At 62.8% G+C, this 228,892-nt stretch carries 174 protein-coding genes, 2 tRNA genes and 1 riboswitch (1 of these 177 running past the window's edge); of the genes, 52 read left to right on the forward strand and 124 right to left on the reverse strand.

Translation table 11 applies throughout. The annotated features are described in order from the left end of the window. Positions 1 to 407 carry the 3' portion of a radical SAM/SPASM domain-containing protein gene (locus DMP11_RS02275; RefSeq protein ID WP_123184887.1) on the forward strand. Its footprint begins 835 nt before the window's first position, so the window shows 407 of its 1,242 coding nt (coding positions 836–1,242); its start codon lies off the left edge, out of view; it ends in the stop codon at positions 405 to 407. Between the two features lie 175 nt (positions 408 to 582). Here the strand turns inward: DMP11_RS02275 and DMP11_RS02280 are convergent, their stop codons facing one another. Beyond that, positions 583 to 1,041, reverse strand: coding sequence for a hypothetical protein (locus tag DMP11_RS02280; RefSeq protein ID WP_123184888.1), 459 nt, complete (start codon positions 1,039 to 1,041; stop codon positions 583 to 585). A 146-nt stretch (positions 1,042 to 1,187) separates the two neighbouring features. On the opposite strand from DMP11_RS02280, the gene DMP11_RS02285 reads away from it, so the two are divergent. After that, complete coding sequence (locus DMP11_RS02285; RefSeq protein ID WP_123184889.1) at positions 1,188 to 1,784, forward strand: hypothetical protein; 597 nt, start codon at positions 1,188 to 1,190, stop codon at positions 1,782 to 1,784. 355 nt (positions 1,785 to 2,139) lie between these two features. On the opposite strand, the gene DMP11_RS02290 is transcribed toward DMP11_RS02285, so the two are convergent. The 9 genes from DMP11_RS02290 to DMP11_RS02330 all read right to left on the reverse strand — a co-directional run bounded on the left by DMP11_RS02290 (position 2,140) and on the right by DMP11_RS02330 (position 15,654). Next, complete coding sequence (locus tag DMP11_RS02290; RefSeq protein WP_123184890.1) at positions 2,140 to 2,769, reverse strand: DUF47 domain-containing protein; 630 nt, start codon at positions 2,767 to 2,769, stop codon at positions 2,140 to 2,142. Between the two features lie 24 nt (positions 2,770 to 2,793). Continuing rightward, positions 2,794 to 3,846 carry an inorganic phosphate transporter gene (locus DMP11_RS02295; RefSeq protein ID WP_123184891.1) on the reverse strand — a complete coding sequence of 351 codons (1,053 nt, stop codon included), beginning with the start codon at positions 3,844 to 3,846 and terminating at the stop codon, positions 2,794 to 2,796. Positions 3,847 to 4,204: 358 nt separating this feature from the next. Continuing rightward, complete coding sequence (locus DMP11_RS02300; protein ID WP_123184892.1) at positions 4,205 to 5,485, reverse strand: trimeric intracellular cation channel family protein; 1,281 nt, start codon at positions 5,483 to 5,485, stop codon at positions 4,205 to 4,207. After that, a complete protein-coding gene (locus DMP11_RS02305; protein ID WP_123184893.1) occupies positions 5,478 to 6,443 on the reverse strand; it encodes a peptidase in 966 nt (321 codons plus the stop codon). Before DMP11_RS02305 ends, DMP11_RS02300 begins: the two co-directional genes overlap by 8 nt. Positions 6,444 to 6,477: 34 nt before the next feature. After that, positions 6,478 to 7,158 (reverse strand): MBL fold metallo-hydrolase, encoded by a 681-nt coding sequence (locus tag DMP11_RS02310; protein WP_123184894.1) that lies wholly within the window; start codon positions 7,156 to 7,158, stop codon positions 6,478 to 6,480. Further along, entirely contained in the window at positions 7,159 to 9,573 is a 2,415-nt protein-coding gene (locus tag DMP11_RS02315; protein ID WP_123184895.1) for a RelA/SpoT family protein, read from the reverse strand. A 45-nt stretch (positions 9,574 to 9,618) separates the two neighbouring features. Then, positions 9,619 to 12,975: a single-stranded-DNA-specific exonuclease RecJ gene (gene recJ, locus DMP11_RS02320; RefSeq protein WP_123184896.1), complete on the reverse strand. Its 3,357-nt coding sequence runs from the start codon at positions 12,973 to 12,975 to the stop codon at positions 9,619 to 9,621. 138 nt (positions 12,976 to 13,113) lie between these two features. After that, entirely contained in the window at positions 13,114 to 14,136 is a 1,023-nt protein-coding gene (locus tag DMP11_RS02325; RefSeq protein WP_123184897.1) for a VanZ family protein, read from the reverse strand. Between the two features lie 309 nt (positions 14,137 to 14,445). Beyond that, positions 14,446 to 15,654 (reverse strand): diphosphate--fructose-6-phosphate 1-phosphotransferase, encoded by a 1,209-nt coding sequence (locus DMP11_RS02330; protein ID WP_123184898.1) that lies wholly within the window; start codon positions 15,652 to 15,654, stop codon positions 14,446 to 14,448. Between the two features lie 135 nt (positions 15,655 to 15,789). Here DMP11_RS02330 and DMP11_RS02335 point away from each other — a divergent pair, with 135 nt between their 5' ends. Both DMP11_RS02335 and DMP11_RS02340 read left to right on the forward strand, forming a co-directional pair. Further along, positions 15,790 to 16,410: an IMPACT family protein gene (locus DMP11_RS02335; protein WP_123184899.1), complete on the forward strand. Its 621-nt coding sequence runs from the start codon at positions 15,790 to 15,792 to the stop codon at positions 16,408 to 16,410. Positions 16,411 to 16,418: 8 nt separating this feature from the next. Further along, positions 16,419 to 16,949: a metallopeptidase family protein gene (locus tag DMP11_RS02340; RefSeq protein WP_214647037.1), complete on the forward strand. Its 531-nt coding sequence runs from the start codon at positions 16,419 to 16,421 to the stop codon at positions 16,947 to 16,949. 119 nt (positions 16,950 to 17,068) lie between these two features. Here DMP11_RS02340 and queF read toward each other — a convergent pair whose 3' ends face one another. The 6 genes from queF to DMP11_RS02370 form a co-directional block, all read right to left on the reverse strand. Beyond that, positions 17,069 to 17,986: a preQ(1) synthase gene (queF, locus tag DMP11_RS10720; RefSeq protein WP_257431848.1), complete on the reverse strand. Its 918-nt coding sequence runs from the start codon at positions 17,984 to 17,986 to the stop codon at positions 17,069 to 17,071. A 33-nt stretch (positions 17,987 to 18,019) separates the two neighbouring features. After that, complete coding sequence (gene queC / locus DMP11_RS02350; protein WP_123184900.1) at positions 18,020 to 18,712, reverse strand: 7-cyano-7-deazaguanine synthase QueC; 693 nt, start codon at positions 18,710 to 18,712, stop codon at positions 18,020 to 18,022. A gap of 9 nt (positions 18,713 to 18,721) precedes the next feature. After that, complete coding sequence (locus DMP11_RS02355; protein ID WP_123184901.1) at positions 18,722 to 19,450, reverse strand: radical SAM protein; 729 nt, start codon at positions 19,448 to 19,450, stop codon at positions 18,722 to 18,724. Beyond that, entirely contained in the window at positions 19,450 to 19,878 is a 429-nt protein-coding gene (gene queD / locus DMP11_RS02360; protein WP_123184902.1) for a 6-carboxytetrahydropterin synthase QueD, read from the reverse strand. The genes DMP11_RS02355 and queD overlap by 1 nt, the downstream gene beginning before the upstream one ends. 79 nt (positions 19,879 to 19,957) lie before the next feature. Next, complete coding sequence (locus DMP11_RS02365) at positions 19,958 to 25,234, reverse strand: DEAD/DEAH box helicase (protein ID WP_123184903.1); 5,277 nt, start codon at positions 25,232 to 25,234, stop codon at positions 19,958 to 19,960. A gap of 16 nt (positions 25,235 to 25,250) precedes the next feature. Continuing rightward, positions 25,251 to 25,538 carry a CopG family transcriptional regulator gene (locus tag DMP11_RS02370; protein WP_123184904.1) on the reverse strand — a complete coding sequence of 96 codons (288 nt, stop codon included), beginning with the start codon at positions 25,536 to 25,538 and terminating at the stop codon, positions 25,251 to 25,253. A 240-nt stretch (positions 25,539 to 25,778) separates the two neighbouring features. Between DMP11_RS02370 and DMP11_RS02375 the strand changes: the two genes are divergently transcribed. After that, positions 25,779 to 26,318: a GNAT family N-acetyltransferase gene (locus DMP11_RS02375; RefSeq protein ID WP_123184905.1), complete on the forward strand. Its 540-nt coding sequence runs from the start codon at positions 25,779 to 25,781 to the stop codon at positions 26,316 to 26,318. A 161-nt stretch (positions 26,319 to 26,479) separates the two neighbouring features. On the opposite strand, the gene pth is transcribed toward DMP11_RS02375, so the two are convergent. The 6 genes from pth to nhaA all read right to left on the reverse strand — a co-directional run bounded on the left by pth (position 26,480) and on the right by nhaA (position 34,982). Further along, on the reverse strand, positions 26,480 to 27,037 hold the full coding sequence (gene pth, locus DMP11_RS02380) for an aminoacyl-tRNA hydrolase (protein WP_123184906.1): 558 nt from the start codon (positions 27,035 to 27,037) through the stop codon (positions 26,480 to 26,482). Between the two features lie 380 nt (positions 27,038 to 27,417). Beyond that, complete coding sequence (locus DMP11_RS02385; protein WP_371826718.1) at positions 27,418 to 28,428, reverse strand: ribose-phosphate diphosphokinase; 1,011 nt, start codon at positions 28,426 to 28,428, stop codon at positions 27,418 to 27,420. Positions 28,429 to 28,473: 45 nt separating this feature from the next. Next, the gene (gene glmU, locus DMP11_RS02390) at positions 28,474 to 29,829 is read right to left on the reverse strand and encodes a bifunctional UDP-N-acetylglucosamine diphosphorylase/glucosamine-1-phosphate N-acetyltransferase GlmU (RefSeq protein WP_123184908.1); all 1,356 of its coding nucleotides are present in this window, start codon (positions 29,827 to 29,829) and stop codon (positions 28,474 to 28,476) included. 156 nt (positions 29,830 to 29,985) lie between these two features. After that, entirely contained in the window at positions 29,986 to 32,994 is a 3,009-nt protein-coding gene (locus DMP11_RS02395; protein WP_123184909.1) for a heavy metal translocating P-type ATPase, read from the reverse strand. A 32-nt stretch (positions 32,995 to 33,026) separates the two neighbouring features. Beyond that, complete coding sequence (locus tag DMP11_RS02400; protein ID WP_123184910.1) at positions 33,027 to 33,341, reverse strand: metal-sensing transcriptional repressor; 315 nt, start codon at positions 33,339 to 33,341, stop codon at positions 33,027 to 33,029. Positions 33,342 to 33,467: 126 nt separating this feature from the next. After that, complete coding sequence (gene nhaA, locus DMP11_RS02405) at positions 33,468 to 34,982, reverse strand: Na+/H+ antiporter NhaA (protein ID WP_214647036.1); 1,515 nt, start codon at positions 34,980 to 34,982, stop codon at positions 33,468 to 33,470. A 454-nt stretch (positions 34,983 to 35,436) separates the two neighbouring features. Between nhaA and hpf the strand changes: the two genes are divergently transcribed. Together hpf and DMP11_RS02415 are read left to right on the forward strand one after the other, a co-directional pair. Next, a complete protein-coding gene (gene hpf, locus DMP11_RS02410; protein ID WP_123184911.1) occupies positions 35,437 to 36,027 on the forward strand; it encodes a ribosome hibernation-promoting factor, HPF/YfiA family in 591 nt (196 codons plus the stop codon). Between the two features lie 4 nt (positions 36,028 to 36,031). Then, a complete protein-coding gene (locus DMP11_RS02415; RefSeq protein ID WP_123184912.1) occupies positions 36,032 to 36,250 on the forward strand; it encodes a phosphopantetheine-binding protein in 219 nt (72 codons plus the stop codon). 59 nt (positions 36,251 to 36,309) lie between these two features. On the opposite strand, the gene DMP11_RS02420 is transcribed toward DMP11_RS02415, so the two are convergent. The 4 genes from DMP11_RS02420 to leuC all read right to left on the reverse strand — a co-directional run bounded on the left by DMP11_RS02420 (position 36,310) and on the right by leuC (position 40,636). Then, positions 36,310 to 37,611, reverse strand: a complete 1,302-nt coding sequence (locus tag DMP11_RS02420; RefSeq protein WP_123184913.1) for a bifunctional folylpolyglutamate synthase/dihydrofolate synthase — start codon at positions 37,609 to 37,611, stop codon at positions 36,310 to 36,312. Between the two features lie 105 nt (positions 37,612 to 37,716). After that, complete coding sequence (gene leuB / locus DMP11_RS02425; protein WP_123184914.1) at positions 37,717 to 38,823, reverse strand: 3-isopropylmalate dehydrogenase; 1,107 nt, start codon at positions 38,821 to 38,823, stop codon at positions 37,717 to 37,719. Positions 38,824 to 38,845: 22 nt separating this feature from the next. Next, on the reverse strand, positions 38,846 to 39,343 hold the full coding sequence (locus DMP11_RS02430; RefSeq protein WP_123184915.1) for a 3-isopropylmalate dehydratase small subunit: 498 nt from the start codon (positions 39,341 to 39,343) through the stop codon (positions 38,846 to 38,848). 27 nt (positions 39,344 to 39,370) lie between these two features. Next, positions 39,371 to 40,636: a 3-isopropylmalate dehydratase large subunit gene (gene leuC, locus DMP11_RS02435; protein WP_123184916.1), complete on the reverse strand. Its 1,266-nt coding sequence runs from the start codon at positions 40,634 to 40,636 to the stop codon at positions 39,371 to 39,373. Positions 40,637 to 40,911: 275 nt separating this feature from the next. Between leuC and DMP11_RS02440 the strand changes: the two genes are divergently transcribed. Further along, positions 40,912 to 41,862 (forward strand): Ppx/GppA phosphatase family protein, encoded by a 951-nt coding sequence (locus DMP11_RS02440; protein ID WP_123184917.1) that lies wholly within the window; start codon positions 40,912 to 40,914, stop codon positions 41,860 to 41,862. Between the two features lie 80 nt (positions 41,863 to 41,942). Here DMP11_RS02440 and DMP11_RS02445 read toward each other — a convergent pair whose 3' ends face one another. Then, positions 41,943 to 42,134: a DUF6440 family protein gene (locus DMP11_RS02445; protein ID WP_123184918.1), complete on the reverse strand. Its 192-nt coding sequence runs from the start codon at positions 42,132 to 42,134 to the stop codon at positions 41,943 to 41,945. A gap of 76 nt (positions 42,135 to 42,210) precedes the next feature. Then, on the reverse strand, positions 42,211 to 42,837 hold the full coding sequence (locus DMP11_RS02450; protein WP_161555266.1) for a helix-turn-helix transcriptional regulator: 627 nt from the start codon (positions 42,835 to 42,837) through the stop codon (positions 42,211 to 42,213). Between the two features lie 603 nt (positions 42,838 to 43,440). On the opposite strand from DMP11_RS02450, the gene DMP11_RS02455 reads away from it, so the two are divergent. The 11 genes from DMP11_RS02455 to DMP11_RS02505 all read left to right on the forward strand — a co-directional run bounded on the left by DMP11_RS02455 (position 43,441) and on the right by DMP11_RS02505 (position 55,615). Further along, positions 43,441 to 44,667: a CoA transferase gene (locus tag DMP11_RS02455; RefSeq protein WP_123184920.1), complete on the forward strand. Its 1,227-nt coding sequence runs from the start codon at positions 43,441 to 43,443 to the stop codon at positions 44,665 to 44,667. 38 nt (positions 44,668 to 44,705) lie between these two features. Then, on the forward strand, positions 44,706 to 46,007 hold the full coding sequence (locus tag DMP11_RS02460) for an MFS transporter (RefSeq protein ID WP_123184921.1): 1,302 nt from the start codon (positions 44,706 to 44,708) through the stop codon (positions 46,005 to 46,007). Between the two features lie 67 nt (positions 46,008 to 46,074). Further along, a complete protein-coding gene (locus DMP11_RS02465) occupies positions 46,075 to 47,760 on the forward strand; it encodes a class I adenylate-forming enzyme family protein (RefSeq protein ID WP_161555267.1) in 1,686 nt (561 codons plus the stop codon). Positions 47,761 to 47,821: 61 nt separating this feature from the next. Beyond that, positions 47,822 to 48,988: an acyl-CoA dehydrogenase family protein gene (locus DMP11_RS02470; protein ID WP_123185049.1), complete on the forward strand. Its 1,167-nt coding sequence runs from the start codon at positions 47,822 to 47,824 to the stop codon at positions 48,986 to 48,988. Positions 48,989 to 49,113: 125 nt separating this feature from the next. Continuing rightward, positions 49,114 to 49,878, forward strand: a complete 765-nt coding sequence (gene fixA, locus DMP11_RS02475; RefSeq protein WP_123184923.1) for a putative electron transfer flavoprotein FixA — start codon at positions 49,114 to 49,116, stop codon at positions 49,876 to 49,878. Positions 49,879 to 49,890: 12 nt separating this feature from the next. After that, the gene (locus tag DMP11_RS02480) at positions 49,891 to 50,778 is read left to right on the forward strand and encodes an electron transfer flavoprotein subunit alpha/FixB family protein (RefSeq protein WP_123184924.1); all 888 of its coding nucleotides are present in this window, start codon (positions 49,891 to 49,893) and stop codon (positions 50,776 to 50,778) included. Positions 50,779 to 50,793: 15 nt separating this feature from the next. Then, positions 50,794 to 52,080: an FAD-dependent oxidoreductase gene (locus DMP11_RS02485; RefSeq protein ID WP_123184925.1), complete on the forward strand. Its 1,287-nt coding sequence runs from the start codon at positions 50,794 to 50,796 to the stop codon at positions 52,078 to 52,080. Continuing rightward, a complete protein-coding gene (locus DMP11_RS02490; RefSeq protein ID WP_123184926.1) occupies positions 52,077 to 52,382 on the forward strand; it encodes a ferredoxin family protein in 306 nt (101 codons plus the stop codon). The genes DMP11_RS02485 and DMP11_RS02490 overlap by 4 nt, the downstream gene beginning before the upstream one ends. Positions 52,383 to 52,463: 81 nt before the next feature. Beyond that, complete coding sequence (locus DMP11_RS02495) at positions 52,464 to 53,822, forward strand: purine-cytosine permease family protein (RefSeq protein ID WP_123184927.1); 1,359 nt, start codon at positions 52,464 to 52,466, stop codon at positions 53,820 to 53,822. Between the two features lie 32 nt (positions 53,823 to 53,854). Next, the gene (locus tag DMP11_RS02500; protein ID WP_123184928.1) at positions 53,855 to 54,826 is read left to right on the forward strand and encodes a MerR family transcriptional regulator; all 972 of its coding nucleotides are present in this window, start codon (positions 53,855 to 53,857) and stop codon (positions 54,824 to 54,826) included. A 27-nt stretch (positions 54,827 to 54,853) separates the two neighbouring features. After that, positions 54,854 to 55,615: an NAD-dependent protein deacylase gene (locus DMP11_RS02505; RefSeq protein WP_123184929.1), complete on the forward strand. Its 762-nt coding sequence runs from the start codon at positions 54,854 to 54,856 to the stop codon at positions 55,613 to 55,615. Here DMP11_RS02505 and DMP11_RS02510 read toward each other — a convergent pair. The 5 genes from DMP11_RS02510 to DMP11_RS10490 form a co-directional block, all read right to left on the reverse strand. Continuing rightward, positions 55,610 to 55,692 (reverse strand) — tRNA-Leu (locus DMP11_RS02510). The two genes, DMP11_RS02505 and DMP11_RS02510, sit on opposite strands and share 6 nt — an antisense overlap. A 270-nt stretch (positions 55,693 to 55,962) precedes the next feature. Then, entirely contained in the window at positions 55,963 to 56,883 is a 921-nt protein-coding gene (locus DMP11_RS02515; protein ID WP_123184930.1) for a peptidoglycan-binding domain-containing protein, read from the reverse strand. Between the two features lie 5 nt (positions 56,884 to 56,888). Continuing rightward, complete coding sequence (locus tag DMP11_RS02520) at positions 56,889 to 57,938, reverse strand: polyprenyl synthetase family protein (protein ID WP_123184931.1); 1,050 nt, start codon at positions 57,936 to 57,938, stop codon at positions 56,889 to 56,891. 200 nt (positions 57,939 to 58,138) lie between these two features. Next, complete coding sequence (locus DMP11_RS02525) at positions 58,139 to 59,119, reverse strand: FtsB family cell division protein (RefSeq protein ID WP_123184932.1); 981 nt, start codon at positions 59,117 to 59,119, stop codon at positions 58,139 to 58,141. A gap of 261 nt (positions 59,120 to 59,380) precedes the next feature. Continuing rightward, positions 59,381 to 60,223 carry a C39 family peptidase gene (locus DMP11_RS10490; protein WP_214647035.1) on the reverse strand — a complete coding sequence of 281 codons (843 nt, stop codon included), beginning with the start codon at positions 60,221 to 60,223 and terminating at the stop codon, positions 59,381 to 59,383. Positions 60,224 to 60,407: 184 nt separating this feature from the next. Between DMP11_RS10490 and recQ the strand changes: the two genes are divergently transcribed. Beyond that, the gene (gene recQ / locus DMP11_RS02535) at positions 60,408 to 62,303 is read left to right on the forward strand and encodes a DNA helicase RecQ (protein ID WP_123184933.1); all 1,896 of its coding nucleotides are present in this window, start codon (positions 60,408 to 60,410) and stop codon (positions 62,301 to 62,303) included. A gap of 36 nt (positions 62,304 to 62,339) precedes the next feature. On the opposite strand, the gene DMP11_RS02540 is transcribed toward recQ, so the two are convergent. Together DMP11_RS02540 and DMP11_RS02545 are read right to left on the reverse strand one after the other, a co-directional pair. Continuing rightward, a complete protein-coding gene (locus DMP11_RS02540) occupies positions 62,340 to 62,945 on the reverse strand; it encodes a 4Fe-4S dicluster domain-containing protein (protein ID WP_123184934.1) in 606 nt (201 codons plus the stop codon). 104 nt (positions 62,946 to 63,049) lie between these two features. After that, positions 63,050 to 66,013 (reverse strand): molybdopterin-containing oxidoreductase family protein, encoded by a 2,964-nt coding sequence (locus tag DMP11_RS02545; protein WP_123184935.1) that lies wholly within the window; start codon positions 66,011 to 66,013, stop codon positions 63,050 to 63,052. Between the two features lie 64 nt (positions 66,014 to 66,077). Here DMP11_RS02545 and DMP11_RS10250 point away from each other — a divergent pair, with 64 nt between their 5' ends. Both DMP11_RS10250 and DMP11_RS02550 read left to right on the forward strand, forming a co-directional pair. After that, positions 66,078 to 66,374, forward strand: a complete 297-nt coding sequence (locus tag DMP11_RS10250) for a hypothetical protein (protein WP_161555268.1) — start codon at positions 66,078 to 66,080, stop codon at positions 66,372 to 66,374. A 38-nt stretch (positions 66,375 to 66,412) separates the two neighbouring features. Next, positions 66,413 to 67,990: a helix-turn-helix transcriptional regulator gene (locus DMP11_RS02550; protein WP_161555269.1), complete on the forward strand. Its 1,578-nt coding sequence runs from the start codon at positions 66,413 to 66,415 to the stop codon at positions 67,988 to 67,990. Here the strand turns inward: DMP11_RS02550 and DMP11_RS02555 are convergent. The 7 genes from DMP11_RS02555 to DMP11_RS02585 all read right to left on the reverse strand — a co-directional run bounded on the left by DMP11_RS02555 (position 67,987) and on the right by DMP11_RS02585 (position 74,056). Beyond that, entirely contained in the window at positions 67,987 to 68,808 is an 822-nt protein-coding gene (locus DMP11_RS02555; RefSeq protein WP_214647034.1) for a C39 family peptidase, read from the reverse strand. The two genes, DMP11_RS02550 and DMP11_RS02555, sit on opposite strands and share 4 nt — an antisense overlap. Before the next feature lie 185 nt (positions 68,809 to 68,993). Then, entirely contained in the window at positions 68,994 to 69,374 is a 381-nt protein-coding gene (locus DMP11_RS02560) for a metal-dependent transcriptional regulator (RefSeq protein ID WP_123184937.1), read from the reverse strand. 57 nt (positions 69,375 to 69,431) lie between these two features. Continuing rightward, the gene (locus DMP11_RS02565) at positions 69,432 to 69,650 is read right to left on the reverse strand and encodes a FeoB-associated Cys-rich membrane protein (protein WP_136845744.1); all 219 of its coding nucleotides are present in this window, start codon (positions 69,648 to 69,650) and stop codon (positions 69,432 to 69,434) included. 145 nt (positions 69,651 to 69,795) lie between these two features. Continuing rightward, positions 69,796 to 72,324, reverse strand: coding sequence for a ferrous iron transporter B (feoB, locus tag DMP11_RS02570; RefSeq protein WP_123184939.1), 2,529 nt, complete (start codon positions 72,322 to 72,324; stop codon positions 69,796 to 69,798). A 75-nt stretch (positions 72,325 to 72,399) separates the two neighbouring features. Beyond that, positions 72,400 to 72,636: a FeoA family protein gene (locus tag DMP11_RS02575; protein ID WP_123184940.1), complete on the reverse strand. Its 237-nt coding sequence runs from the start codon at positions 72,634 to 72,636 to the stop codon at positions 72,400 to 72,402. A gap of 44 nt (positions 72,637 to 72,680) precedes the next feature. Continuing rightward, positions 72,681 to 72,932 (reverse strand): FeoA family protein, encoded by a 252-nt coding sequence (locus tag DMP11_RS02580; protein ID WP_235869371.1) that lies wholly within the window; start codon positions 72,930 to 72,932, stop codon positions 72,681 to 72,683. A gap of 161 nt (positions 72,933 to 73,093) precedes the next feature. Beyond that, entirely contained in the window at positions 73,094 to 74,056 is a 963-nt protein-coding gene (locus DMP11_RS02585; RefSeq protein ID WP_123184942.1) for an SGNH/GDSL hydrolase family protein, read from the reverse strand. Between the two features lie 84 nt (positions 74,057 to 74,140). Here DMP11_RS02585 and thrC point away from each other — a divergent pair, with 84 nt between their 5' ends. Both thrC and DMP11_RS02595 read left to right on the forward strand, forming a co-directional pair. After that, entirely contained in the window at positions 74,141 to 75,700 is a 1,560-nt protein-coding gene (thrC, locus tag DMP11_RS02590) for a threonine synthase (RefSeq protein WP_123184943.1), read from the forward strand. A gap of 180 nt (positions 75,701 to 75,880) precedes the next feature. Beyond that, entirely contained in the window at positions 75,881 to 76,234 is a 354-nt protein-coding gene (locus DMP11_RS02595; RefSeq protein ID WP_123184944.1) for a winged helix-turn-helix domain-containing protein, read from the forward strand. Here DMP11_RS02595 and DMP11_RS02600 read toward each other — a convergent pair. From DMP11_RS02600 to DMP11_RS02710, 24 genes are all read right to left on the reverse strand, one after another. Then, complete coding sequence (locus tag DMP11_RS02600) at positions 76,207 to 76,596, reverse strand: DUF192 domain-containing protein (protein ID WP_161555270.1); 390 nt, start codon at positions 76,594 to 76,596, stop codon at positions 76,207 to 76,209. The genes DMP11_RS02595 and DMP11_RS02600 overlap by 28 nt on opposite strands. Continuing rightward, positions 76,533 to 77,063, reverse strand: a complete 531-nt coding sequence (locus tag DMP11_RS02605; RefSeq protein ID WP_148041076.1) for a hypothetical protein — start codon at positions 77,061 to 77,063, stop codon at positions 76,533 to 76,535. The genes DMP11_RS02600 and DMP11_RS02605 overlap by 64 nt, the downstream gene beginning before the upstream one ends. Beyond that, complete coding sequence (locus tag DMP11_RS02610; RefSeq protein WP_123184947.1) at positions 77,060 to 77,524, reverse strand: hypothetical protein; 465 nt, start codon at positions 77,522 to 77,524, stop codon at positions 77,060 to 77,062. Before DMP11_RS02610 ends, DMP11_RS02605 begins: the two co-directional genes overlap by 4 nt. Further along, complete coding sequence (locus DMP11_RS02615; RefSeq protein ID WP_148041077.1) at positions 77,521 to 79,662, reverse strand: molybdenum cofactor biosynthesis enzyme; 2,142 nt, start codon at positions 79,660 to 79,662, stop codon at positions 77,521 to 77,523. The genes DMP11_RS02610 and DMP11_RS02615 overlap by 4 nt, the downstream gene beginning before the upstream one ends. A gap of 134 nt (positions 79,663 to 79,796) precedes the next feature. Further along, entirely contained in the window at positions 79,797 to 80,255 is a 459-nt protein-coding gene (locus DMP11_RS02620; RefSeq protein ID WP_161555271.1) for a TadE/TadG family type IV pilus assembly protein, read from the reverse strand. Beyond that, complete coding sequence (locus DMP11_RS10190) at positions 80,239 to 80,463, reverse strand: Flp family type IVb pilin (RefSeq protein WP_136845737.1); 225 nt, start codon at positions 80,461 to 80,463, stop codon at positions 80,239 to 80,241. Before DMP11_RS10190 ends, DMP11_RS02620 begins: the two co-directional genes overlap by 17 nt. Continuing rightward, positions 80,427 to 80,603, reverse strand: coding sequence for a class III signal peptide-containing protein (locus tag DMP11_RS02625; RefSeq protein WP_161555274.1), 177 nt, complete (start codon positions 80,601 to 80,603; stop codon positions 80,427 to 80,429). The genes DMP11_RS10190 and DMP11_RS02625 overlap by 37 nt, the downstream gene beginning before the upstream one ends. A gap of 135 nt (positions 80,604 to 80,738) precedes the next feature. Beyond that, complete coding sequence (locus DMP11_RS02630) at positions 80,739 to 81,701, reverse strand: type II secretion system F family protein (RefSeq protein ID WP_123184951.1); 963 nt, start codon at positions 81,699 to 81,701, stop codon at positions 80,739 to 80,741. Next, positions 81,698 to 82,669 carry a type II secretion system F family protein gene (locus DMP11_RS02635; RefSeq protein ID WP_161555272.1) on the reverse strand — a complete coding sequence of 324 codons (972 nt, stop codon included), beginning with the start codon at positions 82,667 to 82,669 and terminating at the stop codon, positions 81,698 to 81,700. Before DMP11_RS02635 ends, DMP11_RS02630 begins: the two co-directional genes overlap by 4 nt. Continuing rightward, complete coding sequence (locus DMP11_RS02640) at positions 82,645 to 83,964, reverse strand: TadA family conjugal transfer-associated ATPase (protein ID WP_211329060.1); 1,320 nt, start codon at positions 83,962 to 83,964, stop codon at positions 82,645 to 82,647. Before DMP11_RS02640 ends, DMP11_RS02635 begins: the two co-directional genes overlap by 25 nt. Continuing rightward, positions 83,955 to 84,851 (reverse strand): CpaE/TadZ family protein, encoded by an 897-nt coding sequence (locus DMP11_RS02645; protein WP_123184953.1) that lies wholly within the window; start codon positions 84,849 to 84,851, stop codon positions 83,955 to 83,957. The genes DMP11_RS02640 and DMP11_RS02645 overlap by 10 nt, the downstream gene beginning before the upstream one ends. Then, the gene (gene cpaB, locus DMP11_RS02650) at positions 84,842 to 85,609 is read right to left on the reverse strand and encodes a Flp pilus assembly protein CpaB (protein ID WP_123184954.1); all 768 of its coding nucleotides are present in this window, start codon (positions 85,607 to 85,609) and stop codon (positions 84,842 to 84,844) included. The genes DMP11_RS02645 and cpaB overlap by 10 nt, the downstream gene beginning before the upstream one ends. Positions 85,610 to 86,014: 405 nt before the next feature. Continuing rightward, on the reverse strand, positions 86,015 to 87,295 hold the full coding sequence (locus tag DMP11_RS02655) for a hypothetical protein (RefSeq protein ID WP_136845736.1): 1,281 nt from the start codon (positions 87,293 to 87,295) through the stop codon (positions 86,015 to 86,017). A 124-nt stretch (positions 87,296 to 87,419) separates the two neighbouring features. Next, a complete protein-coding gene (locus DMP11_RS02660) occupies positions 87,420 to 87,716 on the reverse strand; it encodes a cysteine-rich small domain-containing protein (RefSeq protein WP_123184956.1) in 297 nt (98 codons plus the stop codon). Further along, the gene (locus DMP11_RS02665; RefSeq protein ID WP_123184957.1) at positions 87,717 to 88,376 is read right to left on the reverse strand and encodes a hypothetical protein; all 660 of its coding nucleotides are present in this window, start codon (positions 88,374 to 88,376) and stop codon (positions 87,717 to 87,719) included. Between the two features lie 255 nt (positions 88,377 to 88,631). Further along, positions 88,632 to 88,706, reverse strand: a tRNA-Val gene (locus DMP11_RS02670). 163 nt (positions 88,707 to 88,869) lie between these two features. After that, complete coding sequence (locus tag DMP11_RS02675; protein WP_123184958.1) at positions 88,870 to 89,805, reverse strand: DUF4013 domain-containing protein; 936 nt, start codon at positions 89,803 to 89,805, stop codon at positions 88,870 to 88,872. 126 nt (positions 89,806 to 89,931) lie between these two features. Further along, a complete protein-coding gene (locus DMP11_RS02680; RefSeq protein ID WP_211329061.1) occupies positions 89,932 to 91,542 on the reverse strand; it encodes a lipopolysaccharide biosynthesis protein in 1,611 nt (536 codons plus the stop codon). A 203-nt stretch (positions 91,543 to 91,745) separates the two neighbouring features. Beyond that, entirely contained in the window at positions 91,746 to 92,633 is an 888-nt protein-coding gene (locus DMP11_RS02685; RefSeq protein WP_123184959.1) for a methionyl aminopeptidase, read from the reverse strand. 66 nt (positions 92,634 to 92,699) lie between these two features. Continuing rightward, positions 92,700 to 94,856 (reverse strand): YhgE/Pip domain-containing protein, encoded by a 2,157-nt coding sequence (locus tag DMP11_RS02690; protein WP_123184960.1) that lies wholly within the window; start codon positions 94,854 to 94,856, stop codon positions 92,700 to 92,702. Continuing rightward, complete coding sequence (locus DMP11_RS02695) at positions 94,856 to 97,552, reverse strand: YhgE/Pip domain-containing protein (protein ID WP_123184961.1); 2,697 nt, start codon at positions 97,550 to 97,552, stop codon at positions 94,856 to 94,858. The genes DMP11_RS02690 and DMP11_RS02695 overlap by 1 nt, the downstream gene beginning before the upstream one ends. 71 nt (positions 97,553 to 97,623) lie before the next feature. Further along, the gene (locus DMP11_RS02700) at positions 97,624 to 98,820 is read right to left on the reverse strand and encodes an ATP-binding response regulator (protein WP_123184962.1); all 1,197 of its coding nucleotides are present in this window, start codon (positions 98,818 to 98,820) and stop codon (positions 97,624 to 97,626) included. Positions 98,821 to 99,012: 192 nt separating this feature from the next. Continuing rightward, positions 99,013 to 102,753 carry a phosphoribosylformylglycinamidine synthase gene (locus tag DMP11_RS02705; protein WP_123184963.1) on the reverse strand — a complete coding sequence of 1,247 codons (3,741 nt, stop codon included), beginning with the start codon at positions 102,751 to 102,753 and terminating at the stop codon, positions 99,013 to 99,015. A gap of 135 nt (positions 102,754 to 102,888) precedes the next feature. Beyond that, positions 102,889 to 104,394, reverse strand: a complete 1,506-nt coding sequence (locus tag DMP11_RS02710) for a helix-turn-helix transcriptional regulator (RefSeq protein ID WP_123184964.1) — start codon at positions 104,392 to 104,394, stop codon at positions 102,889 to 102,891. A gap of 274 nt (positions 104,395 to 104,668) precedes the next feature. Here DMP11_RS02710 and DMP11_RS02715 point away from each other — a divergent pair, with 274 nt between their 5' ends. Together DMP11_RS02715 and DMP11_RS02720 are read left to right on the forward strand one after the other, a co-directional pair. Then, positions 104,669 to 107,515, forward strand: coding sequence for a molybdopterin-containing oxidoreductase family protein (locus DMP11_RS02715; protein ID WP_123184965.1), 2,847 nt, complete (start codon positions 104,669 to 104,671; stop codon positions 107,513 to 107,515). Between the two features lie 5 nt (positions 107,516 to 107,520). Further along, positions 107,521 to 108,180 carry a 4Fe-4S dicluster domain-containing protein gene (locus DMP11_RS02720; RefSeq protein WP_123184966.1) on the forward strand — a complete coding sequence of 220 codons (660 nt, stop codon included), beginning with the start codon at positions 107,521 to 107,523 and terminating at the stop codon, positions 108,178 to 108,180. Between the two features lie 77 nt (positions 108,181 to 108,257). Here DMP11_RS02720 and DMP11_RS02725 read toward each other — a convergent pair whose 3' ends face one another. The 4 genes from DMP11_RS02725 to DMP11_RS02740 form a co-directional block, all read right to left on the reverse strand. After that, positions 108,258 to 108,998: a DNA/RNA nuclease SfsA gene (locus tag DMP11_RS02725; RefSeq protein ID WP_123184967.1), complete on the reverse strand. Its 741-nt coding sequence runs from the start codon at positions 108,996 to 108,998 to the stop codon at positions 108,258 to 108,260. 229 nt (positions 108,999 to 109,227) lie between these two features. Next, positions 109,228 to 110,595 (reverse strand): ATP-binding protein, encoded by a 1,368-nt coding sequence (locus tag DMP11_RS02730; protein WP_123184968.1) that lies wholly within the window; start codon positions 110,593 to 110,595, stop codon positions 109,228 to 109,230. A 226-nt stretch (positions 110,596 to 110,821) separates the two neighbouring features. Then, positions 110,822 to 111,733 carry a UDP-N-acetylmuramate dehydrogenase gene (murB, locus tag DMP11_RS02735; RefSeq protein WP_123184969.1) on the reverse strand — a complete coding sequence of 304 codons (912 nt, stop codon included), beginning with the start codon at positions 111,731 to 111,733 and terminating at the stop codon, positions 110,822 to 110,824. Between the two features lie 290 nt (positions 111,734 to 112,023). Then, positions 112,024 to 112,926, reverse strand: a complete 903-nt coding sequence (locus DMP11_RS02740) for a serine O-acetyltransferase (protein ID WP_123184970.1) — start codon at positions 112,924 to 112,926, stop codon at positions 112,024 to 112,026. Positions 112,927 to 113,128: 202 nt separating this feature from the next. Between DMP11_RS02740 and DMP11_RS02745 the strand changes: the two genes are divergently transcribed. Next, positions 113,129 to 114,553 carry an amidophosphoribosyltransferase gene (locus DMP11_RS02745; protein ID WP_123184971.1) on the forward strand — a complete coding sequence of 475 codons (1,425 nt, stop codon included), beginning with the start codon at positions 113,129 to 113,131 and terminating at the stop codon, positions 114,551 to 114,553. A 334-nt stretch (positions 114,554 to 114,887) separates the two neighbouring features. Here DMP11_RS02745 and DMP11_RS02750 read toward each other — a convergent pair whose 3' ends face one another. From DMP11_RS02750 to DMP11_RS02820, 15 genes are all read right to left on the reverse strand, one after another. Beyond that, positions 114,888 to 116,177 (reverse strand): hypothetical protein, encoded by a 1,290-nt coding sequence (locus tag DMP11_RS02750; protein ID WP_123184972.1) that lies wholly within the window; start codon positions 116,175 to 116,177, stop codon positions 114,888 to 114,890. Between the two features lie 59 nt (positions 116,178 to 116,236). Then, positions 116,237 to 117,793 (reverse strand): MATE family efflux transporter, encoded by a 1,557-nt coding sequence (locus DMP11_RS02755; protein ID WP_235869372.1) that lies wholly within the window; start codon positions 117,791 to 117,793, stop codon positions 116,237 to 116,239. 190 nt (positions 117,794 to 117,983) lie between these two features. Beyond that, positions 117,984 to 118,829 (reverse strand): biotin--[acetyl-CoA-carboxylase] ligase, encoded by an 846-nt coding sequence (locus tag DMP11_RS02760; RefSeq protein ID WP_214647088.1) that lies wholly within the window; start codon positions 118,827 to 118,829, stop codon positions 117,984 to 117,986. Positions 118,830 to 118,880: 51 nt separating this feature from the next. After that, complete coding sequence (gene folP, locus DMP11_RS02765) at positions 118,881 to 120,215, reverse strand: dihydropteroate synthase (RefSeq protein ID WP_123184974.1); 1,335 nt, start codon at positions 120,213 to 120,215, stop codon at positions 118,881 to 118,883. Between the two features lie 401 nt (positions 120,216 to 120,616). Then, positions 120,617 to 122,917 (reverse strand): ATP-dependent zinc metalloprotease FtsH, encoded by a 2,301-nt coding sequence (ftsH, locus tag DMP11_RS02770; protein ID WP_123184975.1) that lies wholly within the window; start codon positions 122,915 to 122,917, stop codon positions 120,617 to 120,619. A 37-nt stretch (positions 122,918 to 122,954) separates the two neighbouring features. Further along, positions 122,955 to 123,506, reverse strand: a complete 552-nt coding sequence (gene hpt / locus DMP11_RS02775; RefSeq protein ID WP_123184976.1) for a hypoxanthine phosphoribosyltransferase — start codon at positions 123,504 to 123,506, stop codon at positions 122,955 to 122,957. Between the two features lie 248 nt (positions 123,507 to 123,754). Then, complete coding sequence (locus DMP11_RS02780) at positions 123,755 to 124,510, reverse strand: Maf family protein (protein WP_123184977.1); 756 nt, start codon at positions 124,508 to 124,510, stop codon at positions 123,755 to 123,757. Positions 124,511 to 124,715: 205 nt separating this feature from the next. After that, complete coding sequence (tilS, locus tag DMP11_RS02785; protein ID WP_214647089.1) at positions 124,716 to 125,837, reverse strand: tRNA lysidine(34) synthetase TilS; 1,122 nt, start codon at positions 125,835 to 125,837, stop codon at positions 124,716 to 124,718. An 822-nt stretch (positions 125,838 to 126,659) separates the two neighbouring features. After that, positions 126,660 to 128,552, reverse strand: coding sequence for an asparagine synthase (glutamine-hydrolyzing) (gene asnB, locus DMP11_RS02790; protein ID WP_123184978.1), 1,893 nt, complete (start codon positions 128,550 to 128,552; stop codon positions 126,660 to 126,662). A gap of 24 nt (positions 128,553 to 128,576) precedes the next feature. Beyond that, positions 128,577 to 129,293: a cysteate racemase gene (gene cuyB / locus DMP11_RS02795; RefSeq protein ID WP_123184979.1), complete on the reverse strand. Its 717-nt coding sequence runs from the start codon at positions 129,291 to 129,293 to the stop codon at positions 128,577 to 128,579. After that, positions 129,290 to 130,702 carry a carboxylate--amine ligase gene (locus tag DMP11_RS02800; RefSeq protein WP_123184980.1) on the reverse strand — a complete coding sequence of 471 codons (1,413 nt, stop codon included), beginning with the start codon at positions 130,700 to 130,702 and terminating at the stop codon, positions 129,290 to 129,292. The genes cuyB and DMP11_RS02800 overlap by 4 nt, the downstream gene beginning before the upstream one ends. 239 nt (positions 130,703 to 130,941) lie before the next feature. Beyond that, complete coding sequence (locus DMP11_RS02805; protein ID WP_123184981.1) at positions 130,942 to 133,137, reverse strand: FtsX-like permease family protein; 2,196 nt, start codon at positions 133,135 to 133,137, stop codon at positions 130,942 to 130,944. Beyond that, complete coding sequence (locus tag DMP11_RS02810; RefSeq protein WP_123184982.1) at positions 133,127 to 133,942, reverse strand: ABC transporter ATP-binding protein; 816 nt, start codon at positions 133,940 to 133,942, stop codon at positions 133,127 to 133,129. The genes DMP11_RS02805 and DMP11_RS02810 overlap by 11 nt, the downstream gene beginning before the upstream one ends. Positions 133,943 to 134,181: 239 nt before the next feature. Beyond that, positions 134,182 to 135,198, reverse strand: a complete 1,017-nt coding sequence (locus tag DMP11_RS02815; protein ID WP_123184983.1) for a sensor histidine kinase — start codon at positions 135,196 to 135,198, stop codon at positions 134,182 to 134,184. Positions 135,199 to 135,207: 9 nt separating this feature from the next. Continuing rightward, positions 135,208 to 135,873 carry a response regulator transcription factor gene (locus tag DMP11_RS02820; protein WP_123184984.1) on the reverse strand — a complete coding sequence of 222 codons (666 nt, stop codon included), beginning with the start codon at positions 135,871 to 135,873 and terminating at the stop codon, positions 135,208 to 135,210. A 195-nt stretch (positions 135,874 to 136,068) separates the two neighbouring features. Between DMP11_RS02820 and rlmD the strand changes: the two genes are divergently transcribed. Beyond that, the gene (gene rlmD, locus DMP11_RS02825) at positions 136,069 to 137,553 is read left to right on the forward strand and encodes a 23S rRNA (uracil(1939)-C(5))-methyltransferase RlmD (RefSeq protein ID WP_214647090.1); all 1,485 of its coding nucleotides are present in this window, start codon (positions 136,069 to 136,071) and stop codon (positions 137,551 to 137,553) included. Positions 137,554 to 137,802: 249 nt separating this feature from the next. On the opposite strand, the gene DMP11_RS10495 is transcribed toward rlmD, so the two are convergent. The 7 genes from DMP11_RS10495 to DMP11_RS02865 all read right to left on the reverse strand — a co-directional run bounded on the left by DMP11_RS10495 (position 137,803) and on the right by DMP11_RS02865 (position 150,491). Then, entirely contained in the window at positions 137,803 to 141,396 is a 3,594-nt protein-coding gene (locus tag DMP11_RS10495) for an ATP-binding cassette domain-containing protein (RefSeq protein WP_235869373.1), read from the reverse strand. 147 nt (positions 141,397 to 141,543) lie between these two features. After that, entirely contained in the window at positions 141,544 to 142,059 is a 516-nt protein-coding gene (locus tag DMP11_RS02840) for a ferritin (protein WP_123184986.1), read from the reverse strand. A gap of 121 nt (positions 142,060 to 142,180) precedes the next feature. Next, positions 142,181 to 143,278, reverse strand: a complete 1,098-nt coding sequence (locus DMP11_RS02845; RefSeq protein ID WP_123184987.1) for a hypothetical protein — start codon at positions 143,276 to 143,278, stop codon at positions 142,181 to 142,183. A gap of 222 nt (positions 143,279 to 143,500) precedes the next feature. Continuing rightward, complete coding sequence (locus DMP11_RS02850; RefSeq protein ID WP_123184988.1) at positions 143,501 to 143,872, reverse strand: phage holin family protein; 372 nt, start codon at positions 143,870 to 143,872, stop codon at positions 143,501 to 143,503. 208 nt (positions 143,873 to 144,080) lie between these two features. After that, the gene (locus tag DMP11_RS02855; protein ID WP_123184989.1) at positions 144,081 to 145,265 is read right to left on the reverse strand and encodes a pyridoxal phosphate-dependent aminotransferase; all 1,185 of its coding nucleotides are present in this window, start codon (positions 145,263 to 145,265) and stop codon (positions 144,081 to 144,083) included. 317 nt (positions 145,266 to 145,582) lie between these two features. Further along, entirely contained in the window at positions 145,583 to 147,769 is a 2,187-nt protein-coding gene (locus DMP11_RS02860; RefSeq protein WP_123185057.1) for a YhgE/Pip domain-containing protein, read from the reverse strand. Beyond that, complete coding sequence (locus tag DMP11_RS02865) at positions 147,762 to 150,491, reverse strand: YhgE/Pip domain-containing protein (protein WP_183621504.1); 2,730 nt, start codon at positions 150,489 to 150,491, stop codon at positions 147,762 to 147,764. The genes DMP11_RS02860 and DMP11_RS02865 overlap by 8 nt, the downstream gene beginning before the upstream one ends. Before the next feature lie 270 nt (positions 150,492 to 150,761). On the opposite strand from DMP11_RS02865, the gene DMP11_RS02870 reads away from it, so the two are divergent. Further along, a complete protein-coding gene (locus DMP11_RS02870) occupies positions 150,762 to 152,273 on the forward strand; it encodes an APC family permease (protein ID WP_123184990.1) in 1,512 nt (503 codons plus the stop codon). A gap of 6 nt (positions 152,274 to 152,279) precedes the next feature. Here the strand turns inward: DMP11_RS02870 and DMP11_RS02875 are convergent, their stop codons facing one another. Next, the gene (locus DMP11_RS02875; protein ID WP_123184991.1) at positions 152,280 to 152,594 is read right to left on the reverse strand and encodes a hypothetical protein; all 315 of its coding nucleotides are present in this window, start codon (positions 152,592 to 152,594) and stop codon (positions 152,280 to 152,282) included. Positions 152,595 to 152,758: 164 nt separating this feature from the next. Next, positions 152,759 to 154,639 carry a helix-turn-helix transcriptional regulator gene (locus DMP11_RS10580; protein ID WP_268935267.1) on the reverse strand — a complete coding sequence of 627 codons (1,881 nt, stop codon included), beginning with the start codon at positions 154,637 to 154,639 and terminating at the stop codon, positions 152,759 to 152,761. Positions 154,640 to 154,982: 343 nt separating this feature from the next. On the opposite strand from DMP11_RS10580, the gene DMP11_RS02885 reads away from it, so the two are divergent. Both DMP11_RS02885 and DMP11_RS02890 read left to right on the forward strand, forming a co-directional pair. Next, complete coding sequence (locus DMP11_RS02885) at positions 154,983 to 157,889, forward strand: molybdopterin-containing oxidoreductase family protein (RefSeq protein ID WP_214647091.1); 2,907 nt, start codon at positions 154,983 to 154,985, stop codon at positions 157,887 to 157,889. A 9-nt stretch (positions 157,890 to 157,898) separates the two neighbouring features. Beyond that, positions 157,899 to 158,558, forward strand: coding sequence for a 4Fe-4S dicluster domain-containing protein (locus tag DMP11_RS02890; protein ID WP_123184992.1), 660 nt, complete (start codon positions 157,899 to 157,901; stop codon positions 158,556 to 158,558). Between the two features lie 120 nt (positions 158,559 to 158,678). Here DMP11_RS02890 and DMP11_RS02895 read toward each other — a convergent pair whose 3' ends face one another. Next, complete coding sequence (locus DMP11_RS02895) at positions 158,679 to 160,199, reverse strand: LuxR C-terminal-related transcriptional regulator (RefSeq protein WP_123184993.1); 1,521 nt, start codon at positions 160,197 to 160,199, stop codon at positions 158,679 to 158,681. Positions 160,200 to 160,425: 226 nt separating this feature from the next. Here DMP11_RS02895 and DMP11_RS02900 point away from each other — a divergent pair, with 226 nt between their 5' ends. Both DMP11_RS02900 and DMP11_RS02905 read left to right on the forward strand, forming a co-directional pair. After that, complete coding sequence (locus tag DMP11_RS02900; RefSeq protein WP_123184994.1) at positions 160,426 to 163,320, forward strand: molybdopterin-containing oxidoreductase family protein; 2,895 nt, start codon at positions 160,426 to 160,428, stop codon at positions 163,318 to 163,320. A 3-nt stretch (positions 163,321 to 163,323) separates the two neighbouring features. Next, complete coding sequence (locus DMP11_RS02905; RefSeq protein ID WP_123184995.1) at positions 163,324 to 163,983, forward strand: 4Fe-4S dicluster domain-containing protein; 660 nt, start codon at positions 163,324 to 163,326, stop codon at positions 163,981 to 163,983. 88 nt (positions 163,984 to 164,071) lie between these two features. Here the strand turns inward: DMP11_RS02905 and DMP11_RS02910 are convergent, their stop codons facing one another. Next, positions 164,072 to 164,917, reverse strand: coding sequence for a deoxyribonuclease IV (locus tag DMP11_RS02910; protein ID WP_257431728.1), 846 nt, complete (start codon positions 164,915 to 164,917; stop codon positions 164,072 to 164,074). 191 nt (positions 164,918 to 165,108) lie between these two features. Here DMP11_RS02910 and DMP11_RS02915 point away from each other — a divergent pair, with 191 nt between their 5' ends. Together DMP11_RS02915 and DMP11_RS02920 are read left to right on the forward strand one after the other, a co-directional pair. Continuing rightward, positions 165,109 to 165,402 (forward strand): hypothetical protein, encoded by a 294-nt coding sequence (locus DMP11_RS02915; RefSeq protein WP_123184997.1) that lies wholly within the window; start codon positions 165,109 to 165,111, stop codon positions 165,400 to 165,402. Beyond that, positions 165,399 to 165,803, forward strand: coding sequence for a type II toxin-antitoxin system VapC family toxin (locus tag DMP11_RS02920; RefSeq protein WP_123184998.1), 405 nt, complete (start codon positions 165,399 to 165,401; stop codon positions 165,801 to 165,803). Before DMP11_RS02915 ends, DMP11_RS02920 begins: the two co-directional genes overlap by 4 nt. A gap of 83 nt (positions 165,804 to 165,886) precedes the next feature. Here the strand turns inward: DMP11_RS02920 and DMP11_RS02925 are convergent, their stop codons facing one another. The 3 genes from DMP11_RS02925 to mihF all read right to left on the reverse strand — a co-directional run bounded on the left by DMP11_RS02925 (position 165,887) and on the right by mihF (position 169,199). Next, positions 165,887 to 167,242 (reverse strand): MFS transporter, encoded by a 1,356-nt coding sequence (locus DMP11_RS02925; RefSeq protein WP_123184999.1) that lies wholly within the window; start codon positions 167,240 to 167,242, stop codon positions 165,887 to 165,889. 250 nt (positions 167,243 to 167,492) lie between these two features. Further along, positions 167,493 to 168,638, reverse strand: a complete 1,146-nt coding sequence (locus DMP11_RS02930) for a serine/threonine protein kinase (protein ID WP_123185000.1) — start codon at positions 168,636 to 168,638, stop codon at positions 167,493 to 167,495. Between the two features lie 249 nt (positions 168,639 to 168,887). Next, entirely contained in the window at positions 168,888 to 169,199 is a 312-nt protein-coding gene (mihF, locus tag DMP11_RS02935; RefSeq protein ID WP_123185001.1) for an integration host factor, actinobacterial type, read from the reverse strand. Between the two features lie 592 nt (positions 169,200 to 169,791). Here mihF and mazG point away from each other — a divergent pair. Both mazG and DMP11_RS02945 read left to right on the forward strand, forming a co-directional pair. Then, positions 169,792 to 170,682: a nucleoside triphosphate pyrophosphohydrolase gene (mazG, locus tag DMP11_RS02940; protein ID WP_123185002.1), complete on the forward strand. Its 891-nt coding sequence runs from the start codon at positions 169,792 to 169,794 to the stop codon at positions 170,680 to 170,682. Positions 170,683 to 170,746: 64 nt separating this feature from the next. Further along, positions 170,747 to 171,196 (forward strand): hypothetical protein, encoded by a 450-nt coding sequence (locus tag DMP11_RS02945; RefSeq protein WP_123185003.1) that lies wholly within the window; start codon positions 170,747 to 170,749, stop codon positions 171,194 to 171,196. Here DMP11_RS02945 and DMP11_RS02950 read toward each other — a convergent pair. The 3 genes from DMP11_RS02950 to DMP11_RS02960 all read right to left on the reverse strand — a co-directional run bounded on the left by DMP11_RS02950 (position 171,193) and on the right by DMP11_RS02960 (position 174,095). Then, complete coding sequence (locus tag DMP11_RS02950; protein ID WP_235869375.1) at positions 171,193 to 172,287, reverse strand: TrmH family RNA methyltransferase; 1,095 nt, start codon at positions 172,285 to 172,287, stop codon at positions 171,193 to 171,195. The genes DMP11_RS02945 and DMP11_RS02950 overlap by 4 nt on opposite strands. Positions 172,288 to 172,298: 11 nt before the next feature. Next, complete coding sequence (locus tag DMP11_RS02955; RefSeq protein WP_123185004.1) at positions 172,299 to 172,829, reverse strand: adenine phosphoribosyltransferase; 531 nt, start codon at positions 172,827 to 172,829, stop codon at positions 172,299 to 172,301. A gap of 69 nt (positions 172,830 to 172,898) precedes the next feature. Then, complete coding sequence (locus DMP11_RS02960; protein WP_123185005.1) at positions 172,899 to 174,095, reverse strand: putative ABC transporter permease; 1,197 nt, start codon at positions 174,093 to 174,095, stop codon at positions 172,899 to 172,901. Positions 174,096 to 174,179: 84 nt separating this feature from the next. On the opposite strand from DMP11_RS02960, the gene DMP11_RS02965 reads away from it, so the two are divergent. After that, positions 174,180 to 174,587: a hypothetical protein gene (locus DMP11_RS02965; RefSeq protein ID WP_136845708.1), complete on the forward strand. Its 408-nt coding sequence runs from the start codon at positions 174,180 to 174,182 to the stop codon at positions 174,585 to 174,587. Positions 174,588 to 174,939: 352 nt separating this feature from the next. On the opposite strand, the gene DMP11_RS10195 is transcribed toward DMP11_RS02965, so the two are convergent. The 4 genes from DMP11_RS10195 to DMP11_RS02985 all read right to left on the reverse strand — a co-directional run bounded on the left by DMP11_RS10195 (position 174,940) and on the right by DMP11_RS02985 (position 180,857). Next, complete coding sequence (locus tag DMP11_RS10195; RefSeq protein ID WP_136845707.1) at positions 174,940 to 175,947, reverse strand: hypothetical protein; 1,008 nt, start codon at positions 175,945 to 175,947, stop codon at positions 174,940 to 174,942. A 1,301-nt stretch (positions 175,948 to 177,248) separates the two neighbouring features. After that, the gene (nrfD, locus tag DMP11_RS02975) at positions 177,249 to 178,115 is read right to left on the reverse strand and encodes an NrfD/PsrC family molybdoenzyme membrane anchor subunit (RefSeq protein WP_123185008.1); all 867 of its coding nucleotides are present in this window, start codon (positions 178,113 to 178,115) and stop codon (positions 177,249 to 177,251) included. Between the two features lie 6 nt (positions 178,116 to 178,121). Beyond that, entirely contained in the window at positions 178,122 to 178,658 is a 537-nt protein-coding gene (locus DMP11_RS02980) for a 4Fe-4S dicluster domain-containing protein (RefSeq protein ID WP_123185009.1), read from the reverse strand. Beyond that, positions 178,659 to 180,857 carry a molybdopterin-containing oxidoreductase family protein gene (locus DMP11_RS02985; RefSeq protein WP_123185010.1) on the reverse strand — a complete coding sequence of 733 codons (2,199 nt, stop codon included), beginning with the start codon at positions 180,855 to 180,857 and terminating at the stop codon, positions 178,659 to 178,661. A gap of 203 nt (positions 180,858 to 181,060) precedes the next feature. On the opposite strand from DMP11_RS02985, the gene DMP11_RS02990 reads away from it, so the two are divergent. After that, positions 181,061 to 182,794 (forward strand): helix-turn-helix transcriptional regulator, encoded by a 1,734-nt coding sequence (locus tag DMP11_RS02990; RefSeq protein ID WP_123185011.1) that lies wholly within the window; start codon positions 181,061 to 181,063, stop codon positions 182,792 to 182,794. Positions 182,795 to 182,964: 170 nt separating this feature from the next. Here the strand turns inward: DMP11_RS02990 and htpG are convergent, their stop codons facing one another. From htpG to DMP11_RS03005, 3 genes are all read right to left on the reverse strand, one after another. Beyond that, the gene (htpG, locus tag DMP11_RS02995) at positions 182,965 to 184,896 is read right to left on the reverse strand and encodes a molecular chaperone HtpG (protein ID WP_123185012.1); all 1,932 of its coding nucleotides are present in this window, start codon (positions 184,894 to 184,896) and stop codon (positions 182,965 to 182,967) included. A gap of 347 nt (positions 184,897 to 185,243) precedes the next feature. Further along, complete coding sequence (locus DMP11_RS03000) at positions 185,244 to 185,864, reverse strand: 4Fe-4S dicluster domain-containing protein (RefSeq protein WP_123185013.1); 621 nt, start codon at positions 185,862 to 185,864, stop codon at positions 185,244 to 185,246. A 3-nt stretch (positions 185,865 to 185,867) separates the two neighbouring features. After that, positions 185,868 to 189,017 (reverse strand): molybdopterin dinucleotide binding domain-containing protein, encoded by a 3,150-nt coding sequence (locus tag DMP11_RS03005; protein WP_123185014.1) that lies wholly within the window; start codon positions 189,015 to 189,017, stop codon positions 185,868 to 185,870. Positions 189,018 to 189,294: 277 nt separating this feature from the next. Here DMP11_RS03005 and DMP11_RS03010 point away from each other — a divergent pair, with 277 nt between their 5' ends. From DMP11_RS03010 to DMP11_RS03025, 4 genes are all read left to right on the forward strand, one after another. Further along, complete coding sequence (locus DMP11_RS03010) at positions 189,295 to 190,830, forward strand: response regulator transcription factor (RefSeq protein ID WP_123185015.1); 1,536 nt, start codon at positions 189,295 to 189,297, stop codon at positions 190,828 to 190,830. 265 nt (positions 190,831 to 191,095) lie between these two features. Next, positions 191,096 to 192,115: a hypothetical protein gene (locus DMP11_RS03015; protein ID WP_123185016.1), complete on the forward strand. Its 1,020-nt coding sequence runs from the start codon at positions 191,096 to 191,098 to the stop codon at positions 192,113 to 192,115. A 2-nt stretch (positions 192,116 to 192,117) separates the two neighbouring features. Beyond that, the gene (locus tag DMP11_RS03020; RefSeq protein ID WP_123185017.1) at positions 192,118 to 192,876 is read left to right on the forward strand and encodes a TorD/DmsD family molecular chaperone; all 759 of its coding nucleotides are present in this window, start codon (positions 192,118 to 192,120) and stop codon (positions 192,874 to 192,876) included. A gap of 1 nt (position 192,877) precedes the next feature. Then, positions 192,878 to 193,657: a hypothetical protein gene (locus DMP11_RS03025; protein WP_123185018.1), complete on the forward strand. Its 780-nt coding sequence runs from the start codon at positions 192,878 to 192,880 to the stop codon at positions 193,655 to 193,657. Between the two features lie 28 nt (positions 193,658 to 193,685). Here DMP11_RS03025 and DMP11_RS03030 read toward each other — a convergent pair whose 3' ends face one another. Continuing rightward, on the reverse strand, positions 193,686 to 194,258 hold the full coding sequence (locus DMP11_RS03030; protein WP_161555273.1) for a TetR/AcrR family transcriptional regulator: 573 nt from the start codon (positions 194,256 to 194,258) through the stop codon (positions 193,686 to 193,688). Positions 194,259 to 194,499: 241 nt separating this feature from the next. Here DMP11_RS03030 and DMP11_RS03035 point away from each other — a divergent pair, with 241 nt between their 5' ends. From DMP11_RS03035 to DMP11_RS03050, 4 genes are all read left to right on the forward strand, one after another. Then, on the forward strand, positions 194,500 to 196,899 hold the full coding sequence (locus DMP11_RS03035) for a molybdopterin-dependent oxidoreductase (protein WP_123185020.1): 2,400 nt from the start codon (positions 194,500 to 194,502) through the stop codon (positions 196,897 to 196,899). Positions 196,900 to 196,901: 2 nt separating this feature from the next. Then, on the forward strand, positions 196,902 to 197,519 hold the full coding sequence (locus DMP11_RS03040; protein WP_123185021.1) for a 4Fe-4S dicluster domain-containing protein: 618 nt from the start codon (positions 196,902 to 196,904) through the stop codon (positions 197,517 to 197,519). Between the two features lie 15 nt (positions 197,520 to 197,534). Beyond that, positions 197,535 to 198,695, forward strand: a complete 1,161-nt coding sequence (nrfD, locus tag DMP11_RS03045) for an NrfD/PsrC family molybdoenzyme membrane anchor subunit (RefSeq protein WP_123185022.1) — start codon at positions 197,535 to 197,537, stop codon at positions 198,693 to 198,695. A 179-nt stretch (positions 198,696 to 198,874) separates the two neighbouring features. Further along, entirely contained in the window at positions 198,875 to 199,861 is a 987-nt protein-coding gene (locus tag DMP11_RS03050; protein WP_123185023.1) for a CPBP family intramembrane glutamic endopeptidase, read from the forward strand. Positions 199,862 to 200,246: 385 nt separating this feature from the next. On the opposite strand, the gene DMP11_RS03055 is transcribed toward DMP11_RS03050, so the two are convergent. The 4 genes from DMP11_RS03055 to DMP11_RS03070 form a co-directional block, all read right to left on the reverse strand. Then, complete coding sequence (locus tag DMP11_RS03055) at positions 200,247 to 200,984, reverse strand: ABC transporter ATP-binding protein (protein WP_123185024.1); 738 nt, start codon at positions 200,982 to 200,984, stop codon at positions 200,247 to 200,249. Between the two features lie 324 nt (positions 200,985 to 201,308). Then, positions 201,309 to 202,421: an ABC transporter substrate-binding protein gene (locus tag DMP11_RS03060; RefSeq protein WP_211329062.1), complete on the reverse strand. Its 1,113-nt coding sequence runs from the start codon at positions 202,419 to 202,421 to the stop codon at positions 201,309 to 201,311. 207 nt (positions 202,422 to 202,628) lie between these two features. Continuing rightward, complete coding sequence (locus tag DMP11_RS03065; protein WP_123185026.1) at positions 202,629 to 203,396, reverse strand: ABC transporter permease; 768 nt, start codon at positions 203,394 to 203,396, stop codon at positions 202,629 to 202,631. Between the two features lie 381 nt (positions 203,397 to 203,777). Then, positions 203,778 to 204,080, reverse strand: a complete 303-nt coding sequence (locus DMP11_RS03070) for a thiamine-binding protein (RefSeq protein WP_123185027.1) — start codon at positions 204,078 to 204,080, stop codon at positions 203,778 to 203,780. A gap of 234 nt (positions 204,081 to 204,314) precedes the next feature. Beyond that, positions 204,315 to 204,425: riboswitch (TPP riboswitch) on the reverse strand. 260 nt (positions 204,426 to 204,685) lie between these two features. On the opposite strand from DMP11_RS03070, the gene DMP11_RS03075 reads away from it, so the two are divergent. Continuing rightward, positions 204,686 to 205,144, forward strand: coding sequence for a cupin domain-containing protein (locus DMP11_RS03075; RefSeq protein WP_123185028.1), 459 nt, complete (start codon positions 204,686 to 204,688; stop codon positions 205,142 to 205,144). Positions 205,145 to 205,637: 493 nt separating this feature from the next. Here the strand turns inward: DMP11_RS03075 and DMP11_RS03080 are convergent, their stop codons facing one another. From DMP11_RS03080 to DMP11_RS03100, 5 genes are all read right to left on the reverse strand, one after another. After that, positions 205,638 to 207,242 (reverse strand): helicase HerA-like domain-containing protein, encoded by a 1,605-nt coding sequence (locus DMP11_RS03080; RefSeq protein ID WP_123185029.1) that lies wholly within the window; start codon positions 207,240 to 207,242, stop codon positions 205,638 to 205,640. Between the two features lie 556 nt (positions 207,243 to 207,798). Continuing rightward, positions 207,799 to 210,840 carry an AAA family ATPase gene (locus DMP11_RS03085; RefSeq protein ID WP_123185030.1) on the reverse strand — a complete coding sequence of 1,014 codons (3,042 nt, stop codon included), beginning with the start codon at positions 210,838 to 210,840 and terminating at the stop codon, positions 207,799 to 207,801. 125 nt (positions 210,841 to 210,965) lie between these two features. Next, complete coding sequence (locus tag DMP11_RS03090; protein ID WP_123185031.1) at positions 210,966 to 211,640, reverse strand: metallophosphoesterase; 675 nt, start codon at positions 211,638 to 211,640, stop codon at positions 210,966 to 210,968. 58 nt (positions 211,641 to 211,698) lie between these two features. After that, positions 211,699 to 213,054 (reverse strand): hypothetical protein, encoded by a 1,356-nt coding sequence (locus tag DMP11_RS03095; RefSeq protein ID WP_123185032.1) that lies wholly within the window; start codon positions 213,052 to 213,054, stop codon positions 211,699 to 211,701. Between the two features lie 225 nt (positions 213,055 to 213,279). Beyond that, on the reverse strand, positions 213,280 to 214,080 hold the full coding sequence (locus DMP11_RS03100) for an MBL fold metallo-hydrolase (protein WP_214647106.1): 801 nt from the start codon (positions 214,078 to 214,080) through the stop codon (positions 213,280 to 213,282). A 166-nt stretch (positions 214,081 to 214,246) separates the two neighbouring features. Between DMP11_RS03100 and DMP11_RS03105 the strand changes: the two genes are divergently transcribed. From DMP11_RS03105 to DMP11_RS03115, 3 genes are read left to right on the forward strand one after another with little or no spacing between them, the layout of a single operon-like run. Continuing rightward, positions 214,247 to 214,675 (forward strand): hypothetical protein, encoded by a 429-nt coding sequence (locus DMP11_RS03105; RefSeq protein ID WP_123185034.1) that lies wholly within the window; start codon positions 214,247 to 214,249, stop codon positions 214,673 to 214,675. Positions 214,676 to 214,684: 9 nt separating this feature from the next. Then, on the forward strand, positions 214,685 to 215,518 hold the full coding sequence (locus tag DMP11_RS03110) for a DUF5685 family protein (RefSeq protein ID WP_123185035.1): 834 nt from the start codon (positions 214,685 to 214,687) through the stop codon (positions 215,516 to 215,518). After that, entirely contained in the window at positions 215,511 to 216,284 is a 774-nt protein-coding gene (locus DMP11_RS03115) for a DnaJ domain-containing protein (RefSeq protein ID WP_123185036.1), read from the forward strand. Before DMP11_RS03110 ends, DMP11_RS03115 begins: the two co-directional genes overlap by 8 nt. 212 nt (positions 216,285 to 216,496) lie before the next feature. Here the strand turns inward: DMP11_RS03115 and DMP11_RS03120 are convergent, their stop codons facing one another. Continuing rightward, positions 216,497 to 217,579 (reverse strand): mechanosensitive ion channel family protein, encoded by a 1,083-nt coding sequence (locus tag DMP11_RS03120; protein WP_123185037.1) that lies wholly within the window; start codon positions 217,577 to 217,579, stop codon positions 216,497 to 216,499. A gap of 200 nt (positions 217,580 to 217,779) precedes the next feature. Continuing rightward, a complete protein-coding gene (locus tag DMP11_RS03125) occupies positions 217,780 to 222,570 on the reverse strand; it encodes an ICP22 family protein (RefSeq protein ID WP_123185038.1) in 4,791 nt (1,596 codons plus the stop codon). 582 nt (positions 222,571 to 223,152) lie between these two features. On the opposite strand from DMP11_RS03125, the gene DMP11_RS03135 reads away from it, so the two are divergent. Continuing rightward, positions 223,153 to 223,521 (forward strand): hypothetical protein, encoded by a 369-nt coding sequence (locus DMP11_RS03135; protein ID WP_123185040.1) that lies wholly within the window; start codon positions 223,153 to 223,155, stop codon positions 223,519 to 223,521. 97 nt (positions 223,522 to 223,618) lie between these two features. On the opposite strand, the gene nrdG is transcribed toward DMP11_RS03135, so the two are convergent. The 3 genes from nrdG to DMP11_RS03150 all read right to left on the reverse strand — a co-directional run. Beyond that, positions 223,619 to 224,176 carry an anaerobic ribonucleoside-triphosphate reductase activating protein gene (nrdG, locus tag DMP11_RS03140; protein ID WP_214647105.1) on the reverse strand — a complete coding sequence of 186 codons (558 nt, stop codon included), beginning with the start codon at positions 224,174 to 224,176 and terminating at the stop codon, positions 223,619 to 223,621. Positions 224,177 to 224,550: 374 nt separating this feature from the next. Next, the gene (locus DMP11_RS03145) at positions 224,551 to 226,887 is read right to left on the reverse strand and encodes an anaerobic ribonucleoside triphosphate reductase (RefSeq protein WP_123185041.1); all 2,337 of its coding nucleotides are present in this window, start codon (positions 226,885 to 226,887) and stop codon (positions 224,551 to 224,553) included. A 627-nt stretch (positions 226,888 to 227,514) separates the two neighbouring features. Then, the coding region (locus DMP11_RS03150; protein ID WP_148041078.1) for a DEAD/DEAH box helicase at positions 227,515 to 228,892 on the reverse strand (1,378 nt) is incomplete at its 5' end.

Consider the following 228,892-nt stretch of genomic DNA (forward strand, 5'->3'; position numbering starts at 1 on the left):
TTATATCCTGCTCATCGACAACGATGGTGGATGACTCCCCATTAGGACCCTCTCTCGTGGCTCGGAGCAGCTGCGGGGCCGGATGCACCTGTTTGAGCGTAGATTCGGATGGCTCAGTCTACCCCTGCCACATGCTCCATTTTCCAGAATTCAGAATGGGCAATTGTTACGCCGAAGACATTGCCTGCATACTTGAGGACGACATCGCCCAATGGTTTCAAAGTTTTGATTCCGTTGCGATTCCCCACTGCAACGAATGCCCTTATCTCAGATTGTGCGGAGGCGGATGTCGGGCGCGGGCATTTTATGCTTCGTCAGATATTGCGGCCCCAGACCCTTACTGTCCAATGTACAAGACATACTTCGCAGAGTACGAGCCCATCTTCAAAGCTGCACTCTTTTCCTAATCAATAAACCAGGCAAAGACCATCCGGAAAGACCAAAAGATCCCATGGGTATAGAAGTGCCAATCTAGCAGGAAGGCAAGCTGATTGGACGCCAGACGGTCAAACAGCGGAGGAGACGATTGCCGCTTCCTCCGCTGTCGTACGCGCTCAATCTAACTTACCAACAAGGCTCTTATCAGCCAAGCTTCGGTGACCCGGTTGGATAAAACTCTTTATATTTTGTATTCCCATCCCAAAGCCTCATCATACCCTTCGCATAAATTGGGCCAGCCTTTTTCGCACAAGTTCTGCTAACCTTCCAAAATTCTTGGGCCGGAATGACGCTTGGATTGTACTGCCAGCCACTACTGTACAAAAGCGCTCCTGTATTCCAGTTGTATATAATCGCATTGAGTCCCAGACGATTGATGTCCGTTTTGTGGGTTGCACGCGCTTGCTGGGTAACCGTTGGACTATCTAAGGTTCCAGAAATGATAGCTCGAGTATTTGCCGCAATGGTGTTCGTCGTCCTGTAGAAGCACCAGGATCCAGCGTACTCCGCCGCATAGGCCACTGACGAGAACACAAGCAAGAAACTAAGGGCTGCCGCCGTGCAGGTAGCGGGAATTGAAATTATCCTCTTCTTTTTCAGCATCTTTCATCCCTTCTCTCAGATTTCTCCCGATGTAACCGTATTATAAATATTAATATTCAAAATTTGATATTCAATATTGAATTTTTGTATATCATCTGATACCATGCCATCGTCATTAAACACAATGCGACACAGAGGAGGTCCTTATGAAGGCACGTGTTTCTTGGATTGCTTGTGGGCTTGCGGGAGTTGCTGCGGTGGTTTTGGCGGTTCCGGTCTTCTTCGCTGCCCCCTCCGATGGCGCTGCGGCTTTTCCTCAGAACGAAGCCGGCCTCACCTATGGCAGTGCGCTCAATTTATCCGACGAGGCCGCACCCGATCTTATTCTGGTTGAAACCACCGATGGGCAAGAGGGCTACGTCTACAAGAGCGACCTGGACAACGCTTCCGGAGCCACCGTATCTACCCCCGACGAGGCAGCCGCCTACGAAACGGAAAAGGCGGATCGGGCACGTCAGGCCCTTGCCGCCGCGGTAGACAGAATGATTGAAAGCGGATCCATTTCAGCGGAAATCGGTGCTGGCGAGGCTGCGCTCTCCGAACTCAAAGAAGAGGCCAGGCCCGAACAGCAGCTGGCCTGGGTATGCAACCGCCTCAACCTCACCGATGCCCAGCGAAGCATTCTCACGGCCGAAATGGACAGCGCCGTTGCCAATGCCATTCCCGTGTATCAAGCTGATGGCGCCACGGTAATCGGTGAATTCTCCGTTGGCGAATCCTACGACGCCGACTACGTTCTGTAGACAGCCCCTCCCCAATCGCCCCCATACTGCCCGCAGCAACCCCGCTGTGGGCAGTTGCTTTTAGGACGCACTTCACGAGCGGATGTCACCACACCACAGGCCCAAATCAGCAGCCGAGGGTTTCCCAGGTGCCCCAGATTGGCCCGAAGGCCGGCCGATATGGGCTCGTCCGACCGGAACCACATCCTGGCTGGGCCGGCCCGGCAGGTCGGAGCGAGGTCCGGCCAAGCGGAGTAGAGGGGAAATCCACTCGCGCGCCAGCGCGAGTTAGTTCCCCTCGTACGGAGCGTCGAGCGCAGGCCTGTCGGGTCGGCCCACCCTCCAGCAGTTCCGCTGTCCGCCAGGACGGCGGAGCTTACACGTTCTTGAGCACGATGGTGCTCATGGCATCGGCTACGTGCTCGCAGGTGTCGCAGCACTTCTCCATGTCGGTGTACATGCGCGACCACACCAGCACATGCACCGGGTCTTCCCGCTCGATGGTGTGCAGGCGGCGCATGGCGGCCACGTACAGCTGGTCGCCCTCTTCCTCGTTGGTGTTCACATCCACAATGAGCTGCTGGAACTTCTTGGACTTGCGGAAGTTGCGGAAATCCTCCATGGCCTTGTCCAGCGATTCGCAGCTCTTTTTGATGAGCTTGGCGAACAGGATGGCGTCCTCGGGAATGGCGTCCACGTTGTACATGTACAGGTGCTGGATGACGTCCTCGATGTTATCCAGCACGTTGTCCATAGCGTGGGCCAGGTTGATGATATCCTCACGGTCGATGGGGGGCATGAAATCGACGGCCACAGTTTTGTATACCTCGTGGTTGATATCGTCTCCCGCATGCTCGAACACATGACTGCGATCAATGTTCTCGACAAGCGCCTCGGACGTGGTGAAGTTTTCCACCGTTTCCACCAACAGGCTCGCCTCGTTCACCGTCAGCTCGGACAACTTCTCAAACGCGTCGAAGTAATCGAACTTCTTTTTCTTGGCCATGGCCATTCTCCTTTTCGCGCTAATTTAGAGCACCAGCAAAAACAGCTTCGCGCACACAAAACCAAGTATGCCGCACCCAGGGAACGTGAGCACCCAGGTTTTCACCATATCAATGGCAATGGACCACTTCACCGCCTTGGGATTGCGGGCGGCCCCCACCCCCATGATGGCGGTAGTGTTAGTGTGGGTAGTGGAAACCGGCAGGCCGCCGAAAGTGGCCACCATGAGACTGACGAAAGTGGACAGGCTGGCAGCGAAACCCTGGAAGGAGTCCAGCTTCACCATGCTCACCCCAACGCTTTTGATGATGCGCTCGCCCCCCACCGCGGTACCCAGGCCCATGTTGGCAGCACACAGCAGCATCAACCACAGCGGCAGCGTCATTTGTTCAGTCATGCCCAGCCCCGAGGCCATCATGGTGGCCAGCATGAATATGGACATGAACTTCTGGCCGTCTTGGGCGCCGTGCATGAAGGCAACGCCGGCACCGCTGAAAATCTGGGCCCAGCGAAACGCATGGTTAGCCCGCTGGCGGTTGACGTTGCTCAAAAGCCGCCCGAGCCCCTTGTAATTAACCCACCCCAGGCCAAAGCCCATGAGGGTGGAAAGCAGGATGCCATAGATTACCTTCACCCATTCGCCCCAGTTGATGGCATCGAATCCGCCAAACACCGCCACGGCGGCGCCAGTGAGGCCGGCAATGAGGGAATGGGATTGAGAGGTGGGAATGCCGAAGTACCAGGCGCTGGCTCCCCACACGATGATAGCCACCATGGCGGCCATGAGGGCCACCAGCGCCGTGTGGCTGTCGGAGCCGAAATCCACCATCGAAAAAATGGTGGTGGCCACGGCAGTGGATACGAGAGAAACCAGCAGGAGGCCGAAGAAGTTGCAGATGGCGGCCATCATGATGGCGCCGCGCGGCTTCATAGCGCGGGTAGAGACAACGGTGGCGATGGCGTTGGGGGCATCGGTGGCGCCGTTGACGATGATGACGCCGATGTTTAGAAGCACTACTACCACCAGCACCGGATTACCGGCCAGCTGCGCAAGAAACGATGCAAGTTCGATGGTCAAGAAGAATCCTTCCATACAGCCAACGGCCGCAAGCGGCAAATCGCCGCAAGCGCACGGTGAACAATTCTAACGTAAGTTTAACCAAGGGACAGCGGACGGGCACCTTTCAAGAAACCTTGACAGAAAGCGGTTATCGAACTGGCGTCAGCGGAGAATGCGGGCGGGTATGCCAGGGGCGAGACCGCAGGGCACGCCGGAACAACGGGGTGCCGGACGCTGGGCCATGGGCAGCAGGCGGGCAGACGCGGCGGATGCAGAGCCGCGGGCAACGGAGATGCGAAGTTGCAGGAGCCCGGACAACGGAGCTGCAGAGCCGCCGGGCGCAGGCACACCAGGCGCGGGGCCACAGACGGGCGGCCTATTCTCGCGGGGCGAACACGCCGGTAAGGGCCTCCCCCTCGTGGGTTTGGGGCTCGAAAGGGTCCTGCTCGGGCCGGTCGCCATCGGAAGGCGCTGCCGTCGCTGCGCCGCTGCGCTCCACCGCGCCGCTACGGTCCACTTCGCCGCTGGCCCCCAGTTCATACATGAGCCGGTGAAGCTCGGTGCGGTTGACGAAGATGCGGTCGGACCCCGGGGGCACCGGATCCATTGCCGTAGCGCCATCGGTGGCCGCAGCCGGCGCAGGCGCAGACGCGGGCGTGGCCCCTTCCCCGTCCTCCTGCGCATTGGCGACCCGGCCCCCCTCGTCCGCCATCAATGAAGACACCGGCTGCCCTTTGCGCCCTTTGCGCCAGCGCACCACTCCCCCGGTAACGGCAGCGATGTTCTCGGTGGGTTGCACCTTCACCAAAGGCGGCATCTGGTCGGTCATTTGGCCGCCGCCCTCAACGCCCCCCTCGGCCGCGTCCATCCAATGGCCGGAAATCCGGTTGTAGAAGCGCCCCCAGGCGCGGCGCATTTGGGCCCCTGGCGAGTTGTCGCGGTCGCGGGCAGTTTTGCCCACCGGCACGTGCACCTTGCGGGCGATGAAACGGAACGGCTTCTTCATCGCATGGGTTACCACGTCGCTGTAGTCGCGGGCGGGGCGGGTGCGCCAACCAAACGCCAGCGCCGCATAGCGGATGACCAGCACCACGCCGGCGCACAACAGGGCGTTCACGCTGGGAAGAATGTTGGAAGTGTCCAGCACGCAGTACAGGGTGCAGCCCAAAATGGCAGCACTGCCATAAATGGGACCAGCCTGGAATGCAGCGGGGCGCCGGCTCATCAGCACGTCGCGCAGGATGCCGCCGCCCACAGCGGTAAGGGTGCCCAAGATGATGGAGGGCACTACCCCCAGCCCCGCCGACATACTTTTGCCGGAACCGATGATGCACCAGGAGGCCACCGACAGGTTGTCCAGCAGGTCCACCAGCGGATCGAGGTAAGTGGCCAGGCGGCCGAAATAAAACACGATGATGCTGGCGATGACGCAGGCCACCAAAAGCGACGGGTTCTGGAAGGCGTAGATGCCGTAATCCTGCAGCAGCAAATCGCGCATCATGCCGCCGCCCATACCGGTCACGCAGGCGATGAACGCACAGCCGAACACGTCGTAGCGGGCCCGTACTGCCGACATAGCGCCGGACAGACCACCGGTCATGACGGCCAGAAACTCCAGCCAGTAGGGCATCGATATGGCTACTTCAAGCTCACCCATGGTCTTCCACCGAAACAATCATGGCCCGCGTGGGGCGGCCGGAGAAGTTGATGCTGTCGGTCAGGCGAAACGCCGCCTCCTCGTCGAAGCCCTCGCCTGCCACCACGGCCGCGTCCGCCTGAGCAAGCGCCAAGGCCCGCTCGTACAAATCGAAGAAGCTAGCGGTGGACTCCCCCTCCAGGAAGGGGTCGCGCCACGCCGTACGCTGGCTGTTGGCGAAAGGGCTGTCTTCCAATTGGATATCCCGGTGCGACATGGCCTTCAAGAACGAATAGGGGCGCACCAGCCGTTCCAGCGATGCCAGCACCTCCCGCTTCAATCCGCGCGGGGAATACAGCCCCCGCAGCGCCAGGCGATGGGCGCCCACCGCGGCGGCAAAGGCCTCGGGCGCCACGGCCATCTGGAAAACATCAGCCGCAACCTGCGCGTACATCTGGGAAATGGGGGCCAGCACCTCGGGCGAGCCGTGCAATATGCGCTCGGCGGGGTTGAAGGTGGCAATGGTCTGCCCGAGCCGCTTCCACAGCACCAGCTCGTCCAGCTCGCTCTCGATGAGGGCGTGCACCTCGTGCCCCTGGCTTGCATCCAGCCCCTCTACGCCGGCATCGCACAGCTGGTACTGCTGGGCGTACACAAAGGGGTGCACCGTGCGGTCGAGGCGCCAGTGGGCGGCAAACCCCAGCACATAGGCGCGGGCGATGGCCCCTTGTTCGCCGGAAAACACGGCAGCGGCCTGGCGAAATGCGGGCAACAGCTCGGCCGGATCGGCCCGATGCATCAGCGCCCCCAGCCGCACCGCCGGAGCATGCAGCGGATTCAGCGCCACATAAAACAGCGGGTCGGGGCCCTGATTGCCCAGCAAGAAGGCGTCCGACTCTTCCTTGGTGGAGCCCACAAGAAAGCCCACACGGCCCAGCAGGTCGTTTCCAAAAGCATCGTGGGTGATGATGGCGGGCATGGCGGCACTTCCCTTGCGAACCAGCGGCCGAGGGCTAATTGGCCGGTTCGGCGCCGAAGCGGGCGAACACCCGGCGCCGCTCGGCACCGATGGTGGTGAGGTCGTTATGGCCCGGCAGCACCGCCGTGTCGTCGGGCAAGGCCGCCAGCTTCTTGATGGAGGCCCGCATCTCTTCCATGGAGCCGCCCTCGAAATCGGTACGGCCCACGGTGCCCGCGAAAAGCGTGTCGCCGGAAATGAGCACCGGCAATCCCCCTTCATGGTTGCCGAACTGCGGAATGAGGAACAGGCAGATGGAGCCCTTGGTATGGCCGGGGGTGGAAATGACCTTCCAGGGCATATGGCCCACGGTTACCACCGAGCCGTTGGCCACCGTCTCGTCCACCGGGCAGGGCTCGCAGGCCTCCACGTAGGTGCCGTCTTGTGGCGCCTCGATCACCGGCGCGTCCACCGCCGAAGCGTACACCTTCGCGCCCGTGGCGGCCCGCAGCTGGGCGGCAGCGCCGATGTGGTCGTTGTGGAAATGGGTGAGCACAATGGCGTCGAGCTTTTTGCCCTCAAGGGCGGCGATGATGGTTTCCGGCTCGCAGGAAGGGTCTACCACCAGGGTGCCCGCACCGTCGGAGATGATGTAGGTGTTGTTCTGCAGCGGCCCCAAAACCAGGTACTTCACATCAATGCACAAGCCGCTGACCTCGTACAACGTAGGCTTCATCTACTTAACCCCTTTCTGGCCCGGCACCATGCGACGGGCATCGAACACACCGTCCAGCTCGCTGAGGTGCTTCGTTATCCAGTCGATGTTGTTCAGGTCGGACACCTGGAACAGAAAGCGCATCTCCACCACGCCGTCGCGGTGGGTGGTTGTGGAACACGATAGCACGTTGGCCGCCGCCTCCGAAAACACTCTGGTAACGTCAAGCAGCAGATTCATGCGGTCCAGCGCCTCGATGTAAAGCTCCACCTGGTAGGTGGTGTCTTTGGGGCGACTGCCCTCCCAGGCCACCTCGATAATGCGCTCGGGGTGCTGCTTGAGCGATATGGCATTGGGGCAGTCGGCCCGGTGCACCGAAACGCCGCGGCCGCGGGTGACGAAGCCCAAAATCTCGTCCCCCGGCACCGGATTGCAGCAACGGGACAGGCGCACCAAAACGTCGTCCACCCCCTTCACCACAATGCCATTGGAAGAGTGGGTCTCGTGCTTCTTGGGCCGCTTCACCGACGTGATCATGGGGGCCATGACGCCGGTGGAGGTGGCCGAAGCCCCCAGCTGGGGCTTCTCCGATTCCTCCGTGGCGCGGTCCACCAAAATCTTCAGCAGCCGGTTGGCCACGTGCTGGGCGCTCTCCTTGCCGGTGCCGATGTTCACCAGCATGTCATCGGCATCGCGGAAGCCCATGGCCTCCGCCACCGCCTTCAACGCCCGAATGGATTGGGCGTTGGAGATGCCCAGCCCGTGCTTGCGCATCTCGCGGGAAAGGCGGTCGCGCCCCATCTGGATGTCGTCAGAGCGGGTTACCTTCGAGAAGTAGGAGCGGATCTTCGACCGGGCCGAAGGGGTTTTCACCATGGTCAGCCAGTCGCGGGAGGGGTTGGCGCTCTTTTGGGTGAGCACCTCCACGCGGTCGCCCACCTGCAGCTCGTAGGACAAGGGCACGATGGCGCCGTTTACCTTGGCCCCCACGCAGTGGTTGCCCACCTCGGTGTGGATGGCATAGGCGAAGTCCACCGGCGTGGCGCCGGCCCGCAGGCTCATCACCTCGCCTTTCGGGGTGAACACGAACACTTCCGTCTCATCCAGGTCCATCTTCAGCGACTTCAAAAACTCGCGGGAGTCTTCGGTTTCGTCCTGCCAGTCCACCATCTGCCGCAGCCACGCCAGCTGCTGGTCCAGCGCGTCGGCCGAGCCCTTTCCGCCGCCCTCTTTGTAGCGCCAGTGGGCAGCCACGCCGTATTCGCTGGCCCGGTGCATGTCTTCGGTGCGAATCTGCACCTCCAGCGGCCGGCCCGCCGGCCCCATCACCGTGGTGTGGAGGCTCTGGTACATGTTGAACTTCGGCATGGCGATGTAGTCTTTGAAGCGGCCGGGCATCGGGTGCCACAAGGTGTGCACCGCCCCCAGCGCCGAATAGCAGTCCTTCACCGTCTTCACGATGATGCGCACGGCAATGAGGTCGTAGATTTCCGAGAAGCCCTTGCCCTTCTTCGACATCTTCTGGTAGATGGAGTACAGGTGCTTGGGGCGCCCCATGATCTGGGCGTGGATACCCACTTTCTCCATCTCGCCCTTCAGCACGTCTATCACGTTGCCCAGATACTCCTCGCGCTTGGCGCGCGACTCGGTGACCATGCGGGACACCTGCTTGTACTTGTTGGGCTCCAGGTAGAAAAACGATAGGTCCTCCAGCTCCCACTTCACCGAATTGATGCCCAACCGGTGGGCGATGGGGGCGTAGATTTCCAAGGTTTCGCGGGCCTTGAAAATGCGCCGGTCTTCCCGCAGGGCCGACAGCGTGCGCATGTTGTGCAGCCGGTCGGCCAGCTTAATCACAATGACGCGGATGTCTTTGCTCATGGCCACGAACATCTTGCGAATGGTGGCGGCCTGCTCGTCGGAGAGGCTCTCCACCTCGATGCGGGTGATCTTGGTAACCCCTTCCACCAGCTGGCGCACCTGGGGGTTGAACAGCCGCTCCACATCTTGGGCAGTGGCGTCGGTGTCTTCCACGGTGTCGTGCAGCAGCGCGGCGCAGATGGTTTCGGCGTCCATGCGCAAATCGGCCAGGATAAGGGCCACCTCTACCGGGTGCAGCACGAAGGGCTCGCCGGACTTGCGCTTCTGGCCGGCGTGCTTTTCGCTGGCGAATTGGAAGGCGCGGGCCAGCATAGTCTCTTCTTCGGGGGAAAGGTAGTCGGCGGTGAGCTCCTGCAGCTCGGCGAAGCGGGCCTCGGGGGTGACGGGGGCATCGGCGTCGTTGCGATTCAGGCCCGGCACCGGCTTGGCCGCGCTTTCCGGCCGGCCGATGAGGTTGTCCACTGTTTGCCGCGTGGCCACGCCGATGGGCACCTGCCCGGGCGCCGTGACGCCTTCGTTCCCCGGGGCGGGATTCTGCGATACATCAGCGCTCATGCGCCGCACCTCCTTACCAAGCCGCTTCGGGCGTGAACTTGCATCCTACCAGTTGGACGGCAGCACGCCGGGCACAATGGGGTGGGAGACGCGAATCGTCAGCCCCTGGGAATCACAGGCCAAGGCCCACGCGCGGAAGGCCTCGAACACCGAGCGCTCCCCCAGCCCCTCGCTGTAGCGCACCGAGTCGGTGAGCTCCACGCGGCCCGCCTCCTCGTTAACCCGCACGAAGTAGGCAGCCGGCTGGCCCCCGGCGGAGGCGCGGCCGGCCGGCTGCACGTCGATGAGCCCCAGCTCGGTGAACACCTTGAGGCCGCAAGCCACCGATGCCGGGCTTACTTCCTTGAAGCCGGCGGAGGCTTGGGCCGCCAGATCGTCGGGGTCGAGCGGGAAGGGGTTGCCCGGCTGTTGCCGCTGCCGCAGCCGCAGCTGGCGGTACACCTGGGCCATCACGTCGTGGTCGGGGGTGGCCTCCCGCAGGATGCCTTCGTTGATAGCGATGTCGCGCTGGCCGAACAGAAGATGGATGGTGGCAGGGTTTCCATCGCGGCCGGCCCGGCCGCTCATCTGGTTGAATTCCACCTCGTTGAAAGGCAGGTGGTACAGCACCACGTGGCGGATGTTGGGAATGTCCACCCCTTCGCCAAACGCAGAGGTGGCCACCAGCACCAGCAGGTCGTCGTTGCGGAACAGCTCCTCGATGCGCTTGCGCTCGGCCCGGGAAAGGCCGGCGTTGTAAAAGCCGATGAGGGGCGCCAGCTGGGGCACCTTCTTGCGCAAAAGCCGCGCCAGGGCGATGGACTGCTGGCGGGAGTTCACGTACACCACCGTCTTCTCGCCGGAAGCCACGATGTTGGCCAGGTAATCGTCGCGGTTGCGAATGTTGCGCTGGTCGTCCAGCCGCAGGTTCTCGCGACAGGTGTTGTCGATCACCCGCTCTTCCAGCGGCAACTGGGCATCGATGTCGCCGGCCACCTCGGCAGGGGCGGTGGCGGTAAGAGCCAGCACCGTGGGGTTGCCCAGCTTGGCGATGGCCATGCCCAGCTGAGTGTAAGCGGTGCGCTGCCCCGCCTTCGCCAGGCCGATGTGATGGGCCTCGTCCACCACCACAAAGCCCACGCGCCCGCTTTCGGCGAACTGATCGGCATGCAGCACGAAGAATTCCGGAGTGGTAAGCACGATATCCACCGCCCCCGTTGCCAGGCCGCCCCAGGCTTGCTGCCGCTCTTCACGGGTGCTCTCGCCATTGAGCACAACACAGGTGATGCCGAATTGCAGCAGACTAGTGGCCAGGTGGAATGCCTGGTCGGCAATGAGGGCCCGTAGCGGATATACGAACACGCTGGCCATTTGGGAAGAAAGCGCCATAAGAGCGGCGTATACGGTAAAGGTGAGCGACTTGCCACGGCCGGTGGCCATCACCGCGAAGGTGGACTTGCCCGCCCGCAGCTGATCGAGCACATCCCGCTGCGACTGATGCAAGGGGCGCTGCCCGATGAGGGCGCAGATCAGCTCCTGCTCCAGGCCGTCGGGGTTCTCGCGCGCCATGGCCTCCCACTTCGCACGGTTTTCCTTGAGCGAGGCCGCAGGGCCGGCAGCGTCGGGCTGGGGCTTTTCCGCATCGGCGCACAGCCGCTGGTCGTCTTCGGCGTACAGCCCCTCCAGCAATGTTTGGGCCTCCGGGTTCAGGCAGGCGCGCAGGGCGCAGCAGGTGCGGGCCGGCGCTAACGCCTTCAGCATGGCTTTCACCGAGAAGCGGCCGCGCCACTCGTCCACCTGCAGGGTGAAGGCGGCGTCCACCACTCCCTCGTTGGCCATCAGCTCGTCGATATCATCGCAATGGAACATGATGCCCGCCACCACCACGCGCCCGTCGGTGAGGCCGCAGGAGAAGTGGTTCTTGTCGGCCCCCACCGCCCGCGGGTTCACCAGCGTCACGTTGCGGGCCATGTAGCAGGGCACCTGGTTGTCCTGGCCGAACGGCGCCAGCGCCTCTAGTTGCCGCACCGTTTCGATGGAGAGTTCCGGCAGCGCCACCAGGGCGTCTATCTGCACCAGGGGGTGGAAGGCCCCTTCCGGCAGCTGATCCATGTAGGCGCACAGCCGCTCGGCGAAGGCCTCCAGGTTGGCCACCGGCAGCGTGATGCCCACCGCCGCCTCATGGCCGCCGAAGCGGGTGAGCAGATCAGAGCAGGATTCCACCGCGGCGAACAGGTTCACCGAGCCCACGCTGCGACCCGAGCCGCGCGCCTCGTCCCCTTCGATGGTGAACAGGATAGCCGGCACGCCGTAGCGGTTCACCAGGCGGCTGGCCACGATGCCCTTCACCCCCTCGTGCCAACCTTCGCCGGCCACCACCAGCGCCCGCTGGCCATGGTAGGTTTCAGCCGCTTGGGCCTGGGCCTGCTCGGACAGCTCCGCTTCGATGGTGCGGCGGGCGGTGTTCACCTCGTCCAACCGCTGGGCCAGCGCGCAGGCGTCCGGGTAGCTGTCGGACATCAGCAAGTCCAGCGCCAGCTGGGCGTCCCCCATGCGGCCGGCGGCGTTCAGGCGCGGCACGATGGAGTAGGTGATGTTGGTGGCGGTAACCGGCATGGCCGATGGGCCGCAGATGCCCAACAGCGCCGCGATGCAGGGGCGCGGGTTCTCGTTGATGCGCCGCAGCCCTTCGGCCACAAGCGCGCGGTTCTCGCCGCGCATGGGCATGAGGTCGGCCACGGTGCCCAAGGTGGCAAGGTCGGTGTAGCTGCGCCACAGGTGCGGGTAACCGCGGCGGGCGCCCAAAATCTGCACCAGCTTGAGGGCCACCCCCACGCCGGCCAAAATGGAGCTTTCGCAGCCCTCCCCCATCTTCGGGTCGGCCACTGGCACCCCCTCGGGCACCAGGTCGGCCGCCTCGTGATGGTCGGTCACCGCCACCTGCACCCCATCGGCCACGATGGCGGCCACTTCCTCGCGGCAGGCGATGCCGCAGTCCACGGTAACAATGAGATCGGGCTCCAGCTGCTTCACCCGCTGATAGGCGGCCGCCGTGATGCCATAGCCTTCGTCGAAACGGCGCGGGATGAAGGGGGTGGCCCTCGCCCCCAGCGCCCGCAGGCCGCGGGTGAGCACAGTGGTGGCGGAGATGCCGTCCAAATCGAAGTCGCCGAACACCACGATGTGCTTGCGCCCGTCGATAGCACGGCCCACCACGTCGGCCACTTCGGAAAGCCCCGGTATCTCATAGGGATTGCGCCAGTCGCGCTCCAGCGAAGGGCTCATGAACTCTGCCGCCTGCTCGGGGGTTTCTATGCCGCGGGTGGCCAGGGTGGCGGCGATGAACCGCGGCAGCCCCAATGCCGAGGACAGCAGCGCCACCGTTTTCGGGCAGGCGTGCTTAATTGTGAACTGTGCGCCCATGGACAATTACCTTACATGCTTCGTGTCGTTTTTTGCTCAAGGGCATTTTCCCACAAAGCAAGCGCCGCAAGCGCCATGCCGCCCGCTTTTTTGCAGGAATAGCACGGGCACTGCCAGACGCGCTGGCGCCAGCCTCCGTTACGGCAAATAGTCGTAGGGCATGCGGCGGGCGAAAAGATAGAACAGCAGCAAGATGAGGGCGGCCCAGGGCACCCATAGGCACACCGCCGCCAGGGTGGCGAGGCGCAGGGCGTAGAACAGCAGCCGATAGCCGGTGGTGCGCGGATGGTTTTCGCAGGTCATGCGCACAAACGCACCACCAGGGGTGGAGCCACCGCGAAACCACGGCACCAGCACTTCCACCACCAGCACCGCCAGCCAGAAGCTAGCCCCCAGCAGCAAGGCGGCGGTTTGGTTCACCGTCATGCCGGGCAGTTCCAGTGGTGCCTCCCACACCAGTTCCAAGGGCAGGGCCACGGCGCAATAGGGCAAAAGCGACAGCAGGCCGATGACGATGGAGTCCAGCCATAACGCCACGCATCGCTGCAAGAAGCTGGGGTTTTCCGTCACTGACACCGGGCCGGCCTCCTCCGGCGAGCGCACCGGCCCTAGCACCCGGGCACACAGCCAGCCGATAAGCGCCCCCAGCGTGTTGGTAATCAGATCGTCGGTGTCGCAGCAGCGGTAGGCGTAATCGTACACGCCGAAAAGCCCCGTTAGCTGCGCCGTTTCCACCAGGGCCGACACGGCAAGCCCCAGCAACACTGTGGGCACAAACCGCATGCGGAAGAACCGCGCCGCAATGAACCCCAACGGCATGAAGAACACCACGTTGAAGCCCAGTTGGAACACCGCTTTCAGGCCGTCCTGGCGGATGTTGTCAATAGAGTTGAAGGGCATGAACTGCGGCTGGATGCCGTAGGTGATGCCGGGGCCGCTATCGCCCGAAGGCAGCGGGTACAGGGTAAAGCACACGATGCCCAGCCCGTAGAGCACCGTGAGGTAGGCGGCCAGCGACGAGCCCAGCCGCAGCCGGCCGTCGCGGTGGTAGAGGTAGGCCAAGATGGGCAGCGTAAGGGCGAACGACAGCATGGGCCACAGCAGCAGCGCCATCTTGAAATTGCCGCCGTAAGCGGACAAGAAGTTCCCTACCGACCTCATTTCGCCATCCCTTCCCTATCGCGGCGAGCAAAGCATGCCGACGGCAAGTGGGCCGCCGGCCTTTGCCAGTCTAGCGAAGGGCACGCTGCGGTGCAGCATAAGTGACAGCAAAGTAAGCCAAGCGATGCCGGAAACGCGTACAAAACCGTGAGCTTTGTGCAGTCGCAACATGGCGGCCTGACCAGGTGTTGCTCGGTATAGCCGCAGGTCAAAACAGTGTAAATGCACTGCACAGAATGCACGGTTTTGTATGCGTTTCCACACAAAAAAGGGGGCTTGTCACCAAGCCCCCATTCGCTGCAGACGCCGCTAGCGCTTGTTGAAGGGCATGATGGTGGCAGGCATGCCGTTTTCGTAGATGATCTTCGGCTCGCCGGCAATCAGCGGGCGGAAGTAAGCCAGCGCCTCATCGGTGATGCCCTGGTAATCCGGCAGAATCCATTCTTCGGGGAACGTGCGCACGAAGTTGGCGAACTGGCTGGCGGGCCCGGCGAAGAACACCGGGTTGTAGGGAGCGCTGAGGTCCGTGCGAGGGGCAATGCCCACCACCTGGCCGGTGAATCCGGGACGCGCCGAGTGCATGTGGGCGGAAAGCCCCAGCTCGTAGGCTTCGGTCACGTCCACCAGGCTTTGGGCGAAGTTAGAGGAACGGGCCGCACGGGAGAGGTCTTGCACCACGCCCCGCGGAGCGATGCCGGCATCCACGATCATCTGCTTAAGCGTAAGGGCCACACCTCCCAAAACCGCATGGGCGAAGCCGTCGTTGGCGCTCTCACCGGCAGAAATGTAGGTGCCGTCCGCGTAATGGGCCCCTTCGGACACCACGATGTAGCACTCGCCGGTGGCGTCCATCTTCGCCTGCACCTGGGCCAGGAAGGCGTCTTTGTCGAAATCCACCTCCGGCAGCACCAGCAGGTCCACATCCCCGGTGGCGCAACAGCTGGCGGCCAGCCAGCCGGCGTCGCGGCCCATGGTTTCCAGCACGAAAACCTCGGGGCGGGTGTAGGCGTCGTAGTCCAGCCGCGTAGCGTGGGTTATCTGGCAGGCCAGCTTGGCAGCGCTGGGGAAACCGGGGCAATGATCCACCGGCACCAGGTCGTTGTCCACCGTCTTGGGAATGCCGATGAAGCGCTTGGCCACTCCATTGGCGGCGGCCCATTCGGACAGAGCGTCCACGGTGTCCATGGAGTCGTTGCCGCCGATGTAGAACATCACTTCGATGCTGTGGGCGTCCATCACCTCCACCAGCCGCTTGTAATCGGTGTCGTTGCCGCGCTTCAGCTTGTAGCGGCAAGTGCCCAGCGCTGAGGAAGGAGTCTGCTTCAGGATGTCGATTTCGCGGGCCGGCAAGTCGGTAAGGTCGAACAGCTTGTCTTCCAGCACCCCCTCGATGCCGTGGATGCCGCCGAACACGCGGTCGTAGACGGGGTTCAGCTGGTTGGCGCGGATGACGCCGGCCAGGCTGGCATTGATAACGGCAGTGGGGCCGCCCGACTGGGCAACGAGGCAATTGGCCATGAGACTCTCCTTCTTCGAGGCTGCTTCTCCATCTGCGGATTCTAGCAGGCCCCCGGCCCGCGCCCCGGCGCCCCTCCCATTCGTTTCCCAAAGCGACAAAAACCAAGGGAGCCGTTTATTGCTACACTGGGCGCTATGACAGATTTTTATCGCACCATAGCAGGCTTCGCCGAGGCGGAGATTGTGGAGAAAAAGAGCCGCTTCATCGGGCAGTTGACCCATGTGGAAACCGAGGAAGAGGCGCTGGCTTTCCTGGAGGAGATTCGCGCCAAGCACCGCATGGCCCGCCACAACGTGTACGCCTACGTGCTGCGGGGCGGCCGGGTGCGCTATTCCGACGACGGCGAACCGGGGGGCACGTCGGGCATGCCCACTTTGGAAACGCTGCAACACGCGGAGCTGCAGGATGTGGCCATTGTGACCACCCGCTACTTCGGCGGCGTGCTGCTGGGCACCGGCGGGCTGGTGCGCGCTTACACCGCGGCGGCGCAGGCAGCCATCGACGCGGCGCAGGTGGTGGTGATTTCCCGCTGCGTGGACATAACCGTGGAGGTGCCCTACCCGCTCTACGAAGCGGTGGCGCGGCTGGCGGCCGACATGGAAGCCCGCATAGTGGAAAGCGACTTCGGCGCCAGCGTGCTGCTTACCCTGCGCATGTTGGCAGGCATGGAAGAGCCGCTGCTGGAGCGGCTGTCGGAGGCGACCCGCGGTCAGGCAGAGCCCCTGGTGAGCGCCCCGTTCGATGCCGCGTTTTAGGAGATGCCATGGACAAGCTGACCGGTGCCGAGTTTGAAGCGGTGATTGAAGAGGCGCTGGACGTCATTCCCGACAAGTTTCTCGAAGCGCTGCAGAACATCGTAGTGGTGTGGGAAGAGGAGCCGAACGCCTACCACCTGGGAGAAGATTTCGAGGGCAGCGGCGATGGGCCGGGCGGTGCCGGGATGCCGGAAGGCTGCAACGGGGAGGAAAGCGCCTGGGGCGAAGGCGGCGGCGAGGAAGGGTGGTCCGACGAGGCAGAGCCCCTCGCTGCGGCGGACGGCGACTGGGACGATGAGCCCTGGGGCACCTGGTGCGACAACGAGCTGCTGGGACTGTTCGATGGCCTTTCGCTGGAAGAGAGCTGCGGCGGCCAGTTCGACGATCTGCCCAATGTGATCACCATCTTCAAAGGGCCGCACGAGCGTTGCTTCTCCACCCGCGAGGAAATGGTGGAGGAAGTGGGCAAAACCGTCATCCACGAGCTGGGGCACTACTTCGGCCTGGACGACGACGCCCTCTACGCCATGGGCTACTAGCCCGACAAATGGCACCGCATCTTCGGCGAGAAGTTCGAGAGCTGGTAGGGCGCCGCGAGCAGAGCCCTCCTCTTGCGCGGGTCGAACGCCCTCCCCCCGCCTGCTTCGGGCGCGGCCCGTTAGCGGTTGTCCACCTTCTCGGGGTACAGGTCGTGCTGAGAAAGCCGCTGCCAGGCCACTTCCTCCCATTTGGTGCCGGGGCGCCCGTAGTTGCAATAGGGGTCGATGGAGATGCCGCCGCGAGGGGTGAACTTCCCCCACACCTCGATGTACTTCGGGTCCATCAGGGCAATGAGGTCCTTCATGATGATGTTCATGCAGTCCTCGTGAAAATCGCCGTGATTGCGGAAGCTGAACAGGTACAGCTTCAGGCTCTTGCTTTCCACCATGCGCACGTCGGGCACGTAAGAGATGTAGATGGTGGCGAAATCCGGCTGGCCGGTAATGGGGCAGAGACTGGTGAACTCGGGGCAGTTGAACTTGACGAAGTAGTCGTTGTCCTGGTGCTTGTTAACGAAAGTTTCCAGCACCGAGGAGTCGTAGTCGCAGGGATACTGGGTGCCCTGACTGCCCAGTTTGGTGAGCCCCTCGTCTTCACGGGCGGCAAAGCCTTCGGCCGCCAGCGGGGCCGAAGGCTTTGCGGAAACCGAGGGAGCCGTGCCGGCCGCGGAGACGGCGGCCGCGCGCCCGGCCCCCTCGGCCGCCTTCATGCGGTCCATCTCGTCGAATGCCTTTTGCAAATCGCGCCCAAAAGCCTCACGGGCCGTTTCGTCCGGGCGCACTTCTTCGCCGCTGGAAAACACGTGGCGCTCCCAATCCCGCTGCTGAGGGGCAGCCGAGCGGTTGCCCCATCCGCTGGCGCAACCGGAGCCGTCGCCGCTGGCGGCCACCGCGCGACCCAAGTCAGACACGATGCCGGTCATGACAGGCGGCACCGCACCGGCATCCTTCGCCTGCTCGCCGGCTTCGCCATCGCCCCCCTTCCAAGAAGGGTCCACACCGAAGGCCGAAGCCAGGGAATTGAAATCTTCACTCATAGGTTCACCCAGTCTTTCAGTGCAAAAAACATCTCAGGCCATGATAAGCGGGTCTTCGGTGCCGTTGGCGCGGAAGGCGGCGATGCGGTCGATGCAGGTGGCGCATTTGCCGCAGGGGGCCTCTCCCCCTTCGTAGCACGACCAGGTGAGCTCGTAAGGAACTTCCAGCTCCAAGCCCGTGCGCACGATATCTGCCTTGGTCATCTGCACGAACGGGGCCCGCAGTTGCAGCTGACCGCCAGTGCCCTCGGCGATAGCGGCCCCCATGGCGTCAACGAAAGCCTGGGAGCAATCGGGGTAGGCATCGCCCGCCCAGTCGTCGTGGTGGGCGCCGTAGTACACCGCCGAGCAGCCAAGAGAGAGCGCCATCGATGCCGCCGAGGACAGGAACAGCCCGTTGCGGAAAGGTACGTAAGTGCCCACCGGGGCGCCATCGGCTTCGGAGCGCTGCTGGGCATAGGAAGATTCCGGCACCGCTTGGGTGGAATGGGCCAGCAGCGAGCAATCGCTTTCGGCGAAGATGGCGGCCAGATCCAAAAACCGCTGCTGCACGCCGTAATGGGCCGCCACCGCCTTTGCCGCCTCGATTTCGCGGCTGTGGCGCTGGCCGTAGCTGATGGAGAGGGTCACCACGTTCGCGGCGCCGAACTGCCGCACCGCCATCGCCAGCAAGGTTGTGGAGTCTACGCCGCCCGAGCAGAGCACCAGCGCTTTTTCACTATCCATCGGTTCCTCCTATACGCCCTTTTCCACGTTGGGCCAGATGATTTTGTGCATTTGCAATTGTAGGCGGGCACGGGCAAGGCCGTTGGCCGCCATGGAGTCCACAATTTGCGCCGGCGTTATTTCGCCCCACACGGGCGAGAACAGCACATTGGTGCTGTCGAACAGCCCCTGCTCCTTGCAGCGATCGCGGGCGAAAGCCAGGTCTTCCTCGCTGCCCACCACGAATTTCACTGCATCGCGGCCGTCCAACAGCGGGTAGTTGTCCGCCAGCATGGCGGCGCTCACCTCGGCGCCGGCCGATGGGGTTTTCCAGTCCACCGTGAGGCACAGCTGGCCGGCCAGCCCCTCCACTTGCGCCTGTGCACGCAACTGCAGTAACGGCTCCACCGGGCGCGACCCGTTTGTTTCGATTTCCACTCGCAGCGGATAGGGCTCGCGCACCTCCAGCAAAGCCCGCACCAGATGGGGCAAATTGGGCTGCAGCAGCGGTTCGCCGCCAGTGAGGGTCACGCAGCGCACGCCGGTCTCCCGCACCCACGCCACCAGGTTTTCGATGCTCCAGCCTTCCACCTCCACTAAGGGGTGGTTTGCCCATCGGGTGTCGCAGTAACTACACCACAGATTGCAGCCGGCAAAGCGAATGAACGCGGCCAGCTGGCCCGCCGCCAGTCCCTCCCCGTTCACGGAGACGAATTTCTCCGCCACGGGCAGAAATTGCGCTGAGGGTTGGTGTTCCATTAGTTGCGGCCCCGCTCGTAGATGGCGCAGTTGTTGGGGGTTTCGTACACCTCCACCACCATCACGGGCACGCCGGCCTCATCCAGCCGCTGCCAGAAGTAGCGGGCCAGGTTCTCGGCGGTGGTGCGGAAGGGCATCACCGAAAGCGTGAACCCTTCCTCTTCCAGGCACTTCATGGTTTGGGGTTTGAGCGAACCCTCCTCCACGATGAAGCTGTGATCCAGCTCTTCGGTGAGAGCCCGCAAGATGCGCTTAAATTCGCCGAAGTCCATCACCATGTCCTTGCAGGTGCCCGCTTCCTGAAGCTCGTCGGTGGCAAGGATGGCCACCACGCGCCAACGATGGCCGTGCAGGTTTTCGCACTTGCCGTGGTAATCGGTAAGGAAATGAGCGGCGTCGAAGCTGCTCTCGGTTTTCAGTCCGTACATGTTGCTTCCTATCAATCGCAAGCACCCCAAAGGTGCAATTGTTTTATTGTAGCCACATCGCGCTCGCAAGGCGAACGCTTCAGAACAACTGCGGATAATAGCGCATGCCGTCGGGGTAGCGCACGAAGCCGGCCTGCTGCAGCAACGCGGCATTTCCCTCTTCAAGGGCGCTCTCGCCGTTCACCGCTTCCACTACCAGCTTCGCCTTTGCCAGCGTCCCCTCCCGCCGCAGGCGCGCAACCTCGCAATCGCGCAGTGCCTCAATGGCGGCCAGAGCCGCGGGCTCGCTTGCCGTGAACAGCGCAAGAGATTTCAGGTGCGGAGACGCGAAGGCCGCCAGGGCCCCTTCCTTCAGCACCGCCAGCGCTCCCGGCCTCTTCTGAACCGCTGCCCCATCGGACCACGGCAGCACCGCCCCGTACAGGAAAGCAGGGTCCTCCGCGGGCAGCACCGCAAGGGAAGGAGTGCCGCCAGCCGCACCGGCCGCCGCGCCGCCCTCGCATCCAGCCGCCTCGGCCTCCCCCGGTTCGCCGAGCCTTCTCAATTGCTCCACCGTTTCACGAGCGGCGAACTGCACCGGCCCCAGCCCCTCCACGAAGCAGCCGCGCAGAACTTCGCCCGCCTCTTCCATCGAGCGCAGCACCGGATACAGGCCGCTCAGGCCACCGGGCACGCCGGCCAACAGAGCCACATCCGCTGTCACCACGCCATAACGGTCGAGCAGCCCCTCCACCGCGTCCACCGCCGCAAGCGTTGGATCGGCCTGAGCGGGCTGCAGCAGCGCCCAGTGGCCCCCATAAGCCGCATCGAACGACTCCGCCGTCGCCCGTCGAGCCATGAAGTCCGCCTTGAACTGCCGCTCTGCCGCGCGCCTCCCACGGCGACTTGAAGCGCGACGGGCCCCAGGGGCGGCAAGGGCGGACTGCTGCCCCGATGAGGCGGAGCGAGCGGCCGCCGCTGAAGAATCGCCACTGAACGCCAGATAACTCAAAAGGCTGTTGGTGAGCAGGCCCTCTTGAGTCATCGCATCCAACTGGCCCGTCACCGCCCGGGCGCTCACCTCCTGATCGGGAAGGGCGCGGGCAGCCATCTCTGTCATCCGGGGAAGGCTCATCGGCCCCATTGAGGCCAGCGCCCGCGCAATCTCGCGGCGAAGCGCTGCGCCCCCGGAAGCGGCCGGTGCGCCTTCCGTCTTCCGCTCATTGCCCAGTTCCGCGCCCTCGCCCGTCTCTTCCAAAAGCGCTTCCACTGCCCTGGACAGCAGCGGCAAGGGGGCCGCCGGCGAGTCGGTGGGGTAAAACGCCACAAGCGGAGGCTTCCCCTCCCCTTGGCCACGGGCCTGCCATATCACTTCCCCCTCGTCCAAAAGCTGCTGGAGCAACCCAGGCGCCCATTGGGGCACGCGACTGGAAAACACCACCTTGGCCCACGTTTCATAGGGAAGAAACGCACCCTCGAATTGCACAATCACTTCGGCCAAGGCATCCAACGGATCTTGAGATGCGGCGCACGGTACGCCCTGACGCCGCAGAACGAGCTGCTGCAGCGCCGCCCCCTTCACCGGTGCGGCCGCCTGCTCCACCGCCTGAGCCGACAGGCGCCGCAACCGCTGGAGCACCCCGGCATCCGCCCACGAGGCCACGCCGCCAAACCGCAGCGGCACCACCGTTGCCGCCGCTTCAAGCCGTTTTAGGCTCTCATCCGCAAGAAGCTCCCCTACCCCCAGATGCCTCGCCAGCGTTTTCGCCTCGAACGGCCCATGGGTGGCCGCAAAACGACGCGCGAGCGCATCGAGCGTTTGGGCAGCGCCCGCTCTCCCTTCTTCAACCGGGCCCGCCGCCAACGCCCAAGGCGGAACTTCGGCCCCGGTGACCTCTGCCAGCCGGCGCCCGTCCGACACAAACGCCCAGCGGTCCGCGCCCCCTAGGGCAACGGGGAAAACGCGGTGGCCGAGCTCCAGCTCTTGCAACCAGGCAACCACCACGGCCTCGTGCTCCGACGGACAGTCCCGGGCGGCAGCCGCCCCTGTGGGCAGCGCATCTACCACCGCCGCGCACGATTCGCCCTCACCGGAGGACGGGGCCTCGTCGTCGCCAAAGTCTAATCGTTGCAGCAAGTCAGCCACCGACAGAGGCCCCAGCTCCCGAAGCAGCGCCTCTACCCCCTCGATGCCTTTTCGCTGCCAACCAGGGGCGGTGCGCTGCAGCTGCCGCTCCACAGCAGCAACTACCACCGGGTCAAGCAAATCACCCACCTCTGCAGCACCTAAAACCTCCCTCAAAACCGCCGGATCCACCGACAGCATCGAAGAGGCCCTCTCGGCATGGGGCAAATCTCCTTCGTAGAGATGCTCTGCCACATAGCCGAACACAAGCGCGGCGGCAAAGGGAGACGGCACCAGCGTGCGCGCTTCGGAAAAACCCACCTTCCCCGCCTGGACGGCGTCCATAAGGCCCAAAAACGCCTCGATGTCGAACACGTCCTGCAGGCATTCGCGCAGGGCTTCAACCATTATGGGGAAATTCCGCTCCAACCGGGCTGCCTCCAAAAGCTGGCCGCCCTTCAAGCGCTGCAGCCACAACGGCGCCCTCTTCCCTGCCGCTGCGGGCGGCATGAGCAAAGCGCGGGCAGCGCATTCCCTGAACCGGGCAGCGAACAAGGCGGTTCCCACGATGGAGGCGCGCACCAAACCCATCGCCTCATCGGGGGTGAACGCAAATAGCTCGGCGCCGGGAATGCCGCCCTGCCCCACCGGCCATTGCACCAAGATACCGTCATCGCCGGCCATCACCTGGGGGTTGAACCCATAGCGCGCTTTCAGCCGCTCTGCCACCGCCAGCGCCCACGGCTCGTTGACCGCGCGGCCGAAAGGGCTGTGCAAAACGAGCCGCCAGTCCCCTGTTTCATCCTCGCAGCGCTCCACCACCAGAGTGCTTGCTGAAGGCAGCACACCCGTCGCAGCTTGCTGGGCTTGGAGGAGCGCAGCCAGGTTGCCAGACGCGTAGTCGTCCAACCCCGCCCGGCCCAGGCGCTCGCAAAACCCAGCCGCATCCGACAGAGGTCCGGCCCCCGGCCCTCCTTCATCCTCCAAGATTCCCTGGGCCCAGGCCAGGAACTCCCCTTTTGCCTTGCCCGCCTCGAAGGGGCGGGATTGCGCTTCCCCATGCCAGAATGGCAGGCGGGCAGAGCGGCCAGGGGCCGGCTCCACCATCACGCGGTCGGCGGTTATCTCGCAAATCTTCCAGGTGCTGGTGCCCAAAGCGATCACGTCTCCCACGCGGGATTCCATGACCATCTCCTCGTCCAGCTCCCCCACCCGTTTGCGCCCCTTGGCCCCGTCCCCCTGGGGCAGCACCACGGGAAACATCCCGCGATCAGGGATGGTGCCGGCAGCCCCCACCGCCGCACGCTGGGCCCCGGGTTTGGCCGTCAGCGTTCCGGCCGCCCGATCCCAGGACAGCCGAGCGGGCACCTTGGCCAGCACGCCTTCGGTATATTCGCCAGCCAACAGCGCCAATACGCTGCCGAAGGCGCTTCGGGGCAAATCCGCGAAGCAGGCGCTGCGGCGAACCGTGCCGTACCACTCATTGGCTTCAAGGCCGTCCATGGCCACGGCTGCCACCGTTTGCTGGGCAAGCACGTCCAGGGCGTTCTCCACGAGGCGCGTGGCCTCAATGCGCCCTTCCTCCATCCCCTCGGCAACCACCGCCGTGTCAAGCACCTCGCAGCGCGTACGGGGAAGAAACACCCCCGCCGACTTACCGCCCACTTGATGATTGGCGCGGCCAACGCGCTGAAGGCCGCTGGCCACCGAAGGAGGCGGCGCCACTTGCACCACCAAATCCACCTCGCCCATGTCGATGCCAAGCTCAAGGCTGGAAGTGGCTACAACACAAGGGAGCGCACCGCTCTTGAGCGCTTCCTCCACTTCGCGGCGGCGTTCCTTGGACACCGAGCCGTGATGGGCCTTGGCCACTACCTCTGGCGCCCCTTGTCCCAGCTCAGTGGAAGAGCCCATGTCCGAGCGATAGGCGCCCGTGGGGCCAAGCCCTCGAAGCGCTTCACCGTGGGCCCCTGGGCAAAACTGCCCAACAGCGCTGCTTTCATCCCCCTTGGAGCAACGCTGCTCCTCACCGCTGGCACCAGCGGTACGCGGCCCCGCCGTGTCAACGCTCCCAACGGCCGACCAGTATCCGGCATCAACGAACGTCACTGCCCTGCCGCCGTAGCGGCGGGCGTACAACTCGTTCAACCGTGCCGTCAGCTTCTCGCATAAGCCGCGGGAATTGACAAATACGATGGTGGAACGATGGGTGAGAACCAAATCGAGGATGTCGCTTTCCAGGTAAGGCCAAATGGTGACCGCCCCCACCCGGCTGTCGGGCGAAACGGAAGGGGCCTCGTTCGCCATCAGGGCTCGCAACGCCCTGTCCGATTTCCAAGCGTTTTCCGCAGGGACACGGCGGGGCCCAGCGCCGTTGGCGCCGGAAGAGCGCGCCTTGTCAAACGCAGCCCCGCCGAAAGCCGGAACGGCTGTCATGTCCGGCACCGGCACTGCCACCCGCAGATCCAGCGAAGGCCGCGCCTGCGCCTGCACCACCGTCACCGGATGCACGCCGCCCAAGAACCGCGCCACTTCTTCCACCGGACGCACCGTGGCAGACAGCCCCACCCGCTGGGCGGGCCGGGGCAAAAGCGCATCCAGACGCTCCAAGCTCAAGGACAGGTGGGCACCCCGCTTGTTGCCCGCCAGGGCATGCACCTCGTCCACAATGACAGCTTCTACTGTTTTCAGCACCTCGCGGACCTGCGAAGTAAGCATAAGGTACAACGACTCAGGCGTAGTGATGAGAATGTCGGGGGGATGGCTGACTATCTTCCGCCGCTGATCCGGGGTGGTATCGCCCGTGCGTTGCGCCGTGGTGACAAGTCCCGCGGCAGTAGCCGCCTCCATCCCGCCCGCAACCGCCTTCGCTGCCAAGCCAGCCAAAGGCCGCCGCAGGTTGCGCTCCACATCGGCCCCCAGCGCCTTCAGCGGGGAAATGTACAGCACACGGACGCCTTTCGAGCGCCCCTTGCCTTTCCTCGGCTTTGGCGATGCGGCCCCATCCCCTTGCGAGCCCTGAGCGACGGCGCTCTTCTCCTGCCACAGGCGATCAATGGCAAAATAGAACGCCGCCAACGTTTTGCCCGAACCTGTGGGAGCCACCACCAATGCGTTCTCCCCCGAAGCGATAACCTCCCAGGCACGCCGCTGCACATCGGTGGGCTGTCCCAACTCTTGGACAAACCACTCCTGAGCAGCGGGCGAAAAAAGGCGCAAGGGGTTATCGATGGCTCCATCAACACAGGGCATGGGAGTTCCGTTTCCTTTAAGCTACCGTGGCAGCGGCAAGGTCTTTGTCAATGAGCCACCGCAGATAATCAGAGCGGCGCATTCCCAAACTGTCGGCGCGGCGGTCGATGGCCTCTATCTTCTCTTCGGTTTCTTTGAATCCCACCGACTTCAGCTCGGCCCCGAACAGCAACGGCCGGCCCACAACCACTTCGCCCACCGGCTTTCCGGGCACCTCTCCGCGCACCATCATCTCATCCCACTCTTCGATCTGCTCAGCCGTAACACCGAACATCTCTTCAAGCTCTTCTGCAGTTTTCTTCATAAGGCTACCCCCTAGCCAAACCCAGTTCGGCAAGCACATTTGATGTCTTCCGCTTGCAGCCCGTGCTTAAGCGCATGGGGATGCATGTAAATTTCCACCATAGGAACCACTTTCGTTGAACGAAATTATAGGACCATGGGAGAAATGGCACAAGCGCAGGCTGGTGCCATCATCGAAATGTTGAAACTATTTTCCAACAACTACCGCTAATATTTCCTGAACACCGTGAAAGGAACCTTTATGAGCAACCGTCCCGCCCCTGCCGTGGTCCCCTACTCCACCGAGCATCTTCCCGCCATGACCGCCATCTGGAACGAGGTGGTGGTGGACGGCATTGCCTTTCCCCAGGAAGATCAGCTCTCCGTCGAGGAGGCCACTGCGTTCTTCGCCGAGCAAACCCATTGCGGAGTTGCCCTCGATCACGCAACCGGCGAGGTGCTGGGGCTCTACATTCTGCACCCTAACAACGTTGGCCGCTGCGGCCACATCTCCAACGCCAGTTATGCCGTGGGCTCAAAGGCACGGGGGCGCGGAGCGGGACGAGCCCTGGTAAGCGACTGCATCCAGCAGGCGAGAACTCACGGTTTCAAAGTCCTGCAATTCAACGCTGTAGTGGCCACAAACACCGTGGCGCGCAAGCTGTACGAAAGCCTTGGGTTCGTGCAGCTGGGCACCATACCTGACGGCTTCCGCATGCCCGATGGCACCTACGAGGATATCTGCCCCTATTATCTGAGCCTGTGGGGATGTCCAAAACCCGACATCAGCCCCGTCCCCTGAGTGAGCGGCCACGAAAGCGCACCGCTGGCGCACTTTCCAAAGCAGGACCGTTCGAGCGATTTGGATAGCCCCGCCCTTTCCCCCGCCCCAGAAGCAAGAAAAGCAGAGTAGAATCTCTGCCCTGCGAACGGTGGTCAAAAGTGAACGTCCCCCTGACACACTCAGTTGAAGGCTTGCTGGGTTTTCTCCAGGCCGTTGTCGATGAGGGAAAGCACCGCTTTCGCCCCCTCGTCCACCGCGGCGGCCAGCTCTTCCGCCTGATCCTTCTTCGGGGCTGCCAGTACGAAATCCGCCACCGGCATGCGCCCCGGCGGGCGGCCGATGCCGATGCGCACCCGCAGCCAATCGCGGGTGGCCAGCTTGTCGCAGATGGAACGCAGCCCGTTGTGACCGGCGTGGCCACCCCCCAGCTTCACCCGGATGGTGCCGGCGGGGATGTCCAACTCGTCATGTACCACAATCAGCTGATCGGGCTTCAGCCCATAGGCGTTCATCAGGCTTTTCACAGGGCCGCCAGAAGTGTTCATGAAGCTTTGGGGCTTCGCCAGCACCAGTTCTTGCCCCTTGTACAGCACCTTTGCCGTAAGGGCACCGCCCTCGTTTTTCCAGTAGCGGGCGCCCAGCTCTTCCGCGATGCGATTCACCACCATAAATCCGGCATTGTGCCGCGTAGCCGCATATTCCGGACCGGGATTTCCCAAGCCAGCAATCAGGTACATCAATCATCCAATCTAAGCAAAAGGCAGAGATAGAATCTCTGCCCTACGAATTCAACCTGCGATGGCATCCTGCCGGGCCGGCCCGCCCTCCAGCCGCCCCGGTCGCCGCCCGACCACAGGTCCAAGCCGGCAGCCGAGGGTTTCCCAGGTGCCCCAGATTGGCCCGAAGGCCGGCCGAGCGCACTTCTTCTTGGATGGGCCGATTCGGCAGGTCGGAGCGAGGTCCGGCCAAGCGAAGTAGGGGCGAGATCCGCTCGCCGTTAGGCGAGTTAGCTCACCCCGTACGGAGCATCGAGCGCAGGCCTGGCGAATCGGCCCACCTTTGGGAGGGCAGGGAGCCCTTAACCAGAGGTTCCGATGGCCGTCAGGCCATCGGAACCTTATAGCGCGAAGTCGGGGTCGAACAGGTCACTTACCGAGCCGTTGCTGTACACGTTGGCGATGGCGCGAGCGAACAGCGGCGCCACGGAAATGACCTTGATCTTGCCGGTTTGCTTGTCGAGCGGCACGGGAATGGTGTCGCACACCACCACTTCTTCCACGTCCAGGTTGTTCATGCGCTCGTAAGCCGGGCCGGAGAATACCGGATGGGTGCAGCACACGTAAATCTTCTCGGCGCCCTTGTTCTTCAGGGTTTCCACAGCGGCCACGATGGAGCCGCCGGTATCGATCATGTCATCGTTCAGGATGCAAGTCTTGCCGGCCACCTCACCGATAAGGGCGGTGATCTCCGCCTTGTTGTGGCCCGGACGGCCCTTGTGCATGATGGCCAGGTCGGCGTCCAGCATGTCGGACAGCTTCTTGGCAGCCTTGGCGCGCCCCACATCAGGGGAAACCACGCACAGTTTGTCCTGGTCAAGGTTCTTGTTCTTGAAGTAATCCGCCAGGATGGGCAGGGCCGTGAGGTGATCCACCGGCACGTTGAAGAAGCCCTGGATTTGGCCCTGGTGCAGATCGATGGTCATCACACGGTTCACGCCGGCCGCCTGCAGCAGATCGGCCACCAGCTTGGCGGTAATGGGCTCACGAGCCGCCGCCTTGCGGTCTTGCCGGGCATAGCCGTAGTGGGAAATGACCGCGGTGATGGTGCGGGCGCTGGCGCGCTTGGCGGCATCGATCATGATCAGCAGCTCCATCAGGGCGTCGTTGATGTGATCGCCGGCCACCGACTGGACGAGGAACACATCGGCCCCGCGCACCGACTCCAGATAGCGGGCGTAAATCTCGCCGTTGGCGAACTTCTCCAGACGGATGTTGCCCAGGTTCACGCCCAGCGTGTCGGCAATCTTCTCCGCCAACTCGGGCGAAACGGTGCCGGAAAACAACGCCAAGCTCTTCTGCATCTCGGTCATGAATCTCTCCTTCAAGACGTTCGGCTCAGTGACGCTCATTATAGGGGCGAAAAGCCCCAAGCGCCTGGGATTAACAAGGGAAAACTACGCCTTCGGCTTCCAGCCTTCGATTTCCGTCTGGCGGGCGCGGCCCAGCCCCAGCGAGTGCGGGCTCACGTCCTTCGTGATCACCGAGCCGGCGCCGATGGTGGCGCCTTCGCCGATGGTCACCGGAGCCACCAGCATGGTGGAAGAGCCCACGAACACCTCATCGCCGATAACAGTGGAATGCTTGTGCTTGCCATCGTAGTTGCAGGTAATGGTGCCGGCTCCCAGGTTCACCCCTTCGCCGATGGCGGCATCGCCCACATAGGACAGGTGCGGCACCTTCGAGCCCTTCCCCACCGTGGACTTCTTGATTTCCACGTGGGTGCCGGCCTTGGCCTTTTCGCACAGGTGCGCGCCGGGGCGCAGGTAGGCGCGGGGGCCGCAGGTGGCGCCGTCGTCCACTTGCGCCTCGATGGCGATGGTCTCGTCAATCACGCAGCCCTTCCCCACCACGGTGTCGGTGAGGCGGCAGTTGGGGCCCACCACGGTGTCCTCGCCGATGGAAGTGGCACCCAGTAGCATCACCTGGGGCAGCAGCTCCACGTCGGGGGCGATAACAACATCGGGGCCAATCCACACCTGGGCCGGATCCCACATGGTTACGCCGGCGGCCAAGTGCTTCTGGTTGATGCGCCGCTGCAGCACACCGGTGGCCTCGGCCAGCTGAATGCGGGAGTTCACCCCCAGGCACTCCTGAGGATCCTCCGCTTGCAGCGCCAGCACCGCACGCCCCGCTTTGCGACCGATTTCGATGACGTCGGTGAGGTAGAACTCCCCTTGGGCGTTGTTGCTGTCCACCTGGGAAAGCGCCTCGAACAAAAACTTCGCGTCGAAGCAGTAGAAGCCGGAATTGCACTCGTCGATGGCCGCTTCTTCGGCCGTGGCGTCCTTCTGCTCCACGATGCGCAGCACCTGGCCCGCCTCGTCGCGCACGATGCGGCCGTAGCCGAAGGGGTTGTCCAGCTTCATGGTAAGCACCACCGCTGCAGCATCGGCGGTTTCCCGCAGCTCGGCCAGCGCGGCAATGGTGTCGGAAGTGATAAGCGGGCAGTCGCCGGAGAGCACCACCACCGAACCGTCGAAGCCGGCCAGCGCATCGGCGGCCGAAGCCACCGCATCGGCGGTGCCCTTGCGCTCCTTCTGCTCCGCCACGGTAGTGTGGGCCACCAGGGGCTCTACGAACTCGCGGCCGTGGCCCACCACCGTGACCACCTGGTCCATACCCGCCGCTTCCGCAGCGTCAACCACCCAGTTCACCAAGGGTTTTCCCAGAATTTCATGAGCCACCTTCGGCTTTTTGGACTTCATGCGCGTGCCGGCGCCGGCCGCCAGCACCAAGGCTGCTTTCTTCATACGAGCCCTCTCTATGGGGGAATAAACTGCGGAAAGTATAACGCAGCGGCACCCCACTGGGGCAAGCGAGCGAAAACCGCCACAACAGCCTCGGCCAAATAGCGCGAAGGGCCGCCCCGCGCAGGACGGCCCACGGAAAACAAAGAGCGAAACACCCTACCTAAACCGCTTCAGAAGCAGCGAGTTGCTTACCACCGACACGCTGGAAAACGCCATCGCCGCCCCCGCCAAGGCCGGGGCCAAGATACCCACCGCCGCCAGCGGAATCATAACGCAGTTGTAAATGAGGGCCCAGAACAGGTTCTGCTTAATCTTGCGCATCGTGGCTTTGGAAAGCCGCACCGCCACCACCAAATCGCTCAGCTTGTTGCGCATCAGCACCACGCTGCCCGCGTCCAGGGCCACATCGGTGCCCGAAGCCATGGCCACGCCGATGTCGGCCGCCGCCAGCGCCGGAGCGTCGTTGATGCCGTCGCCCACAAAGGCCACCACCACCGCCGCGCCCTTCTGGCCCTTTGCCTTCTGCGCCGCCACGGCGGATTCCTTCACCTGCCGCACCTTCTCTGCCTTTTCCAGCGGCTTCACCTCGGCAAACACGTGATCAGGAGCAATGCCCACCTCGGCAGCCACCTCACGGGCCGGGGCCGGGGCGTCTCCGGTAACCATGTAGCTGGTAACGGCGAAATCGCGCCGCAGCTGGGCCACGGCACCGGCGGCGCCGGCTTTAGGCTGGTCGCGGAACGAGAACCCTCCCGCATCGCGGCCGTCCACGCTGACGCGGGAGCCCACGAACACCGTATGGCCCTCCACGACGCCCTGCACGCCTTTGCCCACCACCGCTTGGAAGTCGGCGGCAGCAGGCAGCGCCTGGGCCAATAGCCTGCCGTAGGCGGCAAGGGCTTCTTTCTCCCCCACCGTTTTGCCATCTACCTGCGGCAACCGGGCGGCGTTAGCGGCAAAGGCCTGACGATGGGCGTTCTGCACTTCCGCCCCCAGCGCTCCACTGGCAGCGGCGTAGTCCACCACCGCGCGCGCCAGCGGATGCTCGCTCTTGGCCTCCAGCGCGGCCGCCAGCCGCAAATCCGCCGGCGCCACCGTGCACTCCACCACCTGGGGGGAGCCCACGGTGAGGGTGCCGGTTTTATCGAACACGGCATCGCTCAGGTGGCACACCCGCTCCAGCACTTCGCCGTCTTTGATGAGCACCCCCAGCTGGGCCCCTTTGCCCATGCCCACCATGAGCGCCGTGGGCGTGGCCAGGCCCAGCGCACAGGGGCAGGCCACCACGATGACTGCGATAGCCGGCAGCAGTGCCCGCTGGAACTGGTTGGCGCCGTCGGCCGCGGGAACGAAGAAGAACCAGATGCAGAAGGTGATAGCAGCTAGAACCAGAATGGCGGGCACGAACACGGCGGCAATTTTGTCGGCCATGCGCTGCACCGGCGCCTTCGACCCCTGCGCGTCCTCCACTGCCCGCACGATGCGGGAAAGCGTGGAATCCTTCCCCACCCGAAGCGCGCGCACGGTAAGCGCGCCAGTGGTGTTGGCGGTACCGCCGGTTACATCCGAGCCCTCCTCTTTCAGCACCGGCAGCGGCTCGCCAGTGAGCATGGATTCGTCCACTTCCGAACGACCGACAATTACCACGCCGTCCACCGGCATCTTCTCGCCGGGACGCACCACAACCGTATCGCCCACCATCACACTGGCCAGCGGCACCTCCTCTTCGGCGCCGCCGCGCACTACGCGGGCCACCGGCGGCGTGAGGTTCATCAGCGCTTCGATGGCCTGGTTGGTGGCGCCCTTCGCCCGGGCTTCCAGAATTTTGCCCAGCAGCACGAAAGTGATCAGCATGGCGCAGGTTTCGAAATAGGGCATGCCGTCGTTGATGGCCATAGCAAAATGGCCGGTCCAGTCGCCGGTTATCACCGGTTGGAAAGTGATCCACAGCGAGAACAAAAAGGCGATGGAAGTGCCCAGCGCCACCAGCACGTCCATGTTGGCCGAACCGCCCCGCAGGCTGCCCACGGCCCCCTTGTAGAAGCGGGCGCCGCAACCGAACTGCACCGGAATGGTGAGCACGAGCAGCAAGGTGTTGGCGGCGAACATGGATTGGGCGTGGGTGGGGTTGGGCACGAATGCGCTGGCCAGCGCCTCGCCCACCCCCATGTGCCAACCGGGCAGCATGCCGATGCAGAAGATGACCACCGTAAGTGCCACCGCTGTGCCGAACACCTTCAGGTCGTGGCGGCCGCGGGCCTTTTCCTTGGCGCGGCGTTGCTCGTCCACCAAGGGTGCGTCGTCGGGAATGATCTCGGCAGAGAAATCCAGCGGGTCGAACACCCGCAGCATGTCGTCCACCGAGGCCACCGAGGGGTCGAACTCCACGATGCCGGTGTTGTTGGCCAGGTTCACGGCGCATTTCACCACGCCGGGAGTTTTGGCGTAGTTGCGCTCGATGGTGGCGGCGCAGTTGGCGCAGTGCATGCCCTCGATGGCGATGCGGATCTTGGCGGTGGAGGGAGCGGCGGGGGCTGACGCAGTGCCGTCTTCTGGTTGCTCCTTAGGCAGAGATAGAATCTCTGCCCTACGAAGGGCGGTCGGGGCGGAGTCCCCCCGGCAGCAGTCATCCTCCGCAGAAGAGCCCTCCGTAGAAACCCCCTCCGCAGGGGCGGCCGCCTTTTGCTCGGAAGCCTCGCGCACCGTCAGCTGGAAGTTGGTGTCGTCCAGCGCGTGCAGCAGCTGCTCCAAGCTGGCGGTATTGCCATCATAGGTTACCTCGGCCACCTGCCCGGGCAGGTCCACCCGCACGGCCGTCACCCCAGGCACCGCCTCGAAGTGGCTGGTCACATTGGCGACGCACTTTTCGCAGTGCATGGTGCCCACATCGAACAGCGCCCAGTGCTGCCTTGGCTTCCGCTCGGTGATCTTGAAATTGGTATCGTCCAGCGCACGCAGCAACTTCGCCACATCGGTCACCGCGCCGTCAAAGTCCACCGCCGCCGTTTGCGCCTCCAAATCCACCTGGCATCCCAGCACGCCGGGGAATTCCTGAAAGTGCTTGGTCACGTTGGCGACGCACTTCTCGCAGTGCATGGTGTCCACCTCGAATACCACGCGGCGCAGCTGCTGCGCATGCACCTGGGTTCCGTTTTCTTCCGTCACGATAGCTCCTCACCGGCCAAACGGGCCGCGCCCTAGCCGAAATTCCTCATCAGCTTCAACACCTCATCGATGACCGCGGTGTTGCCCGCCTGCACTTCTTCCACGACGCAGGTTTCCATGTGCTCTTTCAGCAACAGCTCCCGCACCCGGCGAATGGCGCTCTCGGCCGCCGCCAGCTGCGTGAGCACATCGCCGCAATAGCGGTTCTCATCGATCATGGCCTTCACGCCGTTCAACTGGCCGATGGCGCGGTTCAGCCGCTTTTGCACATCCGCCTGCAGCTCGGCGCTGCGGGGCGTTTTCTTGTGATGGCAGCAACAGCCTTCCGCTGCGGTCACCTCATCCATGAAAGCTCCTTTCTAAACCCCCAGGGGGTATATTATTGTCGTAATTTATACCCTATGAGGGTATGCAAGTCAACAAAAAAGCCCCGGCGAAAACCGCCGGGGCTTGATGGCCTGAGAGGGTGGAAGCTATCGCAGCCCTTCGGCGTCTTGAGCCTCAGCCGCCTCGGCCGCTTTCGCCTCAGCGGCCCCTTCCTGCTCGAACTCCTCTTGGATGGTGCCGTCGGATTCGGCCATCCGCTCAAACGGCTCCTCGGATTGCGGATCGATCATGTCGGTGGCCTCGCCGAAGCTCAGCCCCTGCTTCTTGGCCCGCTCTGCCTGCACGAACAAGAACACGAAGCCCAGGATGCCCGCCACCAGCGAAGCCGACAAGATGCCCAGCTTCGCATCGGCCACCAATACCGAATCGGGGAATGCCAGATTCGCCACGAAAATGGCCATTGTGAAGCCCACACCGCCCAAGATGCCCGCTCCCAACATGTGCATCCAATTGCAATGGGTAGGCAAATCGGCAATCTTGAACTTCACCGTAAGCCAGCTGAACAGCACAATGCCAATGGGCTTGCCCAAAAGCAGGCCGAAAAATACGCCATAGAGCACCGGACTGCTGAGCATCTGCCCAATATCGTTGCCCACCAGGGCCACATCGGCGTTGGTGAGGGCAAACAGCGGCAGCACCCCGAAGTACACCCACGGATACAACGCGTGTTCCAGCCGCGTGGCGGGCGGAATAACCTCATTGGCCACCTTAGACAGGTGCTTCACCGTTTTCATGTAATCGCCCTGGGCCATGATGGGCGCATTGGCATCGAACTGACTCGACGCCTGTTTCACCCGCTCATCCGACCAAGTGAGGAAGGTACGCAGATTTACCCGGGAACCAGACGGAATGGTGAAGGCCAAAAGCACACCGGCGATAGTGGAGTGCACCCCCGAGCTGAACACGCAGAACCACAGCACAACGCCTAGCAAAAGATACGGCGTCAGCGAGTATACGTGGGCGCGGTTCATCAAGATGAGCACCACCATCACCACAGCGGTCATGACTAGCCAGAAAACCGACGGACTCTGGCCATAAAAGATGGCGATGACCAGGATGGCGATGATGTCGTCGGCCACCGCCAGCGTGGAGAGGAACACCCGGATGCCGTTGGGCACGTGATTGCCCAAAAGCGCCATGATGCCCAGCGCGAACGCGATGTCGGTGGCGGTAGGCACGCCCCAGCCGTGAGCGGTTTCGGGGTTCATGCCGTTGAAGATGCTGTAAATGACAATGGGGGCCAGCACACCGCCGCAAGCGGCGATGATGGGCAGCGCCGCCTGGCGGATGTTGGTCAGCTCACCCACCGTCATCTCGTACTTGATTTCCAAGCCCACCAGCAGGAAGAACACTGCCATGAAAATGTCGTTGATGATGTGGGCTAGCGACATCTCCCCCACAAGCGGCCCCACCCCCACAACCACTTCCGTGTGGAAGAACTCAAGGAAGCCCTCGTGGGCACCGGTATTGGCCACCACCAGGGCAACCACCGCCGCCAGCAGCATGGCCATGGCCGCTTTCGTGGAGGAATGGGTGAGCGCCACCAAGGCCTTCGATCGGCGAAGATGCCCCTGCACTTCGGGAATGAACAACTTGTCCAAAGCCAACAACCGCCTTTCGGAAACGAAAAACCTCAGCCGCCCGCAACCACGGCCGAAACGCAGACGGCCCGTGTCTCCATGGCCCGCCGTGCCGGAATTTGCAAATTTGGATTAACAGTACCTCGCCCGGAAACCCATGCGAATCAATAACAAATAATTGTAACGCTCTTTTTACTCCATTGAACTAAAGTCCTTGATTTATCTCCATATCGCCCGCCTGCCCGCGCTCATCTGCGAAATCTGCGTTACGAGTCAGAAAACTGTTTCTGGTCATTTCACTAAACCTTTCTCCATTTCGCCGATTTGCGTTATTCTATTCATGCAGCTAAACGAGAGGGGCCGCAGATGACCGTGCTTGCCGCATCTTCGCATTCCAAATGCAGCAAGCCGTCCTTGTGCCCGGCGCCTTTCGGAAGGCTGTTTTTTATTCGCCACGATTAAAGAGGTGGACGCTATGAGCATTACAGTGACGGGACGCAAGATTGCCATCACCGACGCCCTCCGCAGCTACGCAGAGGAAAAGATCGGCAATTCCCTCAAGGCCATCGACGCTGATCCCATCAGCACTGAAGTCGTCCTTATGCATGAGAAGAACCCCGCCAACCCGTTGCCGGCCATTTGCGAAGTTACCGTTCGCATCAAGGGCCGCATCGTGCGCGTGGAGGAGAGCGAAGAGGACATGTACGCCGCCATCGACGTGGCCGCCGCCAAGATCGCTCGCCAGATTCGCAAGTACAAGACCCGCCTGGTGGACAAGCGCGTGCGCGCCACCGAGCGCATTGTGGACTACGCCCACGAGGACGCCAAGCCGGAGACCGACCTCGACCTGGACAAGCTGATGAACGAGCTGCAGGACGACGAGGAAGCAGTGGTGCGCCGCAAGGAAACCGAGTTCACCCCCATGACCGAAGAGGACGCCCTGGTGCAGATCGACCTGCTGGGGCATGACTTCTTCGTGTTCACCGACCGCGATTCCAACAAGGTTTCCGTGCTGTACCGTCGCGACGACGGTGGCTACGGCCTGCTGGTGCAAAAGGAGGACTAACCCCATGGCCACCATCGATGTGATTCGCACCATACTACAGGAAAATCTGGATGTGGACCCGGCCGATGTCACCGAAGAGGCCACATTCGCCACACTGGGGCTGGATTCGCTGGATACCGTTGAGCTGATTTGCGCGCTGGAAGACCAGCTGGACATCGATTTCGGCGAGCCGGAGGGGCTGGAAACGCTGGGCGACGTGGTTGCCTACATCGACAACCTGTAGCGCCGCACTCACCTGAGCCTTATGGAAACGCCCTCTTCGGAGGGCGTTTTCTTTACTGCTTAATCGAGGGCCTTCATGAGATCGGCGATGGCGTAGAGGGTGCCGAAGGCCACGGCCACGCCCTCCGGCCCCGCTTGGGCGCGGGCCTGGCGCAAGGCCGCCGCAGCATCGGGCGCCAACGCAACCGGCACCCCGGGCGCCTCTTCCGCAATTACCTGGGCCAGCTGCTCGGCCGCAAGCGCGCGGGGGTTTTCCGGAGCGTACAGCACGAACCCTGCCGCGCGCGGCGCTACCGCCCGCACCATGGCCCGAACGTCCTTGTCCGCTAGCACGCCCATGGCCAAAGCCGCCTTCTTTTGGCCCGTTGCCTGCAACACTTCCGTAAGGGATTCCGCCAGCGCCTGGGCCCCTTGGGGGTTGTGGCCGCCATCGACGATGGTAAGCGGCCCCGTTGCCACCACCTCGAAGCGCCCGGGCCACTGGGCCCGCTCCACCCCTCGCCGCTCGGCGTCCTCAGGAATTCTCCAGCCGCGCTGCCGCAACAGCCGCACCGCCTCCAGCGCCATGACGGCGTTCGCCGGCTGGTAGCTGCCCAGCAGCCCTGTGCGATAGGCCTCTCCTTCATAAGTAAAGGTGCGGAAGGGCCGCTGCCCCTCCCCTAACCGCAACGGCCCCGCCTCCAGCTTCCCGAAGTCCGCCACAGTTACCGGACAGCCCAGCTCTGCCGCCCGCGCCTCTATCACCGCCATGGCCTCGGGCTTCTGGGGCCAGCTGAGCACCGGCGCACCGGATTTGAGGATGCCCGCTTTCTCGGCCGCCACCTCGGGGATGGTTTCCCCCAAAATGGCCGTGTGGTCGAGGGCGATGGGGGTTACCACGCAGAGTTCCGGTCGCTCTATGACGTTGGTGGAGTCCAGACGGCCCCCCAACCCCACCTCCAGCACCACGATGTCGCAGCGCTCTTGGGCGAAGTGGCACAGGGCCGTGGCGCACATGAGCTCGAACTCCGTGGGATGCTCTCCCAGCTGCGCCTCCACCTCGCACGCGGCATCCCGCACCGCAAGCGTTACGGCACCCAAGGCTTCGACGGAAATGTTGCGGCCGCACACGCGAATGCGCTCTTCGAAGCAATGGATGAACGGGCTGGTGAAGAGCCCCGTGCGATAGCCCGCCTCCCGCAGAATGCGCTCGATGTAGGCGCAGGTGGAGCCTTTGCCGTTGGTGCCGGCCACGTGCACGAACCGCAAGGCGTCTTGCGGCCGCCCTAGCTTCTCCAACAAAAGCCGCGTGCGCTCAAGCCCCAGGCTCACCTTTTGCCAGCGCGGCTCGTTGATGTAGGCAATCGGGTCGAATTTCGCCATGGCCCCTCACCTCCCTTTCCGCAGCGCCCCGTAGAGAAAAGGCGGAGATTGAATCTCCGCCCCACGAATGCGAACTAATCCTATAAAGCCGTCAATTTTGATGCGCTAGATGCGCTCGCACACCAAATCGCCCATCTTGACGGTGCCCACCACCTTGTCGGCAGGGGTGTCGGGGCCCTTGATGTCGCCGGTGCGCCAGCCTTCGTCCAGCACCGCGGTCACGGCGCGATGGATGTCATCGGCCGCCGCGCCCATGTCGAAGCTGTAGCGCAGCATCATTTCCACCGAAAGGATCTGCGCCAGCGGGTTGGCCACGCCCAAACCGGCAATGTCGGGGGCACTGCCGTGGCTGGGCTCGTAGAGGGCCACGCCGTCGCCCAGGCTGGCAGAGGCCAGCATGCCCAGCGAGCCGGTGATCTGGGCCGCCTCGTCGGAGAGGATGTCGCCGAACATGTTCTCGGTCACCACCACGTCGAAATCCGCTGGGCGGTTGATCAGCTGCATGGCGGTGTTGTCCACCAGCAAATCCTCCAGCTCCACGTCCGGATACTCGGCATCGTGGATGGCGTGCACGATCTCGCGCCACAGGCGGCTGGTTTCCAGCACGTTGGCCTTGTCAACGCTGGTCACCTTGCCGCGGCGCTTGCGAGCCGCCTCGAAAGCCTGACGGGCAATGCGGTCGATTTCGTACTCGCGGTACTCCAGCGTGTCGTAGGCGCGCTGCCCGTTGGCGCCGTTCACGCCCGCCCCCTCTTCGTCGTAGAAGCGCTCGCGCATGCCGAAGTACAAACCGCCGGTCAGCTCGCGCACGATCATCAGGTCAACGCCGTCGATGATTTCCGGCTTCAACGTGGAAGCGCTGGCCAAGGCGTTGAAAATGGCCACCGGGCGCAGGTTGGTGTACAGCCCCAGCTCTTTGCGAATGCCCAGCAGCCCCTGCTCCGGCCGCGGCTGATTGGGATCGGTGGTGTCCCATTTCGGGCCGCCCACTGCCGCCAGCAGCACCGCGTCCGACGCCTTCGCCACATCCAGGGTTTCCTGGGGCAGCGCGGTGCCGGTTTCGTCGATGGCGATGCCGCCCAGCAGGGCCTCGGTGTAGTTGAAGGCCACGTCGTACTTGCGGCCGACCGCATCCAGCACCTTCACGCCTTCGGCGATGATCTCCGGCCCAATGCCGTCGCCCGGCAACAGGCAAATGTTGTAGGTTTTCACAACCGCTTCCTTTCCCGTAAAACTACTGTTGGCCCAACTTGTTCTTCCAGCGGTTCACCAGGCCGCCCGCCTCGATGATCTCGGCGATGAAGGGCGGGAACGGCTGCGCCGTGAAAGTTTGGCCGGTGGTCTCGTCCACGATGGTGCCGGTTTCGGTGTCCACGCTCACCACGTCCCCTTGGCCGATGGCGTCCACCGCGGCCGGGCACTCCATGATAGCAAGGCCGGTGTTGATGGCGTTGCGGTAGAAGATGCGGGCGAAGCTCTTGGCGATCACCACGTCCACGCCGGCCGCCTTGATGGCGATGGGGGCGTGTTCGCGGGAGGATCCGCAGCCGAAGTTCTCCTCGGCCACCAGAATGTCGCCAGGCTGCACCTTCTCCACAAACTGGGTGTCCAAATCCTCCAGGCAGTGTTTCGCCAGCTCGGCGGGGTCGGAGGTGGTCAGGTAGCGGGCCGGAATGATTACGTCGGTGTCGATGTCGCGCCCGTAGCGGTGGGCGCTGCCTTTGAATTGCATGACAGTCCTTTCAGGGTACGGGCGAATTTAGTCCAGGTCTTCGGGAAGGCCGATGTGGCCCAGCACCGCGCTGGCGGCGGCCACGGCCGGCGACGACAGGTAAACCTCGGAAGTGGGGTCGCCCATGCGGCCCACGAAGTTGCGGTTGGTGGTGGCGATGGCGCGCTCGCCGGCGGCCAGGATGCCCATGTAGCCGCCCAGGCACGGGCCGCAGGTGGGGGTGGAAACCGCGCAATTGGCCTCCAGGAAGATGTCCATCAGGCCTTCTTCCATGCACTGGCGGTACACCTTCTGGGTGGCGGGGATGATGATGCAGCGCACATCCGGATGCACCTTGCGCCCTTTCAGCACCTCGGCCGCTTGGCGCATGTCGTCCAGCCGGCCGTTAGTGCAGCTGCCGATGACCGCTTGGTCAATCTTCACGTGGCGCGCCTCGGCCACCGGGCGCGTGTTGGAAGGCAAGTGCGGGAAGGCCACGGTAGGCACAATGTCGGCACCGTCAATTTCGATGACCTGGGCGTACTCGGCATCCGGGTCGGAACGGTACTCGGTGTAGGGGCGTTCCACGCGGCCGTCCAGGTAGGTGCGGGTCACGTCGTCCACCTCGATGAGGCCCGCCTTGCCGCCCGCCTCGATGGCCATGTTGGAAATGGAAAGGCGTTCGTCCATGGGCAGGTTGGCAATCACGTCGCCGGTGAATTCCATAGCCTGGTACAGCGCGCCGTCCACGCCGATCATGCCGATGATGTGCAAGATGATGTCCTTGCCGGTGACGCCGGGGTTCAGCTTGCCGTTGATTTTGAACAGGATGGTGGAGGGCACCTTGAACCAGGCCTTGCCGGTGGCCATGCCCACGCCGGCATCGGTGGAGCCCACGCCGGTGGAGAAGGCCCCCAGCGCGCCGTAGGTGCAGGTATGGCTGTCGGCGCCGATGATGAGGTCGCCGGCCCCCACTACGCCCTGCTCGGGCAGAAGGGCGTGCTCCACGCCCATGCAGCCCACCTCGTAAAAATGGGTGACGCCCTGCTCGCGGGCGAAGTCGCGCACGATCTTCGCCTGCTCGGCGCTCTTGATGTCCTTGTTAGGCACGTAATGGTCGGGCACCAGCAGAACGCGCTCTGGGTCGAACACCTTGTCGGTAATCTGTCGCACCGTTTTGATGGCGATGGGGGCCGTTACATCATTGGCCAGCACGAGGTCGAGGTCGCACTCGATAAGCTGCCCCGGCACCACCTCGTCCAATCCCGCATGGGCGGCCAGAATCTTCTCCGCCATAGTCATGGGACGCGTCATGGGCTCTCCTTACGTGGGAATTTCTAAAACTGCGCCATTTTAGCACTGGAATTCCCCGCTCGCGGCCCACTTTGCCTCAAGGGTGAAAAGACTTCGCGAAAGCCGCCGGCCGTATCGTCAGGCCCCCAACGCACCTTGCCAGCGGCCACCGCTCCAACACCACCCCGTTGCCGAATTGGCGCGATTCTTTTCGTTCGGTTGCGTTTCCGAAAAGAGCCCCGCCGACGGTGTTTTTAACGGTATGCTTGGCGGCAAAGAAAAGCGAAAGGACGCATATGGGCACTTTCAATCCCGGGCGCTACGCCGCCATCGACATCGGAACCGTCACCTGCCGAATGCTGGTGGCAGATGTGGACAGCGAGGGACGCATAACCCAGCTGGCCAAGGAGTACGCCATTTGCAATCTGGGTGAAGACGTGGATGCCACCGGGCGCCTGAAGCCGGAGGCGATGGACCGGGTATGCGCCGCACTCGACCGCTACCAGGCGGTTTTGCGGAACCTGGAGGCGGAAGGCGCCCCCATCACCGTTACCACAATGGCCACTTCCGCCGCCCGAGACGCCGAAAACGGCGCCGTGTTCCAAGAGCGCTTGGCACTGCGCGGGCTGCCGCTTTCCATCATTCCCGGCACCGAAGAGGCGGCGCTGTCTTTCCTGGGGGCCGCCAGCGATTTCCCCGGCCAGGCCATTTTGGTGGCCGACATCGGCGGCGGATCCACCGAAATCGCCTATGGCGCCGCCGGGCAAAACCCCTCCATCCTGCACTCCTTCAACATCGGCTGCCGCCGTGTTACCGAGCGGTTCTTCCACAGCGACCCACCCTCCCCTGCCGAAATAGAGGCGGCGCGTCAATGGATTCGCGAAACCTGGGGGCCCTACTTCGACGGCTGGCTGGCCGAGGGCATGGCGTTCGACCAGCTGATATGCGTGGCCGGCACCGCCACCACGGCCGTTTCAGTGCGCGACGAGATGGCGGTGTACAACTCCGAGAAGGTGCACCTCTCCCCCGTTACCGGCGACGAGCTGGGAGCGGTGTTCCGCAAGCTGGACGTGCCTTTGGCCCAACGGCGCGAAGTGGTGGGGCTCGACCCGGGCCGCGCGCCGGTCATCGTGGCGGGCATGGTCATTCTGCAGGAACTGCTGCGCGCCGCCCAAACCTGGCACTTCACGGCCAGCGAATCCGACATCCTGAAGGGCATCATCCTGCACACCGCCCGCACCGCATAACAAAAGGCGGAGCCGCCGCACCCGCGACAGCCCCGCCTCCTTCAAGCTCTTGACCTGCGCAGACGCAGAGCAAGTTCCCTTTAATCCACCGGCGTGACGATTGGCCTCCCCTCGGCATCCACCAAAACCGTAAGACCGCAACCACTAGTCAAAGACGACGAGGCCAGCAGGTAATTCACCCCCGTCTTGCGATCCACGATAACCTGCCGCACGTTCACGGAACCCTGAGAGCTGACCAAATCGAAGCGCTCTCCTTGCTGTGTGAGTCTCATGGTAATTCCTTTCTTCCTGAAAATATCGACCGCCGTACGCGGCGCCGGCCCTACGTTCTCAAAAGCTGCACGGGTTTCACTGCCCCAGCAGAGTGCTCGCAACGTGGCACGCCGCATAGGCGGCCGCGAAGCCAACCGCCATTCCTGCCGCTGTTTTCAAAGCCACGGCCAGGCGCGGATGGGCGCGAGTAAACGAGGCACCGCGGCGCGGCGGCTCTTCCCCCCGGGAGTAGGCCAAGATGTCGCGGTAGGTGACCAAATCGTTTTCGCGCTTCATGCGCTCTACGCGGCCCATCAGCGCCATCCCGCCGCCCCACAGCAGCAGCAACACCGTGAAGCCCAGCACGCCGCCCTCTGAAAGAGCAGGCACAACGGAGGATTGGGCCGTAGGAGCGACCAACCCCACGGCCAGCGCCACAAGTCCCGCCCCGGTCATGCCCCAGGCGATGGCGGCCAAGCGCGACATCTTCTTCCAACCGTCTTCTACCTTTTCTCCCATCTTCACGAGGTCCCCTTTCACAAGGGCGTCCATCGACGTGCCGAACTGCTCACTCAGAAGCAGCAGACTGTGTAGATCGGGATACGTGCGATTCGTCTCCCAGTTTGAGATGGTCTGCCGCGTCACAAAGATGCGGGCCGCTAACTCTTCCTGGGAGATGCCCAGTTGCTCGCGGTGGCCTTTCAGCCGATTTCCGATTTCCACCCGTCCAACCTTTCGTGACCAGGATTGCCTATCGGAGAAGAAAGTACCATCAAAAGGCTTTGGCACCCAGCCCCAATTCCGTCCAGAGCGATGCCAAAAGTGTTTGACACCTCAGGTACAAAGCCCTTCTTGAGAAGGCAGCGTTAAGGAAGTTGGCCCCCAGGACCCAGAGCTGCCCAATGGCAACATGAAGAAAAACAAGCGCGAGCAAACTTAGCAGTTTCTACGGGACGCACCGAAACTTCGAAAAATGGGCTGAGATGTGTGGCGCCTGTGAGCACAATTGGCTAGTAGAAAGAGCGTAACGATTCACAAAACTCTCATATGGATTTGAAGGTTTTCGGAGAGCCTAAAGCCCTTTTTCGTCACCTTTGTAGAGTTTTTCAAGCGATGACGCAACATCTTGGAAACGGGATTACTCGGGCGCCTCCTAGCAACATCAGGCCATCTAACAACCACAACACATCTTTCCTGCAGTCCGGCAACAACACAAAAATGACCCATTGACTCTCAAATTGTTTGGCAGAGCACAATGCAGTTGCGCCCGACGGGGAACCGCGGCCCCACGGGGTTATAGGTCAATCCACGAAAGGAACTAAGGAGATGTGGAAGAATAAAAACAAACCCGACTTCGGTCTCCTGTCCGACCTCAAGGTGGTGAGCGCGTCGTCTTCGCTAGCGGGTCCGTTCATCGCCACCATTTTCGGCGAGTACGGTGCCGATGTGGTCTGGGTGGAGAACGCCGACATGCCGGACTTTACCCGAGGCACCCCCAACTGGCAGTGTGAAGGCGAACGACGCAACTGCCGCAACATCGCATTGAAGCTCAGGCATCCCATGGGCCGCGAGGCACTGCTTAGGCTCATCGAAGATGCTGACATCTTCATCGAGTCTTCCAAGGGCGGTCAATTCGACAAACTGGACATGTCCGATGAAGTGCTTTGGGAGCGCAATCCCAAATTGGTTATCGGTCACGTATCCGGATTCGGCCAAACGGGCATCCCCGACTATGTGAAGCGTCCTTCTTTCGATGCCATCGGCCAAGCTTTCTCTGGCTACATGAACGAAAACCGCAACCCGATGACACCGCCTTATGCGGTAGGACAGTTCGCAAGCGACTACACTACCGCCCTCTACACTGCCATCGCGCTTTTGGCCGCCTGGCACCATGCTCGCGAGACCGGCGAAGGCGAAAGCATCGATGCAACCCAATACGAGTACATGATGCGCACGAGCATCTACGGCATCGACTGGTTCACCAACCACCGCACCTTCCCCACTGCTGGCGAGCAGAACGTCAACGCAGGGTGGGGCACCTACGAGTGCAAAGATGGCTATATCTTCTGCTGCTTTAACGGCTCGGGCGTCATGAAGCGCGGCAACGAGCTGCTAGGGCTGCCTTACGGTGATGACGTGTTCCCCGAAGGCTCGGCCACCTGGAGCATCGAGAAGCCCTGCGGCCAAATTTTCCTCAAAGCCCTTGAAGAGTGGCTGGCGGACCGCACCGTGGAAGAGGCAGAGCAGATCATGCTCGAGCACAACATCCCCGTATCCCGGATTAATACTTGGGCCGATGTGGAGGCAGACCCCCACGTGCAGGCTCGCGAAGACATTGTGGAGTGGGAATCTGTAAAGGGGACAAAGATTCGCGCAGTAGCTCCACTGCCCAAGATGAAGAACAACCCTGGCAAGGTGTGGGCTCCGTGCCCGGCATTCGGCCAGCATAACGAAGAAATCTTGGACGAACTCGGCTTTACTCCCGAAGAGATTGCCACGATGTACGAAGAGGGGGCCATTCGCAACGACCCCGATCTGACACTCTCTCGGTAAAGTTTTCCGTAAAGCCTCCATGCGAAAAGAGGAGAGAAATGACTACTGAAGCAACCGGTAAGTCGCAAGGCATCTACTATGGCTGGTTCGTGTACGCCGCCGTCTGCGTCTGCATGTTCTTGGCCTGCGCCTTTACCTTCAACACTGCAAGCATCTACTACGAATCAGTGGCCACTGCTTTCGATGTGGGCCGCGCCAACGTTGGTTTTTACATGACGCTCGTTTACGCCACTGCCTGCGTTGCCAACCTTTTCTGGGCAGGCCCGTTACTCCAGAAGCTTGATCTGCGCATCATCTTGTCCGTTGCCTGCGGTTTGGTGGGCGTGGCATTGCTCATTATGTCCAATGCCCAGTCCATCGAATGGTTCTACGTGGCAGGCGTGCTGATGGGCCTTGGCAACGCGTGGCTGCTCTGGCTTATCGTGCCTGTTGTGGTGGGCCGCTGGTTCAAGAAACGCAATGGCCTGCTCATTGGCGTAGGCATGGCCTGCACTTCCATTTCCGGAACCCTGCTGGCTCCGGTGTTCTCCGGCATCATCCAAAGCTCCGGATGGCGTTCTGCCTACCTTTACCAGGCAATCCTAGTGCTGGTTATCTGCCTGCCGCTGGCCATCTTCGTGGTGCGCAGCCGTCCTGAGGACAAGGGCTTGAAGCCGCTGGGCTGGGAAGAGGCAGAAGCAACTACGGCAACATCCGCCAAGGAGCAACCGACTCAGCAGGAGGGCATCACCCTGAAGCAAGCCTTCAAGAAGCCTTCCACTTTCATCCTTTGCTGCGTCTTTGCAGGACTGGCCAATATTGGCCTGACCATGAACTACTTCTTCCCCTCCTTTACCACATCCATTGGCTACGATGCCGCAACTGGCGCTCTCATCGCCTCGACCATCATGCTCTCGTCTCTGTTCGGCAAGCTTATCTTGGGGTTCCTGAACGACTACTCCATCGTGCTTTCCAATATCGTGGGCATCGTGCCTATGATCATCGGCCTCGCCTGCATGATGCTCTTCGGTGCCGATAACGTAGCGTGGCTTTACTTTGGAGCGGTATGCTTCGGCATCTTCTTCGCAGTACAGCCCACCAACGTGCCTCAAGTGGCCCGCAAACTGTTCGGCAATATTTCCTACGACCGTATCTTCACCTACGTCGCCGTGGTTATGCCGCTGGCAGCTGCCGTTGGCTCCACCTTCTGGGGCTGGATCTACGACATCACCGGTTCGTACAGCGGCGCATTCATCATCGACATGGTGATCGGCGCGCTGGCGCTGGTAGTGCTGCTGGCTTCGCTGCAAACCCGCAAGGGCCTGTGGGCATGGGCCGAGAAGCATCCGGAGGTCAAGTAGGCCAAAGGCAGCTCCAAGCAGCTAGATTGCTGTTACGCGACCAACTATGCGAGGAAGGGAGGCTGTGATGTTTAACGACCGGGATGGCAAATCCTTTGAAGCGGCTCTTGCACACCTGCGTCCTTTGTGGGCGAAGGCGGCCGATGAAGGCGTGCCCGGTACCATCGCACTGCCCTCTGTAACCTTGAAAGACTGTATTTTAGCCACAACCGCGCGGCGTCAAAACGACGTGCACATTTACGATGAAGACCGCACGTTCACCTTCGCCCAAAGCAATGCCATAGCCTGCCGCCTCGCCAACGCCCTGGCGGCCCATGGTGTAGAGCATGGACGGACGGTCTTCATCATGCTGGGCGATATTCCCGAGCTGATTTGGGGATATATGGCCTGCTACAAGCTTGGCGCAGTGGCAGTGGGCATCAACCCCCGCTCTACGGCTGCCGAAATTGCCCGGCTCGTCCAAGATTGCAACCCCGCAGCCTTTGTTTTTCCCATCTGCTGCGGCGCCAAAGTGCAAGACGCGCTTGGGAATCGTTGCGACGCGATGCCGCTCGTGGCGGTCGACGATACAACGGGCACCCACGAAGACGCGTCGGCACCGCTGGCAGCGGCAATCCCCTTCCCCCGTTTCCTAGAGGAGGGAACGGCCGATGAGCCCCACGCAAACGTGACTCCCGACGATGTGGCGGTTATCATCCACACCGGCGGCACCACCGGCATTCCGAAAGGATGCCCCCTCACCCATGCGAACCTGCTTTGGGCCCAGTACTTCTTCTATGCCGATCTGCGGCCACGGCTTCAGGGCGAGCGCGAGATGATCAGCCTGCTCACAAGCCCCATGGTGCATGCCTACGGACTGAACTTCGGAGTGAACTGGGGCGTGGTGATCGGTGGCGCAGTGGTGCTGACCCGGCATCTGGATAGCACCTACCTGGCCCAGCTCATCGAGACCCGGCGCCCCACTGTTTGGGGCGCCGTCCCTCGCCTTCTGCGGGAGATGGTGGCCAGCGGCGCGGGCGAGCGCTTCGACCTCGCCTCCCTTGCGGTGGTAGTGGTGAGCTGCACGGTGACGGCACCGGACATCGCCCGGCGCTTCGCGGCCGTCTGCCCCGCCGCCATCGTCGAGGACTACGGCATGAGCGAGACCGCCGGCCCCGTAACCCTCACCCCCGTGCTCAAAGGAGCGCCCGAGGGCACCGTGGGCATCCCGGTGGCGAACACCGACATACTGGTCGTGGACGAAGAAACGGGCACCGTGCCTATGGCTGCCTCCCAGACGGGCGAAGTTATATTCCGCGGCCCCCAGATAATCGGCGCCTACCTGCACGGAACCCCCGAAACCCAGGCAACCTTCCGCGAAGGCTGGCTCTACAGCGGCGATATCGGATCGTTTGACGACCAAGGGTACCTGACCATAGCCGGACGCATCAAAGACATGATCAATGTAAACGGTTTCTCGGTATTCCCGCGGGAAATAGACGAAACGGCCACACTCCACCCGAAGATCGCCGATGCCTGCACCATTGGCGTGGCCGATGAGGCGGCTGGCGAGCGCCCCAAGACGTTTGCCGTACTGAAACCCGGCGAGACGATGGAGCCCCAAGAGCTTATCGACTACTGCCACGAATACCTTATTGCCTATAAATGCCCGAAGTACGTGGAATTCATAGGCGCTATCCCCCATACCGCCATGGGCAAGCCGGACAAGCTGGCGCTGCAGGCCTATGAGCAGCACGGGAAATCATTTGAGTAAGCAACACCGACAAGGATTGTAAAACGGGCGCCCAAACGCCCCCAAAGAGAAAGAGATGACCATGGATTTCACGAAAACTGACGAGCAAGAGCTAATGCTGGAAAACCTGCGCGAGTTCTGCGACCGCTGGGTGACCGAAGAGCGCATCCAGGATTGGTACGACAAGCGCCGCGTTGACGACGAGGTATGCAAGGCTTACTTGGAAGCCGGTTTTGGCTACATGTTCATCCCCGAGGAATACGGCGGAATCCCCTCTGACGCCCAGACCCTGGCCATGGTGGTAGAAGAGCTCATGCGCACCACTAGCGCCACCATGCCGTTCATGTCCTACGGGCTTTCGATGTACGACCTGGCCACGTTCGGCACCCCCGAGCAGGTGGCAAAGGGCATGGAGGCCTACAACGAGACCGGCCAGCAGTGCTTCTCGCTGGCTCTTTCCGAGCCCGGCGCTGGCTCCGACAACCAATCCATGACCGCCACCGTCCATTGGGACGACGAGAACGGCACCTGCGTGCTGAACGGCGCCAAGACCATGGTGAGCCATGCGGAAACCGCACCCTACATCATGTTCATCGGCAAAGACGAAGATCCGTCCCACGACAACAAGTCCTACTCAATGTTCCTGGTTCCCAAGGACACCCCGGGCATTACCATGGCGCCACTGCACAAGATCGGCCAGACCAGCACCAACTTTGACGAAGTGTATTTCGACAACGTAGTGGTTCCCCAGTCCGATCTGCTGGGCGAAAAGGGCAAGGGCTTCAAGCAGCTGATGCACAACTTCGAGATCGAGCGCATCATGCTTTCCGCCCACAGCCTCGGCCTTGCCCAGGCGGCCTTGGAAGAAGCCGCTCGCTACGCCGCCCAGCGTGTGACCTTCGGTCAGAAGCTGTTCAAGCATCAGCTGATCGCCGAGAAGCTGACGGACATGGAAATCAAGTGCCAGAACATGCGCAACATGCTCTACAAGACCGCCTGGGAGTTCGACAACGGCATTCCGGTGCGGTTGGACAGCGCCCTTTGCAAGCGTTACCTGTCCACCACCGCCACCGAAGTGGCCTCCGATGCCATGCAGATCATCGGCGGTTTGGGCTACACCACCGAGAGCAAGATCGGCCGCATCTGGATCGATGCCCGCGGCGACTCCTTCGCTGGCGGCACCGAGGAGATCATGGTGCATATTGCAGGCCGCGAAATCGTTAAGAAATACGCGTCGGATCTGCTCTAACTGCTTGAGGTCGGCGAAGGGATGTCGTCCGCGCGCATCCTTTCGCCCCCAGCCTGCCGGGGCTCGTCCCAAAGAAGATGGCCCCCGTGAAAAGGTCGCCACGCAGGCGACCGGGAAGGATTCCTATGAAAATTGCAGTGCTTGTGAAAATTCTCCCGGATGACCAAGACATCCAGGTCAAAGGAGACCGAACGCTAGACTTCAGCCGCGCCAAGAGCACCGTGAGCACCTACGACCTGAACGCCATTGAGGCGGCGGCCCAATTGGCCGCAAAGGCCGATGCCCAACTGGTAGCTGTCACCTGCGGCCCCAAGTCCATCAACGACAGCAAAACCCGCAAAAACATTCTCTCCCGCGGGGTAGACGAGCTGTACATGCTGACCGACGACGGCCTTGAGCTGGCCGATGCCTACCAAACAGGGCGCATCTTGGCGGCCATGATACAGAAAATCGGGGATGTGGACTTGGTGATAGCCGGCGATGGGTCTGCCGATCTGTATGCCCAGCAAGTCGATGTTCAAACTGCCGAGGCATTAGGATGGCCGGCCATTAACGGCGGCACTGCATTGGACACCGATGGTGCCACCGTCACCGTAGCCCGTATACTCGAAACCGAACGCGAGTCCATCCGCATGCCTCTGCCCGCCGTGGTAAGCGTGGCTCCGGAAGTAGCACTCCCCCGCATCGCCGGCATGAAAGACGTGCTGGCGGCCGGTAAGAAGCCGGTTGTGGAGTTCACCGCCGAAGAGCTGGGCGGTATCGCCGCCCCCACCGTGGAAACGGTTGAAATTCTGGCGCCAGTGCCAACGCCCCGCAAAAAACAGATCTTCGACGCCGCCGATGAGGGAGCCATCGATGCATTTGTGGCCGCTCTGCGCGAGGTAATGTAAGGAGAATCCGCTATGAAGACTTTGGTGATCGCTGAAAACGAAGCGGCTGCCCGCGAACTAGCCGCAGGTGCCCGCGCCTACGCCGATGAAGTTGTATACGCTACTTTCGCGGACCCGGTAACGGGCATCGCAGACAAGTGCCTGGTGGTAGAGGTGCCCGAGGGCCAGGCGAAGGAAGCCGCCTTCGACACCTTTGCAAAGATCCTTGCCGACGAAGACCCGCAGATGGTGTTCTTTGAGCCCACTCGGCGTTTGAAAGCGCTCGTGGGGCGCTTAGCCGCCCACAACGGAGCATCGGTCATGACCGATATTTCCGCCATCGACGAGGAAAGCGTACAGACCCGCTATTTCGGCGGCATTGCCGAGCGCACCGCGAAAAGCGTAACCCCCGTTGCATTCTGCTCGGCGGGCGCAGGCACCTTCAAGGATGCCGAGCCCTCCGGCACCGATGTGGTGGAAACGGTGGAGTATGTGGCCCCGGCCGTGACGCTGGAATGCGTCGAGCGCGAAACGCTGCCCCCCGCCGAAGTTGATCTGACCGCTGCCGACAAGGTAGTGGCGGCCGGCCGCGGCTTTGGCTCCGAAGAAGAACTGGAAGAGGCTCGGACGTTCTGCAAGGCCATCGGCGCCGAACTGGGCTGCACCCGTCCCCTTACCGAGACCGAAGACTGGTTCCCCCGCGAGGCCTATATCGGCATATCCGGGCTTATGCTCTCGCCGGAGGTGTATGTGGGCATCGGCGTATCCGGCCAAATGCAGCACATGGTTGGCGTCGATCGGGCCCACGTGGCCTTCGCCATCAACAAAGATGCCCATGCCCCCATCTTCGACAAAGTTGATTACGGCCTCGTAGGCGCCATCAACAACGTTCTGCCGAAGATCAATGCAAAGCTGAGCTAAAGGCGGCGAACTCTTATGGCTGATTTCGATGTTATTGTGGTGGGAGCTGGATACGCCGGCACCGTGGCCGCCTACGAGTTGGCAAAAGCCGGCAAGAGCGTGCTGGTGGTAGAGCGCGGCAATTACGCCGGCGCCAAAAATATGACAGGCGGCCGCATTTATTCCCACTCCCTGAAAAAAGTTTTTCCAAACTTCGAGCAAGATTCCCCGGTGGAGCGGCGCATCACCCATGAACGCATCTCGCTCATGGATCCCGAGGCGAACTTCACCATCGACTTCACGTCGAAGGCGCTCAAGCAAGAAGGCCAGGACTCCTATTCCGTCCTTTCCGCCGTCTACGATCAGTGGCTAGCGGAGCAGGCGGAGGAGGCGGGCGCCGAGATCATCTACGGCATTCCCGTTGAAGACCTCATCATGGAGGGCGATTCCGTTAAGGGCGTTATCGCCGGCGAAGATTCTTTGACTGCCGATATCACCATTCTGGCAGACGGCGTGAACTCGCTGCTCACCGCCAAAGCCGTTGGGGCAAAGAAGCCCAAGCCCTCCGAGATAGCCGTTGGGGTGAAAGAACTCATCGAGCTGCCTTCCGGTGTTATCGAAGACCGCTTCCTCTGCAACCCCGGCGAGGGCGCCGCTTGGCTGTTCGCCGGCGATGCCACCCATGGCCACATCGGCGGTGGCTTCATGTACACGAACAAAGACTCCATATCGCTCGGACTTGTGGCCACCATCTCCGATCTGACAGGCGCAACCCGCCCCATTTACCAGATGATGGAAGACTTCAAGAAGCACCCGGCAGTGGCTCCGCTTGTACGCGGAGGCAAGGTAGTGGAGTACTCCGGGCACATGGTGTCCGAAGGCGGCTATGCCATGGTCCCCAAACTGGTGGCCAACGGCTGCATGGTCACGGGCGATGCCGCTATGCTCTGCATGAACTTGGGCTACTGCGTGCGCGGTATGGACTTCGCCGTCGCCTCCGGCCAAATGGCCGCCCAGGCGGCCGTCGAGGCGCTGGACGCCGGCTCTGTGGACGAGGCGTCCCTGCATCGCTACGTGGATCTTCTGGAAAACTCCTTCGTTTTGCGGGAGCTTAAGCAGTATCGCCGCTTCCCCCATTTCATGGAGAGCACAACCCGCATCTTCAAGGAGTACCCCGCGATGGTGAAAGAAATAATGAACAGCATGTTCGTGGTTGACGGCAAGCCTGCCGACCCCCTTAAGAAGAAGATCATGAATCCGGTTAAAGAAGTGGGCGTGACCACGGTGCTCAAAGACGCGATGGGAGGGATGAAGGCCCTATGATCGACCCAATCGACGTGAACGTAGACGAGAAGCTATCGCTCAACCGCTACGAAGTGGACGAAGAGAACGCCCACATCCGCTTAAAGAACGAAGCGGAATGCCCCAATTTCCAGGAGGAATTCGACAAGCTGATTATTGCCTGCCCCGCCGCTCTGTACCGCCGCGACGAAGAGGGTCGCCCCTCCTTCGATTATGCCGGATGCCTCGAGTGCGGCACCTGCCGCATCATCTGCAGCGACACCATCTTGGATTACTGGCGCTATCCCGGCCCCACTATGGGGGTGGAATATCGCTGGGGGTAAACGCGCAACTCACTCACAAAGCGCCCGGCTTCTGAGCGGTCGGGCGCTTTTCCAGGAGCCCGGGAAGACAAGGAGAAAATCATGGCAGAGGGATCCGACAAACTGCAACAGCAGATTACGGAAGACCAGAAACGCTTCGAGTTCGCCTTCGATCCGGTGCCCGCTGACCGCCGTCAAGGCTGGTTCAGCCTGTTTCTTGTGCTCGCAGGCTACGCAATTGCCGTCTCCAACTTTGTCACGGGGGCGGCTATCGGCTATCGAATGACATTCTTCGATGCCATGGTAGCCCTCGTGGTAGGAGATGCCTTCCTCATCTTCGTCGCTGTTTCCACCGGCATCATCTCATTCGAGAGCGGCTGGTCCACGTCGTTTCTCTCCCGTATGGTGTTCGGCAAGAAGGGCTCGACCATATTCTCGCTTTTGCTGGTGGCCTCTTCCATCAACTGGATAGGCATAAACGGCAACACCTTTGCCCGTATTGTCACGGCCAATTTCCCGGGCATTCCCATTCCGGAAGCGCTTTTGGGCGCCGCCATCATCATGGTTTGGTCCATTTCGGCCATGCGAGGCTATAAGGGTCTCGAAATCGTTTCGTGGATAGGCGTGCCCATCGCCCTCATACTGGCGATAGTGTGCTTCGTACTCGTTGGGGTGCAAAATGGCGGCTATGGCGTAATACTGGCCTATACCCCCAATCCGGCCGATGAGATGCCGGTCGTAACCGCCGTTTCCTCCATTGTCGGCAGTTGGGTATTCGGCTGCCTCATTACCCCCGATGTCTGCCGCTTTGCCAAGAATCACACTTCAGTTGTCGCGGCCGGCACCGGCGCGTTCCTCCTGGGACTGTTCTGCCTGCAGTTAGTGGGTGTTGTGGTGGCCCAAGTTTCCGGCATGGGAGATTTCTCCGTTGCCACCGCTGCCATTGGGCTGGGGCTTTTGGTGCTGATATGCACACTCGTTTGCCTGTGCACCACTCAAGACAACAACATCTACGGCGCAGGCTTGGCCGCCCAAAACATCTTGGACGCCACCCGGCTTAAGGGGAAAGTGGCCCACCGCTGGATAGCCTTAGCGGTCACCGCCGCCTCCGCCCTGTTCGCCGCCTGCGGCGCGCTCCAGTGGCTTTTGCCTATCATCCAGTTCCTATCGGTGCTGCTTGTGCCCATTCCCGCCATGATTTTGGCCGAACGCTATTTTGTCCGCCACAGCAAATTCACCCTCGAGGTGAACCCTATCGCCATGATCTGCTGGCTTGCCGGCGGCGTGATTGGACAGGTATGCCTCTCCACCGGTTTTTCCGTTTCAGCCATCGTTGCCTATGTCTTCACTGCGCTACTATATACAGGGTTAAGCCTCGGGTTCGATGGAAAGATTTCCTGGAAACGAGACCATGAGTCGTTAACAGAAACACAGGCAAGCGATCTTTCCCTCGACGACTGATTGTTGGAGCATATGCCAGGGGGGGAGATGCCTTGACGAGTGGGGAGAAGATTCACCGGCAGTCGGATATGCATCCGGCTCCGGATGATGCCGTACGGCTGGCAGTGCGCGATACAAACCGCTACAAAATCGGCGAGGTAGCGGCTCTCGTGGGCATGTCATCGGAATCCATTCGCTACTATGAACGCGAGGGCATCATTTCCCCCGAACGAAACCCTCTTTCCGGCTATCGTTACTACAGCGCGTGGGACATCAATGTGCTTATTAAGGCCCGTTCATACCGTCAGGCCGGGTTTTCCATGGGGGAGGTCGTCTCCATCATGAACGGCTTTGACACCGATACCGTCCTCAATCGTTTGGCCAGCAAGCAGGCGGAACTGCATCAGTCAATCATGCATCTCGCCAAGCTTATGTACCAGCTTAAAGAAGATGCGGCGCGAATGGAAGAAACAGCCGATGCCATTGGGAGCTTTCGCTTCGAATATCGACCCCCTATGCACTTCCTCCAAACACAGCAGGGCTACGCCCTCATTGCGTCTCAATGCCGCATCCTGTCTGACTGGGTTAAGGACCATGGGGCCTTCATCTTGCCTGGTGGCGTTTACGAGGGCCCCAGCCCAGATGACGTCCGTTATGGGTTTTTCGTCGAGGACGCCAAGCTGGAAGAGGTTGACTACCACAACGAGCAAGAGCTGGAGGCTTTCCCCGGCTGCTTCTGCTTAGCCAGCTCGTTTTATTCGGGAACAGGCACGCCGCTTTGCTATGGCTCTTTCCAGAGCGTCCTGAGCTACATGGAGCAGGAACATCTGGAGATAGCCGCAAGCCCCATTAGCCGTATCGTGCACATGGCGCGTGATGGCGAAAATGCCTATCAATCGCTTCATCAGCTGTGGATTCCCCTCAGCGGTAAAAGCTCGGCTCATCTGAGGCCGAAAGACATGCCCATCGAAGAGATGCTGCGCGATTTGGGCGCCTATCCTTTCGGCTCCGAATCGCTGCTGTAAAGCAGGCAGCGAAAGAGAGGACGACCCATGACAGCCCCCGCAGACCAAAGGACGGCCGACGATATCGCCACCCTCCGCAGCTGGATCGAGAGCTGCGGCCCTGGCGGTATGGTGTTCTTCGGCGGCGCCGGCGTGTCCACCGAAAGTGGCATCCCCGACTTCCGCAGCACCGGCGGCCTGTACTCGCAGAAGTACTCCTACCCACCCGAGACCATGGTGTCCCACAGCTTTTTCGAAGCGCACCCGCAGGAGTTCTTCCAGTTCTACTTCGACCGCATGATTGCGCCTGAAGCAAAACCGAATCAGGCCCATAAGAAGCTGGCGGAACTGGAGCAGCGGGGCGTCTGTCGGGCGGTGGTCACCCAGAACATCGACGGGCTGCACCAGGTGGCCGACAGTCGCAACGTGTACGAGCTGCACGGCAGCGTGCACCGCAACTACTGCACTGGCTGCAAGCGGTTCTTCAATTTGGAAGAGACGATGCAGCTGCACCAAGCCGCCACAGATGGCGTGCCCCGCTGCCCCGATTGCGATGCCATCGTGAAGCCCGACGTGGTGCTCTACGAGGAACCACTGGACGAAGAGGTGATAACGGGGGCAGTGCAAGCCATCGCCCAAGCCGAGCTTCTGGTGGTGGCGGGCACATCGCTAGTGGTCTACCCGGCCGCAGGGCTTCTGCGGTACTTCCAGGGAGACAAGCTGGCCATCGTAAACCTAAGCCCCACCAGCGCCGACAAATCCGCCGACCTCTGCATCAACGCCAAAGTGGGCGAAGTGTTTGGATGGTAGGGGCGGTGGGACTCGAACCCACAATCCGAAGAGGCGGATTTTAAGTCCGCTGCGTATGCCAATTCCGCCACGCCCCCATAAGAGCATGCGCCCGCGCTTCCGCGAGCCTACGGCCATGTTATCACAGCCGCGTTTTCAACGCCGCAACGCTGCACCGCAGCGCAGCCACATCATCAGGCCGGCACGATGTTGCCCATTGCGCCGGGCCATGAGGCATGGGCGCAATGTCCCAAGCCACGCACCACCGCGCTGCGACGCCGCAACGCTGCATCGCTGCAACACAACGCCACGCTGCGGCCCGCGCCAGCGCACCGCAGCCAACAGCGCCCCGGCGCGCAAGGCGCCCCTTAGCAGGTTTCGCGCCACCCGGCCAAAGCAGTGCACAGGCCGTCCAGCAGCGTAATGGCGAAGTGCTGCGCCGAACGGTCCTCCCCCGCATCGATCCACTGGCGCCCCGGCAGCACCACACCGATGCGAATGGGCGCCGCCTTCGCCGCCACCGCAGCATCGATGGCGGTGCGAATGCGCAGCGCCAACTCGTCGGTGTCGGTGTAGGGCACGCACGGGATGGCCGGCGTGGCCACCGATCCCCCCACCAGCACTTCCACCAGCACCATAGTGGCATCCGGCTCCACTGTCAGTGCCTCAGCGCTCACAAATTTCGACGCCGGATTGGTAGCCTGGGCCAAGTTCGACATGCGTGCCGCCACGTCGCGGGTGAACTCATCGATGCCGAACAGGCAGATGGCGTTCGACTCCAGCACATCGGCGGCCCGCGCGAATCCCATGGAAACAGGAATGCGACTCACTTCCTTGCCTTCCCAGGAATGGTGCAAATTCCGTAGCGCCCGGTACGTGTAAGCGCCGGCGATACCGTCGGAGGGAAGCCCCATGTTCATTTGGAAATTGCGCACCGCCGCTTCGGTATGGGCGCCGAAAATGCCGTCTTGCCAACCGCTGGCAAAGCCCAGCACCCCCAGCACCTGCTGCAGCTCGCGCACATCGTGGCCGTGGAAGTAGGGCATACGCAGGTACAACGTGCGATCGCCCAGTGAAAACGACGCGTCAACCAGCGCCGCCCACACCTTCTGGTCCACTTCGCGCGCAGGCTCCAGCCCAGCGGAGACGGAAAACTTCTCCAGCGCATCAGCGGTAGCCTGATCAAAGCAGCCGCTCACCTGGCCTCCCGCCAAATAACCGGCCGCTACCAAGCGGGTTTGCACATCCTCTACCGCGGGGCCCCGTGCCCCCAGGGAAATGATATCCATGGCGCCTACTGCAATCTGTTCACGAACCAGTCGGCCATCGAGAGCAAAAGCTCGCGGGAAGGCGACGGCTCAACCATGTCGATCAGGCGATTCTTCGCGATGCTGGTGAGGTTTTCAGCGTAGTTGCGCGCGTACTCGATAGAACCGGCGTCCTCCATAATCTGCACCGCTTCCGCCAGCACCTCCGGGTCTTTCTCCTTCGCGGAAAGAATCTCCACCAAACGGTCGCGCTGGGAGGAATGGCGCAGAGCATGCACAACCACCAGCGTGCGCTTGCCTTCGGTGATGTCGCTGCGGAAGTCCTTTTTCGTGGACTCTTCCGCGCCGATGAGATTGAGCAGGTCGTCCTGAATCTGGAAGGCCAGGCCGGTGTCCAACCCATAGTTACGCAGCGCCTCCACCTGGGCATCGGTACCGCCGCCTACAATGGCGCCTACCGCCAGGGGCACGGCCCCCGAATAATGGGCGGTTTTGTGAGTGGCCATCACCAGGTAATCCTCGGGGGTGATGTCATAGCGGCCGTCACGGGCCCAGCCCAAATCCAACGCCTGCCCCTCGATGGTGCGGCGCGTCATGTCGATAAGCTCGGAGACCACCCGCACTTTGGTGGTATCGTCCAGCAGCGAGTCGGCAATCACCGTGCCGTTCACCAGGCACAGGCCCAAATCGCCCATGTTGATGGCCAGCCCCACCCCTTCGCTGAGGTGCAGGCAGGTTTCGCCACGGCGCAGCTCGGCATCATCGGCGATGTCGTCATGGATGAGCGCCGCCGTATGGAAATGCTCGATGGCGGCTGCCGCCGAAAGGGCCTTGTCCACATCGCCACCTACCGCCATGCAGGCCGCAAAGCAGATGAGGGGCCGGTGCCGCTTCCCGCCGTTTTGGCTGTAGGCCAGCAGCGGATCGTACAGGTAGCGATCCATGTCGGGATGAGTGCCCCGGGGGATGAACTCGTTAATGGCCTCCCCCACCTGGTTTGCATATGTAGTGAGGTATTCCTCGAAAGAATTGTTTGCGGGGTTTGCCGACAGGATAATTTCTTTAATGGTAGTCATAGCGCTCTCGGGCCGCGGCGGATATTAGCGCGGCCCGGCACCAGCCGTCCGCACAAGTAGAACATGATAGCACACGGCCCAGCTAGCGAGCGGTTTTCCCTGCGCTTGGCAGAAAAACCATGCAAGGGGCGCCCCGCGAAGCCAGGCTGGCCGAACACCGGAAAAAACGCCCCGCCGGATGAGGGCGGGGCGAAGACGCGCTACTCAACGCCGAAAAGAGGATCCAAAAACGACGAATACCAGGTGTCTGGCGGCTTCACCTGGTCTGACACCACGTTGGCCTGGAAGCCGGACTCCTTTTCCTCCAGCCCCGATACATTCACCGCGTTCTCGCCCGGGTTCACCCAGCCCAACTGTTCACGGGCAGCGTCGGCAATGCCCGCCTCGGTAGACAAATGATCGACAGAGGCCTGCAGGGAGTCGTTGCGAGCCACAATGGCATCGTATTCGGCCTGCAGGCGGGCAACTTCGCGAATCTGCTGGTAGTACATGCGGGCGGGGTCGTAGAGCACCACGCAGGCAAGCGCCACGAAGGCCACCGTCATGCCCAACCGCACCAGGTGCTTTTCCCATCCGCCGCTACGGGGCTCGGCCGCAATCGCCCCTTTGGAGGACCGTGCGGAAGCGGCGCCCTTGTTCAGGCTTTCGGACGAGCGCTTGTGGGCCCGGCCCATCTCGCCCTTGTACACCGCCGCGCGGGGGCCCGCCTCCTCGGCAGGGGCGGCGCTGCGGTCGGCCTTGCCGTAGGTGCGGTCGAACTGGCGCTCGGCCTTCTCTTTGGCGTTGGCCCGCTTCTTCTTCTGATGGCGCTGGGCCAAATCGTCGAAGAAGGCGCGGTTGCTCTGGGAAGCGCCTTCCTTGGCCTCGGCAGGCGCGGAGCGGGACGCTTGCTTGCCAGCGGAGCGGGGCGCTTGCTTTACCCCGGCGCGGGCCGGGGCCGAACCGCGGCCGGCACGGGCGGCGCGGGCCGAATCTTTCGCCGTTGAACGGGCGGAGGAAGCAGCCGTCTTGCCGCGAGTCGCCTTTGGGCGATCGGCTTTTGCAGAACGAGCCGAAGAAGCGGCGGGTTTGGCCGAACGGCCGGCAGCGCCGGCACGGCTGGTTGCCGCAGCACCGCGGGCAGAAGCGGAACGGGAAGCCGCGACCGCACCGGTGCGCCCCCCTGCCGCCGCCTGCGACAAGCGGCCCTCCCCCCTGGCGGCAGCGCCGCCCGAACAGGAGGAGCGCCCCGGTTTATCAGGGGAAATAGGGCGCGCGGAAATACGGACGCGTTTAGCGTCGTCAAAAGAAACTATGTTCGAGCGCGTTGCCAAAAAGACTTCCTCGTTGCACGTTCTTGAGCGTTTGTAGTGTGTTTATGCACGAAGCCTTTAAAGGATAGCACGGGGGGCGGCCCGATGCATCCGCCGTTTCCCATTGTTCAAAAAATTTGCAGCCGATGGCTAGAACCATCCACCGGGCGAAATTTCCCACAAGTTGCGGCACTGGCCAAGCACCCGCTGAGGGTCCCACGAACGGGAAGAGCGCTCGGGGGAATTGGGGTCGCGAATCACCCAATTGCCGTCGCTGTCGATGGCGGCCACCACCACAAAATGCCCGGTAGACGTGAAGTCCCCCGGCCCCAGCGTGAGAATGACCGGATGCCCTTCCCCCACCGCGCGGGCCACCTGGGCCGCATCCGCCGGCAGCTCCTTCGACTTGAGCCCCAGCTTTTGCGCCCCCTCGGTCATGAACGTCCAGGTGGTGAGGCCGCCGTCCAGAAAACCGTTGTCCTCGCTGAACTGGGCCATTTTGGGGGGATCGTAGTCCTTCGAGCCGGTAAGGGCGATGTAGGCCATGGTGAGAGCAGTGGGGCCGCAACCGGCCTCCCCCACCGTCGAGCCGGCATAGGGCGCCTCGGCCCATTGCGGGTCGATTTGGAACAGATAGGGCACTTCCCCCTTCTTCCACATCTCCTTCGGCGTGGAGTCCGGCTGGACATCGGAAGGCTGCCAGCCGCCCGTGGCGGGAACCGCCGCGCCGTACATTCCCGCGCCTCCGTTGGTGGTAAGGCTGAACACCGCCACCAACAGCAGCGGCACCGCGATGCAGGCTCCAACCAGCGCAATCAGGGGACCTCGCTCCCCAAGCCAAGCTCCTCTGCCTCGCCGAGCGGCGGAAGCGCTCCAACCGCGGCGGCAATCAGGAGCTCCCCGCCGAACAGGCGCCCGGCCGACGGCGGTTCGCTGGTAGCAATCGCGCGACAACAGCTGACGCTGCTCTTCTTCTTGGCGAAAGTCTTGCATGGAACGTCCTTTCCTTCGCCATCAGGCTATCGTGCGAACGGCTTAAGCGTCCCATGGGGTTTCCTTAACTCTTGTTAAGCCCCCTTAAGATTCAATTGCGCCACCGTCACGAAAGCCGGAAGGAGTACATGGCGAACAGGTCTGATATCATCGTCCCACTTTCCCGCCTCCCGAAAGGACGGTCATGACCCACCCGCTGCCCCGCACAAGCCCCGCCGCCCACGCCGCAATCGACAAGGCTCAGCAGGTGCTGGAAAACACCTTCGGCTACAGCCGCTTCCGCCCCGGCCAGGCGGAGGTGGTGGCCTCGGTGCTGACGGGCCGTGACACGCTGGCGGTGATGCCCACCGGCGCCGGCAAGAGCCTCTGCTTCCAGGTGCCCGCCATTGCCGCAGACGGCCTCTGCCTGGTGATAAGCCCTTTGGTGGCGCTCATGGAAGACCAGGTGCAGGCGCTCACGGCCGCCGGAGCGCGCGCAGCCTTCATCAACTCCAGCCTCTCCGCCAGCCAGCAGGGCGCCCTGTTGCGGCAGGCGCAAAACGGCCAGTTTGACCTTCTGTACGTGGCTCCAGAGCGGCTGGCCGACCCCCGCTTCGTCGAATTCGCCGCCCAAACGCCGCCCACCCTCATCGCAGTGGACGAGGCCCACTGCGTTTCCCAATGGGGGCAGGACTTCCGCCCTTCGTTTTTGGAAATCGCCCCGTTCGTGCAGCAACTGCCCAAGCGCCCAGTGCTAATGGCCCTCACCGCCACTGCCACCCAGCAGGTGCAGCGGGACATCGTGCGGCTGCTGGGGCTGAACAACCCCTTCGCCATGGTCACCGGCTTCGACCGCCCCAACCTGCACTACGCGGTGGAGCAACTGCTGCCAAAGCAGAAGGTGGCCCGCATCCTGCGTTACGTACAGCAGCATCCCGACGACTCAGGCATCGTGTACTGCCAAACGGTGAAAGAAGTGGACGCCCTGGCCCAAACGCTGCAGGAAGCGGGGGTGCGGACCACCAGCTACCACGCCAAGCTGCCCAGCGACGTGCGCAGCCGCAACCAGCAGGCCTTCATCAACGACGACGCACCGGTGATCGTGGCCACCGTCGCCTTCGGCATGGGCATCGACAAGTCGAACGTGCGCTACGTGATCCACCACAACATGCCCAAGTCGCTGGAGGCCTACTACCAGGAAGCGGGGCGCGCCGGCCGTGACGGCGAGCCGTCGGAGTGCCTGCTGCTGTGGTGCAACAACGACATCGCCACCTCCCGGTTCTTCATCGACAACGAGGGCGAGGCGCTGGAAGGCCAGGCGGCCGAGGTGCAGCGGCAGGCGTCGCGCAACCGGCTGAACGCCATGATCGGCTACTGCTACACGGTGGATTGCCTGCGCGGCTACCTACTGCGCTACTTCGGGGAAGAGGCGCCGGCGCGCTGCGGCAATTGCGGCAACTGCGAGGGCAACTTCCAGAAGGCGGATCTTACCGAAGAGGCGCGGCAGCTGTTGCGGCTGGTGCACTTCACCCGGGGGCGCTTCGGGAAGGAAGTGCTGGCAAGCGTGCTGCGGGGCAAAGAGAGCGACATGGTGAAGCGCCACCACCTGGATGAGTGCCGCTTCTTCGGCAGCCTGCCCGAGGCCAGCGACCGCGACCTAAAACAGGTGGTGGACATCCTGGTGAACCGAAACATGCTGGTGGTGGAAGAGGGCACCTTCCCCACCATCGGGCTGGGGCCGCAGTTCAAGGCGGCCGGCGCCGATGACTTCCAGCTGCTCCTGAAGCGGCCGGCGAAGAGCGCCCCGCCATCAAAGGCCCCCAAGCGAGGGACAGAAGCGGCCGGCGCGACGGAGGGCAGCGAAGCGCTGTTCCGGCAGCTGCGGGCGCTGCGCAAGGAAATCGCCGATGCGGAGGGCAAGCCCCCGTACATCGTGTTTTCGGATGCAACGCTGCGGCAACTGTGCGCCCACCTGCCGCATACCCCCGAGCAGTTCCTGGAGGTGCCGGGCGTTGGCCCCCACAAGCTGCAGAAATACGGGCGGCAGTTCCTGGAGGCCATCGCCTGCTTCGAGAAAAGCGAAGAGCCGGCCGCGGACTAACCGCGCACCGGCCCTTCGGGTTTCAATCGCGCTGAACTAGCGCCAAGTCATGCGGCGCAGGATGAAACGGCCGCGGGGCTTGTTGCCGGCGTCCGGCAGGCTGTGCACGTCCGCATCGGAGAATTCCTCGCAGAACTCGCCCAGCGTATGGCCGCCGGCCCCCTTGAAGGCGCGGATGTCGCCGTCGAAGTCGCCGAACCAACGGGCCATGCCGCCGCACTGGCTGACGCACTGGGGCAACTCCCCTTGAGCGATCTGCTGCTCGCACAAGGTGCACTTCTCCACCACGCGCTCTTCCTCATTGAGGTAGCGCACTCCGTAGGGGCAGGCCATGGCGCAGAACTGACAGCCGATGCACTTGCTCTTGTCCACCTGCACGGTGCCGTCGGCCACCACATGGCTAGCCTCGGTGGGGCAAACGCTCACGCAGGCGGGGTTGTCGCAGTGCTGGCAGCTCACCGTGAGGAAGTACAGGTCCACATCGGGCCAGTTGCCGCCCTCGGCCACCGGATTGGGGCCGATGCGCAGCGTCTTGTTCCAAAAGCTTCCCACCGGCACGCCGTTCACGGCCTTGCAGGCCACGCTGCAGCCCAGGCATCCCACGCAACGGTTCACGTCGGTGACTATTCCATATCGCGTCATTTCGCGTTTTCCTCTCTATCGAACGGTCAAGCAGCCAAAGGGCGCATCGGCGCAAGGGTTGGACAAGGGTTGCCGCACGCCCCCGCTGCTCTTCCGGAATGGATTTACTGGGCGTTGCGCAGCGCCTCATCGTAGGTAGGCAGCCACTTCTTCAGGCGCGGGTCGGAGGCATCGCAGATGATGGGGGTGCCGTCATCGCCACAGGGCACGGGATTGCCGAAGGGGCTGTTCTCGGGCGTGGCCTTGTACACCTTCACGTTGTAGGCGCGCAGGTAAGAAGCGCCGCACACCGGGTCTTGGTCCTCTTCGCTCACCAGGCAGTTGATGGTAGAAAGCCCATAGCCCTTGTCCGCCTGCTCCAGTTCGGGGAACCACCACTGATGCTCGCAGTTAATCACGCCCGGCTCGATGCCGTAGTACAAATCGGCGGTTTGGCGAACCTTGCCGCGCGGGCTTTCGATCCACACCCAGTCGCCCTGGGCGATGCCCAGCTTCTCGGCGTCGGCGGGGTTGATCTCCACGCGGGGCGCCGGCCACAGCTCGCGGCACCAGGGCAGCTGGCGATGCTCGCTGTGGAAGTACACGGGGATGCGGCGGCCGGTGGTCATGAGGAACGGCCATTCCTCGGTAATGGAGGGGTTCGCCAGCTCAGTCTCGGGCGCCGGCTCCCAGCTGGGAAGGTTAAAGCGCCCATCCGGCTCGTAGGTTTCCATTACGGTAGACCAAAGCTCCTGCTTGCGGGTCACCGTTCCAAACCCGCGCTTCATATTCCCAGCAGGAGTGAGTCCATCTTCCGTCAAAAACCCAGTCTCAAAACGGCGGTACGTTCCCCATCCGTCTGGATTGATCTCGCGGCAATCCCACCAGCCGTGGCTCTGGAACGCTTCGCGATACTCGGCCCAGGTCATGCCGAAGCCCGCCACCACATCGTCCATCTGACGCTCCACAGTTGGCCAGTACTCCCCTTCCGCAAAACCGGAGAACTCGGGGGCATCGGCCCATGTAACGCCCATAGCCTGATAAACATCTGTCACTATCTGCGGATCGAAGCGGCACTCAGCTGGCGGCTCAATGGCGCGACACGTCGCGCCCATCGCACCTGTTGAGCCTTGCGATACGCGAGGAAAGTCGACTTCCAACCAATGGTATACCGGCAACAGCAAGTCTGCCGCACCCGCCGTTGGCGTCTTCCACATATCTTGAACCACAAAGAAATCAAGCGAGTTAAGGCCTTGCCAATATTTTGTCGAGTTTGCCTGGTTCATGAATCCAGAAGCCTCACAAATGCCTGCACGCACACGATAAGGTTCCCCCTTTACCATAGCGTCGCATACGGCATTCGCATCGGCCCAGTTCATCCACCATCCTAAAGTGGGAATGCGTTCAACGCCCAAGATCTTATCCGGCCAAACCTCCGGATGAGCCGGCGCGTGTTTTGCCGCAAGCAACGGCTGGGAGTCATCTGGGCGAGTGAAGCGACCTTTCGTGGGACCGCGGTTGCCCGCCGGAGTATCCCAGTTGCCGGTGATGCCCGCCAGGTTGTCGAAAATGCGGTTGTTCTGAATACCGTTGCACGCATGCTCGGGCGCCAGACCGTACTGCAAGCCGCCGTTACCGTAGCCGGTGGAGGGGTCAATGCGCGTGGCCCACGTCTTCACCGACTCCTCGATAGTGGCGGCAGGGATGCCCGTGATCTGCTCAGTCACATCGAGCGGGAACTCAGCGGCACGAGCAGCATAGTGCTCCCAAACCGGCTTGGCCATATACGTCTGGCCGTCGGCCAGGGTCACATCGAACTCTCCGTAAAGCGCCGGATCGATGTCGGGATTGAAGGGCGAGGGCTTGGCGATTACGCCCGGCACCGTAAGCTCAGGCAAGTTCGGCTGAGGATTGGGATAGGTTTCCGTCCACTGAACGTCCGGCTCACCTTCCCACAAGGTGGTTTCGGCATCGTAGTAAGTCAAATGGCCGCTGGCGTCGTTGTTGTGCAGCGGATGCGCATCATCGGTGCCAGCAAGCTCGTCCCATACCATGAAGCGCATGGGGCTGCCACCCTCCTTAAGGTCGCACTCCTTCAGTAGGCGCGTAGCCATAGGCTTACCCACATTCCATGCAATCTTCTGAACCATCGGAGCTCCGCCGGAAGGCGCCATTCCCTCGACAACCAGGAAAGGCGCATCTGTCCAACGCTTCACGTATAAATCATCATAAAGCTGATTTTCAATAATGTAATTGGTCCAGCACAGACCAAGCGCGCCGTCGGTGCCGGGCTTAAGGTAGAGGTGGATGTCGGCCTCGTGGTTGAGGTTGGTGCGGCGCGGGTCGACGGAGATGTAGGCGTCGGCGGTGTTTGCGATGTCCACCGTCGTGCGGCACGACTCGTCGTAGTTGGATATCTCGGTTGCGGTGCCCCATTGCACGAACACACGCGGGCGATCGGTGGTGGCCATCCACGATCCCTCATACTCAGATACCATCATGGTTGCAAAGTGGCGGGGTCCTTTGCATATCTGCCAAGCCGTCACGGCATTAGGCGAGCTAACAAGCTGCACCCATGCAGCATAGGCGTGCTGCGTCCAGATGCGCGAGGTTCCACCCATAAAGAACATACACTCACCGCCATATTGGTCGATAAGCTCCTGGAACTTAGCAGCAATAGCGGCGTACGCCTCGTCCCAAGTGATGCGCGTCCAGCCCGGATCGGCACTGCCCTTGGGGTTGGTGCGCTTCATGGGGTAATACAGCCTATCCGGGTGGTAGGCCGCCTGCATAGAAGCCTGACTCTTAGAACAGCTGTTGCCCATGGAGTGGAACGCGGTATCCATATCGCCCTCCACCTTCACCGCGCGGCCGTTCTGCACGTACACGTACACGCCGCACTCGTTCTTGCCGCAGGCGCGGCAGCAGCTGCGCACCCGCTTCACTTCGCCGGCACCGGCGGCGGCCGCAGCGGCGCCATCCCCCTCCGCCAACGCCGTTCCGGCGACAGCTCCCGACAGCCCCATGGCCGCGCCCGTTACGGCGGCCAGCTGCACGAAGCTTCGGCGAGTCATTGTCTTCAGACTCATTCGTCCTCCTCTTCTCTGTCCTTCTCCATCATGCATGCGTCATCCGCACGCAGGGGCAAATGCGATGCGCGACGCTTTGGAGGCGACACTGCACCGCATCGCTTGCCCGAGTACTTCAGGCAAGCAGCAACGGGGAAAGGTTTTGCGGTTTGACCCTGAAAGCCCGCTGCCGGATAAATCGCGTTGGGCTAAAATATCCGTCGGTCTTGCAACAGCTTTCTTCTTCCTTGAGTCCCCCGTCGCCGGGGAAGATGTTAGGAAGATCCAAGGGGAAACGCCCCTCTGGAAAGCTATGGTTTATGGAGGGAAACCTCCCATAGACAATCTATGGGACAGGCATTTTGCCTGGTTAGAAGTTTAGGGGGAAGAGCAATCGACGCTTCAAGACCAAAAGAACCTGTGTATTTTTTCGGCCTTCAGATGGACCTCACGGGGCTGGCTTTCCATCTATCGTGGCTATTTCTGTTTCTCTACTCAGCCATTCCCGTTGGCGCTCAACCCGGCGAAACGGCTGAAGGGGGCTATCTTTCGTCGCTGTATCTGTTTTCCAGTTTTGCCCTCACCGCAACACTTTTAGCGTTCATCCTATTTCGCGGCAAGTCCGAACGGTTGCTTCAGCGCCACTGGCTTACCACGTTTGGCATTGTCGCCACGACCGCCGGAACCCTTCTGTATTATGCCGCCGCACCTGTTGCTGCCAACGGTTCCCTCCTCGTCGCCCAAACAAGCGGCTTGCTCACCGGCGTCGGATCGGGCATCATCGCCATGCGATGGGCGTGGGACTTCGGCGGCGTGCCCTCGGCAACTATCATGTCCAGCGTCCCATCCATCTTGGCCGTTACCGTGGTGTGCTGCGTCACAACGCCGCATCTCCCCCCGCTGTTAGCAGCCGCTATCGTGTCGTTGCTACCCGTAGCATCTGGCGTTTTCGCGCTGAACGTAATTCGCACCGCCGCCAACGGAAGCAGCCCAAAAGAACCGCTTCCGACAACCGGCTCCGCCCTCAACTCAACCTCCCCCAGCAGACCGCCCAACGCCCCTGCCGCCCGCTCCATGCTTTTCTACACAGTGCTTTGCGGAGGAATTGCGCTTCTGGGCACCACCTTGGGTATCACCGGCCAATCAAGCACCTCATTCTTCTCGTTGAGTTCGGTCACCGTGCTGCTCATCAGCGCTGCAGGTGCCATCCTCATAGGCAGCGCCCTTGTGGTTCGCCGCACTCCGGGCGCGTCGTTTTCCGCCAACCTGTTCGTGCCGTTCATTGTTATCGTGTGCTTTCTGGTGATATTGGCAAGCACTCAGCCCGAACAGGCCATTCGCAACGCAGAGTCCGTTGGAAGCGTCTGCCTGGAAACGCTCTTCTTCGCCGTGCTTATTATTGCTGCACGCCGCTTCGCCATGCCCGCTATCACAGTTTTCGCCGCCGGACGCGTCACCTATGCGCTCTCAAACATTGCTGGTTCTCAGCTTACCGGCCTGTTTGTCGCCGGAGCCTCGTCCGATTCGCTCATCCAGCTTTCCAGCTTCGCGCTGTTTTTGGGAATCGAGATTATCATGGTAGCGGCTGTCGTCGTGGTGATTTTACCGCGACGAACAAATCGGAAGCTCGCCCACCAAGAAGGCACCGGCCCTATCGACTATTCCACCCTCCCGAAAGAACCCTTGGGCGCCTCTCTCGCTGACAACCCATCCGAAAACATCCCTCCCGCAAACGCCGCGTTCGCAAACGACCCTCCCAACCGCGTCCCCTTCCAGGAACGTGTGACCATCTTCTCGCGCGAGTATGGCCTTACCGCACGCGAAGCGGAAGTGGCGAAACAGCTGCTCATGGGCCACAGCTACGCGCGCATCATGCAGGAGTTGTGCATCGCAGAGGGCACGGTAAATTATCACGCTCGCAACATCTACTCCAAGGCCGGCGTCCACGGCCGCCAAGAGCTGGTGGAACTGTTCGAGACAAACGACAGCCGAAGCTAGAACCAACCGCCCTTGGAAAGCTCCCACAGGTTGCGGCATTGGGAAAGCACGCGTTCGGGATCCCAGGCTTGTTGAGAACGCTCGGGGGAGTTGGGGTCTCGGATAATCCAGTTGCCGTCATCGGCCCGACCCGCCACCACCACGAAGTGGCCGGTGCTGGTGAAGTCGCCTGGCCCCAGCGTGAGGATGACCGGGTGCCCCGCTTCCAGCGCGGCGTTCACCGAGGCCACGCTCGCAGGTAGCTCTTGGGAATTCAGCCCCAATTTGGCCGCGCCCTCGGTCATGAGTGTCCAAGTGGTCAGGCCGCTGTCCACGAATCCGTTGTCCTCGCTGAACCGGGACATCTTTGGCGGATCATAATCCTGCTTGCCGGTGAGCGCCACATAGGCCATGGTCAGACAGGTGGGGCCGCAGCCGGCCTCTTCCACCGTGGAACCGGCGTACGCAGCGCTCTTCCACTGGGGATCAATCTGATAAAGGTAGGGAACGCTCCCCTTCTGCCACTGATCGGCTGGGGTGCTTTGGGCGGAGCTGGCTGAGGGCTGCCACGCCACCTGGCCGGAGCCTGTCGAACCCGAGCCGACAGTGCCAGCACCCGCCGCGCCCTCGACGGGCATGAAGTGGGAAGCAGCGCCCAGCACCGCCAACATTGCCAGCGGCACCGCAACGCAGCAGGCCAACATGGTTATCCACGAGACGGGGCGATGGCCACTCCGACGAGGCACCCGCGACACCCCATGGCGCGCTCTCTGCCGAACGTCTTGCCGCTGGCAGTAGCTATCCCGCTGGTAATAGGTGATGTCGCGCTGATGTCCCATTCTGAACCCCTTTCGTCCGTTTCAGGTTATCGGACAGGGGGCTTAAGGGTCTCATGGGGTTTCCTTAACTCTGTTTAAGAAGCCTTAATTCTTCATTGCGCCTGCGTAATCGGAGGTGACGGCAGGAAGCAAAACGCCGCCGAACTTCTGCTCGGCGGCGCTCTTTTTCGATGGTCTTTTGCGAATTACAGGTCGAGGCTTTTGATGTAGGCTTCCCATTTCTTCATGGACTCGTCGCTGATGGCGTGCTCCATGAGGCAGGCTTCCTTGTTCGCCTGCTCTTCGGGAATGCCGAGCGCCTTCGACAAAAACAGGAACAGCATCTGATGGCGATCTAGCACCGCGCGACCGTACTCGTAGCCCTCTTGGGTGAGGGTGATGTCGCCATAATAGGGCTGTTCGGCCAGACCTTTTTCCTTCAAGACGGACATGGCCTTGTTCACCGATGCTTTCGAAACCCCCAATTTCGCCGCAACATCTACCGAACGAATAGCCGCATCAGCGGTACCGCCCAACTCGACCATTGCTTCAAGATAATCCTCGTGCGACGGAGACATCTTCTCCATGAAACCCTCCTAATCGTCTAGTGGCTCCATGGTATCACACCCCAGCGCCGGGAAGACCTATTTCTGCTCAGGCGACTCAGGTATTGAAATGTTGCAGGTGGAGCAACCGTGGCAGGCGCTGCAGGTGGAGCAGCCGCTCTCGCCCTTCTTCGACTTCTTGTCACCGTGGCAGTCGCACAGGCCGCGGAAGAACAGGCGGCGTACCGCCCACACGGCCCACGCCGCTATCAGGATAAGCAAAACCACCGTCGCCGGCGTCATCGTAAGTTCTTGCATCGCATACGCTCCTAAATGGTCTCCTCGCCCAAAGTGGCGAGGCTCATGTCTTTTCCCGCAGGGCCGCTCGCTCAAGTGGCGCTGCGGGAAAAGACGCGCGGGGCACAGAGGAGAGAATGCGCCCCGCCGTTTTCGGGATAACTAATTATGCAGCGTTCTCGGCCGTTTTCGCCATCTTCACGCCCTTTTCCTTAGGGGCGGGACGGAACAGCAGGAACAGCATGCCGGCCAGCACAACCAGAGCCAAGATGGTGAAGGGACCGAAGGCCACTTCGCCGGTGATGAGGCCGCCCAGCTGGTAGATGAGCAGGCCCACGCACCAACCGAACACGGTCATGTAGCCGATGGCAGCCCAGGTCCACTTGGCGCTCATCATCTGGCGACGGATGGTGCCGATGGCGGCGAAGCACGGAGCGCACAGCAGGTTGAAGGCGCAGAAGGCCATGACCGCCACGGAAGACCCGCCGAGCATCGCGGCAAAGGAGGACCACAGGGTGGGGTCGGTCTCGCCCACTTCGCCGAGCGAAGTGATGATGCCCACGGTGGCGATAACGTTCTCCTTGGCCACCAGACCGGTGATGGAGGTAACGGTAGCCTCCCAGCTGCCGAAGCCCAGCGGCGCGAAAATCCACGCCAGCAGGTTGCCCAGGCCAGCGATCAGGCTGTACTGGATGTAGTCGTCCACCTCGGGGTCGAGCAGGCCGAACTGACCGTCGTACATGCCGAAGTTCATGAGGAACCAGATGACCATGGAGGACAGGAAGATGATAGTACCGGCTTTGACCACGTAGCTCTTCACGCGCTCCCACATGGACAGCAGCACGTTTTTCACGGTGGGCAGGTGGTACTGGGGAAGCTCCATGATGAACGGAGCCGGCTCGCCCGCAAAAGCCTTGAACTTACGCAGCATGATGCAGGAGATGATGATAGCGGCAAGGCCCAGGAAGTAGAAGACGGGGCCGACCCACCAGGTATCCTCGTAGTCGCCGCCGGCCAGAGCGCCGAACACCAGCGCGATGATGGGCAGCTTGGCGCCGCAGGGAATCATGGTGGTGGTCATGATGGTCATGCGACGGTCTTTTTCGTTCTCGATGGTCTTGGTAGCCATGACCGCGGGCACGCCGCAGCCAGAGGCGATGAGCATCGGGATGAAGGACTTGCCGGACAGGCCGAAGCGGCGGAAGATGCGGTCCATGATGAAGGCGACGCGGGCCATGTAGCCGCAGCCTTCCAAGATGCCCAGCAGGATGAACAGCACGATGAGCTGCGGGATGAAGCCGATGACGGCGCCCACGCCGGCGATGATGCCGTCGAGGATGAGCGACTGCACCCACGGCGCGGCATCAATGGCTTCAAGCCAGCCGCCCACCACTACCGGCACGCCCACATGGTAGAAGCCGTAGTCGGCCGGGTCGGGCTCTTCCTGCTCAAGGGCAGCAGCGAAGGCGGCGGAATCGACGCGCTCGATGGAAACGGCGCCGGTGTCCTCGTCTTCCACTTCCAGCTCGCCCACAATGCCGGCGCTGTCGGCGGCGTACATGAAGTTCTCAATGGCCTCTTCATCTTCAACGGTGGGCTCTTCCGCCTCAATGGCGGCGGTGAAGCCTTCCACGTCCAGGCCGTCTTCCTCGGCCGCCTCCAGGTAGGCGTCGATCTGCGCCTGATAGCCCTCGTACTCTTCGGCGTCCGCCCCGTACTGCTCGGTGCCGGTGTACAGCCAGCCGTCGCCGAACAGGCCGTCGTTGGCCCAGTCGGTGACGTAGGTGCCCACCGTGGACACGGAAATGTAGTACACCAGGAACATGATCACCACGAAGATGGGCAGGCCCAAGATGCGGTTGGTCACCACGCGGTCGATCTTCTGGGTGGTGGTCATGCCCTTCGTGCTCTTCTTCACGCACTCGTCGGCCACATCGGTGATGATGCCGTAGCGCTCATCGGTGATGATGGACTCTGCGTCGTCATCCTCGTCGTTCTCCACCGCTTCGCGGATGGCGGCGATCTTCGAAAGGTCGCCGGCGGAAAGCCCCAGCCCGTCGATGGTCATCTGCTCGCCCTCGAACAGCTTGATGGCAAACCAACGGGCCTGATCGCCCTTAACGCGGCTGCCCAGGATGTCGATGATCTTACCCAGCGCCTCTTCCACATCGTTGGTGAAACGCATGGTGCTGGCGGGCAGCTGATGCTTCTTGGCCGCCTCGATGGCGGTGTTCATCAAATCTTCCATGCCCCTGCCGCGCAGCGCGGTGGTTTCCACGATGGGGCAACCGATTTTCTGGGACAGCTTGGCAACATCGATTTTGTCGCCGTTCTTCTCCACCAGGTCCATCATGTTCAGCGCCACCACTACCGGCACACCCAAGTTGATGATCTGGGTGGTGAGGTACAGGTTGCGCTCGAGATTGGTGGCGTCCACCAGGTTCACCACCACGTCGGGCGCGCCAGAAAGCAGGTAGTCACGCGTGACGATTTCCTCGGGCGAATACGGGGAGAGCGAGTACACGCCGGGCAAGTCGGTTACGGTAATCGACTTATCCCCCTTGTACTTGCCCTCCTTCTTCTCAACGGTCACGCCGGGCCAGTTTCCCACGTACTGGTTCGCGCCGGTGAGATCGTTGAACATCGTGGTCTTGCCGCAATTGGGATTGCCGGCAAGCGCAATGTTGAGTCCCATGGTCTTCCTTCCCTAAAGTAAACTAAAGTTAACTGGTGTCCGTTAAAAAAGCGCCTCCATCAGCGCTTTCCCGCGTTAAGCCACCAGCACGTGCTGAGCTTCATCTTTGCGCAGCGAAAGCTCGAAACCGCGCACCGTAAGCTCGATCGGGTCCCCCAAGGGGGCCACTTTGCGCACGTAAACCTCAGTGCCCTTAGTGATGCCCATGTCCATGATGCGGCGCTTCACCGCGCCCTCGCCCACAAGCTTCACCACCTTTGCCGAGGATCCCACGGGAACATCGCGCAGGGTCTTGGCTCCAGATTCCGTCATCTGCCAGTCCTTCCTTCTCCGATTGCCGCAACAGATGAAACGCGTTAACAGGTGATGATCTTCGACGCAATGGATTTGTCCAGGGCCACATGCGCCCCTTTCACTTCCACGATCAGGTTGCCGACTTGTTCGGAAACCACATGCACATCTGCACCTTCAACGAACCCCAGGTTCTCCAGGTGGTGATGCACATCGCCTTTTCCGCGCACCTTGGCAACTTTCGCCCGCGCCCCGGTTTTCAGGAACGACAGCGGCATCTGCTGACAGCTGATTTGCGGCTGTGCAGAATTCCTCATCTGACTTTCCACCACGGCTGCCATTTGCATCGCGACTCCGATCTCACAAGTTAACCATGTTTAACGCCCACATGTTAACCCTGTTTTACTTAAAAAGGAACCCCAGGTTTACTTTTTTCCAAGATTTGTTCCCTGCCGGCGCCGCGAACGGCCGAAGAGGCCTATTGCTTGTCGCACACGCAAAACCACGGGTTGCCGTGGCTGCGCACGGAGGGGCAGTTTATGCAGGTGGTGCGCTGGCAGCGCTTGGCCGAGCGCATTTCCTGCGGCGGAAGCGGGGGCAGCGGCGCGGGTGCGGCGCCTTCGGCCGCCATGGCATGCAGCACCATCGCCGCCAACTGCTGCATCCCCAGCGCGGTGGGGTGAGTGCCGTCCAGGGCGTCGTAGTCATATCCCAGCGCCGCCGCATCCGCCACCCGGCACCCTTCCGCGGCAGCCGCGTCGCGAATGGCCTGGTTGTAGTCGTCGAAGGCAATGCCCCTCAGCGCATGGGCGAACGCGGGGCCGCCCTTGCCCCTCTCGCGGCCGCAGGGAATGGTGATGCACCACAGCTGAGCCGCCGGCGCAACCCCTTTCACCTGTTGCAACATGCGGCGATAGGCCGCTTCGAAGCGCTGGGCCGCATCCGCTGGCGCAGCCCCAGGCACGGCAGCGGCGGCGATGCGCTCCCCCTCAAGGGGGCCGTCCGCCTCCGTCCAACCGGCAGCCCGGGCGGCCACCACGGCCGGCGCCGCCTCCGAGCGGCCCGCCTCCTGGGCCTCGGCGGTTCCCCAGCCATAATCGTTCACCCCGATGAAAATCAGCACCATGTCAGGTGCCTGGCCCCCTTCACCCAGCAGCTGCGGGGCACGCCCCGGCTGTTCGGCGGCGGGAAAGCCCGCGCCCTGCACCATCGATCCAGAATAGGAGCCGTTGGCGCAAAGCGCTCCCCCCAGACCGCCTATCACCTGCATCCACCAGGTTTGCCCCGGCTCCTCCACGCCGGTGAGGCCGGTTTGGGGCGGCTGGTAGTACACGCGGTTGCCGGCGAACGTGCACCCTTCGAAGGTGGAAATGGAGTCGCCCAAGATTGAAATGGTGGGGACGGCAGATGCGCCTTCGCCCGAAAGATTCCGCGTTTGCATGAATAAACCCCTCTCCTATCCGGGCGTTTCAGCGGGAAGATACTATACTCTTGCCGCTGCAAGCCTCACGCAAAGGGAGACAATATGACAGAAAACAGCCACGTAGAATTCTTCGACACCCGCGGAAACGTTTCCGAGCCCTACAGCTTCACCAAAGCGCTGGTGGCGGGGCTGGCTCCGGGCGGCGGGCTGTTCGTGCCCAACCGCATCCCCCATTTCTCCCTTGAAGACATCACCGCGCTGGCAAAGCTGCCCTATCACCAGCGGGCCGCTGCAGTGTACAAGGCCTTCGGCATCAACCTGCCCGACGAGCAGATAGACCAGCTGATGGCCCAATGCTACGGCGACAACTTCAATAACGAGGCCATCTGCCCCATCACCTCCCTCGACGAGAACACCCACGTGTTGGAACTGTGGCACGGCCCCACCAGCGCCTTCAAGGACATGGCCCTGCAGTGCCTGCCTCGGTTCTTCTCCGCCAGCGCCCAGGCGCTGCGGGAAGAGGGCAAGCTGGACAACAGCTTCTGCATCTTGGTGGCCACCTCCGGCGACACCGGGAAGGCGGCCCTGGAGGGCTTTAAGGGGGTGGACGGCGTTTCCATCGGGGTGCTGTTCCCCGACGGCGGCGTGAGCGACATTCAGCGCAAGCAGATGGTGACCACCACCGGCGGCAACGTGCAGGTGTGGGCGGTGCGCGGCAACTTCGACGATTGCCAAACCGGCGTAAAGCGGGTGTTCGCCGACGCCGATTTCAACCAGCGGCTGATGAGCGAGCGCAAGGTGGCCCTCTCTAGCGCCAACTCCATCAACTGGGGGCGCCTGATGCCCCAAATCGTTTACTACATTTCCAGCTACAGCCAGCTGGTGGCCGACGGCAAGCTGGAAGCCGGCCAGCTTTTGGACGTGTGCGTGCCCACCGGCAACTTCGGCAACATCTTGGCCTGCTGGTACGCCAAGCAGATGGGCACCCCCATCGGGCTTTTGATGTGCGCCTCCAACGAGAATCGCGTGCTCACCGACTTCATCAACACCGGCACCTACGACATTTCCAACCGCCCCTTCGTGCTCACCCCCTCCCCGTCGATGGACATCCTGGTGTCCTCGAATCTCGAACGGCAGCTGTTCGAACTCACCGGACGCAACCCCGAGGCCATCGCCCAGTGGATGCGGGCGCTGAATGAGAACCGCTGCTTCCGCATCGACCGCGCCACCTTCGGCAAGTTGCGGGAAGGGTTCGCCGCCGAATCGGTGAGCAACCAAGACTGCCTGAACACCATCAAAGAGGTGTTCGCCCGCTACGGCTACCTGATGGACCCCCACACCGCCGTGGCCTTCGCCGCCACCGAGCGCCTGCGCGGCGAAAACCCCGTGCTGGTGGCCTCCACCGCCCATTGGGCCAAATTCGGCGACAACGTGTACCGCGCCCTGTTCGATGTTCCCGCCGGCCAACCGCTGCCAGCCGACAAAGCGGCCCTCACCGGCTGCCAGCTAAATGCGTTCATCGCCGACGAAACCGGCTGCTTCTACGTGCCGGAGAACTTGGCCATGCTCGATGAGATGGAAGTACGCTTCAGCGAGGTGATCGACGGCACCACCGCGGCCATCGAACAAGCCACCGCCGCTTTCCTGGACTCCCAGGCGTAGCGCAGCTCCAGTTGCCCCGATTTCGGCCAAACGCCTGTCCCACGGCACCCGTCACAGAAGCGCCCCGGCAACAGGGCCCAACCTGAAACCCGCCCCCGCGAGATGCGCTCGCGGGGGCGTTATGCTACCATTCCCCATACGAAGAAGCCACGGAGCACGTTCCGGCTGCAAAGGAGAGACATGGGCACCCTCGAAGAGCTTGTTATCAATGTGCGCATTTCCATTGCCAACCCCAGCGCCCCTTCCGAATCCATGTTCGGCCCCGGCATCGCAAAACTGTGCGACGGCGTGCGCGAGTTGGGCTCTCTGAACGCGGCGGCGAAGTCGATGGGCATGGCTTACAGCAAGGCTTGGCGCATCATCAAAGACACCGAATCCACGCTGGGCATCCAACTGCTCGACCGGGACGGCGCCCACGGCAGCCAGCTTACCGAGGAAGGCAATCGCCTGCTGGACGTGTACCAGTCCATTTCCCAGCAACTGCAGGAAGACGGCGAAGCCCTCTATCACAAAGAACTTGGCACCAACGGGTAATCTCCCTTTTCAACCCATGCTCCCATCTGGGAAAACCTTTCCAACACCGAAGCTGACTCATCGCAGGCCAGCGCCCCGGCGAATACCCGCTGCCCGGGCGGCACCGCTCGTTCCACTTTCACCACCTGCCCTTCCCCGCTCAGAAACGCCACGTCTATAGGAGCGCTCATCCCGCAGGTATGGATGTCATGGCACCTGATGAGCAGCAGCGCCGGATGGGGAGGCCTGCGCCCGAGCAGCCCCCGCAGCCGCGACAGCGGCGTTGCGGCCACGCGCGCCGCCACCAGCCGCCCATCGCTCAGACGCACTGCGCAAGCACGACGACGCCTTCGCCGCATCTCCACTGCGAAATCATCAGCCATTCGCCTTCTCCTTCCCCACGCACGTACGTGGCGCATTCCGAAACCCCTGAATCCACGGCAGTCCAGCCAGCGGCGCTCAGCAAATCGCCCAGCTGCCGCGCCTGGCCCTCGTCCCGCTGCCAATGCAGCGAAACCACCGCTCCTCCGCCCCCTGTCAGTACCTGGGAGGGCGCCGGCAGGGCCGCTAGCACCTCGGAAAGCCACGGCGGGGCGTCCCAATCGCCGCCGGCCTCGGTAGCCCCGCACCCTTCCGCCGCCTCCTCCCTCGTCACTTGGGCACCGGCTGAAACCAGCATCTCATCCACCGTGCCCTCCAACGCCGCGCGGGCCATCGCCTGGGCGGTGGGGGGCGCCGCTTCCACAACTCCGCCTTCTCCGGCCAGCATCTTCTCCCCCAGCGCTGCCGCCGCCACCGCCAGCACCATTGCCGCCAAAGCACAAACGGCCCGGGCCAGACGGCGCCTCATAGCAGCATCCCCGGCTTGTAGGTGTCCACCGTCAGCGAGGCGCTGTGGGACACCGTGGGTAACTGCACGCCGAACACCTCTTGGCGCAAGTTGATGCCGTACAAAGTGGGAGCGAAAGTGAGGGTGGCGGTGTACTTGCTGTAACCGCCGGCATCCTCGCGCATCACCGCCACCGTTTGGTTCGGCGCCGAGAATCGCTGCTGCAACAGGTGGAGAATGTTCTCTTCGGCTTGCGCCGGCGCCTCCCCGTAGGCCGGCACCGTGGCATACAGCCGCACGGCATTGCGCGCCACCCGGTCGAAAGCAGCGCACTCCGAGAAAAAAGCCATGCCGTTGCACACGATGGCCATGATGGCCAGCGCCGCCGGCAGCACCGTGGCAAGCTCCACCGTCATCTGGCCACCGCGCTGGCGCGCTTTCACCGCGGCGGCCCCCAGCAAATCCTTCAATCGCCCCATCATTGCCACACCCTTTCGTGCGATGCGCCGTTCGCCAAGCTGCGGAGCGCCTCCAAGGCCCCATCCACCCAACTGCGGGCGCCCTCGGCCACCGAAGGCGGCAGGGCGATGGTAATGGGCACCTCCACGTCAAGCACCGGCACCTTGAACGTAGCCACCGTCACCTTTTCCCCGGCGCGATCAAGGGCGTCGAAAGCGGTTTCGCGCACCACCGGCAACAAGCCATCGAGCACCGTTCCCGTAGGGCTGGAGCCCCGAAGCGCCTGTTGCCGTAGCTGCTGGAACCCGCGGGAGAACTCCCCCGAGTCGCCCTTGGTCACCGTGCCGGCACTGGCCAGCACCGGCTTTACGGCCGACAACCGGGCCGGTTGCAGGCCGGCTGCCTCCAGCGCCCCTTGCAGCTTCCCCCGAGCCCAAGTACCCAGGCCGCTGCCATTGGCCAAGGGCACTCCCGAGAGCATCTCCTCTAAGCCGTCCAACAACGCCTCTTGCCCCGTGCCGTAAGCCGACAGCAGCGCCGACCAGCAATCCAGGGCCATCTTGCCCGCACCGGCCACCGCGCCCGAAGTATCGATGCGATCCAAAAGCGAATTCACCACTGTGCCGTTGTCGGTGGCGGGGTCTTCCTGCAACAGGGCCCCGGAAACCGCCACCCGCAACCCCAGCTGGGCCTCAGTGGACGAGAACGGGTTGGCAAAATGGCTGGGCATGGGGCCCGTTGCCAGGTTCACCACAAAGACCACGCACCCGGTGGCCCCCGGCGGCTGCGCCTCAAGGCGAAAGCCCGCCATTTCCGCCAAAGCCTCCTTCAGCCCATCGAGCAGCGATGAGAACGTGTCCTTGGCCGCCCCCAGCGCCGGCGCCATGGCTTCGCGCGCCTGCTGGTAGTCCTTCGCCGCTTGCGCCACCAGGCGGTAGTGGTATTCGAAGCCGTTGTCTATGCGAGACGAAGCCGACGCCACATCGCCCAAATCGGACGCCTTGAAGTTGCAGGAGGGGCAGGTTTCGTAGCCGCCCGCCTCCAGCTGGGCCACCGAGCCCTTTTGCCCCCAGCCCGCCGCCTGGGGGCAACCTTCGAAGGCGTGCATGACCGCCGCGCCCTCTGCTTCAGTGACGGGGAACAGCAGCTGCTGGTACAGATCGCTCTCCCGCAGCTCGGCCGTTTTCGAGAACAGCAGCGGGAAATAGGCAGAAAACCCTTCGTCGGTATCTCGCACATAGCCTTCTTGCAGCTGCTGAGAGCCGAAGCGGTAAAAGATGCGCCGCAGCGCCGCGTTGGCCTGCTGCTCAACCGACCCGTCAGCAGCCGCTTCATGGGCTGCCCGGTACGCGTAGTACCGCTGCGCCCGCTGCAGGGCAACCGAGAAGCTCCAAGTGTCAGCCGAATGGTACAGCGGGTTTTGGTCTGCGGGAAGGCACCCCAGCGTTTCCGCCCGTTGGTACTGGCAATATTCGGGGTTGGCGCCGCAATCGGCCATGAAACCCCTCTTCCTCGCCTCGTTGGCATCGTTCGCCGCCGCCTCGGCCAGTGCCGCCCTCTGGGCCAGCCCATCGGCGTTTTCCCGCACCGCCTCCGCATAGGCGTCGCCGGCCGCAGCCGCCCCCACCGTGATGGGCTTCCCTTCAAACGGCGCCGGCACCGCCACCGCCAAATACCGGTTCGAGCTGCCGTTGTTGGCAGAGGCCACCGCTGCGGCGTTGAGAGCGCACAAAAACGGCAGCGCCTCCTGCAGGCGATTGAGCCCTTCGGCAACCTTCTCCGCAAAGTTGTTGCGACCCCGCAGCACCGTGCCGCCCGCATCCACCAGCGTGCCACCGAGTGATTGCCCTCCGGGCACGCACAGGGCCAGCAGTCCCACCCCCGAGCACAGCAGCGATGCCAGCGACAGCGACAGCACCACTGCATCGCACAGGGCCACCGCCACCATGAATTCGGCTGTCACCGACGAAGCCGCAAGCGCGCTGGCATCCGCCACCTCCTGGATTTCCGCTGTGCAGCTGTTCACCTCGTAGAGATGGGCGCTGGAGAACAGCAGGGCTATCGCCAGCAGGATGGCCACCGCGATGCCGGTGGTGGTGAACCCCTCCTCGTCTTGGAATAGCCCCATGGGCCCTCCCTCCTCATCGTCTTCGCGCGCCACGGGGCACACCTCCGCTTCTACCCCGCCGCGGCACGCCTCCGCTTCTGCCCCCGCGCCTTGCCGTGCCCGATTGGCCAATTCCGGCCAGCGCGCTTGCCCGGCCGGAGCTTTTGCCCAACGGGCCCGCAAGGCGCCTACTGCCACGGCGCCCGCACCGGAAGGACCTCTTCCACTTCCACGCGCCAATAGCCCTCCCCGTCGCACATTCCCGCCACTCGGGAAAGCTGAGCCAGCAAGGGCAGCGGCTTCAGCCGCGTTGCTATCTTCACCCGCGCCTCCGCACTGCCTGCGCCTCCGCTTAGGGTTATCTCCCAGCTGCAACCGCCCTCGTGCTTGTGGAACACCTCCGCCTCCGGCACTGCCGACAGGCGCCGCCGGGCGAAATCTTCTGCCACCGATGCGCCCGCATCGGAGGTGCACAGCAAGCGGCATGTTTCCAGTGCGGCGTTCTCCATAACGGTGCGGTCGTAGAGCACAATGGCCGGCTGCACCAGCAACAGCAGCAACAGAAACGCCACCGGGATGGCCAAGGCGGCCTCCACCGTGGCCTGGCCCGATCGCGCGCCGCGCGCCCGCTTAAAAAGCCAGCACATCGCACACCCACCCCCAGGCGCCGTCCACATGGTGGGAGGCGGCCGCCAGCGCGTGGTCGGCCGCCAGGCCGCCGAAGAACACCTGCCGAATTGCCCACAGCCCCACCACCACCGCCATCAGCACTGCAGTGACCAGGGCGTATTCCAGAGTGGCTTGACCGCTTGCATCGGTTACAAACCGTTTATCCCTTCGGCGATGGCGTTCCACAGTTCCTCCAGCTTTGGGCGGAACAGCGTGATGGCCACGATGGCCAAAACCACTAAAACTCCCACCAGGATGGCATACTCGGTGGTGCCCTGGCCCGCCGTCTGCTTCAGCTTCGACCGCAGGGCGCACTGCGCGCCCACCGCCGTCTCCCGCGCCCTGCGGCGCAGGCCCTCTCGTCCCGCCTCCACGCGCCGCCCAAGGCGCTCTCGCCGCTCTTCCCATCGCGCCATTGCACTTCCTACTCGTTTCATTGCCGTTCCATTCCTTTCCCAAAGTCATCCCATCAACTCCAACAAAACCGGCCCCAGCACCAATATCAGCATGGCCGGCAAAATAAGCGTGCTGGTAGGCAGCATCATCTTCACGGGCGCTTTCGCCACCGACTCCTGGCGAGCTGTGCGGTAATGGGCCCGCGCCTCGGCGGCGGCATCGTCCAGGTTGTCCGCCAAGGAAGAACCGAAGCGGATGGAGCGGACGATGGTCTCCACCACCCGGCCAAACAAAAGCGACCGGTAGCTGGCGGCCAAAGCCCGCAGCGCCTCTTCTCGGGAAACCAACCCGCAGCTCCATTGGGCCTGGGCGGCGGCCATGCCGGTTGCCAGCGGGCACTCGAAATGGGCGGTGTAGAGAGCCAGCGCCCCTTCGAAAGAAAGGCCGCTGCGCAGCCCCAAGGCCACTACCTCCAGCATTTCGGACAAGCTGCGCTCCAAGTCGTCCGCCCGTTTCTGCACGGCCCTCGCCAGCACGGCTCTCGGCAGGCGAAAACCAGCGAACCCGCCTGCCACCAGCCCGATCAGCGCCAACTCCACCGAAAACGCGGCGCCGGCCAAACCACCCGCTACCGCACCGGCCAAAGCCGCCAGCAGCGAGCAGTCCCAAAAACCGGCAACGGTCACCGCACCCGCCAGCCCCGCATGGGAGATGGCCTTTTCCAGAGAGGCGGCGGCCGGCAGAAGGCGAGCCGGCACCAAGGGGTGCCGCGCGCCCATACTCAAGGCGCGGGAGCGCAGCTCCATCGCCTGCAACAGCGCAACCGCAGGGGCCGCCCGAGCGCCACCCGGCACGCAAGAGGCGCCCCGGGAAAGCCCCAGCCCCTGCGCAGCGGCAGAGGTAGCCACCGTCTGCCGCAAGCGACGGCGACGCATCAGGGCACTTGCCCCTATCGCCAATCCGAAACCTGCCACAGCCGCCAGCGCCACAGCGACCCCCAGAAAAATGACACCAACGCCCCCGGTCATGGCCTCCCCTCCTCGTGCCGCAAAAGCCCCCGCACCGCCAGAACGCCGGCGCCTTGCATCACCAGCGCAAGGGTTAGGAGGGCTATTCCTTGGACGCTCTGGAAAAACGGCCCCATGAAGTCCTCGGTGATGAGGGAAAAGAGCGCCACCAGCACAAACGGCATGCAGGTAACGATGCGAGCCGAAAGCTGGGCCTGGGCCGTTTGCACCCGCAAAGTGCGCCTCAGCTCCAACTCGTCCCGCACCGATTCCCTTGCCGACTCCAGCACCTGCGAAAGAGAGCCGCCCGTCTGATGCTGCACGTCCAGCGCCACCGCCACGAAGGACAGTTCCGCAGACGATCCCCCTTCCGAGAACACCGCCAGCGCCTCTTGGGCGGGAGCGCCCACCTTCATTCGCCGGGACGCCTGCTCGAACAAGCGGGCTATGGGCTGTTCCAGGTCACCGGCAAGGGTGTCCATGGTCTGCGACAGGCTGAGGCCGCTTTTAGAGCACACCCCCAGCGCCCGCAGCGCCTCGGGGGTTTGCTGGCGCAAGGCGGCCACTCGCGCGTCGCGGGAAGCATTCATGCGATTGCCGAAGAATATCGCTGCCAAAGCCACTGCCGCCACTGCGAAAACCGGGGAGCCAGCTACAAGCGAAGCCGCAAAGCCCAGCCCCAGCCCCCCGGCCAAAAGAGCCGAAAGCAACGACTCGGGGGCGGCGGCCACCCCGCGACGCTCTGCCAGGCGCACTGCCTCCGCCATCGGAGCGTCCACCGCGGGAAACCGCAACAGCCAGCGCGCTAAGGACACCAGGGGCTTCACCCCGTTGCGCACCCACCAAAGGGGGCCGCCGGCCACCCTCCCTTGCAGCGAGGCGCGGGCATGAAGGTTTCGCCGGTACCGCGCTTCCGCCAACGAAAACGCGCAATAGCCCGCAACTCCCGCCGAAACGGCGGCCATCACCGGCATAACGCCCGCCGCCATTGCCGCACCTCCTCCTCTGTTGCCAGATCCTCTTCCACCAGCCGGTCCACCCACTCGGGCACTTCCAGCCATTGCCCCTCCTCCGACGGCGACAGCCGCTGGTACAGGGGCAGCACCTGGCATCGGCGGGTATCGGGGCAAAAGCCCACTGCGGCGATGGCCGAGATGAAACGGCGGCCTCCGCGATGGCGCTGGGTTTGCACCATCAACTGAAAAGCATGGCCTATCTGGGCCTCTATCACATCAGGGGGCAAATCCACCACATAGCGGCACATGGTCACCAAACGATCGATGCACTCCTGGGGCGAGTTGGCGTGCAAGGTGGTGAGGGAGCCGTCGTGGCCGGTGTTCATGGCCGTCAGCATGTCGAGGGCCTCCCCGCCACGGCACTCCCCCACGATGATGCGGTCGGGGCGCATGCGAAGCGAATCCACCACCAAACTGCGGATGGTGACCTCCCCCAAACCTTCGGCGTTCTGGTGGCGCACTTCCAACCGCACCACCTGCGGATGCTCGCTGAACTTCAACTCCAGCGAATCCTCGATGGTTATGATGCGCTCTTCGGTGGGGATGGAAAGGGACAGCGCGTTCAGCAGCGTGGTTTTGCCGCTGCCCGTGCCGCCCAGCACCGCGATGCTTTGGCGGCTGGCCACCGCCCAGTGAAGGAACTGCGCCGCCTCCTGTTCGAGCGAGCCCGCTTCCACCAGCTGCGGAAGCGAGAACACTTTGCGGGAGAACTTGCGAATGGCCAGCACCGGCCCATCGGGCGACACCGGTGGCACCACGGCGTGCACCCGGTGCCCTTGGGGCAACCGCGCCGACACCGAGGGGCTGGATTCGTCGATGCGCCGTCCCAGCGGGCCCAAAATGCGGTCGATAAGGCCCCGCACCTGGGCATCGCTCGCGAAGCTGGCCTCCGTGGGCCTCATCACGCCATCCCGCTCCACCCAAACGGCCCCGCCCTTGTTGACGGTGATTTCGGTTATGGACTCGTCGGCCAGAAGCGGCTCCAACGGCCCCATGCCGAACACCACCGCCACCAGCTCCTGTGTAAGGCTGTCCCGTCGCTCGGCCCCCACGGCCGCCCATGCGGGCTCGGCGAACACCTGGCGGCAGGCGCTGCGCAGTTCGTTGCGCGCCCGGAACGGATCTTCTTCCAGCAGGGCCGCCACCACTTCAGAGGGAACGTAGCGCTGCACCGCCTCCCGCAGATCCTCCACGTTCTGCACCGGCCGCCGCTCGGGCCGCTCGGGTGCGGCCGTGCGCTGCACCCGCTCTAGTAACGTTACCGCCACAACGCCTCCTCTGCCCTCAGCGCCCCTTCCTGGGCCGCCAGTTGGTGCTTGCCCCGCTTCGCCGCATCGTTGCGGCGCCGCGATGCCATAAAGCCCATGCGCCTTCCGTCGCGAAGGGCTGCAGGCGGCCTTTCCTCCTGCGCGCCCTGGCAACGGGGCACCGCTTCTTCCGCTATGGCAGCTGCGCTCTTGTAAAACGGGTTGCCGTCTTGCAAAAGCCGCTCCGCCAAGCCGCACCCCTGCAGCTCCTCCACCACCGCGCCGCCCTCTAGCATCTCCACCACATGGGCACCGCCCAAAGCGCACGAAACATCGATGGAGGTGAACAAGCTATGGCGCGAGCAGCGGTTGAGCACGAAGAGGAACGACCCCGTGGCCACGCTGCAGCGCAGGCACAAATCCAGCGCGCGCCGGGCCCCCATCACCGAAGAAGACGATTGGCCCACCACGAATAGAACCCGGTGGCTGGCCTCCATGAGCGACAGCAGCGGCTCGGTCCAAACCCCCGACGTGTCCACCACCACGACATCGAACCATTGCGCCGCCTGGCGAGCAACGTAAGGCAGGTGGGGAATGTGCTGCTCGGCGTATTCCATGGCGTCAGGGCCCACCACCGTAAGCCCTTCGGCAGCCACCCCCTCGCCCGTCTCGCAGGCGCGCAAAAGCTGGGAGAACGACAGCGGAGCCTCATCGCCTGTCATGCGGGAGCAACCACCGAACTGGCAATCGCCATCGAGCAGCAGCACCGAGAGGCCGCGGTTGCAGCACTGGCGCGCCACCGCCATGGCCACCGAGCTCTTCCCTGCGCCGCCGCTGGCGCTCACTACCGAGAGCACCACGCCGATCCTCCGGCTGGAGGCATCGCCGCTCCGTTCGCTCACTCCCATGCGTCTTCCCCTTCCGCAGATTGGTCTTCTTCTGTAGCGCCGACCCCCGAGGCCTCGTCGCGCGGGCCCCCTTCCAACCCATCGCCATCGCCCGGCGCCTCTCCGCCACCGGCCGCATCGCCTTGCGGCTGGGCTTCATCGGCACCGGGCAAGGCGAAGTACAGCACGTAAGATTGGGCCGCCTGCACCAACTCGTGCACCAGCGACGGCCGCACCGCCACCGTGACCCATGAGCTGTTCGAGGCCGCCCCCTCGCGCCCCACCGCCAAAACTGGAACCCGCGAGGCAAGCAGCGACGAACCGGACGGGCCGATCATGTAAAGGTCGGCCTCCATGCCGGCGACAAGGCTGCCGCCCACGGTTTGAACGTCTTTGGCGGGCACCGAAACGGCGCAGAGCCCTTCCGGCACCACCAGCTGATTCCCCTGCGCCTGCATGCGGCCCTCGCAAAGCACTTCACCGGCGAACACCGGACTGCCCAACTGCTGGCCCCGCACCGATTCAAGGTCGGTAACCGCTCCCGCTGGCAACAGCTCCGCCAGCCACTGGCGCTTCTCCACCATCGAGTCGTCCAACGCCTCTCCGGCGGACAAATCGCGGCGCGCCACGTAGGCCTCCACCTGCACGCCGCCGTATTTCTCTAAGGCCTCGGCCCGCTGCAACTGCGCCTCTTGCCCAATCTGCGCTGCATACAACCCCACGCACAGCGCACAGGCCAAGCCGCTGGCAATGCCCAGCGCCACCGTTCTTCGTCCCATCGCGCACCCTTTCCTTGGCTTCGTTCAGAAACCGAAGGCAAGGGCCGCCGGCTTCCTTGCCCCTACAGCATAGGGCCCGCAATCGCCAACGCGGCGCCAAACGGCTATCAACGGGCTATCAGCTTTTCGTTTTTTGGCGCTGCGTTTTCCGGAATGCGGCAATGGCCGGCCGCCAAATATCCGCACCTGCGCCGAAACAATCCATCGCCGTTGCGCCAAATATGCGCCGCGGATGCGCCGCCGTCGCGCCGCGCCTTCCCCCGCCCGGCGCCGCAATTGCCGCAAAAGGCCGCAAACGGGCTAATCCCCCCACCCCCCACCAGGCAAAACCTTTCTGCGCATGCAAAAAGGCCGCCGAAGCTCCGCAAAGCTCCGACGGCCTTGAAACAAAAAAGCAGCGCCTGGCTAAAGCTTCTGCACCTCGGTGATATTCACTTGCACCGGGTAAACCTTCCCCCAGCTGCTGGCCACCCCTGAAGCATCACCCGTGAGCGCGATGGTGCCAGTCACGGAAACCCGGTAGCCCACCAACGAGGACAGCTCCACCGTTTCCCGCTTCTCCTCGGGCTCTTCCTCTTCCGCCTCATCGCCTGCACCCGGCTCCCCTTCACCCTCGGGGTCCACCACTTCGGCATCCTGGGGCTGGTCCGGCTCTTCGCCTGAAGGGGCCTCCTCGTCTTGCGGCGCCTCCACCACGGGCGGATCAAAATAGCAGGCCATCTGGGATGTGGGCACCAGATTCACCACGTCCAAATCCCACGAGCGGCCGTCCATGGTAAGGCGCATGGGGCCGTCCAACCGCAGCAGGTAGTCGCTGCCTTCCACCGCCAAGGTGCCCTGCAACCGCACCAGGGCCCCTTCCTTGCAGTTGAGCTTCGACATCACCGATTTATCGGTGACTTTGGGAGTGCTGGTGGCCACCACAACGGGCACCCAGCCCTTTTCGGCCGACCAGTCAACCTTGCAGGTCACGGTCATGGTGGCAGTTTCCTCGGCGCGGGACTTCAGCAAGTTCACCTCCATGGTGCCCCCTTCGGCGGTAAGCTCTGAAACCACCGTGCTGGAAGCCCCCTCGAACTCGGCCGCCAACTGGCTGTTGTAGCTGGCCAGCAACTCCTCGATATTGTTGGCGATGGCAGTGGCGCTGGGAGGGGCCACCGGTTGCACCTCGAAGCCCTCCTGCACTGCCGGCCCCTGCTCCCACGTATCGTTCTTGTCGTCGTAGGTGAACTCGAAGCTGATGGGCACCGTCACCTTCACAGACTTGTTGGTGTAGTGGGCGGTGGCGGTGACCTTCTGGGCGAACAGCTCGGTAGAGCCGGAAAGATGGGTTTGCACCTCCCCCACCACCACGTCCTCGAAGCGCGGACCGATGAGGCTGGCGGCATCCACGTAGGCCAAGGAGGAGAGGTCGGGGGCGGGCAGCTCCAGCCGATCGATGGCGATGTCCACCCGCTGCTGGGTGAGCACCGTGCGCGGCCCCCCAACCGGAGTATGGGTGATAAAGGCCCTCACTTGCGGAAATGCCAGCACTGCCACCGCGGCGAACAGCAGCACCACCGCAAGGGCTCCTAAAGCCCCTTTGCGCTTGCGCTTCACTTTGAGGGATTTCGCTTGGGCAACGCGCCCGTAAGAGCCGGCCCGAGTGGCCCGACGGTTCTTTCGTTTCGCGGGACGACGATCCATGGAGATGACGCCTTTCAACCGTACACGCTGGTGTGTTTGTGGGAATAATTCGTGCCGCGCCATTGTAGCCCATCCCGGGCCAGCGCGCATCGCCGCTGGCCGCAACAGCGCGGAAAACCCGCCTCTAGCGGGCAGAAGACGCCAGCAGGCTCACTTGCGGCCAATGCTCCCTCACCACCGCGGCAAAACCCTCCCCCTGGTGGGGCAAAAGGCAATCGGAGCAATCCTTCACGCCATTGTCCAAATAGCGGTAGCTGCCCGGGCACTGCGGTCCTAAGGCGTACAACGGGCAATAGCAGAACAGGCAGTTGAACTGCGCCGATTCCACCCCTTCATGGCAGGGGAAGTACGGGCACTCGCTGTTGGAAAAAAACGACGCGTGGTCCACGTCCTGGGCGGGCAAATCAGCCGAAAGCTCCATCTACTTGCCCCGGCGCACGCGCACGAAAATGCTAACGGCCACCGCCACTGCCACCACGGCAATAACGGCCCAACCGGCGAAGGTGTACCATTCCACCGGCGCAGCGGTCCCTTGGGAGTTGGCCGCAGCCTCCATATCGGAAGAGGGCTGGCCCTCCCCTTCCAGGGAAAGTGGCATGGCCTCGTACTCGCTGCTGGAAGCCAATGCGTCCAGCGCCTCGTCAGACGCGTCCACCGTTGCGCTAGCGAATGTCAGCTGCACCGGCAGCAGCTTTTCCGGCTGGTCTTTCAACTCCACTTGCATCGCAAGCGGCTCATCCAGCGCACTCACCGGGATTATGAACTCGGACACATCGGTTGACGTGGGAAGATACTGCACATCGTCCACCATCATGCGCACAATGTCGTTTTTGCTCCAAGCAATGCGCGCCACGGTTTCGCCGGTACTTGCCACCTCCAGAAGGCAGGGGGAATCCACCGTGGCCGTCACGGCGTCGTCGGCCGCAGTTTCCACTTGGGCGCTGTAGTAGCCGGCCGCCAGCGGCGCTTCGGCGGCAAAGGCGCTAGCGGGCGCCAGCAAAACGGCAACCGCCACCAAAAGCCCTACCAGGGCGGCATAACCGATGAGCAAATCGGCAACAATGGCTTTCTTCGGATTCATGGGTGCCCCTTCCCTAAACAACGGCAACCTTCGGAAACTCAATCCCTGCCCATAACTATATATAAGCCACCGCCCCAAGCCCCCACTTGAAAACCGTTGTAACCGCCCAGTTGACAAAGGGAAAAACTGGAAACGAAGAATCCGTGTGTCGGGGGGCGTTCACTTTGTCACCGAATGACAAAGTGAACGCCCCCCGACACACCTGCCATGAAAAAGAACCCCCAGGGTTTACCTGGGGGTTCTTCGAGTTAGCAATGGTGGTCGAGGAGGGATTTGAACCCCCGACCTTGTGCTTGTAAGGCACCTGCGCTCCCGCTGCGCCACTCGACCATGCGCTTTTCAAAGCCCAAGCATTTTCCCACAACCGCCCCGGCGCATCAAGCGCACGGCAACGATTGGCGCGAAAACGCCCAGAAGGGGCCGCCGGGCAAACCCGCGCGCGCAACCGCAGCGGGCGAGCCGGACGCGCTACCGCACCGCAACCTACGCCGCTTTAGGCCAGGTAGGTCCAATCGCCGGCGAAACGGGCCACCCAATGGGCCGCCGCCCGCACCGACACCAGCTGCGCCGCCGCACCGGCCCAAGCACCCAGATAGCAGAAGACGGCCGTCACCACCAGAAAGCCCAGGCCGCCGCCCAACAGCGCTCCTAAAATGAACGCAGGATCGGGGTTGACCGCAGCCCCCATCACCGGCAGGAAGAACAGCAGCGCGAAGAACATGTACACAAACGACGCCACCACGATAATGGCCCCGGCAATCAGGCCGGGAACCACCACGGCACACAGAAGCCCCGTCCAATCGCGCTTGATGGCAGTCCAGGCGTCGCCCACTTTAAAGCCCTCCCCCAGCTGGGAGCGCATCGCCATGCGCAGGTTAAGAACACAGGTGAACATGGAAACCAGAAAGCCGATGGCCAGCGCGGCAATCCAGCCGATGAGGGGAATCCAACCCACGATGCCGCCGGCACAGCCCCCTATCAGGGAAAATACCAGCGCAATCACAAACGCGTAAAAGCCAATCTCGAAGTTGCGGCCGGTGACCACCTTCTGGGGCAGCGCCGTGCGGCCGCCGAAGGGCACCTCCTTGCTCCACTCCAGCGCGTACCCCGTGTTCACGAAATTCAAAACGGGCACCAGATCCAGCAGCCCCAAGAAGGCGGTTTTCTTCCAGAAGCCCGGCTGCTTGCAATCTTCCCAGCCAGCTGCCAAGCAGCTTTTGGCGTAAGCGGGGGCCACGGGCACCGGTTCGGGCACGGGCGCCTGCCACGCCTGCTGCCCATCAGATGCAGGCGGCGTATGGGGCTTCGGCGCATCGGCCCCGAAAGCCTCGTCCCAGCCTTCCGGCGCCGGAGCAGACGCCCCTTGCGCAGACGCGTCCTGTTCGGCAGCGTCCTGAGCCCCTTGCGGGCCCTGGTTCTCGTCAGCCATTTCAACCTCTTTCTCTTATGCACGGGCCCTGTTCGGCCCGCCAGTTTTCAATGGAAGCATTCTACCCCATGCCCCACGGGCGCTACCCCTGGCCCTGCTTTATAAAGGAATCGTAACAAAGCCGGCCTACTCAAACCCCTCCCGTGCGGCCCGCAGCTGCGCCTCGTGGGCCATGTCCTTGCGAATGCGGAAGTATTCCCACACCAGCAGCACGAACAGCAGCGTCATCACGATGAGATAACCGATGACCGCCCCCGGCAGCCCCGTGAACATCACCAGCAAAATGGGCACGAACAGCGAGAACCCAAAGGTGACCAGGTACAACGTGGTCACGTCTTTCTGGCGCCGCATCACGGTTACCACCTGGTACATGAAATCGATGGCCGCCGTCACGCCGCCGGCCGCCAGCATGATGAACAGAAGGCCGCGGAACTGCTCGAAGTCGATACCGTACAAAAAGCCCATGATGGGAATGCCGATCCAAGCCATCACCAGCACATTCACTGCCGTGATGGCCACGATAACCCCTAGGATGCCAATCATGATGAGGTCGAACTGCCGCCGCTTCGAGGTATCCTGCCATACCCCAGCCATGCGCACCAGAAGCGGCTTGTACACCAGCTGCGAGGTAATGAGGATGCCCTGGGCCGGGAAGTACAGGGCGTTGAAGTACAGCTGGTTGTCGTAGGAAAGGGCGCCCTCCATCACGAACTTCGGCATGTTGTCGATAAGCGCGTAGAGGAACAGCGCCACGAACAACGGCGCCGTGTTCTTGAACAGTTGCCCCACGCTAGCCCAGGAAACCCGCCGCGACTTCGGGGTTTCCAAAAGCGTGAGGGGGTAGGTGACCACCACGAAAGTAGCAGCAGCGGCAATGGCCATGGCGAAGGCCGCCACTACCATGTTTTGGGTTATCACCAGCAGCACGGCAAACACCACCAGCACCAGCACCGATCGCAGCGCCTGGGAAATGCCCGCCAGGTACAGCTTGTCCACCTGCTGCAGTCGCCCCTCGTACACGTCAGCCAAGCCGTCCACCATGCGGTAGAAGAAGATGCCCATAGAAAGGTAGAACATCTCGGTGTCGTAGCCGCGAATGGCGCAGTACAAGCAGCCTACCAGCACCATGGCCACGCAGGTTATCCAGCGGTTCACCTGGTAATCGGCGAAGGAGTGCACCTCGTTCACGTCGGAAATCTGGTAAGTGCGCACGCCGAAATTGGCCACAATCCACAAAAGCGAGCCCACCACGAAGGCCATCGACAGCATGCCGGCGTTCTCCACCCCCACCAGCTGGGTGGCGATCATGGTAAGGATGGGAAACACCATGCCCCAGGCCCCCACGCCGACGGTGTTCCAGATGAAATCCTTGGTGGTGTTGTGGGAAGCGTACTGGGCCTCTTGCTCGGACAGGCCGCCGTCGCCCAAGGCCCCCATCACGCGGTCGAACCACTGGTTGGCCAGACGGGTGATAGGGTTGCCGCGGCGCGGGGCCGCGGGCCGTTGCGGGGCCGTATAGGCCGCCCGCTGGCGGCGGGTTTCCTCGGCAGCAGCCGCCGCTTCCAGCCGCGCCGTTTCCTCGGCCGGCTCTTCCCCGTTCAAAAAGCGCTCGCGGGCCCGCATCTCATCGCGCACGGAAGGCCGCGGCTCGTCGGCCCCACGGGCACCTTCGGGCGAAAACGGCCCCCGCCCCAGCGGTGCCGCCTCCCGGCGATGCACGCCGCGGGCGTTTCTCACACTGGGCCTTTTTCCGTTTTGCGGGTTCTCGTCCACCACGATGCGCGCTTCGCCTTCCCTTTTCAACTTGTACGGGCTCGTAAAAATCCAACTATTCAGTATAGGATTTTGCGCGCGGCTGCGCCCCACCTTTCACCGGGCGGCCACAAACGCTAACCAATTGTTAAGACTATCGGCGCACCGCGGCGGGCAGAATGCGGCCCCTACCAGCTGAGCAACTCGTACCCGTCATCGGTGATCACCAGCTGCACTTCCCACTGGGCGGTGGGCTGGCCGTCGGCGGTGCGCACCGTCCAACCGTTGGGGTCGGTCATGTCTATTTCCTGATCCCCCATGTTGATCATGGGCTCGATGGTGAACATCAGCCCCGGCACCAGTACCGGCCCCGTGCCCGCCTCGGTCACAAAGCTCACAAACGGATCCTCGTGGAATTCCAACCCAATGCCGTGGCCGCCAAATTCCCGCACCACCGTGTAGCCGTGATCGTTGGCGTACTTCTGCACTGCCGCGCCGATGTCGCCCAAATGCCCCCAGGGCTTGATGGCCCGCAGGCCCTCTTCCACCGCCTCTTTGGTCACCATCACCAGGTCTTGCTTCTCCGGGCTCACCTCGCCAATGCAGAACATGCGGGAAGAATCGGAGAAGTAACCGTCTTTGATGGTGGAGCAGTCCACATTGATGATGTCGCCCTCTTTGAGCACCTCGTCTGGCGACGGAATGCCATGGCACACCACCTCATTGGCCGACGTGCACACGCTGTTGGGGAAGCCCTCGTAGTTCAGCGGCGCCGGAATGGCCCCGTGCTCAACGGTGTAATCGTGCACCCACTGGTCGATTTGGGCAGTGGTCACCCCGGGCCCGATGCGCTCGGTCACGTAATCCAGCACCCCGACGTTCACCTCGGCCGATTTCTTCACGCCCTCGATGTCGGCAGCGGTTTTCAGCAAGCCGTGGTCGGGCACCTCTTCGCCGGCCAGGTACAGCTCTTCCAGCCGCTCGTCAAAATCCAGGTGGCACTTCTTGTACTTCTTGCCGCTGCCGCACCAGCACTCGTCGTTGCGGCCGGGCAGGTCGAATCCGTCAAAGCTCATGGGTCCTCTTTCGCTTGTCATGGCGTGCGCGCTTCAAAGTTTACGGGGGAATACTACCGCAAAACCTTACACCAGTTTGGTCTCGTCCAGCTTCTTCAAGATGAAGTTGTTGAAGCGAATGACCGGATGGCGCAGCACCAGCCCCAGCACCAGGCAGGGCACCAGCCACGCCAGCAGCCGCAGCAGGTCCATGGCCAGCTGGTTGCCGTAAATGCCGGCGATGGTGCTTTGGAAGGCGCCCATGGCATAAGTCATGGGCAGCCACGGGTACACCGCTTGGAAGAACGGCGCCGAAAGCTGCACCGGCAAAATGCCCCCGCTGCCGGCCAGCTGGGCCACCAGCGCGATGATGGCGATGGCCTTGCCCACGTTGCCAAACGACACCGTGAGGGTGTACACGATGGCATCGAACACCAGCGCCACCACCAGCCCCGAGAGCAGGTACAGCCAGAAATGCTGCACCGCAACGCCCAAAAAGAACGCGTTGCCCATACACACGATGAGCGCCTGCAAGGCCCCCATCAGCCAAAACACCCCGAACCGCCCCAGGAAGGTTTGGTTGGCGGTGGGACGGCGCAGGCGCGAGAGCACCTGGGCGTTGGGTTGCACCTGGGTGAGCACCACCATGAACAGCGCCCCGATCCATAGCGACAGCGACGTGTAAAACGGCGACATAGCGGTGCCGTTGTTGGCCATGGGGTACACCGCATGGCGCACCAGCTGGGTGGGGGCCGAAAGGAAATCGGCGATGCGGGCCGGATCGTCCCCCAAAAGGGCGCGCACCTTCTCCATGTCGCCCGAGGCCAGCGCCGCGGACAGCTGGTCGCGGGAAGAGGCCATGCTCTGGGCGGAAGCCTCCAGCTTGTCGGCCGTGGACGAGAGCGCCTTTTGCACCGCCCCCAGGTTCTCCGAAAGGGAAGACGAAGCGTCCGCCAGGCTGCCGGCCGTGGCGTCTATCTGGCCCGCCAGCTTCTCGGACGTGTTCCGGGCGCGGGCAAGGGTGTCGGTGAGACGGGCAAGGCTCTCCGCCAGCTGGCTGCTGTAAGAGCTATGGGCCTCGTCCAGGCTGGCCTTGGCAGCATCCAGGCTGGCCTGCACCTTTTGCCGTTGCTCCTGGGAAGCGCCCTTTTGCTGCTGCAGGGCCTGGGCCGCCTCGCGCACATCGGCCGCCAGCGCCTCTAGCGCCGCCTGGGCGCCCTCCAGCCGCCCGACAACCGCACCGCCCGGGTCGGCGGCGGCAACGGCGTCCCGCAGTTTTTGGTACACGGCCCCCAGGCTGTCCAGGTCGGCGGCCGCGGCATCAAGGGTGGCGGCGCCGTCGCTGGCCGCCGTTCCCGTGGCATTCAGGGCCGCATCCACCTTCCCGTCCAACCCTTCGAAAGCGGCGGAAGCGGAAGAAAAGGCCTCATCCGCCAGCTTCTCTGCGCTTTCCAACGCCTCGGTGCCGCTGGAAAGCGCCCCCTGCGCCTCGTCCAAGAGCGGCGCAACATGGGTAGTGGTGGAACCCAGCGACTTCAAAATCTGCGATGAAGTGTCCGCCAGCGCCGCCGTGGAGCCGGAAAGGCCGGCGAAAGTGCGCGCCTCTCGGGCAGCGCTGTTCAACTGGTCGGTCACCTGCCCCAACTGGGCCACCAGGGCGCTTCCGTAGCTTTCAATGCCGTCCCCAGTGAGAAACGACGACAGATCGTTGGTCATCCCCAACGCCACCGTGCTCACTGTTTCCGTGAATGCCTGGTCGATGCCGGTTTCCAGCGCCGTGGCGCCGGCGCTGGTGACGCGGGGGGCGATGGCGTTTTCCCTCTGGTTGGTGTAGTACTGGATGTCCGCCGTTTTGGTTTCGCGGGAGAGCACCGTCATCAAATCGGCCGAGAAGCTTTCCGGAATAACGATAGCCGCGTAGCACTGGCCGGATTTCAGCTGGTCGAGCGCCTCATCCTCGTCCATGAACTCCCAGTCGAACTTGTCGTTGGCCCGAAGCTGCGAAACCACCGTGTCGCCCACGTTTATCTTCATGGGCAGCAGAGTGCTCTGATAGCCGGCGTCGTTGTTGGCCACCGCCACCTTTATGTTGCCGGTGTTGCCGTAAGGGTCCCAAAAACCGGCCGTGGTGAACCACGCGTACAGCGGCGGCACCAGCACCAGCCCCACCGTTACGATGAGGGCGATGGCGTTCTTCCCCAGCGCCCGCACGTCCATCGAAAACAGCTTGAACACGTTTTTCATCAGCGCTCTCCCCCTTCCCCGCCGTCGGGCGGCGTGCTCTGGCCGCCCGCCGCAGGAGCATCCGGGGCCTTAGCCGCAGGCGCAGCGGCGCCTGTCCCCGCCGCCGCTTCCGCGGTCGCCCGTAGCGCTCCTGTGCCCCCCACTGCCGCCGGCACCGCTTCCCGCACCGCGCTCACCAGGGCATCGCCGGAAAGCCCGGCCACCTTCTCCCGGTTGCGCAGGCTCTCGTCCAGGTAATCCACCACAATCAGGTAAACGTCCACCGCGATGATGCCGCACACCATGGCCACCATCAGCACCACCTTGGTTTCGATGTTGGCCCGCAGCAGCACCATGATGGCGAAAGTAACCAGCGGCTGTAAAAAGATGAGCACCCAGGCCGCCCGCTTCAGCCACGGGTAGGCACGGCGAAACGCCGCGGCCCGCTGTTTTAGCGCCGTGCGGTAGCTGGGCATGTCCAGCAGCGCCTGCATCATGGCGCGCATCCGGAAGCGAGGGCGCTCGGAGGCCCCTTCCGCTTGTTCGCACACGTACAAGTTGGTGGCGGCCAGCTTGCCGTCGAACAGGATGTTCAGGTTGAAGGCATAACGCCCCAGCACCAACCCGATGAACAGCCCCAGCGGCACGAACAGCAGAAGAATCAGAAGGTCGGTCACGTAAGCGCTGCCGTACAGGCCGCCGATGGCCTGGCGCATGGCGTCGATAGAGTAGGTGAAGGGCAGCCACGGGTGAATGGCTTGGAAGAAGCTGGGCATCATCTCCACCGGGAACATGCCCGACGAGCCGGGAATTTGCATGATGAGCAGAATCACCGCAATGGCCTTCCCCACGTGCTTCATGGCATAGGCCAGCGCGTACATGAGGTTCACGTCCACCAGCACCGTTAGCACCCCCGCCAGCACGAACAGCGCCGGTTGGTCGCACTGGATGCCCAGGGCCAAATCGCCGCAGCAGCAGATGAGCCCCTGTAAAAGCGCCAGCACCATAAAGGTGAGCCAGCGGCCGAAATAGGCCTGGGTGATGGTGAGCGGCGGCAGGCCCGTGGGGTCTACCCGCAGCCGCACCATGGCCATGAGGATGAAGCCGGCCACCCACAGCGCCAGGTTCGTGAAAAACGGCGCCACACCGGAGCCGTAATTGGCCACGGGGAACACCGGAATGGTTTTCAGCGCCACCGGCGAGGCCAGGAAATCCCCCACCGACGAATCGTCCGCCCCCAGAAATTCCTCCAGTTCCTTCACCGATTGCGAGCTGGACAGGGACTTCATGTCGGTGAGCGACCGCTCCAACTGCCCTTGCGCCTGGGTGAGGGAATCGCCGGCGCTGGCAGTGGCGCTGCGGGCCTGGGCCAGGGTGTCCCCCATTTGTCCGAGGGTGATTTTCGCCTGGTCCAGTGCCGGCGAGAGCGCCACGGTAACGCCGCGCAAGGTGCCCAGCGCCTCCGAGAACTGCCCCAGGCTGCCCTCCAGCTGCGGCACCACCGTGCCCTGCAGCTTCTCCACTGCCGCTTGCAGTTGGCCGGACGCCTGCGCCACCGCGTCGTCTGCCGCCGTCGCCGCAGCGCCGCCGGCGCTTACCGCGTCAGCCAGGCCATCGCTCAAGGCGCTCAGCTTGTCCACCGTGGCGGACAGGTTCTCATTGGCGGTTTTCAAGCTGCTTATCATCGAGGCCACATCAGCGTTGGCCTCCCCGTAGGGGGCCAGGGCGGAAATCAGCTGATCGTTGGTCTGCGCCAGGCCCTTCGCCTGGGCCAGGGCCCCGTCCACTCCCCCTTTGGCCTGCTGCAGCTGGGTTGTGGCCTGGGCCACCGCCGCCGCTGTGCCCAGCGACACTTGCCGCAGCGCCGCAAGCCCCGTGGAAAGCCGCTCCGAGGCCTCGCTGCTGTAGCGGGCCAGATCTTCGCGGATGGTGGCGATTTGGGCCTGCGCGTCGTCCAAGTCCTTCGTCACCGCCGGCAGTTCGCCCTCCACCGTGGAAAACGCCTCCTGGGCGGCCCGCACCGCTTCCTCCCCCTTGTCGAGGGTAGGCTTGAGCCCTTCGATGGTTTCATTGGTGGTGGCAATGGAGTCGCGCGTCTCTTCCAAATCGCGGGAAAGGCCGGTTTCGGCCCCGGTGGCCTTCTGCTGCACCGAGGCGCCCACCTTCTGCATCGTTCCCATCACCACGTCGGTCACCGTGGAGATGAAGCTGTGGTTCACCTTGCTCTCCAGCGCCGTGGCGCCGGCATCGGTTATCTTCGGGGCCGCCCCCGACAGCTTCTCGTTCACGTAGTATTCCAGCTCGGGCTTGGTGAACGTGCCGGTGGCGATGGAGGCGAAGTCGGCACTGAAGTTTTTGGGGATGACGATGCAAGCGTAGTATTCCCCCGACTCCACCCGCTGTATTCCCTCTTGCTCATCCACGAACTGCCAGCCCAGCTGATGGTCGTCCTTCAGCTGGGCCACCACTTCCTCGCCGATGGCCAAATGCCCCGCCTCGGCCGAATCGGCCCCTTCGTCCAGGTTAACCACCCCCACCTTAATGGCCTCGGTGTTCTGGTAAGGGTCCCACTGGGCCTCGATGGTGTACCAGGCGTACAACGAGGGCATGATGCACACCCCCAGCACAATCACCAGCGCTATGGGGTTGCGCAGCAGCCGCTTCATGTCGCGGGCGAACACGGCGAACACGTTGTGTATGTTCTCACGGAGTTTCATGGCTCGATGATAGCCATGGCGAATCGGTGCGAACGGCCGCTGGCCGCAGGCGATACCGAATTGTGGCCGGCCTAGCGGGCCACGTGCTGGGCCAATGTGGAAATCAGCTGATGGCTGCTGAAGGGCTTGGCCACGTAGGCGTTCACGCCATGGGAGAGGGCGCGGGCGCAGTCCTCCTCGAAGTTGTCGGCGGAAACGGCGATCACCGGCAGCGTGGCCGCGTCTTCCCGCGCCGAATCCCGGATGGCCCGGGCCACCGCAATGCCGTCCAGATGCGGCATATGCATGTCCAGAAGCACCGCGTCGAAACCGTGCGGGTCGGCCGCCAGCACCTTTTCCAGCGCTTCCCGCCCGTCGGCCGCCTCGGTGATACGCACGCCGTATTGCCCCAGCAACTCCCGCAGCAGCTCGCGCGAAAGACCATCGTCATCAGCCACCAGCACATGGCAACCGGCCACCGGCGGCGTACAAGTCTCTGATTCGTCCGCCGTCAAGGCCATCTCAACAACGTCGCCGGCAACCGCGGCCTGACACCCCGCTGACAGCTGCAACGGCAACCGCACAGTGACCGTGGTGCCCTCCCCCACCCGACTGTCTACAGCGATAGCTCCGTCCATCAACTCCACCAGGCCCTTGGCTATCACCATTCCAAGGCCGGTACCCTCCTCCGAATGCGTAGTGGGCAGCGTCTCCCGCGAAAACGGCTCGAACAGCACTTCCATGAACTCAGGGGACATTCCGCAACCAGTGTCGGCCACCTCAAAGACAAACCACGAACGCTCGACACCCTCGAATGCCTCTTCCCGCACTGTCAAAACCACCGCGCCACCAGGAGGAGTGAACTTCACCGCGTTGCTCACCAGGTTCTGCAGTACCTGCCGCAGCCGAATGCCATCACCCACTACCTTGTCATGATCAACGCCAGTTAAGTCGACCTGAAAATCCAGCGCCTTTTCGGCAGCCTGCACCTGCACGATGTCACATGCCCACGCCGCCGTCGCCCTCAGACTGAGGGGCTGATGGGCCATGGATACCTTGCCGCTTTCAAGCCGTCCCTGGTCAAGGATGTCATTAATAAGCGCCGTCATGTGCTGACCGGAGTCAAGAATTTTCTGCAAGCAATCCTGCACCTTTGCAGGGTCGTCCAAATGATCGAGGGCGATTCTCGTGAACCCGGTGATGGAATTCATCGGAGTGCGCAGGTCATGACTCAAGCGCGCCAAATCCGCGCTTGATCCCTCACCGTTTCCATGGAGCCCTGCGCCCATAGTCCTCTCTCCCTCGCATCGCAGCTGCGAACATTTCCAAAAGTTCACGGGAAGTTGACAGCGGAGTTACAGCCCAATGGTAGCACATCTGCGACGGTTTTGTGGATTAATTTACTTATATTTGGTTATTCGGGTCATCATAAACGAAAGCCGCCCCAAACAGGGCGGCTTTCAGCTGCGAAAACGATGGATTTAGGCGAAGTAGGCCACGCCGCCCTCGAAGATGGGCTGGTACATGGCGCCGGGCACGTTCTTGTACAGCCCGGACCCGCTGCGCTCGGAATGGCCCATCTTGCCCAGCACGCGCCCGTCAGGGCTGGTGATGCCCTCGATGGCCAACAGGCTGCCGTTGGGGTTCACCGCAAGGTCCATCGATGGCACGCCGACGGCATCCACGTACTGGGTGGCCACCTGGCCGTTTTCCACCAGTTGGGCCAGCAGCCCTTCCGGCGCCACAAAGCGGCCCTCGCCGTGGGAAATGGCCACCGTGGTAACCTCCCCCACCGCCATCTGGCTGAACCAAGGGGAAAGGTTAGAGGCTACGCGGGTGTTCACCAAACGGCTCTGATGGCGGCCGATCTCGTTGAAAGTGAGGGTGGCGCACTGGGCGTCCATGGGGCGAATGTCACCGTAGGGCACCAGCCCCAGCTTCACCAGCGCCTGGAAGCCGTTGCAGATACCCAGCATCAGGCCGTCCCGTTGCTGCAGCAGGCGGCGCACCGCCTCGGTCACCTGTGGGGCGCGGAAAAAGGCGGTGATGAACTTGGCGGAGCCGTCCGGCTCGTCGCCGCCGGAGAAACCGCCGGGAATCATCACAATCTGGGACTTGTCGATGGCAGCGGCCAGTTGTTGCACGCTTTCGGCCACCGCCTCCGGCGAAAGGTTGTTCACGATGAGGGTTTCCGCCACCGCGCCGGCCCGCTGGAACGCGGTCGCAGTGTCGAACTCGCAATTGTTGCCGGGGAACACCGGGATGATCACCCGCGGCTTGCCGGCATCGGCCCCCAGCAACGCCGGGCCGTGGTAGGCGGCGCCCACTCCCTTGTCGTAGGTGATTCGGGGCACCTCAGCCACCGGCGCGTCGGGGGCGGTGCGGTACGGGAACACCCCCTCCATGGCACCTTCCCACACTTCCTGCAGGCGGGCCAGGTCAATCATTTCGCCGGCCGCCTCCAGCTGATAGGCCTCGGTGGTTTCGCCCAGAACGCAGCAGGCCAGCACGTCGTCGCCGGCAGGCAGCTGGGCGCCGTCGGCCAGTTCCACCACAAACGAGCCGTAAGCCGGGGCGAACAGGGCGTCCGCCGTCAGTACCGGGTGCAGCTTCACGCCAATACCGTTGCCCACGCACATCTTGAACAGGGCCTCAGCCGCACCGCCGTAGCCCACGGTGGAAACCGCCAGCGCCGCGCCGGTGCCAATGAGCTCTTCCACCGTGTCCAGCGCCTCGGTGATGGCCGCTTTCCGGGGCAGGATGCCGTCGTCGGTGCGGGGCACGATGAAGGCCACCTGGTGCCCGGCCCCCTTGAATTCCGGCGACGTGACGCGGCTCACCGGCCCCACCGCCGTAGCGAATGACACCAGCGTGGGCGGCACGTCCAACTGCTCGAAAGAGCCGGACATGGAGTCTTTGCCGCCGATGGCGCCCACTTCCAAATCCAACTGGGCCATGAGCGCCCCCAGCACCGCCGCCACCGGCTTGCCCCAACGCAGCGGTTCCTGGCGCAGCTTTTCGAAGTACTCCTGGAAAGTGAGGTACATGTTACGGCGCTCGAAACCGCTGGCCACCAGCTTGGCCACCGATTCCACCACCGCAATGTAGGCGCCCAGGTAGGGGTCCGCCTCGGAAAGGTAGGGATTGAAGCCCCAGGCCATGCCGGAGCAAGTGGTGGTTTCCCCATCCACCGGGAACTTCGCCGCCATGGCCAGCGCCGGAGTGAGCTGGCGCTGGCCGCCGAAGGGCATCAGCACCGTGGCGGCGCCGATGGTGGAGTCGAAGCGCTCGGAAAGCCCCTTGTTGGAGGCCACGTTGATATCGGAGAGCAGCGCCTCCATGCGCGCTTCCAGGCTTTCCCCCTCCCAGCTGCGCTGGTAGGGAACCCCCGGCTGAATTTCAACGGACGCGTGCTTGGCGGCGCCGTTGGAGGCCAGGAACTCGCGGCTCACGTCCACGATGTCCACGCCGTTCCAGCTCATACGCACCCGCGGCTCGGCGGTCACGGTGGCAATGGGGGTGGCTTCCAGGTTCTCCTCGTGGGCCAGGGCGATGAAGGCGTCCACGTCCTTGGCAGCCAACGCCACCGCCATGCGCTCCTGGCTCTCGGAAATGGCCAGTTCGGTGCCGTCCAGGCCCTCGTACTTCTTGGGCACGGCGTTCAGGTTGATGGCCAGGCCGTCGGCCAACTCCCCTACCGCCACCGACACGCCGCCGGCGCCAAAGTCGTTGCAGCGCTTGATCATGCGGCAGGCGTCCCCGCGGCGGAACAGCCGCTGGATCTTGCGCTCCACCGGCGCGTTGCCCTTCTGCACCTCGGCGCCGCAGGTTTCGATGGAGCTCAAAGAGTGGGCTTTGGAAGAACCGGTGGCGCCGCCGATGCCGTCACGGCCGGTGCGGCCGCCCAGCAGCACCACCACGTCCCCGGACGCGGGGGTTTCGCGCCGCACGTGATCGGCCGGGGTGGCGCCCACCACGGCGCCGATCTCCATGCGCTTGGCGGCATAGCCAGGGTGGTACAGCTCGTGCACCTGGCCGGTGGCCAGGCCAATCTGATTGCCGTAGGAAGAATAGCCGGCCGCCGCCGTGGTAACCAGCTTGCGCTGGGGCAGCTTGCCCGGCAGAGTGTCCGCTACCGGCACCGTGGGGTCGGCAGCACCGGTGACGCGCATGGCCTGGTAAACGTAGCTGCGGCCGGAAAGCGGGTCGCGGATGGCGCCGCCCACGCAGGTGGCCGCGCCGCCGAAGGGCTCGATTTCAGTGGGATGGTTGTGGGTTTCGTTCTTGAACAGGTACAGCCAGTCTTGGTCTTCGCCGTTCACGTCCACCGTGCACTTAACCGTGCAGGCGTTGATTTCCTCCGACTCGTCCAGGCCGGTGAGGATGCCCTGGGCCTTCAGCCAACGGGCGCCGATGGTGCCCATGTCCATCAGGCACAGCGGCTTCTCGTCGCGCCCCAGCTCGTGGCGCAGCCCCAGGTACTTGTCGAAGGCCAGCTGCACCCGCGGGTCCTCGATGTGCACCTCATCTAGCACTGTGCCGAAGGTGGTGTGACGGCAGTGGTCCGACCAATAAGTGTCTATCATCTTGATTTCGGTGATGGTGGGGTTGCGCCCCTCCTTCGCGAAGTAATCCTGGCAGCAGCGGATATCGGCCAGGTCCATGGCCAGCCCGCGGTTGGCGATGAACTGCGCAAGCCCTGCCTCGTCCAGCTGCAAAAAGCCCTCCAGCACCTCCACCATGGGCGGCTCGGGGAACTCCATGGCCAGCGTGAGGCACTCGTCCAGCGAGGCCTCGCGCGCTTCCACCGGGTTGATCACGTAGGCCTTCACCTTCGCCACATCATCGGCCGAAAGCTCCCCTTCCAAGATGTACACCTTGGCGGAGCGCACCAGCGGCCGCTCCCCTTGGGAGAGCAGCTGCACGCACTCGCTGGCAGATTCCGCACGCTGGTCGAACTGGCCCGGCAAAAATTCCACGGCGAACACCGCGCCGTCCGTTTCCGGAAGCTGATAGGTCACGTTGTCGGATTGCGGCTCGCTGAACACGGTGGGCACCGTTTGCGCGAACAGCTCATCGCTGATGCCTTCCACATCGTAGCGGTTCAGCAGGCGCACGTTTTCCAAGCGCTCCAGTTCCAGCAGCGTCTTCAGCTCGGAGGTGAGCTGCTGCGCCTCAACGTCGAACCCGGGCTTTTTCTCAACATAAACGCGTGAAACCATAGCTCCCTTAAGCCTCCGTTTTGGTCGAAGAAAAATACATGCCCCCATGATAAAGGTTGCAAGCGCACCAAGGGCCCTCAAACCCCACCCAACAGGAAAATGACGGGGGCAAGCGAACGGGCTCCGAACTACCGCCTATTCCGAATCGCGCCCTTCGATGAGATCCAGCAGTTCTTGCTGCGAATGGATGCCCATCTTCTGATAAATGTGCTTGCGGTGGGTAGTCACCGTGTTGTAGGAGATGAACAACGTGTCCTGGATATACCCGGCATTTCGTCCGCGAGCCAGTAGCATCATTATTTCTAGCTCGCGCTTAGATAGGCCATAGCGCTCGGCAAGAGTGCGGCACTGCTGGCGAAATCGATCTTTACGCCGAGAGGGAAACAACCGCGAAAGCTCCTCCACATCGCCTTCGGTGAAAACGGAGAGATAGCAAAAAGACAAGGTCAACACCGCTACCAGACCAACCACGTGAACCAGCTCGTTCGATGTCACAACCGAAGGGAAGCAGCATCGGGCCAGAAGAAAGCCGAGCAAAAGGCCCACCGCGCTAAACGCCCGTATGCGGGCCAAAGCCCCTACGGCATCGCGAGAACTTGCCGAGGCAAACACAATGGAAATCACCCATAGGACCATAGCCACAAGCAAGCTTGCGCTCATGGTGAGGGCGTATGGCACAACCATCGCTTCGGCGGTTTGGGTAAGCGGCAAAAGAATAATGCCCGATATGGAGATAAAGAAAATGAGCCGATAGGCTTTAGAGAAGTTGAATCGCCGCGGAATAAAGGCAACTCCGACAATGGTGACTATAGTCACCACGGCCACAAGCAGCGCGCCAACAATCTGCGTGCGAAGGAACAACTCGTTTCCGGCAGCGTTCATCCCCGATTGAATATAAACGCCGCGCACAAATTCCATCACACAGCTCCATACGGCAATCACCGCAATAAACCGCCAATAAAGATTTTGGCTAGCTATCTCGTCCGCCACTTTCGCGATGGCAGCTGCATCCTCTTCGGAGCCGTGCGCCGCGCTCGCAACTCTTTTTTTGGACAGCACAAGGCACACTCCCGGCACCGCTGCAACAACCGCCACGCACACCAAAGCGCGAAGCCCGTAGAGGGGAGAAAAGGCTGCGAACAAAACCCCAGCGAAGCAAAACGAAATGCAAGAACTCATAAGGACGGCACGCAGCGAGGCGGCGCAGAACAGCAGCCCGTAGAGCAGGAACAGCAGCGCCGATGTCCCTCCCGCCACGATGCCTCCCGCAACGAACAGGGGAACCACTGCCCCTTGCTGCGTAGCCGCCACTCCCAGCAAAACGGTACCCAAGGGGAGCAGCACCGCCGCAAATGCGCCCACGTAGCGATGCCCCGCCAATGATGAAACCTGACGAGAAAGCCGAGTTGAAACGGCAAACGTGCATATTTGCGCCAAAGCCACAAGGCAGTAGGAAACGTCCAGGGCGGGCTCGGGTCCGAAATTCGGCGACAAGTAGGGCGTCAGGCTGAATAACATCATGAACTGCCACGCCGCCAGCGACCCCAGCCCAACGGTTCGCAGCGTATCGGACAACGCAATTTTGCGTAGCGGGACGGCTGGCTGCCGACCTTGCCTGTCGAGTTTTCCCTTTTTCCTCACCCGGGCACCCCCTCCTGCCTTCTGTGAGTATACCCCTCAACTATTCAAGTGTTTCAAATTGAAACAACGCAAAACTCTAGATGAGACCCTTGTTAGCAAAAATCACCCTCTGGAGGGTATGCCTTCGCACGCTCCTTTAGCAAAACACCCTTGCCCGTGGGATATCGCTGGAACAGAAAGCCCTTGCCCAAGGTGATTACGCCGCCCAACTCAATGGAGCACCATAGCCGCAGTGGTTTTAATCGAAGCCACAAGAGAGAACAGGAGGAGGAAAATGGGGATTACCATTACGCGGCGAACATTTATGAAGGTCGCTGCCGCCACCGGAGCTGCCGCTGCGCTTTCCAGCACTTCGGCCATGACGGCCCTCGCCGCCACCGAAGAGCCGCAGGGCGCTGATGTAAAGCGCGTCCGCACCTGCTGCCGCGGATGCGGCAAAATGGAGTGCGGCGTGTGGGTGACCGTGGCCAACGGGCGCGCCGTGAAAATCGAGGGCGACGAAAGCGCCTTCCAATCGCAGGGCAACTGCTGCACCAAGTCTCAGGCATCGCTTCAGGCCTGCTACCACCCCTCAAGGCTCTACCATCCCATGAAGCGCACCAACGAGAAGGGCGAGGGCGATCCCGGTTGGGTGCGCATCACCTGGGACGAGGCCTACCAGATTATGCACGAGAAGTTCACCGAGCTTGCAAACAAATACGATGGCTCGTCCATGTTCGGCATGGGCGGCACCAGCCGCATTTGGTCCATGGCCCCCTATGGGGCACTCGGCACCGCGATGGGCGGCTCCAACAACAAGTACACCCCCAACCAAGTATGCAAGGGACCGCGTTGGTACGCTACCGGCATGGTCTCTTCGAACGCCTTCAGCTTCATGGCAACGGTGGATCGCCCTCGCGTGTATGTTCAATGGGGCGGCTCGGGCGAGCTTTCCAACTACGATGACTCCTGCCGCACCGTAGTCGACTGCGCCAGCACCGCCGACACCTACATCTCGGTAGACCCGCGCAAAACCAACGTAGGGCATGAGGCTGACATCTGGAACAACGTCTTCCCCGGAACCGATGCAGTATTGGCGCTGTCTTGGGCAAGCGTCATCATCGAGAACGACTTGTACGATCCCATTTATGTCAAAAAATGGATGGATGCGCCCTTCTTGGTTTGCCAGGATATCGAACCCTCTGGTTGGACATTGCCCGGTCGCAGTTCCTACGACATCAAGACCCGCCTGCTGAAGGAAAGCGATGTGCAGGAAGGCGGCAGCCCCCAGCGCTTCATGGTATGGGACTCCATCGGCAACCGCCTTACTTACTTCGATTCCGAGACGGGCCTCTGGGAAGGCGAAACATGGACGCCCACCACTGAAGGACGCGAGGCCCAGCAGCAGCTGCCTCCTGGCGTTGCCCAAGGCTTCGTTCCGGAAGTATCCGGATTCACGGTCGAAGACGGATTCGCGACAGAAATCGATCCGGCCATCTTCGGCGAATTTGAAGTAACCCTGAAAGACGGCCGGACCTCCACCGTCCGCCCCGTCTGGGAATACTACCGGGAAGTGTGCGCCGAATATGCCCCCGAGAAGGCCACCGAGATCTGCGGCGTTGCACCCGAGAAGATCGAGGCGGCGGCCAAGGCCTACGCTACCCGCGTGGACCCTTCCACCGGTTACGGCAACGGCGGCATCCAGTACATGCTGGCCGTCGAGCACGCCGGCAACTGCGTGCAGAACTGCCGCACCATCGACGCGCTTACCGCCATCACTGGCAACTACGACACCCCCGCAGGCATGCGCGGCCCCACCACCTTCAACTTCGACGGAGAGTTGGTAGGCGGCATGCCCGATGTGTTTGGAGCTGGCCCCCGCTCTGACCTGCCGCAAATCGGCAAGGGTAAATTCCCCCTGTACGACACCTATGCGCCCCAATGGTCAGACGCCGAGACCCTTATGGAAGCGGCCCACACCGGCGAGCCCTACCCTATCGTAGGCGGATTCTGCATGTCCGGCGACTTCATGTCGATGGGCAACTCTCTGTACAACTGGGAAGCGCTGAAGGGCTTCGACTTCTGGGTGGTGGCCGACCTTTGGCTCACCCCCACCGCCGGTGCCGCCGACATCGTACTGCCGGTATGGCACTGGCTCGAAGTGAACTCACCACGCAAGAGCCAAGGATCGTCTGGTGCCGCCGGAGCAACCTGCCGTGCAGTTGAGCCCCCTGCCGACTGCCGTTGGGATCCGGTCATCACCATCGGACTGTTCAAGGTGCAGGGCATTCCCTGGTCCCCCGGCGAAGGAGACGAGCAGTGGCCCGACTGGGAAGGCGTATGCGATTCTGTGCTGCGCGGCACCGGCAAGACTTGGGCCCAATTCGCCGAAGACTTCCAAAGAGATGGCTGGATTGACTGCAAGAAGGAAAATCCAGAGGACTGGGGCATGTACCGGCGCTACCAGACCGGTGCCCTCAATAGCGGCAAACCGGGCTACCCTACCCCTTCCGGAAAGCACGAGCTATGGTCGCTGGTCATGGAGAGCACCTACGAAGACGGCCGTTATAATCTTCCCACCTTCATCGATCCACCCCAGAGCATCCGCAGCAAGCCCGAGCTGTACAACGACTATCCCTACACCATGACCACCGGACGCCGCATTCCCGTGTATTTCCATAGCGAGCATCGTCAGCTGCCTTGGTGCCGTGAGCACTGGACCTGTCCCCGCGTTGAAATCAACCCCAACATGGCCAAGCGCCTCGGCATCGAACAGGGCGATTGGTGCTGGATTGAAAGTCCCTCGGGGAAGATTCGCCAAGTGGCCGACCTCTATTACGGCATCCAAGACGGCGTGATCAACTGCGAGCATCAGTGGTGGCTGCCCGAGATCAATGCCGCCGGACGCGGTTTCGAGCTGGTGGGCATCAACTGCCTGGTAGATCGTACCGCCCAAGACCCCTGTGTGGGCACCTCCAACCTTCGCGCCTATCCCGTGAACATCTATAAGGCAACGCCGGAGAATTGCCCGAACGGCAATGTAATACCCATTGGCTACGATGGCCAGGAAATGATACACGACTCCTCCGATCCGCGCTTGAAAGAGTGGCTGCCCGATTACGAAATCCGGAAGGAGGCCTAAGAGCCATGACCCAATATGCCATCATCACCGACCTTAACCGTTGCGTGGGCTGCCTCGCGTGCAGCGTGGCCTGCAAAGTGGTTAACAACGTACCCATTGGAAGCTACTGGAACAAGGTGCTACGCATCGGCCCCAACCCCACCGCCGGCGGCAGCGGCGATTATCCAGATGTTGATTTGTACTTCTTGCCCGTAGGGTGCCAGCATTGCGAAGATCCCGAATGCGTAAAAGTCTGCCCCACCGAGGCCTCTCACAAAACCGCAGACGGCACCATCCAGGTGGACAAAGAGAAGTGTATCGGCTGCCAGTTCTGCGCCATGGCCTGCCCCTATGGCGTGCGCTACCTGAACGAAGAGGAAGGCGTTGTGGAGAAGTGCACTCTCTGCGAGCAGCAAACAGCCCAAGGGGAACTGCCCCAATGCGTAGCGCAGTGCGGCGGCCGAGCACGCTTCTTCGGGGACTTGGAAGCCGGCATCGATTCTTTCGTGGGACCCGCGCCTACTGGCAATTCGGCGGCTTCCTATGATGAGGCCCACGGAGCACGCATAACTATTCGCGATGCGTGCAACCAGTTCAGCGATTCGGACGTACACGCATTGCCCAACGCCGGAAACAACCCCTCTTTCCGCTACATCTTGCGGGAAATGACCTGGCAAAGCGCTTAAGGGTATTTGGGCGTCCCGCAAAAGCGGCCGGCAAATGCAAAGCTGCCGGCCGCTTTGCATTTGCCTTAGCCATATTGCTACCAATCCTCCAGCGGGAAGAACTCCCTCAGCGCCACGCCGTGCTGGTCGATGGAGAAGTTGGCCTGCACCAGCTCCACCCCGGCCTTCTCGCAGGCGCGCACGGTGGAGCGCACCTCATCGTAGGTGGTGCCATGGTAGAACTGGAAGCCGAAGTTCTCGTAGTAGAGGCAGTAGAGAATCACCGCCCGCTCGTGGTCTTGAAGCGATGAAGCCAGTTCGCGCAGGTGGCGCATGGCCCGCTCAGTGGAGGAGAACGGCGCTTCCGGCAAGCGGGGCACGTAGGCAGGGATGTCCGTCTGGATTTGCACCATGGGGGTCTTCACCTCCAGGTATACCTCGTCGTTTACCAGGAAGTCCAGCTTGGAGTCGCCCAGCACCACCTCGCGGCGCACCTCGGCCACGGGCCCCAGCAGCTTGTTGAAAGCACCGATGCGCAGGAAGTGCTCCACGTAGCGGTTGGAGGCATTTTGGTTGATGCCGATCCAGCGTTTGGCGGCGTCTTCGGGCCGGTCCAGCGAGAAGGCCTCCACCGTGAGCGGCAGCTTGCGCTTGGGGTTATGGCTATCGGACACCAGGCACGGGCGCCCGGCCAAGTCCAGCCCGCCAATGCGCGACACCACCGGGCAGTGACAGCGCACCACTTCCCCGCCGCCGAAATCCACGTCCATGATGAACCGGTTCGGCCGCGCAAGAATAACCCCCTCGCGCAAAGGTTCGGGGAAGAGCAGCTCGTCCATTCGGCCTCCTCGCACCTGGTGTATGCAGTTCATGCATCGTATCCCAGGCAACCCCTTCGCGCTTCTGGGAACCGGCAACATAAGCGCAACCGTCAAAAAGCTTTTAGCTTGACGGAACATGGCAGCCCGACAAGCCCAGCGTGGCGGCATATGGGGCGGAAGCGGGCCCTTTTGTGGAGGGCCACCGGGGACGGTCCACCATGATTGGCCCGCAGACGAGGGTTCGACGCTATAGCCACTCCCATGCGGGGACGATGTGGATACAGCCTGCTGGCGTCTGCACCTCTTCCCCTTCGTCCATAGTCACGATCCATGCCTCTTCAGTATCGAATTGCGGCATCGCCGCCTCCAAAGCTCGCATTTCTCGCTTGCGCGTTGAAGGGTCGGCGAGGCTGCATGACACCTGGACAAGCTTGACCCGCTCCAACGCCATCGCATCTCCAACCACAAAGTCGATTTCCTGGCGCTGGCTGCCCTCTCCCACGAATGCACGGGATATGGCACCTTGTCGCACAGAGGGCTTCTCTCGCAAAAGCTTGTTGAACACGGCCGTTTCCAAGCGCTGGCCCTTGTCGGAAGCCGGAGCCGGGGAAAAGGCCCCGAAAAGTGAGGGATCGGCGGCGTAAACTTTAGCCGAAGAGCGAGGATTGTCTGCCAGCGCAACGCCGTAACTCTTCACCGAGAACAGCAGGTAAGACTCCTCATAGTAGGACAGCAACCGCGATAGGGCCTCGCGCCCAATCGATACACGCCGGCTCTTGAAATCATTGTAGGCTTTGGTAAGGGAAAGCTCGCGCCCAGACGAAGCAAGACATCTTGCTAAAAACAAAGAGGCTGCCCGGGGATTCCCAACGTTATAGCGCTCCATCACATCGTAGTTCACTGTACGATTGGCATATTCCTGCAAAAGCTGGGTGGCATCCGATGGTTCCAGATTCTGGGCGGCTATGAACCCTCCCTCCGTCAAATACCGGCTCAATGCGTGGCGAAGCTTTGCCCGAACCTCGGAGGTTGCCCCGCCTTCGTCCCCTAATCCCCCCAACTGCCCGGCACCATACCCATGGAACCGAACAAACTCCGAAAAGCTCATAGGAAATATCTCGCGAGAAAGAGCCCGGCCGCGGAACTCACTGGCTATCTGGGAAGAAAGCATTTTAGATGAAGATCCGGTGACGTAAATTGTGGCAACCTGGGTATCGACCATGCGGCGCATGAACGTACCCCAGTCGGGTATTTCCTGAATCTCATCGAAGAAAAAGTAAGCTCCTTCGCTTTTTGCCCAAGGGTTCATGGCGTAGTAAGTCTCCACCACGTCATCCAGGACAGAGGCGTCATAGGGCTTTAGCCGCTCATCATCGAAATTGAAATAGAGAATTGACCGCAGGCTTTTACCGGCATCGAGGATGCGGTGCATTTCCTGGTAAAGGCGATAGGTTTTGCCACAACGACGAACCCCAACCAGCACCTTGACCAAATTCGCCCGAGCAGGCACCAAGGGCTCCCCCAGCGAGACATCACGCAAGAAAACGTCCGGGACGCCCTGCTCATAGAACTCCGAAAGCTTCTCCTGTACCACGGAATGAAAAGCGGATGCCATAATACCTCCTCGATAGTCATTTTAGATAATATAAATCTAGTCGCAAGATTCGACAAGATTTATTATATCTAGCAGATTTAGGAGGCTAGTTTTAGGGTAGATCAAGGAGGCGGATAAAAGGAAACAGATCATTGGCCATGGCGGCTCCGAAATGCTGACAAGCTACCAGTCCCTCATCACGCGTCCTCCTCGCGCAAGAGCTCGGGAAAGAGCAACTGTCAGTCAGCTACTCCCACAGGCGAACTTCGGGCTCTAGATCTACCCCGAACTGGGTCTTTACTTCCATTTGCACTTCAGCGATGAGAGCAAGCACGTCTTGAGCAGTGGCTCCTCCGGTGTTCACCACGAAGCCGGCGTGCTTTTCGGACACCTGCGCGCCGCCCACACGGCGGCCTTGGCAACCGGCGTCTTGGATGAGCTTGCCGGCGAAGTGGCCTTCCGGGCGCTTGAATGTGGAACCGGCGGAAGGCATCTCAAGTGGCTGTTTCTCTTCGCGGCGCCGCCGCAGGTCGTCCATGCGTGTTAGGATTTCGGCAGCGCTGCCCGGCCGCAGCCCCAGCGTGGCCTCCAAGATCACCCAGCCCTTCTCCATCATGAGGCTGTGACGATAACCGAACTGCGCCTGACCCACCGGCACCTCGAGGATTTCCCCTTCATCGGTAAGGCAGCGCACACTAACGCACACATCCGAGAACTGCCCATCATAGGCGCCAGCGTTCATGTAGGCCGCACCGCCGATAGTGCCCGGAATGCCGCAAGCAAACTCGTAGCCAGAAAGGCCGTTCTCGCAGGCAAAAGCCGCCACTGCCTCGTTGGTGGCCCCTGTCTGGGCGCGCAGCTCGCCCCCGGGCAGCACCTCAGCACCGGCGAAATTCTGCGCCAGCTTCACCACCACACCGGGCAACCCCTCATCGGGAGCCAACACGTTGGAGCCGGCCCCCAGCACGCGCCACGGCACACCGGCCTCGCGGCACAGCGCCACCACAGCTACTACCTGCTGCTCGGTGCGCGGCAACACCAGCCACTGGGCTGGGCCGCCAATCTTGAACGTAGTGTGGGCCGCCAACGGTTCGTCCGCCAGCACGCCATCGCTTCCTACAATTTCCGCAAGCTTCGAACCGAAACCGGAACCGTTCACGCAGAGACCCTCCCTATTGATAAGTCGCACCAAAAACAACGGTCGCCGTACACAAATTGCCAAAACGCCGTTTTTTTGACGCCCGTTGTCACGTTTTTGGGGTTTTGGCAATTTTTCGGGCCTCAAAGCCCCAGTTTTTGCCAAAACTCCAGTTTTTTGTCATAGATTAGTTGTTTTTCAGCAAATACAGTCTCTCAATCAGCTGTCATTTTGCCAAAGCGCCGATTTCTTGACAAAGGCTGTCACAAAAACGGCGTTCTGGCAATTTTCAAGCCCTTTGCGCCGTTTCGTCAATCCCGTTCGCCCGGTTGGCGCAGGGACACTTCCTGCGATTTCACCGACACGCGGGAATGGGGCGGTACCGAAGCGGTGACAAAGGCGGAACCGGCGATCACCGAGCCTTCGCCGATGACCGTCTCTCCCCCCAGCACGCTGGCGTTGGAGTAGATGGTCACGTTGTCCTCGATGGTGGGGTGCCGCTTCACGCCGGACAGCCGCTGGCCGCCGCGAGTGGAAAGGGCCCCCAGCGTCACGCCCTGGTACAGCTTCACGTTCTTGCCGATCTTCGTGGTTTCGCCAATCACCACGCCCGTGCCGTGGTCGATGAAGAAGTACTCCCCAATGTCGGCCCCGGCGCCAATGTCGATGCCGGTGCCGGAATGAGCCAGCTCGGTCATGGTGCGCGGCAGCAGCGGCACTTGCAGCTGGTGCAGCACGTGCGCGATGCGGTACACGTAAATGGCGTACAGCCCCGGATAGGCGAAAATCACCTCTTCCTTCGACTCCGCCGCCGGGTCGCCGTCGAAAAGCGCCTGCACATCGGTGAGTAGCGTGCGCTGGATGTCGGGCAACTGGTCGAAGAAGCGGGTGCAGATGTCGGCCGCCTGAATCTCGATGTCGGCGGTGCAGCGCCCCTGCTCATCGGTGTACTTTAGCGCCAGCACCACCTGTTGGCGCAGCACGCGCTCGATGTTCATCAGCATGTCGCCGATGAAATAGGTGGGGGTGGTGTAGGGCGAGAGCATCTCTTCGCCGAAGTAGCCGGGAAACAGTACCCGGCGGATGTCCTTCAGCATCTGCTTGATGATGGCGCGGTTGGGAAACTGGCGCCCCGGTTTGGTAAAGAAAATCTCATCGGCCTCGTAGTTTCTCTCGATAGCCGCCACGATGCGATCAAGGTTGTCTCCGAACATGGCCCGTCCTTTCTCGGTTTCGCCTATTGTTCCACATCCCCTGGCTTTCGCGCCCCACGTTCGCCCGAAAACCATGGCCGCGGAGGGCAGAGGCGCGCGATGGACGCGACGGGGCGCTATACTGAAGCGGTAATACCAAGGGAGAAAACGGGAGCAGCGCAAAAAAGGGCGCAGTCTCCCGTTTCAAATTCACGGAGGTACCATGGGCGGCTTCTTCGGCGCAGTTTCCAAGCGCGACGTTGTATTGGACGTGTTCTTCGGCGTTGACTACCACTCCCACCTGGGCACGCGCCGGGCGGGGCTCATCTTCCACGAAGAGGAAAAGGGCTTCCAACGGCAGATTCACTCCATCGAGAACACGCCGTTTCGCAGCCGCTTCGAGGACGATCTGGCGAAGTTCGCCGGCACCAGCGGCATCGGCTGCATTTCCGACACCGACCCGCAACCACTGCTGGTGCGCTCGCACCTGGGCGTCTTCGGCATCACCACAGTAGGGGCCATCAACAACGACGAAGCCCTGGTGGAGCGCTACTTCTCCGGCAACGACAGCCAGTTCATGGCCATGAGCTCGGGCAAGGTGAACTCCACCGAGCTGATTGCCGCACTGATCAACCAGAAGGATACCTTCGAGGAGGGCATCCGCCATGCCCAAGAGCTTATCGACGGCAGCTGCACCCTCATGATCATGACCGAAGACGGCACCCTCGTTGTGGCCCGCGACAAAATGGGCCGTCTGCCGGTGCTAGTGGGCAAAGACGGCGACGGCCACTGCGTGGCGTTCGAGTCGTTCGCCTACCACAAGCTTGGTTATGAGGACGCCTACGAGCTGGGGCCCGCCGAAATCGTGCGCATCACCCCCAGCACCATCACCACCACCTCCCCCGCCGGCGACAAGATGAAAATTTGCGCCTTCATGTGGGTGTACTACGGCTACCCCAACTCCAACTACGAGGGCGAGAACGTGGAAGTGATGCGCTACCGCAACGGCGCCATCATGGCCCGCGACGATCGCGAGCAGGGCTACATGCCCGAGGTGGATTACGTGGCCGGCGTGCCGGACTCCGGCGTGCCCCACGCCATCGGCTACGCCACCGAAAGCGGTATGCCCTTCGGCCGTCCCTTCATCAAGTACACCCCCACCTGGCCCCGCAGCTTCATGCCCAGCAACCAGGACGTGCGCAACCGGGTGGCGAAGATGAAGCAGGTGCCTGTGCCGGAGCTCATCCAAGACAAGCGGCTGCTGTTCGTGGACGATTCCATCGTGCGCGGCACCCAGCTGCGGGAAACGGTGGACTTCTTGTACGAGTCGGGTGCCAAGGAAGTGCACATGCGCAGCGCCTGCCCGCCCATCATGTACTCCTGCAAGTATCTGTCCTTCAGCTCCAGCAAGTCCGACATGGAGCTAATTGGCCGCCGCGTGGTGGATCAGCTGGAAGGCGAAGAGGGGCTGGCGCATCTGAACGAATACGCCGACAGCGCCACCGAACGGGGCCAGTGCCTGCTGAAAACCATCTGCGAGGACATGGGCTTCGACTCGCTGCGCTACCAGAGCCTGCAGGGCATGCTGGAGGCCATCGGCATCGATCCGGAAACCGTGTGCACCTACTGCTGGAACGGCGAAGAATAGCGCGTGCGAACCATTCGCGGAAGTGACCAGGGGGTGCAGGGAGACCTGTGCCCCCTGTTTTTTTGGGAGAGAGCAGTGGGAGCGGAGACGCGGGCGCAATACCGTCCGCGGAATCGGGGCCTAGGGGCGCCGCTTAGGCAGAGATAGAATCTCTGCCCTACGATTTCAGGCACATGCAAGTAGCGAAAGCAGGGCCTAGGGGTCCCGCGCGCAGTTCCGCATGAGCCGAAAGCGCCAGTGGCGCTTTCGTGCGAGCCCAGGACTGTTTGAGCACGGGCGCCCCTGGGCCCCGCTTTCGCGGGCGGACGGGGGCACCCTCTCGGCTACAGCGCCTCTACCCCACCACGGCAACGGCCAACAGGCCGTCTTCGGTTTCGTGGAACTGCAGCGGCACTTGCTGCCCCTTCGCCACTCCCAAATCGGCCGGCACCTCGGTGAGCAGCGTGGCGGCCACGTCTTGCCCGCCCATGCCGTCGATGCGCAGCCAGGCGCTCGCCGGCCGTTCCACGGTGTTGCTGGCCACCAGGGCCCGCACCCAGTCCGGGTGCTGCGGGTGGCGCAGGCCGTCGAAGAAATCCAGTTTCCGCAGCTCATAAAGGTACGGATCGGCCGGGGAGGCCATTTGCTCCAGCCGCGTGATGGTTTCGCCGAACTGCCCCACGCTGCCGTCCACTACCTCGGTGCCCAGCGTGACCTCCAGAGCCGTGTAGGGCAGCATCAGCGCCGTGCCCTCCAAATCGTTGGCCAGCTGATAGCCCCCCTCGGCAAGGCGGGCCGACGATAGCACGAACAGGCACAGCCCCTCGTCTTCGTCGATGATGCCATAGGCCAACGCATCCGGGTAATCCGCCGCGCCCAGTTCGGTGCCTTCCGGCGCCGACGCGCGCACCATGTCCATGGCCCCCTGCAGCAGGAACAGCTTCCCCGCTATGGCGCGGAAGGGCAGCTCGTGCATTCGCACCGCGCGGCTGCGCAGCTCTTCCCCGCTCTCGGCGCCGCCGTCCACCACGCACCCAATGGCGCCGGCGGTCAGCTGCTGGTATTCCGCATCCTGCAGCTCCACAATCACCGGCGCGGCAATTTTGTCCTGGAAGCGCTCGCGGGCGGTGTCCACCAGCGGGTGCTCCACCGCCGGCACCTCCGCCGTGAACAGGCGCCAGCGCTCGTCGTCGGGCAGGTGCAGCAGCGTTATCTGGGTAACTCCCTCGAAGGGAAACACGTCGATCATCTTGAAGTGGCTGCCAGCGGCCGCCTGCATGAGCCCCCAGCGCATGGCGCCCGGTTCCTCCTCTTGCCCCGGCAGCTCGGCGCCGGCAGACACCAGATCCCGCAGCGACGGGGCCTGGTCTTGCGGCTGGGCTTCGAACTGTTGGGCCGCCTCCGCGCCCAGATCCTCCATGTGGTTCGACATGATGGCGAAGCGCACGTTGCCACTGGGGCCCAGCACTCGCTTGGTGGCACACAGCGGCTCGTCCACCCGCAGCACCTGCCCCACCTGATAGGCGGCCAGCTGCTGCGACTCCAACGTAGTGTCGCGCACAAAGATGCTCAGGCCCGGCACCATATCGTCCACCGCCCGCTGCAAATACCATTGGGGAACGTTCGCAATATCCAGCTGCGCCATGGCAGTCCTCCTTCAGGAATACGGTTCGTTGATTGCCACCATGGTAAGCCAACAGTGCACTATGCGCCAGTTGGCCCCTTCCCCATTACCTGCTGCATGCGCTTCAGGCGGCGCAGCTCGAACAGCACGAAAATGGCCGTTACGAAGGCGGACAGGAAATCCGACACTGGCGTGGCGAAGTAGAGCGCGTCCAGCCCGTCCAGCGTGCTGCCGGAAAGGCCCGGCATGAGGTGGGGCATGAAAAACAGCAGCGGCACCAAAAAGATGATCTGGCGCGTAAGGGTGAGGAAGATGGACTTCGCCGGCTGCCCCGTGGCCTGGAAGTAGTTGGCCGACACAATTTGGAAGCCCACGACGAAGAGCATCAGGAACTGGATGCGCAGCGCGAAGGCGGTGAACTCTACCAGCTGCTCGCTGATGCCGAAGGCGCCGGCGATGACGGCGGGGAACAGCTGGATGAACAGCCACTCCGCACAGGCAATCACCGTGGCGCCGGCCACCCCCAGCCCATAGATTTTCCGCACGCGGCCGATGAGGCGGGCGCCGTAATTGAAGCCCAAAAGCGGCTGCAGCGAAACAGCAACGCCAATGATGGGCATGACGGTGAACATGCCCACGCGATTCACCACACCGATGGAGGCCAGCGCATCCTCGGCGCCGATGGGGCTGAGGGCGCCGTAGCGCACCAGCTGGTAATTCAGCACGAAGTTCACCACCGCAAGCCCCGCCTGCACGGCGAAGCTGGGGAAACCGTAGGCTAAAATGGTGCCGATAACCCTGAAGTTTGGCCGCAGGTAACGGCCGCGGATGCGCATGGGCACGCTTTTCCCGAAGATGAAATAGCCTAGCACCGCCGCGCAGGACATAGCCTGGCCGCACAGGGTGGCAACAGCGCTGCCCACCACGCCCCAGTCCAGCACCAGCACGAACAGGTAGTTGAAGGCAGTGGCTCCAATGAGGCCGATGACCATGGTACCCAGCGCCATGTTGGGAGCGCCGGAGGTGCGGATGAAGTTGTTCACCCCCATGCTGAGGCACTGCAACACGAAGCCGAAGCACAAAATGCGGATGAACGACGCCGCATACGGGCGCACGTCGTCGGTGGCGCTGGAAAGGGTGAGCAGTCCGTCGAGCACCGGCGGACACGCGGCCATGGCGGCCACCAGCACCCACAGCACCAGGCACAGCGTCACCACATTGCCCAGGGCCACTTCCGCCTGTTGCCGTTTGCCCTCCCCCAGCCGCAGGGCCGCCAGCGCGTTGCCGCCGTTGCCCACCAGCATAGAGAGGGCCATGAACACGATCATGATGGGGTTGGCCACCGTCACCGCCGAAAGGCCAATCTCCCCCATGGCGTGGCCCAGGAACATGGAGTCGATGATGTTGTAAGAGCCGTTCACTACCATGCCCACCACCGACGGAATGGCGAATTCGGTAATCAGCCGCGGGATGGAAGCGGTGCCCATGCGGATCACCTTTTCGTTGCCTCCACGGGGGCCAGTGGCCGCGGGCCGGCTAGAGCCGGAAGGTGCTTCGCCGTTTGCGGGCGCCGCCGTGCCCTCGGCCGGCTCAAGGCCGTCCGAGGGCACAAGGGTATGGGGCTGTTGCGTACTCATATTTAAACCTCTTCTGGAGTGAAACCTCTCCATAGTAGTGCCCCGCACCTGCACGCTGGCCTGTCTTTTTTCCACAGTGGGGAGATTATTCGCAAACGGACACCATGCAGACACCTGCACCGCCAGATAAAGCCGGAGCAAACGGGCACCCCCAGGGCAGAGGGCCTGAACCGCCCGCCCGTTCAGCGCCTTAGAGAATATGAGCTTCGCCGAAACCCATCGCGCGGGAGCCGTCGGCGGTGAGCAACAACAGATTGCCGGCGGCATCTACGCTTTGTACTGTTCCGCAAGCCAGCGGGCGGCCTTGTACGTCCACCATTTCCACCCGCTTGCCCATCAGAGGGTTTTCCTGGGAAAATGCCGCGACGAAGGGGGCGAACCCTTCCGCCAGCCACTGGGTATAATGACAGGCGAACTGCCGCAGCACCGCATGGGCCACCTCGTCCACTGCCTGCTGTTGCTGGCAGGTGTGGCCAAAGCCCAACTCGGCCAGGTACAGGGGACGGTTGCCGGAGACGGGCGACGGGAAGGCCGGGGACAGCACGTTCACCCCGATGCCAATGCAGATGCCGCCGCCGTGGGATTCCAGCGAAATGCCGCACATCTTGCGCAACGCCGCTTTGTCGAAACGCTCTTCGACGGCAAGGGCACCGCCATCCGCGTCGGCCGCGCCAGTCGCATCGAAGGCGGGCGGCTCCGAAGCGCCGCCGTCGTACACCACATCGTTGGGCCACTTCACCACGATGCGCCGGGCCTCCTTGGCCACCACCAAACTACGCAGCGCTTCCCGCACCGCCAGCCCCGTCACCAGGCTGAGAGTGGGCAGCTGAACAGGCGGCACCTGCGGCCGCAGCAGCAGCGAGAGGTACATGCCGCCCTCCGGGCTGGCCCAGCCGCGCCCCTGCCGTCCATAACCGCCAGTTTGGCGTCGCGCCTGAATGGCCAGCCCCTCCGGCTGCCCGTCTTCGAGCGCCCGCTTCACCACGCTGTTGGAAGAATCCACCTCTTCCAGCACCTGGAGACGAAAATCCAGCAACAGTCATCCTTTCCTTTGAGCTCACAGGGAGTTAGGGGGCGTGTCGGGGGGCTACTCCCCTGCGCCGGGGCGCTGCAGCCGCCATGCGCGGCCCAACCGCTGCTCTTCCAGCACCGCATCCACCGCCGTGCCGTCCGCCAGCACATGCCCCGGCAAAATGTCCTGGATCGGCTTCACCACAAAATCGCGCTCGACAGCTCGCGGATGTGGCAGTGTCAGCTGCGGCGTGTCCACCACATACATCTGGTAATCCACGATGTCCAAGTCAAGCGTGCGCGGACCGTTCTCGATCTCCCGCACGCGGCCCAGGCTGTTCTCAATGGCGTGCAGGCAGGGCAGCAGCTCCTTCGGCGGCAGCCCGGTGCGCAGCAGCACCACCGTGTTCACGAAATCTTGCTGGTCCTCGTAATAGGCGGCCTTGCTTTTATAGAAGGGGGCGATGTCGATGATTTGGGAGTCTGGCAGCAGGCACAGCTGGCTAATGGCGTGGTTGAGCTGGGCCACCTTCCCTTCGTCCTCTTCGCCCGGCTCGGCCACCAGGGCCACATTGGCCCCCAGCCCCAAAATGGCGAAGGGGCGCAGGCCGCGCAGCGCCCCGGCCGTCGCGGCCACATTGTGGGTGCGAATGACCGTGGCCCCCAGCTCGGCCGCCATCAGCGCCTCAGCCGCAGAGGCTTCATCGCGCTCAATCGGGTCGTCGATTTTGTAGGCGTAGCCAATGAAGCTTTTGCGGGACAACGCCGCCATCACCGGGTAGCCCAAATGGCGGAACTCCTGGAAGTTGCGCACCAGCTCGATGGTCTGCTGCGGGGTTTTGCCGAAGCCGGGGCCTGGATCCACGCAAATGCGGGCAGGCGCCACCCCTTCTGCCTCCAGGCTGGCTGCCGCTTGGGCCAGGTAGTCGCGCACCTCGTTCACCACATCGGCGTACTGGGCCTGGGACGCCATGGTTTCCGGGGTGCCCGGCATGTGCATCACCACGCAGCCGAAATCCCCCGCCGCCGCCAGCGCCCGCATGGCCGGGTCGCGAAAGCCGGAAACATCGTTCACGATGGAGGCACCGGCCGCCACCGCTTTCGCCGCCACTTCCGCATGGCGCGTGTCCACGGAAACGCACACCCCCTGGCGGGCCAGCGTTTCCACCACCTGCCCGATGCGGGCCCACTCCTCCTTAGGCGCCACCGGGGCGGCGCCGGGGCGGGTGGATTCGCCGCCCACATCGATGATGTGAGCCCCCTCCTCCAGCATTTTGAAGGCATGGGACAACGCATCGGCCGGCTTGAGGTAGCTGCCGCCGTCCGAAAAGGAATCGGGGGTGATGTTCAAGATGCCCATCACCACAGGCACGCGGGTGTCGAATTCAAAGGTGGAACACTTCCAGAACATAAAACGCCTTTCTGCCGTTGGTCTACCAAGGGTAAACCAGACAGGCCCTGAGAATTCCCGATGAACGGCAGGCGGAGAAATAACGCATCGGGCAAGCCGTCTGCCAAGCACGTGTTAAATGGGCAAGTAAAGCAGTAAGATTAGGAAGAGATGGAACCTCTTCCCCACGAAACCATCCGCCGCTCAACGCAGGCTTCATTGCCCCCTCGTAGATCCGGCGTGCGAGCGAGGCATGTGACCCATAGTCGCCCTGAAGGCCGGCTGAGCGTACCTCGGTACGCGAAGGTAAGGCATAAAGGGCAAGGGCGGGTGGCCGCAGTGCGCTGCAACGCCGAATAGTTCCGGTTGCCGCCAGGCCAGCAGAACAAGAAAGCCCCCGTTTCCGGGGGCTTTCGACGGTGCTACTTCTTGTCTTCGCCATCCGGCGGCGCCGGGGCGTCGGGGGTGGAGTCCATCACGTCCTCGCGGTGAATCTCCGTGTCCACCTGCGCCTGAGTGGGCATGTCACTGGGGTCGGCGTCTTCCGCCGCCGGGCGGAACGGGCCGTTGGCGTCTTGGTCGCCCGGCTCCACCTCGGCTTCGCGCCAGTTGGGGTTGGCCAACTGCTCGTCTTTAGCGCGGGCCGCCGCCTCTTCCGCTTCCTTGGCGGCTATGATGTCACCTTCGCGGGCCAGGTACTCGTCCCACTTGTTGTCCAGCAGGGCTTCGCAAGCCTCGCCTTCCACCGTCTCACGCTCCAACAGCACGCTGGCCATCAGGTCCATCTGGTCCTTGCGGGCGCTCAGGATGTCGTGGGCGCGGTCGTGGGCTTCCTTCATGATGATGGACACCTGCTCGTCGATGCGGCGGGCGGTTTCCTCGGAATAATCCTGAGTGTTGCCGTAGTCGCGGCCCAGGAACACTTCATGGTTGGGCTGGCCGAACACCTGAGTACCCAGCGGGCTCATGCCGTACTGGGTAACGATGGCCCGGGCCATCTTGGATGCGCGCTCCAGGTCGTTGGAAGCGCCGGTGGTGATATCGTCGCAGAAAATCTCCTCCGCCACACGACCGCCCATGAACACCGCCAGCTCGTCCTTCATCTCGCCCAGGGTGTTCAGCACCTTGTCCTCGTCGGGGATGGACAGGGTGTAGCCCAGCGCCCGGCCGCGGGAGATGATGGAAATCTTATGCACCGGATCGGCGTGGGACAGCAGGTGCCCCACCAAGGCATGGCCGCTTTCGTGGTAGGCGATGGTGTGCTTGGTCTGCTCATTCAGCACGCGCCCCTTGCGCTCGGGGCCGGCAATTACGCGCTCCATCGACTCGCTCACTTCGCGCATGGTGATGATTTTCTTGCCGCGACGGGCGGTCAGCAGCGCGCTCTCATTCATGAGGTTGGCCAGGTCGGCGCCAGTGAAACCGGGGGTAATCTTCGCGATCTTCGCCAAATCCACGTCGGAGCCGATGGGCTTGTCCTTCGAGTGCACCTGCAGAATCTTCTCGCGCCCCTTCACATCGGGGGTGTCCACCACAATTTGGCGGTCGAAACGGCCGGGGCGCAGCAGCGCCGGGTCCAGCACGTCGGAGCGGTTGGTGGCCGCCAGCAACACTACCGAGTCGTTGCTCTCGAAGCCGTCCATTTCCACCAGCAGCTGGTTCAGGGTTTGCTCGCGCTCGTCATGACCGCCGCCCAAACCGGTGCCGCGCTGGCGGCCCACGGCGTCAATCTCGTCGATGAAGATGATGGCCGGCGCCGCTTCCTTGGCGTCCTTGAACAGGTCGCGCACGCGGCTGGCGCCCACGCCCACGAACATTTCCACGAAGTCAGAGCCGGAGATGCTGAAGAACGGCACGCCCGCCTCGCCGGCCACTGCGCGGGCCAGCAGCGTTTTGCCGGTACCGGGAGGGCCCACCAGCAGGCAGCCGCGGGGGATCTTTGCCCCCATCGACTGGTATTTGGCGGGATTGGCCAGGAAGTCCTTGATTTCCTGCATCTCCTCCACCGCCTCGTCAACACCGGCGACGTCGGCGAACTTCACATCCGGTCGCTCTTCCAGGGTTTTCTTCGCCTTGTTCTTGCCAAAGCTCATTTGGGAGTTGTTGGCCTTCTGCATTTGGATGAAAAAGAAGAACAGCAGCGCGCCGATTATGAGAATTGGCAGGATAGAGGTGAGCACCGCCAGGAAGGGGTTGGGCAGCTGGATTTCGTACTGGATGTCGGGATGGGCCGCCATCATCTCCCCCAGCGAGTCGGAACCCACGTAGGTGGAGGTGAAGTTGTGCAGGTTGCCCAGCTGAGCCGGCGACAGCGCCTCGGTGGCCACGCCCCCCAGCGCCTTGCCGTCGGGCCCCTTTTGGGTGGCCATGCGGGCATTCAGCGCGTCGAAGGCGCCGTTGAACGCATCGGCCGCCGAAGCGCCAGCAGTAGCGGCCGGGTAATAGGTGCCGGAAACGGTGTAGTCGCTGGCGGCGTACACCACTTTGGTCACGCGCCCCTGCTCCACCGCCTGCACGAACTCGGAAGTGAGCAGCGCATCGGTTTGCATGCTTTGCTGCTGATTGAAGCTCATGAACTGGCTGCCCACGAAGAAAGCCACTATCAGGCACAGAATGATGGAAATGACCGTGGTGCGCGAAACCGGCGGTTGTCCCGACGGGCCGGAAGGATTGCCCTTCGGCGCCGGTGGTTGCGGCGATTGGTTTTCGTTGTTATCTGCCATGATTGATCTGCCTTTGCTCAAATACCCAGTTGCAATCTTAGCTGTAGATTTCCGGCTTCAGAACACCGATGCAGGAAACATTGCGGTAGCGCTCGGCGTAATCCAGCCCGTAGCCCACGATGAACTCGTTGGGGCACTCGAAACCAATGTAGCGGCAGTTCACGTCCGCCTGGTTGGGGGTGTCCTTCCGCAGCAGCGTGCACACCTCGATGGAGGCGGGCTTGCGGGCTTTCAGGCTTTTGATGAGGAACTTCAGCGTGAGGCCGGAATCCAGAATGTCCTCGGCGATAATCACGTGCTTGCCCTCGATGGACGAGGAGAGGTCCTTCAGGATGCGCACCACGCCCGAGCTTTTGGTGCCGTTGCCGTAGGAGGAAACGGCCATGTAGTCCATCTCCAGCGGTAACTTAATCTGGCGGGCCAGGTCGCCCATGAAGATGGCGGCGCCGCGCAGCACGCAAATGAGCACGATGCCCTCGTCCGCTTTATCGGCGTAGTCTTTGGTGATGGCCTCGCCCAACGCCGCAACGCGCTCGGCGATTTCCATTTCCGAGAACAGCTCGTAGGCCAAGTCGTCTTCTAGGTTCATCTGCGTATCCTTTCGCGGGGTTTCGGCCACGCGCAAAAGCCCCAATTCGTCCCCAATTCTAAGCAAAGCGGCCACACCCAATTCCCGAAGGAAAAACTAGTAACTCATCCGTAGCCAAAATGCCCGTGTTCCTGCTTATGGTTCATCACCATTCTAGGGGTTTTGCCCGCAAAACCCCGCAGCCGGCTTGCGGCTTCATGAAAAATTGAGAGATGCGAAAATGCGAAGGCCCGCACGCAGCGCAGCGGCTACTTCGCCTGCAGAAGGTCGGGGAATTGCTCCACCAGTTTTTTGGCGGGCAGGCCGATCACGGTGTCCATGGCCCCTTGCACTCTGCTCACCAGGTGGCGGCCCTCCCCCTGGATGGCGTAGGCGCCCGCTTTGTCGAAGGATTCGCCTTTGCGCAGGTAGTCGGCTATTTCATCGTCGGTGAGCGACTTGAAGGTTACCAACGATTCATCGGCGAAGGTGCGAAAGCCCATGGACAGCTTCTCGGCATCGGGGGCGGAGATGAGCCACAACGACACCGCCGTGATCACGCTGTGGGTGGCGCCGGAGAGCTGCCGCAGCATGTGCTTGCCGTCGGAGAGGTTGGCCGGTTTGCCGAAAATCTGGCCGTCCTTCACCACCATGGTGTCGGCGCCGATGACGGCGAACATCCCCACGGGGTTTTCCGCCAGCAGCTCTTGCACCACCGCACCCGCTTTGCGCTCCGCCAGCTTTTTGCAGGCCTCGGCCGGGTCGGCCAGCTGGTCGGGCTCCAGCGTTTCGTCCACTGGCACCTGCGGCAGGCGCACCACGTGCTTCACCCCCGCCTCGCTCAGCAGCCGATGGCGCCGCGGGCTTCCGCTGGCCAGCACCACCGTAAGGGGCAAGGGAGCCGGCTCGGTTTCGGGGGTCTCCACGCCTTCGGCCGCAGCGGCCCCTTCGGCAGCGGCAGCCTCCCCCGCCCCCGGGGCGCCTTCGGCCGCAGCGGCCTCGTTCTCAAAAGTTTCTTCGCTCATGGAAAACCCTTCGCTCGTGTTTTTGATCGCCCCTATTTAACCACGGGTTACGCCTTCCCCAACCCTTCCCGCGCCAAGCGAGCCACCTGGTCCCCCGTTTGCCACAGGCTTCCCCCGCTTGCCATACCCGGGCACTTCGGCGCATCCGTCAAGAGGACCATTGCGAATATACGGTTGTCTCCTTCCCTTTTGACGAGGACAACGCCTAGCCCCGCTTGCGACGGGCGCGAAAGACGGCCATGGGTTCGAGACGCACGCCCTTCTTGTTAGCGCTCACGGCAATGTTGCCCTGGATGTTGTCCACGTATCCGCTGATAGGGGCGCCATCGAGGCCAAACGCCGCCAGAACGGCGTCGATGGAGGCCGACTGCACGCGGGCTTCGGCCGGCAGCATTTCCCGCAGCAGCTGGTAGAGCACCCGCTTCTGCAACGGACGCGGCTCTTCCCCGAAGGCGGGCTTTAACAGGAAGGCTCGCTCTTGCACCGGCACCCCCACGGCGGCGGCAACCGCGGCGGGCGGCTCCTCCCCCAGTGGCTCCACGCAGCGCTCGGCAATCTTGCGAGCCATAGCTTCCAGCATGTCGTCTTCATCGGCTATCTGGTTCATGGTGCGCACCATCACCTCGCCCAACCGGGGGTTCCACTCCCGCGCTGCCGGCACCATCTTATGGCGCACATAAGCGCGGAAGCGGTCGGTATGGGCGTTGGTGGCGTCCTCGCGCCACAGGGCCCCCGCCTCATCGCGCGCCACCGGCTGGCCGGTGCGGGCCCTCTCTTCCAGGTAACCGCGCAGCTGTTGGCGCGAAAGGTCCAGAAGCGGCCGCGCCACCAGCCCATTGCGGTAGCGCATCGAGCGAAACCCGCCGGGGCCGGTGCCCACGATGGAGCGCATGTAGAAGTTCTCAATGCGGTCGTCGGCCGTATGGGCCGTGAGGATGCGCCCCTCGGAAACGGGAACGGCCAGGCGGCGGCAGAAACTGGCCAGCGCTTCCTGTGCGGCAGCGTAACGCTCGCGGCGCGCCACCGCCTCCTGGTTGCCGTGGCCCTCGGCCGCTAGCTGGGGCACGTCGATATCGCAGCGGAAAAACGGAAAGCCCAGCAGCTCGGCAAGAGCTTCCGCAAACTGCGCATCGCCGTCGGCCTCGGCGCCGCGCATATGGTGGTGAACGTGCAAGAGCGCACACGGCCCCAACGCCCCCGCATCGGCCAGGGTTGCCGCGATGTAAGCGAGCGCCGTGGAGTCGGACCCGCCGGACACCATCAGCAGCACCGGAGTATCCAGCCCCGTCAGGCGCCAGGAGGTCATCGTATCGATCACCCTGCTCACAAGCGGCGCGTTCAAAGAAGCTCCCGCACCGCACGAAGGGCCGCCTGAAGCAGCGTCCGCGGCGCACGAAGCGTCCGGAGCAGCGCCCGTGCCAGGGTACCGGCACTGCTCGACCCCCTCTTGCCCGTTCTCTTCGCAGCGCAATGGGTTGTTCATGTCCCACACCCCTTCCTTGTTGGCCCAAGCCGTACAAAACCGTCAGTTTTGTGCACAAAGGTGCACTCTGTGCGCAAAATCGACGGTTTTGTACGGAACAAGCTGCTCCAAAAGCGAAATACAGTGCTTTTGCGACGGTTTTTCGCGAAATGAATCATGACTTTTATCGCTTTCCGATACTTAGCCATCGAATTGAGCTCGTTGTCCGTACAAAACCGTCATTTTCATGCAGCGCCGACGCTTCCATGCACAAAACTGACGGTTTTGTACGCGAAGCGCTGAGGCTCTGTCGCGCTCCCCGCCCTGAAAGGTGCGCGGCTGCGGGAAATGAGCGCGCGGCACACAGAGCAGGCGCGGGTCCTTTACCGAAGCGCCTGCTCTGTGCGCCGCGCAGCTCCACGGAAGTGCCCGTTCGGACGCCGCGCTTCCCGCCTCAACGCTCAGCCGGCGCCGCTCCCGACCGCAAGTCCGCGTCGCCCCAGCCGCCACCGCGCCCCCAGGGCCGCATCGTCCCAGCCAGAACGTCGTTCCAGGCACCGCAGCCGCCGCGCCCCCAAGGCCGCAAGGCCGGCGCGCCGCTCCCGACCGCAAGGCCGGCGCGCCGCTCCCGACCGCAAGGCCGCCGCGTCGTCCCAGGCACCCCAGGCACCCCAGTCGCCGCACCGCTTAGGCGGCGAGGTCGCTGTCGCCGAAGAACTGCTCGTACCACACCACGAAGCTGTAAATGGACCAGATTTTCTTCATGTTGGATTTCTCGCCGGACACGTGCTGGTCGAGCAGACGCCCCAGCTGCGCAGTATCGAAGAACTGCTCCGCCACCGGGCCGGTGATCTTCTCCCGCACCATGGTGGTATAGGGCTCTTCCCGCATCCACTGGGCCAGCGGCGTGATAAAGCCGATCTTGGGCATCTTCGCCGTCACCGGCGGCAGGGTTTCCGCAGCAGCCGAGCGAAGGGCGCATTTGGTTTCGGTTTTGGACACGCGATCGGCGGTGGGCAGGGTGCGGGAGAGGGCAAACACCTCTTTGTCCAGGAAGGGCACCCGCAGCTCCAGCGAGGCAGCCATGGACATCTTGTCCGCCTTCAGCAGGATGTCCTGCTGCATCCAGGTGAGGATGTCCACCGTCTGCATGGCGGTCACCTCATCAATTTGCCCCTGCCCCGGATAGTGGGCCTTCACCTCGGTAAACAGCGGCGCCTCCGCTTCCCATGGCGCACCGCAGGCTTCCGCCTCGGCCGCCACGTCCGGCTTCAGCAGCGCCAGCGCCTCCGGGTACGTGTAGTTGTACTCCAGCCGCCGGTAGCGCTCCTCCAGCGGATGCGCGCCGCGCATGAGGAATCGGCGCCCGTGAGTGCCCTCCGGCAACAGGCTGGCCAAAGCGCCGGCCGCTTTGCGCAGCGGCGCCGGCACGCTCATGTAGGGGTGGTAGTCCAGCCCCTCCTGATACAGCGGGTAACCGCCGAACAGCTCGTCGGCCCCTTCGCCGGAAAGCACCACTTTCACCTGCTCGGCGGCGAAATGCGCCAAATGATACAGCGGCACGGCAGAAGGGTTCGGCAGAGGGTCGTCCATGTGGTACTGCACCGCCGGCACTGAGGCGAAGAAGGTTTCCGCATCAATGCCGCGGCTGTAGTTTTCAAGCCCCATGGCATCGGCAAAGGTCTTCGCGGCCTCCAGTTCGGAGTACTTCTGCTCGCCGTAACCGATGGAGAAGGTTTTGGCCTTCATAATATGGGAGGTTTCGTTGGCCACCAGGCTGGAGTCTACGCCGGCGGAAAGGAAGCAGCCCACCTCCACATCGGCGATGGCGTGGGCGTTCACCGACTCTTGCAAAGCCGCGGCAATCTGGCCCGCCTCTTCGGCGCGGGTGCGCCCCTCCTGCGGGCAGAAGCTGGGCTCCCACCACTTCACCACTTCGCAGGCACCCCCCTGCCACGACAGCCAGTGGCCGGCCGGCACCTTGCGCACCCCCTCGAACATGGTCTCGTCATCGGGCAGGTACTCAATGCACAGGTAATGGCCCAACCGCTTGCGGTTCAGCGCCTTCTTGAAATGAGGGTGGCGCAGCAGCGCCTTGGTTTCGGAGGCGAACAGCAGCACATCGCCATCGGCGAAGTAGTACAGCGGCTTGATGCCGAAGTTGTCGCGGGCCATGAACAGGCGCCCGGTTTCGCGGTTGTACAGCACGAAGGCGAACATGCCGCGCAGGCGGCCAAGCAGCCCTTCGCCCCACTCCTCGAAACCGTGCAGGATCACTTCGCCGTCGCCATGGGTTTTGAACACGTGGCCCGCCTCGATGAGCTGGGCCCGCAGCTCTTGGAAGTTGTAGATTTCGCCGTTGAAGCACAGCACCAGCTGGTCGTCTTCGTTGTACAGCGGCTGGCTGGCGCCCTCAAGGTCGATGATGGACAGGCGGCGGAAACCCAGCGAAACCCGCTCGTCGTTGAAGAAGCCCTCCGAATCGGGGCCGCGGTGGGCAATGGCGTCGGCCATGGCCTTCACCACCGCCGCGTGGTCGAAATCGGTTCCGGCGTCGTAGAAGCCCACAAAACCGCACATAGAATAAACCTCCTGGTAAGTTTGTTAGAAAACGCGGGGTTTCACTGGCGCCCCGGCCGCCTCGATGGTGCGCACCACCAGCACATCCAGCGGGTCCACCACCGGCACCCCCGAAGCGCGGCGGTTCTCGCCGAAAGCGGCGGAAAGCTCGGTGCAGCCCAGTATCAGCGCATCGCAGCCCTCCTCCATCATCAGGGCCGAAAGCGGCCCCAGTTCCTCGGGCGCCACCGGGCGGCCCGCCTTCACCGCATCGTAGATGATGCGATCCACCTCCGCCTGGCCTTCGGGCCCCGGATAGCGCACGTCCACACCGTGCGGACGCCCCGCCTGCCCGAACATGTTGGTGGCCACGGTGCCTTCGGTGGCCAGCACCCCCACCCGGTTGAACCTGCGGGCGCGGCAATGGGCCATCGTCTCCTCAATCATGTGGATGAGGGGGATGTCCACCGCCGCCTGCACCTCGGCGAACAGGCAGTGGGCGGTATTGCAGGGCATCACCAGAAAGTCGCAGCCGCAGCGCTGCAGAAGCCGCGCATCTTCCACCAGGTAGGGCAGCGGCGACACATCGCTTTTGCCCAAGATGAAGTCGGTGCGATCGGGGGTGGCGGTGTCGTTGTGCACGATGGCCCGCACGTGATCTTGGTCGCGCTCCGCGTCGGTAAAGTCCACCAGCCGCTTCAAGAAGTAAGCAGTGGCAGCAGGGCCGGTGCCCCCTAAAACGCCCGCGAGCTTGGTGGTCATCGATGCTCGCCGCCTTCCGGCGCATCGGCCTCTGGCGGCGGCACCGTCACGTAGCCCTTAGGGGACGCGGCGACATCGGCTGCGGCCGCGGCGCCGTCAGCGCCCTCCCCCGCCTGCGCCTCCTTGTGCGCCTCTTCGGCCCGGTAGAACTCCCGCAGGCTCTTCTTCTGCTTCTGCTCGAAGTAGTAGGGGTACAGCTTGCGCACCAGCCGCTTTTCCGCCGGATAGTTGATGGGGTTCTTCGCGTGCCCCTCCGCGAACAGCTGCTGCACCTCGGCCCGCAGCGCCGGGTCTTGCACGTGCTCCACCAGCACCGACTTCGGCAGCACCGTGTACAGGCTCTTGCGGCCACGGGCCACTTGCACCTCATCGGGGAATTCGCGGCCTTCCACCAAATCTTCCACAATCCAGCGCACCGTGTTGTCACCGGCGGCAGTCACGTAGTAGTTGCTGCGCCCCAACCGCGTGTTCACCTCGAAAAACACGAACTTGCCAGTTTCGGGGTTCACCTTGATGTCGTAGTTGGCAAATCCCGTGTAGCCCACGTGCTCGGTAAGGCGCCGGGCGCACTCAACCGCCTCGTCGCACTCGCGGCTGATGATGGCCATGGGGTTGCCGATGGCCTGGGGGCGCGGGTCTTCCAGCACCGTTTGACCGAAGCTGGCGAAGCGCATTTTGCCGGTGCGGTCGTTGTAGGTGGTGAGGATGCGCATGTTGGTGTCGTCACCGGGGATGAACTCTTGCAGCAGGAACTTCCCCTTGTAGCTGCTGGCGCACAGGTTGTCCAGCATCTCCTTCAGCTGCGCCGGCGTGTCGAAGAAGAACACCTTTTTCTTGCCAGGGAACTGGGCGTAGTGGTACTCGGCCGACGACGCCGGCTTGGCCACCACCGGAAAGGTGAGGCCGAAGGTTTCCGGACCCACCGGCGCTTGGGTGTCGAACACGGCCGTTTTCGGATACGGGACGCCGCATTCCTCGCAAATCTCGTAGAAGGAGTCTTTCAGCACCAGCCGGTTAAGCAGCTCCTCGGAGATGTAGGGCAAGATGTAGCCGGCCGCTTCCAGCTCGGCACGATGCTCCACTAAAAGGCGCACGTACCAGTCGCCGCAGGCCAGTACCATAAGAGTTTCGCCCTCTTTCTCGGCCGCCACATCTTTGAGGGTTTGCATCAGCACATCCACATTGTCCAGCTGAGGGTTCACGCGATTCTCCAGAATGGAGCTGTCGTGGCACAGGTGGCTGTTAGCCTGGCTGAGCACCAGCGGCTTCACGCCATAGGCCTCGTGAAACGTGCGGGCCAGGCTGTAGGCGCCGATGTCGCCGCCCAAGATGACAGGGGAAACGATGGCGCCGCTGGCTTTCGGCTGCGGCGCGCCGGTTTGGGAAGCCTCGGGGCAGGCCTCGGTCATGGAGAACACCTCGCGTTGTTCGGGCGCGGGCACCAGGGTAGCGGCGTTCGCGCAAGGGACGTAACGTAACGCCTGATTGTAGCATTCCCGCGCTCCAACGCCCGGCGCTTTCCCCCTGCGTCACGGCGATTCCACGAGAGGCCGCGCCATAGCAGCGCGCCCCCGCCTTAAGGAGGGGAAGGCGGGGGCGCTGGGCTGCGCGCGCGGCGCATCGGGCAAAGCAAGTGGCAGGCCGGCTTTTACGGTTGCCGCAACACCCCTTTCACCATGTTTCGACTGGTGAAGTACGTGATGACGAAATAACCGCCGTAAATGACCAGCAAAAACGCCGCCGCCATCGCGATGGGCCCGGTCATGGGCACGTTGGCCAAACGGAACAGCGTTTCCTCCATCGCGCTGATGGCACAGGCGCAATGACACAGCGCCAACAGCAACGGGGTGGCGAAGTAGATGAGAATCTGGACGAAGAGCGAACCGAACACCTGGCGATTGTCGCAACCCAAACGATACAAGGTGCGGTAGCGCCCTGTGGAGTCGGCCACGTTGGACAGCTGTTGGATGGCCAAGATGGCGGCAGTGGATACCAGGAACACAAAACCGATGTAGAGCGCCAGGTAGGTAATCATCATGCGCAGCCCCTGGGACTGGGCAATCATGCCCTCACGGGTGGTCATGCTGGTCACCGGCCACAACCGGCCAGCCCAGCTACTGTCGTCGCCGCGGCTGAACCCTTCCTCGGAAGCCGGCTGCACCGCAGCGATAATCTGCTCAAGCGCCAGACGGTTCTCCTCGTCGGTGCGGCCATTGTCGGCATAGTCGATGTTCAAGTAGCACGTTGTGGGTATGACGTTGGCATCGAAGGCTGCCTGAATCACCTCATCGGGCACCACCAGCACAAACCCTGAGGAGAGCATTGTGTTGTCCTCCATCTGCACCGCAATCGGCTCGGAGGCGCAGGCTAATTCTTGTCCGCCCAGAGTAAGAACCGGGGCTTCGTCCACGTAGATGTCCACCAGCTTTTGAATGGAATCCATGTTGTTGTTCACCACGTACTGCCCCGGCTCAAGCACCACAGGCGGCTTGCCCTGAAGCGCCAAGGCGTCATTGAGCTGGGAAATGGATACCATGAGCATTCCGCTGTCCTCAACGCCGGACACCATTTCCAAGTCCTCTTCGGTGGCCTTACCGCTTTGCTTCAGCACGTCGACCATCGCCGCATAGGAGCAATCGGGACTGGTCATGTAGTCAATTTGGGCCCAACCCCCCACAGTGGAGTCCCACAGGTCCCCTGCACCGGCCTGCAGCACCTGGGCCATGCTCCACTGGGCCGCTTCTGCCTGGGCCAGGCGCTCCGGCGCTTCCGCCTCCATCTCAGCACGGCGGGTGAGCGGGTTGTCAGTGGCGCTGGCCCCGCTATCGCTGGTCCACACCGCCGCCCGCAGCGTTGCGCTGTAGGGATTGCCCCCATCGACTTGCCGGGTGAACACGTCCGCAAGCCCCATGCCGCAAGAAAAGCACGTGATGGAAAAGAACAGCAGCACGCAGATGACCCACAGCGAGAGAAACGCCGTGTTCACCCGGCTGGCCACCTGCCTGAGCGTGAAGGGCCGCAGCTTCTTCAAATAGAAGGGCTGGCAACGGGATACCAGATTGATGACAAGGCCCGCCAGCGACCAGAAGAACAGCAGACTGCCCAGCAGCATGCCGACAGTGGCCTGGAGGAAGGCCGGGTCGTCCAGCATCACCAAGCCATTTTCCTGCAGCCTCACATAGGCAAACGTCAGAATGCCCAACGCCACCACGAACACTGCCCCGCACAGCCACGGGTTGCGCACCGACATCTTCTCATTGCGCAAATCGGCCTGCAAAAGGTTGACCAGCGAAAACCGGCTGACGGAAAAGGTGTTGAACATCGCCACCACTATGAAAATCACGGCGAAGCAGGCGATGGTGCCCGCAAATGCGGACTGGGAGAACACGAACTGGTAATTGGCCAAAACCATATCGAACAGCGATGCCGTCACAAACGACAGCCCCTGGGACAGGACGACACCGGCCACAATGCCTACTACCAGCGCAAACAACCCCACCATGACCGTTTCCACCAGCACGATGGCCGAAACGCTGACCGGTTTCATACCCAAAAGCAGATAGATGCCAAATTCTTGCTTGCGGCGCCGCACCAAAAACCGGTTGGCGTACAGCACCAGAAAGCCCAGCACGCCGGCAATGACCACCGAGAACATATTGAGCAAGTCGGCCGTGGTGCGGAATTGGGCAGCGGTGGCAGTAGATTTCAAATCGAAAAGCACCTGTTGGCTGCCAATGGAATTGAAGGCGTAAAACACGGCCACACCGAACAGCAGCGTGGCGAAATAAATGGCGTAGTCGCGCGCCGAGCGGCGGACGTTGCGCCATGCCAGCTTACAGATCATGACCCACCTCTCCCGAAAGGAACGTGGTCACTTCCATGATGCGGGCGAAGAACTCCTCGCGGGAAGAATCGCCGCGACGCAGCTCGTTGAACAGCTCGCCATCGCGCAGAAACAGCACGCGGTCGGTAAACGAGGCGGCGAAAGAATCGTGGGTGACCATGATAATGGTGGCCCCTAAATCGCGGTTCATCAGCTCCATGATTTCCAGCATCACCGCCGAGGCGCGGGAATCGAGGGCGCCAGTGGGCTCGTCAGCCAAAATCAGCTTCGGATCACCCACCATGGCGCGGGCGGCCGCCACCCGCTGCTTTTGGCCGCCGGACATTTGGTAGGGGTACTTGTCCAGCACGCCGTCCACCCCCAGGGTGCGGGCCATGCTGCGCACGCGCTCGGGAATCTGACGCCCCGGAGCCCCCTTGATGGTGAGGGCCAGCGCGATGTTCTCGAAACCGGTGAGAGTGTCGAGAAGGTTGAAGTCCTGGAAAATGAAACCCAGCTCTTCGCGACGGAACTTCGCCAAATCGCCCCGCGAGAAAGAGGTGATGTCACGGCCTCCCACCACAATGCTGCCGGATGTGACGCGATCGATGGTGGAAATGCAGTTCAACAGCGTGGTTTTGCCAGAGCCGGAGGGTCCCATGATGGCCATGAACTCACCGGTCTGCACATTGAACGTAACGCCATTGAGGGCATTGGTGAGGTTATCGCGGTTGCCGAACGTCTTCTTGACCGCCATCACCTGAAGGGCATCGCGGTTGCTGTTCGCCGCATGGGCCGCGGAAGCGCGGGCGAAAACTTCGGTCATGGCTTAACCCTCCACTTTGATGGTCTTCGGCAGCTGAGTCGTGGCCAGGGCCACCAACGCCCCGGCAATCGCCACCACGGTTACGACACGGATTATTGTATGCATGGGGATTCCCTTTCTGCTCGAACCCTAAGTCCAACAGTGAAAATCCTACGGCTTGCCGCTTACGGCAGCCATCGAAGGGGCTTACTGTTCACTTACGGCTCTGTAAGGATTGGGCGCCCCGGGCGCTCCAGCGCTCAAGAATGGGGGAAGTCCAGCAAAAAACGAGTGCCGACACCCTCCTCGCTGGCCACTTGTACCCCGATTCCCATGCGCTCGGCCATCATGGCTATCAGGTAGAGCCCCATGCCGGTGGCGCCACCGCGGCTGCGGCCATTGCCCCCGGTGAACCCGCGCTCGAACACCCGTGGCACGTCTTGGGCGGGAATGCCCCAGCCGTCGTCTCGCACTTCCAGGCGAGTGTGTCCCCGCGGTGTGCCCGGCTCCACCTCCTTCGATGAGAGCACCACGGTTTTGGCGCCGTACTGGGCGGCGTTGGTGAGCAGCTGCCCCAAAATGAACAGCAACCACGGCTCATCGGATTGCACCACCACGTCGCCGTCCACCTTCACCTGGGGCGCCACCCCTTGCTCGATGAGCAGCCGGGCGTTGCGCTTCACCGCTTCGCGGCACACGGCGGCCAACGGCAGCGAACGTATCACGTAGTCATTGGTAAGCGAGGTGGAACGGGCGTAGTACAAAGCTTGGTCCACCTGCCCCTGCAGCCGATCCAGCTGTCGGGCGATTTCCAACTTGTCGGCTCCTTGCAACCGCTGCGCAATCAGCTGCGCCGCCGCTAGAGGCATTTTAGTCTCATGCACCCACAGCTCTATATAGCTGCGATAGTCCTGCGACTGCCGTTGTACCTGGGAAATCTGGGCGATGGCCTGCGATTCCATCCGCTCCAACAGCTGAAAGGCGATACGGCCCTCAGGAAATTCCGGCTCACGAACCCAGGCGGACAACTGCGAGGGACCTTGCATGTTGCGACAGGCATCCAGCAACTGACGGTAGAAAGCGCGCTGCCGCAGGTAGTCCGCCCCGTACCCCATTGCAAGCAAAAAGCCCGCAAGCCCGGCCAGCATCATGCGGCCATCGTCGCTCACTCCCAAAAACCCCGCCGAAAACCACAACAGCACCAGCGCCACCAGCGCACATGCCACCGAAGCCCAGCGGCTTCTCAAAAATATGGCCAGCGTGTACTTTTCTTCCAACGCACGCTCCTACAAGTAGTAGCCCACACCGCGGCGAGTCTTGATAAAGTCCTCAGACGCGCCTATCTGCGCCAAAGTGCGCCGCAATCGAGTGACGTTCACCGTAAGGGTGTTGTCATCGATAAAGGCATCCGATTCCCAAAGATCGCACATGATTTCCTGCCGCGTGAACACCCTCTTCGGCTGGCTCATCAGCAGCTGAAGGATGCGCTGCTCGTTGCGGGTGAGCTCGGCGCTGTTCTGCCCCACCGTTACCGTGCCGCGAGCCACATCCAGCACCACGCCACCATGGGCCATGCGCTCACCAGCCCCGGAAGCGCCCCCGCGCAGCTGCACCGCCACCCGGGCCAACAGGGCGGCAGGCCGATAAGGCTTGGTCACGTAATCGTTGGCCCCCAGCCCCAGCGCCAGCACCTCATCGAATTCGCTTTCCGAAGAGGTGACCACGATAATGGGCACGCTGGACTGTTCGCGAATGCTGCGGCAGATGCCATGGCCATCGGCACCGGGCAAGTTGAGGTCCAACAGCACGCAATCGGCGTTGGCCGCCAGAGCCCCTTGGGCCGCCAGGGGGAAGTTGTCACATACCAGTGCCTCATAGCCCTGCAGCCGCAGCAGCCTCTGCAGCTCACGGGCCAGCGCCTCATCGTCCTCTACGATGTAAACCATGCTCATGGCCGCCGATCCCCTTCCATCCGCACACCCTAGAACCGATGGGGCCATTTTAGCGGAAGCCACCAGTAGCGGGGCCTTCGCCGCACCCCGAAACCCCCACCCTTACACACATGAAAGGAATACGTCGCCGCAGCGCCCTCCCGATTCTTTACCATCAATGATGGTAAAATCCTAGTGTTGAAAACGGAGGCGCCCATGACTGAACCGAAGCGTCGGCCCCACGGCCGCCGCGGCACAAGCGGAAACCAATCCCGCGGCAATAACGGCAAGCGGGAAAACCCCAAGCAGGCGCAACTCCCCCGCTCCAAAGGCAAAACCGGCAAACAGCCGCGGAGGTGCCCTTATTCAGACCGATGTGGCGGGTGCTCCGCCATCGAGGTGGACTACAGCCGGCAGCTGGCTCGCAAGCAACACGAGATGGAGCAACTGTACGCGCTAATGGCGCTCGAGGTGCCGGTGGAGCCTATTTTGGGGATGGCCTGCCCGTACCACTATCGCGATAAGGTAATTTCCCCCTATGCGCCAGGACGCAAATCGAAAGACGAGACGCAGGGCCACGGGCAACGCGGTGGAAAAAGCACTGCCGACCAGCAGGGCAATCGCAAACGCACCGGCAAAGAGGGCAGCGCCGGCGGGGGACGCCGCGAAATTCTCACCGGCATGTACGAGAAAGGCACCCATCGGCTGATTCCCGCCGAAAAGTGCCTCGTGGAAAACGAAACCGCAAAACAAGTGACCCTGGCCATCCGCGACATCATGGCCCGCTGGGATATGACTCCCTACAACGAGGACACCGGCACCGGATTCGTGCGCCACGCGGTAGTGCGGGTGGGGCACGAAAGCGGCGAGGTGCTGGTGACGGTGGTCACCAATGACGAGGCCTTCCCCGCGTCGAAGGCGTTTTGCCGCGAGCTGAAGCGGCGCGTGCCCGCCGTCACCACCGTGGTGCAGAACATCAACAGCCGCCAAACCAACGTCATCTTGGGGGAAAGGGAGCGGGTGCTGTACGGCCCCGGCTTCATCCTGGACACCCTGTGCGGCCTCTCCTTCCGCATTTCATCGCAATCGTTTTACCAGGTGAATTCCACCCAAACCGAGGTGCTGTACAACACCGCCATGGCCATGGCGCAGCTAGGGCCGCGCACGTGGGCCATCGATGCCTATTGCGGCACCGGCACCATCGCCCTGGTGGCGGCCAACCGCGGCGCCCAGCGCGTGGTGGGGGTGGACAGCGTGGAGAGTGCCATCGCCGATGCGCGCCAGAACGCCCGTCACAACGGCATAGAGAACGCCCAGTTCATAGCTGCTGACGCCACCGCCTTCATGGAAGAGTTGGCAGAGACCGTGACAGGGGACGGAGATAATGTCATAACTCCCGCCGAACATGTCGTGGCACAGGGAGATGGGGGAATCATGACATTATCCCCGTCCCCCGTCACGGCTGACGAGCTGGTGATTTTCATGGATCCGCCCCGCGCGGGCTCTACCCCGCAGTTCATCCGCGCCGCGTGCAGCCTGCACCCTGCACGCGTGGTTTACATTTCCTGCAACCCCAAAACCCAGGTGCGCGACCTGGAACAATTCGCCAAACAGGGCTACCGCGCCACCCGCATCCAACCGGTGGACATGTTCCCCCACACCCCCCACACCGAATGCATAGCGCTGCTGGAACCGAGGTAGCCGCCCTTCCCCCCCCCGCTTCAGAAACGCTTAGGCAGAGATAGAATCTCTGCCCTACGAATTCGACCTGCGATGGCCTCTTGGCTGGGCCGACCCGGCGGGCCGGAGCGAGGTCCGGCCAAGCGGAGTAGAGGGGAAATCCACTCGCCCGCCAGGGCGAGTTAGTTCCCCTCGTACGGAGCGTCGAACGCAGGCCTGTCGGGTCGACCCACCCTCCAGAAACGAAAAGGGGCTGGGTGATTCGGAAGCTTATTCGCTGCGGAGGGCCTCTACGGGATCTTTGCGGCTGGCGCTGGATGCGGGCATGAGGCCCGCCACCGTGGTGAGGAACACGCTGATGAGCACCAGCGCCACCGCCGCCTGCCACGGCAGCTGCGCCACATTGGGCACCCCGTTCACCGCGTACACGATGGCGTTGGCGGGGATGCACACCAGCGCCGTCACCCCCACGCCCAAAAGGCCCGCCACCAGGCCCTCGATAATCGTTTCGGCGTTGAACACCCGCGACACGTCGCCCTTCGAGGCGCCGATTGACCGCAGGATGCCGATCTCTTTCTTTCGCTCCAACACCGAGATATAGGTAATGACCCCGATCATGATGGACGACACCACCAGCGATATGGCCACAAACGCAATCAGCACGTAACTAATCATGTTCACGATAGTGGTTACCGAGCTCATGAGAGTACCCACCAGGTCGGTGTAGGTTATTTCCTTGTCCTCCTCCCCGGCATCAGCCCTCTGCTGGTTATAGCCGTCCAGGATTTCGATTACCTTCTCCTTCGATTCGAAGTCTTTGGGATAAATATCGATGGCAGAAGGCTTGGCGAAGTCGGCATAGCCCAATTTGCCCAGATTGTTGTCGTAAGAAGCCTCTTCCACCCGCATCATGGACATGAAAAGCTCGGTCAGCTCTTCTTGATTCATATTGAATTGGAAGGCATCGGCAAAGGCGTCCTCGTCTACCGAAAAGGCATCCCCCATGTTGTCCATCATGCCGCTCATGGCGTCCTCCACCGCTGCCTGGGTTTGCTGGGCCAGAACGTCGGCCACCTGCTTCATATAGGTGGTCATGGTGGACTGCACCTGCTGCTGAATCTGGGGCACCAGCTGCTCCGATATCATCTTCGACATCTGCTGGGACACTTGCGTGGCAATGGCCTGGGTCAGCACCGGCACCATTTGGGTGGAGATGGCTTCGGCCAGCTTCGGCGCCAGCTGGGCGGCCACCGCTTGGGTAATTTGCGGCACCAGCACCTGCGAGATGGTCTCCCCCAGCTTCGAGGCGTCAATCACCTGCGGCATATACTGGGCCGCGATGGCCTGGGCCTCGGGGGTGGTCATGTAGAATTGCATCATCTGGGAATAGTTGCCCGCTCCGTCCGGATAGGCCTCCAGGTAGGCCTTCTGGAACTCCGGGTCGGTTATCTTCTGGAAGAACCCGTCCGCCAGCGCCGCCGACATCTCGGTCACCGCCTGCGGGTTCACCGTTACCGCATCGGAAAGGTCCTCGGGGTTCACCTGAATGCCGGAAAGGTCCAAATCCGACATATCGATCTTCGACAGGTCGACCGATGAAAGATCCAGCTTCGACAAATCTAGCCCCGAGAAATCCATGTCCGACATGTCCATGCCGGAGAGATCGAAATTGCCGAAGTCCATGTTGTCCATGGGCGGCAGCGCCGAGGAGAGGTCCATGTTGGCCAGGCTGCCCATGTCCATGGAAAGCTTGGAGGTATCGAAGGTGAAGGCCTTCTCCAGCGCTTCGTTGTCGATAGTGAACAGGGAGTCCATGGCGAAATCATCGCCGGCGTCCTCTTGCTCATCGAAGGGGCGGCCATTGAACACGTCGATTTTCGGGTCGGCCAGCTGATCTTTCACAATGGTGGTGCCTTCGGCGTATTCCACCAGGTGAGTAATCAAATCGGGGGAATAGTACAGTCCGCTGGAAAGCGCTGTCACCTTGGCGTCGGGGTTGGGGCGCACAATGCCGGCGATCACCAGCTCTTCCCCTTTTTCCACTAGCTGCGCCATGAAGGCGTCATCGTCGGACTTGTCCACCCACACTTTGTACTCACTGTCGTAGCGATAGAAATCGGCCGGGTTGACCACCCGCAGCTTCACGCCCATGATTTGCTCATAGGTGACCTCGGTTTCGCCTTCGGGCACCACCACTTCCTCTTCGTTGGCAAATTGGCGGATCATCGCCTCCAGCTGGCTATAGTCCTTAAGCCCCAGCAGGTAGAGCAAATAGTCGGAGCTGCGCCCATGGCCGGAAAGCACCAGCACCACTTCGTTATAAGCCTGGGGCCAATGACCCGCCACCACATCATATTGCGGCTCCACAATGGAGGCATCTCCGAGAAGCTGGCCGAATTGGTTGGTGGACATGGACATCGACATAAGGGAATTGGTGCTGGCTGTGCTGCTGATACCCAGCGGCGCCATGGAAATATCGGGGTTCACCTGGCGATAGCCAAGATTCTTTTGGGACTTTGCCTCATTGTCGTCGGCGGCATCCCCGTTGACCTCGTCAGCGCGCTTGGCGCCATCGGCAACGTTTCCGCCGGACGCTTCGCTCTCGCTGCTCTCTTCGCTCTCATCGGCCGTTGGCTCCTCCCCCGCCGTTGCCGCCAACGCCGTCTCATCGGTCACCAGGAAAATGCGCGGGGTCACGTCGTAGGTGTAGTCGATGGTCTGCACGTACTGGTTTATATCCGACTCTCCCGAGTCAAAGTATTCCTTCAGCGCCGCCAGGTCATTGGCGCCAATGGACGAGAACATGCGAGTTATGATGGGCATCTCCCGCACCTTGCCGTCTTCGCCGCTTTGCGCCTCCTGGCCATCGGCGCCGTCGCCCTCTTCGTCCCCCAGCCCCATGCTGCCCATCATCATGGAGGTCATATCAAGGCCGGTGGACATGATTTGCAGCGGGTACAGGGAAAGCGTGTCCTCCTCCACCGACTTGATGTAGGCGTTCACGCCGTTGGCCAGGGCCAAAATGGCGGCGATGCCGATGATGCCGATAGAGCCGGCGAACGCGGTCATGATGGTGCGGCCCTTTTTGGTCATGAGGTTGTTGAAGGAAAGGGAGAGCGCCGTGAGGAAGCCCATGGAGGTACGCCTTGGCGGCTTCGCCTGGCGGGCGGCTTCGGCGGCGGTGGGCGCGTAGGGGTCGGAGTCGTCCAAGATCACGCCGTCGGCCAGGTTCACGATGCGGGTGGAATACTGGTCGGCCAGCTCGGGGTTGTGGGTAACCATGATCACCAGGCGATCGTTGGCGATCTCAGTCAGCAGATCCATAATCTGGATGGAAGTGGCGGAATCCAGCGCGCCGGTGGGTTCGTCCGCCAGCAGGATTTCCGGGTCGTTCACCAGGGCGCGGGCGATGGCCACCCGCTGCATCTGGCCGCCGGATAGCTGGCTGGGCTTCTTGTGCAGATGGTCCCCCAGCCCTACGCGGGTAAGCTCGGAGGTGGCGCGGCGGCGACGCTCTTCGCGGGACACCCCCGAAAGGGTGAGTGCCAGCTCCACGTTGGCCAGAATGGTCTGGTGCGGGATGAGGTTGTAGCTTTGGAACACGAAGCCGATGCGGTTGTTGCGGTAGGCGTCCCAGTCGCGGTCTTTGTACTGCTTGGTGGAGATGCCGTCGATGATGAGGTTGCCGGAATCGTAATGGTCCAAGCCGCCGATGATGTTCAGCAGCGTGGTTTTGCCCGAGCCGGAAGGCCCCAGGATGGACACGAACTCGTTGTCGCGGAAGGTTAGCGACACGTCGTTCAGCGCCACCTGCACAAAATCGCCGGTCTTGTAGGATTTGCGAATGTTCTCCAGTCTCAGCATTGCTCTGCCCCGGTTTCCTTGCGCGCGTGCTGCATTTTCTCAAGGGGCTATTCTAGCCCTCCGGCTGCCGCAAATACGCAAGAAGCCCCCGAATGGGGGCTTCTCCATAGAGGCAGAATGTTGTGCCGTTCGAGGAGGCGCCAAATGTTATTTGGCGGCCAGCGGAGAGGGCACCGAGTAGGCGCGGGCGGCGTACTCGGTGTCCAGGGCGTAGAGGCCCTTCGGATCGCCGCCGAACAGCTTCATTTTGGTAATCATGTCCTCGGCGTTGTCTTCCTCTTCCAACTGCTCGGTGATGAACCACTGCAGGAAGGTTTGGCAGCGGAAGTCCTTGGCCTCCAGCGCCGCCTCGTAGATGCCGTTGATCAGCGCGGTCACGTACTGCTCGTGCTCAAGGGCAATCTCCAGCGGGCCCATGAAGCTGTCCAGCACCTTGTCCGGCTTGGCGATGGCGTCAAGCACCACCTTCTCGCCGTTCTCGTGCAGGTAGTTGCGGAAGATCAGCGCGTGGTCGCGCTCTTCCTGGGCCTGGATCATGTAGTAGTTGGCGTAGCCCTTCAGGCCCTCTTCCTCGTAATAGTCCGCGATGTCCATGTAGAGGTAGGCAGAGTAGAGTTCTTTGTTGATCTGTTGGTTGATGAGGTCACGTACGCGCGCGTCCATTGCGTGCTCCTTCCAGTAGAAAATCTTAGCCTGTCCATGATAACCCTTCCGGCAGGCTGCGGGACGCAAAAAAGGGCCGTCTCCATCGGTTGAAGACGGCCCGGAGAATCGCCTTTCGGCGCTACAGCTGCTCGGGGGAATCCTGCTGCTTGGTAACGGCTTCGTCGGCCTTCAGCTCTTCCGCTTCCCCTTGGGCCTCCATAGCGGCAGGGGCAGTGGTTTCCACGGCGTACTCCGCCTCGGCCACTACGCTCTCGCCTGCGGGCGCGGCCTCGACCACCGTCTCGGGAGCCGTCACGGCCTCAGCGCCGGCAACCGGGGCGGCCGCTTTCAGCTCTTCCGCTTCCCCTTGGGCCTCCATCACGGCAGGGGCGGTGGGGTCGGTCTCGAACGAGGCGGCTTCCGCAGCATTGGCGGCCTTGGTCACCGCTTCGGCGTTGTCCTGGTAGAAGTCGGCGGCAGCCTGGCCCTCTTCGGCAATATGAGCGTTTTCAGCGGTGGCAGCCGCAGTGCTGGCCTTGGTTTCGGCGGTTTCGATCACCGCAGCGGCGTCTTCTTCGTAGGTGACAGCAGCGGCAGTGGCCTCTTCGGAGATGGCCTGATTCTCGGCCACCGCGGGGCCGGCCGCCTGGCTTACCGGCGCGGCAGCAGCAGCGGCAACGGCGCTGGCGGCTACCGGCTGCACGGTATCGCCATAAGAGGCGACATAGGCGCTATTCGCAGGCGCCGGCGTAGCGGGCGCCGCAGGGGCGGCAGCAGCGCCGCCTTCCAGTGCCTTGCGGTCCATCTCGGCGAACACGGCGATGATGATGAGCAGGGTCATAGTGATGAAGCTGCCGGCCAGAAGCGAGCAAATGGCCGCCACCAGCGCCCAGATGAACACAGTGCGCAGGTTGTGGGCCGTGGCGTCCTTCAGGCGCAGTGCCACAATGCCGGCAATCAGCGCCACGACGGCGCAGGCCAGCTTCCAGAAGAACAGGGCGTTGGTGATGCCGGTGCCCAGCATGATGCCAGCAACATCGGAGTAAGAGCCACTGGACATCATGCCGTGGTGGCCGTAGCCGTACCCATAGTCAACTGCCGAGCAGGCGTTCTGGATATAGCTGCCCAAAGCAGCCATGCCTATCATCCCAACCAGACAGCCCAAAAGCGTAAGAGCCGCCAACACAATAGTGGCGATGCCGAGGTACTTGATGGCTTTCGCATGCGTGGTTTGCATAGAAACCCCTTTCCTGTGTATTTAAACGCATTCCTTCAATATAGGCTCCGCGCTGCGATAGCGCAAAAGAGCCCTCGCATTTTTTACTCCGATTACCTGAACGTTAACTGACTGACGCTGCTCGTCAGGAGGGCTCGGGGCGCGAGCGGGCTCCAGGGGCTCCGAACCCAAACGACCGGCCAACCCTTCCGCAACGGACGGCCAAGGGCGGCGAAGCAGCTTCTAAGCATCGGCCCCCACAATGGAGTTCACGATGGCGCTCACGATGGAGATGACGATGGAAGCCACAAAGGCGCTGCCGAACGATTCGATGAGGAACCCGGCCCCGAACAGCCCGTTAGCCAGCCAAGCGGCAATGTAGAGCAGAAGCGTGTTCACGATGAGGTAGAAAATGCCCAGAGTAAGCACCGTCACCGGCAGCGAGAGAATTTGCAAGATGGGCTTGATGGAGAGATTCACCAGCGACAAGATGAGGGCGAAAACCGCAATGCCAGCCCACGCCGCGCCGCCGCCGATGAAGGTGAATCCCGGCACCAGCCACACCGCAGCGGCCACGGCCACGGCAGTCACAATCCAACGAATGATGAAGCTCATTGCCTCCCCTTTCAGTACGGGTTTCTTGTTCGGCACTATCTTAAAAAAGCGCGCCGCGCCGCGCCGGCACTGGCAAACGGTCGTTACGAAAGCGCTCCTTCGCTGAAAATGGTTGGCACGAACAGTCGCCGCGCCTTGGCCGACCGCCAAGCGCACTCGCCAGCCAGACCAGTCGGTCGGCCAGTCAGCCGGAGTTGGTCGGCCGATACTACTCCTGCTCGTAGCTTTCCTTGAGAGCCTTGAAGGCAGGCATGGCACCCTTGATGGTGTCGGCGGAAACGCAGTAGCTGATGCGCACCCAGCCTTCGCAGCCAAAGCTGTTGGAGGGCACCAGCAAAAGCTCGAAGCCCTTGGCCCGTTCGGAGAACGCCTGGGCATCGGGCTCAAGCGCGCGCACCCACAGGTAGAAAGCGCCGTCCGGCTGCACGAACTCGTAGCCGAGCTGCGCCAGCCCCTCGGTGAGCAGGCGGCGGTTTTCGGCATAGGCGGCCACGTCGGAAGGCACGTCCACCACCCGCGCGATGGCCTTCTGCAAAAGCACCGGCGCGCACACGTAACCCAGCGCCCGGCCAGCGCCCGCCACCGCCACCGCCACATCGCGGGCATCGGGCATGGCGTCCGATACATATATATAGCCGATGCGCTCGCCCGGCAGCGACAGCGCCTTCGAGTAGGAATAGCACACCAGCGTGCGCGGGTAGATGGCGGGCACGTAGGGCACCTCGGCGCCGTAGGTGATTTCGCGGTAGGGCTCGTCGCTGATGAGGTAGATGGGGCGGCCCAGCCGCTCTTCCGCCTCTCGCAGCACAGTCGCCAACGCCTCAAGGTTTTCGCGGGTGTACACCGCGCCCACCGGGTTGTTGGGGGAGTTCACGATGACGGCAGAGGTTTTGGGGGTGATAGCGGCGGCCACCGCCTCCGTGTCTATTTGGAAGCTGGGCACCTGCGCCGGCACTTCCACGATGGTGCAGCCGGCCGCTTCAATCCAGGTTTTATATTCGGGGAAGTAAGGGCTTATCACCAGCACTTCGTCACCGGGATGGGTGAGGGCGGCGATGCTGATGGCCAAACCAGCGGCGGCACCGGCAGTGAGGTACAGCTGGCCGGGGGTGGCCGTTACGCCGAACTTGCGACTGATGGCGTCAGCAATTACCTGCTTAACCTGCGGATCGCCCGCTGCCGGCGAATAGCCGTGCAGGGTCACCGGGTCTTCCTCCATCAAAGCCAGAATTGCTTCTTTCACCGCAGCCGGCGCCGGCACGCTAGGGTTGCCGATGGAGAAGTCGAACACCTTATCGTCGCCAATTTCCGCCTTGCGCTTCAGGCCGTAAGCGAACAGCTCGCGAATGGCACTGGGTTCGTCGCCCAGCGCGTACATGGCCTCATTGATCATAGTTGCCTCCCGGGGGCCGGTTGCAGAAAACCGTTTCAGGTTAGCACAACGCGCGCTTCGACACGCTGTGGCCGGGCCTCACCTCCAGGAACATTTAGGCAGAGATAGAATCTCTGCCCTACGAATTCGACCTGGATTAGCATTGTGGCTGGGCCGACCCGACGGGTCGGAGCGAGGTCCGGCCAAGCGGAGTAGAGGGGAACTAACTCGCGCGCAAGCGCGAGTTAGTTCCCCTCGTACGGAGCGTCGAGCGCAGGCCCGTCGGGTCGGCCCACCCTCCGAAAACCTGACATTATCCCCGTCCCCTTGTCATGGGGTTAGGCGACGAGGCCGGAGGATTCTACTTTCTCCACGTACCAGTGCATGAACTTGGAAAGGGGGCGGCGCAGCACCAGACCCAGAATGGCGGCGGGAATCAGGAACAGCGCCAGCATCCCCATCGAGTACCAGAAATCCATGCCGGTGGTGCCCATCATGGCGGCCCGCATGGCGTTCACCACGTGAGTGGCCGGCAGCCAGGGGCTCAGCACCTGCACGAAGCCGGGCAGAATCTGCAGCGGGAACGAGCCGCCGCAGCCGGTAACCTGCACGATGAGCAGCAGCACAGCGATGGCCTTGCCCAGGTTAGCGAAGGTGGCCACCAGCGAATAGATGATGGCCGTGAACACCAGTCCCGCGCCCCAGAACACCAGCATCAGCAACAGCGGATGCACATGCTGCACGTCCAGGAAGAAGATGTTGCCCAGCCCCATCACCGTCGTTTGGGCCAGCGACAGCATGGCCACGGTGCAGAAGCGCCCCAGGAACAGCTGGCGCGGCTTGGGATTCGTAAGCCCTTCCTCTTGGCTGCGCGACAGGGCCGGCTTCACGGTTACCAGCAACAGAAGCGAGCCGATGAACAGGCCCAACGTGGTGTAGAAGGGGGCCATGGCGGAACCGAAGTTCTCCACCGGGTACAAGGCTTGGCGGTCGATGGAAACCGGAGCGGCCAGTGCCTGGGCCAGGGTTTTAGCATCACCGCCCAGGATTTTCTGCAGCTGCTCCATGTCACCGGAAGCCAGGGCGCTGTCCACCTGGTCGGCCAGCTGGGCCAGCTCGCCGGCGGTGGTTTCCAGCTTGGCGCAGGCGGCCTCGATGCTCTCGGCGGCATCGGCCATGGTGGATTTGGCGGAATCGGCCGAAGCCGACAGCTCGTCCACCGCAGCGGCCAAGCGGCCGTCTTCCGTTTGCAACCGTTCCACCGCGGCGGCCGTTTGATCGGCCAGCGTTTGCAGCTGCGGCTTCATGTTCTGCTCGTAGTCGTCCTTCGCCTGGGCCAGCGAGCTTTTGGCGTCGGCAATCTGCCCCTTCACCTGGTCGCGGGAAGCGTTCACGTTGGTGGCATCCGTTTTCAGCTGGTCACCGGCGGAGGAAAGCCCCTCCCCTGCAGCGGCCATCTGGTCGGCGGCGTTGTTCATGGCGGCCACCGCGGCGTCCAGGGCGGGGCGCTGCTCCTCCGGCAGCTGGTCGCGGAACCCGCCCAGCTGCGTGGCCAAGTCGCGGTAGCGGGCAGAAGCGTCTCCCACATGCCCCGCGAGGGTTTTCAGGTCATCGCCGCCCGCGTCCACATCGTTTACCGCCGCATCGAAGGCAGCATCGGCAGCTGCCGCCACCGCGTCCATGTCGTTCGCCGTGCTTTCCATGGCCCCGGACAAATTGCCCGCGGCGCCCTTCAGCACGTCCACCATGTTGGAGGCCGACGACACCGACTTGTCGATGGGCCCCTTCGCCTCGGCCACGGCCCCTTGGGCATGGGTGAGCAGGTCCACCGAGCCGGCAACGATGCCTTGGGCGCTATCCACCAGCCCGCTGTACAGGGCCAGCACCTCTTTGGTACGGGTAAGGCCGCTGCCCACTTCGCGCACCCGCTGCGAAATGCGCCCCAGGTCGCCTTGCACGTCGTTTTCATCGGCGTATTGGGAAATGGACTGGGCCACCCCCAGCGCCACCTCGGCCATGGTTTCGGCAAACACCTCGTTCACCTGGTACGACACCGTATCGGCCCCTTGGTCGGTGATCTTGGGCGCCACCGCCGACTTCTTCTCGTTCGAGTAATAGATAATCTGGGCGTGCTTCATATTGTCGGAATAGAAGGTGAGCATGTCGCGGCTGAAGCTTTCGGGGATTACCACAGCGGCATAGTAATGGCCCGATTTCGCCCCCTCCACCGCGTCTTCCTCGCTAGTGAACACCCAGTGTATCTGGTCGTTGGCCCGCAACGCCGACACCACCTTATCGCCAATGTTCATGTCGATGGGCACGATATCGCTCTTGTAGCCCTCATCGCAGTTGGCCACCGCCACCATCAGGTTGCCGGTGTTGTCAAAGGCGTTCCAGCAGGCAATCACGTTGTACCACGAAAAAATCGAGGGGATGAGGACGAGCCCCAGCGTGATGATGATGCACACGGTATTGGAGAACAGCCGCTTCATGTCGGCCACGAAAATGCGCCAGATGTTACGCATGGCGGCCTCCTTCCGGCCCGCGGGCCCCTTCCCCGTCCGGCGCCCCAGCGCCTTCGGCCCCATCTGGCGCCCCGGCGCCTTCCGCGCTTTCCGGCGCGTCGTACGCAGCAACGCTCACGGCCCCGTTCGCTACCGGCACCGCCACCCCCGCGCCACCGGCCGCCGGCGCGGTGCCCACCGGCTCCATCTGGTTGCGATGGGCGTACAGGCCGATGATGCTGGCATCGCTCATGGAATCCAGCCGCAGTTGCCGTTCCAGGCTGTAGCGCAGGCTTTCCAGCACCACCAAGAACACGAACTCGATGCACACCCAGGCCAGCCAAAGCGTGAGCAGCACCACTTTCTCCAGCGGCGAAACGGCGAAAACCACCGCCAGCGCCACCGGCACCACCACCCCTAGCACAATGGAGCCGCGGATGAGCTTGGGGTACCAGCGGTTAAAGCGTTGGATGCGTTGCAGCAGCTCATCGCGGTACACTTCCTTGTCGGCCAAAGCCCGCACCAGCTGCGACATGCGGTACCGGCGGCCGGGGATGGTGACGTTCTCGCCGTTGAAGATGCCGCCTTCCCGCACCTGACGTGCCACCATGCGGTTCACATTGGCCAAAAACGGGCGCACCAGCAGGCCCAACGCCATGAACAGGGCGAAGAACAGCACCAGCATCCCCAGCATCTGCAGGTACTGGGTGCCATAGAAGCCGCAGATGGCCTCGCGCATGGCGTTGATGCCGTAAGTGAAGGGCAGAAACGGGTAAACCGCCTGGAAGAAGGCGGAAGTCATCTCCACCGGGTAAATGCCGGTGCCGCCGGGGATTTGGGCGAACACCAAAATGACGCAAATGCCCTTGCCGATGTGCTGCAGGGTAACCGACAGGGCGTAAATGATAGACAGGTACGCCAGCGCCGTGACCGCGGCGGCCACGAACAGCGCCGGCGCGCTAACGGTTTCCACCCCTATCACCAAAATGCCGGCGATGCAGATGACCGCCTGCAGCGTAACCATGATGGCCAGCAGCAGGAATCGGCCCAGGTAACGCTGGCCCAGCGTGAGGTTTTTGATGCCGGCACTGTCCACATCCTGCTTCAGCACCACCATCAGCATGAAGGCGCCAATCCAGAAGGTGAGGTTCAAAAACAGCGGCGCCATGGCCGAGCCGTAGGCGTTCAGCGGATACAGCTCCTCGGTTTTCAGCTGGGTGGGCGAGCCCATGAAGTCGGCGATTTGGGCGGCGTCCACCCCGTCTTCGCCGAACAGCTTCACCAAGATGTTGGAGCTCAAGATGGCGGAAACGTCATCGCGGGCGCTGGTGAGGGTGGTTTGCAAATCCCCCAGCAGGCCGTCGGTTTGCTGAATAGCCTCCTTGAACGAGCCCAGCGTGGAATCCAGCTGGTCCAGCAGCAGCGTGGTTTGGTCGATGAGCGACGTTTGGCTGATCACCGTGGAAGAAAGCGAGGCGGCGGCCCCCGACAGAGTGGCCAAGTTGCCGGAGAGCTGGGGCAAGGTGGTGCCGAACAGGCCCGTGGACAGGTCGGACGCGCTGGCAGTGGCCCCCTGGGCGGCGGTGTCCAGCTTCTCCACCGCAACGGAAAGGGCATCGGCGGTGGCGTTGGCGTCCCCTTGGGCCACCTGCAGGGCCTTCAGCAAATCGTCAGTGGCGCTCACCTGCCGTTGCAGCTGCTCCACCGCCTGCCGCAACGGTTCCTTGGCCGGCGAGCTGTCCGGCAACCCGTCCAGTTGCCCCTGCAGCGTTTCTACCAGGGCCTTGTTCTGCTGGTTGATCTGGTCCACCCGCGACGCCACCTCGGCCATGGCGCCGCGGGCGTTGCCCAGCGCCTCGGCAGCGGCTGCCATGGCGGCGTTGGTGTCGGCGGAGGCCTTCCCCGCGTTGGTGATGGCCTGGCTGACCAGCGGCATGGCCTTGCCGGAGAACAGCTGCACCTGTTGCTGCAGCTGGTCGGTCAGCGACGCCACCGCCCCCAGCGCCTCGGCGGCCCCGCCGGCTTCGGTGCGCGCCTCCTCCAGCGAGCCGCGCGCATCAGCGGTTTTGCCCATGGCCTTGTCGGCGCTCTCGGTCAGTTTCCCCAGCGTAGATCGGGTTTCCTCCAGCGATGTGAGAACAGCGGACATCTTGCCGGAAGCCTCGTCCTTCGATTCCTCGATTTGGGTTTGCGACTGCGAAAGGAAGCTGTCCAGCGCCTCGGTGGCCACGTCGCTTACCGTGGAGACGAAGGTGGAGTTGATGGTGCGGTCCAGCGTACTGGCGCCGGTGTCGGTTATTTTGAGGGCCACCGGCCCCGCCTTCTCGTTCACGTAATAGGTGATCTGCGGCGCTTCGAAATGGCCGGTGGTGAGGGTGAGCAGATGCTCGGTGAAATCGGAGGGAATCACGAAAAAGGCATAGGCCTCGCCGCGTTCCACCTGGGCGTAGGCGTCGTCGTAGTTGGTGAACACCCAATCTAGCTGGTGGTTCTCTTCCAGCTTCTCCACAATCATGTCGCCCACGTGCATCTCGCCCGTAAGCTCGCTGCTGCCGCCGGCGTCTTCGTTCACCACGCACACCTTCAGGTGGCCGGTGTTTTCGTAAGGGTTCCAGAAGGCCACCACGTTGTACCAGGTGTAAGCGGAGGGCAGCACCAGAAGGGCGAACACCACCACCAAAGCGGCGGGCGTTTTCACCAGGCGCATAACGTCGCGCCCCAGCACTCGGAAAACGTTGCCCATAAAAGCCCAAACCCTTTCTCGCCCGCTGGCCCTCGTACCCGGCTCTTTAAAGGCCCTATTATGGCAGTAATTTGGTGAGGGTTTTACTGAAGACAGCAGTTTGTCAACAACTGTCCAATAAATATGGATTTGTGCAGCCGACATTACTGGCCCGGCGGCGTCCGCGCGCCGCCCGCCCGCAGTAGCGGCTTCCTCCTTTACTTTATCGCAGTAGAGCGTTATAGTGACGGCGCCTTTCTAGCACCGCCCGCGCCAACCCAAGGAGTCACCATGAGCGCACCCCTCGACAACAACACCCCCACCGCCGCTCCCGCTTCCCTGCGGCGCCAATTCGGCCTGAGAGAAGCCATCACCATCACCGTGGGCACCGTCATCGGCGTGGGGCTATTCACCACCGGCGGCAACATCGTGGGGCTCATGGGGCCCTCGGTCATCGTGGCCACCCTGGTGGCCATGCTGGTTTCCATCTACCCGGCCCTGCTTTACGCCGAAATGGGGGCGGCCCTCCCCTACGCCGGCGGCACCTACCAGTACGCGGGCCTGGGGCTGGGGCGCCCCTTGGGAATGCTGGCCGGCTGGAACTTCATCATCTCGCTGGTGGCGGTAACCGGCGGCGAAGCGCTGGCGTTCGCCTACTACTTCAAAACGGTGTTCCTGGCCATGGGCGTCACCCTGCCCATCCCCGATGTGGCACTGGCCTGCATTGCGCTTCTCATCTTCATCGTCACCAACGTGAGCGGCGTGAAGACCACCGGGCGCCTGCAAAATGGCTTCATGTTCTTCTTCTGGGGCGTGGCCCTCATCTGGTTCTTCACCATGATTCCCAACGTCAACCTGCCGGTGTTCGTCACGGCGCCGGGATTCCTGGGCTCCATGGACAGCTTCGGCTTCATCGCCGCCGTGGCCATGATCTGGTGGTGCTTCGCCGGCTTTGAAACCTGCTGCGGCATGGGCGAGGAGATTCGCTTTCCATCTATCAACATCCCTCGCGCCCTGAAACTCTCCCCCTTCATCATCTTTGCCGTGAACGGGGCCTTCCAATGGTTCCTGGTAGGCATCACCCCCGTTGACGCCATTCCCACCCTGGCCGATGCCAGCGCCCCCTACGCCGAGGCCATGATGTCGGCGGGCATCCTGGGGCTGCCTCTTTTGCTGCTGGCGCTGGGGGTGGCTTTCGGCGGCGACTTCTCCACGCTGAACGCCTCCATCGCCGTGCCGCCCCGCTACCTGTTCACCATGGCTCGTGACGGAGCCATGCCGCGGGTGTTTGCGAAGGTGCACCCCAAGTACCGCACCCCCTACGTAGCCATTATTGCGCTGGGAGCGCTGTCCATTCTGCTGGTGGCCACCTCAACGCTGGACTTCATCGCGTCGCTTTCGCTGTTTGCCGACTTGTTCTACTACATCATCGGCATCGCGGCCGCTTGGGGGCTGCGCCGCCGCATGCCGCAGCTGAGGCGCCCCTTCAAAGTGCCGGCCGTGGCGGTGGGCGTACCGGTTTCTATCGTCATCTACATGGTGATGATGAGCCAGCTGGGCACAGAGGCCCTGGTGGCGGGCGCCCTGTGGTGCGCACTGGGACTGGTGATTTTCTGCGTCTGCCAAAACCGCTACGGAAAGCCGGCGCCGCAGTCGGCCGCAGAAGCGCTGCCCGGCGCCGATGAGGTGCCCAGCGCTGACGAGCAGCGGAAGATGGACCGCGAATACCTCATCTGGAAGGTAGTGGTGGCCTCCGCCGTTACCATCGTGGCCCTCATGTACCTCGTGCCCATGGTGCTGTAGAGCCGCTTATTCGCCCTTACAAGGGGCACGCACCTCAATCTCTGGGCTTTTCACGCCATCAGCCAACCCGGCCTTCCGCCGGGTTGATGCGCCCCCGATATTCAATTTCGTGTACAGCTTGTACACGAAATTGGAACTTAGCCCCCAAGCCCGCCTGGCATGCTCCCGGAATTGCCACATCCTCGTTTTTGTGACAGCCAGTGTCACGTTTTTGAGGATGTGGCAATTCCGGACCCCTGTTTTTGCCATATCCTCGTATTTGGTGCCGGATTCTGCAGAAAACGAGAGGATGTGGCATTTTTCCCCTTGATTTTTTGCCATATCCTCGGATCTCTGACAACAGTCGTCAAAAAAACGAGGATATGGCAAAAATGGCGCAAGCGCAGGCGGGCGCGGGGCGGGCGCAACCGCGACACGGACAGCGCGGGCGGGGCGATGACACAGCCGGGCGCGGGCCCACGAGCCCGACACCGACAAAGGCGCTGCTAGTCTATCCAGGCTTCCACCAGGTTAATCAGTTCTTGCTGGGTGTGCACATCTAGCTTGGCATAAATATTGCGAAGGTGAGTTTTAGCCGTTGAGGGAGTTATCACCAGCGTTTCGGCGATAGTGGCGGCCGTGCGGCCACGGGCCAGCGGCAACAGGATTTCCGACTCGCGCGCCGTAAGGCCGTACTCTGCCGCCACTCGATTACAGGCGGTGCGCAACCGGTTCATGCGGGCATGCTCCGGCGCTGCGACAACATTGGCCACAGGAACACCCAACTCACCGGCCTCAGCTCCGGCAGCGTCTAGCGCGCCGGTGTCGGCCCTGCGGCCTTCGGCTCCGACCCCTTCTGTCCCAGCATTCTCAGACCCGAAATCCTCGCCCGTGACCCCAGCGGCATCGACCCCGTAGCTCCCGGCCTCAGCTCCGGCACCTTTGCCCCCGGCCCCAGCGCCCTCCGGCCCACTGCCACCGCGTGCGCCACCGCCCCGCACCGCTTCCGCCGGCTCGCCCGGGGCGGCCCCATGGCGGCTATCCCCCAGAAACGCAGTGGCCGCCGTGCACACGAACAAAACCCCCAAGGGCAGCACCGCCCCCACCATGAACAGGCCACCCTCAGGATTGCCGATAAAACACTGACTGAGTCCCTTGCCCACCTCGAATGACAAGCACGTGAGCCACCAGGGCCACAGATACCGGCTTTTCTCCATCACCAAATACGGCGACAGCATGATGAGCACCATGACCAGCTTCTGAGTGATATTCAGAAACACCAGGTAGCTGAATACCCACAGGCCCTCGGAAAACGAAGAGAGCCACAGGGAAATGAGCACGGTGCCCAAAAGCAGCAGCTTCAGCAGCTCAAGGCAACGGCGGTTCCACAAATAACGGACGAACACCAGCGCCGCCACCCCGGCCACCGCCGTGCCCGTGGCGGCGCCCATCTGCACCAAAAGCGACATGGTGCCATTGTCTTGCAGCAGCACCCACAAGCTGTGCACCTGGCCGAACAGCACCGCGAAGCACACCATGGAAATCATGAGGGTGATCAGGAAGAACAGGCGGCCCCCGCGTTCGCGATCGGGCGGCACGATAAGCGAGTAGTCGGGAAAGGCCACGCCCGTTACCTGATTGTCGTAGGGAATGCCCTCTTCGGCAAAGCGGTTGCCATTGGCCTGGGCAGAGGTGGTGTCGGTGGGGTACAGGCACCGCGCCCGGGCGTTTTCGCGAAAAAAGGCCAGCAAGCCCGCCGAGATAACCGGCATCACCGCCACCAGCATCATGGCGGCATCCGGCTTTAAAAACGCCGTCAAGCAGTTGAGCAGCGCCAGTACCAGCAAGCTGAAGCCGCATACGTTGCACACCGCCGCCGCGCCGAAGGCGAACAGCTCCACCATCCAAAAGTACATGAACAATACCGGCAGGATATCCAGCGCACAGCGGCATACTATTTCCAGCCATGCCGGAGCTCCCACTTCGCTCTGGCCCATGCTCATCACCAAAAGCAGCGAATAAACCGCGCCGGCCACCACGATAAACGCCACCGGCAGCCGCAACGCCCCCTTCAGGCGCTTGTAGGCCAATGCCACCAGAGTCAAAACAACGAGAGACACCACCGCGCCGATGAGGCTGGTAGACGAGAGCAAGTCGCCCACCCGAAACACTGAGGAGAGCCGGAAGCCCTCCATGGCCAAAAGGGTGCAGGCGAAGCCAACCGTCGCGACCGGAATGCCCGGCATCAAGTTGAAGCGTCGGCCAGTGCGGCGCGCCCGCGGCGCGCCCGCGGCGCGAGCCGCAAACGCTTGCCCGGCGCACACGTCCTCCCTCGCGGCCCCCTCGGCAGCAACGCGCGGCAGCGAACCGTCCTTCCGCTCAGCCAATCCTTCGCCCCCTTAGAATTCTGTGCTGGCTGCTCATTATAAAGCAGCCGGCCGGCTCGTCACCGCACCGCGGCCCCCAAACCGCCCCCTCCCCCAAAGATACCACTCTGGGTAGTAGGCCCCTTCCCCTGCTCCGGCGGCTCTCCCCATGCGCTACCACCGTAAGTTCCCATCCTGAGTGGGTGTCGCCCTCTCCCGAGAAACCGCACCATGAAAAGCGCTTGAGCCGCTTATGTCGAAAGCTGCAGGCGATCCCCATGGTTGGGAGGCGCCCCCCTTCGGCAAGTGTTTGAGGGAAGCACATCGGCAAAGCGGGGGAAACCTTTGAGAAGAGGAGGAAAGTATGCTTAATTCAAGCGAAAGCATGCAGGCAACCGCAACGGGAGGGCTGGCCCACAAGCTGGACATATCGCGCCGCAGCTTCGTGAAGTTGGCCGCTGCCACCGCCGCTGCCACCGCCGCAAGCGCCGCCTTCGTGCCCCAAGCACTGGCGGAAGACCACAATTCCGGCTCGCTTCCGGAAGCAGGGGTGCAGCGCATCCGCACCATGTGCCGTGGCTGCGGCAAGATGGAATGCGGCGTGTGGGTGACTGTGGAAAATGGCCGCGCCGTGAAAATCGAAGGCGACGAAAGCTCGTTCGCCTCTTCGGGCAACAGCTGCTCGAAGAGCCAGGCGTCGCTGCAGGCCTGCTACCACCCCGACCGCTTGGCCTATCCGCTGAAACGCACCAACCCCAAAGGCGACGACGATCCCGGTTGGGTGCGCATCAGCTGGGACGAAGCACTGAAAACCGCTGGTGAGAAGTTCTTGGAAATCGAAGCTCAGCGCGGCCCCAACTCCATGTTCTCCATGTGCGGCACTTCCCGCATTTACTGCATGTCCTCGGCACTGGCCGCTCAGGCTATCCTGAACACCGCCAACACCCACCAGGCCTACCAGATTTGCAAGGGCCCGCGCCACGTGGCCACCGGTATGGTGTCTGCTCGCGCCTACAGCTGGATGGCTACCGTCGACCGTCCGAAGGTGTATGTGCAGTGGGGCGGTGCTTCCGAGCTGTCCAACTACGACGACTCCTGCCGCACCACGGTGGATGCCGCCACCAAGGCCGATCACCACATCCTGGTGGACCCGCGCATGACCAACATGGGCAAGGAGGCCGACATCTGGAATCCGCTGCGCCCCGGCACCGACGGCGCCATCGGCCTGGGCTGGCTGAACGTGATCATCAACAACGATTTGTACAACGACTTGTGGGTCAAGCGCTGGACCAACGCTCCCTTCTTGGTGTGCTACGACATCGAGCCTTCCGGCTGGAAGCAGGGCGGCATGGGCGGCAGCGAGGAAATCAAGACCCGCCTGCTGAAAGAGTCCGACGTGACCGAAGGCGGCAGCCCCAAGAAATTCATCGTGTTCGACCAGCTGGGCAACAAGTTCACCTACTTCGACGCCGAGACCGGCTACTGGGAAGGCGAGACTCCCTGGGAAATCACCGGCAAAGAGGCCGCTCAGGAAAACCTCATTCCCGGCATGACCCAAGGTTTCGTACCGGACATGTCTCCCTTCAACCCGGAAATCGATCCGCAAATTTGGGGTGAAGTGGAAGTGACCCTGAAAGACGGCCGCACCTCCACCTGCCCCACCGTCTGGCAAGTGTTCAACGACTACTTGGCAGACTTCACGCCGGAAAAGGTGGAAGAAATCACTTCCGTTCCCGCTGCCGACATCATCGAGGCCGCTACCACCTACGCCACCCCCATCGATCCCACCACCGGCTACGGCAACGGTGGCATCCAGTACATGCTGGCAGTAGAGCATGCCTGCAACTCGGTGCAGAACTCCCGTATCTGCGACCTCATTGTGGGTATCACCAACAACTTCGACACCCCCGGCGGCAACCGCGGCGCCACTTCCGCCACCTTCGGCGAAGAATTTGCCATGATGGGATCCGGCCTGGGCATGGGCGCCCCAGAATTGTGGGACAGTGTGCTGGGCGTAGAGGATATTCCTCTGCTGAAGCACCACAAGATTTGGGCCGACTCCACCGCCGTCTGGGATGCCTGCAACAACGAAGGCTCTCCGTACCCGCTTTATGGCGGCTACTGCCAGTCCGGCGACGTCATGAACATGTCCAACGCTCTTTGGGGCTGGGAAGGCCTGAAAAAGCTGGACTTCTTGTTGGACATCGACCTGTGGCACACCCCCACCTCCCAGCTGGCCGACATCCTGGTGCCGGCGCGCCATTGGCTGGAAGTGGACTGTCCGCGCCGTTCGCAAGGTTCCGGCGGCATGGAAGGCAGCCACTGCAAGTGCGTGGAGCCCTATGCCGAAAGCTGGTTCGACGTGGACATCATCATCCAGCTGTGCAAGGCCATGAACAAGCCTTGGAGCGCCGACCCCGAGAATCCCTGGCCCGACTCCATCTACGAGCTAGACGCCGCCGCTGCCCCCATGGGCTTGACCTGGGAAGAGTGGAAGAAGGAATTCCAGGAGAAAGGCTTCCGCGACTGCAAGAAGGAGTACCCGGAAGATTGGGGCACCTACCGCCGTTACGAGACCGGCCACTGCGCCGGCGGCCGCGGCGTCTTCGTACCCGGCCTGCAAACCCCCACTCGCAAACAGGAAATCTGGTCCACCTGGATTGAGAGCTATCACCCAGACGGGGCCCACACGCTGCCCATGTACAACGAGCCGCCGGAGAGCCCTATTTCCCAGCCCGAACTGGCCAAGGAATACCCGCTGATCATGACCACCGGCCGCCGTATTCCCGTGTACTTCCACAGTGAGCATCGCCAGTTGCCCTGGTGCCGCGAGCAATGGCCGGTACCGCGCGTGGAAATCAACCCGGCAGACGCCGAGGAACTGGGCGTCGATCAGGGCGACTGGGTATGGATCGAAAGCCCGCGAGGCAAAATTCGCCAGGTGGTGGACCTCTACCACGGCATTCGCCCCGGCACCATCAACTGCGAGCACCAGTGGTGGCTGCCGGAATTCAACGGCGCCACCAAGGGCTTCGACCTGGTATCCATCAACTGCCTGGTGAACAAAGACTTGCGCGACCCGCTGTGCGGCTCGTCTTATGCCCGTGCATACCAGGTGAAGGTGTACAAGGCCACCCCCGAGAACAGCCCGTTTGGCAATCCCATCCCCTGCGACGTGGACGGCACGCCCATGATTTCCACCCCAGACGACCCGCGCCTGAAGGCCTGGTTGCCGGGCGGCCAGGGCACTGAGGCCCATCGCGGATACTAGGAGGTAAAGATGACTCAATACGCTATCGCCACTGACCTCAACCAGTGCGTGGGCTGCCTCGCCTGCAGCGTGGCCTGCAAAGTGGTGAACAATGTGCCCGTGGGCAACTACTGGAACAAGATTCTGCGCATCGGCCCCAACCCCAAGGCGGCCGGCGCCACCTTCCCCGATGTGGAAATGTACTTCCTGCCGGTAACCTGCCAGCACTGCGAGAACCCCGCCTGCGTGCAGGTGTGCCCCACCGAGGCCAGCCACAAGCTGGCCGACGGCACGGTGCAGGTGGACAAGGAGAAGTGCATCGGCTGCCAGTTCTGCGCCATGGCCTGCCCCTATGGGGTTCGCTACCTGAACGAAGACGAAAAGGTGGTGGAGAAGTGCACTATGTGCGAGCAGAAGCTGGCCCAAGGGGAACTGCCCCAGTGCGTGGCCCAGTGCGGCGGCCGCGCACGCTTCGTAGGCGATTTGGAGCAGGGCATCGAGAGCTTCGTGGGCCCGGCCCCCGTTGATGTCTCGACAGGCGACAAGAGCTACAGTGGCACCGTGCAAAGTCGCGCCACCTTAGGCGAAGCGGTGAAGCCCTTCGACCAAAGCCAGGTGTACACCCTGCCCGACGTGGGCAACAAGCCCAGTTGCGTCTACATCCTGCGCGACCGGGTGTGGCAGGGCTAAGGGCCCCTTAACCCGCATCGGAAGCGGGCGGGTCTAATCGTCTCGCCCGCCACCCCCGCACCGCCCCGGCTGCCAGACCCCTCCCGGCAGCCGGGGCGTTCTATTGCATCGCAGCGCCTGTCAGACGCGCTCCCTCTGGATGAGATCGATCATTTCCTGCGAAGTGTGCACTCCCAGCTTCTGGTAAATGTGCTGACGATGGGTGGAAACCGTGCTCTTCGATAGGTACAGCTCTTTTTGGATGTAGGGCAGTGTACGCCCCTTCGCAAATAGCACCATCACTTCGCGTTCCCGGTCGGTGAGCCCATAGCGCTGGGCCACGCGACGGCAGCTCTCCTGGAAATGCCCCTGTTGAGAGCGGGGCATGAGTTCCAGCGTCTCTCCTAAGGTGCGTTCGGTGAACATGAAGCTTTCCATCAGCAGCAACAAAACGGCACAGATAAGGGCCGCAGCAAACAGGGTGGGAACCGTCAGCTGCCCCTCCGCCAAAAGCCAGCGCCCCACCAGCATGCCGCACAGGGGCCCCGCCGCCCAGGCACAGCGCACCGTGGCAAATGTGCGCAGGCAACTGGTGAAGAACCGCCGGCAGGTACCGGTGAGCAGCACCCACATCATCATGTTCAGGCACAAAAACGAGGCGTTGTTCACCGCCAGGGGCAGGAAGGTGGATAAGCCCGGGAAGATGAGCGGGGCCGGCAGCAGAAACACCCCCACCAGCAAGAAGAGCACCGTGAGGCGATAGCACACCTGAGGCCCCCAGGAACTTTTGGCGGACGCCAGGGCCAAAGCCAAGCCCATGGAACCCAGCGACACCACCGTTGTCACAACAACCTGCACCAGCGCGTAATCGCCCACCTCCCCGGCGGCAAACGCGCCCATTCGCACGTACAGGGTGCGGGACAGTTCGTAAGCCACGCCCACTACCAGCATGGACAGCGAAAACGCCGCAGTGAGCCGCCGCAACAGTCGCCGCTCATCGGGGTTCTCCGGCATTTGCTGCGGCGGCAGCGGATCGTGCTCTTGCTGCTTCTGAAGCCCCAAGGTGTGTACTCCGTAATATAGAAACACCGCCCCCAACGGAGCCGTAGTGGCGGCGCACACCGTGGCCTCGAACGGAGAGAAGAACAGGTACAGCGAAAAGGCCACCGTGGAAAGCCCATACCCCGTGGCGATGGCCACAATGCTCTCCCGCAACGGCAAAAGACTGAGGGTGACCCCAAAGTACATGAGAAAGAACGCTGACGAAACGCCAGAAAGCACTCCGGAGGCACCGATGGCCACCACCCCCAGTGTGCCCGGAACCCCCGTGGCGTACATGAGGAACGTGCTGGCAGCCAAGGAAGCCGGGATTATTATCCGCATGGGATTCGTACCCAAGATGCCGCGCACCTGCCGATGGAACGCGGCGATAAGCGCTAACGTTGCAGTCGTGGAAACGATGGAAATGAGGTAAACGGCGTCCATAATGGCCTCGCCATTGGCAAAGTTGTGGAATATCCCCAAGCTTTGGAACACCATGAGCACCCACACCAGCGCGCACCCGAACGCCACGCCGATGGACACCACCGGCAACGACAGAAGCTGCCGCATTGCCCGCCAGCGTTGCAGCGCCTCGGCGCTCCCTTTGAACCCAGCCGTCATAACCTCCTCGTTCCTCTGTGGCGTCTGGACCTGCCCGCCGCGCCCCCATCTCATAATGTAACGGAAAAGAGCGGCTATTGCCCTTCCAGTTTATATAGACCGCGTTTTCCCATGTCAAGACCATCGTGTCTTTCGCACGATTTGGAACAATCGGGCATAATGCTTGGTTTTCGGCCTTCGCTGGCGGCATATGTTTTGCTCATCCGCACAGACGAGAGGAGGATGCATGAGCAAATTGACCCTGTCGCGCCGCAGCTTTATGAAGGTGGCCGCCGCCACAACTGCCGCGACTGCTCTTGCAGTGCAAACCCCGGGGCTGGCCCAGGCGCAGCCCCAAACCACCCAAGACACCAGCGGCATCAAACGCATACGGTCGTGCTGCCGCGGCTGCGGAAAGATGGAATGCGGCGTATGGGTGATTGTGGAAAACGGCCGTGCCATCCGCACCGAAGGCGACGAGAGCGCCTTCCAGTCGATGGGCAATCATTGCGGCAAGGGCCAGGCATCGCTGCAGGCCGCCTACCATCCCGATCGGCTGTACCACCCCATGAAGCGCACCAACCCCCGTGGCCAGGACGATCCCGGCTGGGTGCGCATCAGCTGGGACGAAGCCATGGCCACCATTGCCCAGAAACTGCAGGAGTGCATGGACCGCTACGGCGGCGAAACCGTCTTCGGCATGTCGGGCACCTCGCGCATCTGGGGCATGTTCGCCTACGGCGCGCTGGGGCAGCTCACCGGCTCGCCCAACATGGCCATCCCCTGGCAGGTGTGCAAGGGGCCGCGCTTCTTCGCCACCGCCATGCAGTCTATGATGCAGGCTTCTTGGATGGAAACCGTGGCGCGGCCGAAGGTGTACACCTCTTGGGGCACCGGTCCGGAGCTGTCCAATTACGACGACTCCTGCCGCACCGTGGTAGACGTGGCAGAGAAGGCCGACACCCACATCGTGGTGGACCCCCGCATGACCAACTTGGGCAAAGAGGCCGATGCCTGGCTGAACCTGCGGCCCGGCACCGACGGCGCCATGGCCATGGGCTGGCTGAACGTGCTGATCGAGAACGACCTCTACGACGACTTGTTCGCCAAGAAATGGACCAACGGCCCCTTCCTGGTATGCCCGGACATCGACCCCACCGGCTATGAGACCTTCCGCTTCACCTCTGGCAAGTTCGACATGAAAACCCGCCTGCTGAAAGAGTCCGACCTAGTTGAAGGGGGAAGCCCCAGCCGCTTCATGGTTTGGGACAACCTTGCCGGCGCCCTCACCTACTTCGATGCCGACTCCGGCCTTTGGGAAGGGGAAACCTGGGCACCGCCCACCGCCGGCCATGCCGGTATGCAGGAGCATCTGGTGCCGGGCGTTTCCCAAGGCTGGGTGCCCGACCCCACTGGATTCGACCCCAACATCGACCCCGCTCTCTTCGGCGAATTCACGGTAACCCTGAAAGACGGGCGCACTTCCACCGTGCGGCCGGTGTGGGAATACTTCGTCGAGCGCGTGTCCGCCTACACTCCCGAAAAGGTATCCGAGATCACCGGCGTGAAAGCCGAGCTGATTGAGCAAGCGGCCAAGACCCACGCAACCCGCATCGACCCCTCCACCGGCTACGGCAACGGCGGCATCCAGTACCAGCTGGCCATCGAACACAGCTGCAACGCCATCGCCACCGTGCGCGCCCTGGACGCCTACATCGGCCTTACCGGCAACTGGGACGTGCCCGGCGGCCATCGCGGCGGCACGCAGGGCCAGTTCATCTTCAAGGCGGGCCTGGGCGCCGTAGCCCCCGGCATCCCCAATATTTCCGCTGAACAGTTCAATAAGATGGTGGGCATCGACGACTATCCGCTGCTGGGCTGGTGGCAAGGCTGGGCCGACGACGCCTCCATCTGGAAGGCGGTCGAAACCGGCGAGCCCTACCCCCTCAAATTCGGCTGGTGCTCCACGGGCGACTTCATGTGCATGTCCAACTCGCTGCAAAAGTGGCGTGCGTTCCCTCAGGTAGATTTCTTCGTGTGCGAAGACCTGTGGAAAACCCCCACCGCCGGCATGAGCGACATCCTGCTGCCCGCTCAGCACTGGCTGGAAACCAACTGCCCCCGCATGTCCCAAGGGCCTTCGGGCGGCCAAGGCGCCACCGTGCGGGCCATCGAGCCGCCGGCCGACACCCTGCACGACGTTGAAATTGCCACCCGCATCTACAAGGAGATGGGCGTGCAATGGGGCCCGGATGACAATCCCTGGCCCACCTACGAGGAAAACCTGGACATCATGCTGAACGAAGGGCGCCAGGGCGAGCCCACCACCTGGAAGGAATACTGCGAGGAATTCCAGAAGAACGGCTGGTGGGACGCGAAGGTAGTGGCACCAGACACTTGGGGCACCTACCGCCGCTACGAAACCGGCATGATGCCGCTGAAGGCCTTCGGAAACAAGAACGCCCTGGAAGAGTTCGGCAAACCCGGCTTCGGCACCCCCACTCGCAAGATGGAGCTGTGGTCCACCCTGGTTGAAACTTTCATGCCCGAAGACGAGGAAGACCTGCTGGCCACTTACCAGGAACCGCCCCTGTCCCCCACTTCCAACCCGGAGATGTGCGAGAAGTACCCCTTCATCGCCACCAGTGGTCGCCGCATCCCGGTGTACTTCCACAGCGAGCATCGCCAGCTGCCCTGGTGCCGCGAACTGTGGCCGGCGCCGCGTGTGGAAATCAACCCCGCCGATGCCGAAGAGCTGGGCATCGAGCAAGGCGACTGGGTGTGGATTGAGAACGACAACGGCAAGATTCGCCAAACCGCCGATCTGTACCACGGCATCGACAAAGGCGTCATCAACCTGGAGCACCAGTGGTGGTTCCCCGAGCTGGATCAAGCGGACAAGGGCTTCGACCTGTGCGGCTGCAACTGCCTGGTCACCACCGGCAAGGGCTTCCAAGACCGCATTTCCGGCACCAGCTACCTGCGCGCCTACCCGGTGAAGATCTACAAGGCCACCGCCGAGAACAGCCCGTTTGGCAACCCCGTACCCTGCGACCATAACGGCAACCCCATCATCTGCGACGCCTCCGACCCCCGGCTGAAGGAATGGGTGCCCAACTACGAGCTTCACGAGGAGGCGTAAACCATGACCCAGTACGCTATTGCCACCGATCTCAACCGTTGCGTTGGATGCCTCGCCTGCACCGTGGCCTGCAAAGCCGTGAACAACGTGCCCGTGGGCAACTTCTGGAACAAAACGCTGCGCATCGGTCCCAACCCCAAAACCGAAGGCGCCGTCTGGCCCGATGTGGAAATGTACTTCCTCACCGTGCAATGCCAGCATTGCGAGAACCCGGAATGCGTGAATGTGTGCCCCACCGAAGCCAGCCATAAGATGGAAGACGGCACCGTGCAAATCGACAAGAGCAAGTGCATCGGCTGTCAGTTCTGCGTCATGGCCTGCCCCTATGGCGTGCGCTACCTGAACGAAGAAGAAAAGGTGGTGGAGAAGTGCACCCTGTGCCAGCAGCGCATCGCTCAAGGGGAACTGCCCCAGTGCGTGGCCCAGTGCGGCGGCCGCGCCCGCTTCTTTGGCGATTTGGAGCAGGGCATTGAAAGCTTTGAGGCCCCCTGGGTAGTGGACGTCACCGAAGGTGACCCCAGCTACGAAAAGATGCAGGCCACCCGCACCACACTGGGCGAGAACCTGCCGGCCTTCTCCGACGACGAGGTGCACCGCCTGCCCGGCACCGGCAATGGCCCCTCCTTCGTCTACATCCTGCGCGACCGGGCATGGCAGGGCTAAGCGCTGCTTAAACCCGCGATACCAAAAAGGGCGAAGCCACCCGGCTTCGCCCTTTTTTCACATCTCGTACATCGCCACGGCGGGCGCCCTACTTCCAGGCGGCCCGCAGGGCGGCTATTTCGGCGGCGTAGCCTTCCAGGGTGTCGTTGGGGGTTTCCAGCTCGAAGGGCAAGTGGCGCAAGGCCGGGTGGCGCGTGATGGCAGAGAGCGCCTCGAAACCGATGGCCCCTTCGCCAATGCGCTCGTGGCGGTCCTTCGCCGCGCCGATGCCGTTCTTGGAATCGTTGAGGTGCACGGCACGCAGACGGTCCAGCCCCACAATGCGGTCGAACTGCTCCAACACCTCGTCCAGCTGCTCCACCACATCGTAGCCGCCCTCCCAAATGTGACAGGTGTCCAGGCACACGCCCAGGTGGTCGGGCAGCTCCACGCCGTCGATGATTGCCGCCAGCTCCTCAAAGCTGCGCCCCACTTCCGACCCCTTGCCGGCCATGGTTTCCAGCAGCACGGTGGTGGTTTGTTGCGGCGCCAGCACCCGGTTCAGCCCCTCCACGATGAGGCGCACCCCTTCTTCGGCCCCCTGCTTCACGTGGGAGCCGGGATGGAAGTTGTACAGCTGCCCCGGCGTGGCCTCCATGCGCAGCAGGTCATCGGCCATGGTATCGATGGCGAACTGCCGCGTGTCCGGCACCGCCGCCGCAAGGTTCAAGGTGTAGGGGGCATGGGCGAGAATGCGCTTGATGCCCGCCTCGGCCGCCAGCTGGTGGTACAGGGCCACATCGGCCGGGTCGATGGGTTTCGCCTTGCCGCCGCGGGGATTGCGGGTGAAAAACTGGAAGGTGTTGGCCCCGATGGAGGCAGCGTCCCGCGCCATCTGAGCATAGCCCTTCGAACACGACAAATGGCAACCGATGGTCAGTTGTTCCTCGCCCACGTTTCCCTCTTTCCGGCCACAGCCCATTGAACCTGCTTCGGAGCGCCTAGCGGCACGACTCCCGTTCCACCAAGTCTAGCAGCTCCTGGCGAGAATTGCGGGGCGCAGCTTTTCCGACAACAGTTTAATCGCATCCGAAATTCATCCATTTTTCATGCTACAATAGCAGCATCAGGATGAAAGGAGACATTATGCCGGCCTTGCAGGTTAAAGATTGTCCCGCCCCCGTCTACGAGGCGCTGCGCCAGTGCGCCGACCGGGAAAACCGCAGCATATCCCAGCAAACCCTCACTATTATCGAGCGGTACCTGGGCATGCGCGACGTACCCACCCCACCAGCCGTAACCAGCGAACCCATCAACTACGGCGAGAGGCGCGAAAGGGTATTTGAGAGGATTCGTCAGATGCGGCCCATCCCCGTAAGCGAGAACTGCCCGAGCACCGTCGAACTGATTCGGCAAATCCGCGAAGAGGAGGCCCGATGATCGTTCTCGACTGCTCGGCCATCATCGAAATACTGCGCAACACCGAGGATGGCAAGAGTTTTCAAGCCCTTATGCACAAAGACGAAAAAGTAATCACGTGCGATTTGGCGCTTGCGGAAGTGAGCAGCGTGCTGCGCAAGCTTGTTCGCAAGGGAGAGATCGACCACCACGAAGCGGTGATTTATTACCAGAACGCCGTAAGTCTCCCGGACCAAATCGTGCCCCTTGCCGACCTTCAGCCAGAAGCGCTGCACGAGAGCATCCGGCTGGACCACTCCGTCTACAACGTCTCTTACTTCGTGTTGGCCCGCCGCACAGCCGGCGCGCTCTTCACCCTCGACATGAAGCTGGTGGATCTCTGTCTGCACAACGGCGTAAGCTACGCTTGCCCGCTGGATTAAGCCAAAGCCCCTCCCCTGAAAACGAAGCAGCCCGGCATCCTTGCGACACCAGGCTGCTTTTTGTTCGCTTGAACTGCGAAGCGTTACTTCACGTCGTCCAGCTTCTTGCCGGAGTGGTCGTGGGTGAATACCATGGCCACCAGGGCCACCACCGCGATAACCACCATGTACCAGGCGGGGGCGATGTCGTTGCCGGTGATATCAATCAACCAGAACGAGATGAACGACGCCGAGCCGCCGAAAATGGCGTTCGCCAAATTAAAGCTGAGAGCGAAACCGGAATAGCGCACATCGGTGGGGAACGTTTCGGTGAGGTAGCTGGCCAGGGTGCCGTCGTTGATGGTGAGCAGCAGGCACATCACCAGCTCCACCAGCAGAATCACCCAGAAGTTCATGGAGCCCAGCAGAATAAAGGCCGGCACCGTGAACACGATGAATCCGACGCAAGCGCCGATGAGCATCTTCTTGCGGCCGAAATGGTCGGAAATGCGGCCGGACAGGAAAATGAACCCGATGTAGACCACCAGCACGATGGTGGTGATGGTGGAGGCGGAAGCCGGATCGTAATGCAGGGTGGTTTCCAGGTAGTTGGGCAGGTAGGTAAGCACCGCATAGAAGCCCACCGCATTCAGCACGCAGGCGCCAAAGGAGATGATCAGCACGCGGAAGTGCTTCTTGAACAGCGTGCGGATGGGGTGCTCCACCTCTTGGCCCGCCGCCTTCAGGCGGTTCTGCATCTGCTCGTACACCGGCGAATCCTCCAAGTGCGTGCGGATGAAGTGGGTGATGTAGCCCAGCGGCAGCGCCAGCCAGAAGGGAATGCGCCAGCCCCAGTCCACCACAAAGGCGGAATCGGCGCCCCAAACGGAGAACATGAACGTTGCCAGCAGCGAACCCACCAGAAGACCCGTGGCGGTGGAGGCGGGCACCATGGAGCAATAAAAGCCGCGATGGTTATGCGGGGCGTATTCCGCAATAAAGGTAGCCGCGCCGGCGTACTCGCCCGCGGCCGAGAAGGACTGCACCATGCGCAGGAGCAAAAGCAGAAGCGGCGCGCCCACGCCCAGCATCGCGTAACCGGGCAGGCAGCCGATTAGGAACGTGGCCCCGCTCATCAGCAAAATGGAAACCGAGAGCGCCCATTTGCGGCCTTTCTTGTCTCCCATGTTTCCCCAGAAAATAGCGCCGATGGGGCGAACCAGGAAAGAAAGGGCGAAAACGCCGAAAGCGCTCATAACGCCTACAGCGGGGTCATCGCTGGGGAAGAACACGATGGCGATGACGGTGGCCAAATACGAGTAGCTGGCATAATCGAACCACTCGATAAAGTTCCCCAAGAACGAGGAAAAGGTTACTTTGCGCAAAACGGCGTGCTGTTCTTCCTCGCTGCACGCCTCGAAAGCAGTTGCGCACTCTTCACTTATTTCATTAGATTTCATGGTAATCCCCCAGATCGTTTGCGGCCTTGTCCATCAAAATGAACCGGCGTCGGAGCAGTTCCCTGATCATGGCAGTCCTTCCTCTCTTATATATAACCAGGTGGCACAATTTTACTGTACCGGCGTCCGCTGCCAGCCCTCAACCCTGCAGAGATTGGGAAAATCGCCTGATAATTTACGTGTCAGAAACCAGAAAGGCCCGCCCCAAGGGGCAGGCCTTCCGAAAAAAACGCCTTATGCAGCCAGCAGGTTACTGCCACATCTCCGGGCGCACCAGAGTGGGATCGGGCACGCGGTTGGGGAAGTAGTCCAGGCAGTCGCCCTCGCGGTACACGTCGGCGGTGGAGCAGTGCAGGCCGCCGCCGAAGGGATAGGCATCGCGCAGGTCGCAGGGGATAACGTTCATGCCCAGCTTGTCCATCTGCTCTTGCTGGTACACCTCGGAGGCCTCCACGATAACGGTCTTCGGGTCCAGCACCAGGCAGTTCATGGACAGCCACACGCTGCTGTAGCACAAGGCCGGCGGCTCGGTGTGGGCCGGCTGGGCGGCTTCCACGATCTGCCAGTCGTTAGCCTCGAAGATGGCGCGCTGTTCTTCGGGCAGCGGGCGATGGGGGTTGTTGATGATCAGGCCCGGACGCAGCGGCACGAAGGTGGCGTCGATGTGGATGGGGTACGGGTCGCCGGGGAAGTTCACCGCATGCACGCGGAAGTCGGGGTAATAGCGCTGGAACCAGTCCATGGCAGCGCGGTTGGTGGTGAGACCGTGCTGGATGAACAGGTCCTTACCCATGCGCATCACGTCGGCAGCATCCCACATGGGCTCCACCTCGGTGGTCACGAAGTCTTTGTTGGCGGTGCGCACCAGGCGCTCCTCCAGGGTGATCTTCTCATCGTAGTAATTGTGCTTGTAGGACTTGTCGGTCAGGCGCGGACGCGGGGCCTGGGTCCACTTGAACTCCGGGTCCTCCTCGAAGTACTGCTCCATCAGCGGCCAGTAGGCCAGGTACTCGAAGTAGCGGCAGCGGAAGGAGTTGGCGGCGGCCATGATCTCGTTGCCCACGGTGAGCAGGATGTCGCGCGGGGGCATGCAGGTCATCATGGAATCGTTGCGGAAGTCCGGCGTGCCGATAGCCTGGTTCCACTGCAGCGGGGTGGGACGGTCTACGATGACGCCGCGGTCTTCCAGAATCTTGACCAGGTTCTCAAGGCACTCGTTGCCGCGCTCCACCGTTTCCAGTGGGCGGAGGCCCCACATGCCGCGCATCTCGGAGTCAACCGGCACCTTCTCGGAGGTTGCGGGCTCCTCCGGCGGAATGACGGAGTTGTCACAGCGCCCCACGATAACGCGCTTCAGCGGATCCCAGTCGTTCCATGAGCTTACGATCTTGGTCATGTGTGCTCCTTTCCCGGCAGTAGAGGCTGCCATATTTTCAGGGCGTCGACCTATGCGCCCCAAACACCGAAGAACAGGGCTTGTGCCCGTTGGCGCGCCCGGCGCCTTCGGCATAGCCCGCGGGTATTATAGGACAAATACGTTGCCACTTGGTTACCAGCGCTGGTTTTGGCCGGGTTTTTTCCTTCGTCCCGGAATACAAAAACCCCGCCGCAAGCGACGGGGTTTCGCAAACAAAAGCAGCCGAAGTTACTCGGACAGGGCCTCTTTCAGAGCGGCCATCTGCTTGGCACCCAGGCCCTGCAGGCGACGGTCGGCCGGAATGCCCAGGCTCTCCATCAGGTTCTCGGTCTTCACCTTACCGTAGCCAGGCAGGGAGCCCACGAACGACTTCACCTTCATGCGGCCAACCACCGGGTCGCTCACCTGATCCAGCGCCTCGGCGGGCGTAATCATCTTCATGGAGAGCTTGGAGGTAAGCTCGGAGCGCTTGGCGCGGACAATGCGGGCCTTCTCCAGGGCGGCGGCGCGCTGTTCGGGGGTCATAGTAGGTGCTGGCATTGCTTTCTCTTTCTCTTGAATTCCAGGCTATCGTTAACGACCGCAAGACGCGACCGTACGTTTAGTGGGGATAATAGTAAAACATCTTCGGGGATATTCCACGAGATTTTTAGGTCATGCGCAATAAATGACCTGATAGGTTGCCCAAATGAAACGTTGAGCGATGATGGCCACGCAATCACTGGGCCCTTTTGCGGGCAACATTCACAACCTGTGGTGGTTTGGCCGAGTTGTGAAGAATGGATGCCGATCAGGCGCCCCGAACGGCCACCGGCCGGCAGATGGGGGACCAAATGGCAACGGCACTTTTAGCCCCTGCCACCGTGGTTGCGGGGGTTGCCGACGAAGCGGCTGATGCGGGCACGGGCGGCAAAGCAGCGATGCGACACTTCGGCTGCGCGGGCGCGAATGGGGCACGGTGCCAGCGGGCGCTGCGCCTCCGTTCCCGCCAGGGGGCGCGTCCTGCTTCCCGCCAAGGGCGAGCCCCCTCGCCGCCGGCTTTTGCAACGATTTCGTGAATGCGGCGGCAAAAACGGCCATATGGCGCAACAATGCGAAGAACATGCACGCGTCCAAAAACGGAAGGAACCCCATGACCATCGAATCCCTCGCCACCCGGCCCCGAAGCGTGGCCGAGGCCGTAGCGCAAGCCACCAGCCACCCGAACTTCGATGCCCTCGTGGCCACCATCTGCGCCCTGCGCATGCCGGACGGCTGTCCGTGGGATCGCGAGCAAACCCACCAGAGCATCGCCCACAACATGATAGAAGAGGCCTATGAGGCGGTGGACGCCATCGAAAAGCGCGATGCGGGCCATTTGCGGGAAGAGCTGGGGGACGTACTGCTGCAGGTGGTGCTGCAAAGCCAGATCGCCACCGATGAGGGGCTGTTCACCATCGATGATGTGTGCGCCGACGTGAACGACAAGATGATTCGCCGCCATCCCCATGTGTTCGGAGGCGAAAGCGCCGCCAACAGCGCCGACGTGAAGGCGCTTTGGGAAGACGTGAAAGCACAGGAGGCGGCTGGCGCTGGGGCGGAAGCGCCTGGCCTGCTGGACGGTGTGCCCAGCGGCTTTCCGGCCCTGATGCAAGCGCAGAAAATTTCCAAGAAAGCGGCGAAGGCCGGTTTCGAATGGGATACCCTCGACGACATTTGGGCGAAAGTGGCTGAAGAGATGGCCGAACTGCAGGCCGCCTATGCCGCCGCCCCCAAAAGCCCGAAGGGGGCCATCGTGCCCGAGGAGAACCCTGCCGCCGCTGAAGCGGTGGAGCTGGAACTGGGGGACGTGCTGTTCACGCTGGTGAATGTAGCGCGGCGCATGGGGGTGAACGCCGAAGGGGCACTGCGGGCCACTTGCGTGAAGTTCCGCGAACGCTGGGCCTTCATCGAAGGGGCCGCCGCCGGCATGGGGCGCGCTGTGGAAGAGTTGGGCACCGACGAGCTGAACCAGCTGTGGGATATGGCAAAGCATCTGGGCTAACCCCGGCAGGGGCATTTCTGGCGGGGCGGCAAAGCACCCCCTCCTCTCTAGGAAGGTTTCGAGCATGACTGCGGAAACGAGCGACTCTCGGATCGCATGGGCAGCGCGCATCTGCTTCGGGCTGGTGTTCGCCCTCAACGTTCAGTGCGCGGTGCAGTTCATCGCGCACCCCGCCGGCTTCATGGGCGGCTTCGGGCTTTCCGGCCCCGAAGGACAATTGGCCGTGGCGGGGCTAGGGGTGGCCTTCCTCATGTGGAACGCCACCTATCCCCTGTTCATTTGGCAGCCGCAGCGCTTCGAGGTGCTGGGGGCCGTCATCATCACGCAACAGGCGATAGGGCTCGTGGGCGAGAGCGCCCTCTACCTGCAACTGGGCAGCTTCGCCGCCGTGGCGGGGCCGGCCATAATGCGTTTCATCCTCTTCGATGGCGCCGGCCTGCTACTGATGGCCGCCAGCTTCGCATGGCTGAAAATGAGCGGCCGGGGACGCCACCGGTCGCAAGACAGCCTCTAACACGCCCGCGTTTCCCAGAAGGCTACGGCGCTGGCGGCGGCCACGTTCAGGGAATCTACTCCGTGGGCCATGGGGATGATGGCCGTGTGGTCGCAGGCGGCAATGGTAGCGGGCGCCAGGCCGTGCTCCTCGTTGCCCAGCACCAGCGCCAGCCGCTCAACCCCATTCAAGCGCTCGTCGCTGATGGGGATGGCGCCGTCCGCCAAAGCCAGCGCCACGGTTTGGAACCCGGCGGCCGCCAATTGCGCCAGCCCTCCCCCTTCTTGCCCCAAGGCGGAGATGCGCCCCCAGGGCACTTGGAACACCGTGCCCATGGACACCCGGGCGGCGCGGCGGTACAGGGGATCGTGGCAGGTGGGGTCCAGCAGCACGGCATCTACCCCCAGCGCAGCGGCGCTGCGGAAAATGGCACCGATGTTGGTGTAGTTGGTAACTCCCTCCAGCACTGCCACACGACGCGCCCTTGCCAACAGATCCTCCAACGGCAGCAGCGCCGGACGAAGAAAAGCCGCTAGAGGGCCGCGGGTTCGCTGAAACCCGGTGAGCTCTTCCACCTGGGCGCGCGTTGCCACGAACATCGGCAAGTCGCCAAACGGGGAACTCGTGCGCGGGGCCGACAGCGCTCTCGCGCCCGCACCTGGTCCCACGTTGCCCCCGATCGCACCCACGCCCGGGGCCGCGCCACCACTTGCTTCCGCACCCGGGGCCGGTCCCGCTTCTGCTTCCACAACCGAGGCCGACTTCGCGCCGCCGCCGTTGCTCGCGACCGGCGCCCCCGCCACAACGACAGCCCCGCTCGACGCAGCCTCCCCTTCGCAACCCTGCGCCAGCCGCTGCAACAGCGGAGCCGCCGCAGCCTCCCAGCACTCCTCCACCAACAGAGCAAACGGCACGCAGCCGGCTGCCATGGCACGCTCGATCACGTTGCGCGATTCCGCAACGAACACACCAGCCGCCAGCGCTTCCGGCGCCAACCCCACATCGCGGGCCAACCCCACCATCTGGCGACCGTCCCGCAGCTGCCCGTCGGTATAGGAAGAAAAGACCCGCAGCCGCGGGTCTTCCAAATTCTGCAAACGAATAACCGGCAACGCTGCCCCCGTTACTTCACATGAACCAACGAGAACACTTCCACATCCACGTCTTTGGCAATGGCCTCACGCGGGTTCAAGAAATCGAGCTCCAGGAAAAAGCCCATCCCTGCCAGCTTGGCCCCCTGGCTTTCCGCCAGCTTCGCCATAGCCACGGCCGTACCGCCAGTGGCCACCAAGTCGTCGATGATCAGCACCACATCGCCGGGCTCAAGCGCGTCGGCGTGAATCTCCAGCGAATCGGTGCCGTATTCCAGCGCATAGGACTGAGAAACCACCTTGCGTGGCAACTTGCCCGGCTTGCGCGCTGGCACAAACCCAGCCCCCAGCCGATAGGCCACCGCAGAGCCCACCATGAAACCGCGGGCCTCGGCCCCCAGCACCTTGGTAACGCCATAGCCGATAAAGTGCTCGGCCAAGTCGTCGATCACGCCGGCAAAGGCGCGGGCATCGGCGAACACCGGGGTGACGTCCTTGAAGACCACGCCCGGCTCGGGGTAGTCGGGAATGTCGATGATCAGGTCCTCATACAAACGGGTCATAAGGTTTTTCTCCTTAGCGGAAGCGGCAGGTGCATTCAAAAGCGCGCCCCATTCTAGCACTTCGCTCGGCTACCTACGGGCTGTGTCAGGCACGATGCTCATAGACTCGAAGCGGTTCTCCATCCAGGTATTATCGAAGTGCTCGGCGCAGAACCACTCCAGCGCGTTGTCGGGCGAAAGCCCTGAAAGGCGGCTGTACCAGCAGTCTAGCGCCACCAGCGTCATGCAGCAATCCGCCACCATCAGCACCGCGCACACCGCCGTAACCGAATAGCGCCACTGCCAGGGAATGAGGTTGATCACGTACAGCAGCGCCGGCAGCGCCCAGCGAATCCACATAACCCCCAGCGCCCCCCACATGCACATGAACATGAAGTTGGTGCGCCCGTTTATGTTCAGGAAGGTACCGGTGTAATCCCAGGCCACCGCCCCGAAACAGTATTCCATGAAGCAGCTGGTAAAGTACTCGAAGGCGCCGCCGATAACCGCACTCACGCAAAACACCGTCCACACCGGCGCCTTGTGGAAGCGGTTCAGCGCCAACGTCATTAGCACCGCGCCACAGCCGTAAATGGGCGAGAACGGGCCGAACAGCAGGCCGGCGCGATCTTCGTAATGGCCGAAGTCCACCACCAGCACGTGGTAGACGCTCTCGATTACCACGCCGATAACGCTGGCCACCACAAAAATCCAGAAGATATTGAAGAAATCAAGCTCGATGAAACCTTGGCCGCTTTTGTCCAGCCCCAGCGTGCCCTCTTCCGCCTCATCGCGGGTTTCCATCATCCGCAGCTGACGCTGCAGCCTGCGCTCGTCGGAAAGCGCCGGATCCACCACCACGTGAGCCACTATGAGAATGATCGCCGTCAGCGCCAAAGGCCACACCGAGGCCGATATCCCCTCCAACATGAAGTCCGACCCGAAGGCCACCACAAGCGCGATGGCCACCGATTCCGCCAGCAGCCGCGCCCGGCGGCGATTGCCGCGCACCAAACGCACCCCCAGCACCACCGACGCGGCAGCGGCGTAGCCCAGCGCGATGACCAGCACCCAGTACAGGATGAAGGACAGCACCGAGTCGTCCGCAAACAGCCCCTGCCGCATTCCCATTCCCGAGCCCACGATCACCGCGGCCATCGCCAGCACCGCCAGCGCCCCACCCAAAATGAGCAAAGCCCCGATGACCTTCATGATCAGGGGCATGCGAGCATCGGGCTTATCCTCAGCTATCTCCAGTGTTATTTCGGAAACGAACTCTTTCTGCATGCAGGGGATGCTATCATGACAACCATCATGCCGCTTCAAATTCCAGAGATTTGAAAGAAAAACCGCTTCGAGAACAGGGAGGCCATGGATAGCGACAATTCCAAACCAGTGCCCCCATACGCGAAGGGGTTGGCCTGTCTTTTGGTGGTGGCAGGAGCGCTCCTTGCGGTTTCCGGCATCGCCGTCATCTACGGCTCCTTCGCCTTCCCCGAGGTTGAGGCCGGCGAATCCTCCATTGCCCGTTTCGCCATCGGCGTCGGCGGTCTCATCACCAGCGGCCTCACCCTCAATCTGGGCATCGTGACACTACTGGCCCCCAAGCGCCCCAAGCTGCGGAAGTCTTCCCACACGCTGGCGCTGGTGGATGCGGTGGCCTCGGTGCTTGCGCTTCTGTGCTGCAGCGCCGTGGGCAGCGGCCTGCCCACCAGCCTCATCCTGAACTTGGCGCTTTCCCTTATCTGGCTGGCGGCCATGCGCCCCACGCGCGCCTAGCCCAAGCACTCAACCAGCAAGGCCAACCGTCACCAAAGTTGACATAGCGCGCAACGACGCATCTTTTGTCGACTTTGGTGACTCAATTCAACGCCTTTTGACAACTTCGGTTACAGCCAAAAGCCCTCGCTTTTCACCTTTTTATCTCCCTCATCATATATCCAGGTCAACACTATATTAGGACACGAATAATGATTGCTCTTCTGTCGGGCACCGTACCGAAGTCGCCAAAACGTGTAGGAGTACGCGCGTTTTGGCGATTTTGGTACCCATCAGTGGCGAATCGTCGCAGGAGACGCGCCACTGCAGCTACAACCGATCGCATCCACCCACTCGCCGCAAACGACACTACCTACAGAGTAAGCCCGGATGCTCCACGGTTCTCGCCAAGCGTCCCGTCGAAATAGCGTGCGTAAGTCCTGCTCATCTGGAATAGCCGGATCCGCGCTTCCAAAAAGTCATCCATCCTCGCCAGCGGCCTCAAACCTAAATTACGGCGCAGCTCAGCGCCCACTTTTTCCATGTACAACCGATTGCCCAATTGCGAAGGCCTCAGAGACACCACTTTGAACCCATCCGCTTCGAGCGCGAGGCGCTTCGATTCGTCACGGACGGCCTGACTGCTCACAAGGTGCACCGCATCGGAATCGTACTCAATGGCGGCTTTGCCCTTCGGTCCCGCAATCAAAAGGTCGGGCCTCAGTACATTGCGCCCGGCAATTGATTTGCCTCTGGGCGATGGATGGTAATCGCGGTTTGCCTGGACATCCCCAAACGCCAAACCCCCTCGATGCGCAGGAAGCGAAAACACCATTTTCATAAACACCTCGGGCGGGGAATCGGCTCCGCCCGAAACAAAGGGGAGCACCCCTGCGCAACTACGACCACCTCTAATTCGGGGGTTGTTCGCCAGTAGCTCGCCGACAGACGCGGGGACCGACAATGGCTCACGCGATGCAAGCCCGGACGGCGAGACAGGGTCGAGCCGAAAACAACCGCACAATGTATTGGCCAGAAAGCACAAGTCTTCAAAGCCGAGCAAAGGAGCGATCCCGACCAGAGTTGCCGCGGGCGATGGAACGTACACGCCCGACGCCACAGGATAGAAAACCACCTTTTGCCAGGCCACCGGAAAACGATGAAAGCAAAAGTCCGCCCTTGCAGTGCGCCGGCCCGACCCCACGAGCACATGCACCGGGAACGAGAGCGCCGGACAAACAGCCCGAAGGTAATCGGCGACCCCTCGGGAAGGAGTGAAACCTTTGGCATGCCGGCCGTCAAGTCGAACGGAAACTGCAGGCAAGGCCTCCACGGTTAGCCAGTAGCAAATTGCAGAAAACGGATGCAGGACCACCTTCATGAGAACCCCTCCCCCAAAGAAACGGTGGCCCAAGAATAGCGGGGCTTCCACCGAATGGAGCCTTGTTGGCCTACCTCCAGAGAATCGCCAATTTCCTTAAGAAAACCTTTGTGACCTGGTGAAACTTTGGCGACTTGCTGATGAATCGCCGTGGAAACGGCGGCGCAAATCCAGGGAATTTTGGCGAAACGGCGAGCGCAGGCCACCCCTGCGCTCGCCTTGAACCCAAAGCGATCCTCGCGCCAGAACCCCAAGCCTTCCACCGCACCGGACGGCCTGCGCGCCCGCATCACGCCATGTGCCCCGCACGCCGCGCCACGCACCTACACACCACGCCATGCACCTACGCATGTCGTTCTCATGCCCTCGCGCGTTCCACCCGGCCCCCGCCCCCGCGCGCTCCGGCTGGCGCTTACACGATTCCGCACCCCACACCCCCCCGCATCCATGCCCGAGTTCAGCGCAGAGTGCCCTTCGCCTCTTGAACAGCAACAGACCGCGCTGCTGAGCGCCCGTTACCAAAGTCTCCAAAATGCGCACAAGCCTACACGTTTTGGAGACTTTGGTACGAAATCAGGCCACATTTCATCGGTTTTGGTAAGCATCTTCCAGGCTCATGGGGAGAGCTCACCACAAGTATGAGCGTTTTCCCAGCTCAACAGCCTATCCGCTTTTTTCGCTGACCCTATACGCGTTCACATAAAACAGAGAAGGTTACCAAAGTCGTCAAAACGCGTAGGCTCGTGCGCATTTTGGCGACTTTGGTAACCGAGGAAAATGCCCCGGATGGCAGCGTGCGCCAGCCGGTAGCCAGCTGGAGAAGTAAAGAGCAGGGCAACGGGAGGGGCCGCTTTGCATGAAGGGAAACCGGCGATCAACTAAGACCCCTCCCCGATTGCAGACGACAAGCGCAGACACCCCACCGCATCGGCCCCGGCGTACGGAGGGGCGCCTGGGCCAGGCGGAACGACCGGGCGCGCACATGGTGGCGCACCCGGACGGACCGACGGGCAGCGCGGGGGGCAAAGGGCCCGACCGGGCAAAACAACCGACGGGCGCATAGGGAGGCACACCCAGCCGGGCGGAACCACCAATGGGCGGCGCGGGGCGCACGCAGGTCGAGGCGGAACGGCAGACGAGGGGGCAATGGGCAGTCCCGTGCGGGGACGGAGACGGCATGGCGGCTAAGCAGCACGGCCGGCAGGCGGCGCGGGTGGCCACTGCGCCGGCAGGCGGCATACCCCCTCGCCGGCACAGACGGCGTGCCCCTCCCTGCGGGCGCAGGGGGGATAGCGCAGTTGCTAGAGGAACACCACCGGCAGGGCGGCCATGATCACCAGCAGGCGCAGCAGGAAGCCGCCCACCAGCACCCCCGACTCGCCGATGATGCTCACCACCAGCGAAGTGGTACCCGTTTCCACCTTCTTCGTGATGAACACCGGGTAACCCTCGATGAGAAACGGCGCCACCAAGCCCAGCAGCACCAGGCCACCCCAAAACGCCGGCGCGTACTGGCCCGACACCAGCGACGCCACCGACGCGGCCCCCTCGGGGCTGCCGGAGCTAACGATAACCAGCATGGTGAACAGCACCACCAGCTCGATGGCCGACAGGATGACGTGGGTTTTCTTGATGAGCCACATCTGCTCGAAGCGCTCGCGGTCGAGCACCAGCCCCACCAGGCTGGTGGCAGCCAGGCCGGCAGACAGGGCCGACACCACGAACAGCACCGGCAAAATGGCGTTGTTCCACAGCGGGAACGCCTGCACCACCCCCAGCAAAAAGCCAGTGTAGGCGGCCACGGCGAAGGCGGCAACCACCCCCACCCAAGTGAGCCACCCGGGCACCGGGCGCCGCAAAATCTCCAGCAGCGCAACCGCCAGCGTCACCGGCATGAACACGCAGATGAAGTACACCCCCAGCGTCATCACCGAACCGGGATTCATCACCAGGTAAATGAAGCGCAGCGGATTATGCAGCCCAGCTTCGGCGTCCAGCATCAGCATCACGAGGCCGATGGCCAGAAACACCGGCGCGATAAGGCGCCCCGCCACCCGCATCTTCACGCTATCGGGGTACTTCCGCTCCACAAAGGCCGACGTCAGAAACGCCCCGGCCGAGGCACCTGCCAAAAACAGGTACCACGCAATCATAGGTCCCCAAACCATTGGTCATCACCTCACGTAGAAAATCTTGGCTTTGGTCAAATTGCCCGAAAGGGGCTGGGCGTTGGTGCGCGCGATCTCGCGGCTGATGTCGCTTTCCGGATCGTCCAAATCGCCGAACACCCGCGCGCCCGAAATGCAAGTGTTCACGCACTTCGGCGGGTTGCCCGCGTCTTGGCCATCCCAGCAGAAACGGCACTTCTCGATAACGCCGGTGCTCTCGATTTGGATGCGGACGCCGTACGGACAGGCGGCCATGCAGTATTTGCAGCCGATGCACTTGCCCTCGTCCACCAAAACCACGCCGGAGTCGGTGGTGTAAGTGGCATGGGTGGGGCACACGCTTTGGCACGGCGCATCCTCGCAATGCATGCACTGCACCGGCACCACCTCGGCGTACACATGGGGGAAGGCGCCAGTTTCCCGCTCCTCGTAGCTAATGAAGCTCTCGGTGGCCTCCAGGTGGTTGTTCATCTGACAGGCCATGCGGCAGGCGTAGCAGCCCACGCACTTTTTGGTGTTGATCAGCATTCCGTAGCGCGTCATTTATTCTTCCACCTTCCTCACCGTAACGGCCACCTCCTGGCTCATGGCCGCGCCCGTGCCCGGCTCCATCCGGAATGGCACGAAGTCCATCAGATTGATGCCGAACCCGCAGGCGCGCGTTTGGTAGGGCGACGTGGTGCCGTAGTGGGTGGGCAGGAACAGCACGCCAGGACGCAGCCGCTCAGTAACCCGCACCCGCACCTGACCGGTAGCCTCGCTGGAAGCCACCTCCACCAGGTCACCATCGGCGATGCCGCGGGCCTGGGCGTCGGAGGCGGCCATCCACAGCCGCTCCAGGTTGTACTCGCGGGAAATGGCGTTCATGGAAGCGATGTTCTGGGTCATGGTGTGGGAATGGATGCCCTGCTTGCCGCCCACCAGGTACAGCTCGTCGCCGGCGGCCTCCACCATACGGGGCACGTAGCCGATCACCGGGTTCAGGCCCGCCTCGCCCACCTTGGCGTTCGCGAACTCGAACTTGCCGGATTCCGTCTTGAACTTCGGCACCTTGTACTCGAAGCCAGGGTCGGCCAGCTCCACCACGCCGGCTTCCCGCACCTCCTCCAGGCTGGTGCCCACGCTCTCCAACTGGGCGGCCGCCAGTTCCTCCAGGGTGAAGTCGAAGTACTGCCCCACTCCGCAAGCTTCGGCAAGCCCGCAGAAGATCTCGTCGCAAGAGCGAGTTTCGGGATGCACCCGCTCGATGATGGGAGTGCGCATCCCCACGTAATGCTTCTTGCCGCCGATGAACTCCGGCAGCTCCATGCGCTCGATGTAGGTGCACTCCGGCAGCACGTAATGGGACAGCAGGGCGGTTTCGCTCATCTGCACGTCGATGGTCACCACCAAGTCGGCGCGCCCTAAGCCCTCGCGCCACACCTTGGGATTGGCGTAGCCCTGGGCCGCATTGGAGTTGTAGAAGAAAAAGCCGCGCATCTTCCCGTCCAGCGCCGCCTGCAGCGCCGCCAAATTCGAGCCCATGCCGGAAAGCGCCAGCGGGTACTCGGCGTCACCCACGCGTTTGACCTCAGGCTTGGGCACCGAGGGGAACCGGGTTTTGTCCAGGTCGCCGGCTTTGGGAGATGAAGTGATTAGCGCGCCGCCCTTCTGCCCCCAGCTGCCCAGCAGGGCGTTCACCGCACACACGGCGCGAGCGGTGTCGAAGGAGTTGGCGTAGGAGCAACCGAAGGCGGCGCGCCAGGAGGGCTCGATGGCAGCGGCCGGCGCCGCCTTCGCCAGGGCTTCGGCCAGCTCGCGGATGGTGTCGGCCGGCACCTCGCACACCCCTTCCGCCCATTCCGGCGTGCAAGGGGCAATTTCGGCGGCGAACTCGTCAAAGCCGACGGAGTGGTTCTCCACAAAGTCGTGGTCGTAGAGGTTGTCGGTCACAAGCACGTTGGCGAGAGCCAACAGAAGCGCGATGTCGGTGCCGGGCTTGATGGGCACCCAGTCGGTGGCGAAGATGGCCGAATTGCTGAGGCGCGGATCCACCACCACGATGCGCTTGGCGGCGTCGGCGGCGTTGGCCAGGCTCTGCACCGAAGACGGGCGAATGGCGTCACCGTAGCTGCGGCCGATGAACACCACCATTTTTGCGTTGGCGAAATCCACCGAGAAATTGGAGGCGCCGGTGGTGTAGGTGATGCCGCTTTCCTTCGAGGCGTTGCAGGCGGCGCCGTGGGTGTACACGTTGGGCGACCCCAACGCGTTCAGGAACCGGGGGCCGTAATACTTGCCGGACGGTCGCGGGTCGTGGATGAGCGCCAACGCCTCCGGGCCGCCCTCAGCGATGATGGCCGCCACTTTTTCGGCTATTTCGCGGTTGGCCTCGTCCCAGCTGATGGGCTCGAAGGTGCCGTCCTCTTTGCGGCGCAGCGGCTGGGTGAGCCGTTCGTCGTTGTAGGCCATTTGGGCTACGCCGTGGCCGCGACCGCAAATGGTGCCCTTGGAATAAGGGTGGTTCTTTGCCCCCTCCAAAGTCCACAACTTGCCGTCCACCGTAGTGCCCACCAGTCCGCACTTGCTGGAGCAGCCGTTGCACAATGACGGCGCCTGGCGAACCTCGCCCGCAGCCGTCCCCTCATCGGCACCCCAGGCAACCATGCTGCCGGCCGCCAGGGTTCCGCCGGCAATGGCGCTGCCCGCCGCCACCGCGGCAGTTCCCCGAAGGAAGCCCCTTCGAGACAAGTTGCTTGCCATGTCCTCCCCTTTCTGTACGAATGGAAGCGCGTTTCCCAGCCGCTGCTGCGGCGGTACGCGCCTTCGCTTCACAGGGCGCATCTTAGGAGCGGCACCGCAAACCGTTGTCATCAGTTTCTGATGATTTCAAATCCGGCCTGGGGATTTAAAATGGGCAACGCCGGATTGAGAACACGCGAATAAACAAGGGGAAAGAGGGGTCAATGGGGGCTCTGCGCGAAAGGGAAACCACCTGCGCCAGCTTGAAGCCAGCGTGGAAAACGCTGCGCTTCCATCACGTGGGCATGGCGTTTTTCTGGGCCTGCAGCATGCTCACATTCCGCTCCTCCATCCTGCTTTCCGGCATCCTGGACAGCCCCCTGCCGGCCAGCATCGTCACCCTCATCTCGTTTACCGCCAACATGACGACGCTTTTCGCCTTCGCCTCGGTGGCCGAGCGCAACCCGCTCTTTTTCAAACGCATCCCTCTGAGCGCCGTGGCGGCGGCGACGATACTGGGGCTGGCACTGTTGTTTGTGGCCGGCGAAACGCCCGGGCCGGCGCCCTTCGTCATCATGGTGGCGGGTTCGGCTCTCACCGGCGCCTGCTACGGGTTCATGTGGGGCGGATGGGCCGAATGTTACGGCCGCATGAATCCGTGCTACACCGCCATCTACCTGCCCCTTTGCTTCGTGGTCACCGCTGCACTGTTTTCTGTCATCGGACTTGCAGCGCAGTGCACCCCCATCCCATCACTGGCGCTTATGGTGCCCCTGCCCTGCATCTCCCTATGGTGCCTGGCTCGCTGCCGCCGCCAATACCCTGGCCCAGCTACCGTGCGCAAAACCGGCCAGAACCGCAGCCTCAAAGCACTGGAAAGCCTGCTGGGGCTCATCGTAGCCAGCCTCATTCTTTCCTGCCTGTTCGGTTTCATCTGGGAAATGGCAGTGCTTTCAGTGAAGTCCGTCACCAACGCCCATCAACTACCGCTGGTATTCAATTTGGTGGTGGCACTGGCGCTACTGGGGTTTGTGTCCATCGCCCAGCGCCGCACCAACCTGGCCTTGGCCTACCAAGTACTTGTCCCCCTGCTGGTGGTGTTCTTCGCCATCATGCCCTTCGTATGGCACGACAATCCCATTTTGCTGAACTCCATCATGAGCGCTTGCTACGGCGTGTTCGATGTCATCATCTGGTACTCGGTGGCCACCGTTGCATACGATTTCGCCATCTCCGGTTTCATCGTGGGAGGCATCGTGCGCGCTCTTTCCATTCTGTCCCGCCTCATCGGCATGGGGCTGGGCTACGTCGTGATGCTCGTTCCCGACGAGTCGCCCACATCGCTGGTAGCCATATCTGCCGGCGCACTGTATGCCCTGTTCATGCTGCTGTTTTTCTATTTCTGGAGCACGCGGAGGCGCAAGACCGAGCAGCTGGCGAAGCGGGAAGCCGACGCACTGCTGCAGAACAGTGGCGCCGCAAACGAGAGCGGCAGCGATGCCGGTGCAACTGCAGGCGCGGAAATTCGGGGTCTTGCCAACGATGGCCATCCGGCCTGTGCCCGCACTGGCCAGGCGTGCCCCCACGCGGCGGCCGCCCCCCCCCAACCGACCGCCCCAGCAGTGGGCGCCGCGCCCTCAAAAGTGGCCGACTTAGAACCGCAAGCCGTCGCGGCCAGCGCCAGCCCCTCCCCTGCCGCCAATGCCTCTAACGAAGAGGTAGCAGTCGACGAGGAAGGGCTGTTCGAGCTGCTGGCTCGCGATTACGGCCTCACCCGGCGCGAGGCAGAAGTACTGCCCTACCTGGCCCGCGGCCGCTCGGCCCGGGTCATTGCCGAAGCGCTGTTCGTGTCCGAGAGCACCATTCGCACCCACACCCGCCGCATTCTCGAAAAGACCGACCTCCATTCAAAGCAGCAGCTCATCGATCTCATCGATCATTACCTTCGCGTGCCCTAACGGCGCTCGCCGTTAGGGCACGCGGGGCGCATAAGGCGGAACACAGGACGGGGCGATGCAACGATAGCCGAAGGACGCGCAGGCGAAATGGCGTCTCGTGCGCAAACGCAAAAAGGCCGGAAGCCAGCGCTTCCGGCCTTTCGCAACTGCCGCGGTTTTCAGACCGCAGCCTATTTCATCAGGTCGGCCACCTTCTGGGCGAAGGCCACCGGGTCGTCGATGGGCAGGCCCTCCACCAGCATGGCCTGGTCGTACAGAATGCTGGCGTAGCTGGCCACCTTGTCGGTGTCGCCCGCTGCTTGCGCCTTCTGCAGCACCTCGAACACGACGTGCTTCGGGTTCATCTCCAACACCACCGGGATGGGCGGCATGCCCTCGGCCGCATCCCCCATCTGGGCCTTCATGGTGGCCGCCATCTGCAGCGACACCGGACCCTCGCAGGTGAGCACCGCCGGCGCATCGCTCACGCGGGTGGAAACCACCACCTTCTCCACCTTGCCCGCCAGCGCATCGGTCATGGCGTCGAACAGGCCGGCGTTCTTCTCGGTGGCCTCTTCCGCCTCCTTCTTCTCTTCCTCGGTGGTAAGGCCCAAATCCTCGGAAGACACGTTTTTCAGCGGCGTCTCGTTGTAGTCCATCATGGCCATGAAGCAGAACTCGTCCACCTCGTCGGGGCACAGCAGAACGTCGTGGCCCTTCGCCAACACCGTGGTGACGATGGGCATTTTGGCCAGGTGCTCTAAGCTAGAGCCCACCGCGTAGTAAATGGCGTTTTGCCCCTCAGGGGCCGCCTCCAGGTACTCATCCAGCGTCACCAGCTTCTGCTGCTGGGCCGAATAGAACAGCAGCAAATCGGCCACCGCCCCCTTCGCCGCGCCGTACGAGGAGTAGATGCCGTACTTCATATTGCGGCCGAAGTTCTCGAAGAACTTCTCGTAACCCTCGCGGTCGTCGGTGCGATAGGCCACCAAATCGGCCTTGATCTTCTTCTCCAAGCGCCGCGCGATGGCCCGCAGCTGGCTGTTGTGCTGCAGGGTTTCGCGGGAGATGTTCAAAGTGAGGTCGGCGGAGTCCACCACGCCGCGCACGAAGCTGAAATAGTCGGGCAAAAGCTCTTCGCACTTGTCCATGATCAGCACGTTTGCGCTGTACAGGGCCAGCCCCTTCTTGAAATCGCGGGTGTAATAGTCGTAGGCAGCATGGGCCGGCACGAACATCAGCGCGTCATAGGTAAGGGCGCCTTCGGCATGCACGCTGAAGGTGCGGGCCGGCGCCTCGTAGTCGTGGAAGTCGGTTTTGTAGAACTCGTCGTACTCCTCCTGGCTCACCTCCGCGCCCTTGCGCTTCCAGATGGGGATCATCGAATTGACGGTTTCCACCTCGGTGTAGTTCTCCCAATGGGGCGTTTCGCCCTCCTCTTCCGCTTCAATTTGGCGGGTTTTGGTCACTTCCATCTGGATGGGGTAGCGCACGTAGTTGCTGTAGCGTTTGATGAGGTTCTTCAGCCCCATTTCCGTGGCGAAGGTGTCGTAGCTCTCGTCGTCGGTGTTGTCCTTCAGGTACACGATGACGTCGGTGCCGTGGGTTTCCCGCTGGGCCGGCTTCAGGTCGTAGCCGTCCACGCCGTCGCTTTCCCACATCCAGCCCTCGTCGCTGCCGTAGGCCTTCGACACCACCTGCACCTTCTTACCCACCATGAAGGCGGAGTAGAAGCCCACGCCGAACTGGCCGATGATGTCCACGTCGGTCATGTCGTCCAGGCCCTTTTCCTCACCCGGGGTGTTCTTGGCTTGGTCGGCCTTGAACTCGAACGAGTCGGAATGGGCGATGGTGCCCAGGTTCTTGTCCAGGTCGTCTTTGCTCATGCCGATGCCGTTGTCGGACACGGTAACGGTGCGACCGTTGCCGTCGAAGGCCACCGTGATGGCCAAATCAGCGCGGTTGATGGACACGGTTTCATCCACCAAGCTGCGGAAGTACAGCTTGTCCACCGCGTCGGACGCGTTGGAAATCAACTCGCGCAGGAAGATTTCACGGTTGGTGTAAATGGAGTTGATCATGAGGTCGAGCAGTTTTTTGCTCTCGGTTTTGAACTTGCGCATAGAACCTTCTTTCGTGTGCGTTGTGCGGGGGAAGGAGGCTTCCCGCTCATCGCAGCATAAGGGCGCAAGCGGCGGCATCCGGGCTCGCGGGCCCCTTGCCGCCCAAGCGTTTCCTCATCTCCAGAGCAGTTAGCAATCTCCTTCGTTGAGTGCTAATCGCATATTCTAATCAGAAGGAAATCTAAGTCAAGCGCTATAAGATTTTTCCATTTTGAGGATTCGGGCGAACTCCCCGCCCCGATTACGTCCCTGACGAGCAAGCCCGATTGGGCGCAGCAAAGCACGCCTGCCCGAACAACCCCGCTTGTCCGGGCAACGGCAAGCGGGGCGGACGGCCTACGGGCGCGTTACAGCTCCTCGATCCACTTCTTGTCGCGCAGGATGTACACCATGGAAGGCCCGTTGCCCACATCGGTGAGACGGTGCACCTCTTCCGGCTTGTATTCGCGGGCCGCTTCCCCGAGGGTGGTGTTGTAGCCGCCCTTGAAGCTGGCCATGGTGGGGTCGGCCCCAATATCGCCGAAGAACTTGGCCAGGCCCACGCACTGGCTGACGCACTGGGGCAGCTCCCCTTGGGCAATCTGCTGCTCGCAGAGGGTGCACTTCTCCACCACCCGTTCCTCTTCGTTCAGGTAGCGAACCCCATACGGGCAGGCCATGGCGCAGAACTGGCAGCCGATGCACTTCTCTTTGTCAATCTGCACGGTGCCGTCGGCAATCTTGTGGCTGGCCTCGGTTGGGCACACTTCCACGCAGGCGGGGTTCTCGCAGTGCTGGCACTGCAGCGGCAGGTAGTACCACTCCACGTCGGGGAACACCGCCCCTTCGTACATGGGAGTGGGCCCCACGCGCAGCACCTTGTTCCAGAAGTTGCCGATGGGCACGTTGTTCACCGTTTTGCAGGAGGCGTTGCAGCTCATGCAGCCCACGCAGCGGTTGAGATCGATGGCAAGCGTGTATTGAGTCATGGGTTAGTCCCTTCCTTCGTAAGTGCGCTCCCAAGCCTTCAGGCGCGGGTCGCTGGCAGAGGTGATGATCTCGGTGCCGTCAACGCCGCAGGGAACGGGGTTGCCGAACGGGCTGTTCTCGGGCGTGGCCTTGTACACGTTGGCCAGATAGCCGCGCAGCTGGGGCGCGCCGTAGCCCTCGCACTGCGACCACGAGTCCACCAGGCAGTTGCAGCCGCACAACTCGAAGCCGTGGCCCGGCTGGTCAAGCTCGGGGAACCACCAGCTGTGCTCGGCGTTCATGCGCCCCTCTCCCACGTTGGGGGCAATCTCCACGCACTGGCGAATCTTGCCGAAGGGAGTTTCGATCCAGGCCCAGTCGCCTTGCTCCAGCCCCAGCTTCTCGGCGTCGGCCGGGTTCACCTCCAGGCGCGGCACCGGCCACACCTCGCGGCACCAGGGCAGCTGGCGGTGTTCGCTGTGGAAGTACACCGGGATGCGACGGCCGGTGGACAGGATGAAGGGGTATTTTTCGAAGGTGTAGCCCTTGATCTTCTCGGCATTGGGGTTGTCGGGGTTGTTGCCCTGCACCTCCACATACCCGCCACCGCCGTTGGGGGACGATTTCGGCTCGGTGTAGTAGGGCAGTGCGTACTTGGTGCCGTACTCCTGGCCGGTGCACTGCTCCACGTTGTGGCGCATCTTGGTTTCCAGGTTGATGCACCACACCTCATGACGCGTAGTGTTGGTGTTGTAGCCGGGCTTGCCCAGGTTCATCCAACCAGTTTGGAAGCGACGGTAGCAGCCCCAGCCGTTGGGGTTGGCCTTGCGGGCGTCAATCCAGCCGTTCTCCAGGAACTCGGCCACAAACTCCTGCCAAGTCATGCCGGTAGACTGCACCGCGCGGTTCATCAGGTAATCCTCCCACTCCCACGGGTCGCCGCCGTCGGTACGGTTCCAGAAGGGAGTGCCGTGCACCTTGTACAACTCGCAGATCCAGTCGTTGCCGAAGCGGGTTTCTCCCAGCGGCTTGATGCAGTTGATGTGGGCGCCGTAGAAGCCGTTGGAACCCTGGGTGCAGCGGGTGGCGAAGGGGATTTCCATCCAGTGCTGCTCCGGCAGCAAGATGTCCGCCAGCGAGGAAATGGGGTCTTCCCACAGGTTGGCGTCGCAGAAGAAGTCCAGGTTCTTCATGGCCTCGTAGGCTTCCAAGATGTTGGACTGGTTCAGCACCTGCCCCGCTTCCGCCATGGCGCCATGGGTTTGGAAGGGGATGCCGTTGGCGATGGAATGGAAGCAAGCAGTGGCGTCGGCGTCGCCCTTCATGGCCAAGTGGGTGCTGTCGTAGTATTTCATCTGGCGGCTGGCATCGGCCTTGGCGTCGCCAGTGCGCAGGTACTGGCCGATGATGTTGGTGGACTGGTCCACATTCACCGAAGCCGCCTTGGTGGCGGAGCGGTGGCCGCCGGGGGTGTCCATCACGCCGCGCAAGACGTCCAGCACCTCAATGCACTGCAGCACCTTCATGGCATTGCCGGTGTGCTCATGGGTCACCGCGTAGTTAATGGAGCCCTGGTACACTCCGGAAAGCGGATCGTAGCGCTTGGCGAAGGCGGCGTCGAACACCTCGGTGAACAGCTCTTCTTTGATGCCGGTGGTTTCAGCCGCCTTGGCAGGGGTCCATTCCTCGGCATTAGCGTAGAGGCGCTCGAACACCGTTTCCACCTTGATGGTGCGGCCGTCCTTCAGCTTGATTTCCGGAATGTCGGCCGAATAGAGCGAGGGGTCGGTGGCGTATTCCATGCCCTCAACCGTGGGCATAGCGTCCTGGTCCGGCAAAAACGCGGTAAGGTCGTCGCGGGCGGACACCACGTAGTTGCCTTTGACTTCCTCCCATTCGTACTTCTCCCACAGGCTCTCCGGCTGCTCTTCGAAGAACTTGTTCCACTTGGCCGCCTGCATGTACCACTCCGATCCGGCCACGTAGCCCATCTTGAAGGGGCGCTCCCCCTCCCACAGGCCCGTAGTGGAATCCAGATAAGTGAAGCGGTCGTTGGCGGCATCCCATACGATGAAGCGCTTCGGATCGCCGTCGCCCTCCACCGTCCAGGGCAGCATGGCGGGGTCCACGTCCGACTCCTTCAGCAGCACGGTGTCGCCCTTGGCCGCAGTTGCGCCGGACCCGGCAGTGCCCTGCAAGCCCGCGCCACTGGAAACCGAAAGCGGAGTGGGGCCCATTTCCTCGGCCACCAGGAAAGCGCAGTCGGTCCAGCGCTTCACGTACCAGGAGTCGTACAGCTCCCGGTCGATGATCATCTTGATCCAGCACAGGGCGATGGCGCCGTCGGTTGCGGGGCGCGGCGCCATGAAGAAGCTGCCGGGCCGGCTGGAGGCCTCTTTGGCCAAATTGGACATGCGGGCATCGATGTTGATGTAGCAGTCGGCGTGGGAGGCGTTGTCCACCGCCACGCGACCGGCGTCGTCGTAGTTGGACACCTCGATGCCGCTGCCCCACTGAATCCACAAGTTGGGCCGCCAAGAATTTTCGCAGAAGTTCATCTCAGCAATGGAGGTGTTGCGGGTAAGGGTGGTACGGGGGCCTTTGCACACCTGGCCAGGGGTGATGGACATCTGGGAGTTGTACAGCGTCTGCAGCGCCGAAAAGCCCATGGCGTAAATGCGGGAGGTGCCGCCGAAGAAGCAGTTGGCGGAGGGGCCGTACTTCTCTTCGATTTCCGACATCTTCTCATCGATGGTGGCCAGTGCTTCGTCCCAGGTGATGCGCTTCCAGCCGGGGTTTTCGCCCTTGGGGTTGGTGCGCATCATGGGGTACTTCAGGCGCGCCGGGTGATAGGCCGCCTGCAGCGATGCCTGGCTCTTGGCGCAGCAGTTGCCCATCGAGCCGGAATAGCTGTCATCGCCCACCACCTTCACGGCGCGGCCGTTCACCACGGTCACGAACACGCCGCACTCGAACTTGCCGCAGCCGCGGCAGGCGGTGCGCACCACCTTGGTGTCGCCGTCGGCCTTCACCAAGTCACCGGGATTCACCGTGCGCACATCGCCGTAGGCCTTCGGCACCACGGTGCTGGCAACGGCGGCCGCGGCAGCGGCCATGGCCGACACCTTCAAGAAGCTGCGGCGCGAGAGGTTCAAAGTTTTCGCCTTTGACATATACCCTCCTCTTTCTTTTCTTCTCTTTCGCTCCGGCTTTCCGGAACTGGCGAAAATGCTATGCAGCGGAACGGTTCATCTTCAACATGCCCCGCGGATGAAGCGGCAAAAACGCCTCGAAATCCCTCACCCGCAGCGTATGAAATCGCGTTTCACCTGATGAGGACCGTAGCGGGACGAAACACCCGCCAAGGGGCTTCTGATATCATGGATGACCAGCGCAGATGGGCATATTGCCCGGCGAAGCAACGGGAAAAGACGGAGGGGGTCTGGCACCATGAACAGCATTGGCAACGTTACGGCACCGGCGCCGGAAAAGGCCGCAGCCGAACCGAAACCCGGCGGCGCCATTCGTAGACGCCGGTTCACCGTCCCCTACGACTGCTTCTGGATCGCGGCTATCGGCCTGGCGCTGGAAGGCTGCGCTGGCGAATTCATCCGCTTCTTCGAAGCGCCCACGGCCGCTGCCGGCAACGACCTCATGGTGCTGTACCGGGCCTTCACCATTGTGGCCCTGTTCGTGTGCATCGCCCTGGCCGCGCGGCAACGGCGCACCTTCCTGTTCGACAACCGCAGCTTCGCCATCGTCACGGGCATCGTGTTCGCGCTGGGACTGGGAATGTACTACCAAGAGCAACTGTTCGTGGGGCACGCGCCCGGCACCGAAGCGCTGGGGTTCGCCCTTACCACGGTGGCCGGCTACATTTTCCTGCTCATATGGTTCGACCGCATCATGGTGTACGGCATCCGCAATGTGCTGATCACGGTGGCAGTGGCGCTGATGCTGCGGTCGGTGTTCCAGCTGCTGATCATCGCGCTGCAAAAAGGGCCGGGCACCTTGGTGCTGGCGCTGCTGCCCCTGGCCAGCCTGCCGTTTTTGATGCAAGTGTTCACCGCCAGCGAAAACCACGCCCTGGAGGCAACGGGGCCGCAGCGCAGCACATCCCCCTTTCCCACCCTGCGCAACGACCGCATCGTGCTGGCGGCCATCTTCGTGGCGCTGTTGTTCATTCCGCTTTTGGTGTCGCTGAATGTCTTTCAAACGGAAGGCGGCGGCGAAAGCGGCGGCTACCTGCCGCTGCGGCAAGTGGGCTGTTTGGTGGCGAACCTGGCCACCGGCCTGGTGCTTTTCGGGTTCTCGTACCTGCAGCACACCCGCAAAACCGTGTTCATCTTCTTTTCGGTAATGGTGGCGCTGGCCTGCCTGGGAGCCTTCGGAGTAATGGCGGGGCTCAGCAGCAGCATCATGTTCACCATCGGCTCCTGCACCCGCAAATGCCTGGATTTCGCAGTGCTGTTCCCCGCTTACCTGTTCTGCAAGCAGGGGACCGTGGACTACCGCCGCTTCCTGCTGGCCCGCGCCTGCACCGCCACCGGTTCGTTTGTGGCCGGGGTGATCAACCTGCTGCCCACGTTATCGGAAATAGTTCCCACCGCGATGGCGCTGTGTCTCATCGGGCTGTTCGCCGCCCTTATCACCCTGTTCATTTTCGGCGACGCCCCTGATTCGCTGGCCCCCAGCGCGGCGGCCGAAGCACCCGAGCAGGTGATTCGCTCCCCCTTCCGCGATGCGCTGGACCAAATTGCCGCCGAAGCCAACCTCACCGCCACCGAAGGCACCATCCTGGGGCTCATCGCCCGCGGCCACAACGCCGAAAGCGTGCGCAAAACGCTGCTGGTGTCGGTGAACACCGCCAAAACCCACATCCGCAACATTTACGCGAAGCTGGGAGTGCACTCGCAGCAAGAGCTGATCGCCTTAGTGGAAGCCACCAAGCGCGAGGTACTGGAGAGCTACAACCGCCCCGAATAGCGGCCAAGACGCATCCATGAGACAAAGGGACAACCCTAATGACTCATCCTTTGCCTCATCCGTCTCATGTCTCATCCTGCGTTTTCCCTGGTAGTTCACACAGTTCACCCGCTGGTGATGAGGCGGCGGCAGTTCGGAGCCAGGCCGATTTCCCATATTTCACACGATGCGCAGGTTTTGCGGCCGTCCCCCTTTCCCTATATTCGGAAGCGTTCCACGGAAAACGCGCCCGCCTTGGAGCGGCGGGCCAGAAGAGGAGGTTTCCATGGCTGAGGAGATGGGGTTTGCCGCGGCGCACGACGGCGCCGAGGCCCAGCAGCAGGAACTGGGGCGCCTGGCGCTGAAATCGTTTACGGAAGGGGGCATTTCCCCCGAGGAGGCGCAGGCGGTGCTGAACGCGCCCGAACCGCCGCGCACCTGGACGCCGCCCACGGCTCAAGACGGGTTTGATTATTGCCCCGACGAACTGGAAGACCGCATGATAAACCCCGGCAGCGGGGTGGGCGCCTACGCAGCGCTGTTGCAGCCCACCGAGGCCGCGCCGCTGCCGCCCCACGAGGCCATCCCCGCGCTGTTCGCGAAAATGAAGCCCTACCGGCAGTTTCTGGCCACCATCCTGGAAACCTGCCGCGAGGGGTCGGAAACGCCAACGGTGGACGCGGCCCTTGAGCCCTGCTATGAGTTCTGCAGCTGCGTGTACTCCCCCATCGCCCTGCGCAAGATGCTGGTGAACGCCGGCGCCCTGGTGAACGTGCTGGAATGGGAGGATGAGGCCGCCGCGCCGGAGGAGCCGCAGCTGGAAACGGCGCCCGATGAGGACGATTTCCTGGAAGACGCCGACGAGTTTTTGGAAGAGGAGCTGCAGCAACTGGAGCAAGAGGCGGCAGAAGCGGCCGAGGAAGAAGAGCTGCTGAGCGGTTCCGTCTACGACCAGGAGGGCTACCTGGTAATCGAGGACGAGGCGGAGGGCGCCTGGCTCACCACCGACGAGGGGCTGGCCTACCTGGACTCCATCGACCCGCGCAAAGAATTCCGCGCCGCCGTGGCGCAGCACCCGGAAATCGACGACGCCTTCTACGACATCATCGCCTACTGTGCCGAAGAGCCCCGCAACATCACCGCCATCGTGCAGCACTACGCCGACGATCCCCGCTTCGGGCCTTCCACCTATTACCCCAGTTACGTGGTGGACCGGCTGGAGCAGATTGGCGCGCTGGCGTGGCGCAAGAACTGGACGCCCACCGAGATGGGATTGGAAATTCTGGCAGAAAGGCAGGCGCAATAGCCATGGAAAACATCGCACTTGAGGAATTGGCCCAGCTGATGGGCACCCGCGCCCACATGTACAACATGCTTTCCCGCGCTTTTGTGGCCGAAGCGGACGATGAGTTCATCCGGCAGCTGCGCTCCATGCACTTCCCCCAAGGCACCGGCAGCGCCGCCACCGACAGCGCCTACCGGCAGCTGTACGCCTATCTGCGGCGGCCGGCGGAATCGATCATCGATGACCTGGCGGTGGACTACGCCCGCACCTTTTTGGGGGTGGGCACCATGGAATCCCGCGCCGCCTTCCCCTTTGAAAGCGTGTACACCTCCGAAAAGGGGCTGCTGATGCAAGAGGCCCGCGACGAGGTGCTGGCCATCTACCGCGCCGAAGGGTTGGAGCAGACGCTGAACAACCCCTACAACGAAGGCGAGGATCACCTGGCGCTGGAGCTGCTGTTCCTGTGCGCCCTGGCCAAGCGCTCCCAAGAGGCGCTGGAAGCGGGCGACGAAGCCGCCGCCGAAGCGTGCCTGCTCACCCAGGGCAATTTCATGCACGACCACGTTTTGAACTGGGCCTTGGAGTGGGCCGCCGACGTGCCGAAGTACGCCCAGCTGCCCTTTTATCCGGCATTCGCCCAGCTGACGGAGGCTTTTCTGCGGGAAGACGCCGCACTGCTGCGCGAGCTGGTAGGGGCGGAAGAGGATGACAGGGCGGCGGACGATGGGGCCGACACGACCAACGAGGCCGCCCAGGAAACCCGACACGCAAAGGAGGCGTAGCATGTACAAACCCACCTTCTACATCACCATGGAGGCCGACCCCGCCCGCTTCACCCCCGAAGGCCAGGGGTTGGCCAGCCGCCTGTGGAGCTTCACCGCGCCGGTGGACATGAAGCCTTCCCTCACCCAAGAGCTGGGGGTGCTGCTGCGCATGAAATGCACCGGCCGGCCTTATTGGAACGCCGCCGATGCCGCCCAGCAAAAGAACTGGGAGGTGGTGGCGCGCCCGGCGCTGGCGAACAAGCTGCACTCGGTGGCCGATGTGCTGCGGGGCTGCAACGAGAAGCGCTATCAGCACTACGAGGGGGACATCCACCATGTGTGGCTGAAGCTGCAGCTTGCCCCCTACCAGCTGCGCATCCGGTTGGACGCCGATGCGGCGGGCAACGAGTACATTCCGGATGCGTTAGCGCTGGTAGATGCGGTGCGCGCGCTGGCGAACAGCCCAGAGGTGCAAGCGTTCGCCGAGGGAGAAGAGCAGCTGGCGGTGTACCTGCCCAGCCGCACCGAGGTGGAGGCCCTGGCCGCCACCCGCGCCGCCGAGGCCGAAGCCTGGGCCGCATGGGAGACCGCCGCCAAGGCAGCCGAAGAGGAAGCGTTAGGCGAAGCAGGCGGCGATGCGGGGGATGCCGGCAACGGTTGCGCCCCCGCAGATGCCGCTGGCGAATCCGCAGGTCAGGCCCCCCTTCCCGCGAAGCCCGCGCTTGCCCCTGGCCTGTCCATCACCACAGCCGAATTCGTAAAACCCTCCGGCGAAGGCCTGGTGCTCCCCCTCCCCTAGCTTCACACCTGCAACGGGGCCGGCCCTCTTAGCGCATGAGACGGCCGGCTCCGTTGCAGGTGAGCTCGGCCAAAATGTCCGCCGCGCGCTGGGGCGCCACCTTCTTCCCTTCCCCCACCCACGAGCGATAGAAATCCAGCGCCGTGTTGCGAATGAACGGCAACACCAGCCCCTCTTCTTCCTCCGGTGGCATCCAGCCGAACGGGTCGCCCCCCACCGAGCGGTAGCGGTGCATCTGACTGCGGTAAATGCGCTCGCCGAAGTCGTAGTACTCGGGCGAGCACACCAGCTTCTCAATGTAGGGCGGCTGCCCCGCCATGAACAGGAAGAACCGCCGCGCATGGCCGTCGAGGTCCTTCGGCTCGTTGGGGGTGGTCTCGTGGTTCTCGAAGAAATCGTCCATGATTTCGGTCATTATCTCGTCGTAGAAATCATCGATGGTCTCGTAATGCAAATAGAACGTCTTGCGATTGACCCCCGCCCGCTCGGTGAGGGCCTTTACCGTGATGCGGTTGATGTCCCCCTCGGCCACCAACTGGCAAAACGCCTGGCGCAGCAGCTGCCGCGTGCGCTTCACCCGCAAATCGTTGTCGTTAACCACAAAGCCCCCTCTTTTCCGGTCGGGCTGCCGCAACCCACAAGGCCCGCGGCGCCCCTCCACGGTACCACAACTTCAAAAGCCCCTGCCAGCGCGCTAATTACCACATTTTCAGAAGTGTGGCATAAGCACCTCGCCTTCCGTTTTGGGCAGTGCTTTCAGCGGCCGCGCTTCATACACTGCGCTCATAAAAGGCTTTCGGGGAAAGGACGTTCCGAAAGCCGGGAGAGAGCAGGAGGAAACCATGGAGAACGCCATGAAGGGGACCGCCCTCAGTCGCCGCAGCTTCCTTAAAACCGCCGGGGCTTTGGGGGCCCTGGGGGCTGCGGGGGCCATTGGAGCGAACCTGGCCGCAGGACCGGCTGAAGCGCAGTCGGGCGCCGGGGAGGCCAAGGGTTACACCTACCACAACGAGCACTGTCTGTGCAATTGCATGCTGGAATGTACCGTGCGCGACGGCCGGCTGGCCATGGTGCAGCCCCGCCCCAACGAAGACCATCGCTTCCAGAACATCTGCCTGAAAGGCATTTCGGAAGTGGAGAACATCTACGGCGAGGCGCGGCTGCAGCGCCCCATGAAGCGCACCGGCGAGCGGGGCAGCGGCCAGTTCGAGGCCATCAGCTGGGACGAGGCCTTCCAAACCATCGCCGAGAACTTCAAGGCCATCCAAGACAAATACGGCAAAGAGGCCCTGTGGATTCAGTTTTCCACCGAAGCGTCGCAGCGCTTCCCCCCGCTGCTGGCCAGCGTGCTGGGGGCGCAAGCGGGCGGCATGAACGGCTACGACATGGGGCAGGGCAACGGCCAGATTATGGCCTTCTCCCCCTGGATTGGCATGTTCGCCCAGAACACAATTTGGGAATGGCCCGAGGCGGCCGTGGTCATTCTGGCCAACACCAATCTGGTGGAGACCAGCCTCACCTGGTCGCGCGGCATGCTGGATGCGCAGAAGGCGGGCACGAAGTTCATCTGCCTCGACCCCCGTTTCAGCCCCACCGCCGGCAAAGCCGACCAATGGGTGAACCTGCGCGCCGGCACCGACCCGGCCTTCTTCTTAGGCATGACCAAGTACATCCTGGACCAAGACCTGTTCGACCGCGAGCATGTGACGGCCCACACCTCCTTCCCGCTGCTCATTGACTCCGAAACCGGGGCCTGCCTGGCGGACGTGACCCCGGGCACCAACCCCGAAACCGGCGAACCCGTGGAGCTTAAAACCTTCTACGTGTGGGACGAGGCCACCGGCGCTGCCGTGCCGCAGGGCACCGAAGGCGCAACACCGGCGCTGGAGGGCGAGTTCACCGTTAACGGCAAGCGCTACGTTACCCAGTTCACGCGGTTGCGCGAAGACATGGAGCCCTACACCCTGGACTGGACCGCTGAAACTTGCGACATCCCCGCCAGCCTAGTGGCAGACGTGGCCACGCAGTATGCGAAGGGGCCGTCCATCATCGACAACGGCGTGGGCGGCATCGATAAGTTCGGCAACAACGACGTGGCGGGCCACTGCTATGCGCTCATCGCGTCGCTGACGGGCAACTACGGCAAGCGGGGCACCGGCTGCGGCATCTACGGCTACCACGTCACCCCCTACGAGGCCCATCTGGGCGGTTGGGCCCTGCCGGAGGGCATGGCGCCCGCCCCCAGCCCGCAGGGTTTCTACGACATGGTGAAGGGCAACAGCGTGCACGGCGCCATGTTCTTCGGCGACATCCCCACCCAAAAGGCCGCCAACTGGAACAAGACGCTGGAGTGGCTGGATTCGCTGGACTTCGTGTGCCTGGCCGACATCTACCACAGCTCGGTGACCGACTTTGTGGATTTGGTGCTGCCGGTGTGCAGCAAGTTCGAATGCGCCGACTCCGTGGGCGGCATCAAGTGCGCGAACGCCCATATCCTGGCCAACCTCAAGGTGCTGGACCCGTTGTTCGAGAGCAAATCGGACTTCTACATCGAGAAGGGTATCGCCGAGGTCATGGGGCTGGGCAACCTGTTCCCCGCCAACGGCGAAGAATACGCCCGCGCCATTTTGACCACCGATGACCCGCAAGTGGCCGGGTTCACTTTGGAGAAGCTGCAGGAAGCCGGCGGCGCCCTGCGCCTCATCGGTTCGGAAGACCTCATAGTGCCGGAAGTGGGCTTCAACTACGCCACCGCCTCGGGCAAGCAAGAGCCCTACTACGAGGCGCTGCTGGAGTTCGGCCAGGCCTTCCCCGCCTGGGAGAGCCCCTGCGAAGCCTACCCGGAAAACCCGCTGCGGGAAAAGTACCCGCTGCAGTTCAACCAGGCTCGCTCCCGCTTCCGCGTGCATTCCGCCTACTCCGGCGCCAAGTGGATTCAGGAAGTAGCCGAGCCCCACATCGAGCTGAATCCGGCCGACGCCCTTGCCCGCGGCCTGGCCGACGGCGATGCGGTAGAGGTATTCAACGACCGCGGTTCTTTCCGCACAGTGCTGCGGCTGAACGAGGCGGTGCGGCCGGAAAGCGCTTTCATGGCCGAGAGCACCTACCGCCAGTACCTGGACGACACCATCATGCAAGCGGTGTCCAACGACCAGTTGAACGAGCGCGGCTACGTACTGCCCTTCGGCCCCATGATTCCCTTCAATGACACCCTGATCGAGATCAAGAAGGTTGGTGAATAGCCATGACGAAACTGGCAATTGGCATCGATTTGCACCGCTGCATCGGCTGCAACACCTGCGCCTTGGCTTGCAAAATGCAGAACAACGTGCCGGACGGCATGCTGTGGAACCGGGTGCTGACGGAAAACTGCGAGCTGTTCGACGGCGCCGAAGGCACGTACCCCCACCTCACCCGCACCTATGTGCCCCTGGCCTGCCAGCATTGCAGCAACGCCGCGTGCCAGCGGGTGTGCCCCACCGGCGCCACCTACACCGACGAGAAGGGGCGCGTGCAGATTGATTACCAGAAGTGCATCGGCTGCCGCATGTGCATGGCCGCCTGCCCCTACAACGCGCGCGTGTTCAACTGGAACGACCCCGTGCGCAGCACCGGCGCCAACTGGGGTGATGGCCGCGTGCCGACGCGTGAAAAGGGCATGATGGAGAAATGCACCCTGTGCAAAGAGCGCACCGATACCGGCGATGAGCCCATGTGCGTGCACTGCTGTCCCACTGACGCCCGCGTGTTCGGCGATCTGGATGACCCCGATTCGGAGATTTCGCAGTTGGAGCGCAGCGAAAGCGCCCAGCGGCTGCTGGAATCGAAGGGCACCCGCCCCGCCGTGTTCTACGTTTCGTAAGAAAGGATGCAAGTCATGGCTTCTGTATTGAAAAACCCGCTGGTGCTTGTTTCCGGAGTGCTTGTGCTGGCCGGGCTTGGCACCTACGCCTACCAGCTGGCGATGGGCCTGGGCGTCACCGGCATGAATAATTCCACCAGTTGGGGGCTGTACCTCACCTGCTTCATGTTCTTCGTGGGGCTTTCCGCCGGCGGCTTGATCGTAGCCAGCTCGGCCTCCATTTTCGGCATCAAGAAATACAAGGCGGTGGCGCTGCCGGCGGTTCTCCTGTCGCTGGTGTGCATCTGCTGCGCCGGCGTGTGCGTGCTGATCGATCTGGGCGGCATCCAGCGCGTCTGGCGCATGCTCACCGGGCTGAACTTCATGTCGCCTCTGGCCTGGGACATGATCGTAATCGCCTGCTACCTGGTCATCAACCTGCTGTACCTGTACTTCATGACCTCGAAAAAGGCCAACCCTGCCAAGGTGGCGGTGGTTTCCCGCTTCGCGTTGCCGGTGGCCATCCTGGTGCACTCGGTGACCGCTTGGATTTTCGGCCTTGAGATTGCGCGGGAAGCATGGAACACCGCTATCCTCGCCCCCATCTTCGTGGCATCGGCCCTCGATTCTGGCCTGGCGCTTTTGCTGCTGGCCCTGTTCGGCCTGAAGGCCAAGGGCATGTTTGAAACGCCGCAAGCGCTGTTCACCAGCTTGGCCGGGTTGCTGTGCACCTGCATAGCCATAGACGGCTACTTCATCGGCTGCGAACTGCTCACCACCGCCTACAACGGTACCGAGGAAGGCGCAGCCGTGCTGAACACGCTGCTGTTCGGCTCCACCGCCCCCTTCTTCTGGTTCGAGGTGGTTTTCGGGCTGGCCGTGCCCTTCCTCATACTGGTGTTCGCGAAGAATCGCGCCAACATGAAGCTGGTAGGCGCTGCTTCGGTGCTGGTGGTGCTGGGGGTGTTCTGCAAACGCTGCTGGCTGATGTTCACCGGCTTCAGCGCCTTCAACGTCACGGGAGCTCCCGGAGTGACCCTGGGCTCCACCGCGGCCCAGGCGGGCGGCGCCGCCGACATGTGGGCGCTGGCGGGCACCTATGCCCCCACCCTGCCGGAGGTGGTGATCGCGGTGGGCATTTTCGCCTTGGGCGTGGGCGCCTTCACCGCACTTTCCCAGGTGCTGCTGAAGAAGTAACGGAACCACACCCGCTACGCGAAAGGGAGCCCTATGCAGGGCTCCCTTTTTCGTTGCCGTTGCGCGCGGTTGACATTCTGTTCTATTCGGGGTATAACATAAATTGTTCTATGCGATATAGAACAATTATAGTCACCGCGCTCTCGCCCGCCCGCGGAGCCCCCGAGAAAGGAACTCCCGTGAAACGCGCCCTAGTGTTCATTGCCATTACCTTCGCCATAACCTATTTGTACGACTTTTTGGTGGTGTATCCCCTGGCTGCTGGCACCGTGCCCTACGCCAGCGAGTTCGTATCGCCCCAACTGGCCTACATGGTGGCCGTGGCGCTCACTATGTTCTTCCCCGCCCTGGGGGTGGTGCTCACCCGCCTGGTCACGCGGGAAGGATTTAAGAACTGCGTGCTGAAACCGCGGCCGTGGCGCACGTCGCTGCCGTGGTTCGCCGTGGCCTGGTTCGCCCCCATCCTGCTGGTGCTGGCGGGCGGCGCCCTGTACTACCTGCTGTTCCCCGGCGATTTCGACCCAGCCCTCTCCTCTTTCGTGGACGCCCAGATGGCCGCCGCCGTTGCAGGGGGCACCGACCCCTCCGCGCTGGCGGAGTTCCAGGCCGCCGCAGCCGCGCCGGCACTGATGGTCGTCAGCCTGCTGGGCGCCTGCGCCGTGGCCCCGGCCCTCAACATCTTCACCACCTTCGGCGAAGAATGGGGCTGGCGCGGATACCTGCTGCCCAAGGTGGCCAGCCGGTTTTCCATCGTGCCCACCGTGGTGATCACCGGCGTGGTTTGGGGGCTTTGGCACGCGCCTGTCGTGGCGCTGGGGCACAACTACGGCACCGGCTACCCGGGGGCGCCCTGGGGCGGCATCGCTGCCATGTGCGCTTGGTGCGTGGTGCTGGCGGCATTTCTCAGCTTCGTCACCATCCGCACTGGCTCCACCTTCGCCGCCGCCATCGGCCACGGGGCGCTGAACGGCTCGGTGAACCTGGTGACCATTTGCTCCATTTCCGGCGGCAACCCCTTTGTGGGCCCTCTGGCAACCGGCATCGTGGGCGGTCTGCCGCTGCTGGCGGTGGCCGTCGCCGTGCTGTGGAGCATGCATCGGCGCCAGAAGGCCGGCACCCTGCGCATGCCCGAAGCCGGCCTGCCGGACGGCGTGCGGAAGGGTTAGACCGCCGTGGTCTCGCCCCCCTTGCGCCACCCGCGGCCTCCTGCCCGAATAACCCCGCTTGTCCGGGCAAAACAGCCCTCGCCGGCGCCAACCCGTAACCTCCTGGCCGGATAACCCCACTTGTCCGGCCAGGAAAGAGAAAATGATACCCTCTGCGCGGCCTGCTGCCCGGATTACCCCGCTTGTCCGGCCACGGCAGACCCCATCGGCATCTCCTCACCGCCTTCTGCCCGGATTAGCCCGCTTGTCCGGACACGGCGGGGCGCACGAGGGCTCTCCAGGGGCCTTCTGTCCGGATTACACCGCTTGTCCGGGCAGGGGGCAGGAGGGCGAAAGCGAAGGGCGCGGGGCGGGAACGAAGATCCGGGCAGGAGAAAGCGGGGCGCTAGGCCAGCAGGGCCTTGACGGCGCGCTTGGCTTCCAGGAACTGCTCGGTAAGGGAGAAATCCTCCGCCGCCGGACGCGCCACCGCCACTTCGCCGGCAATTGCGCCGTCTCGCAGCACCAGCACACGGTTGGACAGCAGCACCGCCTCGTCGATGTCGTGGGTTACCAGCAGCACCGACAGTCCCAGCTGCTGCCGCGCCTGGGCAAACCACTGGTGCATCTCCGCTTTGGTGAAGGCATCAAGCGCGGAGAACGGCTCATCCAGCAGCATCACCTCGCGGGAGAACAGGTAGGTGCGGGCCAGGGCCGCCCGCTGGCGCATACCGCCGGACAGTTGCGCCGGCCACAGCTGGCCCGCATCCGCCAAGCCGAACCGGGGCAGCAGCGCCTCGGCTTCGGCCCGCGCTTGTGCTTTGGAGGCGCCCCGCAGCCGCAGCGGCAGCCCCACGTTGTCAGCCACCCGCATGCTTTCCAGCAGCAAGTCTTTCTGCATCATGTAACTCACCTGGCCCGATTGGCCGGTGATGTCGCGCCCTTGCAGCAGCACGCGCCCGGCATCGGCCGGCAGCAGCCCCGCAATCACGTTGAACAGGGTGGTTTTGCCGCCACCGCTGGCCCCCAGCAGGCTCACCAGCTCGCCGCGGCGCAGCTGCAGGCCCACGCCCCGCAGCACCGGGCGTCCGTCGAAGGCAACGGCCACCCCTTCCACATCGAGCACGGTTTCATGTTCTTGCAAGGCCGTTGCCTCCTTTCGTCTTGGTTCGCCTCTTTGCGGGGGCGGGCGTTTTCCCCTGCCGAAATCACGGACCCGGCTGGAACCCAGGCAGAGATAGAATCTCTGCCCTACGATGCCCTGTCTGACAGCGCAGCAACAGGTCCGTTCCGGCACCTGCGCCGGCGATCCGGCCGCGGATTCGCGCCAGCAACCTGGCCGCAGGTTCGCCGCGGCAGCCTGGCCGTCGGACCGCGCCGGCAGCCTGGCCGCAGGGCCGTGCCCGGCAACCGAGAGGTTCCCCTATGCGCGTGGAAACCCTCGGCGGCCGAGCGATTCCCGTGGCCGCTAGGCCTCCGCGGGCAAATACTTGTTGGTGAAGCCAGTCGCCGGGTCCAGCGCGCCGTCAATCAGTTGGTTGTCCAGCAGCCACTGGTAAAACGCGCTCCAACGGCCGGCGTCCATCACGCCCCACTGGGCCGCGTCCGCCTGATACTGCCTCGACAGAAACTGCTGCGACGCCCGCACCAAATCGGCGTTGGCGGCCAACTCCGGCACCTGCTCCATCAAGATGTCCGCCGCCCCGTCAGGATTGCTGATGGCGTACTGGTAGCCCTTCGCCAGCGCCGCCAAAAACTTGCGCGCGGTTTCCGGATGCTCCTGCAGAAACTGGTTGTTGGCAATCACCACCGGCGTGTAGTAATCGAACACCGGGCTGATGTCGGCGAAGTTGAAGTAATCCACCGGCAGGCCGGCCACATCGCAGGCGGCCTTGCCCCAGCCCTCGAACACCCAGATGGCATCCACGCTGCCGGACTGCAGCGCCGACACCTCATCGGTCGGCGTGGAGGGCACCAGCTGCACCTGGGAGAATTCGCCCCCGTCGTCGCTCATCACTTTGGCGATAGTGGCCTGCTCCACCGGCAAATCCCACGTGGCGTACTTGTGACCCGCCATCCCAGCCGGCCGGTCCATCCCCTCGCCTGCACGGGAGACGATGCCGGACGTGTTGTGTTGCAAAATGGCCGCCACCGCCGTAATGGGCAGGGCGTCGTCGCCCACCAGCGCCGGCGCCATAGTGTCTTGGAAGCTGACACCGAACTGGCCGCGACCGGAGGCCACCATCGCTTCGGCCGTGCCGTCGGCCGGTTGCACGATTTCCACCTCCAGCCCCTGCTCGGCGAAGTAGCCTTCCGCCTGGGCCACGTACAGGCCGGTGTGGTTGGTGTTGGGGGTCCAGTCCAGCACAAAAGTTATCTTCTCAGGGGCCGCCGACTGCCCGTTGCTGCCACCGTTGCCCGGTGCATCCTCCATCGGGGCCGCAGCACTGCCTTCGCCGGAGGCCTCCCCATCGGGCGCCCCCTGCGAGGCACATCCGCACACACCCACGGCCAGCAGCGCTGCCATAACCGTTGCTGCCGCCAGCGCTCCTGCGCGCCGGCCAAAACTACGTTTCTTCATTAATTGCTCCCTACTTTTCTATGTTTCACTAGCTCACAACCAATATGCGCCCCACCAAATGAGGCTTGCCAAATCTTCGTAGGGCCGAGATTCTGTCTCTGCCTAGGCAGACGTCCTGCATATCCTTACAACCCGGGCAGCCATAGAATGCCTGCCCCGCAAAGAGCCGCCTGGAACAACAGCCCTGGTCCGCCTCAGGGCATTTCCTCATTCCTTCTCCCCACGCCCACGGCGCCAGGGCATCGATTTCCGTTCCGCCAGCCCCACCAGCAGCATTAGCAGCAGCGAGAGGGCGGAGATCACAAATATCACCGCGAACATGCGGTCGAAGGCAAACGCCTTTTGCACCCGGGTCATGTACACCCCCAGGCCGTTGAAGCCGCCCAGCCATTCGCTGATCACGGCGCCCACCACCGCATAGGCCACGGCGATGCGCAGCCCCGAGAAGAACTCCGGCAGCGCGCCGGGTATCTTCACGAAGCGAAAAATTTGCCAGCGGCTGGCCCCCATGCTGCGCATCAGGGCCACTTCGTCCGGGTCAACCGATTGGAAGCCCTGCAGCAAGCCCACCGCAATGGGGAAAAACGTGACCAGGGCCACCAGCACCACTTTCGGGGCGATGTCGTAGCCCAGCCACAGCACCAAAAGCGGGGCGATGGCCACCACCGGCACCGTTTGGCTGAGTACCAGCAGCGGGTAAATGGCGCGGCGCAGCAGGGCGAAGGCGTCCATCACCACAGCGATGGCGAAACCTGCCGTCACGCCGGCCGCCAGCCCCAGCGCCGCCTCTTGCAGTGTGACCAGGCTGTGGCTGAACAGCAACGGGGTGTCCGCAGGGAAAACCGCCAGCACGTCGGCCGGACTGGGCAGCATGTAACTGGGCACGGCGCCGCTGGTGGCCAGCAGCTGCCACAGCAGCAGCACCGCCAGCACCGCCGCGGCGGCCGGCAGGTAGTTTTTCGCAAATCGCTTCATCCAGCATTCCTTACTTGAAGCCGTATCAATCGGCCAAAGGCCCGCATCCGCATCCCTGGCGCACTCCGCCGAAGCCCCGTGGCCGCGCCCACGGCGAGCTCCGCCGAAACCCGCGTGCGCGTCTTTCGTAGGACAGAGACTCTATCTCTGCCTGGGCTACAAGCTCCGATTGGCCATCCGCCCAGGCTCCGGCCCATTACACGGCTGACCCACCGCAACTTGCAGGCGAACCTGCAATCGCCCCAGCACCAAACAGATGCCCGGCGCCACATCCCCGGCGCCGCGCCGCCGAAGCCCCGTGGCCGCGTCTTTCGTAGGACAGAGATTCTATCTCTGCCTGGGCTACAAGCCCCAATCGAGCCTCGGCTCAGGCCCCGGCGCCTACTCGGCGTGGTGCTTCGTCACCTTCTTGCCGATGGAGAGAATCTCCCCTTCCGGCTTCCACTCCACCTTGATGTAGGCGCTCACCTTCGGGGCGCCGGCACGGATGGCCACGTGCTGGCACTCTTTCAGCACGTCCATCAGCTGATCGTAATCGTCCCCTTCAATGGTGGTCTCGAACGGCCCCACGTAATAGGACAGCCCGGTGGATTTGATGTAGTCGATCACCTCGTCCACAATGCGCACCACCTCGTTGTCGTCCAACGTGGCGGGCAGCACCTGGATGGCCACACTTGCTTGCATGTTTGCTCCTTCGGTTCGGGGCGCTGGCACACCATGCCGCGCCAGACGGTCTCGCAGATCCGCGCAAGGAGGAGCTTCTCTTCGCGCCGGGCAAGGCGCCGGGCAAGGTGCCGGACGCCTTCCGCCAGCCGCAGGCTCATCCGCCTCCGAATTCGCCCCCGCCAGCACCAAGCGCCTATGGCCCACCAAAGCAAAAGCCCCACCTGCGGAATGCAAGCGGGGCTTCAAAGCGGTAAACCGGTATCACGCTTCACTTCCTACGCTGGCATTACCCAGATCAGGTTCGCGGGTCGCAGGAAAAACCTGCCTCTCAGCCCTTCCATTCGGGCTCCCCGTAGCGCCGTTCATTGTGGGGGAAGCCGCCGGCCCTGTCAAGAAACACCCCCGCAACCAGCCCCGCCGACCACGGCCGGCGGCGAGGAAAGGGCGGCCGCAACCGGCGATTCACAGGTCGGTCGCTCCACGCCAGCCCCCCTCACCCACTACCCAGCAAAGGAAATGAGGAAATACCTGAGCCATTCCTTAGAGCAACATCCGCCGAGAGCGTTCGCCAGCGGACGCGAAGCCATTTATACTCGTTGAAAAATCCGTCGAAAGGAACCGCCATGTCCGTGCAAAACCCCGTTGCAACCCCCGCCGTCGATGCCGCTTCCGCCGCCTTCGCCCCGCTGTTCGGGTTGGGCGAGCCCAACGATGGTTTCGCCCAATATTTCAGCGGCCAATCGTTCTTGAACCCCCTCACCGATCCGCAAGTCACCCAGTTCATCGCGAACGTGACCTTCGAGCCCGGCTGTCGCAACAATTGGCACATCCATCACGCCAGCACCGGCGGTGGCCAAATTTTGCTGTGCACCGATGGCCGCGGTTGGTACCAAGAGTGGGGCAAAGAGGCGCAGCCGCTGACGCCGGGCACCGTGGTGTTCATCCTTGCCGATGTAAAGCACTGGCACGGCGCCGCCCGCGACAGCTGGATGAGCCACGTGGCCTTCGAGGCGCCGGGCACCGACTGTTCCAACGAATGGCTGGAGCCGGTGAGCGACGAAGACTACAACGCCCTGGCCTAACCCCAAGCCGTGGCGGAACTAGGGGCCTATTCCTGCCAAAAGGGTCCATGCGCCCCTCCCCCCACGCGCTTTGGCGGAACTAGGGGCCTAATTCTGCCAAGCGATGCCAAAACCACGCCGAATCCCGAGCCGTGGCGGAACTAGGCGGCTATTCCCGCCAGCGCCCCGGCAAGACGCCCCTTGATTCCAGGCCCTGGCGGAACTAGGGGCCTAGTTCCGCCAGGGACGGCGTTGGGGCGGGGTGAGCACAACGGCAAACATGGCGCCGCGCCTGGCGGCAGCACGCCTGGCGGCGCCTCGCCCGACCACGCCGCAGCCGACCACGCCGCGCCTGGCGACACCGCGGCTGGCGACACTACTCCGGTCATGCTGCACTTGGCGGCGTCACGCCCCACTACGCTGCACTCGGCGGCGCCACACCCAGCGACGTTGCGTTCAGCGCTGCTGCATCTGGCGGCTCCACGCCCGGCAAGGGACAGCAAGGGACAGCCAGCTACTTCTTCAGGGCGCCGAAGAGACCGCGGATGAGTTGGCGGCTGGCTTCGCGCCCTATCTGGCCGATAACCGAGTTCACGGTTTTCGCCGCCTGCTCGGCCCGCTTCTGGGCGGCCTTGGCCTCCTGCTCGGCTGCCTTTTCCGCTGCCTTCGCCTGACGCTCGGCCTCCTTTACCGCCGCAGCGGCCACCGCCTTCGCTTCCTTCTCGGCGGCTTTCTGGGCCTTCGCCTCTTCTGCAGCCTTCTGCTCCTCGAACGCCGCCCGCTCAGCCTCCAGCGCGGCCCGCTCCTGGGCCAAGGCGTCGGCCTCTTCCGCTTGGGCCTTCTGACCGGCAATCAGTTCGTAGGCGCTCTCGCGATCAACCGCCGTGCCGTACTTCTCCATCAGCGGCGCCTGCGCCTGCACCACCTGCTGCAGCACCGCGGCATCGGCCGCCCCCATGCTGCACTCCGGCGTCACCACCAGCGCCCGCTCCACCACCGCCGGCTTGCCCTCTTCGTCCAGAAACGACACCAGCGCCTCGCCGGTGCCCAGCTCCAGCAGCGCTTGAGCGCTGTCGAACGCCGGGTTCTCCCGGAACGCCGCCGCAGCCGCCTTCACCGCCTTCTGCTCCGCCGGCGTGTAAGCGCGCAGCCCGTGCTGAATGCGGTTGGACAGTTGCGCCAACACCTCGTCAGGAATGTCGGAAGGCGACTGCGTGATGAAGTACAGCCCCACTCCCTTCGAGCGCACCAGCTTCACCACCTGCACAATCTTGTCCTGCAGCTCCTTCGGGCAGCTGTCGAACAGCAGGTGCGCTTCATCAAAGAAGAACACGAACTTCGGCTTCTCCAAATCGCCCACCTCGGGAAGGGTTTCGTACAATTCGGAGAGCATCCACAGCAGGAACATGGCGTAAATCTGCGGGCTGGAAATGAGTCGCGCGGCGTTCAAGATGTTCACGTAGCCGGCGCCGGATTCATCGCAGGCCATCCAATCGCCCAGTTCAAGGTCCGGTTCGCCGAAGAACACGTCGCCCCCTTGATCCTCCACCGCAATGAGCGCCCGCAAAATGGCAGCGATGGATTGGCTGGACATGCGGCCGTATTCCATCTCGTATTCCTTGGCGTGTTCGGCGGCGAAGTTCAGCATGGCCCGCAGGTCTTTGAGGTCGATGAGCAGCATTTCGTTGCTGTCGGCGATGCGGAACACGATGTTCAGCACCCCTTGTTGCACATCGGTGAGCCCCAGCAGTTGCCCCAACAGCGCCGGCCCCATGTCGGAAACGGTCACGCGCACCGGAATGCCCTGACCGCCCAGCATGTCCCACAGCCGCACCGGGCACGCGGCGGGCGTCCAGTTGGAAATACCCATCGTGGCCATGCGCTCTTGCAGCTTCGGCGTGTCTTCGCCCGGCTGGGCCATGCCGGTCACGTCGCCCTTCACGTCCGCCAGAAAAACCGGCACCCCTGCCTGGGAAAAGCCTTCCGCAAGCGTTTTCAGGGTGACGGTTTTGCCGGTGCCGGTGGCGCCGGCCACCAGGCCGTGGCGATTGGCCTTGTCAAGCAGCAGGTAGCAGGGGTTTTCGCCCTTGGCGGCGAAGATGCGATCACCGTCCAACATGGAAGGTCCTCTCGGTTGAAGGGTGCCCAGCGCGGGGGCGTTTCCCTCACTATAGGCAACCGCGCCCCACCCGCACCGTTTTGCACCCCATCCGTTGCCCGCGCCGACGCGCTGAGCCATTCGGATTGCCCCCTGCCTCCTTCCTTTCTAACGTCTCACCAGGGGGTCGCCGTCGCAGGTCGAATTCGTAGGGCAGAGATTCTATCTCTGCCTAAACGGACCGCCCGTTTGGGGCAGCGGCTTCAGGCCGAGATAGAATCTCGGCCCTACGAAAATGGCCCGGCAGGACGAGCCCCGTCGCGGCCGTGCGGGGGAAGGGCGGGGGTGGTCCAACAAAGCGAGTTCCGCACGACGGAAAAGCGCCAGTGGCGCTTTTCCCAAAGCAGGACTGTCTGAGCGACTTGGGCTGCCCCCGCCCTTCCCCCTGCCCCAGAAACGCGAAGGCAGAGATAGAATCTCTGCCCTACGAATTCGACCTGAGAATATATTCTGCCCAACCGGCTCAGCTTCAAAACCTGACGTTACCCCGTCCCCTGTCATGGGTTCCTGTCATGGGTTAGGCGGCGCGGAAGCCGACGGGGTGGCGGCGGATTGCGCCCGGGGTGGGGGCGGTGGCGAAGTCGGCGGCCTCCAGGGTGGTGAGGGCCTCGTCGCTCAAGGCGTCCAGGCCCGCATCGCCCGCTGCCAGCCGTACCGCCTGGGCCACCAGGGCATCGTCCAGCAGGTTGCGCACGAACCGGGCATTGCCGAAGCCCTCTTCTCCGCCAGCCCCGCGCACCGCCCGCGCCACTGCCGCCTGCGCACCCGCCGTAAGCGCGAACCCACGCTGGCGCGCCATCAGCCGGGCGATAGCGCACAGCTCCTCCGGCGAATAGTCGGGAAAATCCAGCCGGCAGCGCACCCGCGACTTGAAGCCGGGATTCATAGCCAGCAACTGCTCTATCTCGCGCGGGTATCCGGCCAGGATCACCACCACATCGTGGCGCAGCTTCTCCATCTGGTCGATGATGGCCGCCACCGCCTCGTCGCCGAAGCCGTTGTAGCCCTCGCACAGGCTGTAGGCCTCGTCGATGAAGATCACCGACCCCTTCGCCTTGCGAAACAGCGCTTCCACCTTCGGCGCCGTGTGCCCCACCGCCTGCCCCACCAAATCTTGGCGGCCGCACTCGAAGAAATCCCCTACCGACAGCACCCCCTCCTCTTTGAGGATGCGCCCCATCAGCCGCGCCACCTCCGTTTTGCCGGTGCCGGGGTTGCCGGCGAAGGCCATGTGCAGGGGCAGGAACGGCGCCGCCATGCCGCGATCGCGCCGCACCTTTTGGGCCCGCATGAAGTCAATCTGGCCATTCACCAGGCGCTTCACCTCGGAAAGCCCAATCAGCTCCTCCAGCTGGCTGCGGGCGCTCGCTGGCCCCGCCACCGCGGGCGTCGCCTTCCCCAAAACGTCCTGCGGCTCCAGCGTTTGCAGCAGCTGCGACGTCCAACCCTCTGCCGGCCGCGCATTCGCCAGCCGCACTTGCTGCCGCCCGCAGGCATCCTCGAACAAGTTGCGCACGAACCGGGCGTTGCCCTCGTCGTCGCGCACGCCGCCCCGCGCCAGCACATCCCGCACCGCCTCCAGCGTGCGCGGCGGCACATCTATCCCCTTCGCGCGGGCCATGGACTGGAAAATTTGCAGCTTCTCTTCCGGCGAATAATCGGGAAAGTCCAGGTGAAAGCCTATGCGGGAGCGGAAGCCGGGGTTGCTGCGCAGAAGCGCCTCCATGTGGTCGCGATAGCCGGCCAGGATGACCACCACCTCGTCGCGATAGTTCTCCATCAGCGCGATGAGTCGGGCGATGGTGCCGTCGAAGCCCAGCAGCGCGTAGGCCTCGTCGATGAAAATCATCGAGCCCCGCGCCGCTTCGAACAGCTCGTCCAAGTCGATGCCGGGCAAATCGGTGCCGGCGCGGGCGATCAGCCGCCCTTCGGAAAGCACCCGCTGCTCCTTCAGGATGTCGGCGTAAATGCGGGCCACCTCGGTTTTACCGGTGCCCGGCGCCCCCGAAAACACCATGTGGCGGTTGAACTCCACGCAAGGCAGCCCCTGCCGGGACAGCTCGGCGTTCATGGCGTCGCGGGCCAGCAAATCGCGCACCTGCTGCTTCACCGGCCCAAGCCCCACCAGCGCCTCCAGCCGCTCCAGCGCGCCGCCCTTTTTGCTCTGCTGGCGGCGTCGGAAGTCCTGCGCGATCGGCTCATAGGCGAGAAAGCCCTGGCGCGTCAGCTTCTCGCGGCGCCACTCCCAGAACACCTGGGACACATCGTCGAAAGAGCGGTCCTCGCAGCGCTGTTCCAACATCTCGCGCAGCCGCCGATCGGGGGCCAGGCCCTTCTCGCGCGCCAGGGCCTCCAACTGCGACCATACGGCCTCCGCGGAAGCGCCGCCGCGCGCGGCCGACGGGTTGCGCCGCAGTTCCACCAGCGGCACTTCCAGTTGGTTGGCGATGCGTTGGCGCAGGTCATCGCGGCCCGGCGGGATGCTCACGAACAGCTGCACGCCGTCTTCGCGCCCCTTCGCCAGTTCCAGCAGCCGCGTCAGCACCTTGTAGCAACGGGGCTCGAAGCCGTCCCGCCCGTCGAAGGCGCCATAGCGCACCACCAAGCTGTTGCCCGCCAGCGTTTCCATGAAGCCCTCGTTCAGGCATTCGCAAAACCAACGAAACGACCGCTGCGACGAGCTGTTCCAACTCATGCGATCCAAATCCATGAACAGCACGGTGGTGCTGGGCAGCCGACCGCAGCGGTTCAGCGCCTGCACCAGCACGTCCGTCGCCGCCCGGGACTCTCTCTGGCCCGCGGCTTCCACCAGATAAAACGCCGGCGTGAACAACGGGCTGGGGGCCACGCCTTCGCCTTCGCCCAGCGCCACTGCCGGCGCAAACGCGCCGGCCACACCTCCGGGCACGTCGCGGCTCGCCCCTACCCCAACCGCAACGGTCTCCGCAGATGCGCAGGCAAGCGCTCCGCCAACGCCACGCCCGCCAGCCGGGGCCGCCGCCACGCCGCAGAACGCCTCGCTGCCAGCCAACGCGCCGGCCGCCACGCTGCGCGATTCCTCAATGCGCTGCAGCTCTTCGCACAGCGCATTGGAGCAGCGGGCCTTCCGGGCCAACTCCATCTCGCTGGCAAATCCCAACGACGCCTCCAGCCGCTCCTCTTCCACAAAGTCGGGCTCCTGCCGCACCTCGAAATACTCCTTGGCGCACAGCAGCCGCGAAATCTCCGCAACGCGCCGCGTGGACACCCCCGTGAAGGTGCCGAAACAGCTGGCAAACGACTCCTCCCGGATGCCCGTGCACTCTATCTGCCCCGGCACGTCCCACTCGACGCACAAATCCAGCAGCGTCTCCTTCAGCGCGGCCTCGTCCACCACGCCCAGGCGGGTGGCCACCTGCAGCCGAAAGGGCCAGCGTTCATCGCGGTTATAGGAACCAAACGATTCATCAGGCGAAACATAGGTATGGCCATCCAGCACCTTCGCCGGAAAATGGCTCACGCGGTCCCATGGAAACCGACGCCCCTCGTCGGTGGTGAAGTTCACCGTGAAATATCTCATGCTATTTCCTCCTGTCTCTGCCCAGGCCCCGCTGCCGAATCGGGCAGCAACGGCCTGCCCCTTGTCTCCAAGGGGAATGGTCCTGCTGATGAAGATGGGGGTGGGGACCGACGCCCGCCGCCGCGCTAGGTGCGGAAGGGCTCCACCAGCTGCTCAAAGAAGCGGCCTTCGGCCTCGCTCCAGCTGAAGGTGCTGTAGGCGCCGCGTTCCTCGTCGAACTTCAGCACCGGCACCACATGGGAAAACTCGCTGGAACCGTCAAGAAAATAGTGGCTTTGGCCATCCCAGAACACCTCATGGAATGTCGGATCGTTTGCCAAGTACTCGCTGGCGGTGCCCACATGGCCCGCGATGATATCCTTCTCAAAAGAGCCCTGCGTAGGAGGGAATTTCCCGGTGAAGATGCTCTCCTCGGTGCCGTAGCGCCACAAGTCGCCCGCTTCTTCATCGATGCCGGCGTGCACGAAAATCTGCCGCTCGGTTTCGTAAAAACGGGGAAGCGCGGAAATCCACTGGAAAATGCGGCGCGCCCCTTCGTCTTGGGCCGCCGCCCCTTGGATGCGCAGCGCCTGGGCGTAGAACTCGTCCACGTTGCCCAAAAGGCAAATCACCTGGCCCGGATAACGGCGCTGGAGGTCCATCACCAAATAATATATCTCCGGCTTCTGGAACTGATGGTCGATGAAGTCGCCCAGAAGCAGCAGCCGGGCCTCGGGCTGCGCCAGGTCCACCGCTTCGAGCGCCTTCAGGAAGGCGTCGATTTCGCCATGGATATCGCTCATCGCATAGATGCAGGCCATAGTCGGTCCTCCTTGCCGTTTCTCGCGGGGCTCGTAAAATGTTTGCCGGACGCCGCGACTATTCGCCAGCTTCCGTCCAATCGATATCGGTCGATGCCAGGTAATCCATGAAGGCGGGGCTGCCGGCCGCTTCCGCCAGCACGCGCGCCCGACGGCCCATCAGCAGCAGCGCCGTGTTCACCAGCTGCAACGTTTCAGCGCCATCGCGGGGCATCGCCGCTTGCGCCGGCGCCGGCGCAAGCCCCTGGGGCCGCGGGAACAAGGGCACCACCCCGTAGGCCTCGTCCACAAAACTGCCCAGAAGGTAGTTCTGCCGGGCAAACGCCTGCCAACCAGCCTCCCCTTCGCCGAACCGGGCGAAGTAGCTGCGGCACTCTTCCAGCTGCTGCCGCAGCGGGCCGTCCACGGCGCCTGCGGCCACGTACCCCAGGCGCACCGCTTCCAAGAACACATCGGGAAAGCCCCTCACCTGAGCGCTCTTCCCCTTGAAGTCCCCCAGCGCAGCGGGCAGGGGCAGGTAGTTGGCCAAACAGCGGTAACGGCGCTGATATTCGCGCACCAACACGGGCGACACCTCCACCAACCACCGTCGCTGGGCCAGCCACTGCTCGGGGCTTTCTTCGCCCGCCGGCAGAACTCCGGCAAGGCTGTCCCCCGCCGCCACGCCGCCGAATACCGGCGCGAACGGGGCCAGGCAAAACCCTCGGGGCAGGTTGTCGCGCCGCGCCGGATAGCCGTAGTTCAGCCCCCTGCGCGGCCCATCCGCCAGCGCCTGGCGCACCGGCGCCCACAGTTCGGGCCAAAAGCAGTTGTAGAAGCCAGCGCCGTCGCGGCGGTCGAACGCCGGGAAGGCCATGGCGGGGTCGTTCGCGAACAGCGGTTCGTCGGGGGTGCAAAGCGTCGAATCCACCCAGCCGTTGGAGGCCAGGTACACATCGGCGCCCCCCAGCACCGCCGGCGCCTCGAAGCCCAGCGCGTTTGCCCGCGCCACCGCCATCAGCCGCTGCGCCTGGGCTGCATCCAGTGGCGCTTCCTGCGCTTGCAGCGGCAGCGCCCCCTGCTCCTTCAGCCCATAAGCGGCAAACAGCAGGCGCATCACCAGGGGCAGCAGCGGATTCTGTTTGCGAAGAGCCGCCCCCATGGCCGCTTTCGCACTGGCCACCGCCGCTTCCGTTTGGCGGGAAACGATGAAGGTGGTCTGCCGCGTGCCGCCCGCTGTGGCTTGGGCGGCCGTGGCGGATTCCTCCACTGCCTTCCAATCGATGGAGGGCAGGTCGGCCGCAAGCGCTTCCGTCACATGATCCAGCACGCTGCCGAAGGGCATTTTCTTGCCCGCCTGTCGCCCCATCTCCTCCCGCAGCGAATCCATCGCCTGCTGCGTTTGCGGGTCCAGCCGCACCATGAGCCGCGCCATAGCCACCCCCCTTCCGCTGCCGCACGCCCGAACAACCTTTGCTGTCGCGGCCAAAACCGTTGCCAGCGCACCTGCCAGCAGCTGCCGCGACGGTCAAATACCTCTTGCTAAGGCTAAATATACATCAAAAAAATCAGCAGTCAATCAAAATGCTGAATTTTTTTCAGCATTTTTAAAATCATACGCCACCACGGCGCGGAGAGCCTTTCGGTTGCACCGACGCCGTTACAGCGAAACCAGTTGCTGCTGCAGGGCCACGGAGAGCTGGGCCGAATGGCCGGCATCCGCCAGCACCTGCCCCAGCGTGCGGCGCGGAATGACGTAGGTGTTGCTCTCTTGGGAAACATGCATGGCCACCACCGCCTCAAGCCCCGGATGCAGCAGCGCCGCAAGCTCATCGGCCGCCTGACTGTTGGAAAGGTGCCCCTCATCGGAGGCAATGCGCTGCTGCAGGTAATAGGGATAGCCGCATGTTTTCAGCATCGACGGGCAGTGGTTCGACTCCAGCGCCAGCAGCCGCACCCCCGAAAGCGCCTCGTGGGCCGCCGCCGACACGCAGCCGCTATCGGTGAGGTACCCCAGCGCCTCCCCTTCGCATTCCACCCGAAAACCGAAGGAAACCGCCGCGTCGTGGCTGGTGGCGAAGGGGTGCACCTGCATCCCCGCCAGCCCCAACACATCCCCCGCCGCCAAGGGCCGCAGCTCAGCCAGGCCGTCATCGCGCACCTGCTGCAAAGGGCCGCTCTCCCGCACCGTTTCCGGATGAGCGTACAGCGGCACCCGCACTCCTTCCTTCGCTAGGCTCCGCAGCACCACCCCCAGGCACTTGGTGTGGTCGGAATGGGCGTGGGTAACAAGCACGCCCCGCAGCCGCCGCACATCGAAGCCGGCTTCGGCGGCGCGGGCCAGAAAGTCGCGCTTGCACAGGCCGCAGTCGATCAGCAGCCCCTCCCCCGTGGCAGCATTTTCCACAATGGCGGCATTGCCCTTGCTGCCGCTGGCCAGCACATGCAACTTCAAGCACACCGGCGCCCACCTCCTCAAAAAACGTGCTAGCCATGGTAACAGTTCACCCCTGCAAAACCGTGGAGTGTTCGTGGAAGATAAAGCCCCCACAGCATTGCGGCTACAATTAAAGGCGAAACCTGCCGCCGGCACGCGCCGGCACCCACAACGAAAGGCACCGCCTCCCATGGGCAACTTCCTAAACAACTTGGGCCAGAAAATGGCCGCTTTCATGATGGGCCGCAACGGCGTGGACGCCCTGGCCCAGTGGTCCATCGGCGCCGGCATCGTGTGCATGCTGGTGGATTTCCTGATAGGCCCGCTCACGGGGCTGCCCGTTTTCTCGTGGCTCAGCCTGGCCTTTCTCATTTACGCATGCTTCCGCATGTACTCGAAAAACATCGCCTCCCGCGCGCTGGAAAATGCCCGTTTCCAAGCGTTCATCCGCAGCCCCCAAGCGAAGATGCGCCGCCTGAGCGCCCGTATCAAGAACCGCAAAACCACCAAGTACTTCAAATGCGCCCAGTGTGGCCAGTCGCTGTCGGTACCGAAAGACAAAGGCACCCTGCAGGTTACCTGCCCCAAATGCGGCGCCAAAACCAAGATCAAGTCGTAAGGTGCGCCCGTGTTCGGCTACGTGATTGCCAACCTGTCCACCTTGTCGGAGGAAGAGAAAGCCCGCTACCAGGCGGTTTACTGCGGCCTGTGCCAAGAACTGAAGCAGCGCTACGGCCAAGCCAGTCGGCTGTGCCTCACCTACGACCTCACCTTCTACGTCCTGCTGGCCAGCTCGCTGCAAGAGCCGGCCGAAGAAAGCGGCCCCAACCACTGCATCATGCACCCAGGCGGCGGCCGCAGCTTCACCCGCAACTGCTGCACCACCTACGCCGCCCACCTCACCGTGGCGCTGGCCTACCACAAGTGCCTGGACGACTGGCGCGACGACCAAAGCCTAAAAGCCCGCACCAGCGCCGCTGTGCTAAAGGGCGCCTACCGCAAGGCGCAGCAGGCCATTCCCGCCCAGTGCGCCGCCATCGAACAGGCCATGGCCCGCATAACCCAGCTGGAAGGCGCCGGCGCCGCCACCCCGCCCGACGCCGCCGCCCACGAGTTCGGCCTTCTGCTGGGGCAGCTGTTCGCCGCGAACCAGGGGTTCTGGGAAAGCGACATGCAACAGCTGGGCTACCACTTGGGACGGTTTGTTTACCTTATGGATGCAGCGGTGGACTACGAGGACGACCGCGCTTCCGGCAATTACAATCCGTTAGTATATGCAGAATTCCAACCCTGCGAGATGCAGACGCTGCTGGCGGGAATCGCCGGCCAGGCGGCCCGCGTTTTCGAGCGGCTGCCGTTGGTGCAAGACGCTCACCTGATGCGCAGCGTGCTGTACTCGGGGGTTTGGCAGCAGTTCAACAAGCTCTACGCCCCGAAAGAGAGCCCGGAAGCCCGTGACTGAAGACCCGTACGAAATACTCGGCGTGAGCAAGAACGCCAGCGAGGAAGAGATCAAGAAGGCCTATCGCCGTAAAGCGCGCGAGAACCATCCCGACCTCAATCCCGACGACCCTTCCGCCGCCGAGCGCATGAACAAGGTGAACGAGGCTTACGACCGCATCACCAACCCTGAGAAGTACGCCCGGGAAGAGGCGCGGCGGCGCGGCTACGGCGCCCCTTACACCTCCGGCTACGGCAGCCCCTTCGGCGGAAACCCCTACGGGGGGGCGCCGGGGGCGGGCCCTCGCAACCCTTACGGCAACCCCTACGGCAGCGGCCCCCAGTACGTGTACGTGAGCTGGGACGATATCTTCGGCGGCGCGCCGGTTACCGGCGTCATCCACCCGGAGGTTTCGGCGGCGGACTCGGCCGAAGTGCGCTCGGCCATCTCCTACATCAACAACCGCAACTATCGGGCGGCCGTCAGCATTCTGGACAACATTCCTGCCAAAGAGCACACGGCCCGCTGGTACTATCTCAGCGCCATCGCCAATCACGGAGCCGGCAACCAAGCGGCCGCCCTTGAGCGCATCCGCCGCGCCCGCAAGATGGATCCGCAAAACAGCGACTATCTGGCCGCCGAGCGTACCTTCGCCCGCGGCGGGCAGGCCTACCAGCAACAAGGGGAAAGCCGCGGCTTCTCCATGACAGGCATCGACCCCACCACCCTGTGCTGCTGCTTGCTGTGCGCCCCCAGCCTGTGCCAGCCGTTTTTGTTCTGCCTGTAGCGGCAACGACTGCAATCTGGCCAAAACCGCATCACTGTCAGACCAATTGCGGATGCTACCGTGCCAAATTTGTTCTTTTTCGATTGTATCTTTGGCATTTAAAGCTGCTCACGGCTCGCGGAGGCATTTTTCCGCCCTCGCTACATTGGAGCGCCTGACACATGCGCACTTTTTGGCCAGAACTACAAGCTCAACGTCACCCGGAGACCCCGCTACTGCTCTTTCTCGAACAACCGGCGAAGGCGTCGGTGGTGGGGCTTCTTGGCCGGTGTCGAATCCTCCCCTTCGCCAGCGTCTGGCCCTGTTTCCTGTGCAGAAGCATTCCTGGCCCCCGCTGGCTGCTGCGCGACAGACGCCTTTTCCGCCGCATTCGTCGGCACCACCGGCTCCATGGCGCCCGTCCCTTCCAGCAGGGCATCGGAGGCCAGCTCGTGATCCACCGCCTTCAGCACCTGGGGCACGGGCGCGTTATGGGCCTGCACCTGCAGACTTTCCATGACGTCCATCATCTGCTCCACCGGATGCGCATGCACGTAAGGGGCAATGGCGCGAATGGCGGCATCGGCCGCATCGTCAATGCGGGCCGGATCGGAGATGGTGAAGAACAGCACCCCCGCGAATCCGTGCTCGTTGACGGAAGAAAACTGCACCTGCGGCCCCTTTTTCAGCTTCGACACCCGTGCCACCGCCTTGGCGGCGGCATCCTCCATGTGATGAGCCACCCAGGTGAGCCGCTCTTCGTTATAGGTAACTACCACCGGCACGTTCACTTCGCAAATAGGGTCAAGGTGCACGATGGCGTTCGAGTTCAGCATGGAGTTGGGAATGACAATGCGGTCGCCGTCGCCGTTCACCATATGGGTGTAGCGCAGGGTGACATCGGTCACGCGCCCCTTGATGCCGCTCAGCGTGCCCACCTGGATGTTGTCCCCCGGCTTCACGATGCGGGCCACGCTTACCTGAAAACCGCCGATGAGGTTGGAGATGGTGTCCTGCATGCCCAGCGAAACCGCAATGCCGCCAACGCCCAGCGCGGTGATGATGGCGCTTACGTTCACGTTGAAGCAGATGGAAAGCACGCAACTGATGCCGATGATCCACACCAGAGCCCGCACCAGGTTCACGAAAATGGAGCTGGCGGGGAGCAGCGTGGTCTTCTTCAGCAACCGGCGAATGGCGGTGGTGGCAATGCGCGACACCACCAGCGTTAGGAACACGATGGCGACAACGCCCACCACGGTGCCGGCCCAGTCGGAGCGCACGAACTTCTCGAATATGCTGAGGTCTTGTTCCATAACCCCATTATAGAGGCATTTTTTACCCGAACGCCCACGGACGGCGAAGTTTACGCGTGTGTCAGGGGGACGTTCACTTTTGTCACCAGGTGACAAAAGTGAACGTCCCCCGTCAGCCCTCCCCAAAACAAAGCGCCGGCCGCGGAGTGCGGTCGGCGCTTTGCAATTGCGCTCAAAGGCGCGCCTCAGGCGGTGCTGCGCTACAGGCGGCCTATCTTGCGACGGGCAACAAAGGCAATGGCTGCCGCAGCCACCGCGGCTGCGCCCATCCCCCAGGCAACACCGCCCAGGTCGTCGCCGGTGCGGGGCAGGAGCCGCCCAGGGCTGGCCGCTTCGCCCTTCTCGCCAGCCTCACCTTTCACCACATAGGTAAGGCGCACCACCTTCTGGTTGCCGTCTTCGTCGGTGTACACCAGCTCAATGACGTAGGTGCCCGGCACCGACTGGTCAATCTCGTCCACCGTCTTGCCATCCTTGGTGATGATCACCTCAGGGGTGCCCTTTGGCAGCTCGTCGCCCAGCTCTTTTTTCACGATGTCCAGAATGTCCTCCGGAGTCACCTTGCCGCCGGGCATCGGCGGGATGTCGATGGGCTTGTCGATGACCACTTCCGGCTTTTTGGGCTCTTCCTCGGGGTCAGGCACCAGGGGCGCCATGCGAACCTCAACCGAATGGTGCTTGCCGCCCTCCAGCGCCGTGAACTCATAGCTGGTCATGCCCTCGGTGAGGGGCACTTCCTTGCCGTCCACGTACACCGCCTTCACGTAGTAGCCCTCGGCCGGGGCCCAGGTTATTACGCGGTTGCTGCCGGGCTGGTTATAGCTGTTGCCGGTGATGGTGCCGGCGCCGCCCAGAATCTCGGTAGTGATCAGCGAATAGCTGTCCGGCTGCTCGGGGTCGATCACCGGTCGCGGGTCGGAGTCGTTCGGGTCGTCCGGATCGGGCACGTGGTCGGGGTCTTCCTCGAAGACAATCACCACGTTGTGGTCCCGCTGCATCTTCTCGAACGACAGCGCGCCCTTAGCCAAATCGCGCATGAGGTCCAGCCGCTCGATGCCGTCCACCGTCACCGACTTCACCCGGTGGCCCTTCGCGGCCGTCCAGGACACCTCGGCAAAGCCGCCCTGGCGCACCGAAACCGACGGCGACGCATCGCCCGGGCCCACCGTCACCACGTTCACGTACAGGTATTTCTCGTCGCCCTTCTCGCCCGGAATGCCACCCGGATTGCCGGGCGTGCCGGGCTTCTCGGGGTTGGTGGGGTCGGGCACCGTGGGGTCGTGGCCGTTGGGGTTGTCGGGGTTCACCGGCTTGTCGCCGGGGTTGGTGCCGGGGCCAGAGTTGCTTTCCTTCTCGGACACATACACCACCACGCTGTGGTCGCCGCGGATGTTGGAGAAGTCCACCTTACCGGCGGTCAGCAGGTCGTCGCGCATCTTGCCGTCCACCATCACCGCCGTCACATGGCGGTCGGAGTCGGACTGCCAGGTGATGGTGCGGCTCTCCCCCGCCCCGATGCCGATTTGAGTAGCGGTGATCTTGCCGCCCGAGCCACCGGCGATGGCGGTGGTGATGGTGTAGCTGGTGCTGGGGTTGGTGCCGGGGCCGCTCGAGCTGCCGGGCGACGTGAACACCGCCTCCACCGTGTAATCGGAGTCGATCAGGCCGCGCGGCAGCGTTACCGTCACCTTGCCGTCGGCGTCGGTGGTGATCACCACACCGTCTTTGCCGTTCTCCAGCAGCTGCTTCACCGAGCCACGCTGCAGGTACAGCGCTTCCACGGTGCTGCCATCCTTGGGGGTAACGGTGATGGTCACGTCGCTGGTGGAGCTTTCCGGCACCGTAACCGACGGGGAAATCTCCCCCAGGCCGCCGCTTATTTTGGTGTCCACCACGTAATCCTGCGAGTAAGTGTTATCTGCCGCCGTGCCGCGGTACACCACCTCAACGGAGTGGTTGCCGGTGATGTTGTTGAAGTCGATTTCGGTCATACCGGCGTTATTGGCGTTGTCGGTGTCGGTCTTGGGGTTGTTCAGGTACTCGTCGTACACCACCTTGCCGTCCACCTTCACCAGCGACAGTACCGCGTCGGTGGAGTCGGCCTGCGGCGCCCACGACACTTTATAGCTGCTGCCGGCCTTCACCACAGTGGTAGGGGAAATGGTGCCGGGGCCGCTGATGGTGGTGCTCACCATCCAGGTGCCGTCCGAGCCGTCGGTGGCCACCCGCTGGGTGAGCACCTTCACTGTGTGGTTGGCGCCGATTTTGCTGAAGTCGATGGAGTTGGTGCTCTCGTCGAAGGGCACCGCCACGCCGTCCACCTCGATGGAGGTGATGCGGTAGCCGGGCTTCACCGACCAACCCACGGAATAATTGCTGCCGGCGGTCACCGTGCCGCTGTCGGTCATGCCCTCCACTCCACTGTCGGCGATGGCGTTCACCGAGAAGGTGTCGTCCTGGGTGTCGTCGCTGCCGGGGGTGTTGGAGGGATCGTCATCGGCGGGCTTGGCCTTGAACACCACAATCACCTCTTTGGGCTTGCTGCCCATGGTGACGGTGGCGCTGTTGGCAAGGTCGGCCCGTGGCGCCAGCGCGCGGGCGGTGCGGGCCGCCGGCAGGCTGCGGCCCGCCGGGGCGGACTGAGCCACCAAATCGTCGCGCACCGAGGAGTCCTCGAACACCGCCACCACTTGCGCGTCGCCGTCCGCTTCCCAAGAAATCTTGGCGGCGTCACCGCTGTAATACTTCGCCGTGCCAGCCACCTTGCCCGGCCCCACCGCCGTAACCGTCAAAGGATACGAAGGCTTGTCGGAAGAGCTCTTCACCGTGGCAACGCCCAAGTTGGTCATCTCGAAGTCGTGATGGGTAGCGCTTTCGTCAACGAATTTGCCCCGCACCGAAGCGCGGTTCACGTATTCCTTGTAGCTGGTGCTGGCCTTCGCCTCGCCGGTGCAGGTAATCTCGAAGAAGCCCTGGGTGGTAATCACGTTGGTGGTGTCGTTCGTGGCCACCTCAATGGTAAAGCTGCCGTCTTCGTTTTTGTCCACCCGCAACACGTCCAGCTCGAATTTCTTATTCACCAGGGGATCCTTGCCGTTACTGGATTCGGCTGACGAAAAATATGCAGTGATAGATTCGCGATTGAGGGTCTTGAGCGAATCGATAGTCACCGTGAACACCGGGCTCTCCAGCCCGATGTAGCGGTTGTCATTGGTTACATTCTCGCTCACCGTGGTAACGCGCAAAGTGTCGCCTTCGTTGGCATAGTTGACGCGGGGGTTGTATCCCTCATCGGAAGTGGAGTAATGCTGAGTGAGGTTGGCAACGGACATCTTGGTTTCCAACACCGGGGTCACAATATCCACCGCCATGCCCACAGCCGTGAGGATGGCCGGCTCATCAGTAGAAGACACCCGTGCGGTTACGCTCGTTTCCCCTCCGGCCAGTGTCATCACCTTGTTCGTGGGTTTGCTGGATTCAGGAACAATATCGGCCACGAACAAGTCGGTATTGTGGATTTTCTTGCCGCCCGGGAAGGCGGTTTCGATGCCTCCTGAATTTGCCAGGCGGGCTCTCGGATCAAACGAGGTTTCTACCAGACGGTCTTTATTGTCGATGCTCAAATTGGAAAAATATCTTTGGGTGCGCTGTTTATCGGGGTTCTCAACCTTGGTAAAAGATCCCGAACCGTTAACGGCATATTGGAACGACTGAGCACTGCTGCCGATATCGCTACCGTCCATAGCAGCCATAATCTCACCGGTGGGCTCTTTGGCTACGCTCAGGCCGACGCCATCAATGTTCACCGTGGCAGCACGACCGCTCGTAAGGCTTGTGCCGCCCAGCAGCAAGCGCAACATGCGGGGGCGCAGATCTTCGTTTTCCTCCACCACAATCAGCTTCCAGGAAGCGAAGTAGTCCCCGCCTGCGGCGGCAGCGCCATCACGGGTCCCCGAAGGGATATTGATGGCAGAATACCAGCCATAACCCTGACTCTTCACAAAGTCGGTCACATCGAAGAAACAGGCCGCCCGGTTCTTCTCGCTGTCATGGTATATCACCTCGGGGAAGTATCGGTTTATTTCGCCTTTCGGTCCCATGAAGCAGAAACCGTAGTGGCTGAGGGGCGTATGCCCCAGCGCGGTGTTCCCGCCGGTAGATGCGTAGTTTTGCGTAGCCGCCACCACCAGATACGCCGCCTGGATGTTGCGAACGGCAATCCCCTCATCGGCCACCAGCTCCGCCGAACTGGAATTGGTGTTGGTCGCAGCATCACCTCCGATATTCCTGCCGTTCAGCGGTTCCAGGCTATAGCCCACCAAAGCCGACTCGTCCCCTACGCGAGACGAATGCACGGCCTGGCCGTTCAGGGTGTCGTACTTGCCCCGGACGTTCGTATTGCCCGTCACGTTAATCTGCAACGAGCCCACCATCCCCACAAAACCGCTTTGCGTTACCCCGGTGCTGGGATTAGTAACTGATTTGCCAATGGTGTCGGGCGCAAAGACCGCCGCATCCCGCGCATCGGGGTTGATCACATTCACACCCGCGCGGGGTTGGGGCGCGGCTTCTGCGGCGGGTTCTTCGTCGGAAGCATCGGGTTCGTCGGCCAGGACTGCGGGCTGGGCGGCGGGGGCAGGAGCAGCTTCAGCGGTATCGGGTTCGTCGTCGCCCTCGGCCGGGGTGTCCTCCTGGCCCGAGGAGACGGCGCCGTCATCTGCGACGCCATCGCCGCTCGGCACCGCATCTTCGCCGGACCCGTTGTCCTCTTCGCCATCGGCAGCGCCATCGATCGGCTGCGATTCGTCTGCATCGCTGGGCGCGCCCTCTTGCGGCTGGTTCGCTTCGGCACCGCCGGTCACGCCGGCATCGTCGAGCCCGGCGAACACCGCCGTCCCCAGCGGCATTTCCGCCAGCGCCGGCGCACCAAAGGGCGACAGCCCCAGCACCAGCACCAGCGCCAAGAACGTCGCCATGGCGCGCTTGAGCATCCGCCCGCGCGTTACAACGCGGCAGTTAGGACTACCCCCCCCCTGCTCACTTGAGCCCCAGGAGGCTCTTGCCTCTCTTTGCGTCATCCGACCGTCTTTCATTTCTAACCCCGTTTCTTGACGAACAAACGCATGTGACCGACAGGTTTGCGGCAATAGCGAGCGCCCTGCGCAGTTGCCCTGGAAAAAGCGGCACCTGACCTTGGTACATAGGTATTTGGATTATGGCAGAATAACCACGCTCAATCAACAATTCGGTGTCAATAATGGCCCTCTGAACCACCCTGGCCGGCACCGACGTTTTCCGAAGCGCAGCAAACCTCTTCCGCCTTGGATACATTCCCCGCATAGCGCCGCTTCTTCACCGCGCTCGCCCCATGATGGAAGGGGGACGGGGGTGGCGCCATGCTGGGGTGCTCAGTGCCCCAGCATGGCGCCACCCCCGTCGTCCCCTGCCAGCCGCTTCGCACGCAGTCGTAGAGCGGACGTTCCATGTCTGCCTGGGGCTCAACCGCAGTTGGTGCTTGGGCAAAAAGATAGAGGATGACAAAAGTGAGCGTCCCCCTGACATGAGGAGAGGCCATGAGCAAGACCGAGGAAACTTATCGCAACGAACATCGCGAGCGGGAGGCGTTCGCAAAGCGCGACCCTTTGGCCGCCGAAGAGCCCGACGTGCTGGAATCCTCCGCCTCCGATCCGGAGTTTCCCGCCATGCAGGAGTTCGAGGTAGACCGCAGCGGCCCCGAAGGCTCCACCCGCAAGCACCCGGGCCTCATCTGGGCGGCTGTGGCGCTGGCGGCCATCGTGGCCCTGTGCGTTGCCTTCGCCGTCAGCGGCGACTGGTTCACTCCCAGCCAGGCTCAGCAAGAAGCGCAGACCCAATTTGAAGAAGAAACGGTGCCCGAAGACCTGGGCGCCAACGAGAACCCCGAAGCCATGGCTCAAAAGTAGCATATACGAAGACGGGGGTGGCGTGTCGGGGGGACGTTCGCTTTTGGCACACGCATGTGCCAAAAGCGAACGTCCCCCCGACACGCCCTACCACGCCCTACCACTCCAAGGGTTGCTGCACCTCGAAGGCGGGGGGCTGCCAAACCACCACTTCGCCGGCCGCCAGGGTGGCGGGCATATCCACCAGCCGCTGATTCGCCGAACCGCGGTACAAAAGCCCCAGCGACTTCAAATCCTTGCGGAAGGGGCCGTCCACCAACACATCCAGCTGCGCCAGCAGCTCCCCCACCGCCGGCCGCTCCGCCGCCATAGCCTGCAGCTGCTCGTAGGTGTAACCGGAGTAGGACCACAGGTTGTAACCCTCCCCCTTCAGCTGAGCCGCCAGCACCGCCAAGGGTTCCGGCTGCTCGAAAGGCTCGCCCCCGGAAAGGGTGACCGAGCGCACCAGCCCGTTTCCGTGAACCTGCTCCAGAATTTGCCCCAGTGTCATGAGGGTGCCCCCTTCGGCCGGCCAGCTTTTGGCGTTGTGGCAGCCCTCACAATGATGCGAGCACCCCTGCACGAACAGGGCATAGCGCAACCCGGGGCCGTCCACTATGGAGTCTTGCGCCGTGCCGAACACGCGCACGGTCATCTGAAGCTGATCTTCGGTCATGGCAAAACCAGGTTTCCTATCGGGCTCAAACGCCTGCCGTCGCAGCCGCCTATGGCGGCCCTGCGACAGGCACGCAATAACAACTTCGCCATTGTAAAGCCCTGCAAGCTTCCCCCACCAAATCGGCTCCTAAAATCCGCGAAACGTCAAAGTTGCCCTTCGCTTTTCGTAACCCCGAAGAATCTGGCCAAAAACCGCTCTTCCTTGCCGCCTTTCATTCGCGAATCTCTGACAGAAGCGCGGTTTTTGGCCAGATTGCCGCCCCTTCCGCATAAAGAAAGGCCGCCCGCGGCGGCCTTTCCCGTGTCTGACGTGGTTGGATTTGCGGGGGCCCAGCGCCACTCGCCTGACGCCCCCTTTTTTTCAGCGGGCGACTACTCCTCGGTGACCACCACGTCGTGTTTCACGCGGTCGTGCTCTTCGGCGCGCTTGGCATCGTTGAAGCGGTCCAGCGTGCCCACTAGGTAACCAGTGATGCGGCGGATGCGCTCGAAGGGCTGGTTGTGGGCATCTTCAGAGCGGCCGCACTTGGGGCACACGTCCTCGATGATGCCGTTGTAGCCACATACCGGGTCGCGGTCCACCGGGTGATTCACGCTGCCGTAACCCATGCCGCAGTCCTTCATGTAACGGATGACCGCCTCGAAGGCCTCCAGGTTCTCGGTGGGGTCGCCGTCCAGCTCGATGTAGGAGATGTGGCCGCCGTTGGTGAGGGCATGGTAGGGCGCCTCGGTAGCCACCTTGTCGAAGGCGGAGATGTTGTAGTACACCGGCACGTGGAAGCCATTAGTGTAGTAGTCGCGGTCGGTCACGCCGGAGATGGAGCCGTAGCGGGCGCGGTCCATGCGTACGAAGCGGCCGGACAGCCCCTCGGCCGGAGTGGCAATAAGGGTGTAGTTCATGCCGCGCTCGCGGGAGATGCGGTCGCAGTAGCTGCGCATATGGCCCACAATCTCCAGGCCCAGCCGCTGCGCTTCGGCGCTTTCGCCATGATGCTTGCCGGTAAGGGCCACCAGGCACTCCGCCAGGCCGATGAAGCCGGTGGTGAGGGTGCCGTTCTTCAGCACCTCGCGCTGCTCGTCGGTGTTCTTCAGGTTCTCAGAGCCAATCCACACGCCCTGCCCCATGAGGAACGGCGCGTTGTACACCTTTTTGCGAGCCTGAATCTCAAAGCGCTCGTCCAGCTGGCCGGTGACCAGCGCCAACTTGGAATCCAGCAGGTCGAAGAACAGGTCCAGGTCGCCCTTGGAACGAATGGCCAGGCGCGGCAGGTTGATGGAGGTGAAGGACAGGTTGCCACGACCGGGGGTGACTTCCTTGGTGGGGTCGTACACGTTGCCCATCACGCGGGTGCGACAGCCCATATAGGCGATTTCGGTTTCCGGGGTACCCTTGTAGTATTGGGCGTTGAACGGCGCGTCCAGGAAGCTGAAGTTGGGGAACAGGCGCTTGGCAGAGCAGCGCATGGCCAGCTTGAACAGGTCGTAGTTCGGATCCTCGGGGTTGTAGTTCACGCCCTCCTTCACACGGAAAATCTGCACCGGGAAGATAGGGGTTTCGCCGCCGCCCAGGCCGCTTTCAGTGGCCAGCAGCATGTTCTTGATAACCATGCGACCTTCGGTGGAGGTGTCCATGCCATAGTTCACCGAACTGAACGGCGTTTGGGCACCGGCGCGGGAGTGCATGGTGTTCAGGTTGTGCACCAACGCCTCCATGGCTTGGAAGGTAGAGCGGTCGGCGTCGCGCTCGGCGTTTTTGTGGGTGTAGTTCAGGATGGTGTCGCACACCTCGTCGGAGATACCCGCCTCCATCAGGCCCGCCTTCACACGGTCGTCGAAGTCGGCATCGCGATCAAGACAGGCCACGCGACCGGTTTCCGCCTCAACCTCGGCCAGCAGGTTCTCGGTGAAGGTGCGCTCGTCGGCCACGTCGCCCAGCAGGTCCACCGCTTCGGCCAGGTGCTTCTTGAACAGACGGCGGTAGGTTTTGCGCACGCCGTCGGCCAGGCCGTAGTCGAAGTCGCACACCGACTGACCGCCGTGCTGGTCGTTCTGATTGGACTGGATGGCGATGCAGGCCAGCGCGGCATAGCTGGTGATGTCGTTGGGCTCGCGCAGCACGCCATGGCCGGTGGAAAAGCCGCCCTTGAACAGCTTGCGCAGCTCAATTTGGCAGCAGGTGGTGGTGAGGGTGTAGAAGTCCATGTCGTGGATGTGGATGTCACCCTCGCGGTGAGCGCGGGCGTACTTAGGATCGATCACACACATCTCGTAGAACTGCTTGGCGGATTCCGAGCCGTACTTCAGCATGGTGCCCATAGCGGTGTCGGCGTCGATGTTGGCGTTCTCGCGCTTCATGTCGGAGTCGGCCGCCTTCGAGAAGGTAATGTCCTTCAGGGTTTTGATGAGACGGGAGTTCACGTCGCGCACGCGGCTGCGCTCGGCGCGGTACAGGATATAGGCCTTGGCGGTTTGCACGAAACCGGCCTCGATGAGGGTTTCCTCTACCAGGTCTTGCACGCCCTCAACGGTGGGAATGCCCTCGATGGCGCCGGCTTCCAGCTTCTCGCATACGGTATGGGCGATGTCCTCGGCCACCGAACGCTCCTGCATGGCAGCGCAAGCGGAGAACGCCTTTTCCACAGCATCGGCAATCTTCTCCGGATGAAAAGCCGTGGTACGTCCGTCCCTCTTGATGATAAGTTCCACCATTGCCCGCAGATCCTTCCTGTAGAACACCCTACGTTAAAGAGGGCGCGACTTTCACCTTCCGTCGCGCCCCAACATATATGGTCATGTGCGAACGTTTCAACCGATTTCTACCCGTCTGGGTTTTGCTGGTTCAAGCGGGACATCTGCGGTTTTCGCCCACAGGTTATCCACAGAGTATATGCCAATTTGTACACAATATGTTGTGTTGGCCGCTCCGTTTCGCGCGTACATATAGTACAACACCCGCCATCGAACGCAAGGGAACAAATTGTGTTTTTCGGCGCCGAAAACAACAGATTTTTCTGCCGAAGAGGGGTTGACAGAATCGCTCCCGCAAGAGGTTCGGGGCAAGAGCTGCATAAGCCCGTCGCGCCACGCCCCTCAACCTCGGCAAGAGCGGCGATCCTCTTGCGTTTCTCGGAAAAATCAGTGGTTTTGTCACAGAGTCGGCAAAACGCGACAAAAAGGGACAGCCAGGCATGCTGGCGGCTGCGGAGCAGCCGGGGAACGGGGCTGCGGCCGAGCTGACGGGGGACGCGAGCTAACGGGGACGGGGTTAGCGTCATATTGCGGCGCCAGAGCCCCATGGGGGCTCCCGGGCGGGCGTGTCGGTGTGTCAGGGGGGCGTCAGTTGTCCAGAAGGTCGGCTAGCAGCTCGGGGGTGAGGGTGCCCAAGGCCTCGCCGTTGGCGGCGCCCACCAGCAAATCCGCTAGCTGGGCCTTCATCTCCTGCAATTGCATCATGCGCGCCTCGATGGTGCCGGCGGCCACCACGTTGCACACGCTCACCACCTCTTGCTGCCCGAAGCGATGGGCGCGATCGGAGGCCTGGCTCTGGGCCGACGAGTTCCACCAAGGGTCGGCGTGTATCACCTGCGAGGCACCGGTGAGGTTCAGCCCCACGCCGCCGGCCCGCAACGACACCAGGAAAACCGGCACATCGCCGCAGTTGAACTGCTCTACCAGTTGCAGCCGCTGCCGCTTGGGCGTGGCACCGGTGATGGAGAAGAAGGGCACCCCTTGGGCCCGCAGGTCTTGGGCCAACAAGTCCAGAAATGACGTGAACTGGGAAAACACCAGCGTTTTCTGGCCAGCATCCATCGCGGCGCCGATGCGCTCCAGGATGGCCCCGCGCTTGGCCCCTACCCCGCGGTAGTTCTCGAACACCAGCGCCGGGTCGAGCGCAATCTGCCGCAGCCGCGTCAGCTCCGCCAGCACTTCCACAGTTTTGAACTCGCCGCCGTCCAGCCCCTTCACCGGGTAACCGTAGCGGCGCGCCTTTGCCGTGTTCTTCTGCAAATTAAGCCGCTCCCGCAGGCTTTGCTCGGCGGCGAAGTACAGCTTGCGCTGCTCCCCTTGCAGCGGCACCTCCAACGTGGTTTCCAGCTTCGGCGGCAGTTCGGGCAGCACGTCGCGCTTCAGGCGCCGCAGCACGAAGGGGCCTACCAGCGCCGCCAGACGTTGGGCCGCCGTTTCGTCGCCACCGATGATGGGGGCCTCGAAACGTTCGCGGAAGCGCATGGCGGTGCCCAGGAAGCCGGGCATGAGAAAGTCGAAGATGCTCCACAGCTCGGCGGGGCGGTTTTCCACCGGTGTGCCGGTAAGGGCCAGGCGCCACGAGGCCTGCAGCCGCTTCACCGCGCGCGTGGTTTTGGTGGCGTGGTTCTTTATGTAGTGGGCCTCGTCCAGGATGGCTGCCCGCAGCGGCAGAGCCTCCCAGGCTTTGGCGTCGGTGCGCAGGGAATCGTAGGAGGTTACCAGCACCTGCACACCCGGCTGGTTGCGGGCCGTTTGCCGCTGGGCCGGGATGCCCGCCACCGCCGCCACCTGCAGTTGCGGAGCGAACCGGGCCAGCTCGGCCGTCCAGTTGTAAACCAGACTGGCGGGGCACACCACCAAGGTGGGGGCGCCGGGGCCGCAGACGCCATCCAGCTGGATAGGCAGAGATAGAATCTCTGCCCTACGAAGGGGTGAGCGGCAGGGGGTGGCATTGGCGGCACCGTTG

Origin of the sequence: Parvibacter caecicola (genome assembly GCF_003725335.1) — a bacterium.
Taxonomy (GTDB): Bacteria; Actinomycetota; Coriobacteriia; order Coriobacteriales; family Eggerthellaceae; genus Parvibacter; species Parvibacter caecicola.

Bases quoted from the DNA above. Each gene is read 5' to 3' on its own strand.
- DMP11_RS02905 (WP_123184995.1), top strand. From the start codon at position 163,324: ATGACCCAGTACGCTATTGCCACCGATCTCAACCGTTGCGTTGGATGC.
- DMP11_RS02875 (WP_123184991.1), bottom strand. From the start codon at position 152,594: ATGGCAAAAAATCAAGGGGAAAAATGCCACATCCTCTCGTTTTCTGCA.
- DMP11_RS02675 (WP_123184958.1), bottom strand. From the start codon at position 89,805: ATGGCTGACGAGAACCAGGGCCCGCAAGGGGCTCAGGACGCTGCCGAA.
- DMP11_RS02630 (WP_123184951.1), bottom strand. From the start codon at position 81,701: ATGACCGGGGGCGTTGGTGTCATTTTTCTGGGGGTCGCTGTGGCGCTG.
- DMP11_RS02700 (WP_123184962.1), bottom strand. From the start codon at position 98,820: ATGGGCGCAGGGCTCCATGGAAACGGTGAGGGATCAAGCGCGGATTTG.
- DMP11_RS02725 (WP_123184967.1), bottom strand. From the start codon at position 108,998: ATGGACGAGCTGCTCTTCCCCGAACCTTTGCGCGAGGGGGTTATTCTT.
- DMP11_RS02805 (WP_123184981.1), bottom strand. From the start codon at position 133,137: ATGATCTGTAAGCTGGCATGGCGCAACGTCCGCCGCTCGGCGCGCGAC.
- rlmD (WP_214647090.1), top strand. From the start codon at position 136,069: ATGACTGAACCGAAGCGTCGGCCCCACGGCCGCCGCGGCACAAGCGGA.
- DMP11_RS03135 (WP_123185040.1), top strand. From the start codon at position 223,153: ATGAGCAAGACCGAGGAAACTTATCGCAACGAACATCGCGAGCGGGAG.
- DMP11_RS02370 (WP_123184904.1), bottom strand. From the start codon at position 25,538: ATGAAGAAAACTGCAGAAGAGCTTGAAGAGATGTTCGGTGTTACGGCT.
- DMP11_RS03010 (WP_123185015.1), top strand. From the start codon at position 189,295: ATGAACAGCATTGGCAACGTTACGGCACCGGCGCCGGAAAAGGCCGCA.
- DMP11_RS02480 (WP_123184924.1), top strand. From the start codon at position 49,891: ATGAAGACTTTGGTGATCGCTGAAAACGAAGCGGCTGCCCGCGAACTA.
- DMP11_RS02915 (WP_123184997.1), top strand. From the start codon at position 165,109: ATGCCGGCCTTGCAGGTTAAAGATTGTCCCGCCCCCGTCTACGAGGCG.
- nrfD (WP_123185008.1), bottom strand. From the start codon at position 178,115: ATGGTTTGGGGACCTATGATTGCGTGGTACCTGTTTTTGGCAGGTGCC.
- folP (WP_123184974.1), bottom strand. From the start codon at position 120,215: ATGTTCTGGAAGTGTTCCACCTTTGAATTCGACACCCGCGTGCCTGTG.
- ftsH (WP_123184975.1), bottom strand. From the start codon at position 122,917: ATGGCAGATAACAACGAAAACCAATCGCCGCAACCACCGGCGCCGAAG.
- DMP11_RS02575 (WP_123184940.1), bottom strand. From the start codon at position 72,636: ATGACGGAATCTGGAGCCAAGACCCTGCGCGATGTTCCCGTGGGATCC.
- DMP11_RS02965 (WP_136845708.1), top strand. From the start codon at position 174,180: ATGGATAGCGACAATTCCAAACCAGTGCCCCCATACGCGAAGGGGTTG.
- DMP11_RS02485 (WP_123184925.1), top strand. From the start codon at position 50,794: ATGGCTGATTTCGATGTTATTGTGGTGGGAGCTGGATACGCCGGCACC.
- DMP11_RS03120 (WP_123185037.1), bottom strand. From the start codon at position 217,579: ATGGAACAAGACCTCAGCATATTCGAGAAGTTCGTGCGCTCCGACTGG.
- queC (WP_123184900.1), bottom strand. From the start codon at position 18,712: ATGGATAGTGAAAAAGCGCTGGTGCTCTGCTCGGGCGGCGTAGACTCC.
- recQ (WP_123184933.1), top strand. From the start codon at position 60,408: ATGACCCACCCGCTGCCCCGCACAAGCCCCGCCGCCCACGCCGCAATC.
- DMP11_RS02310 (WP_123184894.1), bottom strand. From the start codon at position 7,158: ATGAAGCCTACGTTGTACGAGGTCAGCGGCTTGTGCATTGATGTGAAG.
- DMP11_RS02520 (WP_123184931.1), bottom strand. From the start codon at position 57,938: ATGACTACCATTAAAGAAATTATCCTGTCGGCAAACCCCGCAAACAAT.
- DMP11_RS02820 (WP_123184984.1), bottom strand. From the start codon at position 135,873: ATGAGCATGGTTTACATCGTAGAGGACGATGAGGCGCTGGCCCGTGAG.
- DMP11_RS02925 (WP_123184999.1), bottom strand. From the start codon at position 167,242: ATGAAATCTAATGAAATAAGTGAAGAGTGCGCAACTGCTTTCGAGGCG.
- pth (WP_123184906.1), bottom strand. From the start codon at position 27,037: ATGTACCTGATTGCTGGCTTGGGAAATCCCGGTCCGGAATATGCGGCT.
- DMP11_RS02890 (WP_123184992.1), top strand. From the start codon at position 157,899: ATGACTCAATACGCTATCGCCACTGACCTCAACCAGTGCGTGGGCTGC.
- mazG (WP_123185002.1), top strand. From the start codon at position 169,792: ATGACCATCGAATCCCTCGCCACCCGGCCCCGAAGCGTGGCCGAGGCC.
- DMP11_RS02745 (WP_123184971.1), top strand. From the start codon at position 113,129: ATGGGCGGCTTCTTCGGCGCAGTTTCCAAGCGCGACGTTGTATTGGAC.
- DMP11_RS02600 (WP_161555270.1), bottom strand. From the start codon at position 76,596: ATGGCTGATGATTTCGCAGTGGAGATGCGGCGAAGGCGTCGTCGTGCT.
- DMP11_RS02605 (WP_148041076.1), bottom strand. From the start codon at position 77,063: ATGAGGCGCCGTCTGGCCCGGGCCGTTTGTGCTTTGGCGGCAATGGTG.
- DMP11_RS02325 (WP_123184897.1), bottom strand. From the start codon at position 14,136: ATGAGGTCGGTAGGGAACTTCTTGTCCGCTTACGGCGGCAATTTCAAG.
- DMP11_RS03095 (WP_123185032.1), bottom strand. From the start codon at position 213,054: ATGGCGCGGCTCATGGTGCGGCTGGACCCGCAAACGCAGCAGGCGATG.
- DMP11_RS02960 (WP_123185005.1), bottom strand. From the start codon at position 174,095: ATGCAGAAAGAGTTCGTTTCCGAAATAACACTGGAGATAGCTGAGGAT.
- htpG (WP_123185012.1), bottom strand. From the start codon at position 184,896: ATGCGCAAGTTCAAAACCGAGAGCAAAAAACTGCTCGACCTCATGATC.
- DMP11_RS03125 (WP_123185038.1), bottom strand. From the start codon at position 222,570: ATGCTCAAGCGCGCCATGGCGACGTTCTTGGCGCTGGTGCTGGTGCTG.
- DMP11_RS02780 (WP_123184977.1), bottom strand. From the start codon at position 124,510: ATGAGCGAAGAAACTTTTGAGAACGAGGCCGCTGCGGCCGAAGGCGCC.
- DMP11_RS02355 (WP_123184901.1), bottom strand. From the start codon at position 19,450: ATGGAACACCAACCCTCAGCGCAATTTCTGCCCGTGGCGGAGAAATTC.
- mihF (WP_123185001.1), bottom strand. From the start codon at position 169,199: ATGCCAGCACCTACTATGACCCCCGAACAGCGCGCCGCCGCCCTGGAG.
- DMP11_RS02545 (WP_123184935.1), bottom strand. From the start codon at position 66,013: ATGAGTCTGAAGACAATGACTCGCCGAAGCTTCGTGCAGCTGGCCGCC.
- DMP11_RS02505 (WP_123184929.1), top strand. From the start codon at position 54,854: ATGACAGCCCCCGCAGACCAAAGGACGGCCGACGATATCGCCACCCTC.
- DMP11_RS02810 (WP_123184982.1), bottom strand. From the start codon at position 133,942: ATGACCGAAGTTTTCGCCCGCGCTTCCGCGGCCCATGCGGCGAACAGC.
- DMP11_RS03105 (WP_123185034.1), top strand. From the start codon at position 214,247: ATGGGCAACTTCCTAAACAACTTGGGCCAGAAAATGGCCGCTTTCATG.
- nrfD (WP_123185022.1), top strand. From the start codon at position 197,535: ATGGCTTCTGTATTGAAAAACCCGCTGGTGCTTGTTTCCGGAGTGCTT.
- DMP11_RS02665 (WP_123184957.1), bottom strand. From the start codon at position 88,376: ATGAATCCGAAGAAAGCCATTGTTGCCGATTTGCTCATCGGTTATGCC.
- recJ (WP_123184896.1), bottom strand. From the start codon at position 12,975: ATGGGCGCACAGTTCACAATTAAGCACGCCTGCCCGAAAACGGTGGCG.
- DMP11_RS02645 (WP_123184953.1), bottom strand. From the start codon at position 84,851: ATGGGAGTGAGCGAACGGAGCGGCGATGCCTCCAGCCGGAGGATCGGC.
- glmU (WP_123184908.1), bottom strand. From the start codon at position 29,829: ATGAAGAAAGCAGCCTTGGTGCTGGCGGCCGGCGCCGGCACGCGCATG.
- DMP11_RS02445 (WP_123184918.1), bottom strand. From the start codon at position 42,134: ATGAGACTCACACAGCAAGGAGAGCGCTTCGATTTGGTCAGCTCTCAG.
- DMP11_RS02895 (WP_123184993.1), bottom strand. From the start codon at position 160,199: ATGACGGCTGGGTTCAAAGGGAGCGCCGAGGCGCTGCAACGCTGGCGG.
- DMP11_RS02920 (WP_123184998.1), top strand. From the start codon at position 165,399: ATGATCGTTCTCGACTGCTCGGCCATCATCGAAATACTGCGCAACACC.
- hpt (WP_123184976.1), bottom strand. From the start codon at position 123,506: ATGAACCTAGAAGACGACTTGGCCTACGAGCTGTTCTCGGAAATGGAA.
- DMP11_RS02280 (WP_123184888.1), bottom strand. From the start codon at position 1,041: ATGCTGAAAAAGAAGAGGATAATTTCAATTCCCGCTACCTGCACGGCG.
- DMP11_RS03070 (WP_123185027.1), bottom strand. From the start codon at position 204,080: ATGCAAGCAAGTGTGGCCATCCAGGTGCTGCCCGCCACGTTGGACGAC.
- DMP11_RS02440 (WP_123184917.1), top strand. From the start codon at position 40,912: ATGGGCACTTTCAATCCCGGGCGCTACGCCGCCATCGACATCGGAACC.
- DMP11_RS02415 (WP_123184912.1), top strand. From the start codon at position 36,032: ATGGCCACCATCGATGTGATTCGCACCATACTACAGGAAAATCTGGAT.
- DMP11_RS02870 (WP_123184990.1), top strand. From the start codon at position 150,762: ATGAGCGCACCCCTCGACAACAACACCCCCACCGCCGCTCCCGCTTCC.
- DMP11_RS02955 (WP_123185004.1), bottom strand. From the start codon at position 172,829: ATGACCCGTTTGTATGAGGACCTGATCATCGACATTCCCGACTACCCC.
- DMP11_RS02315 (WP_123184895.1), bottom strand. From the start codon at position 9,573: ATGAGCGCTGATGTATCGCAGAATCCCGCCCCGGGGAACGAAGGCGTC.
- DMP11_RS02375 (WP_123184905.1), top strand. From the start codon at position 25,779: ATGAGCAACCGTCCCGCCCCTGCCGTGGTCCCCTACTCCACCGAGCAT.
- DMP11_RS02290 (WP_123184890.1), bottom strand. From the start codon at position 2,769: ATGGCCAAGAAAAAGAAGTTCGATTACTTCGACGCGTTTGAGAAGTTG.
- DMP11_RS02845 (WP_123184987.1), bottom strand. From the start codon at position 143,278: ATGCAAACCACGCATGCGAAAGCCATCAAGTACCTCGGCATCGCCACT.
- DMP11_RS02335 (WP_123184899.1), top strand. From the start codon at position 15,790: ATGACAGATTTTTATCGCACCATAGCAGGCTTCGCCGAGGCGGAGATT.
- DMP11_RS02330 (WP_123184898.1), bottom strand. From the start codon at position 15,654: ATGGCCAATTGCCTCGTTGCCCAGTCGGGCGGCCCCACTGCCGTTATC.
- DMP11_RS02690 (WP_123184960.1), bottom strand. From the start codon at position 94,856: ATGAAAAACGTGTTCAAGCTGTTTTCGATGGACGTGCGGGCGCTGGGG.
- DMP11_RS02300 (WP_123184892.1), bottom strand. From the start codon at position 5,485: ATGGGTGAGCTTGAAGTAGCCATATCGATGCCCTACTGGCTGGAGTTT.
- DMP11_RS02285 (WP_123184889.1), top strand. From the start codon at position 1,188: ATGAAGGCACGTGTTTCTTGGATTGCTTGTGGGCTTGCGGGAGTTGCT.
- asnB (WP_123184978.1), bottom strand. From the start codon at position 128,552: ATGTGCGGTTTTGTGGGCTTCTACGACGCCGGAACCGATTTCGACCAC.
- DMP11_RS02620 (WP_161555271.1), bottom strand. From the start codon at position 80,255: ATGTGCTGGCTTTTTAAGCGGGCGCGCGGCGCGCGATCGGGCCAGGCC.
- DMP11_RS02730 (WP_123184968.1), bottom strand. From the start codon at position 110,595: ATGGCATCCGCTTTTCATTCCGTGGTACAGGAGAAGCTTTCGGAGTTC.
- DMP11_RS02565 (WP_136845744.1), bottom strand. From the start codon at position 69,650: ATGCAAGAACTTACGATGACGCCGGCGACGGTGGTTTTGCTTATCCTG.
- DMP11_RS03145 (WP_123185041.1), bottom strand. From the start codon at position 226,887: ATGGTGGAACTTATCATCAAGAGGGACGGACGTACCACGGCTTTTCAT.
- DMP11_RS02900 (WP_123184994.1), top strand. From the start codon at position 160,426: ATGAGCAAATTGACCCTGTCGCGCCGCAGCTTTATGAAGGTGGCCGCC.
- DMP11_RS02840 (WP_123184986.1), bottom strand. From the start codon at position 142,059: ATGGACGCGCGCGTACGTGACCTCATCAACCAACAGATCAACAAAGAA.
- DMP11_RS02455 (WP_123184920.1), top strand. From the start codon at position 43,441: ATGTGGAAGAATAAAAACAAACCCGACTTCGGTCTCCTGTCCGACCTC.
- DMP11_RS02420 (WP_123184913.1), bottom strand. From the start codon at position 37,611: ATGGCGAAATTCGACCCGATTGCCTACATCAACGAGCCGCGCTGGCAA.
- DMP11_RS02715 (WP_123184965.1), top strand. From the start codon at position 104,669: ATGGGGATTACCATTACGCGGCGAACATTTATGAAGGTCGCTGCCGCC.
- DMP11_RS02400 (WP_123184910.1), bottom strand. From the start codon at position 33,341: ATGGATGAGGTGACCGCAGCGGAAGGCTGTTGCTGCCATCACAAGAAA.
- leuC (WP_123184916.1), bottom strand. From the start codon at position 40,636: ATGACGCGTCCCATGACTATGGCGGAGAAGATTCTGGCCGCCCATGCG.
- DMP11_RS02865 (WP_183621504.1), bottom strand. From the start codon at position 150,491: ATGGGCAACGTTTTCCGAGTGCTGGGGCGCGACGTTATGCGCCTGGTG.
- DMP11_RS03015 (WP_123185016.1), top strand. From the start codon at position 191,096: ATGGCTGAGGAGATGGGGTTTGCCGCGGCGCACGACGGCGCCGAGGCC.
- DMP11_RS03025 (WP_123185018.1), top strand. From the start codon at position 192,878: ATGTACAAACCCACCTTCTACATCACCATGGAGGCCGACCCCGCCCGC.
- DMP11_RS02990 (WP_123185011.1), top strand. From the start codon at position 181,061: ATGGGGGCTCTGCGCGAAAGGGAAACCACCTGCGCCAGCTTGAAGCCA.
- DMP11_RS02340 (WP_214647037.1), top strand. From the start codon at position 16,419: ATGGACAAGCTGACCGGTGCCGAGTTTGAAGCGGTGATTGAAGAGGCG.
- DMP11_RS02305 (WP_123184893.1), bottom strand. From the start codon at position 6,443: ATGCCCGCCATCATCACCCACGATGCTTTTGGAAACGACCTGCTGGGC.
- nrdG (WP_214647105.1), bottom strand. From the start codon at position 224,176: ATGACCGAAGATCAGCTTCAGATGACCGTGCGCGTGTTCGGCACGGCG.
- DMP11_RS10250 (WP_161555268.1), top strand. From the start codon at position 66,078: ATGCGCGACGCTTTGGAGGCGACACTGCACCGCATCGCTTGCCCGAGT.
- DMP11_RS02490 (WP_123184926.1), top strand. From the start codon at position 52,077: ATGATCGACCCAATCGACGTGAACGTAGACGAGAAGCTATCGCTCAAC.
- DMP11_RS03075 (WP_123185028.1), top strand. From the start codon at position 204,686: ATGTCCGTGCAAAACCCCGTTGCAACCCCCGCCGTCGATGCCGCTTCC.
- hpf (WP_123184911.1), top strand. From the start codon at position 35,437: ATGAGCATTACAGTGACGGGACGCAAGATTGCCATCACCGACGCCCTC.
- DMP11_RS02655 (WP_136845736.1), bottom strand. From the start codon at position 87,295: ATGGATCGTCGTCCCGCGAAACGAAAGAACCGTCGGGCCACTCGGGCC.
- DMP11_RS02595 (WP_123184944.1), top strand. From the start codon at position 75,881: ATGGGCACCCTCGAAGAGCTTGTTATCAATGTGCGCATTTCCATTGCC.
- DMP11_RS03090 (WP_123185031.1), bottom strand. From the start codon at position 211,640: ATGGCCTGCATCTATGCGATGAGCGATATCCATGGCGAAATCGACGCC.
- DMP11_RS02850 (WP_123184988.1), bottom strand. From the start codon at position 143,872: ATGAGCTTCATCATTCGTTGGATTGTGACTGCCGTGGCCGTGGCCGCT.
- queD (WP_123184902.1), bottom strand. From the start codon at position 19,878: ATGTACGGACTGAAAACCGAGAGCAGCTTCGACGCCGCTCATTTCCTT.
- fixA (WP_123184923.1), top strand. From the start codon at position 49,114: ATGAAAATTGCAGTGCTTGTGAAAATTCTCCCGGATGACCAAGACATC.
- DMP11_RS02855 (WP_123184989.1), bottom strand. From the start codon at position 145,265: ATGATCAATGAGGCCATGTACGCGCTGGGCGACGAACCCAGTGCCATT.
- DMP11_RS02495 (WP_123184927.1), top strand. From the start codon at position 52,464: ATGGCAGAGGGATCCGACAAACTGCAACAGCAGATTACGGAAGACCAG.
- DMP11_RS02470 (WP_123185049.1), top strand. From the start codon at position 47,822: ATGGATTTCACGAAAACTGACGAGCAAGAGCTAATGCTGGAAAACCTG.
- DMP11_RS02860 (WP_123185057.1), bottom strand. From the start codon at position 147,769: ATGCGTAACATCTGGCGCATTTTCGTGGCCGACATGAAGCGGCTGTTC.
- DMP11_RS02800 (WP_123184980.1), bottom strand. From the start codon at position 130,702: ATGACCGAGGCCTGCCCCGAGGCTTCCCAAACCGGCGCGCCGCAGCCG.
- DMP11_RS02430 (WP_123184915.1), bottom strand. From the start codon at position 39,343: ATGCAATTCAAAGGCAGCGCCCACCGCTACGGGCGCGACATCGACACC.
- DMP11_RS02365 (WP_123184903.1), bottom strand. From the start codon at position 25,234: ATGCCCTGTGTTGATGGAGCCATCGATAACCCCTTGCGCCTTTTTTCG.
- DMP11_RS03005 (WP_123185014.1), bottom strand. From the start codon at position 189,017: ATGTCAAAGGCGAAAACTTTGAACCTCTCGCGCCGCAGCTTCTTGAAG.
- DMP11_RS02980 (WP_123185009.1), bottom strand. From the start codon at position 178,658: ATGACGCGCTACGGAATGCTGATCAACACCAAAAAGTGCGTGGGCTGC.
- DMP11_RS10495 (WP_235869373.1), bottom strand. From the start codon at position 141,396: ATGCTGAGACTGGAGAACATTCGCAAATCCTACAAGACCGGCGATTTT.
- DMP11_RS03035 (WP_123185020.1), top strand. From the start codon at position 194,500: ATGGAGAACGCCATGAAGGGGACCGCCCTCAGTCGCCGCAGCTTCCTT.
- DMP11_RS03000 (WP_123185013.1), bottom strand. From the start codon at position 185,864: ATGACTCAATACACGCTTGCCATCGATCTCAACCGCTGCGTGGGCTGC.
- DMP11_RS02560 (WP_123184937.1), bottom strand. From the start codon at position 69,374: ATGGAGAAGATGTCTCCGTCGCACGAGGATTATCTTGAAGCAATGGTC.
- DMP11_RS02555 (WP_214647034.1), bottom strand. From the start codon at position 68,808: ATGGGACATCAGCGCGACATCACCTATTACCAGCGGGATAGCTACTGC.
- DMP11_RS03085 (WP_123185030.1), bottom strand. From the start codon at position 210,840: ATGAGATATTTCACGGTGAACTTCACCACCGACGAGGGGCGTCGGTTT.
- DMP11_RS02610 (WP_123184947.1), bottom strand. From the start codon at position 77,524: ATGATGGGGCGATTGAAGGATTTGCTGGGGGCCGCCGCGGTGAAAGCG.
- DMP11_RS02465 (WP_161555267.1), top strand. From the start codon at position 46,075: ATGTTTAACGACCGGGATGGCAAATCCTTTGAAGCGGCTCTTGCACAC.
- DMP11_RS02695 (WP_123184961.1), bottom strand. From the start codon at position 97,552: ATGAAACTCCGTGAGAACATACACAACGTGTTCGCCGTGTTCGCCCGC.
- DMP11_RS10195 (WP_136845707.1), bottom strand. From the start codon at position 175,947: ATGAAGGTGGTCCTGCATCCGTTTTCTGCAATTTGCTACTGGCTAACC.
- thrC (WP_123184943.1), top strand. From the start codon at position 74,141: ATGACAGAAAACAGCCACGTAGAATTCTTCGACACCCGCGGAAACGTT.
- DMP11_RS02635 (WP_161555272.1), bottom strand. From the start codon at position 82,669: ATGGCGGCGGGCGTTATGCCGGTGATGGCCGCCGTTTCGGCGGGAGTT.
- DMP11_RS03080 (WP_123185029.1), bottom strand. From the start codon at position 207,242: ATGTTGGACGGTGATCGCATCTTCGCCGCCAAGGGCGAAAACCCCTGC.
- DMP11_RS02720 (WP_123184966.1), top strand. From the start codon at position 107,521: ATGACCCAATATGCCATCATCACCGACCTTAACCGTTGCGTGGGCTGC.
- DMP11_RS02750 (WP_123184972.1), bottom strand. From the start codon at position 116,177: ATGGCGCAGCTGGATATTGCGAACGTTCCCCAATGGTATTTGCAGCGG.
- DMP11_RS02930 (WP_123185000.1), bottom strand. From the start codon at position 168,638: ATGACCAAGATCGTAAGCTCATGGAACGACTGGGATCCGCTGAAGCGC.
- DMP11_RS02740 (WP_123184970.1), bottom strand. From the start codon at position 112,926: ATGTTCGGAGACAACCTTGATCGCATCGTGGCGGCTATCGAGAGAAAC.
- DMP11_RS02515 (WP_123184930.1), bottom strand. From the start codon at position 56,883: ATGGATATCATTTCCCTGGGGGCACGGGGCCCCGCGGTAGAGGATGTG.
- DMP11_RS02660 (WP_123184956.1), bottom strand. From the start codon at position 87,716: ATGGAGCTTTCGGCTGATTTGCCCGCCCAGGACGTGGACCACGCGTCG.
- DMP11_RS02460 (WP_123184921.1), top strand. From the start codon at position 44,706: ATGACTACTGAAGCAACCGGTAAGTCGCAAGGCATCTACTATGGCTGG.
- DMP11_RS02585 (WP_123184942.1), bottom strand. From the start codon at position 74,056: ATGCAAACGCGGAATCTTTCGGGCGAAGGCGCATCTGCCGTCCCCACC.
- DMP11_RS10490 (WP_214647035.1), bottom strand. From the start codon at position 60,223: ATGCAAGACTTTCGCCAAGAAGAAGAGCAGCGTCAGCTGTTGTCGCGC.
- DMP11_RS03020 (WP_123185017.1), top strand. From the start codon at position 192,118: ATGGAAAACATCGCACTTGAGGAATTGGCCCAGCTGATGGGCACCCGC.
- DMP11_RS02540 (WP_123184934.1), bottom strand. From the start codon at position 62,945: ATGACGCGATATGGAATAGTCACCGACGTGAACCGTTGCGTGGGATGC.
- queF (WP_257431848.1), bottom strand. From the start codon at position 17,986: ATGAGTGAAGATTTCAATTCCCTGGCTTCGGCCTTCGGTGTGGACCCT.
- feoB (WP_123184939.1), bottom strand. From the start codon at position 72,324: ATGGGACTCAACATTGCGCTTGCCGGCAATCCCAATTGCGGCAAGACC.
- DMP11_RS02985 (WP_123185010.1), bottom strand. From the start codon at position 180,857: ATGGCAAGCAACTTGTCTCGAAGGGGCTTCCTTCGGGGAACTGCCGCG.
- DMP11_RS02945 (WP_123185003.1), top strand. From the start codon at position 170,747: ATGACTGCGGAAACGAGCGACTCTCGGATCGCATGGGCAGCGCGCATC.
- DMP11_RS03065 (WP_123185026.1), bottom strand. From the start codon at position 203,396: ATGAAGCGATTTGCGAAAAACTACCTGCCGGCCGCCGCGGCGGTGCTG.
- cpaB (WP_123184954.1), bottom strand. From the start codon at position 85,609: ATGGGACGAAGAACGGTGGCGCTGGGCATTGCCAGCGGCTTGGCCTGT.
- DMP11_RS03060 (WP_211329062.1), bottom strand. From the start codon at position 202,421: ATGAAGAAACGTAGTTTTGGCCGGCGCGCAGGAGCGCTGGCGGCAGCA.
- DMP11_RS02580 (WP_235869371.1), bottom strand. From the start codon at position 72,932: ATGAGGAATTCTGCACAGCCGCAAATCAGCTGTCAGCAGATGCCGCTG.
- cuyB (WP_123184979.1), bottom strand. From the start codon at position 129,293: ATGACCACCAAGCTCGCGGGCGTTTTAGGGGGCACCGGCCCTGCTGCC.
- DMP11_RS02385 (WP_371826718.1), bottom strand. From the start codon at position 28,428: ATGAGCGTCACTGAGCCGAACGTCTTGAAGGAGAGATTCATGACCGAG.
- DMP11_RS02705 (WP_123184963.1), bottom strand. From the start codon at position 102,753: ATGGTTTCACGCGTTTATGTTGAGAAAAAGCCCGGGTTCGACGTTGAG.
- DMP11_RS03040 (WP_123185021.1), top strand. From the start codon at position 196,902: ATGACGAAACTGGCAATTGGCATCGATTTGCACCGCTGCATCGGCTGC.
- DMP11_RS02685 (WP_123184959.1), bottom strand. From the start codon at position 92,633: ATGAGCTTTGACGGATTCGACCTGCCCGGCCGCAACGACGAGTGCTGG.
- DMP11_RS02885 (WP_214647091.1), top strand. From the start codon at position 154,983: ATGCTTAATTCAAGCGAAAGCATGCAGGCAACCGCAACGGGAGGGCTG.
- DMP11_RS02755 (WP_235869372.1), bottom strand. From the start codon at position 117,793: ATGAGTACGCAACAGCCCCATACCCTTGTGCCCTCGGACGGCCTTGAG.